The 227,180-nt window shown below is 70.2% G+C and carries 208 protein-coding genes, 7 tRNA genes, 4 pseudogenes and 1 riboswitch (1 of these 220 only partly in view); of the genes and pseudogenes, 112 read left to right on the top strand and 107 right to left on the bottom strand.

Annotation, left to right across the window (positions count from 1 at the left end; genetic code table 11):
* From AB0G52_RS03920 to AB0G52_RS03865, 12 genes are all read right to left on the bottom strand, one after another.
* A protein-coding gene (locus AB0G52_RS03920) for a glutamate-5-semialdehyde dehydrogenase (protein WP_132888421.1) crosses the window boundary here: on the bottom strand, positions 1–1,130 show its 5' portion. The gene continues 121 nt to the left of window position 1, outside the view; only the first 1,130 of its 1,251 coding nucleotides appear in the window; the start codon lies at positions 1,128–1,130; the stop codon falls past the left edge of the window.
* Positions 1,130–2,233, bottom strand: coding sequence for a glutamate 5-kinase (gene proB / locus AB0G52_RS03915; RefSeq protein WP_361333397.1), 1,104 nt, complete (start codon positions 2,231–2,233; stop codon positions 1,130–1,132). Before proB ends, AB0G52_RS03920 begins: the two co-directional genes overlap by 1 nt.
* Before the next feature lie 22 nt (positions 2,234–2,255).
* Positions 2,256–8,216 carry an amino acid adenylation domain-containing protein gene (locus AB0G52_RS03910; protein ID WP_361333394.1) on the bottom strand — a complete coding sequence of 1,987 codons (5,961 nt, stop codon included), beginning with the start codon at positions 8,214–8,216 and terminating at the stop codon, positions 2,256–2,258.
* A gap of 85 nt (positions 8,217–8,301) precedes the next feature.
* Positions 8,302–12,012 carry an amino acid adenylation domain-containing protein gene (locus tag AB0G52_RS03905; protein ID WP_361333391.1) on the bottom strand — a complete coding sequence of 1,237 codons (3,711 nt, stop codon included), beginning with the start codon at positions 12,010–12,012 and terminating at the stop codon, positions 8,302–8,304.
* A 70-nt stretch (positions 12,013–12,082) separates the two neighbouring features.
* Positions 12,083–13,303, bottom strand: a complete 1,221-nt coding sequence (locus AB0G52_RS03900) for a cytochrome P450 (protein ID WP_207921684.1) — start codon at positions 13,301–13,303, stop codon at positions 12,083–12,085.
* A gap of 2 nt (positions 13,304–13,305) precedes the next feature.
* Complete coding sequence (locus AB0G52_RS03895) at positions 13,306–15,084, bottom strand: non-ribosomal peptide synthetase (protein ID WP_132888416.1); 1,779 nt, start codon at positions 15,082–15,084, stop codon at positions 13,306–13,308.
* The gene (locus AB0G52_RS03890; RefSeq protein ID WP_132888415.1) at positions 15,081–15,857 is read right to left on the bottom strand and encodes a hypothetical protein; all 777 of its coding nucleotides are present in this window, start codon (positions 15,855–15,857) and stop codon (positions 15,081–15,083) included. Before AB0G52_RS03890 ends, AB0G52_RS03895 begins: the two co-directional genes overlap by 4 nt.
* A complete protein-coding gene (locus AB0G52_RS03885) occupies positions 15,854–16,612 on the bottom strand; it encodes an alpha/beta fold hydrolase (protein WP_165939321.1) in 759 nt (252 codons plus the stop codon). Before AB0G52_RS03885 ends, AB0G52_RS03890 begins: the two co-directional genes overlap by 4 nt.
* The gene (locus AB0G52_RS03880; RefSeq protein WP_165939320.1) at positions 16,609–16,902 is read right to left on the bottom strand and encodes a phosphopantetheine-binding protein; all 294 of its coding nucleotides are present in this window, start codon (positions 16,900–16,902) and stop codon (positions 16,609–16,611) included. The genes AB0G52_RS03885 and AB0G52_RS03880 overlap by 4 nt, the downstream gene beginning before the upstream one ends.
* 225 nt (positions 16,903–17,127) lie before the next feature.
* The gene (locus tag AB0G52_RS03875) at positions 17,128–18,168 is read right to left on the bottom strand and encodes a ParB N-terminal domain-containing protein (protein ID WP_165939319.1); all 1,041 of its coding nucleotides are present in this window, start codon (positions 18,166–18,168) and stop codon (positions 17,128–17,130) included.
* Positions 18,169–18,209: 41 nt separating this feature from the next.
* Positions 18,210–18,374 carry a hypothetical protein gene (locus AB0G52_RS03870; protein WP_361333384.1) on the bottom strand — a complete coding sequence of 55 codons (165 nt, stop codon included), beginning with the start codon at positions 18,372–18,374 and terminating at the stop codon, positions 18,210–18,212.
* A 146-nt stretch (positions 18,375–18,520) separates the two neighbouring features.
* The gene (locus AB0G52_RS03865; RefSeq protein WP_132888411.1) at positions 18,521–18,814 is read right to left on the bottom strand and encodes a hypothetical protein; all 294 of its coding nucleotides are present in this window, start codon (positions 18,812–18,814) and stop codon (positions 18,521–18,523) included.
* A gap of 194 nt (positions 18,815–19,008) precedes the next feature.
* On the opposite strand from AB0G52_RS03865, the gene AB0G52_RS03860 reads away from it, so the two are divergent.
* Positions 19,009–20,007 carry a helix-turn-helix transcriptional regulator gene (locus AB0G52_RS03860; protein ID WP_132888410.1) on the top strand — a complete coding sequence of 333 codons (999 nt, stop codon included), beginning with the start codon at positions 19,009–19,011 and terminating at the stop codon, positions 20,005–20,007.
* 485 nt (positions 20,008–20,492) lie between these two features.
* Here the strand turns inward: AB0G52_RS03860 and AB0G52_RS03855 are convergent, their stop codons facing one another.
* Positions 20,493–21,827, bottom strand: coding sequence for an MFS transporter (locus tag AB0G52_RS03855; protein ID WP_361333381.1), 1,335 nt, complete (start codon positions 21,825–21,827; stop codon positions 20,493–20,495).
* Positions 21,828–21,944: 117 nt separating this feature from the next.
* Between AB0G52_RS03855 and AB0G52_RS03850 the strand changes: the two genes are divergently transcribed.
* Complete coding sequence (locus tag AB0G52_RS03850; protein WP_361333690.1) at positions 21,945–22,280, top strand: TetR family transcriptional regulator; 336 nt, start codon at positions 21,945–21,947, stop codon at positions 22,278–22,280.
* Entirely contained in the window at positions 22,277–23,041 is a 765-nt protein-coding gene (locus AB0G52_RS03845; protein WP_361333378.1) for a hypothetical protein, read from the top strand. Before AB0G52_RS03850 ends, AB0G52_RS03845 begins: the two co-directional genes overlap by 4 nt.
* Positions 23,042–23,198: 157 nt before the next feature.
* On the opposite strand, the gene AB0G52_RS03840 is transcribed toward AB0G52_RS03845, so the two are convergent.
* The 5 genes from AB0G52_RS03840 to AB0G52_RS03820 all read right to left on the bottom strand — a co-directional run bounded on the left by AB0G52_RS03840 (position 23,199) and on the right by AB0G52_RS03820 (position 26,973).
* A complete protein-coding gene (locus tag AB0G52_RS03840) occupies positions 23,199–24,350 on the bottom strand; it encodes an ABC transporter substrate-binding protein (protein WP_361333375.1) in 1,152 nt (383 codons plus the stop codon).
* 133 nt (positions 24,351–24,483) lie between these two features.
* Positions 24,484–24,864, bottom strand: coding sequence for a nuclear transport factor 2 family protein (locus tag AB0G52_RS03835; protein ID WP_361333372.1), 381 nt, complete (start codon positions 24,862–24,864; stop codon positions 24,484–24,486).
* Positions 24,865–24,899: 35 nt separating this feature from the next.
* On the bottom strand, positions 24,900–25,310 hold the full coding sequence (locus AB0G52_RS03830; protein WP_361333369.1) for a nuclear transport factor 2 family protein: 411 nt from the start codon (positions 25,308–25,310) through the stop codon (positions 24,900–24,902).
* 2 nt (positions 25,311–25,312) lie between these two features.
* Positions 25,313–26,119, bottom strand: coding sequence for an MBL fold metallo-hydrolase (locus AB0G52_RS03825; RefSeq protein WP_361333366.1), 807 nt, complete (start codon positions 26,117–26,119; stop codon positions 25,313–25,315).
* Positions 26,116–26,973, bottom strand: coding sequence for a hypothetical protein (locus AB0G52_RS03820; protein ID WP_361333363.1), 858 nt, complete (start codon positions 26,971–26,973; stop codon positions 26,116–26,118). Before AB0G52_RS03820 ends, AB0G52_RS03825 begins: the two co-directional genes overlap by 4 nt.
* 125 nt (positions 26,974–27,098) lie before the next feature.
* Here AB0G52_RS03820 and AB0G52_RS03815 point away from each other — a divergent pair, with 125 nt between their 5' ends.
* Positions 27,099–27,536: a MarR family transcriptional regulator gene (locus tag AB0G52_RS03815; protein WP_361333360.1), complete on the top strand. Its 438-nt coding sequence runs from the start codon at positions 27,099–27,101 to the stop codon at positions 27,534–27,536.
* 20 nt (positions 27,537–27,556) lie between these two features.
* Here AB0G52_RS03815 and AB0G52_RS03810 read toward each other — a convergent pair whose 3' ends face one another.
* On the bottom strand, positions 27,557–28,150 hold the full coding sequence (locus AB0G52_RS03810; protein ID WP_132888402.1) for a TetR family transcriptional regulator: 594 nt from the start codon (positions 28,148–28,150) through the stop codon (positions 27,557–27,559).
* 114 nt (positions 28,151–28,264) lie between these two features.
* Between AB0G52_RS03810 and AB0G52_RS03805 the strand changes: the two genes are divergently transcribed.
* The 3 genes from AB0G52_RS03805 (at position 28,265) to AB0G52_RS03795 (ending at position 29,911) form a co-directional block, all read left to right on the top strand.
* Complete coding sequence (locus tag AB0G52_RS03805) at positions 28,265–29,197, top strand: oxidoreductase (protein WP_132888401.1); 933 nt, start codon at positions 28,265–28,267, stop codon at positions 29,195–29,197.
* 185 nt (positions 29,198–29,382) lie between these two features.
* The gene (locus AB0G52_RS03800; protein WP_361333357.1) at positions 29,383–29,676 is read left to right on the top strand and encodes a VTT domain-containing protein; all 294 of its coding nucleotides are present in this window, start codon (positions 29,383–29,385) and stop codon (positions 29,674–29,676) included.
* A 1-nt stretch (position 29,677) separates the two neighbouring features.
* Positions 29,678–29,911: a hypothetical protein gene (locus tag AB0G52_RS03795; protein ID WP_361333355.1), complete on the top strand. Its 234-nt coding sequence runs from the start codon at positions 29,678–29,680 to the stop codon at positions 29,909–29,911.
* Between the two features lie 552 nt (positions 29,912–30,463).
* Here the strand turns inward: AB0G52_RS03795 and AB0G52_RS03790 are convergent.
* The 3 genes from AB0G52_RS03790 to AB0G52_RS03780 all read right to left on the bottom strand — a co-directional run bounded on the left by AB0G52_RS03790 (position 30,464) and on the right by AB0G52_RS03780 (position 31,879).
* Complete coding sequence (locus AB0G52_RS03790; RefSeq protein ID WP_207921682.1) at positions 30,464–30,928, bottom strand: DUF2231 domain-containing protein; 465 nt, start codon at positions 30,926–30,928, stop codon at positions 30,464–30,466.
* An 86-nt stretch (positions 30,929–31,014) separates the two neighbouring features.
* Positions 31,015–31,368, bottom strand: a complete 354-nt coding sequence (locus AB0G52_RS03785) for a hypothetical protein (RefSeq protein WP_132888399.1) — start codon at positions 31,366–31,368, stop codon at positions 31,015–31,017.
* A gap of 100 nt (positions 31,369–31,468) precedes the next feature.
* Positions 31,469–31,879 (bottom strand): helix-turn-helix domain-containing protein, encoded by a 411-nt coding sequence (locus AB0G52_RS03780; protein WP_132888398.1) that lies wholly within the window; start codon positions 31,877–31,879, stop codon positions 31,469–31,471.
* Between the two features lie 119 nt (positions 31,880–31,998).
* On the opposite strand from AB0G52_RS03780, the gene AB0G52_RS03775 reads away from it, so the two are divergent.
* From AB0G52_RS03775 to AB0G52_RS03725, 11 genes and pseudogenes are all read left to right on the top strand, one after another.
* Positions 31,999–32,712, top strand: coding sequence for a DsbA family oxidoreductase (locus AB0G52_RS03775; protein ID WP_132888397.1), 714 nt, complete (start codon positions 31,999–32,001; stop codon positions 32,710–32,712).
* Between the two features lie 95 nt (positions 32,713–32,807).
* Positions 32,808–33,341 (top strand): cupin domain-containing protein, encoded by a 534-nt coding sequence (locus tag AB0G52_RS03770; RefSeq protein WP_361333350.1) that lies wholly within the window; start codon positions 32,808–32,810, stop codon positions 33,339–33,341.
* Between the two features lie 283 nt (positions 33,342–33,624).
* Positions 33,625–34,269: an NAD(P)H-dependent oxidoreductase gene (locus tag AB0G52_RS03765; RefSeq protein WP_132888395.1), complete on the top strand. Its 645-nt coding sequence runs from the start codon at positions 33,625–33,627 to the stop codon at positions 34,267–34,269.
* A gap of 36 nt (positions 34,270–34,305) precedes the next feature.
* A complete protein-coding gene (locus AB0G52_RS03760) occupies positions 34,306–34,971 on the top strand; it encodes an NAD(P)H-binding protein (RefSeq protein ID WP_361333347.1) in 666 nt (221 codons plus the stop codon).
* A gap of 87 nt (positions 34,972–35,058) precedes the next feature.
* Positions 35,059–35,781 carry an SDR family NAD(P)-dependent oxidoreductase gene (locus AB0G52_RS03755; RefSeq protein ID WP_132888393.1) on the top strand — a complete coding sequence of 241 codons (723 nt, stop codon included), beginning with the start codon at positions 35,059–35,061 and terminating at the stop codon, positions 35,779–35,781.
* A gap of 191 nt (positions 35,782–35,972) precedes the next feature.
* Positions 35,973–36,389, top strand: coding sequence for an NAD(P)H-binding protein (locus tag AB0G52_RS03750; protein ID WP_361333344.1), 417 nt, complete (start codon positions 35,973–35,975; stop codon positions 36,387–36,389).
* The gene (locus AB0G52_RS03745) at positions 36,386–37,324 is read left to right on the top strand and encodes a catechol 1,2-dioxygenase (protein ID WP_132888392.1); all 939 of its coding nucleotides are present in this window, start codon (positions 36,386–36,388) and stop codon (positions 37,322–37,324) included. Before AB0G52_RS03750 ends, AB0G52_RS03745 begins: the two co-directional genes overlap by 4 nt.
* A gap of 74 nt (positions 37,325–37,398) precedes the next feature.
* Positions 37,399–37,935 (top strand): annotated as a pseudogene (locus tag AB0G52_RS03740) (SDR family NAD(P)-dependent oxidoreductase); the annotation flags it as partial.
* A 137-nt stretch (positions 37,936–38,072) separates the two neighbouring features.
* Positions 38,073–38,210, top strand: a complete 138-nt coding sequence (locus AB0G52_RS03735) for an SDR family oxidoreductase (RefSeq protein ID WP_361333340.1) — start codon at positions 38,073–38,075, stop codon at positions 38,208–38,210.
* A gap of 56 nt (positions 38,211–38,266) precedes the next feature.
* Positions 38,267–38,638 (top strand): DoxX family protein, encoded by a 372-nt coding sequence (locus AB0G52_RS03730; protein WP_132888391.1) that lies wholly within the window; start codon positions 38,267–38,269, stop codon positions 38,636–38,638.
* Positions 38,639–38,793: 155 nt separating this feature from the next.
* Positions 38,794–39,447 carry an ISAs1 family transposase gene (locus AB0G52_RS03725; RefSeq protein ID WP_361333337.1) on the top strand — a complete coding sequence of 218 codons (654 nt, stop codon included), beginning with the start codon at positions 38,794–38,796 and terminating at the stop codon, positions 39,445–39,447.
* 38 nt (positions 39,448–39,485) lie between these two features.
* Here the strand turns inward: AB0G52_RS03725 and AB0G52_RS03720 are convergent.
* Positions 39,486–39,602 (bottom strand): annotated as a pseudogene (locus tag AB0G52_RS03720) (SAM-dependent methyltransferase); the annotation flags it as partial.
* A 315-nt stretch (positions 39,603–39,917) separates the two neighbouring features.
* Here AB0G52_RS03720 and AB0G52_RS03715 point away from each other — a divergent pair.
* Positions 39,918–40,064 (top strand): hypothetical protein, encoded by a 147-nt coding sequence (locus AB0G52_RS03715; RefSeq protein WP_361333334.1) that lies wholly within the window; start codon positions 39,918–39,920, stop codon positions 40,062–40,064.
* Between the two features lie 18 nt (positions 40,065–40,082).
* On the opposite strand, the gene AB0G52_RS03710 is transcribed toward AB0G52_RS03715, so the two are convergent.
* Complete coding sequence (locus AB0G52_RS03710) at positions 40,083–41,054, bottom strand: nuclear transport factor 2 family protein (RefSeq protein ID WP_132888390.1); 972 nt, start codon at positions 41,052–41,054, stop codon at positions 40,083–40,085.
* Between AB0G52_RS03710 and AB0G52_RS03705 the strand changes: the two genes are divergently transcribed.
* The 9 genes and pseudogenes from AB0G52_RS03705 (at position 41,053) to AB0G52_RS03665 (ending at position 47,445) form a co-directional block, all read left to right on the top strand.
* Entirely contained in the window at positions 41,053–41,427 is a 375-nt protein-coding gene (locus AB0G52_RS03705) for a hypothetical protein (RefSeq protein WP_132888389.1), read from the top strand. The two genes, AB0G52_RS03710 and AB0G52_RS03705, sit on opposite strands and share 2 nt — an antisense overlap.
* 83 nt (positions 41,428–41,510) lie before the next feature.
* Positions 41,511–41,681, top strand: a pseudogene (locus tag AB0G52_RS03700) (helix-turn-helix domain-containing protein); the annotation flags it as partial.
* An 80-nt stretch (positions 41,682–41,761) separates the two neighbouring features.
* Positions 41,762–42,256: a MarR family transcriptional regulator gene (locus AB0G52_RS03695; RefSeq protein WP_132888388.1), complete on the top strand. Its 495-nt coding sequence runs from the start codon at positions 41,762–41,764 to the stop codon at positions 42,254–42,256.
* A 371-nt stretch (positions 42,257–42,627) separates the two neighbouring features.
* Positions 42,628–43,239 carry a DsbA family protein gene (locus AB0G52_RS03690; protein WP_132888387.1) on the top strand — a complete coding sequence of 204 codons (612 nt, stop codon included), beginning with the start codon at positions 42,628–42,630 and terminating at the stop codon, positions 43,237–43,239.
* Between the two features lie 36 nt (positions 43,240–43,275).
* The gene (locus AB0G52_RS03685; protein ID WP_361333329.1) at positions 43,276–44,088 is read left to right on the top strand and encodes an MBL fold metallo-hydrolase; all 813 of its coding nucleotides are present in this window, start codon (positions 43,276–43,278) and stop codon (positions 44,086–44,088) included.
* 2 nt (positions 44,089–44,090) lie between these two features.
* Positions 44,091–44,501, top strand: coding sequence for a nuclear transport factor 2 family protein (locus AB0G52_RS03680; protein WP_361333326.1), 411 nt, complete (start codon positions 44,091–44,093; stop codon positions 44,499–44,501).
* Between the two features lie 27 nt (positions 44,502–44,528).
* Positions 44,529–45,230, top strand: a complete 702-nt coding sequence (locus tag AB0G52_RS03675; RefSeq protein WP_132888385.1) for an alpha/beta hydrolase — start codon at positions 44,529–44,531, stop codon at positions 45,228–45,230.
* A 590-nt stretch (positions 45,231–45,820) separates the two neighbouring features.
* Complete coding sequence (locus AB0G52_RS03670; RefSeq protein WP_361333323.1) at positions 45,821–46,051, top strand: hypothetical protein; 231 nt, start codon at positions 45,821–45,823, stop codon at positions 46,049–46,051.
* A gap of 941 nt (positions 46,052–46,992) precedes the next feature.
* Positions 46,993–47,445 (top strand): hypothetical protein, encoded by a 453-nt coding sequence (locus AB0G52_RS03665; RefSeq protein ID WP_132888384.1) that lies wholly within the window; start codon positions 46,993–46,995, stop codon positions 47,443–47,445.
* Positions 47,446–47,696: 251 nt separating this feature from the next.
* On the opposite strand, the gene AB0G52_RS03660 is transcribed toward AB0G52_RS03665, so the two are convergent.
* A complete protein-coding gene (locus AB0G52_RS03660; protein WP_132888383.1) occupies positions 47,697–47,921 on the bottom strand; it encodes a helix-turn-helix transcriptional regulator in 225 nt (74 codons plus the stop codon).
* 282 nt (positions 47,922–48,203) lie between these two features.
* Between AB0G52_RS03660 and AB0G52_RS03655 the strand changes: the two genes are divergently transcribed.
* The gene (locus AB0G52_RS03655; RefSeq protein WP_361333319.1) at positions 48,204–49,028 is read left to right on the top strand and encodes a hypothetical protein; all 825 of its coding nucleotides are present in this window, start codon (positions 48,204–48,206) and stop codon (positions 49,026–49,028) included.
* Entirely contained in the window at positions 49,025–50,902 is a 1,878-nt protein-coding gene (locus AB0G52_RS03650; RefSeq protein ID WP_361333317.1) for a hypothetical protein, read from the top strand. Before AB0G52_RS03655 ends, AB0G52_RS03650 begins: the two co-directional genes overlap by 4 nt.
* A gap of 123 nt (positions 50,903–51,025) precedes the next feature.
* Here the strand turns inward: AB0G52_RS03650 and AB0G52_RS03645 are convergent.
* Positions 51,026–51,109, bottom strand: a tRNA-Leu gene (locus AB0G52_RS03645).
* A gap of 427 nt (positions 51,110–51,536) precedes the next feature.
* Here AB0G52_RS03645 and AB0G52_RS03640 point away from each other — a divergent pair.
* The 7 genes from AB0G52_RS03640 (at position 51,537) to AB0G52_RS03610 (ending at position 60,920) form a co-directional block, all read left to right on the top strand.
* On the top strand, positions 51,537–52,418 hold the full coding sequence (locus tag AB0G52_RS03640; RefSeq protein ID WP_132888382.1) for a DUF3662 and FHA domain-containing protein: 882 nt from the start codon (positions 51,537–51,539) through the stop codon (positions 52,416–52,418).
* A 10-nt stretch (positions 52,419–52,428) separates the two neighbouring features.
* Entirely contained in the window at positions 52,429–52,950 is a 522-nt protein-coding gene (locus AB0G52_RS03635) for an FHA domain-containing protein (protein ID WP_132888381.1), read from the top strand.
* Positions 52,951–53,048: 98 nt separating this feature from the next.
* Positions 53,049–54,611, top strand: a complete 1,563-nt coding sequence (locus AB0G52_RS03630; protein ID WP_207921698.1) for a Stp1/IreP family PP2C-type Ser/Thr phosphatase — start codon at positions 53,049–53,051, stop codon at positions 54,609–54,611.
* 27 nt (positions 54,612–54,638) lie between these two features.
* Positions 54,639–56,078, top strand: a complete 1,440-nt coding sequence (locus AB0G52_RS03625) for an FtsW/RodA/SpoVE family cell cycle protein (protein ID WP_132888379.1) — start codon at positions 54,639–54,641, stop codon at positions 56,076–56,078.
* Positions 56,075–57,559 (top strand): penicillin-binding protein 2, encoded by a 1,485-nt coding sequence (locus AB0G52_RS03620; RefSeq protein ID WP_132888378.1) that lies wholly within the window; start codon positions 56,075–56,077, stop codon positions 57,557–57,559. Before AB0G52_RS03625 ends, AB0G52_RS03620 begins: the two co-directional genes overlap by 4 nt.
* A gap of 169 nt (positions 57,560–57,728) precedes the next feature.
* On the top strand, positions 57,729–59,711 hold the full coding sequence (pknB, locus tag AB0G52_RS03615) for a Stk1 family PASTA domain-containing Ser/Thr kinase (protein WP_361333312.1): 1,983 nt from the start codon (positions 57,729–57,731) through the stop codon (positions 59,709–59,711).
* Between the two features lie 177 nt (positions 59,712–59,888).
* Positions 59,889–60,920 (top strand): restriction endonuclease, encoded by a 1,032-nt coding sequence (locus AB0G52_RS03610; protein WP_361333309.1) that lies wholly within the window; start codon positions 59,889–59,891, stop codon positions 60,918–60,920.
* Positions 60,921–61,015: 95 nt separating this feature from the next.
* On the opposite strand, the gene AB0G52_RS03605 is transcribed toward AB0G52_RS03610, so the two are convergent.
* The 6 genes from AB0G52_RS03605 to AB0G52_RS03580 are packed head-to-tail and all read right to left on the bottom strand — an operon-like array spanning position 61,016 to position 65,176.
* Entirely contained in the window at positions 61,016–61,765 is a 750-nt protein-coding gene (locus tag AB0G52_RS03605; protein ID WP_361333306.1) for a class E sortase, read from the bottom strand.
* A gap of 13 nt (positions 61,766–61,778) precedes the next feature.
* Complete coding sequence (locus AB0G52_RS03600; protein WP_132888374.1) at positions 61,779–62,828, bottom strand: class E sortase; 1,050 nt, start codon at positions 62,826–62,828, stop codon at positions 61,779–61,781.
* Positions 62,825–63,463 (bottom strand): aminodeoxychorismate/anthranilate synthase component II, encoded by a 639-nt coding sequence (locus tag AB0G52_RS03595; protein ID WP_132888373.1) that lies wholly within the window; start codon positions 63,461–63,463, stop codon positions 62,825–62,827. The genes AB0G52_RS03600 and AB0G52_RS03595 overlap by 4 nt, the downstream gene beginning before the upstream one ends.
* Positions 63,460–63,621: a hypothetical protein gene (locus AB0G52_RS03590; protein ID WP_207921681.1), complete on the bottom strand. Its 162-nt coding sequence runs from the start codon at positions 63,619–63,621 to the stop codon at positions 63,460–63,462. Before AB0G52_RS03590 ends, AB0G52_RS03595 begins: the two co-directional genes overlap by 4 nt.
* Before the next feature lie 52 nt (positions 63,622–63,673).
* Positions 63,674–64,360 carry a class E sortase gene (locus AB0G52_RS03585; protein ID WP_361333301.1) on the bottom strand — a complete coding sequence of 229 codons (687 nt, stop codon included), beginning with the start codon at positions 64,358–64,360 and terminating at the stop codon, positions 63,674–63,676.
* A gap of 27 nt (positions 64,361–64,387) precedes the next feature.
* The gene (locus AB0G52_RS03580) at positions 64,388–65,176 is read right to left on the bottom strand and encodes a DUF881 domain-containing protein (RefSeq protein ID WP_132888370.1); all 789 of its coding nucleotides are present in this window, start codon (positions 65,174–65,176) and stop codon (positions 64,388–64,390) included.
* Between the two features lie 152 nt (positions 65,177–65,328).
* Between AB0G52_RS03580 and crgA the strand changes: the two genes are divergently transcribed.
* Positions 65,329–65,583, top strand: coding sequence for a cell division protein CrgA (gene crgA, locus AB0G52_RS03575; RefSeq protein ID WP_046727637.1), 255 nt, complete (start codon positions 65,329–65,331; stop codon positions 65,581–65,583).
* Positions 65,584–65,894: 311 nt separating this feature from the next.
* Here crgA and AB0G52_RS03570 read toward each other — a convergent pair whose 3' ends face one another.
* Both AB0G52_RS03570 and AB0G52_RS03565 read right to left on the bottom strand, forming a co-directional pair.
* A complete protein-coding gene (locus AB0G52_RS03570) occupies positions 65,895–66,794 on the bottom strand; it encodes a rhomboid family intramembrane serine protease (RefSeq protein ID WP_132888369.1) in 900 nt (299 codons plus the stop codon).
* 95 nt (positions 66,795–66,889) lie between these two features.
* Positions 66,890–67,423, bottom strand: a complete 534-nt coding sequence (locus AB0G52_RS03565; RefSeq protein ID WP_132888368.1) for a peptidylprolyl isomerase — start codon at positions 67,421–67,423, stop codon at positions 66,890–66,892.
* 323 nt (positions 67,424–67,746) lie between these two features.
* Here AB0G52_RS03565 and AB0G52_RS03560 point away from each other — a divergent pair, with 323 nt between their 5' ends.
* Positions 67,747–68,433 (top strand): DUF5324 family protein, encoded by a 687-nt coding sequence (locus tag AB0G52_RS03560; RefSeq protein ID WP_132888367.1) that lies wholly within the window; start codon positions 67,747–67,749, stop codon positions 68,431–68,433.
* Positions 68,434–68,491: 58 nt separating this feature from the next.
* Here the strand turns inward: AB0G52_RS03560 and AB0G52_RS03555 are convergent.
* Positions 68,492–68,564 (bottom strand) — tRNA-Ala (locus tag AB0G52_RS03555).
* Positions 68,565–68,748: 184 nt separating this feature from the next.
* Here AB0G52_RS03555 and AB0G52_RS03550 point away from each other — a divergent pair.
* Both AB0G52_RS03550 and AB0G52_RS03545 read left to right on the top strand, forming a co-directional pair.
* Positions 68,749–69,297 carry a DNA-binding protein gene (locus tag AB0G52_RS03550; RefSeq protein ID WP_361333295.1) on the top strand — a complete coding sequence of 183 codons (549 nt, stop codon included), beginning with the start codon at positions 68,749–68,751 and terminating at the stop codon, positions 69,295–69,297.
* A 166-nt stretch (positions 69,298–69,463) separates the two neighbouring features.
* Entirely contained in the window at positions 69,464–71,071 is a 1,608-nt protein-coding gene (locus AB0G52_RS03545; protein WP_361333292.1) for a serine/threonine-protein kinase, read from the top strand.
* Here the strand turns inward: AB0G52_RS03545 and AB0G52_RS03540 are convergent.
* Entirely contained in the window at positions 71,035–72,312 is a 1,278-nt protein-coding gene (locus AB0G52_RS03540; RefSeq protein ID WP_361333289.1) for a hypothetical protein, read from the bottom strand. The two genes, AB0G52_RS03545 and AB0G52_RS03540, sit on opposite strands and share 37 nt — an antisense overlap.
* Before the next feature lie 263 nt (positions 72,313–72,575).
* Positions 72,576–72,704, bottom strand: a complete 129-nt coding sequence (locus AB0G52_RS03535; protein ID WP_003999697.1) for a DLW-39 family protein — start codon at positions 72,702–72,704, stop codon at positions 72,576–72,578.
* A gap of 339 nt (positions 72,705–73,043) precedes the next feature.
* On the opposite strand from AB0G52_RS03535, the gene AB0G52_RS03530 reads away from it, so the two are divergent.
* The 3 genes from AB0G52_RS03530 to AB0G52_RS03520 all read left to right on the top strand — a co-directional run bounded on the left by AB0G52_RS03530 (position 73,044) and on the right by AB0G52_RS03520 (position 75,145).
* Positions 73,044–73,391: a DUF6344 domain-containing protein gene (locus tag AB0G52_RS03530; RefSeq protein WP_132888363.1), complete on the top strand. Its 348-nt coding sequence runs from the start codon at positions 73,044–73,046 to the stop codon at positions 73,389–73,391.
* Between the two features lie 208 nt (positions 73,392–73,599).
* Positions 73,600–74,388: a GntR family transcriptional regulator gene (locus tag AB0G52_RS03525; protein ID WP_132888362.1), complete on the top strand. Its 789-nt coding sequence runs from the start codon at positions 73,600–73,602 to the stop codon at positions 74,386–74,388.
* 7 nt (positions 74,389–74,395) lie between these two features.
* Entirely contained in the window at positions 74,396–75,145 is a 750-nt protein-coding gene (locus tag AB0G52_RS03520) for a glycosyltransferase family 2 protein (protein WP_361333285.1), read from the top strand.
* 4 nt (positions 75,146–75,149) lie between these two features.
* On the opposite strand, the gene AB0G52_RS03515 is transcribed toward AB0G52_RS03520, so the two are convergent.
* Genes AB0G52_RS03515 through AB0G52_RS03505 form a run of 3 tightly spaced genes read right to left on the bottom strand, consistent with a single transcriptional unit; the run spans position 75,150 to position 77,532 of the window.
* Positions 75,150–76,076: an FkbM family methyltransferase gene (locus AB0G52_RS03515; RefSeq protein WP_132888360.1), complete on the bottom strand. Its 927-nt coding sequence runs from the start codon at positions 76,074–76,076 to the stop codon at positions 75,150–75,152.
* A 3-nt stretch (positions 76,077–76,079) separates the two neighbouring features.
* Positions 76,080–76,283: a ferredoxin gene (locus AB0G52_RS03510; protein WP_132888359.1), complete on the bottom strand. Its 204-nt coding sequence runs from the start codon at positions 76,281–76,283 to the stop codon at positions 76,080–76,082.
* 37 nt (positions 76,284–76,320) lie between these two features.
* On the bottom strand, positions 76,321–77,532 hold the full coding sequence (locus AB0G52_RS03505; RefSeq protein WP_361333281.1) for an amidohydrolase family protein: 1,212 nt from the start codon (positions 77,530–77,532) through the stop codon (positions 76,321–76,323).
* 183 nt (positions 77,533–77,715) lie between these two features.
* On the opposite strand from AB0G52_RS03505, the gene AB0G52_RS03500 reads away from it, so the two are divergent.
* The 3 genes from AB0G52_RS03500 to AB0G52_RS03490 all read left to right on the top strand — a co-directional run bounded on the left by AB0G52_RS03500 (position 77,716) and on the right by AB0G52_RS03490 (position 83,180).
* Positions 77,716–78,165, top strand: a complete 450-nt coding sequence (locus tag AB0G52_RS03500) for a DoxX family membrane protein (protein ID WP_361333278.1) — start codon at positions 77,716–77,718, stop codon at positions 78,163–78,165.
* A 44-nt stretch (positions 78,166–78,209) separates the two neighbouring features.
* On the top strand, positions 78,210–78,680 hold the full coding sequence (locus AB0G52_RS03495; protein WP_132888356.1) for a hypothetical protein: 471 nt from the start codon (positions 78,210–78,212) through the stop codon (positions 78,678–78,680).
* A gap of 435 nt (positions 78,681–79,115) precedes the next feature.
* Positions 79,116–83,180 carry a WD40 repeat domain-containing protein gene (locus AB0G52_RS03490; protein ID WP_361333275.1) on the top strand — a complete coding sequence of 1,355 codons (4,065 nt, stop codon included), beginning with the start codon at positions 79,116–79,118 and terminating at the stop codon, positions 83,178–83,180.
* Between the two features lie 241 nt (positions 83,181–83,421).
* On the opposite strand, the gene AB0G52_RS03485 is transcribed toward AB0G52_RS03490, so the two are convergent.
* The 9 genes from AB0G52_RS03485 to dnaA form a co-directional block, all read right to left on the bottom strand.
* Positions 83,422–83,498 (bottom strand) — tRNA-Ile (locus AB0G52_RS03485).
* 111 nt (positions 83,499–83,609) lie between these two features.
* A complete protein-coding gene (locus tag AB0G52_RS03480; RefSeq protein WP_132888354.1) occupies positions 83,610–84,398 on the bottom strand; it encodes a DUF3566 domain-containing protein in 789 nt (262 codons plus the stop codon).
* A gap of 19 nt (positions 84,399–84,417) precedes the next feature.
* Complete coding sequence (gyrA, locus tag AB0G52_RS03475) at positions 84,418–87,012, bottom strand: DNA gyrase subunit A (RefSeq protein WP_132888353.1); 2,595 nt, start codon at positions 87,010–87,012, stop codon at positions 84,418–84,420.
* A gap of 42 nt (positions 87,013–87,054) precedes the next feature.
* Entirely contained in the window at positions 87,055–89,094 is a 2,040-nt protein-coding gene (gene gyrB / locus AB0G52_RS03470; protein ID WP_132888352.1) for a DNA topoisomerase (ATP-hydrolyzing) subunit B, read from the bottom strand.
* A gap of 420 nt (positions 89,095–89,514) precedes the next feature.
* The gene (locus AB0G52_RS03465; protein ID WP_132888350.1) at positions 89,515–90,048 is read right to left on the bottom strand and encodes a DciA family protein; all 534 of its coding nucleotides are present in this window, start codon (positions 90,046–90,048) and stop codon (positions 89,515–89,517) included.
* Positions 90,045–91,166, bottom strand: coding sequence for a DNA replication/repair protein RecF (gene recF / locus AB0G52_RS03460; protein ID WP_132888349.1), 1,122 nt, complete (start codon positions 91,164–91,166; stop codon positions 90,045–90,047). The genes AB0G52_RS03465 and recF overlap by 4 nt, the downstream gene beginning before the upstream one ends.
* Positions 91,167–91,227: 61 nt before the next feature.
* Complete coding sequence (gene gnd, locus AB0G52_RS03455) at positions 91,228–92,103, bottom strand: phosphogluconate dehydrogenase (NAD(+)-dependent, decarboxylating) (protein WP_132888348.1); 876 nt, start codon at positions 92,101–92,103, stop codon at positions 91,228–91,230.
* Between the two features lie 175 nt (positions 92,104–92,278).
* Positions 92,279–93,409 (bottom strand): DNA polymerase III subunit beta, encoded by a 1,131-nt coding sequence (dnaN, locus tag AB0G52_RS03450; RefSeq protein WP_132888347.1) that lies wholly within the window; start codon positions 93,407–93,409, stop codon positions 92,279–92,281.
* Between the two features lie 967 nt (positions 93,410–94,376).
* Complete coding sequence (dnaA, locus tag AB0G52_RS03445) at positions 94,377–96,341, bottom strand: chromosomal replication initiator protein DnaA (protein WP_132888346.1); 1,965 nt, start codon at positions 96,339–96,341, stop codon at positions 94,377–94,379.
* Between the two features lie 373 nt (positions 96,342–96,714).
* Here dnaA and rpmH point away from each other — a divergent pair, with 373 nt between their 5' ends.
* The 9 genes from rpmH to AB0G52_RS03400 all read left to right on the top strand — a co-directional run bounded on the left by rpmH (position 96,715) and on the right by AB0G52_RS03400 (position 103,668).
* Positions 96,715–96,852 carry a 50S ribosomal protein L34 gene (gene rpmH / locus AB0G52_RS03440; RefSeq protein WP_015659252.1) on the top strand — a complete coding sequence of 46 codons (138 nt, stop codon included), beginning with the start codon at positions 96,715–96,717 and terminating at the stop codon, positions 96,850–96,852.
* Positions 96,853–96,872: 20 nt separating this feature from the next.
* Positions 96,873–97,244: a ribonuclease P protein component gene (rnpA, locus tag AB0G52_RS03435; RefSeq protein ID WP_132888345.1), complete on the top strand. Its 372-nt coding sequence runs from the start codon at positions 96,873–96,875 to the stop codon at positions 97,242–97,244.
* Complete coding sequence (gene yidD, locus AB0G52_RS03430; RefSeq protein ID WP_132888344.1) at positions 97,241–97,603, top strand: membrane protein insertion efficiency factor YidD; 363 nt, start codon at positions 97,241–97,243, stop codon at positions 97,601–97,603. The genes rnpA and yidD overlap by 4 nt, the downstream gene beginning before the upstream one ends.
* Positions 97,604–97,606: 3 nt before the next feature.
* A complete protein-coding gene (gene yidC / locus AB0G52_RS03425) occupies positions 97,607–98,908 on the top strand; it encodes a membrane protein insertase YidC (protein WP_132888343.1) in 1,302 nt (433 codons plus the stop codon).
* A gap of 15 nt (positions 98,909–98,923) precedes the next feature.
* Positions 98,924–99,436, top strand: coding sequence for a R3H domain-containing nucleic acid-binding protein (locus AB0G52_RS03420; RefSeq protein WP_132888342.1), 513 nt, complete (start codon positions 98,924–98,926; stop codon positions 99,434–99,436).
* 114 nt (positions 99,437–99,550) lie between these two features.
* Entirely contained in the window at positions 99,551–100,270 is a 720-nt protein-coding gene (rsmG, locus tag AB0G52_RS03415) for a 16S rRNA (guanine(527)-N(7))-methyltransferase RsmG (protein WP_361333266.1), read from the top strand.
* A gap of 288 nt (positions 100,271–100,558) precedes the next feature.
* On the top strand, positions 100,559–101,632 hold the full coding sequence (locus AB0G52_RS03410) for a ParA family protein (RefSeq protein ID WP_132888585.1): 1,074 nt from the start codon (positions 100,559–100,561) through the stop codon (positions 101,630–101,632).
* On the top strand, positions 101,629–102,741 hold the full coding sequence (locus AB0G52_RS03405; protein ID WP_132888340.1) for a ParB/RepB/Spo0J family partition protein: 1,113 nt from the start codon (positions 101,629–101,631) through the stop codon (positions 102,739–102,741). The genes AB0G52_RS03410 and AB0G52_RS03405 overlap by 4 nt, the downstream gene beginning before the upstream one ends.
* A gap of 309 nt (positions 102,742–103,050) precedes the next feature.
* The gene (locus tag AB0G52_RS03400) at positions 103,051–103,668 is read left to right on the top strand and encodes a GNAT family N-acetyltransferase (RefSeq protein WP_132888339.1); all 618 of its coding nucleotides are present in this window, start codon (positions 103,051–103,053) and stop codon (positions 103,666–103,668) included.
* Positions 103,669–103,720: 52 nt separating this feature from the next.
* On the opposite strand, the gene trxA is transcribed toward AB0G52_RS03400, so the two are convergent.
* From trxA to AB0G52_RS03365, 7 genes are all read right to left on the bottom strand, one after another.
* Positions 103,721–104,053, bottom strand: coding sequence for a thioredoxin (gene trxA, locus AB0G52_RS03395; protein ID WP_132888338.1), 333 nt, complete (start codon positions 104,051–104,053; stop codon positions 103,721–103,723).
* 44 nt (positions 104,054–104,097) lie between these two features.
* Complete coding sequence (trxB, locus tag AB0G52_RS03390) at positions 104,098–105,066, bottom strand: thioredoxin-disulfide reductase (protein WP_132888337.1); 969 nt, start codon at positions 105,064–105,066, stop codon at positions 104,098–104,100.
* A 192-nt stretch (positions 105,067–105,258) separates the two neighbouring features.
* Positions 105,259–106,173 carry a zf-HC2 domain-containing protein gene (locus AB0G52_RS03385; RefSeq protein ID WP_361333261.1) on the bottom strand — a complete coding sequence of 305 codons (915 nt, stop codon included), beginning with the start codon at positions 106,171–106,173 and terminating at the stop codon, positions 105,259–105,261.
* On the bottom strand, positions 106,170–106,895 hold the full coding sequence (sigM, locus tag AB0G52_RS03380) for an RNA polymerase sigma factor SigM (RefSeq protein ID WP_132888335.1): 726 nt from the start codon (positions 106,893–106,895) through the stop codon (positions 106,170–106,172). The genes AB0G52_RS03385 and sigM overlap by 4 nt, the downstream gene beginning before the upstream one ends.
* 34 nt (positions 106,896–106,929) lie before the next feature.
* Complete coding sequence (locus AB0G52_RS03375) at positions 106,930–108,648, bottom strand: protein kinase family protein (RefSeq protein WP_361333258.1); 1,719 nt, start codon at positions 108,646–108,648, stop codon at positions 106,930–106,932.
* Between the two features lie 119 nt (positions 108,649–108,767).
* Positions 108,768–111,089, bottom strand: a complete 2,322-nt coding sequence (gene murJ / locus AB0G52_RS03370) for a murein biosynthesis integral membrane protein MurJ (RefSeq protein ID WP_361333255.1) — start codon at positions 111,087–111,089, stop codon at positions 108,768–108,770.
* Positions 111,090–111,135: 46 nt separating this feature from the next.
* A complete protein-coding gene (locus tag AB0G52_RS03365) occupies positions 111,136–113,553 on the bottom strand; it encodes a DUF6049 family protein (protein WP_361333252.1) in 2,418 nt (805 codons plus the stop codon).
* A 287-nt stretch (positions 113,554–113,840) separates the two neighbouring features.
* On the opposite strand from AB0G52_RS03365, the gene AB0G52_RS03360 reads away from it, so the two are divergent.
* Entirely contained in the window at positions 113,841–115,307 is a 1,467-nt protein-coding gene (locus AB0G52_RS03360) for a CCA tRNA nucleotidyltransferase (protein ID WP_132888331.1), read from the top strand.
* 101 nt (positions 115,308–115,408) lie between these two features.
* Here the strand turns inward: AB0G52_RS03360 and AB0G52_RS03355 are convergent, their stop codons facing one another.
* The 3 genes from AB0G52_RS03355 to AB0G52_RS03345 all read right to left on the bottom strand — a co-directional run bounded on the left by AB0G52_RS03355 (position 115,409) and on the right by AB0G52_RS03345 (position 118,603).
* Positions 115,409–116,683, bottom strand: coding sequence for an MFS transporter (locus AB0G52_RS03355; RefSeq protein WP_361333248.1), 1,275 nt, complete (start codon positions 116,681–116,683; stop codon positions 115,409–115,411).
* A gap of 110 nt (positions 116,684–116,793) precedes the next feature.
* Entirely contained in the window at positions 116,794–117,876 is a 1,083-nt protein-coding gene (locus AB0G52_RS03350; protein WP_132888329.1) for an inositol-3-phosphate synthase, read from the bottom strand.
* 43 nt (positions 117,877–117,919) lie between these two features.
* Entirely contained in the window at positions 117,920–118,603 is a 684-nt protein-coding gene (locus AB0G52_RS03345) for a helix-turn-helix transcriptional regulator (RefSeq protein ID WP_361333245.1), read from the bottom strand.
* Between the two features lie 362 nt (positions 118,604–118,965).
* Between AB0G52_RS03345 and AB0G52_RS03340 the strand changes: the two genes are divergently transcribed.
* The gene (locus tag AB0G52_RS03340) at positions 118,966–121,608 is read left to right on the top strand and encodes a transglycosylase domain-containing protein (RefSeq protein WP_361333242.1); all 2,643 of its coding nucleotides are present in this window, start codon (positions 118,966–118,968) and stop codon (positions 121,606–121,608) included.
* An 84-nt stretch (positions 121,609–121,692) separates the two neighbouring features.
* Here AB0G52_RS03340 and AB0G52_RS03335 read toward each other — a convergent pair whose 3' ends face one another.
* Entirely contained in the window at positions 121,693–122,127 is a 435-nt protein-coding gene (locus AB0G52_RS03335) for a hypothetical protein (RefSeq protein WP_361333239.1), read from the bottom strand.
* A 169-nt stretch (positions 122,128–122,296) separates the two neighbouring features.
* Here AB0G52_RS03335 and AB0G52_RS03330 point away from each other — a divergent pair, with 169 nt between their 5' ends.
* Complete coding sequence (locus AB0G52_RS03330; protein WP_361333236.1) at positions 122,297–123,796, top strand: glycosyltransferase 87 family protein; 1,500 nt, start codon at positions 122,297–122,299, stop codon at positions 123,794–123,796.
* 79 nt (positions 123,797–123,875) lie between these two features.
* Here AB0G52_RS03330 and AB0G52_RS03325 read toward each other — a convergent pair whose 3' ends face one another.
* From AB0G52_RS03325 to AB0G52_RS03315, 3 genes are all read right to left on the bottom strand, one after another.
* Positions 123,876–124,907, bottom strand: coding sequence for an alanine racemase (locus tag AB0G52_RS03325; RefSeq protein WP_132888325.1), 1,032 nt, complete (start codon positions 124,905–124,907; stop codon positions 123,876–123,878).
* An 84-nt stretch (positions 124,908–124,991) separates the two neighbouring features.
* Positions 124,992–126,113, bottom strand: a complete 1,122-nt coding sequence (gene femX / locus AB0G52_RS03320) for a peptidoglycan bridge formation glycyltransferase FemX (RefSeq protein WP_132888324.1) — start codon at positions 126,111–126,113, stop codon at positions 124,992–124,994.
* Between the two features lie 165 nt (positions 126,114–126,278).
* Positions 126,279–126,581: a hypothetical protein gene (locus AB0G52_RS03315; protein WP_132888323.1), complete on the bottom strand. Its 303-nt coding sequence runs from the start codon at positions 126,579–126,581 to the stop codon at positions 126,279–126,281.
* Between the two features lie 264 nt (positions 126,582–126,845).
* Between AB0G52_RS03315 and rpsF the strand changes: the two genes are divergently transcribed.
* From rpsF to rplI, 4 genes are all read left to right on the top strand, one after another.
* The gene (rpsF, locus tag AB0G52_RS03310; RefSeq protein ID WP_005482942.1) at positions 126,846–127,136 is read left to right on the top strand and encodes a 30S ribosomal protein S6; all 291 of its coding nucleotides are present in this window, start codon (positions 126,846–126,848) and stop codon (positions 127,134–127,136) included.
* Between the two features lie 74 nt (positions 127,137–127,210).
* The gene (locus AB0G52_RS03305; RefSeq protein WP_132888322.1) at positions 127,211–127,795 is read left to right on the top strand and encodes a single-stranded DNA-binding protein; all 585 of its coding nucleotides are present in this window, start codon (positions 127,211–127,213) and stop codon (positions 127,793–127,795) included.
* A gap of 58 nt (positions 127,796–127,853) precedes the next feature.
* Positions 127,854–128,090 (top strand): 30S ribosomal protein S18, encoded by a 237-nt coding sequence (rpsR, locus tag AB0G52_RS03300; protein WP_006381652.1) that lies wholly within the window; start codon positions 127,854–127,856, stop codon positions 128,088–128,090.
* A gap of 18 nt (positions 128,091–128,108) precedes the next feature.
* On the top strand, positions 128,109–128,555 hold the full coding sequence (rplI, locus tag AB0G52_RS03295; RefSeq protein WP_132888321.1) for a 50S ribosomal protein L9: 447 nt from the start codon (positions 128,109–128,111) through the stop codon (positions 128,553–128,555).
* A 126-nt stretch (positions 128,556–128,681) separates the two neighbouring features.
* Here the strand turns inward: rplI and AB0G52_RS03290 are convergent, their stop codons facing one another.
* Positions 128,682–130,019, bottom strand: a complete 1,338-nt coding sequence (locus AB0G52_RS03290) for an MATE family efflux transporter (RefSeq protein WP_361333229.1) — start codon at positions 130,017–130,019, stop codon at positions 128,682–128,684.
* Between the two features lie 459 nt (positions 130,020–130,478).
* On the opposite strand from AB0G52_RS03290, the gene dnaB reads away from it, so the two are divergent.
* The 3 genes from dnaB to AB0G52_RS03275 all read left to right on the top strand — a co-directional run bounded on the left by dnaB (position 130,479) and on the right by AB0G52_RS03275 (position 133,891).
* Positions 130,479–131,954, top strand: coding sequence for a replicative DNA helicase (gene dnaB / locus AB0G52_RS03285; RefSeq protein WP_361333226.1), 1,476 nt, complete (start codon positions 130,479–130,481; stop codon positions 131,952–131,954).
* A gap of 48 nt (positions 131,955–132,002) precedes the next feature.
* The gene (locus AB0G52_RS03280) at positions 132,003–132,437 is read left to right on the top strand and encodes a VOC family protein (protein WP_132888318.1); all 435 of its coding nucleotides are present in this window, start codon (positions 132,003–132,005) and stop codon (positions 132,435–132,437) included.
* A 68-nt stretch (positions 132,438–132,505) separates the two neighbouring features.
* A complete protein-coding gene (locus AB0G52_RS03275; RefSeq protein WP_361333223.1) occupies positions 132,506–133,891 on the top strand; it encodes a serine hydrolase domain-containing protein in 1,386 nt (461 codons plus the stop codon).
* Between the two features lie 56 nt (positions 133,892–133,947).
* On the opposite strand, the gene AB0G52_RS03270 is transcribed toward AB0G52_RS03275, so the two are convergent.
* Together AB0G52_RS03270 and AB0G52_RS03265 are read right to left on the bottom strand one after the other, a co-directional pair.
* Complete coding sequence (locus tag AB0G52_RS03270) at positions 133,948–134,400, bottom strand: GNAT family N-acetyltransferase (RefSeq protein WP_132888316.1); 453 nt, start codon at positions 134,398–134,400, stop codon at positions 133,948–133,950.
* A gap of 9 nt (positions 134,401–134,409) precedes the next feature.
* Entirely contained in the window at positions 134,410–134,868 is a 459-nt protein-coding gene (locus AB0G52_RS03265; protein ID WP_361333220.1) for a MarR family transcriptional regulator, read from the bottom strand.
* A 143-nt stretch (positions 134,869–135,011) separates the two neighbouring features.
* Between AB0G52_RS03265 and AB0G52_RS03260 the strand changes: the two genes are divergently transcribed.
* A complete protein-coding gene (locus AB0G52_RS03260; protein WP_361333217.1) occupies positions 135,012–136,220 on the top strand; it encodes an MFS transporter in 1,209 nt (402 codons plus the stop codon).
* Between the two features lie 67 nt (positions 136,221–136,287).
* A complete protein-coding gene (locus AB0G52_RS03255; RefSeq protein WP_361333214.1) occupies positions 136,288–136,707 on the top strand; it encodes a heme-binding protein in 420 nt (139 codons plus the stop codon).
* Positions 136,708–136,714: 7 nt separating this feature from the next.
* On the opposite strand, the gene AB0G52_RS03250 is transcribed toward AB0G52_RS03255, so the two are convergent.
* The gene (locus AB0G52_RS03250) at positions 136,715–137,581 is read right to left on the bottom strand and encodes a GNAT family N-acetyltransferase (protein ID WP_361333211.1); all 867 of its coding nucleotides are present in this window, start codon (positions 137,579–137,581) and stop codon (positions 136,715–136,717) included.
* 342 nt (positions 137,582–137,923) lie between these two features.
* Here AB0G52_RS03250 and AB0G52_RS03245 point away from each other — a divergent pair, with 342 nt between their 5' ends.
* On the top strand, positions 137,924–139,108 hold the full coding sequence (locus AB0G52_RS03245) for a globin domain-containing protein (protein WP_361333209.1): 1,185 nt from the start codon (positions 137,924–137,926) through the stop codon (positions 139,106–139,108).
* Between the two features lie 4 nt (positions 139,109–139,112).
* Here the strand turns inward: AB0G52_RS03245 and AB0G52_RS03240 are convergent, their stop codons facing one another.
* The 5 genes from AB0G52_RS03240 to AB0G52_RS03220 form a co-directional block, all read right to left on the bottom strand.
* A complete protein-coding gene (locus AB0G52_RS03240) occupies positions 139,113–139,595 on the bottom strand; it encodes an NUDIX hydrolase (RefSeq protein ID WP_132888310.1) in 483 nt (160 codons plus the stop codon).
* Between the two features lie 87 nt (positions 139,596–139,682).
* The gene (locus AB0G52_RS03235; protein WP_132888309.1) at positions 139,683–140,588 is read right to left on the bottom strand and encodes a LysR family transcriptional regulator; all 906 of its coding nucleotides are present in this window, start codon (positions 140,586–140,588) and stop codon (positions 139,683–139,685) included.
* Positions 140,589–140,818: 230 nt separating this feature from the next.
* On the bottom strand, positions 140,819–141,949 hold the full coding sequence (locus tag AB0G52_RS03230) for a cystathionine gamma-lyase (protein ID WP_132888308.1): 1,131 nt from the start codon (positions 141,947–141,949) through the stop codon (positions 140,819–140,821).
* The gene (locus tag AB0G52_RS03225) at positions 141,946–142,437 is read right to left on the bottom strand and encodes a low molecular weight protein-tyrosine-phosphatase (protein ID WP_361333204.1); all 492 of its coding nucleotides are present in this window, start codon (positions 142,435–142,437) and stop codon (positions 141,946–141,948) included. Before AB0G52_RS03225 ends, AB0G52_RS03230 begins: the two co-directional genes overlap by 4 nt.
* A 7-nt stretch (positions 142,438–142,444) precedes the next feature.
* A complete protein-coding gene (locus AB0G52_RS03220; protein WP_132888306.1) occupies positions 142,445–142,822 on the bottom strand; it encodes a phage holin family protein in 378 nt (125 codons plus the stop codon).
* 59 nt (positions 142,823–142,881) lie between these two features.
* Here AB0G52_RS03220 and AB0G52_RS03215 point away from each other — a divergent pair, with 59 nt between their 5' ends.
* The 4 genes from AB0G52_RS03215 (at position 142,882) to AB0G52_RS03200 (ending at position 145,112) form a co-directional block, all read left to right on the top strand.
* The gene (locus AB0G52_RS03215; RefSeq protein ID WP_132888305.1) at positions 142,882–143,199 is read left to right on the top strand and encodes a cupin domain-containing protein; all 318 of its coding nucleotides are present in this window, start codon (positions 142,882–142,884) and stop codon (positions 143,197–143,199) included.
* Positions 143,200–143,362: 163 nt separating this feature from the next.
* On the top strand, positions 143,363–143,575 hold the full coding sequence (locus tag AB0G52_RS03210) for a DUF5326 family protein (protein ID WP_132888304.1): 213 nt from the start codon (positions 143,363–143,365) through the stop codon (positions 143,573–143,575).
* A 212-nt stretch (positions 143,576–143,787) separates the two neighbouring features.
* Positions 143,788–144,576, top strand: coding sequence for an IclR family transcriptional regulator C-terminal domain-containing protein (locus AB0G52_RS03205; RefSeq protein ID WP_361333200.1), 789 nt, complete (start codon positions 143,788–143,790; stop codon positions 144,574–144,576).
* Positions 144,577–144,674: 98 nt separating this feature from the next.
* The gene (locus AB0G52_RS03200; RefSeq protein ID WP_132888303.1) at positions 144,675–145,112 is read left to right on the top strand and encodes an SsgA family sporulation/cell division regulator; all 438 of its coding nucleotides are present in this window, start codon (positions 144,675–144,677) and stop codon (positions 145,110–145,112) included.
* A gap of 118 nt (positions 145,113–145,230) precedes the next feature.
* Here the strand turns inward: AB0G52_RS03200 and AB0G52_RS03195 are convergent, their stop codons facing one another.
* A complete protein-coding gene (locus AB0G52_RS03195) occupies positions 145,231–146,733 on the bottom strand; it encodes a YibE/F family protein (protein ID WP_132888302.1) in 1,503 nt (500 codons plus the stop codon).
* Positions 146,734–146,804: 71 nt separating this feature from the next.
* Positions 146,805–146,982: riboswitch (TPP riboswitch) on the top strand.
* Between AB0G52_RS03195 and thiC the strand changes: the two genes are divergently transcribed.
* The gene (gene thiC / locus AB0G52_RS03190) at positions 146,975–148,777 is read left to right on the top strand and encodes a phosphomethylpyrimidine synthase ThiC (RefSeq protein WP_361333196.1); all 1,803 of its coding nucleotides are present in this window, start codon (positions 146,975–146,977) and stop codon (positions 148,775–148,777) included. Its footprint overlaps the riboswitch before it by 8 nt.
* A 73-nt stretch (positions 148,778–148,850) precedes the next feature.
* Here thiC and AB0G52_RS03185 read toward each other — a convergent pair whose 3' ends face one another.
* The 3 genes from AB0G52_RS03185 to AB0G52_RS03175 form a co-directional block, all read right to left on the bottom strand.
* Positions 148,851–149,720 carry a hypothetical protein gene (locus AB0G52_RS03185; protein WP_132888300.1) on the bottom strand — a complete coding sequence of 290 codons (870 nt, stop codon included), beginning with the start codon at positions 149,718–149,720 and terminating at the stop codon, positions 148,851–148,853.
* A gap of 181 nt (positions 149,721–149,901) precedes the next feature.
* Complete coding sequence (locus AB0G52_RS03180; RefSeq protein WP_361333192.1) at positions 149,902–150,990, bottom strand: metallophosphoesterase; 1,089 nt, start codon at positions 150,988–150,990, stop codon at positions 149,902–149,904.
* A 255-nt stretch (positions 150,991–151,245) separates the two neighbouring features.
* Positions 151,246–152,358 carry a LacI family DNA-binding transcriptional regulator gene (locus tag AB0G52_RS03175; RefSeq protein ID WP_132888298.1) on the bottom strand — a complete coding sequence of 371 codons (1,113 nt, stop codon included), beginning with the start codon at positions 152,356–152,358 and terminating at the stop codon, positions 151,246–151,248.
* 460 nt (positions 152,359–152,818) lie between these two features.
* Here AB0G52_RS03175 and hisC point away from each other — a divergent pair, with 460 nt between their 5' ends.
* The 4 genes from hisC (at position 152,819) to cydD (ending at position 160,409) form a co-directional block, all read left to right on the top strand.
* Positions 152,819–153,898, top strand: a complete 1,080-nt coding sequence (hisC, locus tag AB0G52_RS03170) for a histidinol-phosphate transaminase (RefSeq protein WP_132888297.1) — start codon at positions 152,819–152,821, stop codon at positions 153,896–153,898.
* Positions 153,899–154,140: 242 nt separating this feature from the next.
* On the top strand, positions 154,141–155,649 hold the full coding sequence (locus AB0G52_RS03165) for a cytochrome ubiquinol oxidase subunit I (RefSeq protein ID WP_132888296.1): 1,509 nt from the start codon (positions 154,141–154,143) through the stop codon (positions 155,647–155,649).
* A gap of 18 nt (positions 155,650–155,667) precedes the next feature.
* Complete coding sequence (gene cydB, locus AB0G52_RS03160) at positions 155,668–156,675, top strand: cytochrome d ubiquinol oxidase subunit II (protein WP_361333188.1); 1,008 nt, start codon at positions 155,668–155,670, stop codon at positions 156,673–156,675.
* Positions 156,676–156,791: 116 nt separating this feature from the next.
* Positions 156,792–160,409 (top strand): thiol reductant ABC exporter subunit CydD, encoded by a 3,618-nt coding sequence (gene cydD, locus AB0G52_RS03155; protein WP_361333185.1) that lies wholly within the window; start codon positions 156,792–156,794, stop codon positions 160,407–160,409.
* Here cydD and AB0G52_RS03150 read toward each other — a convergent pair whose 3' ends face one another.
* The 5 genes from AB0G52_RS03150 to AB0G52_RS03130 form a co-directional block, all read right to left on the bottom strand.
* Positions 160,410–161,297, bottom strand: a complete 888-nt coding sequence (locus AB0G52_RS03150; protein WP_207921678.1) for an HAD-IIB family hydrolase — start codon at positions 161,295–161,297, stop codon at positions 160,410–160,412.
* A gap of 60 nt (positions 161,298–161,357) precedes the next feature.
* The gene (locus tag AB0G52_RS03145) at positions 161,358–162,260 is read right to left on the bottom strand and encodes an LLM class flavin-dependent oxidoreductase (protein ID WP_132888292.1); all 903 of its coding nucleotides are present in this window, start codon (positions 162,258–162,260) and stop codon (positions 161,358–161,360) included.
* An 86-nt stretch (positions 162,261–162,346) separates the two neighbouring features.
* A complete protein-coding gene (locus AB0G52_RS03140) occupies positions 162,347–162,814 on the bottom strand; it encodes a hypothetical protein (protein ID WP_132888291.1) in 468 nt (155 codons plus the stop codon).
* 19 nt (positions 162,815–162,833) lie between these two features.
* Positions 162,834–163,409: an RNA 2'-phosphotransferase gene (locus AB0G52_RS03135; RefSeq protein WP_132888290.1), complete on the bottom strand. Its 576-nt coding sequence runs from the start codon at positions 163,407–163,409 to the stop codon at positions 162,834–162,836.
* Positions 163,410–163,583: 174 nt separating this feature from the next.
* Positions 163,584–165,344 carry an SDR family oxidoreductase gene (locus AB0G52_RS03130; RefSeq protein WP_361333180.1) on the bottom strand — a complete coding sequence of 587 codons (1,761 nt, stop codon included), beginning with the start codon at positions 165,342–165,344 and terminating at the stop codon, positions 163,584–163,586.
* A 217-nt stretch (positions 165,345–165,561) separates the two neighbouring features.
* On the opposite strand from AB0G52_RS03130, the gene AB0G52_RS03125 reads away from it, so the two are divergent.
* The 6 genes from AB0G52_RS03125 to AB0G52_RS03100 all read left to right on the top strand — a co-directional run bounded on the left by AB0G52_RS03125 (position 165,562) and on the right by AB0G52_RS03100 (position 169,700).
* A complete protein-coding gene (locus AB0G52_RS03125) occupies positions 165,562–166,527 on the top strand; it encodes an ABC transporter ATP-binding protein (RefSeq protein ID WP_132888583.1) in 966 nt (321 codons plus the stop codon).
* Positions 166,517–167,425, top strand: coding sequence for an ABC transporter permease (locus tag AB0G52_RS03120; protein ID WP_361333176.1), 909 nt, complete (start codon positions 166,517–166,519; stop codon positions 167,423–167,425). Before AB0G52_RS03125 ends, AB0G52_RS03120 begins: the two co-directional genes overlap by 11 nt.
* Positions 167,422–168,333, top strand: coding sequence for an ABC transporter ATP-binding protein (locus tag AB0G52_RS03115; RefSeq protein WP_046727556.1), 912 nt, complete (start codon positions 167,422–167,424; stop codon positions 168,331–168,333). The genes AB0G52_RS03120 and AB0G52_RS03115 overlap by 4 nt, the downstream gene beginning before the upstream one ends.
* A gap of 10 nt (positions 168,334–168,343) precedes the next feature.
* On the top strand, positions 168,344–169,063 hold the full coding sequence (locus tag AB0G52_RS03110) for an ABC transporter permease (RefSeq protein WP_132888287.1): 720 nt from the start codon (positions 168,344–168,346) through the stop codon (positions 169,061–169,063).
* An 85-nt stretch (positions 169,064–169,148) separates the two neighbouring features.
* Positions 169,149–169,361, top strand: coding sequence for a hypothetical protein (locus tag AB0G52_RS03105; RefSeq protein ID WP_132888286.1), 213 nt, complete (start codon positions 169,149–169,151; stop codon positions 169,359–169,361).
* Between the two features lie 233 nt (positions 169,362–169,594).
* A tRNA-OTHER gene (locus AB0G52_RS03100) sits at positions 169,595–169,700 on the top strand.
* 19 nt (positions 169,701–169,719) lie between these two features.
* On the opposite strand, the gene AB0G52_RS03095 is transcribed toward AB0G52_RS03100, so the two are convergent.
* The 9 genes from AB0G52_RS03095 to AB0G52_RS03055 form a co-directional block, all read right to left on the bottom strand.
* On the bottom strand, positions 169,720–170,520 hold the full coding sequence (locus AB0G52_RS03095) for a Cof-type HAD-IIB family hydrolase (protein WP_360561118.1): 801 nt from the start codon (positions 170,518–170,520) through the stop codon (positions 169,720–169,722).
* The gene (gene serS, locus AB0G52_RS03090; RefSeq protein ID WP_361333172.1) at positions 170,517–171,794 is read right to left on the bottom strand and encodes a serine--tRNA ligase; all 1,278 of its coding nucleotides are present in this window, start codon (positions 171,792–171,794) and stop codon (positions 170,517–170,519) included. Before serS ends, AB0G52_RS03095 begins: the two co-directional genes overlap by 4 nt.
* 542 nt (positions 171,795–172,336) lie before the next feature.
* The gene (gene pheA, locus AB0G52_RS03085; RefSeq protein ID WP_132888283.1) at positions 172,337–173,272 is read right to left on the bottom strand and encodes a prephenate dehydratase; all 936 of its coding nucleotides are present in this window, start codon (positions 173,270–173,272) and stop codon (positions 172,337–172,339) included.
* A gap of 91 nt (positions 173,273–173,363) precedes the next feature.
* Entirely contained in the window at positions 173,364–174,641 is a 1,278-nt protein-coding gene (gene efeB, locus AB0G52_RS03080) for an iron uptake transporter deferrochelatase/peroxidase subunit (protein ID WP_132888282.1), read from the bottom strand.
* A gap of 8 nt (positions 174,642–174,649) precedes the next feature.
* The gene (locus AB0G52_RS03075; protein ID WP_132888281.1) at positions 174,650–176,653 is read right to left on the bottom strand and encodes a copper resistance protein CopC; all 2,004 of its coding nucleotides are present in this window, start codon (positions 176,651–176,653) and stop codon (positions 174,650–174,652) included.
* A 13-nt stretch (positions 176,654–176,666) separates the two neighbouring features.
* Positions 176,667–177,128, bottom strand: a complete 462-nt coding sequence (locus AB0G52_RS03070; RefSeq protein ID WP_361333685.1) for a copper chaperone PCu(A)C — start codon at positions 177,126–177,128, stop codon at positions 176,667–176,669.
* 53 nt (positions 177,129–177,181) lie between these two features.
* Positions 177,182–177,835, bottom strand: coding sequence for an SCO family protein (locus tag AB0G52_RS03065; protein ID WP_132888280.1), 654 nt, complete (start codon positions 177,833–177,835; stop codon positions 177,182–177,184).
* A 106-nt stretch (positions 177,836–177,941) separates the two neighbouring features.
* Positions 177,942–178,691, bottom strand: coding sequence for a YcnI family protein (locus AB0G52_RS03060; RefSeq protein ID WP_361333167.1), 750 nt, complete (start codon positions 178,689–178,691; stop codon positions 177,942–177,944).
* Positions 178,692–178,872: 181 nt separating this feature from the next.
* On the bottom strand, positions 178,873–179,733 hold the full coding sequence (locus AB0G52_RS03055) for a hypothetical protein (RefSeq protein WP_132888278.1): 861 nt from the start codon (positions 179,731–179,733) through the stop codon (positions 178,873–178,875).
* Between the two features lie 322 nt (positions 179,734–180,055).
* Here AB0G52_RS03055 and AB0G52_RS03050 point away from each other — a divergent pair, with 322 nt between their 5' ends.
* From AB0G52_RS03050 to AB0G52_RS03035, 4 genes are all read left to right on the top strand, one after another.
* Positions 180,056–180,505: an ATP-binding protein gene (locus AB0G52_RS03050; RefSeq protein WP_132888277.1), complete on the top strand. Its 450-nt coding sequence runs from the start codon at positions 180,056–180,058 to the stop codon at positions 180,503–180,505.
* A 38-nt stretch (positions 180,506–180,543) separates the two neighbouring features.
* Complete coding sequence (locus tag AB0G52_RS03045) at positions 180,544–181,119, top strand: GNAT family protein (RefSeq protein WP_361333163.1); 576 nt, start codon at positions 180,544–180,546, stop codon at positions 181,117–181,119.
* A gap of 81 nt (positions 181,120–181,200) precedes the next feature.
* Positions 181,201–182,145 carry an intradiol ring-cleavage dioxygenase gene (locus AB0G52_RS03040; RefSeq protein ID WP_132888275.1) on the top strand — a complete coding sequence of 315 codons (945 nt, stop codon included), beginning with the start codon at positions 181,201–181,203 and terminating at the stop codon, positions 182,143–182,145.
* A 10-nt stretch (positions 182,146–182,155) separates the two neighbouring features.
* Positions 182,156–182,971, top strand: coding sequence for a triphosphoribosyl-dephospho-CoA synthase (locus AB0G52_RS03035; RefSeq protein ID WP_361333160.1), 816 nt, complete (start codon positions 182,156–182,158; stop codon positions 182,969–182,971).
* A gap of 67 nt (positions 182,972–183,038) precedes the next feature.
* Here the strand turns inward: AB0G52_RS03035 and AB0G52_RS03030 are convergent, their stop codons facing one another.
* Both AB0G52_RS03030 and AB0G52_RS03025 read right to left on the bottom strand, forming a co-directional pair.
* Positions 183,039–184,496 (bottom strand): aminopeptidase P family protein, encoded by a 1,458-nt coding sequence (locus AB0G52_RS03030; RefSeq protein ID WP_361333157.1) that lies wholly within the window; start codon positions 184,494–184,496, stop codon positions 183,039–183,041.
* A 138-nt stretch (positions 184,497–184,634) separates the two neighbouring features.
* Positions 184,635–186,020, bottom strand: coding sequence for a PP2C family protein-serine/threonine phosphatase (locus tag AB0G52_RS03025; RefSeq protein WP_361333154.1), 1,386 nt, complete (start codon positions 186,018–186,020; stop codon positions 184,635–184,637).
* 613 nt (positions 186,021–186,633) lie between these two features.
* Here AB0G52_RS03025 and AB0G52_RS03020 point away from each other — a divergent pair.
* Both AB0G52_RS03020 and AB0G52_RS03015 read left to right on the top strand, forming a co-directional pair.
* The gene (locus AB0G52_RS03020; protein WP_132888271.1) at positions 186,634–187,308 is read left to right on the top strand and encodes a bifunctional DNA primase/polymerase; all 675 of its coding nucleotides are present in this window, start codon (positions 186,634–186,636) and stop codon (positions 187,306–187,308) included.
* 55 nt (positions 187,309–187,363) lie between these two features.
* The gene (locus tag AB0G52_RS03015) at positions 187,364–187,921 is read left to right on the top strand and encodes a hypothetical protein (protein WP_361333151.1); all 558 of its coding nucleotides are present in this window, start codon (positions 187,364–187,366) and stop codon (positions 187,919–187,921) included.
* Positions 187,922–188,165: 244 nt separating this feature from the next.
* Here the strand turns inward: AB0G52_RS03015 and AB0G52_RS03010 are convergent, their stop codons facing one another.
* From AB0G52_RS03010 to AB0G52_RS03000, 3 genes are all read right to left on the bottom strand, one after another.
* On the bottom strand, positions 188,166–189,131 hold the full coding sequence (locus tag AB0G52_RS03010; RefSeq protein WP_132888269.1) for an SEC-C domain-containing protein: 966 nt from the start codon (positions 189,129–189,131) through the stop codon (positions 188,166–188,168).
* A 263-nt stretch (positions 189,132–189,394) separates the two neighbouring features.
* A complete protein-coding gene (locus tag AB0G52_RS03005; RefSeq protein ID WP_132888268.1) occupies positions 189,395–190,033 on the bottom strand; it encodes an ATP-binding protein in 639 nt (212 codons plus the stop codon).
* 219 nt (positions 190,034–190,252) lie between these two features.
* Positions 190,253–191,080, bottom strand: coding sequence for a glycerophosphodiester phosphodiesterase (locus tag AB0G52_RS03000; protein WP_361333146.1), 828 nt, complete (start codon positions 191,078–191,080; stop codon positions 190,253–190,255).
* A gap of 257 nt (positions 191,081–191,337) precedes the next feature.
* On the opposite strand from AB0G52_RS03000, the gene AB0G52_RS02995 reads away from it, so the two are divergent.
* Both AB0G52_RS02995 and AB0G52_RS02990 read left to right on the top strand, forming a co-directional pair.
* On the top strand, positions 191,338–192,801 hold the full coding sequence (locus AB0G52_RS02995; protein WP_361333144.1) for a trypsin-like peptidase domain-containing protein: 1,464 nt from the start codon (positions 191,338–191,340) through the stop codon (positions 192,799–192,801).
* A gap of 250 nt (positions 192,802–193,051) precedes the next feature.
* A tRNA-Ser gene (locus AB0G52_RS02990) sits at positions 193,052–193,136 on the top strand.
* 107 nt (positions 193,137–193,243) lie between these two features.
* On the opposite strand, the gene AB0G52_RS02985 is transcribed toward AB0G52_RS02990, so the two are convergent.
* Positions 193,244–194,188: a bifunctional DNA primase/polymerase gene (locus AB0G52_RS02985; protein ID WP_361333141.1), complete on the bottom strand. Its 945-nt coding sequence runs from the start codon at positions 194,186–194,188 to the stop codon at positions 193,244–193,246.
* Between the two features lie 358 nt (positions 194,189–194,546).
* Here AB0G52_RS02985 and AB0G52_RS02980 point away from each other — a divergent pair, with 358 nt between their 5' ends.
* From AB0G52_RS02980 to AB0G52_RS02945, 8 genes and pseudogenes are all read left to right on the top strand, one after another.
* Positions 194,547–194,864: a hypothetical protein gene (locus AB0G52_RS02980; protein ID WP_132888258.1), complete on the top strand. Its 318-nt coding sequence runs from the start codon at positions 194,547–194,549 to the stop codon at positions 194,862–194,864.
* 174 nt (positions 194,865–195,038) lie between these two features.
* Positions 195,039–196,211: an acyl-CoA dehydrogenase family protein gene (locus tag AB0G52_RS02975; protein ID WP_132888257.1), complete on the top strand. Its 1,173-nt coding sequence runs from the start codon at positions 195,039–195,041 to the stop codon at positions 196,209–196,211.
* Positions 196,192–197,145 (top strand): bifunctional MaoC family dehydratase N-terminal/OB-fold nucleic acid binding domain-containing protein, encoded by a 954-nt coding sequence (locus AB0G52_RS02970; RefSeq protein ID WP_361333137.1) that lies wholly within the window; start codon positions 196,192–196,194, stop codon positions 197,143–197,145. The genes AB0G52_RS02975 and AB0G52_RS02970 overlap by 20 nt, the downstream gene beginning before the upstream one ends.
* A 1-nt stretch (position 197,146) precedes the next feature.
* The gene (locus tag AB0G52_RS02965) at positions 197,147–198,256 is read left to right on the top strand and encodes an acyl-CoA dehydrogenase family protein (protein ID WP_361333134.1); all 1,110 of its coding nucleotides are present in this window, start codon (positions 197,147–197,149) and stop codon (positions 198,254–198,256) included.
* Positions 198,257–198,266: 10 nt separating this feature from the next.
* Positions 198,267–198,635 (top strand): annotated as a pseudogene (locus AB0G52_RS02960) (MaoC family dehydratase); the annotation flags it as partial.
* Positions 198,636–198,811: 176 nt separating this feature from the next.
* Entirely contained in the window at positions 198,812–199,978 is a 1,167-nt protein-coding gene (locus AB0G52_RS02955) for a lipid-transfer protein (protein ID WP_132888253.1), read from the top strand.
* 170 nt (positions 199,979–200,148) lie between these two features.
* A complete protein-coding gene (locus AB0G52_RS02950) occupies positions 200,149–200,718 on the top strand; it encodes a SigE family RNA polymerase sigma factor (RefSeq protein WP_361333131.1) in 570 nt (189 codons plus the stop codon).
* A gap of 141 nt (positions 200,719–200,859) precedes the next feature.
* The gene (locus AB0G52_RS02945; protein WP_361333682.1) at positions 200,860–202,503 is read left to right on the top strand and encodes a long-chain fatty acid--CoA ligase; all 1,644 of its coding nucleotides are present in this window, start codon (positions 200,860–200,862) and stop codon (positions 202,501–202,503) included.
* A gap of 194 nt (positions 202,504–202,697) precedes the next feature.
* Here the strand turns inward: AB0G52_RS02945 and AB0G52_RS02940 are convergent, their stop codons facing one another.
* Positions 202,698–207,212 carry a PAS domain-containing protein gene (locus AB0G52_RS02940; RefSeq protein ID WP_361333128.1) on the bottom strand — a complete coding sequence of 1,505 codons (4,515 nt, stop codon included), beginning with the start codon at positions 207,210–207,212 and terminating at the stop codon, positions 202,698–202,700.
* 224 nt (positions 207,213–207,436) lie between these two features.
* Positions 207,437–207,859, bottom strand: a complete 423-nt coding sequence (locus tag AB0G52_RS02935) for an SSI family serine proteinase inhibitor (RefSeq protein ID WP_361333125.1) — start codon at positions 207,857–207,859, stop codon at positions 207,437–207,439.
* A gap of 192 nt (positions 207,860–208,051) precedes the next feature.
* On the opposite strand from AB0G52_RS02935, the gene AB0G52_RS02930 reads away from it, so the two are divergent.
* The 4 genes from AB0G52_RS02930 to AB0G52_RS02915 all read left to right on the top strand — a co-directional run bounded on the left by AB0G52_RS02930 (position 208,052) and on the right by AB0G52_RS02915 (position 210,769).
* Positions 208,052–208,145, top strand: a tRNA-Ser gene (locus AB0G52_RS02930).
* Between the two features lie 201 nt (positions 208,146–208,346).
* Positions 208,347–208,419 (top strand) — tRNA-Arg (locus tag AB0G52_RS02925).
* Positions 208,420–208,658: 239 nt separating this feature from the next.
* Positions 208,659–209,597 carry an SRPBCC family protein gene (locus tag AB0G52_RS02920; RefSeq protein ID WP_361333122.1) on the top strand — a complete coding sequence of 313 codons (939 nt, stop codon included), beginning with the start codon at positions 208,659–208,661 and terminating at the stop codon, positions 209,595–209,597.
* Positions 209,594–210,769 carry a zinc-dependent alcohol dehydrogenase gene (locus tag AB0G52_RS02915; RefSeq protein ID WP_361333119.1) on the top strand — a complete coding sequence of 392 codons (1,176 nt, stop codon included), beginning with the start codon at positions 209,594–209,596 and terminating at the stop codon, positions 210,767–210,769. The genes AB0G52_RS02920 and AB0G52_RS02915 overlap by 4 nt, the downstream gene beginning before the upstream one ends.
* 68 nt (positions 210,770–210,837) lie before the next feature.
* Here AB0G52_RS02915 and AB0G52_RS02910 read toward each other — a convergent pair whose 3' ends face one another.
* The 3 genes from AB0G52_RS02910 to AB0G52_RS02900 are packed head-to-tail and all read right to left on the bottom strand — an operon-like array spanning position 210,838 to position 211,875.
* A complete protein-coding gene (locus AB0G52_RS02910) occupies positions 210,838–211,062 on the bottom strand; it encodes a hypothetical protein (protein WP_361333116.1) in 225 nt (74 codons plus the stop codon).
* 44 nt (positions 211,063–211,106) lie between these two features.
* A complete protein-coding gene (locus AB0G52_RS02905) occupies positions 211,107–211,340 on the bottom strand; it encodes a hypothetical protein (RefSeq protein ID WP_361333113.1) in 234 nt (77 codons plus the stop codon).
* A gap of 43 nt (positions 211,341–211,383) precedes the next feature.
* Positions 211,384–211,875: a helix-turn-helix domain-containing protein gene (locus AB0G52_RS02900; protein ID WP_132888245.1), complete on the bottom strand. Its 492-nt coding sequence runs from the start codon at positions 211,873–211,875 to the stop codon at positions 211,384–211,386.
* Between the two features lie 119 nt (positions 211,876–211,994).
* Between AB0G52_RS02900 and AB0G52_RS02895 the strand changes: the two genes are divergently transcribed.
* The 7 genes from AB0G52_RS02895 to AB0G52_RS02865 all read left to right on the top strand — a co-directional run bounded on the left by AB0G52_RS02895 (position 211,995) and on the right by AB0G52_RS02865 (position 220,607).
* Positions 211,995–212,411 carry an HGxxPAAW family protein gene (locus tag AB0G52_RS02895; protein WP_361333110.1) on the top strand — a complete coding sequence of 139 codons (417 nt, stop codon included), beginning with the start codon at positions 211,995–211,997 and terminating at the stop codon, positions 212,409–212,411.
* Positions 212,412–212,471: 60 nt separating this feature from the next.
* A complete protein-coding gene (locus AB0G52_RS02890; protein ID WP_361333107.1) occupies positions 212,472–213,344 on the top strand; it encodes a DUF2797 domain-containing protein in 873 nt (290 codons plus the stop codon).
* 249 nt (positions 213,345–213,593) lie between these two features.
* Positions 213,594–214,334 (top strand): response regulator transcription factor, encoded by a 741-nt coding sequence (locus AB0G52_RS02885; RefSeq protein ID WP_046727718.1) that lies wholly within the window; start codon positions 213,594–213,596, stop codon positions 214,332–214,334.
* The gene (locus AB0G52_RS02880; protein WP_132888242.1) at positions 214,331–215,953 is read left to right on the top strand and encodes a HAMP domain-containing sensor histidine kinase; all 1,623 of its coding nucleotides are present in this window, start codon (positions 214,331–214,333) and stop codon (positions 215,951–215,953) included. The genes AB0G52_RS02885 and AB0G52_RS02880 overlap by 4 nt, the downstream gene beginning before the upstream one ends.
* 14 nt (positions 215,954–215,967) lie before the next feature.
* Entirely contained in the window at positions 215,968–217,494 is a 1,527-nt protein-coding gene (locus AB0G52_RS02875) for a bifunctional glycosyltransferase family 2/GtrA family protein (protein WP_361333103.1), read from the top strand.
* Positions 217,491–219,740 (top strand): glycosyltransferase family 39 protein, encoded by a 2,250-nt coding sequence (locus tag AB0G52_RS02870; protein WP_361333100.1) that lies wholly within the window; start codon positions 217,491–217,493, stop codon positions 219,738–219,740. The genes AB0G52_RS02875 and AB0G52_RS02870 overlap by 4 nt, the downstream gene beginning before the upstream one ends.
* A gap of 132 nt (positions 219,741–219,872) precedes the next feature.
* The gene (locus AB0G52_RS02865; protein WP_361333679.1) at positions 219,873–220,607 is read left to right on the top strand and encodes a TetR/AcrR family transcriptional regulator C-terminal domain-containing protein; all 735 of its coding nucleotides are present in this window, start codon (positions 219,873–219,875) and stop codon (positions 220,605–220,607) included.
* A gap of 35 nt (positions 220,608–220,642) precedes the next feature.
* On the opposite strand, the gene AB0G52_RS02860 is transcribed toward AB0G52_RS02865, so the two are convergent.
* The 4 genes from AB0G52_RS02860 to AB0G52_RS02845 form a co-directional block, all read right to left on the bottom strand.
* Complete coding sequence (locus tag AB0G52_RS02860; protein WP_132888239.1) at positions 220,643–221,116, bottom strand: PPOX class F420-dependent oxidoreductase; 474 nt, start codon at positions 221,114–221,116, stop codon at positions 220,643–220,645.
* Positions 221,117–221,190: 74 nt separating this feature from the next.
* The gene (locus AB0G52_RS02855; protein ID WP_132888238.1) at positions 221,191–222,012 is read right to left on the bottom strand and encodes a YceI family protein; all 822 of its coding nucleotides are present in this window, start codon (positions 222,010–222,012) and stop codon (positions 221,191–221,193) included.
* A 130-nt stretch (positions 222,013–222,142) separates the two neighbouring features.
* Positions 222,143–224,695, bottom strand: a complete 2,553-nt coding sequence (locus AB0G52_RS02850) for an MFS transporter (RefSeq protein ID WP_361333096.1) — start codon at positions 224,693–224,695, stop codon at positions 222,143–222,145.
* A gap of 20 nt (positions 224,696–224,715) precedes the next feature.
* Positions 224,716–225,261, bottom strand: a complete 546-nt coding sequence (locus AB0G52_RS02845; protein ID WP_361333093.1) for a MarR family transcriptional regulator — start codon at positions 225,259–225,261, stop codon at positions 224,716–224,718.
* Positions 225,262–225,455: 194 nt separating this feature from the next.
* On the opposite strand from AB0G52_RS02845, the gene AB0G52_RS02840 reads away from it, so the two are divergent.
* A complete protein-coding gene (locus AB0G52_RS02840; RefSeq protein ID WP_132888236.1) occupies positions 225,456–225,659 on the top strand; it encodes a hypothetical protein in 204 nt (67 codons plus the stop codon).
* Positions 225,660–225,780: 121 nt separating this feature from the next.
* On the opposite strand, the gene AB0G52_RS02835 is transcribed toward AB0G52_RS02840, so the two are convergent.
* Positions 225,781–226,932 carry a hypothetical protein gene (locus tag AB0G52_RS02835; RefSeq protein WP_361333090.1) on the bottom strand — a complete coding sequence of 384 codons (1,152 nt, stop codon included), beginning with the start codon at positions 226,930–226,932 and terminating at the stop codon, positions 225,781–225,783.
* Between the two features lie 24 nt (positions 226,933–226,956).
* Positions 226,957–227,180: hypothetical protein (locus tag AB0G52_RS02830; protein WP_361333087.1), on the bottom strand; the 224-nt coding region annotated here is incomplete at its 5' end.

The following is a 227,180-nucleotide window of genomic DNA, read 5'->3' as shown; positions in this document are numbered from 1 at the left end:
CCGAACTCGCCGCCGTCGGAGAACCGGGTGGAGGTGTTGACGAACACGCTCCCTGAGTCGGCCGACAGCGCGAACCGCCGGGCGACGGAGATGTCCTGGGCCACCACCGCCTCCGCGTTGCGGGTGCCGTAGCGGTGGATGTGGTCGAGGGCCTCGTCCACGTCGCGCACCACCTTCACCGCGACGACCAGGTCGAGGTACTCGGTGGCCCAGTCCTCGGCGCCGACGGCCTCGGCCTTGGGCCATACCTGGCGGGTCCGCTCGTCGCCGCGGACGGTCACGCCGCGCGCGGCCAGTTCGTCCAGGCAGGCCGGCAGCCAGGTCTCCGCCAGCGCCTCGTGGACGACCAGCGTCTCCAGGGCGTTACACACGCTGGGCCGTGACGTCTTGGCGTTGACCACGATGTCGGTGGCCCGGGCCGGGTCAGCCGAGGCGTCCACGTAGACGTGGCAGTTGCCGTCGCCGTCGATGACGGTCGGCACCTTGGCGTTCTCCTTCACCGTGCTGATCAGCCCGGGGCCACCGCGCGGCACCACGAGGTCCACGTACTCCTCCGCCGCCAGCAGTTCCAGCACGGCCTCCCGGGAGGTGTCGGGAATGAGCTGCACCGCCGTGGCGGGCACCTCCTGCTGGGCGTCGAGCACCTCGCGGATGACCGCCGCGATGGCGATGTTGCTGTGCTGGGCGATCGAGGAGCCGCGCAGCACGGCCGCGTTGCCGGACTTGAGGCACAGGGCGGCGACATCGGCCGTCACGTTGGGGCGGGCCTCGTAGACGACGGCTACGACACCAAGTGGCTCTCGCACCTGCTCGATGCGCAGACCGTTGGGCCGGGTCTGGCCGCTGGTGACCACACCCACCGGGTCGGGCAGGCCGATGATGGTGCGGATCGCGTCGACCATGCCGGTGATGCGCTTGTCCGTCAGGGTGAGCCGGTCGATCAGGGTGGCGGAGGTGCCCGCGGCCCGGGCCGCCTCGATGTCGAGCGCGTTGGCCTCCTTCAGCTGCTCGCGGCCACCGTCCAGGGCATCGGCGATGCTCTCCAGAACCCGGTCCTTGACCTCGGTGGGTGTCTCGCGCAGGACCCGCGCGGCGGCGGCCGCGGCGCGGCAGATCTCGGTGACGGACATCAGCAGACCTCCAGAAGACTGACGTATTTGCTGGGGTGGAGCAGAACGTGCGCGCCATCGCGCGTGGTTCGGGCGGCGGATAGGGACGCGGCGCCGAGCGGGACCCGGCCCCGGGCAATCGGGTGCGGGTCGCCGACGGCGGTGACGTCGACGACATCTCCGTCTGCGAACCCGCCCTGTGCCGAGACCAGTCGGGCGAGCGGTATGGCTCGGCCGGCGGCGATGTCTGACCGGGTCGACGGATGGCAGTGGAGCGTCCCGCAGGGCGGTGTGGCGAAGGCCCGCCACAACGGCTCCAGGCCGTGCTCCCGGACGGTGCCGCGGGGGTGGACGACGGTGCCGACCGGCTCGCCGGCCAGCAGCCGCCGGAGCACCCGGGGCGCGTGGGCATCAGCGATCACCGCAGTGACACCAGCGAGGGTGGCGATCCACACCGCGCCGAGCTTGCTGACCATGCCACCGGTGCCGGGGCCGCCCGCCGACGCTCCTGCGAGCCGTTCCACCTCGGCCGACATCCCCTTGACCTCAGGGACGAGCCGGGCGGCGGGATCGGTGCGCGGGTCGCTCGCGTACAGCCCGGGCACATCGGTGAGCAGGGCCAGCAGCCGGGCCCGCAGCACCACGGCGAGCAGGGCGGACAATACGTCGTTGTTGCGGACCCGGACCGCGTCGTTCTCGTTGACGACCGGTACGACCCCGTGGTCCAGGGCATGCTCCAGGGCGGACCGCAGGCCCTGGCGGTGCTCCCGGTCGCACAGGTCGAGCGGGGTGAACAGGAACTGGGCCGCGGTCAGTCCGCGCCGGGCCAGGCCCGCGCGGAAGGCCTCGAAGAGCGGTGCCTGGCCGACGGCGGCCGCCAACCGCCAATCCTCGTCCGCGGCACCGTCGTTGCCGAGCAGGAAGCGTCCCTGGGCGATGGCCCCGGAGGCGACCAGCACCGGGCGCACGCCTGCGTGGGTCAGCTCCGCGACGGACGCCGCCAGGGCGTCGGCCTTGACCGGGTCCAGGCACCCGTCAGTGATCAGCGACGACGTCCCGACCTTGATGACGATGCGGTCCGGGTACTGCTGCGGGGCGTGGCCCGGGTTGCGTTCTGGGTGCATGGGCGCGAGGGCACCTTCCGGTCTAGGCGGACGGGGTCGGGGGGAGATGGGGGCCCAGGTGGTAGACGTACCGGCCGGGAATCGACTCCTCGGGCAGGCCGCTGCGGCGCAGTTCCTGCTCCAGGGAGGCAGACAGCGCCCGCTCCAGCTGTGGGGCCAGCACCCGCACGGGGGGCTGCCGCGTGTCCGGGCCGGTGGTGACCGGTTCGCTCAGCGTGTAGTGGGAGCGGGCTACTGGCGCGAGGAAGGAAACCTCCAGCGTGCCGTCGGCGTCCCCGTGCCCCCAGCCGAGCCGCGTCGTCCTGCCGTGCCGGGCGCCCAGCCGCCACAGGTCCTCCGGGTGCAGGCCCGGTCCCCTGCGGCCGCCAGCGCTCTCGGGTGTGAGGCCGTAGGTGTCGCGGAGCCGCAGCGCCTCGGTCAGCCGGGCGTTGGCGACCCGCCGGTATCCGAACGCGCCGGTGTCGTAAGCCAGCCGCCGCACGATCACCTCCGGGTCGGCCGGCGCCTCAGTCGCCCAGTCGGTGTCTTCTGTCTCGGCGGCACAGCCGACGTGCAGGATGACGTCGTAGCGGAACAGCGCCATCTCGTTGGCGGCAAGACCCCGCCGGGGCGCGATTTCGACCGCAGTGATCCGCTCGCGCCCGACCGCGAGCGCGGTGAAGAACCGTGGGTCCACGCTCAGTTCGGTGTCGGTGCGCAGGGCCCGGCCGACCGCCTCAGCGACCTGCCGCGCATCCACGCCCGGGCCCTGCCGCAGGTGCTCGCGCAGGCTCAGGAACGCTTCCAGCAGCACGCCGTTGCGCACATCGCCGATGAACAGGTGGCCACCGTCCTCGATGCCGGCGACCGTCCGCTCGACGACCTGCCGCAGATAGGCGAGCGACGGGAAGTACTGCACCACGGAGTTGAGCACGACCGTGTCGTGGGGGCCCGGGACCGCCTCGATCGCCTCCGGCGCCTCGGCCTGGGCGACCACCACCGGCCCCGCCGAGCCGGTCGCGGCGTGCCGGAGCATCTCGACCGCCGAGTCGGCGTAGTCGGTGGCCACGTACCGCTCCAACCCGGCCTCTCGGCACAGGGGCCCCACCAGCAAGCCGGTGCCGGCCCCGATCTCCAGCAGCCGACGCGGACGCAGTGCCCGGATCCGGTCCACGGTGCCCGCAACCCACTCCGTCATCTGCTCGGGCGGGATGGTGGTGCCGGTGAAGCTGTCGGTCCAGCCCTGGAGCGCGGCGTCGGGCGCGCCGTCCGGGTCGGGGACGTAGGTGCTCTCGAAGACATAGCGCCAGGAGTCCATGAAGGCCTCGAAGTCGTCGGCCCGGATGTCGTCCGCGGGCACCAGGTGGGCCACGGGACGCGTCCTGCCCTCGGTGTCCGTCCCGGCCACCACCACGGCGTCCTGGATCTGCGGGTACGCCTTCAGCGCGGCCGCCACCCGGGCGTACTCCCCCGCGTCCCCGGCACGGTCGCCGGCCAGCGGGGCGATCTGTGCGATCGTCGCGCCGGGGTCGCGGCCGGCTCCGTGGACGAAGGCCTGGAAGGCCTCGGCCAGTTCGGTGATGGTCGAGCGCCGGTACAGGTCGGCGTCGTAGCAGAGTTCGGCGGACAGCCCCTCGCCGTCGCGGGTCAGGTCCAGGGAGAGGTCGAAGCGGCTGCTGGGCACGTCCACGGGGACCGACTCCGTGTCGACGCCCGGCAGGTCCAGGGCCTCGGCGCCGCTGTCCTCGAACAGCTGGCAGGTCACCTGGACCAGAGGGTTCAGGCCCAGGTCCCGTGTGGGGTTGAGGCGTTCCACGATCTGCTCGAACGGGGCTGTCTGGTGGGCGTGGCCGGAGAGCACGGTGTCGTGCACCTGGCTGAGGAACGCGTCGAACGACAGGGTCTCGTCGAGGCTGCCGCGAATCGGCAGGATGTTGACGAACAGGCCTATGAGCCCTTCGAGTTCGGCCCGTGTACGGCCGGCCACCGGCACGCCGACCAGCAGGTCCTGCTGTCCGGTCCAGCGGGCGAGGACCGCCTGGAAGGAGGCGAGCAGCGTGGTGAACAGGGTGGTGCGACGGCGGCGGGCCAGGTCGGTGAGCGCGGCGGTGTCCCGCGGGGAGATCCGGAAGCGGACGGTGGCGCCCCGCCCGCCGTGCACCTCGGGCCGTTCCCGGTCGCACGGCAGCACCAGTTCGGTGGGCGCGCCGGCCAACTGCTCCTGCCAGTAGGACAGATCGGCGGCCAGCCGTGCCGCGTGCTCGGAGCCGCGCTCCCAGGCGGCGTAGTCCTGGTACTGCAGCGCGGGAGCGGGCATCGCGGGGGTCCGGCCCGCCGTCAGGTCGCGGTAGTTGGTGGCGATCTCGGACAGCATCACTTTCACCGACCAGCCGTCGCAGACGATGTGGTGCACGCCGAGGACCAGCAGGTGATCGTCCGGCCCCAGGGTGAGCACGGCGGCCTCGAACAGCGGCCCCTTCTCCAGGTCGTAGGAACGCCGGCCGACCTCCTGGACGTACTCCTCGGCGCGCCGCCGGGCCTCGGCGGACGGCAGCCGGGACAGGTCCCTCAGGGTCACCTCCTGGCCCCACCGCGGGTCGACGGTGACCAGCAGCTGCCGCTCGCCCAGCGCATAGCGGCTGCGCAGCACGTCGTGCCGGGCCACCATGGTCTCCACGGCGCAGGCCAGCGCGGCCACCTCTACCGGTCCGCGCAGCCGGACCGCCTCGACCATGTTGTAACCGGTGTTGTCGGGTGCGATCTGCTGCAGCACCCACAGCCGTTGCTGGGCGGCGGAGGCCACCGCCTGCTCTCTGGTGCCGAGCGCGCCGATCAGCCGCTCCCGGTCGCCCTCGGTACTCAGGGCAGTGGCGAGTCCGGCAACTGTGGGCCGCTCGAACAGGGCCCGCAGGGAGAGACCGGCACCGAGCCGGCCACGGATGCGGGAGATGAGCTGGACGGCGCTGAGCGAATGGCCGCCGAGCTGGAAGAAGTCGTCGAATCGGCCCACCCCGTCCAGACCCAGCACCTCCTGGAAGATCGTCGCGAGCCGCTCCTCCACGCCCGGCAGCGGAGCGACGTAGCGGACCGCCCCGAGCGCGGCGGCGTCGGGCTCGGGCAGAGCGGTGGTGGCGGCCTTGCCGCTCACGCTGCGGGGGATCTCGTCCACCTCCACCAGGGCGGACGGCACCATGTAGTCGGGCAGCCGCCGGACCAGGTGGTCGCGCAGGGCCGCCTGGTCGAGCCCGGGTGCGGCCACCACGTAGCCGACCAGGCGGATGTGGCCGTGGGCGTCCGGCCGGGCCACCACGGCCGCGTCCCGGAGCCCCTCGTGGGCGAGGAGCGCCGACTCGACCTCCCCCGGGTCCACCCGGTAGCCGCGGATCTTCACCTGGCTGTCGAGCCGCCCTACGAACTCCACCTGGCCGTCGGCGCGCAACCGGCCCAGGTCGCCGGTGCGGTACATACGGCCGCCCGGCACCGCTTCGAAGGGATCGGTGACGAAGCGTTCGGCGGTGCGTGCGGGGTCGTCGAGATAGCCGACGGCCAGCTGCGGCCCGGACAGGCAGATCTCGCCGATCACCCCGACCGGCAGCGGCCATCCCGCCGGGTCAAGCACCGCGACCGCACAGTTGGCCAGCGGGCGACCAATCACCGGCCCCGCGTCGCCCTCGATAGGGGCTACCAGGGCGTCAACGGTGAACTCGGTCGGGCCGTACATGTTGACCGCGACGACGTCCGGCGCGGCGGCCAGGGTGTTCCACAGCGACGGGCGGACGGCCTCGCCGCCCAGCACGAACAGCCGAGGCCCGGGGTGCTCCCCGGCCAGCAGGCCGAGACCGACCAACTGTTCCAGGAAGGACGGGGTCGCCTCCAGGACGTCGATCCGCCGCTGGCGCACCGCATCGAGCAGCTGGACGGCGTCGCGGGCCGTGTCATCGTCGACGACGTGCAGTTCGTGGCCGTCGACCATCCACAGCAGCTGGTCCCAGCTGGCGTCGAAGGCCACCGACATGGTGTAGGCGACGCGCAGCCTGCGGCCGGCCACGGTGGCCGCCATCGCCGCGTAATGCGAGGCACGGTGGGAGTGGTACAGGTTCGCCAGCGCCCCGTGCCGGACCACGACACCCTTGGGAGTCGCCGTGGAGCCAGAGGTGAACACGATGTACGCCACGTCGTCCGGGCCGGGTGCCGGCGGGACGGCGCGTCCGGGTCGCGTGCGGACGGTGTGCAGGTCCAGCAGCGGCGGGCCCAGGCGCGCGGCCCGCTCGTGGGCTGCCTTGTCGGTGATGACCAGGCGCAGGGCTGCCTCGTCGGTCATCGCGCGCAGCCGCTCGACCGGATTGGCCGGGTCGAGCGGGACCAGCACCGCTTTGGCGCGCAGCACCCCGAGGACGCCCACCGGCAGCAGGGCCGACCTGGTGACCAGCAGACCCACCCGGTCACCGGGCGCGATCCCGCAGGCGGTGAGCTCGGCGGCGAGCGCGTCGGCGGCCTCGCCCAGCTGCCGGTAGGTCAGCTCGCGGTGCCCGTCGGTCACCGCGAGGTCGTCCGGCCGCTCAGCTATGCGCTCGGCGAGGGCGGTCAGTACGGTCGCACCTGCGGGGACGTCGACGCAGGGGCCCCGGCCGAGCCGGTGCAGGACATCGTGCCTGGCGGTGTCGTCGAGCAGCGGCAGTTCCGGCACCGGGGTGTCCGGGTGCTCGGTGGCGGCCGCCAGCAGGACCGCGAAGCTGTCCGCGAGGTGGGCCACCGTGTCCGGGTCGAACAGGTCCCGACTGTAGTTGAAGGAGGCGTGCAGCTGCTCGCCCCGCCAAGACATGTCCAGGGCGAGGTCGAAGAACGTGGTGGGCTGGGCGGCGTGCAGAGAGTTGGTGGTCGTGCCCGTCAGCTCAAGACCGGGGGTGAATCCCTCGTCGAGCAGCTGGAACATCACCTGGACAAGTGGGTTGACGCCCTGGGTGCGCTCGGGGTTGATCTCCTCCACGATCCGTTCGAACGGCAGCTCCGCGTACTCCTGCCCGTCCAGCACGCTCGCTCGGACGCGCTCCACGAGCTCCCCGAAGGCCGGGTCGTCGCGCAGGTCGCAGCGCAGTGGAAGGGTGTTGACCAGCATGCCGACCAAGGACTCGGTGCCCGCCCGGGTACGGCCGCTCACCGGGTGGCCGACGAGGATGTCCCGCTCGCCGGTGACGCGGGCGAGGAAGGCGTGGAAGGAGGCCAGCAGCACGACACCCGGTGTGGACCGGGTGGTGGCCGCCAGGGCGCGGACGCGCTCGGTGACCGTGGGGTCGATGACGACCTCGTGTACCCCGGATGCAGGAAAGCCCGTCGCCCGCCGCGGCCGGTCGGCTGGCAGGCTCAACACCGTGGGGGCGCCGGCCAGGTGCCGGCGCCAGTGGCGCAGACACTCCTCGGTGCGTTCCTCGTCGAGCCACTCCCGTTCCCAGGCGGCGTAGTCGGTGTACTGGAGATCCGGCTCGGGCAGCCCCGTGGGCCCGCCGAGAACCGCGGCGCGGTAGAGGGCCGCCAGCTCGCCCAGCAGCACGCTCATCGACCAGCCGTCACACACGATGTGGTGTGCCGCGACGGCGACCACGTGCTCGTCGGGGCCCGCCTCGGCGACGTGCAGCCGGATCAGCGGCCCGGTGCGCAGGTCGAACGGTTCGTCGAGCACGGCACGGTGGAACCGGGCCACGGCCGTTTCCCGCTCGGCTCCCTCGGCCGCCCCCAGCGTGCTGTGGTGGAAGCCCAGGCGTGACTGCCCGGTGCCGGGCTCGGCGACGACCTGGACGATCGCTCCGTCGACCTGTTCGAACCGGGTGCGCAGCGCCTCGTGCCGGTTGCACAACTCCCGCGCCGCCCGGGCCAGCGCCTCGGTGTCCAGCGGTCCCGACACGCGGAAGGCCTCGGTCAGGTGGTAGGCCGTGCCCTCCGGCTCCAGGGCCTGGAGCAGCCACAGCCGCTGCTGCGCGAACGCGGCCGCATACCGTTGTTCTGCCATGGGAGAAACCCTTCGTCGAGCAAGTGGGGCGCGATGTGAGCGCGGGAAAATACGGACAGGGGCAGGCGGGGGGAGAGGGACGGGCTCAGCCGGAGTGCGGCCGTTCGCGGTCGGTCCTGCGGCGCAGCACAGGCCGTTGCCGCGCCACCGGCACCAGACGGCGTGCCACGCCCTCGACGGTCGGTTCGTCGAAGAAGGACCGGACGGGCAGCTCCAGGCCGAGGGTCAGGCGCACGTCGTCGATGAGCCGCGTCACCAGCAGGGAGTGCCCGCCGATCTCGAAGAAGTTGTCGGTGACGCCGACCTCCGGCAGGCCCAGCAGCGCGGCCGTGATCCGGCACAGCTCCCGCTCGCGCTCGGTCCGCGGCGGCCGGGCCGCAGCCGACACCGGCCCGGACGGCGCGGGCAGCGCGAGCCGGTCCACCTTGCCGTTGGGATTGACCGGCAGCCGGTCCAGGACCACCAGCGCCGCTGGCACCATGTACCCCGGCAGTCGCTCGGCCACGAAGGCCCGCACCGACGCGGGGTCGGCGGTCTGCCCCTGCCGTGGGACCACGTACCCGATCAGATGCTTGCCCCCGTACTCGGCGTCGGCGGCCGTCACCACTGCCTGCGCCACCGCCGGGGCCTGCCGCAGGACCTCCTCCACTTCTCCCGGCTCGATCCGGAAGCCGCGGATCTTGACCTGGAAGTCGTTGCGGCCCAGGTACTCCAGCTGTCCGTCCGCCCGCCACCGGGCCAGGTCGCCAGTGCGGTACATGCGGCTGCCTGGTGGGCCGAAGGGGTCGGGGACGAAGCGCTGGGCCGTCTCGGCGGGCCGGTCGAGATAGCCGCGGGCCACGGCGGCCCCCGCGACGCAGACCTCACCCGGCACACCGAGGGGCACCGGGCGCAGTTCGTCGTCGACGAGGTGGATCTGCGTGTTCCAGATGGGGCCGCCGATGGACACCTGCGAAGGCTGCCCGGACACCGGCCGGTCCACAGTGTGCCCGGTGGCCGCGTGGGTCTCGGTGGGCCCGTAGTAGTTGTGCAGCCGCCGGCCCGGTACCGCGTCGAAGAAGGCGCGCACCGCGTCGCTGAGCACCAGCGCCTCACCGCCCTGGGCCACATGCCGGAGCCTGGGCAGGGTCAGGCCCAGCCGCAACGCCTCCTGGCACAGCAGCTCGATCAGGGCGGTTGGGGCGAACAGCTCGGTGACGTGGTGGGCCTCCAGCCACCGAGCCAGGTCGGCGGGGCTGCGCCGCACATCCTCGGCGGGCACCGCGAGCGTCTTTCCGCTGGTGCCGGCCGACAGGATCTCTTGGGCGGCGGGGTCGAAGCTCAGCGAGGCGAACTGGGCGGTCACCGAATCCGGTTCGGCCGGCATGACCTCGGCGTGCCAGGCCAGGAGGTTGACGATCGGAGCGGCTGGCATGACGACGCCCTTGGGGCGGCCCGTCGAGCCGGAGGTGTAGATGACGTACAGGGGATGCCCGGGACGCAGCGGGGCCCGGCGGTCGGCGTCGGTGAGGTCGGCGGCGTCCAGGCCGACGATCCGCTCGCCCAGCTCCGGGGCGTCCACGCACAGCGGGGCCGCGCCCGCCGGGAGCCGCTCGGTGGTGTGCACGCTGGTCAGCACCAGGAGCGGAGTGGCGTCCTCCAGCATGGCCCGGACACGGGCGGCTGGGTAGTCCAGGTCCACCGGCAGATAGGCGGCGCCAGTCTTCAGTACGGCCCATAGGGCCACGACCACGTCCGGTGAGCGGGGCAGCGCCAGCGCCACAACCTTCTCGGGGCCCGCCCCGAGGCGTACCAGGTGCCGGGCGAGCCGGTTTGCCCGCGCGTTGAGTTCGGCGAACGTCAGCGTCCCGGTGCTGTGGACGACCGCGGCCCGGTCCGGGGTACGGGCCACCTGTGCCTCGAAGAGTTCGGGCAGCGAAGCGATGGGGACGGAACGTTCAGTGGCGTTCCAGGTCTCGATCCGGGCCCGCTCGGCCGGGGAGCGCACGTCCAGCCGACTGAGCGGCAGCTCGGGGTCGGCGAGGGCCTGTTCCAGCGTCGCCACCAGGTATCCGGCGATCCGCCGGGCGGTGTCCCGGTCGAAGAGGTCGGTGGCGTACTCCACGAAGCCCCGCATACCGCCCGCTCCCGGAGTCGTGGGCGGCGTGAGGTTGAACACGAGGTCGAAGCGGGCCACGCCGAGTCGGGAGGGCTCCTGGCTCGCCTCAAGACCGGACAGGCTGGCCGGCACGCGGGTGTTGTTCTCGAAGACAAGCATGACCTGGAAGAGCGGGTGGTGGGCCGGGTCGCGGCGCGGATTGAGGGCCTCGACCAGGACGTCGAACGGCAGGTCCTGGTGGGCGAAGGCCTGAAAGGCGAACTCCCTTACCCGGCACAGCAGTTCACGGAAGCTAGGGTCGCCGGATGTGTCGGCGCGCAGGACGAGCGTGTTGGCGAAGAACCCGACCAGGTCGTCAAGGGCCTCGTGGGCGCGCCCCGCGACCGGGGTGCCGACGGCGATGTCGTGCCCGGCGCCCAGGCGGGCCAGGGTGGCGGCCAGAGCCGCCTGGACGACCATGAACGCGCTGGCACCGGTCTCGGTGGCGAACCGGTCGACAGCGGAGGTGAGTTCGGGGCCGAGACAGAAGTCGACCGTGTCGCCGCGGTACCCGGTGCGGGCCGGGCGGGGCCGGTCCGTGGGCAGGGCGAGCTGGTCCGGCAGGCCAGCCAGGGCCTCGGTCCAGAAGGCGAGCTGCCGGGACATGAGGCTGCCGGGTTCGTCCGGGTCGCCCAGCAGATCACGCTGCCAGAGGGTGAAGTCGCGGTACTGCACGGCGAGCGGTGGGAGGCTGGCCGTCTCGTGTCGCTCATGTGCGGCGTAGGCGGCGGCCAGGTCACGTGCCAGGGGGGCCAGCGACCAGCCGTCGCAGGCTATGTGGTGGACGACGAGCAGCAGAATGTGCTCCTCCTCGCCGAGGGACACCAGCCGTGCGCGCAGCGGCGCATCGGTGCGCAGATCGAACCCGCGGCGCTCGAACCGGGCCTGCTCGCCAGCCAGTTGGTCCGCTTCCAGCCGGACCAAATCCGGCCGGGGGCGGGCTGCGGCGGTCTCCAGCACCACCTGCCGGGGCTCGCCCGCGGTCTCCGGGAAGACGGTGCGCAGCGCCTCGTGCCGTTCCACCACGTCGGCCAGAGCCGCCCACAGCGCGTCGTGGTCGAGCCGACCGCGCAGGCGCAGCGGCAGCGGGATGTTGTACGCGGCCGAGTCACCGTCGAGCCGGTTGAGGAACCACAGCCGGCGCTGGGCCGGGGAGAGGGGTACGGAGTCCTCGCCCGCCCGGCGTTCCAGGGCCGGGGCGGGTGCGCCGCTGACGGTGAGCCGCGGGAGGAGCAGCGCCACCGTGGGCGCCTCGAACACCTCCCGCACGCTCAGCTCGTATCCAAGGCGGGTGCGGACCCGCCAGACCAGCCGCATCGCGAGCAGTGAGTTGCCGCCCACCGCGAAGAAGTCGGTGTCCACGCCGACTTCCGGCAGCTGGAGCACCTCGGCGAACAGGGCGCACAGAGCCTTCTCCGGCTCGGTGCGCGGTGCCCGTCCCGTCGGTGCACCGGGCAGCACCTCGACGGCTGCGAGCGCCTTCCGGTCGATCTTGCCGTTGGTGGTCGTCGGGAGGTCGTCGACGACCATGACGACGTCGGGCACCAGATAGGCGGGAAGCTTCTCAGCGGCGAAGCGCTTGAGCTCCTGCGCCCAGTCCTGCGGCGGGACAAGGTCATGGACCGCTCGGAGCGGACCGGCGGACGGTTGGTCAGACACGTGTGATCCCCAGGGAGGTGGTGGGCTCGCGGCGGCGCCGATGGCGCAGGGCGGACGTACGGGTCCGTCGTCAGGCCACGATCTCGACCGGCAGCGACGTGAAGCCGAGGATGAAGTTGGAATGCAGCCGGACCGGGGCGCCCGCGGTGCGCAGGTCCAGCCCGCTGTCGAGCAGCGCGGAGAACGCCTCGGTCAGCTCAGCGGTGCCGGCCGGAGCGCCGATGCACCGGTGGATGCCGCTGCCGAAGGAGAGATGCCGGTTGGGACTGCGGGTGATGTCGAAGCAGTCCGGGTCGGGGAACTGGTCGGCGTCCCGGTTCGCGGAGACGTTCCACAGCGTCACGATGTCCCCGCGGGCGATGTCCACGCCGCGGATCCTGGTGTCGCGCACCGCGACGCGCTGGACGTAGGCGTTGGTCGAGCTCCAGCGCAGGATCTCCTCCAGCGCCGAGGGCAGGAGCCCCGGCTCGGCCCGCAGTCGCCGCCAGGCGTCGGGATGCTCCAGCAGCGCGAGAACACCCGTGCAGGTGGTGTACGAGGAGGTCTCATTGCCGCCGACGGCGATGTTCATGCAGTTGTAGAGGATCTGCTCGTCGTCCAGAGGCCGGCCGTTGAGTTCGGCGCGCAGCAGCATGCCGATGGCGTCGTCCCGCTCGGCCGCGTCACGCCGCTCCTCCAGCAGCTCCGCGAAGTACTCGAAGATCTCGCTCTGGGCATGCGCAAGCCGGATCCGTTCGTCGCCGCTTTGGTCGCACAGGACCGGATCGCGGTAGCCGACCATGCGCCGGGTGAGGCCGACGATGTGCCGGGCGTCGTCGATTCCGACGCCGAACAGCGCCATCAGCGCCCCGATGGGCAGCAGCGGGGCGAAGTCGAGGGCGATGTCGCAGCCACCTGCCGCGCGCATCCGCTGGACGCCGTCACGGACCAGACGGCGAACCTGCTCCGTGACACGCTCGACCATGGCCGGGCCGAACGGCGGGTGCAGGGCGCGCCGCAGCAGGCGGTGCCGGGGCGGGTCGGAGGCTACGAGCATGTCCCCAGAGGCGGTGTCGCCGCCGGTGCGGAAGGAGCCGCCGAGGATGGCGCCGTGCGCCGAGCTGAAGGTGTCGTGGTCACGGTAGGCGGCCAGAACATCCTCGTACCGGGTGAGCGCCCAGAACCAGGCGCCGTCCGCGGAGGGGTTGCGGTACACCGGCGCCTCGACCCGCAGCCGGCGGAAGACCTCGTGGTGCCGGTCGGCGGCGAACGTCCCGACGTCGGTGAGGTCGACGGTCGTGATGGCGGGCATCGTCACACCGCCGCCCGCAGCCGGGGTTCCAGAATCCGGGCGACGTCGCGCAGCACCGTCTGCTCCAGGATGTCGCGGAAGTCCAGCAGGGCTCCGGTCTCCCGCTTGACCTTCTGACGCACCCGGAAGGCCAGCATCGAGTTGCCGCCCAGGGCGAAGAAGTCGTCGTTAGCGCCAACGTTCTCCACGGCGAGCAGCTCGGACCAGATGGCGGCTAGGATGCGCTCGCTCTCGGTGGCCGGCGGCTGGTGGTCGCGGCTGCGGGCCGTCTCGGCCGCCAGGATCTCCAGGAGCGCGGCGCGGTCACGCTTGCCGTTGTCGGTGGCGGGCATCTTCGGCAGGACCAGGATCTTGGCGGGGACCATGTGGTCCGGCAGGGTGTGCTCGGCGAAAACCCGTACAGCGTCCGGCAGCAGCGGGCCACGCCGTTCGACGAAGGCGACCAGGATGCGGTCCTGGCCGTCACCCACGGGCAGCACCGCGACCTCGCGCACCTGCGAATGCCTGGCCAGCAGACGCTCGACCTCGCCGGGCTCGACCCGGTAGCCGCGAATCTTGACCTGATGGTCGGCGCGTCCGACGAACTCCAGCTGGCCGTCGGAACGACGGCGTACCAGATCGCCGGTGGCGTACATGCGGCTGCCGTCCGCCTGGAAGGGATCGGGCAGGAACTTCTCGGCCGTCAGCGCCGGGTCCCCGTAGTAGCCACGGGCCACTCCGTGGCCGCCGACGAAGAGCTGACCGGTCTCACCGGCACCGACCGGGTGCAACGTCTCGTCCAGTACGTACAGACGGGCGCCCTCGACGGCCTGCCCGATGGGGACGCCGTCCGCGTCCTCGGCCAGCTCGCGCACCTCGAAGGCGGAGCATGCCGTCGTCGCCTCGGTCGGGCCGTAGAGGTTGAACAGCCGGCCGGTGAAGTCGCCGGACAGCAGCTCGCGACACGTGTCGGCGAGAATGGCGTCCCCGCCGGTGTGCAGGATCCGCAGCGGCGCGAACGCGTCCCGGTCCTCGCGAACCACGTGGTTGACGGCCATGGTCGGCACGAGCATCGCCGTCACCCGTAGCCGGCGCAGCGTGCGCTGCAGGTCGGAGGCGAGCAGGTCGGGCAGGGCCGGCAGGACGACGATCTCCGCGCCTTGGGCGAGAGAGCACCAGGTCTCGAAGTGGAAGGCGTCGAAGGACAGGCTGGAGATCTGGCCGACGCGGTCCTCGCCGGTCAGCTCCGGCAGGGCCGCGTTGCGAGCGAACCCGACAATGCCGCGGTGCTCCAGGACGGTCGCCTTGGGCCGGCCCGAGGAGCCGGAGGTGAACAGCACACAGGCCGCGTTGCGGGGTCCCACCGCCACGTCCGACCGGGGGACTGCGGCCGACGGGTCGAACCCGGGGAGGGGCAGGACGACATCCGCCGGGATCTCGGCGGCCCACTCGGGCTCGGCCAGCACCACCCGAGCGCCGCTGCCCTCGATCATCGTGTCGCGCCGGGCGCGGGGATAGCGTGGGTCGACCGCCACATAGGCGCCGCCCGCCTTCAAGACCCCGAGCATCGCGGCGAAGACGCCGGTACCGCGCCGAAGGCTGAGTGCCACCCGGTCCTCCGGGCGTACGCCAGCCTCGATCAGGGTGTGGGCCACGGCGTCGGAGTAGGTGTCGAGTTCGGCGTAGGTCAGGGCGGTGTCGTCGTCCCGCACCGCCGGCGCCCCAGGGTGCCGCTCCACCGCGTGGGCCCAGAGCTCGGTCAGGGTGCTTGCCGTCGGCGCCACCGGCTTGCTGTGCGTCATTGCGCTCCTTCCTCGGGGTGTGCGTGCCCGTGCCGTGAATCGCGGAGCGTCTCCAGCACGTGGCGGCGAGTCGTGGTGCTGGCCAGCAGGTCGTCGCGGGCCGTGTCGATGCGGACCGAGCGGGTGCCCCGGGCTCCGGGCCAGGCCGGGATCTCGTGCTGTTGCCGGGACAAGAAGTTGACGACCGTGCTGTCCCACGCCGGGTGATCGGTGCGGTAGGCCGCCACCAGGTAGGCCAGCCAGTCGAGGAAGCTGCCGACCAGCGGGGCAAGGGCGTCGTCACCGTCGTCCTCGCCCTCACCGGGCTCAGCCTGTTCGGCCAGCGAGCGCCGAATCTCCTCCGTCAGATGCTGTTCGGCGTGGCCGAGGAACCGGTCCGAGCGTTCCTGCAGCAGTGCCGTGTCCCACCAGGGCGGCAGCGTCGCCGCCGCTCCGACGGAGGTGAGCAGCTTGCAGTACTCGACCGCCACGGCGTCCGGCGTGGACAGCTCGCCGTCGAACAGCAGCACGCGAGGACAGCCGATCCGGGCGGCGGCCTCCTGGGCGAGCGGGGCGGCCATGCAGTAGCCCAGCACGGCGTGCACCTCGCCCGCGGGGACGGCGGCGGTGTCGAGGGCCTGGTGCGCGTACTGCGCGGCGGAGGCGGCCCACGGCAGCGGCGGGGTCATGAGCTGGCGCACGTCGTACCCGGCGTCGGCCAGCCGCAGGTCCGACACCCGGGCCTCCGGGCGGCGCCCGGGGTAGTCGAACACCAGCAACACCGGGGCGCTCATGCCGGGCCTCCCGCGATCGGCGCCAGACAGTGGCGCAGTTCGGCCACGACCGTTCCCGGCGACTCCTGAACGAAGAAATGGGAACCGGTCAGGACGCGGACGTGCGCGGCGGCTGTCGTCTCGGCTGTCCAGGGCAGCGGCTCCAGGGTGTCGTCGCTTCCGTACAGCGCCCAGATGTCGCAGGACAGTGGGTTGGCCGGGGCCTGGTAGGTGGCGAGGAGGTCGACGTCGGCGGCCAGGACCGGTGCGGTGAGGTCGACCAGCTCGGCCAGCAGCTCTGGCTCCATCGGCGAGACGGCCTGGAGCATCGCGGCCACCTCTCGCCGCAGTTGCTCGTGGTCGAGGGGCCTGCCGTCGTCCAGCGAGGCAGGCCCCGCAGGGGGCGGGCAGGCGGCCACGACCAGGGCATCGGCGGGAATGCGCTGTGCCACCAGTTGGGCAAGAAGTCCGCCCATGCTGTGGCCGAAGAGCACCAGGGGAACACCGGTGCCGTCCGCGCGGCGGGCGCGCAGTTCGGTGGCCATGTCGTCGGCGAGGCGGGCCATGTCCTTGGCGAAGGGCTGCCCGTAGCTCACCTCGCGGCCGGGCGGACAGGCCACGGTGAAGCGCCAGTTGGCCGGAAGTGCCTCCCGCCAGCCGCGGTAGCCGGCAGACCCGGACCCGGCGCACGGGAAGGCCACCAGGTCCACGGCTGCTTCCGGGCCCCCGGCAGATGTCCCGGCCGGGCGGGACAGGAGATTCTCGAACACGGTCACCGGGCCGTCTGAAGCGGCTGCACCCGGACGGCCAAGGCCCTCGCGGAAGGGGCGAGGAAGAGGTCCTGAATCGACAGGACCACCCCTTTCTTCCGCAGGTCCGACGTGCACAGCGCCGCCAGGAAGGACGATCCGCCGTGGTGGAAGAAATCGTCGTCCGGGCCGAGCTCCGCGGAGTCGAGTCGCCGCTGGAAAACATCGGTGATCTGCGGAATCAACACGTCGACCCCGATCTCGGAATCATTTCCGTCCGCCCGCGATCCGGGCTGAATTTCAGCAGGTCGAGACAAGGAAACCCCTAGTGGAAAAGGACTCGGATGGCGCCGCAAATTGCGGTCCGCCCATGGAGATCAACTGATGATGACGCGCAGAAAACCGCGGGGAACAACCAGTTCCCAAAGATTTATCGAGGGTCCTGTTATTCGTCAACGATGGTGATCAGCGTGAGGTCGAAGCGGGACTACCGTGGGTCGGCGGGCGGACGGCGCGGGTCGACGCGGAGTCGGTGTGGGCGCTCAACTGCCCACCGCATGCAGTCGAGCGGTCCCCGGCGTGCTGCTCAGCTCCTCCGCGAAGTCCTGACAGATCTGGGCGCAGTCCAGCAGCAGCTCGGCCAGCCGGGGCCGGCAGTGCCGAGGCAAGGCGGCGGCGATGCTGTCACGGTCGCGCGCGAACACTCCGCAGACGCTGAGCATGCGCAACAGCGAGCGCCCCTCCTCGCTCTGCCGCAGGGACGGGTCCCGTTGCAGAGCGTGCACCGCCCGGGCCAGCTCGTCCGCCTCCCTGAGGGGCCGCCCAGGAAGCACCGAGACGATACGCTGCGGTGCCGTCGTATGCTCCCGGCCCCTGCCGGAGCAGCCCACCGGGACGACGCTCTCGCCCCGGCGCATCCGGTCGCGCACATCCGCGACGGTCGCCGCCGAGATGCCGGCCTCACGGGCGATCTGCCGCATCGACGCACCTGGGTTCCGCTCCAGCAGCAGTTGGGCCCGCTCGCGACCCGCAGCCGCGTCCACCGGACGGATCCGCCCGTCCTTGCCCACCCGGCGGCCGTCCCGAGCACCAGCGCCGTTCCGGCGCAGGGTGGCCACCTTCGTGGCGGACAGCCCCGCCAGGGCGGCTACTGCGCGGTCCGACCAGTGCGGGTGGGACACGAAGATCCGCAACGCAGCGGCGATCCGGTCCTCCAGAGTCAGGGGACGTCCGTGCGTGATGTTCAGGGCGACCGCGAGCAGGGCCGCCTCCTGCTCGGTCCCGTCGAAGAACCGCACCGCGACAGTTGTGCGCCCCTTGTCCGTCGCGGCGCGCAGCCGGGCGATCCCGTCGATGACCCGCATCGTCGCGCGGTGCACCACCAGCGGGGGCAGTGAGTCCTCCACCTCGGCCAGGACCCGCACATGGGCTGGGTCCTCCCCCGCCAGCCGGGGGCTGTCCCCGACCACCAGGTGGGCCACGTTCACGTGGCCCACCTGTGGGGCCGCGAGGATATCGTCGCGCAGCCGGAACAGCCGCTGGGCGTCCGCGGCCCCGACGGGCGGAAGGTGACCAGAATTCATGTCCACTGCTCCTGTGGGCCGCAAGCGGATACGAGTCCCGGTCACTGCCATCCGGAGTCGCCGGGCGTGATCAGCGCGTGTGCGGTGGCACCGTCCGCCTTCACTTGGGCGTCGGCCGACGCCGCGTGGCCCTGACCGGCGAAGCCGAAGACGAGCGCGGCAGTAATGCCGGCCAGAGCCACGGCGATAGCGTTGACGAAGCGCATGATGTTTCCTCCTTGACACCGTTCAGTGATCCGTCGCCGACGATTCTGAACGGCCTCACAGCCCCACTGAAGAGGAATCGCGCCGGGCAAAGTGGCCATGGCCGAAGTGGCCACAAGGGTCCGCCGCGCGTGGTCGGGGCCGCTCTTCACAAGGGGTGCCGGTCCTCCGCGGCGGGTCCGATTTGATAGGCCCGGATGCTGATGATGGTCCAGTCCTCCCATCGCTCCCGCGCCGCGGCCGCATGCCAGGCCTGCGTCGCCACACTGGCGGCGTCGGCGGCCGACCGGGCGCGCGTGTACAGCGCGAGGACGGGATGAGGCCGGGCGTCGGGGTGAACAGTGGCGTGCTCGACACCATCCGCCTGAGCGACGGCGTGCGCCGCTGCGGCAGTCAGTGGCGCACCACTGGCATGGTTCAACTCGGTATGTACCAAATACATGAGAGCCTAGGCCTTGGGAGAGATAGAGGGCATTTCCTACGCAGATAAAGCTCCGAGTCCGCCTCCCTTCCCGCAGGTCAGGGCTTGTGGCCCGTAGTTAGACTGACGCTAGGTTCACCGGGGCAGCGGATATCGACCACTATTCCGCGAAACCGACCTGCCGGGAAACTGCTCAATGGGGGAAGGGCTCTTCTATGTCAGGCCAACTGGGTCTCGATCCCGTGCTGGAGGCCGTCTACCGCTCCATGTTGGCGCATCCGGACGACAGCGTCGTGGAAACTGCCGAGCGGCTGTCGATGCCGGTCGATACGGTCCGTGGGGCACTGGACACCCTGTCCGAACTGACCCTTGTGCGTGTCAGCGAGGAGATCGGTGCGCCATCGCGTGCCGTGAGTCCACCGCTCGCCATGCAGATCCTGCTGGCTCGTCAAGAGGCGGAGATCGCCGCGCAGCAGCAGCGTCTGGAGGCGACGCGAGCGGCCGCCGCCGAACTCATCGCTGACTACGCATACCTTCAGGACCTGGCACCGGGACTGGGCCTTCAGTACGTCGAAGGCGTCGAGGCCATCCGGGACCACCTGGAGATGCTCAACAGCCAGGTGCAGAACGAGTTCCTGACGTTCGCCCCGGGCGGTCCTCAGACTCCGGCGAACATGAAGGCGTCCCGGCCGCTGAACCTGCTCCTGCTCGAACGCGGAGTGCAGATGAGGACGGTCTACGTCGACAGCATACGCAGGGACACCGCGACCATGGATCACGCCCGTTGGCTGGAGGAACGCGGAGCCCGCATACGCACGGCCCCCAGCCTCCCAAACCGCATGATCATCATCGATCAGCGTGTCGCGCTGGTCGCTGCCAAGGCGGGAGACACTGCGGCCGGCGCCTACATCGTCAGCGGTCCCGGTCTGCTCACCATGCTGGTCACCTTGTTCGAGTGCGTGTGGGCGGACGCGTCCCCGCTGGGCGAGCCCCATCGGCCGACCCCGACCGGGCTGACCCGCGCCCAGGAGGAAGCGCTGCATCTCATGGCCCAGGGCCGCACCGATGAGAGCATCGCCAAGAACCTGGGCGTGTCCGTTCGTACCGCCCGCCGACTGACCAGCACCGTGATCTCCAGTCTGGACGCCCGCAGCCGCTTCCAGGCAGGGGTGCGCGCGGTGCAGCGAGGCTATCTGTCGCAAGACGAGGAGTGAGGGAACGCCAAGGCCGCACAACCGCGCGCGACGAGCACTTGAACTCGTCGCCCGCACCGTCGCCCCGATCATCACTTGGATAGCATCCCATCACACTTTGAACTTGCCCGGACGGATAGCTGGAGCCGCCCAGCCGGTCGCGCGGTACGCGTCGGCAGGTCCCGCGCCTGTTCCGCCCTGAAGGCAGCCGGACGGCGAGATCCGCAACTGCGGGCCGTCGAGATCGACGCCGTCGCCGACTGCCTGACCGGCTGGCCGAAGGGGTCACTGCTGATCGTCCGCAAGGAACGCACCTGGCTCGGGTGGCTTGACTTGGGGTATGGCAGAAGCCGCCTTAAATGACTGCTCCTTCGACCGGGCCGGAGTTCCAGTCGGTGGTCGATCCGGTGGTCACCGCGGCGAGGTCGCCGTGCAGGCCAGCGTCGAAGCTGCTGATGCAAGGCAGGGGAGTCACCGAAAGCGGTGACTCCCCATCCGCTCATACGTCAATGCGCATCCGGGGCTTGCATGTCAGCAGCTCCGGACGCGATCTTCGTTGGTACAGCAGGTTGAACAGTCTGCCGAGGTCGCACGAGTGCCGTGACAGTAGAAGCCAGGGTGGGAGCCGCCGCTGCCACGAAGCACATGGACAGAGGAACCTGCCCCAGGAGAAGGCCCGCAGTCGTGGTCCCACCCGAATTACCTGCGTTGAAAGCGCTGTTGACCCACGTGCCAGCCTGGATGCGCGTCTTCTCCGTGGCGCACTCATCCGCGACAAGATAGGCCGTCGACAAGGCCGGCGCGACGAATAGACCGATGCACCCGACCACGATGGTCAGCACGTAGAGACTGGAGATGGTCCCTGCAGCTGCCAGCACCATAGACAGGGCGAAAGCCAGCAGAAGTAGGCGTTGCCTGCTGGGCAGACGCCACTTGCGAGACCCGTATGCCATGCCCCCGATGGCGCTGCCCACTGAGAGAGCAGCTTGAATCCATGCCACGGCCGCGACGTGGTGGTGCTTTTCTGTGAAAGCCACCACCAGTAGTTCCAGGGCGCCCAATGCCATGCCGACTCCCCCGGCCACAACGACTGGGGCCAGCAGCTCAACCCAGCCGCGCGCTTCCTCACCTGTCGGAGGCCCCTGGTCTGAGCTGGTCTCGGGGCTGTGGTCAGCGGCGCCGTCGGCGCTTGTCGGCTCTGTATCCGGCTCGTCCGTTGAAGCTTCGGAAACCTGGCTCCTCAGGAGAGGAGAGGCGACCAGCGCGAGCGTGCCGGTCAGGACCAGGACGGCACTGAAGCCCACGCCAAGAGCCGGATTACCGAAAGCGATGAACAGCCCAGCCACCATGGGACCGAACACGTACAGCAGCTCCTCCACAACGGTGTCCAGGGTGAAGGCACGCTGCCGTAGTTGCTCGTCAGGCATCAGGTCACTCCACAGGGCCCGCATCACCGGCCCGAGCGGAGGTGCGCAGGCGCCCGCCGAGAGCGTCAGGACCAGCAGTGTCCAAGGCGATGTACCCGAACCCCAGGTTGCAACTGCCAGTGTCGCGAGCAAGGCCCCATAGACAGTCGCCATGACCGGCAGAACCTGCCGTGGTCCTCGCCGGTCGAGCAGTCGGGCACGCAGTGGCGCCAGGAAAGAAGAGCTGAGCCCGAAACACGCTACGGCTGTTCCCGCCCAAGCGTAAGAGCCGGCCGTCTGGCTGAGTGCCACCACCAGAGACAGAAAGACGATGCCATATGAGAAGCGGCCGGCTGTGGCTGCAGCGAAGGTCCGCAGCGCATATGGCTGACGCAGCACCGTAGAATACGAAGGATTCCCTGAAAGGGAAGACATGTGACGTTCCTCATCGAACGTGGCGCGCGTACGCGCGCCAAAGGCAGGTCAAAGACAGCAGGGCCTTGATCCGCACTAAGGCGGAGGCAGTCTTTGATCTACGCACGAAGGAGGAACATGCCTGTAAGCCTAGCAGCACCCACAGGGTCGGCCCCGACGACGGCGTGGCGGACGAAGGCCCAACTGCTCCAGAGCGCTGCGGAACTCTTCGCCGAACGCGGGTTCCCCACCGTGACGCTGCAGGACGTGGCCGACCGCACAGGGATGGCCAGGGGCGCGGTCTACTTCCATTACAAGGAACAAGGAGGCACTGGCCGCCATCGTCGTGCGGGAGCACTACGGCCTCTGGCCGACGCTTCTGGAAGAGGTCGCTGCCCAGGTACTGACGCCTCCCCAGACGTTCTTCGCCACCCCTCGACCCGGTGGCGCAGGCGTTCAGTAGCGACATCATGATCCGGGCCGGTGCGCGCCTGCAGATCGAGCGGTCACTGATCGCCGCCGGCCTCATCACCCGCGCGCAGGCCGCCGAAGAGGTGCCCAGCGACATCGCCCCGGCCACTCTGGCCAGGGGTGTGTGGGCGCATTCTTCGGCGTTCAGCACGTGTCCGATGTCCTGTACGAGCGAGTGGACTTCGCCGCCCACTACGCCGAACTGCGCGACTTCCTCCGTCGACAAGCCCAGCCACCGCCCCGGCCGCGTCGCCGTCGAGGCTCTCCAGCAGATCGACGACAGCCTCCCGCGCGGCTACCTGGCAGGCGACCGCGCCTACAACGACCAGAAGCCGGAGAACTTCCAGCTCCCCATCCGCGCCACGAGCTACGAACCTGTCTACGACTACGCGAAGGGCCAGCTCGGCGTCCAGGCCGGCTTCGCCGGCGCCGAACTCGTCGAGGGCAACTGGTACTGCCCGTCCATGCCCGAGGAGCTCAAGGAAGCCACCAAGGACCTGATCAACGAGAAGATCGACAAGCAGACCTGGATCAACCGCATCCGCGCCCGAGCGGCCTACCTCTTCATGCCCAAGCAGCGGCCCGACGCCGAAGGTCACCGCCGCGTGATGCGCCCTGCCGAGGCCAACCGGACCCAGTGCCCCCTCAAGGCCTACACCCTCGGCCGCGGCATCCACCTGCCCCTCGTCGACCCCACTCCCAGTCCCGCGGGGCAATCGGAGCCGCCCAGGCGCCACCGCAACACCGCCTGGCCAGAGCCATGACGGTGTGCAAGAGGTGATCGCCCTGGCTACGCCATCCACAGTTCCGCGGCAGGGCCGGAGTCGCTGAGTCTGTCCGTCGCCTGTAAGGCGGACAGGAATTGCCGGGCCGCCGGCCCATCGCGCGGGGAGTGCGGGGCCGGGCGGCACCGGTCGGCGGTCAGGCCCCCGGGTGCAGTCCGAGCCAGCCGGGGCTCGGGTCACCCTTGACCTCGCCGAAGTACAGGGCGAAGGTCTGCTTCCAGCGCTCGATCGCCGCGCGGTCGGCCATGAAGCGCGGGAAGCCGTCGAGGTTGCCGTTGGGATACTCCCAGACGGGCTTCAGCCCGGTCGGCGGGGTGACGTCGGTGCGGACCGACCAGCCGTTGGTGGCGGCCTTCTGCTGCTCGACGGAGAGCCGCCAGTTCAGGTACAGCTTGGCGGCGGTGGGGTTCTTGGCCTGCTTGAGGATGGCGGCCCGCTGTCCCCAGGACATGAACGGCGCCTCCTCGGGCAGCACCCACTTGACCGGCCCGGTGGACAGCGGCGCGCCGGAGCCGCCGATGCCGATGGCCTTCTGGCCGCTGGTGACGGCCGCGCTCGGGGTGTAGCTGCCGCGGGCGAACTGAAGGTCCTGGGTGGCCAGTCGAGCGAGCCAGTCCCACCCGTACTTCTCCACGTAGAGGGTGTAGAGGTAGAGGACCGCGTCGTCGTCGTGCGGGTAGGAGGAGGCGATCTGCCCCTTCCAGCGGGCGTCGGCCAGGTCGAGCGGACCGCTGGGGATGTCGGAGCCGACCGCGGCGGGACCGTACATGTAGCTGAAGGCACTGACCTGGACGGCGACCCACGCGCCGTGCGGGTCCTTGAAGGGAGCGTAGAGCTTGGAGAAACCGGCTGGCTTGTAGGCGAGCAGGCGGCCCTGCTCCTTCCAGCGCACGAAGTCCTGAACGGTCTGGAGCTGTACGACGTCGGGTATCAGGGTGTCGGTCGCGAACTGGTTGTCGACGCGGACGTCGTGGTACTTGCTGTAGTCGACGGCCACTGTCAGGTCGATGCCCGGGAACCGGTCCTTGAAGCCGTTGCGGATTCCGTCCGCCTGGCTGGAGATGTCACCACCGGCGTAGAGCACGAGCTTTCCGCCCTCCGCGAGGGCTGCCTGGTAGAGCTCGTCAAGAGTCCGCTTCTCCTCGCCGCCGCCCGTCGCCACGCGCCCCGCAGAGGCTTGGCCGGTGGCGGCCTGAGCGGGGGTGACGGAGGCGCTGGCGACACCGAGACCGAGAGCGGCGCCCGCTCCGGTGGCAAGCAGGCGGCGTCGGCTGGGAAGGCTGGTCATGGTGGGGGGAGCCTCTCTGTCCGTTCTGTTCTGTTCTCTTGCGTTTCGGTTGTCTGTGTGGTGCGGCTGGACCACGGCGGCGGAGCAGCACGGCGCCCGGGTACGGCACGGGTGCCGTGCTGCTGCTGTGGGGTCAGAACATGGTGTTGTCGTTGGCGCTCTTCTCGGGCACCTCCTGGATCACGTCCCAGTGCTCGACGATCTTTCCGTCGGCGACGCGCCAGAAGTCCGCGACGGCCATGCCCCGGTCGCCGGGCTTGAGGTGCAGGTTGCTGTGGGTGACCACCAAGTCCCCTTCAGCGATCACGCGCTTGATGTCCAGGCGCAGGTCGGGGAACTGCCCGCGCAGCCAGTGCACATAGCCGACGAAGGCACCCGGGCCGTCCTGCGCCTCGGGGTTGTGCTGGGTGTAGCTCTCGCCGAGGTGCGCGGTGGCGGCCGCCTCGGGCTGGTAGTCGTTGAACGCCTGCTCGTAGAAGGCGGTCACGAGTGCCTTGTTCTCCGCAGCGGCCATCTCTGTCTCCTGCCTCTCGGTGGGTGCGGTACGACTCAGTCGGCCATGGCGTCGCGGACGAGTGCGGTGTCGACGAACTGTTCGAAGCGGACGATGAGTCCGCCGCGTACGACGAAGTGGTGGGCGACGCGGGCGTCGATCGGCTTGCCGGTGGCCTTGTTGGTCGCGGTGTAGCGGGCGAGGACGACGACGTTCTCGCCGTCGACGACGTAGGTGTCGTCGTGGGCGGTCCAGCCGTCCCACTCCTTGCCGAGCTGCTCCATGACGTTCGAGGTGACGCCGTCGGGCGTGCGGTAGGTCCCGGCCAGCGGGAAGCCGGCCATCTCGGTCCATTCCACGTCGGGGGCGAGGGTGGCGCGCAGGGCGTCCAGGTCACCGGCGGCCGAGGCGAGGTACTGGCGGCGGACGACGTCGGCGGGCGCGGTGGAGGTGGCGAACTCGCTCATGGTCAGCCCCACTTCATCTCGCCCTTGGCGACCTTCGAGCCGATCTGGGCGGCGATCAGCATGCCGTGGTCGGGGAAGCGGTTGACGAGGGCGTCGTTCAGCGCGGCGCCGTCGGCGGCCTTGCCGAGCTCCTCCTCGAAGGCGAGCAGGTAGTCACGGGTGGCGCTGATGGCGGAGGTGTCGGCCGCGGTGCCGGGGAGGCGGTGGCCGGGGACGACCAGGTGCGGGTCGAGGGCGGCCATCTCGTCGAGCAGGTCGATCCAGGCGGCGCGGTCGCCGGGGGTGGGGGTGTCGGCGACCCAGACGTGCTCCTGCTGGAAGAGCAGGACACCGCCGAGCAGGGCGCGGGACTCGGCCTGCCAGAGGTAGTGGCGGTCGGGCAGGCCGGCCGGGCCTCCCTTGAGCTCGAAGCGGTGGCCCTCCAGGGTGAGGTCGCCGGTGAGCGGGGTCAGGTCGACCAGGCGGGTGGGCAGGTTCGGGCCGAGCGCGGCCCAGGCCTTGAGCTTGCCCTCGTACGAGTGGGCGATGTGCTCGATGACGATCGGGGTGGCGACGAAGACGGCCTCGGGGAAGGCGTCGGCGATGACCTCGGCGCCGAAGTAGAAGTCGGGGTCGCCGTGGGAGACGAAGACGGTGGTCAGCGTCTTGCCGGAGTCGAGGATCTCGGCGGCCAGACGGTGGCCGTCGGCGCGGGTGAAGGCCGCGTCCACCAGCAGGGCCTCGCTCTCGCCGGTGACGAGGGCGGCCGTCTTGTTCCTGGATCCGGCCGGGAAGTCGAGATCGAGGACTTTGAAGGAGAGAGTGCTCATGCGTGCTTCCTCGGGTGAAGGGTGATGATCGGGGAAATCGCCTCGCGGCAAGGTGTACGACGTGAACCGGGTCGAGGCGGGCAGCCCGTGTCGAGCAGGGGTTCAGCCTTGGGTGCCCGGCTGGTCGAACGGGTGGAGGCTGAGGACGTGGGGTCGGACGAGTTGGCGCCGTGTGAATCGCCGATGTAGAGGCTGAGGCGGGCCTTGCAACGGTCGAGGGCAGCTCCGTCGCTCATGAACGGGCCGAGGCCGGGCGGGTTCATGGTGGCGTGGTCGAAGATGCCCTTGCGGCCGGCGGGCGGGGCGACGCCCGTGCGGGCGCTCCAGGTGCCGATTGCGTGCTCCTGCACGTCCTTGGAGAGCAGCCGGCTCAGGTACGGCTGACGGCGGGCTGGTACGGAGCGTTCTTGAGGCGGGACGCCGGTCTGCGGCCAGGCCGCCCAGGGGGACGTGCGGGACAGGGTGAGCGTCGGGAGACCGCTGGCGCTGTCGCCGCTGCCGAAGTCCGCCACGTGGTCGCCGGTTCCCACCGGGTCGGCGGAATCCCGGGTGCCCCGCACGAACCTCGGGTGCTGGGCGAGCGGCTTCTTCAGGTAGTCGAAGCGGTAAGTGCCGGTGAGCGCCTTGATCTGCGGGTGGACCGTCTTCCAGCCGACCGGTGTGCAGTACCGGCAGGCCGCCGAGCACCACGTGGTCGACAGCTCCCGCAACCGGGCCTCCTCGCTTGAGCCGGTCCGCTCGGCGGTGGAGGAGGTGACGGCGTCCGCCGAAGTGGGTGGCGCAGACAGGCCGGACGCGAGGACGCCGCCCGTGGGGGCCACGGCGCCGAAGGCGGCCAGGACGCGCTTTCCCATGGGGCGGACTCCACATCTGCGGGGTGGACACGGCGAAGTATCTGCCGACGCAGACAATATATCTGTCTCAGCAGATATTGCAACGGCAGATTCTTCCGCTCATGCTCTTCTGTCATCCTTGAGGAGTGAACGAGCAGCTGCTGAACGACGACGACGTGACACTCTTCGGTCTCTTCGTGGAGGCCCACAGCCGTATCAAGCCCCTGGTGAACCGCGATCTCGATATACCGCACGCCTGGTTCGAAGTGCTGCTGCGACTGGGCCGCACCCCCGGCCACCAGCTCCGCATGACGGACCTGGCAGAGGCCGTGTCCTTCAGCTCGGGCGGCTTCACCCGGCTCGCCGACCGCATGGAAAAGGAAGGACTCATCCGCCGCGACCCCGATCCTGCCGACCGACGAGCCGCACTCGCCGTACTGACCGACAAGGGCGGTCAGGCGCTCGACCACGCACTGACCGCCCACGTCTCCCAACTGCGCAACCACCTCTCCGGACCACTCTCAGCCCAGGATCTCCGCCACCTTGAGCGCATCCTGCGCACGCTCCGCGACGCGAACGCGTAAGTTCCTGTCCTTGATGTCGGTCAGCCCGCATCGACTCCGAGTTCGATCACCGGTCCCACCAGGGCAAGAGCCTGATCGACGACCTCGTCCAGGCTTTCGCTGCCGTCGCTGTCCACCCAGCGGCGCAGGGCGGCTTGGAAGGCCGTCAGGGCGACGCCGGCAGCGACGGCAGGACGCAGGTCGACGTCCGGGTCCAGTCCGGCCCGCAGGGCGAGGATGCCGGTCATCTCGGCCTGCCACTGGGACTGCCGCTCCAGGAAGCGGGCCAGAAGGGCCGGGGTGTCGAGGATCAGCCTGCTCACGCGCAGCATCTTGGCCGGATTGCCGACGCTCATCGAGGTGAACACCGACAGGGCACGACGCAACGCCACCGCGGGCGGCTCGTCGGCGGGCCGGGCGTTCAGCTCCGCGCACAACTTCACGCCGGCTTCCGCCAGCATGTGCACGATCACGTCTTCCTTGGAATCGAAGTAGCGCGAGAACGTACGGCGTGACATTCCCACGGCGGCCACGATCTGGTCGACCGTCGTCTCTTCGAATCCCTGGTCGGCCAGCAGCTTGACCGCTGCCTCCGCCAGTTCGCTGCGCACGAGCAGACGCTTGCGCTCCGCCATGTTGGCCGCCGGGGCCGTCTTCGCATCTCCCACGACACCGATGCTAGTCCGAGCCAGATGGGTCCCTCCAGGCCATCATTGACTCACTGTGCCATTGACGGCAGTCTGGGTCTCATGTCAGACAGCAAATGGACCGCATCCCGCATCCCCGACCTGACGGGCCGGACCTTCGTCGTCACCGGAGCCAACAGCGGCCTCGGCCTGGCCACCACCCGCCACCTGGCGCGGCACGGTGCGCACGTCGTCATGGCCGTACGCAACGAGGCCAAGGGCCGCCGGGCCGCCGCCGGCATCCGCGCCGCCGACCCCGACGCAAGCCTTGAGATGCGCCATCTCGACCTCGCCGATCTGGACTCGGTCAAGGCGTTCGCCGCCCGCGCGCACGACGACGCCCTGCAGGTCGACGTCCTGATCAACAACGCGGGTGTCATGACGCCACCCCGAACGCTGAGCCCCCAGGGCCACGAGTCACAGTTCGCCGGTAACCACCTCGGCCACTTCGCCCTCACCGGCCTGCTCATGGACCTGCTGCGGCAGGGGCGTGACCCGCGTGTGGTGACCGTCAGCTCGATCGGGCATCACGGCGGGCAGATCCACTTCGACGACCTCTCCGGCGCCCGGAAGTACCAGCGCGTGAAGTACTACGACCAGTCGAAGTTCGCCAACGTCCTTTTCGGCCTGGAACTCGACCGCAGGCTCCGCGCGGCCGACAGCCCGGTACGCAGCCTGCTCGCCCACCCCGGGATCACAGCCACCAACCTCCAGCAAACTGGCCCGACCGGCCTGTTCCGGGTGGGAGGCGCCCTCGTCAACCGGCTGTTCGCCCAGGACGTCGAGATCGGCACGCTCCCCCAACTGCGCGCCGCGACGGCACCGGACGTCGAGGGCGGGCAGTTCTTCGGCCCCGACGGATGGAAGGAGTTGCGCGGACATCCCACGATCGTCCGCCCCGACCCTGCCGCGGAGGACCCTGACACCGCACGCCGTCTGTGGGTGCTGTCCGAGGAGCTGACCGGTGTGGTCTACTCACCCGCCCCTTCGGCATGACCCAAGGCCCATCTTCGGCCCGCATACAGCGGCAGCGGTGGGGGAGTGCGCTGAGGAGTGCGTGCTGCCGCGCCTCGGCCTCACGGCTCCGAACGGTGATGAGACTCTGAAAATCGGCCAGAGCTGCTTCTCTTCCTCACTTGTTCCGGTTTCGGACGGTGTGGGGAGGGTGGGGAGTATGAGACATGCTTGAGGGGCCGCCGACCGTCAGGTCGGCGGCCCCTGGCCTCGGTTACGCGCTGGGCCGACGCTGCGAACGGCATCCGGGCACTTGGCTGGCGCGCCGGCTCCGATCCGACAACTGGAGCGGCATGGCCCAGACGTTCCTGACGCGTCACGGCGGAACCGCCGTGCTCACCGTCAGGTTCGTCGGAGTCATCCGGGCCTTCCTGCCCTTCGCCGCCGGAGCGTCCGGCACGCCGTACCGCCCCTTCTTCTTCTACAGCGCGGCACGCATCGCTGGTCTGGGGCACCGGTAACGTGCTCCTCGGCTACTTCGTCGGCACGGCGGCGACCAGGGTCCTGCACTCGGCGGGGCTGATCGGCGCCGCCGTGCTTGCCGCCGTTGCTGTGGCGCTGTTCTGCGTTGTGTGGGCCCACAAGCGCCGTCGCGGCCGAGTGCAGGCGGCGAGTGCCGTGGTGGCGTCGGGCGGGGTTCCTCGAACCTCCGAACAGCGGCCAATGCGCGTCGTCACGTATTCCGAGGAGAAGTAGTCCATGGGACGCGCCGGGCAGCGCATGGAAACCGGCAGCCGGCTCGCCCACCCCGAGAACTTTCCTGCGGGACCTGCACTGACCGCGCGGCACCGACGTAGGCACGGGTCGCCCGCACCCTCGACAGACCCACGCCGCCGCACACCAAAGGCGTCGGATTCGGCGCCGACGCTGGTGATCGCCGACGTCCCGCCCGTCTCCCCCGGTATCCCAGCGGCCGCGCATGTCAGCACCCGGCGCGAACTCGGCGAGAACGGCAATGAGGCTTCTCAGCACCGCGGAGCGAGGTCGGACGGGTCGACCGGGGCACTGGCGGGCGGCGGAGCAGCCGCCTCGACGCTCTCACGGGCGCTGTATGCCGTCGAAGGCCAGACCGGTGTGGAGTTGGTGGCGACGATCAGCCGCCCGTCACGCCCTCGGCCCGGGCCCCCATTCGCAGGCCCGGGCAGCGGTTCGAACCACTTCGGCGTTTCCGGTCAGGCCGTCCACCGCCACCCCGTCCTGCGTGGACGGCGGCGAACTGCCTGACCGCCGGCGAAGTCCGACGGCGCGTCAGAGCACGCCGGTCCAGACCAGCTTGGCGCCCGAGTCGCCGGCCAGGTACGAGTAGACGAGATTGAGGCCGGAGAGGCCCACCACGACGACCACGAGCGCCGCAGGCGCCCAGCGTGGCATACGGGCTCCGCGCTTCGATCGAACCTGCAGCAACAACAGAATGGTCGTTATACCGAGTCCCAGACTGAGAAGCTGCAACGTGTCGGCGTAGTCCGCGTGTTGCGCCACCTTGTGAAGCACGCTGCTCGGGTAGTGCTTCTCGGTGACCACCTCCTGCAGGCTTTCGCCGGACTCCCGGGCGACGATCGCCATGAGAGGAGTCACCACCGCGAGCACCCACACCACCCAGCCCAACTGGGGGCGGAACCGGGGCAGCATGGCGTATCCAGCAGCGCCCAGCGCCAGCAACGGGATGAGCACTACCGCCGCGTGCACCGCAAGCGGGTGCAGGGGGAGACCCATGAATTCTTTGAACACTGCTCGCTCTCGTTCCCTAGTGCGTGAATGCCGGCTCGGCCGTGGTCGACTCGTGCCAGCCCTCTGACGAGTCAGCCGACATGCGGACGAACGGCGGCCGTCTGCTCCACACCGGTCCCCAGCTGGACCGTGGCGACGGTGACGGCGCCGTTGGCCTGGTTGCCCGGCGAGACGCCTCGAATGGCCATGGGACCGGCCACCGCCGTGGTGACGAGGGTGTTCAGCAGGGTCTGCCGAGCGAGGCGCCCGGCTGTCGGGGGCGGCTCCCGGTGCGCCGGGCGCGCCGGCGTCATGGTTGCCGAGGCGGACAGTGCGGTGTTCGCCATCGGCACGTGCATCCGGCCCGGACCGAAGCCGCTGTTGACCCCGGTGAAGAGGACCTGGCCGACGGTCCGCTCGCTCTCGGCATGTGGCCCAAGATGCATCAGATGACACAGTGTGTCAATGTTGGCCCGACGTGATCTATCTAGACGATGCGTCGGGCATCCGCGCTGCACCCGGCGCCGACAGCCGGTCGCCGAGCGGTCAGGACCGGGCTGCTGGTGCCGCGGCGCGAGCCCGGTGCGCGCGGATCTCGTCGTGGTGGTCGGCGGCCCAGCCGATCAGGGAGGTCACGATCTCGTGCAGGCCGCGGCCCAGCGGGGTGAGGGAGTACTCGACGCGCGGCGGAACCTCCGCGTATGCGGTGCGGGTGATCAGACCGTCCTCGTGGAGCTGACGGAGCGTGAGGGTGAGCATCCGCTGGGAGATTCCGGGGACCTGGCGCTGCAGGTCGGTGTAGCGCAGCGGGCCGGACTCCACGACCGCGATGAGCAGCAGGCTCCACTTGTCGCCGACTCGGTCGAGGACCTGCCGGATGAACTCCATGTGCTCGGCGGGGATGCGGGCGCATGGCCCCACTGCCGCCGCGCCGCCCGAACTGCCGGTGACCTCCATGACGCACATTCCTCTCCGGCACACACACCGATGTGCCTTTTGTATCGACTTCCATACTGGCCCATCATGGCGCTACGAACAAAACGTAGGAATCACAGCGCAGGCATGGGAGGCGCGTCATGAAGATCGAGGTCTGGGCCGAGGTCACCTGCCCCTGGTGCGGACTGGGCAGCCACCGAGTGGACCGGGCTGTGGAGCGGTTCGAGCACGGCGACGAGGTGGAGGTCGTCCACCACTCGTTCCCGCTGAGCGGTTCCTTCCCCGTGGGTGAGACGTTCAGCGTCCGTGACGCGCTGCTGCGCCGGCACGGCATGGGCGGCTCCCGGGCCGAGGCGTCCACGCGCCGGATCGAGGCGCTGGCCGAGGCCGAGGGACTCCGCCCCTACAAGGTGCTGGACAACCTGGTCGGCAACACCGACCTGGCGCACGAGTTCCTCGCCCACGCCTCCGCCGAGGGCAAGAACCGCGAAGCCTGGGACACGATCTTCCGCGCCTACTTCGGCCAGGCCCGCCCCGTCTTCAGCATGGACGACCTGCTCGACCTGGGCCAGGAGATCGGCCTGGACCGCGAGGGCACCCGCCGGGCGCTCACCGAGCACCGCTACCAGCGCCACGTCCGCGACGATGCCGCCCGCGCCCAGCGCCTGGGCGCCACCGGCGCGCCCTTCATCGTCATCGACGGCAGGTACGGCATCCCCGGAGCGCAGGACAGCGACGGCCTTCTCGACGTGCTGCGCACGGCCTGGGACGAGTCCCACCCGCTCACCCTGACGACCGACGGCGACGCTGCGGTCTGCGGCCCCGACGGCTGCGCCGTACCAGCCCACAGCTGACCTCCACCGTTCACCCCCCACTTCTTACTGCTCCGCCCTGACCGCCCCACCGGCGTTGCGCAAGTGATCGAATCACGGGAAAAGGAGTTCCAAAGATGAATGCAGAGCAGACCATTTCCGATCCATCCTCGCAGAAGGCTCGATTCATCAAACTTGGACCAGGCGAGGGTCTGGAAACTCGCGTCGACATCGCACCGATCTACTTGCTCAAAGCGGGCGCCGCCCATACCGACGGCCAGTACTCAGTCCTTGAGGTCTCGGTGAACCACGACATCCCACTCCACATCCACGACACCGCTGACGAACTCTTCTTCCTGCTGGAAGGCACGCTACGGGTGACCTTTGACGACGAGCAGCATGAGGTCGGCCCGGGTAGTTTTATGTTCCTGCCTGCAGGGATTCCCCATGCGGTCAAGACGGTAGGGAAGACCGTGCCGCGTCTTCTGCAGATATCGGTTCCCGGAGGTTTCGAGCACTTCATCGAAGATATGGTTGAGCTTCAAGCCAAGGGTAAGGCGATGGAATTGGATTCGGAGGAGTTCCGAGAGTTCTCGCGTAAGCACGACTGGACCTTGCTCGGGTCGGCTGGAAGCGCTGATCCCGACACTGACGAACCGCAGGCTTCGTAGCTGCTGACGCCGCCCGCGCCCAGCGCCTGGGCGCCACCGGCGCGCCCTTCATCGTCATCGACGGCACGTATGGCATCCCCGGAGCGCAGGACAGCGACGGCCTTCTCGACGTGCTGTGCACGGCCTGGGACGCCTCCCACCCACTCACCCTCGGCACCGACGGCGACGCTGCGGTCTGCGGCCCCGACGGCTGCGCCGTACCAGCCCGCAGCTGACCGCCACCGGTCACTCCACGATCCGCCCCCCGACCCACCCTTGATCGTTTCGAAAGGCTGAATTCTCCATGTCCTACCTGCTGCACATCGACGCCTCCTCGCTCGACGAGGCATCCGTCTCCCGTCAGGTCGCCCGGTCCTTCCGTGACGAGTGGAAGGGCCCGGTCGTCCACCGCGACCTGGCCGCCTCCCCCGCCCCGCACCTCAGCGCGGCGGGCATCACCGCCCGCACCACCGACCCCGCCGAGCACACCCCCGAACAGGCGAAGGCCGCGGCGGTCCAGGACGAGCTGATCGAGGAGTTCCTCGGCGCCGACGCCTACCTCTTCACCGTGCCGATGTACAACCTCACGATGCCGTCCGTGTTCAAGGCATGGCTGGACCAGATCATGGTCGCCGGCCGCACCCTGAGCTTCGACGGACCCCCTCCCACCCTCGGCCGCCCCGCCACGGTGATCTCCGCACGCGGCGGCGGCTACGGCCCGGGCGCCCCGAAGGAGGGCATGGACCACCTGGTGCCGACGCTGGAAACCGTCCTGGGCCACCCGGCCAACCTCGGCCTCGACCTGACGACGATCCTGCCCGAACTGACCATGGCCCCGTACGTGCCGATGATGGCCCCGCTGCTGCCGGTGCACGAGGCGTCCATGACCAAGGCGCACGAGGAGGCCCGCCGCCTGGGCTCTGCCCTGACCGGCCGACAGGCCGCCTGAAACACCCCTGAACTGCCCGAAAGGCGTTTGATCACCATGAGCAACCTCCTGGTCCTCGGCGGCAGCGGCCGCACCGGCACCCACGTCCTGGAGCACGCCGCCCAACGCGGCCACCACGTCCGCGCCCTCGTCCGCAACCCCGACACGGTGCAGGCACCGGCCGGCGTCGAACTGATCCAGGGCACACCCGCCGACATCGACGACATCCGCAAGGCCGCCGAAGGCACCGACGCGGTGATCAGCGCGCTGAACAACGCCCGCACCTCCGACAACCCGTGGGCCAAGCCGGTCAGCCCGCCGACGTTCATGACCGACGCCACCCGCAACACGCTCACCGTCATGCGCGAACAGGGCATACCCCGCATCGTGCTGACGTCCACGCAGGGCGCCGGCGACGACTGGGCCCGGCTCAACCCGCTGGTCAAGGCGTTCATCGACCTGTCGAACATCAAGGCAGGCTTCGCGGACCACACCGGCCTCGACCAGCTCGTCCGCGCCTCGTCCGGCATCGACTGGACCCTTGCCCGCGCCGTCACCCTGACCAACAAGCCCCTGAGCGGTCCCGTACGGGCAGCCGAGGCCGGCACCGAAAAGCCCGGCGCACGGATCAACCGCGCCGACCTCGCCCACTTCCTCGTCCAGACGATCGAGGACGACACCTGGATCCGCAAAGCCCCCCTCGTCTGGAACACACGAGGATGACGCCCTCGGGCGGTCCGTGAACCGGACCCTGTTCCACCCCACCCCACCACCGCGCCGCAATCTGAACAGTGAAGGGGAGAACATCCCATGTCCAAGGTGATCGCCATCTTCGGCGCAGGCAAGGGCCTCGGCGCCTCCGTCGCGCGCCGCTTTGCCCGCGAGGGTTTCCGTGTGGCGCTCATCGCCCGCGGCAAGGAGCGTCTCGACGCCCTCGTCGAGGAGCTGAAGGCCGAAGGCATCGACGCGGCCGGTTTCACCGCCGACCTGTCCAAGCCCGAGCAGGCCGCCGCCACGGTCCAGGCCATCCGTGACCACTTCGGTCGCATCGACGTGGTCGAGTACGGTCCGATCAGCGGCGAGCAGGCCTTCGCTCCCGCCGCGAAGCTGGACGCGGCCACCCTGCGCAAGGACAGCCCGCTGCTCCTGCTCACCCCGGTCGAGGTGGCCCAGGCCGTGCTGCCGGAGTGGAACGAGCGCGGCGATGGCGCCTTCCTGATGACCACCGGCGCCACGGCCGGCTCCCCGCGCCCCTTCGCCAGCGGCGTCGGCCCGCTCATGGCAGCCGCCCGCAACTGGCTCTTCTCGCTCAACGGCGAGCTGGCCGACGCCGGCATCTACGCCGGCACCCTGTCCATCGCCGCGTTCATCGCCCGGAGCGAGATGGGCGAACTCGCCGCGAGGAGCCTGGCCAAGACCGGCTCCGGCACGGGCCCGCTCGTCGACCCGGACGCGCTGGCCGACCAGTACTGGGACATGTACACCAAGCGTGACCGCGTCGAGCAGCTCTTCCCCGAGTACGACGCCGCCTGAGGTAACGGCTGGGCAGGTGCTGCCCTACCGGCCCAATAGGACACCGCGCGGGGTGCGGCGCCCGGACGCACAGCCGTGCCCCGACGGTAGTCGAACGGGAAAGCCCACGAGCCTCCGCGGCCCGGCAGCGCAGCCCGCGTTGCCGAGCCCTCGGCCGCCCCGCCATCAGCTCACCCGACCTCATCCCTGCCGTGATCCACACACTGTCAACCCTGCCTGGGGGCGAGTCGCTCCGCGAGGTCCGCTTCAAGCTGTCGAACATCAAGGCGGGCTTCGCGGACCACACCGCCCTCGACCAGGCCGTCCGCGCCACGTCCGGCATCGACTGGACCCTGGCCCGCGCCGTCGCCCTCACCGACAAGCCCCTCAGCGGCCCCCTACGGGCCGCCGAGGCCGGCACCGAAAAGCCCGGCGCACGGATCAACCACGCCGACCTCGCCCACTTCCTCGTCCAGCCGATCGAGGACGACACCTGGATCCGCAAAGCCCCCTCGTCTGAAGCACACGAGGATGACCCACCCCATGATCCACACCCACCTCATGCACCACAGCTGTCCGACCTTAGGCGCGCCGTCCCCCGACGGCGACGCCGGACTGGAGTGACATGACAACAACCGACACCCCCCACACCGACATCGCGTTCAACCAGCGCCTGCGCGTCGTGTTCGACGATCTCCAGAAGACGTTCGGGGACGTGGCGCTCAGGCAGGGCATCACGTTCGAGGAGCTGGGCCAGGCCATCACCTACGTGACGAAGCTGGTCGCGTCAGGGGAGTTCCCGCTGGCGACGATCCAGCTCCTCGCCAACCGCACGATGGAAGTCAGTTACGGCAGGGCCTACGCCCACCCGGAGAAGGACGGCGCCTCCACCTGGATGGCGACCGGGCCCGCCTACGTCCCCGGGGCACCGCAGATCGGCAACCCCGGCGTGCTGCCGATGGCACCCGACGAGCCCGGCGAGACCCTGATCGTGTCCGGCACCGTACGGTCCACCTCGGGCAAACCGCTGCCCGGCGCGGTCATCGATCTCTGGCAGACCACCGCCAACGGCCAGTACTCGGGCCTGACACCCGAGCAGGCGGGACCCCTGGACGGCCTCGACGTCGTCGGCTTCGACCTCCCCAAGTACCACCTGCGCGGCAAGATCGTCACGGATGCCGAAGGCCGCTACGAGTACCGCACCGTCGTACCCGGCGAGGAAGCCTCGGCGGTGCCGGGCAGCCTGCTCGACAACCTCCTGCTCATGCTGGGACGGGCCAACTCCCGCGCCAGGCACATCCACGCGCACATCACCCACGACGACCATCACATGCTCACCCACCAGATCCACTTCGACGGCGACCCGCTCGTCGACATAGTCACCGAGGGCGCCATCGCCCGGGAGATGATCCACAAGACCGAACTCCACGAGGCCCCCTCCGAGTGGGAAGCACGCGGTCTGACCGGCCCCTACCGCACCCTCACCTGCGACTACACACTCCGCCCCATCGGCTTCGACGAGGTCAAAGACCCCTACCACCTCGAAGGCTTCTGGAAGCAGTGACCCGCAGCAGGTGAACAACAGGATGTGGGCGGCGCCTGACAGCGCCGCCCACGGCCGACAAGGGAGGAATCCACATGCCTGGCAAGACCCCACTTCCCGAACACCGCGAGGACACCAGCATGACCAGCCCGCTCAGCGGCAAGACCGCTCTCGTCACCGGATCCAGCCGCGGCATCGGCCGGGCCACCGCCCTCGGCCTCGCCCGCGAGGGGGCCCTGGCCGCCGTGCACTACGGGCGCGACAAGCAGGCCGCCCAGCAGACCGTCGACCTTATCGAGAAGGACGGCGGACGGGCCTTTGCCGTCGGCGCGGAACTGGGCACGCCCGGCGCCGTCGATCAGCTGTTCGACCAGCTGGAGGCCGGACTGCGCGAACACACCGGCGAGACCGTCCTGGACATCCTGGTGAACAACGCCGCCGCGACGATGCCCGCCGGCAGCGCCCCGGAAGAGGTGTCCGCCGAGCAGATCGACGAGATCTTCGCAGTCAACGCCAAGGCCCCCTTCCTCCTCGTCCAGCGAGCTCTCGGGCTGATCCCGGACGGCGGACGCGTCATCAACATCTCATCCGCGGTCACGCGCAGGGCTGAGCCGTCGCAGGTCGTCTACGCGATGTCCAAGGGCGCGCTCGACCAGCTCACGCTGCACTTCGCCCGGCACCTCGCCCCTCGGCATCACGGTCAACAGCGTGCCCCGGTCTCACGGACAACGGCAGCGCGGTCTTCCAGATGCCCGGGGCGCGCGAACAGATGTCACAGCTGTCGGCGTTCAAGCGCCTCGGTGAGCCGGAGGAGGTCGCCAATGTGGTGGTCTTCCTCGCCACCGACCGGGCGCGCTGGATCACCGGAGCCTCCCTCGACGCCACCGGCGGCAGCCTCCTCGGCTAGCAGCCCGCTCCACCGCGTCCCCTCCCTCGCTCTCTCCCCGAAGGACTCCACCCCTGATGAACATCTTCCTGTGGATCGTGCAGGCCGTACTGGCCGTCATGTTCGCCATGGCCGGTGTCATGAAAACCACCCAGCCCAAGGACAAGCTCGTCGAGAAGCTGCCCTGGGTGGCGGACTTCTCAGCTGGCACCGTCCGCTTCATCGGCATCGTGGAATTCGCCGGTGCCCTCGGGCTGATCCTGCCCGCGGCCACCGGTATCGCCACCGTGCTGACACCACTGGCCGCCGTCGGCCTCGGTATAACAATGCTGCTGGCCGCGACGTACCACGCCCGCACGAAGGAATTCCCCGCGATCGGCCTCAACGCCGTCCTGCTGATCCTTGCCGTACTGGTGGCCTGGGGACGCTTCGGCCCGTACAGCCTCTGAAGCCGCCATCCGCTCCGAGTCCCAGGTACGGGGGCCCGGTTCGTCACAGATCACCGGGTCCCGTCGCCCGCCCCACTTCTTACTGTCTCCGCCCTGACCGCCCCACCGGCGTTGTACAAGTGGTCGAATCACGAGAAAAGGAGTTCCAAAGATGAATGCAGAGCAGACCAATTCCGATCGATCCTCACAGAAGGCTCGAGCGCCAGGTCGCCGACAAGAGTAACGAGATCCCCGCCTTCGCCCCGCTGCTGGACACCCTCGACCTGACCCACACGGTGATCACCGCCGACGCCCTGGACACCCAGCACGCCCACGGCACCTACCTGCGCGAGCGCGGCGCCCACTACATCGCCCACGTCAAGGCCAACCACCCCGGCCTCTTCGACCGCGTCCGCCGTCTGCCCTGGCGCGAGATGACCCTTGTCCACTACGAGCGCACCCGCGCCCACCACCGCCAGGAGATCCGCAGGCTCAAGACGGCCGCCTTCGACCCCATCGACTACCCCGACGCGAAGCAGGCCCTCCAAGTCGTCCGCTGGAGACGGGACCCAGCCACCGGCGCCCAACTCGCTGCCTGGATCCGCGGCCACTGGACGATCGAGAACCTGCTGCACCACGTCCGCGACCGCACCTTTCGCGAGGACGACTCCAAAATCCGCACCGCCGCCCTGCCCCGCACCATGGCCAGCCTGCGCAACCTCGCCATCAGCGTCCACCGCCAGGACGGCCACACCAACATCGCCGCAGCCTTCCGCCAGACCGCCCGCGAACGCCTCCGACCCCTGACCGCCCTCGGCATCACCGGATGAACCCGGACAAGATCACTTCACGCAAAGACCCTGCGGTCAAACAGTCTCGGTAGCTGCCTCAGAATCCAGCGGTGGTAGTGAGCGTTGTGGCCCCAGGGATAGGCGGCATTGAACCGTTCAAGAGCCCGAAGGACACGAGGCGACAAGACCTTCATCCACCCAGTTCACCAAGTCCCGGCAGCATGCACACCCCCTTCCGGAGCAAAGATCAACAACGCCGGAAGGAAGAAGAACACCTACTGAGTCCCGCCGGGCCTATGACGGCCGTCACGACCCGGTGCCGTACGCCCAGTTCCTCGCGCTGATCGAAGCCGCGTCCAGGCCCGGGCCCAGAGCCTCACCAACCCCCCGACCACGAGGTCACCCGTTCCTGCGCGGGTGCCGCTCTCCATTCCTCGCCGTGGCCCATCGAGGTCACCGACGACGAGCGGAGCACCGTCCTGACCGCCGCGGACGGCGGGGTCCTGCGCTTGCACCGCGCCCTGGACCCCACCACACCCGACACCCGCCCCGCGACGGCGGCCGGCCAGGTCAGCGGCGCCTGGGAGGCCGGCGACGGCACCCGCGCCCGGGCGGTGTCCGCCACCGTGCACGTCGACGGACCGGCACGGGGCTGACGGGCGGGGCCCCGGCCTCTAGAACATGCCGTTGCCGTTGGCCGAGGTCTCCGGGACGTTCTGGATGATGTCCCAGTGCTCGACGATCTTGCCGTTCCGCACCCGGAACAGGTCCAGGATCGCCGCGCCCCGGTCTCCCGGATAGTTGACGTAGTGGCTGTGGACGGCCACCAGGTCGCCCTCGGCGATGATCCGCTTCGGGGTGACCGTCAGTTGCGGTGCCGAGGCGAAGTAACCGCCGAGGCCGGCCTTCGCGGCGGGCACGCCGCTCTGCATCTGCGTGTTGTGCTGGAGGTAGCCGGGGTCCCAGTAGCGGTCGAGGGCGGTCAGGTCCTTGTGGACCATGAGCTCGTCGAAGGCCTTGGTGACCAGCGCCTGGTTGGCCTGGGTGAGCCGGTGGTCCAGGGGCTGCGAGACCTGCGGTGAACTCAGCGTGGAGAACATGTCGTTGCCGCTGGCCGTGGTGTCCGGCACGTTCTGGATCACGTCCCAGTGCTCGGCGAGCTTCCCGCCCTGGAAGCGGAAGATGTCGATGACGGCCGCACCCTTGGTGCCCGGGACCAGCACCACGTTGGAGTGGAGCATCACGAGGTCGCCCTGGGCGATGGCCCGCTTGACGTTGTACCGGGCGTCGGGGAACTGCTGGTGGATCGAGGTGGCCAGGGCCTTGAGGCCCGCCGAGCCGTCGGCCGCGGTCGGGTTGTGCTGGATGTAGTCCGGCCGTACGTAGCGGTCGACGACCGCGGTGTCCCCGCGCTCGAACACCCTCTTGGTGACAGTGATGGCGACGGCCTTCTGGTAGCCGAGGCGGGTGGTGTCGCCGTAGCCGCCCTGGCCGTGGTGGTCGCCCTGGCCGTGCGTCGCGTGTCCGGCGGCCGGGCCGTGCGGGGCTGCCGCGGCGGGTACGGCGGCCGCGGCCAGGACCGCAGCGGCGGCGAGGAAGGCGATGGCGGTTCTGCGGGCGGGGGTGGTGGGGGCAGTGGGGGGCATGGTGCGCTCCAAACGTCTCATGCGTGCAAAACCGGGAATTAACTTGAAACATCAAACTCTGCATCGGCAGATAATCACCGCGGAGCGGTCCACGTCAACCGTCTTTGCCGCCCTCTGGCGTTCCTTGACACTCCTCGACGCTCTTGCCTGGAGCGCTCTCGAAGCTGTGGGCTGGGTGGTGATGAAGTACACGCAGCTCGGACCCGCGGCACTCAAGATCAACCGACTCGTCCTCGGCATGAGGTTCACGCGGGTCCGGCACCTCGGCCAGCCGTTGCAGCAGGCCCGGGACCCCCTCGGGCCTGGCCTGCGGATCCGCGGTTGGTCGAAGCAGACGGGATCAACGATGGTGCGTCGGCAGGCGGCGGTGTGATCGCAAGAGCCAGAGCGACACCATGTCAACCAGATCACCGCTGCGCACGACCGTCCGGGCTCTCGGCCTCGTGACCGACGTTCGACGGCCGAGTCGCCCTGGAGGCCAGGCGGCTGCTCGCGCACACCGACGAACCGGTGGCGACCATCGCGCGCCGCCTCGGCTTCCCCGAGCCCACCAACTTCGGCAAGTTCCTCACCCGTCACACCGGTACGGCCCCCGGCGCGTTCCGGCTCGCCCACCAGGGCCGGTAGCCGAGTCGGACCCGCCGCTCGGCCGGTGAGGGATGATCGGTGGGCGGATGGAAGCAGCTACGGGAAGGGGCGTCAGGACCGTGGACGAGCATGCGGAGATCTCGACGTCGAGCGACGCCGCGAACAACGCGCTGATCCTGGCCTTCGGGCGCTTGCAGGGGGCCGCGAACCGGCTGGAGTACATCCTGGGGCGGGCTCTTGAGGTGGAGTGCGGTATCAGCCATCTGATGTTCGAGGTGCTGCTCATCCTGGGTAGGGCGGGGGAGCCGGGGCTGTCGATGCGGGCCGTCGCCCAGGAGCAGGTCCTCACGACAGGTGGCGCCACGCGTCTGGTGGACCGTATGGAGGCGGCGGGCCTGGTCGAACGCGTCGAGGATCCCGGTGACCGGCGCGGGCGGCTGGTGCGCCTGACGCCGCTCGGTGAGGAGACCACGGTCTCCGCGTCCCGGGTCCATGTCGAGAACATCAGGCGCTACTTCCTGGCGCCCCTCCCGGTGGAGGACCGGCACCGGTTCGCCGAAGACCTGCGCATCCTGAGCCACACGGCACGGGACACACTGCCCCGGCTTCCCTGAGGGTCGTGGGCCGTCCCGTAGGAGCCCCTCCCCGCATGCGTCGCCGCACCCGACCGGCGACGACCTCCAAGCCGCGCAGCACGTCATTGATCTGCGCCCCCGCGTCATGGCGCATGTCAACCTGGCTGTCGGCCCGCTCCCGGCGATCTCCCCCGCGCGGACAGCGACCCCAAGGCGAGATGCGTTCGAATGGTCACACGCTTGGTCGCTCCTTGACTCCAGGTTCCTGCCGGATTCATGAGCTGCGCCGACCCGTGAACCAGGATGAATCGCCTGACAGTCGACTTCAGAATATCTGACTAGTCAGATATTGTTGTGGTCGGTGAACCGCTCGCACCAGGCGAGCGCCCCACCCGATGCCGAGGTTCTCGATGCAGCTCGTCTACGCCTTCGACGCCTACTGCGGCTGGTCGCACGGGTTCTCCCCCACCCTGCGCGAAGCCGTCTCCCGCCACCCGGACATACCGGTGGACGTCATCTCCGGCGGCCTGTTCACCGGCTCGCGCCGGGTCCCGATCCGCGAGTTCGGCTACGTCCAGGGCGCCAACGCCCAGATCGCCGAGCTCACCGGCGCCGAGTTCGGCGAGGGATACGACCGACTGATCGCCGACGGCTCGTTCGTGATGGACTCCGAGGCCGCCGCGCGCGGCGTCGCCGCCCTGCGCCGGGTGGCCCCCGACCGGGCGGCCGAGCTGGCCGGCGCCCTCCAGCGGGCCTTCTACGTCGACGGCCTCAGCCTGTCCGAGTCCGCCACGTACCGGAAGATCGCCGAAGAGGCCGGCCTGGACGCCGACGCTGTCGTTTCCGCCTTCGAGTCCCCCGAGGCGTACGACGCGGCGGCGGACGACTTCCGCCGCTGCGCCGAGCTGGGCGTCACCGGCTTCCCCACCCTGCTCGCCGTCGACGGTGGCCGCGTCGCCGTCCTGGCTCACGGCCACGCCACCGCCGACGAGGTCGACCGGCGACTCGCCGCCCTCTCCTGACTGCGCAAATCCCCATCCCCGCAAGGAGCACCAACCATGAGCAGCAGCACTCTCTCCTTCAAGGTCCTCGATCTCGACTTCCCGGCCGGCAGCAAGAACAAGACGGCCACCCTCGTCACCGGCGAGAGCGAGGCCCTGCTGGTGGACGCGGCCTTCACCCGCGCCGACGGCCACCGCCTGGCCGCCGAGATCCTCGACTCCGGCAAGACGCTGACCACCGTCTTCGTCTCCCACGGCGACCCCGACTTCTACTTCGGCGCCGAGGTCATCGCCGACGCCTTCCCCGAGGCGAAGTTCGTCGCCACCCCGATCGTCATCAAGCACATCGCCCACTCGTACGAGGGCAAGCTCAAGGCCTGGGCTGCGCTCGGCCCGAACCTGCCCACCCGCCTGGTCGACCTGACCCCGCTCACCGGCGACCTCACCCTGGAGGGCCACCGCTTCGAGCTCAAGGGAGGCCCGGCCGGCCTGCCCGACCGCCATTACCTCTGGCAGGCCGAGCACCGCGCCCTGCTCGGCGGTGTCCTGCTCTTCCAGCAGGAGCACGTCTGGGTCGCCGACACCCCCACCCCCGGCGACCGCGCCGCCTGGATCGACCTCCTCGACGAGATGGCCGCCCTCGACCCGCACCTGGTCGTCCCCGGCCACCGCCTCCCCGGCACCGCGGCCGACGGCTCCGCCATCAGCGCCACCCGTGACTACCTGGTCGCCTTCGAGGAGGAGCTGGGCAAGGCCGCCGACGGTGCCGCGCTGAACGACGCCCTCGTCAAGCGCTTCCCCGACAACGGCATGCTGATCGCCGCCCAGATCGGCTCGAAGGTCGCCAAGGGCGAGATGAAGTGGGGCTGACCATGAGCGAGTTCGCCACCTCCACCGCGCCCGCCGACGTCGTGCGCCGCCAGTACCTCGCCTCGGCCGCCGGTGACCTGGACGCCCTGCGCGCCACCCTCGCCCCCGACGTGGAGTGGACGGAGATGGCCGGCTTCCCGCTGGCCGGGACCTACCGCACGCCCGACGGCGTCACCTCGAACGTCATGGAGCAGCTCGGCAAGGAGTGGGAGAGCTGGGCCGCGCACGACGACACCTACGTCGTCGACGGCGAGAACGTCGTCGTCCTCGCCCGCTACACCGCGACCAACAAGGCCACCGGCAAGCCGATCGACGTCCGCGTCGCCCACCACTTCGTCGTACGCGGCGGACTCATCGTCCGCTTCGAACAGTTCGTCGACACGGCGCTCGTCCGCGACGCCATGAACGACTGACCCTCCCGCCACTTGAGGACAGCTCAGATGAACCCCACTGTCGTTCTCGTGCACGGAGCGATGCACACCCCGTGGATCTTCGAACCCCTGCGTGAGAGGCTCAGCGCCCGCGGCATCGCCTCCCTAGCCGTCCAACTGCCCAGCAGCAGTCCCGACAGCGCGGCCACCCAGGGGCTGGCCGACGACGTCGAGGTGGTGCGCGCCGCTGTCGCGGCTGTCGACGGACCTGTGGTGCTCGCCGCGCACTCCTACGGCGGAGTGCCAGCGACCTGGGCTGCCGCCGAATCGGGCCAGGTCGCGGAGCTCGTCTACATCGCCGCCTTCGCCCTGGAAGCGGGCACCTCGATGCTGGAGTGGATGGGCGGCGACTTCCCGCCCACCTGGAACCACTCGCCCGACGGCCTGGCCGTCAAGGCGGGAGACGCCGAGGAGTCCATCTTCAGCGGTGTCGACCCCGCTCTGACCACCGAGGCCGTCGAACGCCTCAACTGGCAGGGCATGCGCGCCTTCACCGAGAAGCTGGGTGCCGCACCGACCGACGTTCCCCTGACGTACGTCGTGGCCACCGAGGATCCGGCACTGCCGCCCGCGGTGCAGGAACAGTGGGCCGCGCGTGCCGCACACAGTGTGCGTGTTCCCTCCGGGCACTCCCCGCACCTGTCCCATGCCGACGAGGTAGCCGACGTTCTCGCCAGGGCCGTCGCGCGGGCCTCGTCCAACAGGTCCTAGCTGTACTGATCACGAGCGTTGTGACACGCACTGGGCTTGATCATGGCGAAGAACTCCGGTGTGGTCCTGACCTCCACGACCCGGGGATCGGGTGCCGCCGCGAGCAAACGGTCCAGCACGTCCGCAAAGTCGGCCGTCCTGAGGGTGCCGTTCAGGCTGACGGCGGAGGGCTTGGTGAAGGTGCAAGTGCAGGTGCCTGGAGCCCGAAGGTCGCCCGGCCGCCGGCCCGCCGTGGCGGCTCCTGCGGAGCCGGACAGGACGGCGCCGAACCGCTCCGGGTCTGATGGAGTCGGGAGACGTCAGAGTCTCCGCGGTCCCGGAGCGGTTCGCCCGCGCTCGGTTCGCTCGATCGGTAGAGGTCCGGTCAGACCGCTTCGAGTTCGAGGCCGAAGTACCCGCCGCCCACGGGGTAGGTGCGGCCGAGGCGCCAGCCGGAGGCCGAATGCCACGCCCCACACCACCGTCTTCGCCAGGAACCGGTGAGTGGGCGTTAGCTCCTGGCCCAGATCGACGAACGACAGGCCGTCGGCCGCGAGGAAGCAGCCCGTCTGCGCGAGCAGATCGCCCGGTTCAGCGAGCAACTCGCCGCCGTGGAGTACCGGCTGGAGCGGCTGGAAATCACCCGGGAGACCGTCCTGGAGATCGCCGAGGCCAACGATCCCGGCGGCTCCGAGCCATTGCCGTCCGCATACCGTCGGATCCTCGCCCTGCTCGAGGACGACGATCACGACTACGGGTCAAGGACCTCTGCGAAGCCCTGGAAACCGGCACAGAGAACCGCCACGTCGAAGGCTCCCGGGCCAAGCTCAAACGCCTCGTGAGCCGCGGCGTCCTCACCGAACCCGGCCGGTTCACCATGCCCTGACCGGCGAGGTGAACCGCCGCGAAGGCTCACAGAACACCCACCGAGGGATGCATTACTGCACCACGCTTGTCTCCCTTGTCGGCTATCCCTGTGCGTGTTCAGGCAACCCAACCGGACAGGACCCCCTAGCGACGGGGTACTTGCGGCACCCCTCCCTGCGTTCCCGGGCCTGGCCGTACCTGAGACAGCCCTGGCGATTCCCCCCTTCCTGCAGACAGGGATGACCGCCCGAATCGTCGCCATCCGCTCCCGCCTTGCTTGCACAGCCCTGTCTCCGTCCTGTGTCAGCAGTTGTGCATAGAGGCTTCCTCGGACGGGTCATCGCGTTTATGCCGAGCTGACCATCTCCGTCGTGGCTTTGGACTCTGCCGTCGCCTTGGACGCAGCACCCTCACCTTCCAGCCCACGCGCTACACGGTCCAGGCAGACCCTTCACGCCTCAGGCAGGCCCTGCTCGGACGAACCGCCCCTACCTGTCCCATGCGCGGGTCCCCACATCCAGGACACTCCCGACGTTGCCTTACCCCCTGTCGAAGACCCCCTGAGCCATGCCGTGCAGGAGACATGCCGATACAGGGGCTGCCTCTTCACGCACCCCAGAAAGAGACAGGGGTTTTCCACTCAGGAAACCGAGAACTGCGAAAGAAGGCAACCTCCATTCCGGAAATTACCCCTGAAACACAAGGGGCGGAATGCCATCCCAAATAAAGCAGCCCTACCTTTGCACCAAAACAGCGAAACGTTTCTCCCGTTCAGGTAGGACCTGGATAACAAAACAGGAATTTTCGACTCTGTTCGCACAGGTAACCCGACAGGTAATTGACCTTGTCGCTACTTCGAGTGAAGCACCCCTTGCGAGAGGGGTAACTTATGCATTCTCATAGGTAGGTTTCTGCAATGATCGAAACCCTTCCATGGGAAGAAGTGGCCGGTAACCCCGACAAGTACATCCAGCTCTTGGAGGAGAAAGAACTCGAACTGCAGCGCGACACATTCAAGGTCCGCCAAGAGCTTCGCCTCGTACGCCAGGTAAAGAAGCAGATGCAGATCGCAGAAGAGTGGCGGACATCGGGCATCCCTGAGCAGCGCCAAGCCGACACCGACTCCGAAGACACCGAGACGACGACAGTAGCCGACGGTATCCAGACCCTACCTCGCAAGACCCGCATCCTGCGGCTCATGGCCCAGGACCCGACGCGGCAGTGGAAGGCACTGGAAGTAGCCAACGCCCTCAATGAAGCCGGCAAGATCAAGAGCGTTCGCGTGGCAGCGGATGAACTAGCAAAGGCCGGATCTCTGATCAAGCTGCCGAATGCCTTCTACCAGTACGCACCACCTCAGCAGCCTTAAAACCAAGAAGGCCGCCACCAAGGAGTCCAGTCCAAGGTGACGGCCAACGGCGACGAACCCACCTAGAACCTTCCACAGTGCCGGATCAGTTCGTCACGTTGCATTTTACGAGCGGCCGAGGGCCGCCGGTAGCGCACGACGAAATATGGTCCTGCCCTTCGCCCGAAGGGATGACCGCCCCTATGTTCGGCTTCGAACAGCCATTCCGTGCTCCAAGTCCGCATACCGGCGGCTCCCAGCAGCGGCCCGTTTCACACATTCCGCCCCGGCCAAAGATCACAGTCGAGCGCCTTTTCAAGGCTGGCAATGGTCAGCAGGTCGGGCCACGCCTCGCCGGAGAGCGCCTTGGCGATCGTGAAGCGGGCGACGCCACTTTCGCGCGACAGCCGAGCAACGGACCAGCCCCGCCGGTCGAGTGCGGCCTTGAGCCGAGCAGCCATGGCCTGAGCGACCCGCGCCCCGTGGTGCTCCTCCATGACGGCCTCAGGCCACGTACCGCCGGCGCAGTACGCGCGCGGCGGCAGTCGGCGGGCATCTCCTTGGGGCATGAGGTGAAGTCTGACCCATCCGGTCCTCCCCGGTCGCGCGCGGCTGCTGCCACCGATACATGTTATTCGAATAGCACCCCTCCGGCTGGGGTGTTGGTGTGGCGGCATGTGATGAGTCAGCGGATTGGTGCCTACGTCCCGTCCGGCTCCCCCGCGGGGTGGAGCCGCGTCGGCGACGAAGTGCGCCGCGTCGTCCGCCTCGCTGATCCCTTGACGTCATACAAAGCGCGTGAACTGCTCTCCGCACTGGCCCAGTTGGCTCTCTTCTGCAACGGCGAGGGCCTTCCCGGGAAAGCCGAGGTGTGGCTCTCCCGGGAGATGATCGAGCGATTCATCGCCGTCGGCTGCCCCAGCGTGAGAGAGAGCACCCGCGGCAACTACCGGACCAGGCTCCTGCGGCTCAGCGAGATCGTCCTCGGCGGCGCATGCCGGACCGGGAAGCCTGCCAAGCTGTCGGCCTCGGTCCCCAACAGCCCCTACACCCGGACCGAGCTGGCGGACCTGTGGGGCTGGGCCAGTGGCCAGGCCACTGAGGAGCTTCGCTGGGGCTGCAAGACCCTCATGGCGCTCGGGCTCGGCGTCGGCCTCGACTCACCCGAGGTCATCCCGCTGCGCGTCCATGACGTCCGCAAGGCTTCGAGCGGTGAGGGCGCGGTCGTCGTGGTCCCGCGCGGTCCCCGGAAGCGGGAGATCCTCTGCCGTCGGCCCTGGGAAGGCGTTTTGGCATCCGCCGCGGACCGTCTGGAGACCCCCGGCGCAGCCCAGTACCTGTTCCGCCCCAACTGCCACAGCCGCGGCACCAACACCGTCACGAACTTCCTGGCCCGCGCCCAGCCCAGCCCGAACGTCCCTCGACTGGTCATGGGCCGCCTCAGATCCACGTGGCTGGTCGAACTCTTCGAGGAGCGGCTTCCCATCACCGTCATCGTGGCGGCGGCCGGTGTAGACACACTCCACGGCCTCTCCCGCATCCTGCCGTTTCTGAGCGCCGTCCCCGCCGAGGAAGCCGCCCGCCTACTGCGAGGCAGCCAATGACGGCGCCACGCAGCCTGTCCTCCAGCGATCGCCATGAGCGCCTCCTGGCGATGCGCGCCAAGCGCAGACTCATCGACGCCGCCGACGTCGAGGCGGCAGTCGAGGAAGTCGACGAGAGCCAACTCGTCCCTCTGCTAGAGGAGTTCGTCCACCTCCCTCGCGGCCGACACCGCACCTTGCACCTCAGAAACCTCTTGGTCGGCCTCCACCTCTGCACCCAGGAAACCGGCGGCAAGATCGTCCTGGAACGGGTCACGGACATCCTGTACTTCCGCATCAACCCGCAGCTGCGCGCCCGGCTCGACGTACCCGAGTACGAAGACCACGACCAGGGATTCGAGGCGGCCTACGCGGTGGTCCGGCGAATCTTCCACGCCATGAAGGACGCGATGAACCCCTCCCCGCTGCCACCCAACGGGCACCTCTCACGCGAGGAGGCGCACGCACTGACGGCGGCAGCCGACATCGACGAGTTGACCGAGAGGGAACGACGGCTGGCCCTGTTCACCGAGTTCGTCCTGGACGCCTCCGTACGCCCCCTCCACGATCTGCTGGCAGAAATGGCCGAGGTCTCCCTGGGCATCGACGCCACCCCCGTCCGCACCTTCTCCCGCGGCCGCCGTACGAACGGACCCGAGCTCGCCACCGACCCGGACGCCGGCTGGTACGTACGCGAAGGCGACCACCGCGACCCGGATGTGCCGGTGTCCGACTCCATGCGCCCGCCTGCCCCGCCCGCCAAGAAGGGCAAAGCCAAGACGTCTCTGGTCAAGAAGAAGACCTCGCTCAAGAAGAAGTACCTCTTCGGCTACGACGCCCACCTCATCGTGACCCGTGACACCGAACACGACGCCGTACTCCTCGACGACGGCACCCCGAACCCCGACATCCTCCCGGCCCTCGTCCTCGGCGTCGCCCTCGACAAGCCCGGGCAACGCCCGGCCTACAACGGCCTGAAGGTCCTCAACCGACTCCAGGAACGTGGATACAAACCCGGCTACCTCGCCGGTGACCGCGCCTACAACAACTCCGAGCCCACTGAGTGGCAGATCCCCGTCCGGGCCATGGGCTACAAGCCCGTCTACGACTACCGAGGAGACCAGCTCGGAAACCAGGGCGGAACGGAAGGCGCGATCCTCGTCGAGGGCCGCTGGTACTGCCCGTCCATGCCGGAGCCCCTGATCAACGCCACCATCGACCTGTATGCCGAGCGCATCGACCGTGAGACGTGGGTCCGGCTGATCGCCGCGCGCCGCGGCTACCGCCTCATGCCGAAACAGAACGCAGACGCCGACGGCTACCAGCGGATGATGTGCCCCGCCGAAGCGGGCAAGGCCCAGTGCCTCATCAAGCCCCACACCCTGGGCCGCGGCATCCACCTTCCCCTCGTCGACCCGGAGCCCAGCCCAGCGGGCCCGGTCAAGGTCTGCCGCCAGAAGGCCATCACCGTCAGCCCAGAAGCCGGTGCCAAGCAGTGGCAGGCTCTGGAGTACGGCGGCCCAGAATGGCAGAAGGTCTACTTCCGGCTACGCAACAGCGTCGAGGGCTACAACGGATACGCCAAGAACCCCCTCGCCGAGGGCATCGAAGCCGCCGGCTCACGCCGCATTCGCGGCATCGCCGCCCAAACGATCCTCCTGGCGTTCCAACTCGCCCACGCCAATCGCCGCAAGATCAAGAAGTGGCTTGAGACGCTGACGCTCGGCGGCGAACGCCCCCGCCGCCGAAGCCATCACAGGCAGAAAACCAAGGAGCCCGTCGTCTGGACACCCACCGGGCATCTGATGCCGGCCGCCTGGCCGGGCCAGCCCCACCCCCCCCAGCACCATCCGGACAACAATCAGCAGCACCAAAAAGCAGGGCCCCGACCGTGAGATACCTCACCGCCGGGGCCCTGCCACGTCCCGGTCCGGGTCGCAGCCACCAGCACAACGAGAAACGGGCCCTCACCGTGACTTTCGTCACTGGTGAGAACCCGTTTCGTCGGTATCTCTCTGTGCGCGAGGGGGGAGTTGAACCCCCACGCCCTTGCGGGCACTGGAACCTGAATCCAGCGCGTCTGCCTATTCCGCCACCCGCGCATTGGGTGTGTCTTCCGGCTTCAGCCCCGTTGTTTCCTTCGGGCTGGCCCCTTCCGACATCGAGAACACTAGCACGTGGGACCGGGTGGGTTCACATCCCTTGTCTCTGGGCAGCGCTCACCTGGTGATCAACGTGATCACCGTGATCACGTACCGGGCGGTCGGCGTTCACGTATCAACCTCGTACCGGTCCACGTCATCTGCCCAGGAGACGGATCGGGTCCACAGTCAGGTGCGGGACACTGGTCATGAGCCACCTCTACGATCCTGGGAAGAAGGAGCGCCGATCCTCGACGGGAGAAGCGCACCGAGCGGTTCGAAGAGGGGCCGCTCGGGGAACCGGCTGATTGCCGGGCGCGTAGATACGATCAGTGAGCGGTAACGGTCACGGCAGGCAGTACGGGCAAGGCGACAGAGGAGGTGCCCTGTGGGAGTCCTGAAGAAGTTCGAGCAGCGTCTCGAAGGTCTGGTCAACGGCACCTTCGCAAAGGTGTTCAAGTCCGAGGTCCAGCCCGTGGAGATCGCCGGTGCGCTGCAGCGCGAGTGCGACAACAACGCGACCATCTGGAACCGGGACCGGACCGTCGTACCCAACGACTTCATCGTGGAGCTGAGCGCCCCCGACTTCGAGCGGCTCAGCCCCTACTCCGGGCAGCTCGGCGACGAGCTCGCCGGGATGGTCCGCGACTACGCCAAGCAGCAGCGCTACACCTTCATGGGCCCGATCAAGGTCCACCTGGAGAAGGCCGACGACCTCGACACCGGCCTGTACCGGGTGCGCAGCCGCACCCTCGCCTCCTCCAGCAACCAGCAGGCCCCGGACCGCGCTCCCGCGGGCGGCGCCCCGCAGCGACCGGGCGGCTACGGCTACCCGCCGGCCGGCGGGGCCGCCCCGCCGATGCCGAGCGCGCCGCCGCCCGGCGCCCCGCAGCGCCCCGGCGGCTACGGCTACCCACAGCCGACCCAGCCCGCCGGCCAGCGGCCCGCCGGACCCTCGGGACCCGTCGGCGCCCCGGCGCCCGGCTCCCGCACCCGCTACTGGATCGAGATCAACGGCACCCGCCACCAGATCTCCCGCGCGACACTCGTGCTGGGCCGCAGCACCGAGGCCGACGTGCGGATCGACGACCCCGGCGTCTCCCGCCGGCACTGCGAGATCCGGACCGGAACGCCCTCGACGATCCAGGATCTCGGGTCCACCAACGGCATCGTGGTGGACGGGCAGCACACCACCCGCGCTACGCTCCGCGACGGCTCGCGGATCGTCGTGGGCAGCACCACCATCATTTACCGGCAAGCCGAAGGGTGAAGCGGGGGCAATGTCAGAGCTGACCCTCACGGTCATGCGGCTGGGTTTCCTGGCCGTACTGTGGCTGTTCGTGATCGTGGCCGTGCAGGTCATCCGCAGCGACCTGTTCGGTACGCGCGTCACCCAGCGCGGATCGCGTAGGGAAGAAGGACGTCGGCAGCAGCCCGCCGCCCGGCAGCAGGCCGCGCCCCCGCAGCAGCGCGGCCAGCAGCCCGCGGGCGGCGGCCGCCGGCGCAACGCCCCCAGCAAGCTGGTCGTCAGCGAAGGCACCCTGACCGGGACGACGGTCGCGCTCCAGGGGCAGACCATCACCCTGGGCCGCGCCCACGACTCGACGATCGTGCTGGACGACGACTACGCCTCCAGCCGCCATGCCAGGATCTACCCGGACCGCGACGGACAGTGGATCGTCGAGGACCTCGGCTCCACCAACGGCACGTACCTGGACCGCTCCCGGCTGACGACTCCCACGCCGATCCCGCTGGGCGCCCCGATCCGCATCGGGAAAACCGTCATCGAGCTGCGGAAGTAGTGCTACATCATGATTAGGCGCGAGCGGAGCGAGCACGCAGCGGCGGACCGGACGCCGGTCCTTTGCGCGCTCCCGACCGGAGGGTGGGCACCGTGCGGATGTACCCGGAGCCGACGGGCGAGGTGCGCATGAGTCTGTCACTGCGCTTCGCCGCCGGATCGCACAAAGGCATGATCCGGGAGGGCAACGAGGACTCCGGCTACGCCGGTCCCCGGCTGCTCGCCATCGCCGACGGCATGGGCGGCCAGGCCGCCGGCGAGGTCGCCTCCTCCGAGGTGATCTCCACCCTCGTCACCCTCGACGACGACGTTCCCGGCTCCGACATCCTCACCTCCCTCGGCCACGCCGTGCAGCGCGCCAACGACCAGCTGCGCGCCATGGTGGAGGAGGACCCGCAGCTGGAGGGCATGGGCACCACCCTCACCGCCCTGCTGTGGACCGGCCAGCGACTCGGCCTCGTGCACGTCGGCGACTCCCGCGCGTACCTGCTGCGCGACGGCCTGCTCACCCAGATCACCCAGGACCACACCTGGGTGCAGCGGCTCGTCGACGAGGGCCGGATCACCGAAGAGGAAGCCACCACCCACCCGCAGCGCTCGCTGCTGATGCGCGCGCTGGGCAGCGGCGAACACGTCGAGCCCGACCTCTCCATCCGCGAGGTGCGCGCCGGGGACCGCTACCTCATCTGCTCCGACGGACTCTCCGGGGTCGTCTCCCACCAGACCCTGGAAGAGACGCTCGCCAGCTACCAGGGCCCGCAGGAGACCGTGCAGGAGCTGATCCAGCTCGCGCTGCGCGGCGGCGGCCCCGACAACATCACCGTCATCATCGCGGACGTCCTCGACCTGGACACCGGCGACACCCTCGCCGGCCAGCTCTCCGACACCCCGGTCGTGGTCGGCGCCGTCGCGGAGAACCAGCAGCACCTGCACGACAACGGCTTCATGCAGACCCCGGCGGGCCGCGCCGCCAACCTCGGCAGGCAGGGCCACGGCCAGGGCGGCGGCGAGTTCGGCCCGCCCGGCTCCGGCGACACCACCGGCTACGCCCCGTCCGGCAGCTTCGGCGACTACACCGACGACGACTTCGTCAAACCCCGCAAGGGCCGCAAGTGGCTGAAGAGATCCTTCTTCGGCGCCCTCGCCCTCGCCGTCGTCGGCGGAGGCCTGTACGGCGGCTGGCGCTGGACGCAGACGCAGTACTACGTCGGCGCCAACGGCGAGCACGTCGCGCTGTACCAGGGCATCAGCCAGGACCTGGCCTGGGTGTCGCTGTCGAAGGTAGAGACCGACCACCCCGAGATCGAACTCAAGTACCTGCCGCCCTACCAGCAGAAGCAGGTCAAGGCCACCATCGCCGAGGGCGGTCTCAAGGACGCCCGGTCCAAGGTCCAGGAACTGGCCGTACAGGCGTCCGCCTGCAAGAAGGAGTCGGAGCGCACCGCGGCCCAGTCCACGACCAGCTCCAAGACCGGACAGGGCAAGGCCGGCGGCACCACGGGAACCACCAAGACCTCTCTCACGTCCAAGGCCTCGCCAAGCCCTTCGCACTCGGCGTCCTCCACGGCGTCACCGTCCCCGTCCCCCTCAGCGACCCCCAGCCCCGGCCCCACCCTCTCGGAGGATGAGCAGAAGGTCGTCTCGCTGTGCGGTAAGCAGTAGGCAAGCCGTGAGAGGCCCCGTCACACCATGAGCAGTACTACCAACACGTCGACGCACCACACGTCCACGATCGGCTCCATCGGCGCGCCGAGCCGACGCAACACCGAGCTCGCGCTCCTGGTGTTCGCCGTCGCCATCCCGGTGTTCGCCTACGCCAACGTGGGCCTGGCCATCAACGACAAGGTCCCCGCCGGCCTGCTCAGCTACGGCCTGGGCCTCGGCCTCATGGCCGGCGTCGCCCACCTCGCCGTCCGCAGATTCGCCGCGTACGCGGACCCCCTGCTGCTGCCGCTGGCCACGCTGCTCAACGGCCTCGGACTGGTGGTCATCTGGCGGCTGGACCAGTCGAAGCTGCTGCAGTCCATCAAGCAGGCCGGCACGGCGGCACCCCGGCAGCTGCTCTACACGGCGATGGGCATCGCGCTCTTCGTCGTGGTGCTGATCTTCCTCAAGGACCACCGCGTCCTGCAGCGCTACACCTACATCTCGATGGTGGGCGCGCTCTTCCTGCTGCTGCTCCCGCTCGTCCCCGGCCTCGGCGCCAACATCTACGGCGCGAAGATCTGGATCTCGGTCGCGGGGTTCTCCATCCAGCCCGGTGAGTTCGCCAAGATCGTCCTGGCGATCTTCTTCGCCGGCTACCTGATGGTGAAACGGGACGCCCTCGCACTCGCCAGCCGCCGCTTCATCGGCCTCTACCTGCCGCGCGGCCGCGACCTCGGTCCGATCCTGGTCGTCTGGTTCATCTCGATCCTCATCCTGGTCTTCGAGACCGACCTCGGTACCTCGCTGCTGTTCTTCGGCATGTTCGTGATCATGCTGTACGTCGCCACCGAGCGGACCAGCTGGATCGTCTTCGGCCTGCTGATGTCCGGGGCCGGCGCGGTCGGCGTGGCCAGCTTCGAACCGCACGTCCAGCAGCGTGTCCAGGCCTGGCTCGACCCGATGAAGGAGTACACGCTCAGCCAGCAGGGCGTGGCCGGCCACTCCGAGCAGTCGATGCAGGCGCTGTGGGCCTTCGGCTCCGGCGGCACCCTCGGCACCGGCCTCGGCCAGGGCCACTCCGACCTCATCCGCTTCGCCGCCAACTCCGACTTCATCCTCGCCACCTTCGGCGAGGAACTGGGCCTGGCCGGCCTCATGGCGCTCCTGCTGGTCTACGGCCTGATCGTGGAACGCGGTGTCCGCACCTCGCTCGCCGCCCGCGACCCGTTCGGCAAGCTGCTCGCCATCGGCCTCTCCGGCGCCTTCGCGCTCCAGGTCTTCGTCGTCGCCGGCGGCGTGATGGGCCTCATCCCGCTGACCGGTATGACCATGCCGTTCCTCGCCTACGGTGGTTCCTCGGTCATCGCCAACTGGGCGCTCATCGGCATCCTCATCAGGATCAGCGACACCGCACGCCGCCCGGCACCCGCCCCCGCCGGCAACCCCGACGCCGAGATGACCCAGGTGGTCCGCCCGTCATGAACAAGCCCCTGCGCCGGATCGCGGTCTTCTGCGGCCTCCTGATCCTCTCCCTGCTGCTGCGCGACAACTGGCTCCAGTACGTCAAGGCCGACACCCTGCGGACGGACCCGAAGAACCGCCGCGTCACGATCGCCCGCTACTCCACCCCGCGCGGCGACATCATCGTCGACGGCAGCCCCATCACCGGATCCACCGCGTCCGGCTCGTCCGGCCTCAACGACCTCAAGTACAAGCGCACCTACAAGAACGGCCCCATGTGGGCCCCGGTCACCGGCTACGCCTCCCAGGCCTTCGGCGCCAACCAGCTGGAGTCCCTCGAGGACGGCATCCTCACCGGCAACGACGACCGGCTCTTCTTCCGCAACACCCTCGACATGGTCACGGGCAAGCAGAAGCAGGGCGGCAACGTCGTCACCACGCTGAACGCCGCCGCGCAGAAGGCCGCGTACAACGGCCTGAAGAGCCAGGGCGGCAAGGGCGCGGTCGTCGCCCTGGAGCCCTCCACCGGCAAGATCCTGGCCCTCGCCTCCTACCCGTCGTACGACCCCTCGGTGTTCGCCGGGAACTCGAACAACGACGCCGCGGCGTGGAAGAAGCTGCAGAAGAAGTACGACCCGAACGACCCGATGCTGAACCGGGCGCTGCGCGAGACCTACCCGCCGGGCTCCACCTTCAAGGTGGTCACCGCCGCGGCCGCGCTCCAGAACGGGCTGTACACCTCGGCGGACCAGGCCACCAACTCGCCGCTGCCCTACGTCATGCCGGGTACCACCACCGAGCTGAAGAACGAGGGCAACATCCCCTGCAAGAACGCGACCATGCGAGTCGCGCTGCGGTACTCCTGCAACACCGTCTTCGGCAAGATCGGCGCCGACCTCGGCAACGACAAGATGCTGGCCGAGGCGAAGAAGTTCGGCTTCGACCAGGAGCAGTTCACACCGGTCCGCTCCAGCGCCTCGGTCTTCTCCGACAAGATGAACCAGTCGCAGACAGCGCTGTCCTCGATCGGCCAGTTCAACACCGCGGCCACCCCGCTGCAGATGGCCATGGTCGCCTCCGCGGTCGCCAACGACGGCAAGCTGATGAAGCCGTACATGATCGACAAGCTGCAGTCCTCGGGTGTGGACACGATCTCCCAGACCGACCCGAAGGAACTCAGCCAGCCGCTCTCCTCCGCCAACGCCCAGATCCTCCAGTCGATGATGGAGACGGTCGTCAAGGAGGGCACCGGCACGAACGCGCAGATCAACGGCGTCACCGTGGGCGGCAAGACCGGCACCGCCCAGCACGGTGTGGAGAACAGCGAGAACCCCTACGCCTGGTTCATCTCCTACGCCAAGCTCCCCGACGGCAGCAAGCCCGTCGCGGTCGCCGTGGTCATCGAGGACGACCAGGCCAACCGTGACGACATCTCCGGCGGCGGCCTCGCGGCCCCGATCGCGAAGAACGTGATGGAGGCGGTCATCAACTCCAAGAAGTGAGCCCGATCACGTTCGCTTCACATCGGTGCACGTTGCGATACCGGTCCTGTATCGGGTTACGGGCTTGGCCAGGTCACACAAACACAGCCGGGTACGGTAGGCCCGGACGGCAGCCTCCGGCCACACACCCGTGGCGGCCGGGACCGACGGAGAGGGCTGGTAGGTAGCTATGGAAGAGCCGCGTCGCCTCGGCGGCCGGTACGAGCTGGGCCACGTGCTCGGCCGTGGTGGCATGGCGGAGGTCTACCTCGCGCATGACACCCGGCTCGGTCGCGCGGTGGCGGTGAAGACGCTGCGCGTGGACCTCGCGCGCGACCCGTCCTTCCAGGCCCGGTTCCGCCGGGAGGCCCAGTCTGCCGCCTCGCTCAACCATCCCGCGATCGTCGCGGTCTACGACACGGGCGAGGACTACATCGACGGGGTCTCGATCCCGTACATCGTCATGGAGTACGTCGAGGGCTCGACGCTGCGCGAGCTGCTGCACTCCGGACGCAAGCTGCTGCCCGAGCGCGCGATGGAGATGACCATCGGCATCCTCCAGGGCCTGGAGTACGCGCACCGCAGCGGCATCGTCCACCGTGACATCAAGCCCGCCAACGTCATGCTGACCCGCAACGGCCAGGTCAAGGTCATGGACTTCGGCATCGCCCGCGCCATGGGCGACGCCGGCATGACCATGACCCAGACGGCGGCGGTCATCGGCACCGCCCAGTACCTCTCCCCCGAGCAGGCCAAGGGCGAGCAGGTCGACGCCCGGTCGGACCTCTATTCGACGGGTTGCCTGCTCTACGAGCTGCTGACGGTACGACCGCCGTTCGTGGGCGACTCCCCGGTGGCCGTGGCCTACCAGCACGTCCGTGAGGAACCGCAGCCCCCGTCGGTCTTCGACCCCGAGATCACGCCCGAGATGGACGCGATCGTCCTGCGGGCCCTGGTCAAGGACCCGAACTACCGCTACCAGTCGGCGGACGAGATGCGCGCCGACATCGAGGCGTGCCTGGACGGCCAGCCGGTCGCGGCCACGGCCGCCATGGGCTCCGTCGGCTACGGCGGCTACCCGGACGACCAGGCCACCACCGCACTGCGGGCGGACGCGGGCGCGACCAGCATGCTCCCGCCGATGAACCCGGACGACGGCGGCTTCGGCTACGACGACCGCCCGGACCGCCGCCGCCAGCAGAAGAAGAACAACACCTCCACGATCCTGCTCGTGGTCGCCGGCGTCCTGGTGCTGGTCGGCGCGATCCTGATCGGCAAGTGGGTGTTCAGCGGCGGCGCCGGCAACGACACGCTCCCCGCACCGAACTTCATCGGGCAGACCGAGGCCTCGGCCAAGAAGATGGCCGACAACTCGGACCTCGTACTGGCGACCACCAGCAAGACCTGCGCGGACCAGCCCAAGGGCAGCGTCTGCGACCAGGACCCGAAGGCGGGCACCGACGTCAAGAAGGGCTCGACGGTCAACCTGGTCATCTCGACGGGCGCGCCGAAGGTGGTCGTACCGAGCGTCGTCGGCCAGAACATCGACGACGCCACGAACACACTTGAGGGCGACAAGTACCATTTCGTCGTCAAGACGAAGCAGCGGACCTCCGGCGAGGACCCCGGCACCGTCCTGGACCAGGATCCCGCCCTCGGCGCGGAGGTCCAGAAGGGCTCCACGATCACCCTCACCGTCGCCAAGGCCGAGGAGAAGTCCACGGTCCCCGACGTCAGCGGCAAGAGCTGCGACGACGCCAAGGCGCAGATGCAGGCCAACAACCTGACCGGCAACTGCTCCGAGGTGGAGACCAACGACCCCAACCTGGTCGGCAAGGTCGTCTCGACCGACCCGCAGGCCGGTCAGAAGGTCGACAAGAACTCCACGGTGAACATCCAGATCGGCAAGGCCAAGCAGCAGACGCCCGTGCCGACCGTGGTCGGCCAGACCGTGAAGCAGGCCAAGCAGACCCTCCAGGCGGCCGGCTTCACCAACATCCAGTTCAACGGCGACTCCAGCGACAACGCCTTCGTCACCAACCAGGACCCGGCCGCCAACACCGGCGAGGACGACCCCGGCAGCACGCAGATCACCCTCACCACGGTGAGCTTCGGCAACGGCAACAACAACGGGGGCAACAACGGCGGCTTCATCGGCGGCAACAACGGCTGATCCCGCACCGAACAAGAAATGTCCCGGCGTCCTCTTGGAGGACGCCGGGACATTTGTCCGCTCAGTAGTTTCTCCATCGATCGTGCCTTCGGACATCAAACCTCGTTGATCAGATCGGGTGGGGACTCACAGCTCTGCCCTGGCCGTATGGCCACGCCACGAACGAAGGGGCAGAGCGTGATCGACGAATCGGCACTGCTGGAATCAAAAAGCCTGCGCGACAGCGTGCTGGACCGTACGGACGTGCTCGACAGGGTGAAGGCCCTGTCGCTGTTGCCGGACGGGATGCATGTGACGACGGCGATGGTCGCGGCGTACTTCGAGGTGAGCCGCAAGGCCATCGAGTCTCTGGTAGTCGATCACCGCGAAGAGATGGTGACCAACGGCTACCGCGTTTTGTCAGGGACAGAACTGACCTCCTTCAAGGAGGTCAGTGGGTTTCAGTCACGGTCCCGATCCCTTGCGCTGTACCCGCGCCGAGCCGTCCTCAACGTCGCCATGCTCCTCCGCGACAGCGAAGTCGCACGTCAGGTACGCGTGTACCTCCTGGACATGGAGTACCTGGCCCGCACACAGCCTGTGGAAAACCCGGCCCCGGGGAACCTCGGGGACCTCGACGACCGCATCGACCAACGCATCACCCACATCCTCGGCAAGACCGTCGTCCCGATGTTCAACGCCCTGATCGAAACAGCAGGGGAACACCGCGCGGAGTTGATCGCCCTACGGACCGGCGTCCAGCGCATCGAGCGGCGGCTCCACCAGCACCACACCCGGCTGAAGCGGCTCGAAGGGATCAGGGACGACCGCCCCACCATCGGAGTCATGGCAGCGATGGACGCCATGAACGGCCGCACGTTCGAGCGTCACGTCGCCAAACTGCTCATCCGCGACGGATGCACCAACGTCGTCGTACAGGGCGGCCACGGCGACCGGGGCGTCGACATCATCGGAATCACTGCCGACGGCCGGCGCCTCGTCGTCCAGTGCAAGAGGTTCGCGCCCTACCTCAACATCACCAGCCCCGACGTCCAGAAGTTCATCGGAGCCGCCAAGGTTCTGTACAGCGCGGACGTGGCTCTCTACGTGGCCACGTGCCCCTTCACTCCGGAGGCCCTGAGCATCGCCGGCGAGGCCGGTATCACCGCCGTGCACCGCGGGGTGCTGGAGGAGTGGGGCGCCGGTGAGCCGCTCAGGATTCTGGAGTAGAGACGGCCGACGTGAAAGGGCCCGAAGTCGCAAGAGCTAGTTGCGGCTTCGGGCCTTCGTCATGCTAGGCGACCGAGCTCCCGCAAGGAGCTGAGTCAGCCCAGTTCCTTCGGCGGCGTCCGCTTGCTGTCGACCTTCTGGACCCGGACCAGTTCGCCCCACACCACGTACCGGTAGCGGCTCGTGTAGACCGGGGTGCAGGTGGTCAGGGTGATGTAGTGGCCGGGCTTCTTCCTGCCCGACTCCGTCGGGATCTGGGAGAGGACCTTGACGTTGTACTTCGAGGTCTCCGGGAGGATGTCGTAGACCTTGTAGACGTACCAGTCGTCGCGGGTCTCGAAGACGATCGGGTCGCCGACCTTCACCTTGTCGATGTTGTGGAACTTCGCACCGTGGCCGTCCCGGTGGGCGGCGAGGGTGAAGTTGCCGGTCTTGCCGGTCATGGGGAGCACGGCCTTGGCGGGGTCCGTGTAGTAGCCGGCCACCCCGTCGTTGAGCACGTCCGTCGAGGTGCCCTTCTCGACCAGCACCTCGCCGTTCTTCATGGACGGCACGTGCAGGAACCCGATGCCGTCCTTCGTGTCGAGCGCGCCGGGACCGGTGTCGTGCTGGGCCCAGGTGTCCCGGACCTTGTCGCCCTCGCGGTCCGCCTTCCGGTCCGCTATCACGTTCGTCCACCAGAGCGAGTAGATGACGAACAGGCCGAGCACGAGGCCCGCCGTGATGAGGAGTTCACCGAAGACGCTGACCGCCGTCGCGATCGGGCCGGTCGGCCGGCGGCGCGGCGCGGGCCCCGCCGCCGGCGCGTCGTTCTGCTCTTCGGTGTCGTCGGCGGTCGCTGCCACAGTTCCTCTGCCCTTACTCGACGAGCGCGTCTGGCTTGCCCTTGCTGCGCGGGCGTTCCTCGACCATCTTGCCCCAGACGATCAACCGGTACTTGCTGGTGAACTCCGGCGTGCAGGTGGTCAGGGTGATGTACCGGCCCGCCTTGGTGAACCCGGAACCCTTCGGGATCGGGTCCAGCACGCTCACGTTGCTCGGCGACGTCACCGGCAGCATCGACGTCACCTTGTACACGAAGTACTCGTCCTGCGTCTCGACCACCACCGCGTCCCCGGGAACCAGCTTGTTGATGTACCGGAACGGCTCACCGTGGGTGTTGCGGTGCGCGGCCAGACCGAAGTTGCCGGTCTTGTCCTGGGGCATCGCGGTCTTCAGCGCACCCTCGCCGTAGTGCCCGACCATGCCCTTGTCGAGGACGTTCTTGTTGCTGACGCCCTCGGCGATCGGCGCCACCACGTCCAGCTTCGGGATGTGCAGGATGGCGAAGCCCTGGCCCGGCTCGAAGACCCCGGGGGCACGCTTGCCGCTCGCCCAGTCCTGCTGGAGGGAGCTGGCCTCGCTGCCGGCCTGGGCGTGCGCGCGCACGTTCGTCCACCACAGCTGATAGGTGACGAACAGCAGCATCAGCACACCGGTGGTGATGAACACCTCGCCTATCGCCCGGCTCGCCAGGACGGCGGGGCTGGGCCTGCGCAGCCGCTCCCGGCGACGGGCCTCCACCCGGGACAGCGGACGGCCCGACGCCTCCTGCTCCTGGACCGGTGTCTCCGCCGCGCCGCCCCGACGGCCACCGCGGCGCTTGGCGGCCTTTCTGCGGGCCGCTCGGCCGCCTCCCGGCACTCCGGTGACGGAAGGGGCCGCTGTGCCCGCAGAAGCCGACATGGGCAGCGGATCGGGGATCCGCAGGGCGACCGTCTCCTCGTCGATCGGCGGCAGGTACGCCGTCGGCTCCCCGCCGGCCGGCACCGGCGGGAGGTACGCCGTCTCCCCGAGCGCGCCGGATCCCCCGTACGACTGATCCCCGTACGAGGTATCGGTCTTGCGCTCGGGGCGCAGCGCGGTCACGCCGTGGCCCTGCCCACCACCGGGGCGAGCCCCGCCGACCTCGCCACGGCCCCCTGGTCACCGCATTCCACCAGCCAGTTGGCCAGCATCCGGTGACCGTGCTCGGTCAGCACCGACTCGGGGTGGAACTGCACGCCCTCGACCGGGAGTTCCCGGTGCCGCAGCCCCATGATGATCCCGTCGCGGGTGCGGGCGGTCACCGCCAGCTCGGCCGGTACGGTCGCCGGCTCGGCGGCGAGAGAGTGGTAGCGGGTGGCGGTGAACGGCGACGGGAGCCCGGCGAAGACACCCAGGCCCTCGTGCTCGACGAGCGACGTCTTGCCGTGCAGCAGCTCGGGCGCCCGGTCCACCACACCGCCGTACGCCACCTGCATCGACTGCATGCCCAGGCAGACCCCGAAGACCGGGACGCCGGTCGCGGCGCAGTGGCGGACCATGTCCACGCAGACGCCCGCCTCCTCAGGGGTGCCGGGTCCCGGCGACAGCAGGACGCCGTCGAAGCCGTCCTGGGCGTGCGCGGTCGACACCTCGTCGTTGCGCAGCACCTCGCACTCGGCGCCCAGCTGGTACAGGTACTGGACCAGGTTGAAGACGAAGCTGTCGTAGTTGTCGACGACGAGAATCCGCGCGCTCACTGGTTGTCCACCGTCACATCGTTGAAGGGCAGCAGCGGTTCGGCCCAGGGGAAGACGTACTGGAAGAGGACGTAGACCACGGCGAGGACCAGCACGACCGAGATCAGCGCCCTGACCCACACGTTCCCCGGCAGATGCCGCCAGATCCAGCCGTACATGCCGTCCCTTCCGTTCCACCACGGCACCAGAATCCCGCCGTACTGCACCAGACTAACGGCGCAACGCCGCGGGTCTGCCTGCCTCCACAGGCTGTGTGGAGTCCAGATGCGCCCAGACGATCAGCCGATGACTGTGACCCCACTCCGGATCGCACGTGGTCAGCGTGAGATAGCGCCCCGGAGCCGTGTACCCCGACTTACGTGGCACAGGGTCGATCACTTCAACGTCCGTCGGAACTGTTTTGTAAGGGCCTTTGTCGATCCGATACGTGAACCAGGTCGTCCCGTCCGTCAGCACGATCGCGTCGCCCTCGCGGAGCTCCGGGAAGTCGAGGAACGGGTCGCCGTACGTGCGCCGGTGGCCGGCGACCGCGAAGTTGCCCACCTGGCCGAGCGCGGCGGTCCCCGCGTAGTGGGCGAGGCCCTTGCGCAGCACGTCGGTGCCGGTGCCCTCCAGGACCGGCTTGTTCCACGTGAAACCGAACCGCGGTATGTACATGATCGCGAAGGGCCTGCCGTAGTGGTACGCGGCGGGCCGGGCGGGAGCGCTCGTGGCCGCCTTCGCCGTGGAACGCACGGTGGCACCCGCCGACCACTGCTTCTGCAACCGGTCGATCTGGTCGTGCATGACGCTGTCCGCCCGCACGCCGGTCCAGAACAGCACGTACACGACGAAGAGCACGATGAGCGTGCCGACGGTGATGCAGAGCTCGCTGACGGTCCTGACGATCACTCGCACCGGCGGCTCCCGAAAGCGGCGGGCTGCTTACCCCACGGGCTTGGCGTAGTGCAGGTCCACTGTGCCCGAGTAGCCGGGAAGAGTCACCGTCCCGTCCTCGGTGACTTTCCAGCCGAGGCCGTACACGTTGACATACACCATGTAGTTCTGGATCGCCTCGGAGTCCGCGAGCGCCTTCTGCATCTTCGCCGGGTCCCCGACCGCCTGGATCTTGTACGGGGGCGAGTAGACGCGGCCCTGGAGGATCAGGGTGTTGCCGACGCAGCGCACCGCGCTGGTGGAGATCAGCCGCTGGTCCATGACCTTGATGCCCCGGGCGCCGCTCTGCCAGAGCGCGTTCACCACCGCCTGCAGGTCCTGCTGGTGGATGACCAGGTAGTCGGGCTGCGGCTCGGGGTAGCCGGGCAGCTTGGCGGTGGCGTTCGGCGGGGCGTCGTTGAGCGTGACGGTGATCGCCCTGCCGGTGAGCTTCTGGGTGCCCGCGTCCTTCTCCAGGCCGGTGAGCTTCTCGTCCTGGGCCTTGGTGGAGCCGTCGTCACGCTCGGCGAGCTTCTCGTTGCCGTCGCGGGTGCTCGCGTTGGACTCGTCGAGCTCCTTGTTCTTGCGGCTGCGCTCCTGGATCAGGTCGGACAGCTTCAGCAGGTTGTCGTCCGAGCGGATGTCGGTGCCCTTGGCCGTGTTGAAGCTGGTGAAGAAGAGGAGACCGGCCAGGGCGAAGACGCCCACGGTGAGAATCCGCACCGGCCGGAAGCCGCGCGTGCGGACCGGGCCGGAAGACGTTGATCCGGTCGCGCTGGAGTCGGCAGAATTGCTCAACGTACCCTTATCTCCTTCGGCGCCGTAGAAGCACTACGCTAACGGACGCCCGGGGGAGCGCTCAGTGCGCCCTTGCTGTCCCCTTGTACGCTGCCCCGAGCCCGACCCAGTTACCTGCGCGGCCACGCAGCGCATCGACAGGAGAGACCCTCGTGCCGAAGTCACGTATCCGCAAGAAGGCCGACTACACGCCGCCCCCGGCGAAGCAGGCGACCGCCATCAAGCTGAACAGCCGTGCCTGGGTCGCACCGGTGATGCTGGCCATGTTCCTCATCGGGCTGGCCTGGATCGTCGTGTTCTACGTGACCGACGGCTCGCTGCCGATCGACAGCCTCGACAACTGGAACATCGTCGTGGGCTTCGGGTTCATCGCGGCTGGCTTCGGCGTCTCCACGCAGTGGAAGTGACCTCGGCCGACAGCTCTGCCCAGGGCTGTTCGCTGAGTTATCCACAGGCCTGAGGCGCTGTCCACACCCCACCTGGGGAAAAGACGACGATCTGTGGATAACCCATCGGGCGTTGACACCGGTACGACTACCACAACACTGCCGACTTGACCGCGTGCCCCCTGCCTGACCTGCAAGAACGCAGGTGAGTTACAGGGGGCACAGGTGTGCGCGCACGTTGTGCACAAGATCGGCCACCGTCTGTGGACAACGGTTCGGTATCGGTACGGAGAGCCGTCGTGCACGGGTCCGGTGAGCTGCGGTCCTCGGGCTCAGGTGAGCTGCGCGGTCCTGACGAGCGTGAGCACCACGGCCACCGCCAGGACCAGGGCGCAGGTGCCGTACTGGATCAGGTTCCGCCGCTCACGCGGGGCGTGCACCATGGCGTACCCGGTGACGACACCGGCGACCAGGCCGCCGATGTGCGCCTGCCAGGCGATCCCGCCGCTGAACGTGAAGATGAGGTTGATCACCAGCAGGGCGATGATCGGCCGCATGTCGTAGTTGAGCCGGCGGATCAGCACCGCGGTCGCCCCGAAGAGGCCGAAGATGGCGCCGGAGGCGCCGAGCGAGGGCTGGTTCTGGGCGGCGAGCAGATAGGTGAGGGCGCTGCCGGCCAGGCCGGAGACGAAGTACAGCGTGAGGTAGCGGGCGCGGCCGAGAGCCGCTTCCAGGGGGCCGCCGATCCACCACAGGCTGAGCATGTTGAACACGATGTGCATGTAGTTCGAGCTGTCATGCAGGAACATCGCGGTCAGCATCCGGTAGTACTGGCCCTGCGCGACGCCCTCGACGGCGCCGTACTGCGGGAACCAGGCCTGGCCGATCAGGTCGAAGCGGTTGGTGAAGCTGTCCCCGACGGAGACCTGGACCAGGAAGACCGCGATGTTGACGCCGATGAGGATCTTCGTGAGCAGCCTGGGGTCGGCGGTGACCGTACCGCCGGCGAGGGTGCGCGGCCGGGAGGCGGCCGGGGGCGGCCCGCTCTGCCCGGCCGTGGTGCCACGGACGCACTCGGGGCACTGGAAGCCCACGGAGGCGCTGACCATGCACTCGGGGCAGATGGGGCGCTCGCAGCGGGTGCAGTGCACGCCGGTCTCCCGGTCCGGGTGCCGGTAGCACGTGGGCAGGCTGTGAGCGTCGTGCGCGCTGCCTGCCGCCTGGTCCTCCATGGGGTCCCCTCGTTCGTCGTGGACACCATTGTGCCCCGCACATCTCTACGGACGGGCGGGGCGTTCGGTTCCCTTCGGGAGGTCGTGCGGGCCGCTCAGCTCGCGCGCTTCTCGACGACGACCGTCTCCAGGACCACCTCGTGCACCGGCCGCTTGTTGGGTCCGCTGACCGGGACCGCGGCGATGGCGTCCACGACCTTCTGGCCGGCGGCGTCGGTGACCTCGCCGAAGATGGTGTGCTTGCGGTTGAGGTGGGGGGCGGGGTTGACCGTGATGAAGAACTGGGAGCCGTTGGTGCGGGGACCGGCGTTGGCCATGGCCAGCAGATAGGGGCGGTCGAAGCGCAGCTCGACGTGGAACTCGTCCTCGAACTTGTAACCCGGTCCGCCGAGGCCGTTGCCGAGCGGGTCGCCGCCCTGGATCATGAAGCCGCTCATCACCCGGTGGAAGAGCGTGCCGTCGTACAGCCGGTTGGTGGAGACCTCGCCGGTTCCGGGGTGGGTCCACTCACGCTCACCCTGCGCCAGCTCGACGAAGTTCCTGACCGTCTTCGGCGCGTGGTTCGGGAAGAGCCGGACCTCGATGTCGCCGAGGCTGGTCTTCAGGGTGGCGTACAACTGCTCGGCCACGATCCGCCTTCCGTTGTGCTCAGGTGTGCGCGGGGTTCAGCCCCCGTTGGATGTGACGCGACGATCCTCGCACGCCATGGCGGCCGCGCGGCCCGTCCGCCGTTTCCGGGCGGACATCCTCACCCATCACTTGCGGAAACCGGGCCCGGTCCCCACACACGGGGGCGCGGGGAGCCGATCCGTGGCATTGTCGTCGGCGGGCCCCTCGTAGCTCTGGTTGCACCCGTATGCCCGTCCTCGCGCGCCGCTCGGCCCGTCGGCAGGCATGATCCCTAAAAGGGTGGAAAGTCGAATTCCGTACGCCACCGAGGAGGAGGAAACCCGTGACCCGCAAAGAAAGCGTGCGCGCCGCGACCAGCTCGGCGAAGGACAGCGTGCGGCACGCCGCGGAAGTGGTGGCGCCCTACGCCGACACGGCCAAGGAGCGTGCCGCCCACTACGCACAGGAGGCACGCGTACGGCTCGCGCCCGTGGTGTCGCAGGCCGCGGAGCAGGCCCGCGTCCAGTACGACGCCCGTCTCGTGCCGCGTCTGGAGCAGGCCCGCACCCATGTGCCGCCGATGGTGGACCAGGCCGCGCACGACGCCGCCGACCTGACGCGCAAGGCCGCCCGGCAGGCCGCCGAGTACTCACGTCCGAAGATCGAGCAGGCCGTGGCGGCGGCCGGACCGGTCCGCGAGGAGGCCACCGCACGGGGCGCCGCCGCGCTGGCCGCGCTGCGCGGCAACGTCTCGGCCGAGCAGATCGAGAAGCTGGCGCGCCGCAACGAACGGCGTTCGGCGTGCGGCCGGGCGTTCAAGGCGTTCGTCGTGGTCGGGGCGGTGGCCGGGGCCGCCTTCGCCGCCTGGAAGTGGTGGGACAAGCAGGCCAACCCCGACTGGCTGGTCGAGCCGCCCGCCGCGACGGAGGCCCCGGAGACGGGCCGTCTCGGTTCGGTGGACGGCAGCTCTCCCCTGGACCCCGAGGTGCAGGCCAAGGAGGCGGAGGAGGACGCGTCCCGGGACGACTGACCACCGCACACGAAGAACCCCTCTGACCTGCGTTCTTGCAGGTCAGAGGGGTTTTTTGTGGAGCCTAGGGGAGTCGAACCCCTGACATCCGCCATGCAAAGACGGCGCTCTACCAACTGAGCTAAGGCCCCGTACGGGAAGCGACCGGCCGGGCGAAGCGTCCGCCGGTCGGTGCCGGGGACCAGAGTACCGGGTCTCCCCCCGTACCTCGCAAAAAGATTGGGGGTCCCCGCGGATGACCACTCTCCGTAAGATGCTCGGCGGGGTTCGCTGTAGCGAACCGCGGATTTTTTGGGGAAGCGATGGGGAGACGCAATGGACGCCGCACAGCAGGAAGCCACCGCCAGAGCGCGGGAGCTGCAGCGGAACTGGTACGGGGAGCCGTTGGGGGCGCTCTTCCGTAAGCTCATCGACGACCTGGGGCTGAACCAGGCTCGTCTGGCGGCGGTCCTCGGACTGTCCGCGCCCATGCTGTCGCAGCTGATGAGCGGCCAGCGGGCGAAGATCGGCAACCCGGCGGTGGTCCAGCGGGTGCAGTTGCTCCAGTACCTGGCGGCACAGGTCGCCGACGGCAGTGTGAGCGCGGCCGAGGCGACCGAGCGCATGGACGAGATCAAGAAGTCCCAGGGGGGCTCGGTGCTCAGCAACACCACGCAGACGACGAGCGGTTCGGGAGCTCCGACGGTCAAGCGGGTGGTCCGCGAGATCCAGTCGCTGCTGCGCTCGGTGGCCGCCGCCGGCGACATCATCGACGCGGCGGACACCCTCGCGCCGACCCACCCGGAGCTGGCGGAGTTCCTGCGGGTGTACGGGGCCGGCCGCACCTCGGACGCGGTCACGCACTACCAGTCGCACCAGAACTGAGTCACGGCCCGGTGCACCGGAGGGGGTCCGGCGCACCGGGCGGGGCGCGGTCCTGGCCGAGGGGGTCACGCGAGAGGGGTCGTATCGCTCATCCGGGGGAAGCAAGGGGGGGTACGGGCAAGGAGGGTGTGGCAGGGGGGACTCGAGGGGGAGGCTGCGGGCAGTCATGGGTGAGGTCTTCGCGGGCCGGTACGAACTGGCCGACCCGATCGGTCATGGCGGAGTGGGTGCCGTCTGGCGTGCCTGGGACCACCGGCGCAAGCGCTACGTGGCGGCCAAGGTGCTCCAGCAGCGCGACGCCCACGCGCTCCTGCGGTTCGTGCGGGAGCAGGCGCTGCGCATCGACCATCCCCATGTGCTGGCTCCCGCCAGTTGGGCCGCCGACGACGACAAGGTCCTGTTCACGATGGACCTGGTCGCCGGTGGCTCGCTGGTCCATCTCGTCGGGGACTACGGCCCGTTGCCGCCGGCTTTCGTCTGCACCCTCCTCGACCAGTTGCTCTCCGGTCTCGCCGCGGTGCACGCGGAGGACGTGGTGCACCGGGACATCAAGCCCGCCAACATCCTGCTGGAGGCCACCGGCACGGCCCGCCCGCGCCTCAGGCTGTCCGACTTCGGCATCGCCATGCGGCTCGGCGAGGCCCGGCTGACCGAGACCAACCTCGTGGTCGGCACCCCGGGTTACATCGCCCCCGAGCAACTCATGGGTGCCGAACCGGACTTCACGGCCGACCTGTTCGCCGTGGGGCTCGTCGCCCTGTACCTCCTGGAAGGCGCCAAGCCGGACGCCAAGGCGCTCGTCCAGTACTTCGCGGAACACGGCACCCCGGGCGCCCCCAAGGGCATCCCCGACCCGCTCTGGCAGGTCGTCGCCAACCTCCTCCAGCCTGATCCGCGCGCCCGTTTCCACACGGCCACCGGTGCCCGCCGGGCGCTGGCCGAGGCGAGGGAGCTCCTCCCGGAGGCGGACGCGGACGACGAGTTGATCGAGATCTTCGACCAACTGGGGCCCCTGCCCGAGGGGTTCGGACCGACAGGACCACTTCGACCGGCTTCGGGGCTGGCCAGGGCAAAGGGGGAGGCGAACGCTGGCCCGGCCACGGGGGTGGGGGCGGCAACCGGGACGGGGGCTGCGACTGGGCCAGGAGCCGGGACCGGGACGGGAGCTGTGACTGGGCCAGGGGCGACGGCCGAGGCAGTGGCCGGGCCCGGGGCGGCGGCCGGGGCTGGGACGGCGTACAAGGCGGGTTCGGGGGCGCCCTCGGGTCGGTCCACTCCGGAGGGGACCCCGCGACCTCAGGCGGGCCCTCCTCCTGTCACCGGCACCGGCCACACCCCGGTCTCCATGTCCGATACCGGCAGCTTCCGGCTCCCGCCGCCGCAGACCCCGACGCCCCTCGCGCCCGCCGCACCACACCCACCACAGCCGTCCGCACAGCCCCTCCCGCAGCCGCAGCCGCCGTCCCTGCCGCTGCCCCCGCCCTCGCCGCATCCCGTACCGGAGCAGGTCGCCCCCGCCCCGTGGCCCCCCGCACAGCCCCTCCCGCCTGCCCTGCCGGACACCGACACCACGACCGCCACCTACACCGCGCGCGACCCGAAGAGCCCGGGGAGCTCGCAGGCGCCGGGGAGCCCGCCGACGTCCGCCCGCACGCACGGCCGGCGCCGGCGGCGGGTACGCCGGGCCGGTCCTCCCGCCAAGGCGGCGGTGCCGATCCTGCTCCTCGCGCTGGCCTGTTACGCCGTGGGTTTCTGGGCGTTGACCCGGATCTGAGCGCGCCGGGCGGTCAGCGTCCACACGCCCAGGACGAGCAGCAGCGCCGTGCCGGTGCCGATCCCGGCGACCGCGAGCGCCCGCATCGCGGGGTCGCCGGAGCCGCCCCCGGTCAGCAGGCCTCCGGTATCGGCCGCCGCCGCGTCGAAGACACCCTTCGGCACGGACGAACCGGCGTACACAGGGCCGGAGTTCGGGGTGCCGTCGACGCGGATCCGGAGCGTCACCCCGTACGGCCCCGGTCCGAAGACGGCCGAGGTCTGCCCGGTGAGGTGGACCACGAGGTAGTAGGCGCCGGCGAAACGGACGGCGTTCTGCTCGCCGGAGACGGCGTACCGGTTGGTGTAGGCCACGGGCGGCAGCGGGTCGAGGGAGGACGACTTCTGGGTTCCGTCGTAGCCGAGGGAGAGGTCGTCGACGTAGCCGCGGACGGGGTTGTAGAGGGAGAGGTTGAGCGCGGCGCTGACGTAGCCGTGGGCGTCGCCGTCGCTGCTGTCGAGGTCGACGGTGGCGTGGAGTCGCCGGCCCCAGTCGAGCGGGACGGCGTAGTAGAGGGTCTGGCCGGGGGCGATGTCGGTGTGCCAGACGCCCTGGCCGAGGGTCCGGGCCGTGCTGAAGCCCGCGCCCCCGGAGCGGCGGCGCGGGTCGCCGGTGAGCGGTTCGGGCGACGTGGAGTCCCAGGTCCCGGGGGCGGTGGTGGCGCCCGCGCGGGCCAGGGGCGGTTCGGTGACGGGCGCGATCTCCAGGTCCCAGCTGCCGGGGGTCGTGGTCTTCGAGCCGGTCACGAGCCGTTCGACGACCAGGTAGTACGTCCCAGCCCCCTGGCACAGGGCGCGGTTCGCGTCCCGCCGCCCGAGCGCGGTGATCGGCCGGGGGCTCAGTCCGGCGCCGAAGCGGGCACCGTCGTAGTCGCAGGAGGTCCCGTCGGCGTTCTCGACGGAGACTCCGATGCCGTCGCTCGCGGAGACGGTGGCGTCGGTGGGCGGGACGGCGGTGACGGGGACGTAGGCCGTGGTGCCGGCGGCGAGTTCCAGACGGTAGTAGCGCGCGCCCTTCTCCGGGAGGGTGCTGCGGTACGTGGTGCCGGGCCGCAGCAGGACGGCTTCCGCGGTGCCCGTCGTCCCCGCGACCGTTCGGGCGTCGGCGGCGAAGGCGTATCCGCTGCCGCCGTCCGCCACCGCCGAGGCCGCCGGGAACACCGCCGTCAGGAGCGCCGTCAGCGACACCGACAGTGCGAGCACGCCCGCCACCCCGCTGCTCCGCCACCCCGCCGTACGCCGCCGCCGTCCCGCCGTACGCCACCGCCCCGTCACGCGCGCTCCCAGCCGTCGCTCGCCAGCCGCCGAAGTTCCGGACGGGCCCCATACTGCCCCGTGCGCCCGCGCGCCACCCGGAGATCCGTACGACCGTCCGAAACACCCCCCGCGCCCACGCGGCCCGGGCAACGCAAAACCCCGACCGCTACGGCGGCCGGGGTCTCAGTGTCGTCTGTTGTCGGTAGTACTCACGAACCCGTGGGCACGGAGTCAGTCGCCTCCGTCCACAGATCCTGCTCGGCGCGATCCGCCTGGATCTGGCGGTACACGAGGAGCCCGCCGATGGCGGCCAGTGCGACCAGGAGAAGCTTCTTCACCGCGCGACCTCGTCTCTTCCTTGACGTAGGGGACCTCTGGCGCCCGACTATACACACCGACCGATACCGATCGGTGACCTGGCATCAGGCCCCAACTCGGGCCCGCCGCAGGGCGTTGCCCGGCGCGGACGCCGTTCTGATCTGAGGGTGATCACACCCTCACAGTGGGTTACTTTGCACCGCCTCGCCCGGTTTAAGAGGTTTTCTGACCTCCCTACGTCCATCCGGGTGGTGTTCATCAGAACATCGACGCGCCACGGGTCGAGGTCCCCCACTTCGCGATCCCCATACACATCATGAGGAAAGTACGCAAATCGCCCAACCCGAAAGTGAGGGGCCATGGCCCGGAACGCCAAGGTCATGAAGCTGTGGACCGCCATCGTCACCGCCTTCCTCGCGCTGTTCACGGCGCTCGGATTCGTCGCCGCCACCACCGCCGCCGCGGTACCGGGGACCGAGGCCCCGCGCAACAGCAGCGGTGACGACCACGACAAGGGAACCGACCGGGTGATGATCCCGGCACAGACCCACTGGCTCTGGTCCCACGCCAGGTCCCTGCCCCCCACGATGAAGCAGCGCATCCGGGCCGAGGCCCACGGAAAGTCCCCCAGCTGCCGGCACCGCCCCCTGGACACCACCGAGTCGGAGACCCCGGGCGACCACCCCGCCGCCCCGCTCGACTGCTGAACCGCACGGACAGTCCAGACGCAACGGCGCAAGGGCGACTTGCGTACGTACCAGCGCCTACTGCGACTCAGACCCGTGGCCGGGCACCGGCCACGGGTCTTCGCACATCCACGCCCAGCACCGGCACATCCCAGCCCAGCATTGGCACATCCCCAGCTCAGCACCGCTCGACTCGGCAAGTCCTGTTGAGGAGTCGTAGGCTGGCCCCGTGCCCAAGGCCTACGAGGCGATCGCCGACGATCTCCGCCGGTCCATCAGGAACGGCGGGCGCGAGCCCGGCGCCCGGCTCCCCTCCGAGGCGGAGCTGGCACGGCACTACGGCCGGAGCGTCCCGACGGTCCAGAACGCCCTGCGGCTGCTGAGTGCCGAGGGACTGATCGACAGACGGCACGGCAGCGGCACCTTCGTGCGCCGCCCGCGCACCCGCGCGGTGCGGGACAACGGGCGGTACCAGTGGGAGAAGGACCGGGCCCGGATGCCGGAGGCCACCCGCGCCCGGACCGGCGCGACCGAGCACGACACCGGCCTGGTCGTCGACGACCTGGTCTTCTTCGCCCGCTACCGCGAACTGACCGCGTCCGGCGAGCTCGCCGACGCGTTCGGACTGCCGGAGGGCACCGCCCTGCTGGAACGCACCTACCGCACCCGGCACGCGGCCGAGACCGCTCCCTTCAGCCTCGTGACCTCCTATCTGGTCCGTGACCTGATCGCGGCGAACCCGGCTCTCCTGGACGAGACCAGGGAGCCCTGGCCGGGCGGCACCCAGCACCAGCTGCGCACCGTCGGCATCGAGGTGGACCGCGTCGAGGAGCGCTGCACCGCCCGTCCGCCGACGCCCGAGGAGGCCCGCGAACTGGACCTGCCGGCCGGCACCTCGGTGATCGTGCTGCGCAAGCGGTCGTACGACATCCAGGACCGCATCGTGGACATCACGTCCGTCACGCTCCCCGGCGACCGCACGGAACTGCTCTACACCACACGTCTGGAAAGGTGGTGAGCGCCGCGTGACCCGGCGCGTCACCGTCGTCACCGCGGTCCACGCGCCGTCGGCCCGTTTCCTGCCGGAGGCGTACGGATCGCTCCGCGAGCAGCGGCTGCCGGACGGCTGGGAGTGGCGGTGGCTGATCCAGCAGGACGGGACCGGGGACGGCGTCCTGCCCTACGTCCCCGACGACGCACGGGTGTCCTTCCGGCAGGGCCGGGCCGGCGGCCCCGGGGTCGCCCGCACCATGGCCCTGGCACGGGCCGAGGGGCCGTACGTCAAGATCCTGGACGCCGACGACCAGCTGACGCCGGGGGCGCTGGCGCGTGACCTGGCGGCCCTGGAGGCCGACCCGGCCGTCGGCTGGGTCACCTCACGCGCCCTCGACCTGCTGCCCGACGGTACGACGGCCGGTTTTCCGGGAGATCCGCCGGAGGGCCCGGTCGAGCGCGGCGCGGTGCTCGACTTCTGGGCGGCGAACGGCTTCCGGGCCCAGGTCCACCCGGCCACCCTCTGCGTCCGCCGTGAACTGCTGCTCGCCCTCGGCGGCTGGATGGCGCTGCCCGCCTCCGAGGACACCGGGCTGCTGCTCGCGCTGAACGCGGTGAGCCGGGGCTGGTTCTCGGCCCAGGCCGGGCTGCTCTACCGCAAGTGGGAGGGCCAGGTCACCGGCCAGTCGGCCCACACCGCCCCGGCCGAGCGGGAGGCCCGCATGGCGGTGGTGGCGGCCCGGGCACGAGCGCTGGGGGAGTTCGGCTGGCGGTACGGCTGACCACTCACAGGCTCGCCGCGTCGATCCGGGAGAAGACCAGGTCGCTCTCCTCGGTGACCGGCCCCTCCCAGCGCACCGGCACCACGGGCTCGCCGTGCCGGGCGCGGGGGTAGCTGTCGGCCGCGTAGCTGTTGGCCAGCCGGTAGACGTGGTAGCCCGCGTCGGTCATGGTGCGCAGCAGGTCGTCGGCCGAGTCGCCCAGCCGGGCCATGCGCTCGGGGGTGACCTCGACGGTGATCTCGGCGTCCGGGCGCAGCTTCTCCAGCAGCGGGGCGAACCCGCGTACCACCGCCCCCTCGGCGCCCTCCACGTCGATCTTGACGACCCGGGCGGTCTCGATCTCCTCCGGCAGCAGCAGTTCGGGCAGCGGCGCGGCCTCGATGTCGAAGGTGGACTCGGCCGGTCCGTCCCAGGGGACGATGCTGTTGGCGCCCATGTTGCGGGAGCTGGCGAGCACGAAGGTCAGGGTGCGGTGGGCGTCGGAGACGGCGGCGTTGACCGCGCGGACGTTGCGGCAGCCGTTGAGCGCGCTCTGCTGCCGCAGTCGGCGGTGGAAGTCGGGGGAGGCCTCGACGGCGACCACCCTGCCCTGCGGGCCGACCAGGCGGGAGGCGAGGACGCTGAAGACGCCGATGTTGGCGCCGACGTCGACGAAGCAGTCCCCGGGCGCCAGCCGGCCGCACAGCCAGCGGGTCATGTGCGGCTCCCACACCCCGAAGAGGTAGAGGTAGCGCTGGATGAGGTCCTGGGTGTCGACGGCGAACCGGGCGCCGGTGAGCGTCTCCACGACGCGCCGGCGCGGGTGGTCGCGCAGGTAGGGGTTGAGCGCACGGGCGGCGACGGTCTTGCCCCAGGGGCGGGGGAAGTCGCGGACGTAGCGGCGGCCGAGGGTGGCCAGGAGTTCGGTGAGGTGCGTGCCGGTGCTGCTCATCCGCTAGTCGGTGACCTTCTTGCCGTCGATCCGGATCGCCTGGGAGGGGCAGCGCTCGGCGATGTCCCGGACCAGTTCGTCGTCCCCGGACTCCGCGCGTCCGGGCAGGACGAAACCGTACCCGTCCTCGAAACCGAACACAGCGGGCGCCCGGAAGGCGCACTCGCCGGATCCGTAGCAGACGTCGGCGTCGACGGAGACCTTCATGGATGGTCCCTGCCCAGCGGAACACCCGCTGAACCGGCTACGTGAACGGCAGCTCCAGCATCCGGATGGCGTTGCCGCGCAGCAGTTTGTACGCCACCTCCGGGGCCAGGCCGCCCACGTGCTCCTGGGCGACGCGTTTGGTCTCCGGCCAGGTCGAGTCGACGTGCGGGTAGTCCGTCTCGAAGGTCGCGTTGTCCACGCCGACGGTCTCGATCGCCTCGATGCCGTGCCGGTCGCGGAAGAAGCAGCAGAAGATCTGCCGGTAGTAGTAGGTCGACGGCGGCTCCGGGATCAGGTCCTTGACCCCGCCCCAGGCGCGGTGCTCCTCCCAGACGTCGTCGGCACGCTCCAGGGCGTACGGGATCCAGCCCATCTGTCCCTCGCTGTACGCCAGCTTGAGCCGGGGGAACTTCACCAGGACCCCGGAGAAGAGGAAGTCCATCATCGAGGCCATGGCGTTGTTGAAGCTCAGCGAGGCCTGCACGGCGGGCGGTGCGTCCGGGGAGGCGGCCGGCATCTGGGAGCTGCTGCCGATGTGCATGTTGACGACCGTCCCGGTCTCCTCGCAGGCCGCGAAGAACGGGTCCCAGTAACCGGAGTGGATGGACGGCAGGCCCAGGTAGGTGGGGATCTCGCTGAAGGTGACCGCGCGCACCCCCCGCGCGGCGTTGCGCCGGATCTCGGCGACGGCCAGGTCGATGTCCCACAGCGGGATCAGGCACAGCGGAATCAGCCGGCCGCCGCTGTCCCCGCACCACTCCTCCACCATCCAGTCGTTGTAGGCGCGGACACAGGCCAGCGCGACCTCCTTGTCCTCGGCCTCGGCGAAGGTCTGCCCGCAGAAACGGGGGAAGGTCGGGAAGCAGAGCGAGGCCTCGACATGGTTGACGTCCATGTCCTTGAGCCGTTCCTTCGGGTCCCAGCAGCCGGGCCGCATCTGCTCCCGGGTGATGCCGTCGAGCGTCATCTCGTCCCGGGAGAAACCGACCGCCGCGATGATGCGCTTGTACGGGAAGAGCAGGCCCTCGTACTCCCACCAGTCGGTGATCTGGCCCTGGGGGTCGGTGGTGAAGCGGTACTTGCCGCCGATGTAGGCGAGCTCACCGATGCCTGCGGTGAAGGGCTTGGGCCCCTTGTCGCGGTACTTGCCCGGCAGCCACCTGTCGAAGAGGTGCGCGGGCTCGATCACGTGGTCGTCCACGCTGATCACCCTGGGCAGATCCTGGGTGCCGGTCGCGTCGTCTGCCATGCCTACCCCCTGCTGCCTGCGGAGTCTCCGGTAGATCTGACGGTCCATCAGATACGTCGTCGGTCTTCAGGCTAGGCCCGCGAGCCGGTACCAGCAAGAGCCGCCGGACCCCTTGCGGCCCGCGCCGCCTTCCGCTGAACTGACGGATCGTCAGATGGGTACGGGATCCGGGGAGGGCGCGGGATGCGATCAGCCTTGCTGAGCGGTGCCGAATGGTTCGCGGTGCTCCGCATCGGGCTCGGACTGTGGTGGCTGGAGAGCTGGCGGCACAAGGACAAGAAGCAGTGGTTCGGCGGCGGAGGCATCAGGTGGGCGGCCGGAGTCGCGGAAAAACACCGCTGGCCGGCGGTCCGACGGGGCTTCGACACCGTCGTCGCGCCACGGCCCCGGCTGATGGCCTACGTGGTGGCGTACGCGGAACTCGCCCTGGGCCTCGGCCTGGTGTCCGGCTTCCTCACCCCGGTCGCACTGGTGGCCGGGTGCCTGCTCAACCTGGTCTACCTGATCCTCATGATCCACGACTGGGCGGAACAGGGACAGAACCTGATGATGGCCCTGATCTCCCTCACCGCCCTGTTCGCGATCAGCTGGCAGACCTGGTCCCTGGACAACACCCTGGGCCTGTTCGGCTGACCGGGGAACCGCCCCCAACGGCCCCGCCATCGAGGAGACACCACATGACCGGCCTCGCAGAGCCTCCCTCGACAGAAACCCCCGGAAACCTGCACGCGACCCGCGCCCGCAGCGCCTACGCACGGGCAGCCGCCACCTGCCACCACGCCGGGATCACCCCCGACGCCGCGCAGACCGTCCCCACGACCCCCGTCGGCCGGGCCGCGAACGCGCTCCGGCTGTCGGCCCAGTCCCTCACCGCCCTGGACGCGCCCGCGTCCGACCCGGCGGCAGCCGCCCGCTGCGCGCGCAACGCCGCCGCCACCGCGGCCCTGGCCGCACAGGTCGCCGAGGCCCTGGACGACAGCCCGGCGGCCGCCACGGCCCTGCGCGCCGCCCTCGCCGCGTCCCGGGCGGCCGCGACGGCGGCGGGCGGTACCGCGGCGGGACAGAACCCCGAGCTGAACGCGGCGGCCGAGGCCGCGGAGGAACACGCGGCCGCTACGGCACGCGCGGCAGGCTGGATACGGCCCTGAGACCACCGGCGGCACGACGGACCGCACGCCTTCCGAAGCGTGCCGCACGCCGACCCCGTGCCGTTCGGCGCCGGTCCCTCCCCACGTGGGGACCGGCGCCGAACGGCGCGGGTGACATCGGACCGCGCCCCTGAGGAGGACGGCCGGCTCGGTAGGCGAGAGCGGCTCCTGTCTTCCGGTCACTCCGGCGGGATCGCGCCGGGCGAAGGTGACCGAGAACGTGCGGTGCCGTGAGCTGTCCCTGCGACTGCTGAGCTGGTCGGCCCGTCGGGCGACCCCCGATTACCGCGTTGCTGGAACGAAATCCTGCCAGCCGAGGTGCACATCTGAGGAGGTCCGGACAGCCACCTCAAGGCTTCGCCGCAGGTCAGCCGTATAAAGTGAGTTTTCCGGTCCGGATGTTCAGCAGCGGGGGAAGTAAAGGGGTGGAGCACCTTGGGTCCCGATGCCGGGGCACGCACGGCCTTCGCGGAACGTCTCGCGCTGCTGTACAAGGAGGCCGGCAATCCTCCGCTCAAGCGCGTCGCCGAGGCGGTCGACCGGCTGCAGCGCATGGACGAGCGGGGCCGGCCCGTACGGGTCTCCGCCCAGCGCATCAGCGACTGGAGGCGGGCGAAGAACGTCCCCGCACAGTTCGCGGCGCTCTCCGCCGTGCTCCATGTCCTCATCCCGCAGGCCCGTCGCGTCCAACCGACACCGGTCTCCTCCGGGCTGTACGACCTGACGCAGTGGCAGAAGCTGTGGGAGCGGGCCGTGGCGGACCCGGTCGCCGAGACCGGCGTGCCGGAAGCGGCCGAGGAGACGGAACCGGCGCCGTCGGTCGACAGCGTCTGCCCGTACCGGGGTCTGGCCTCCTACCGGCGTGAGGACGCCCGCTGGTTCTTCGGCCGGGAACGCAGTACCGACGCCCTGGTCGCCCAGCTCCGCTCGGCGGAGGCGACCGGCGGTCTGGTCATGCTCGTCGGCGCCTCGGGCGCGGGAAAGTCCTCGCTGCTGAACGCCGGTCTGGTCACCGCGCTGCAGAACGGTGCCCTCGCCGAGGACGAGGGACGCCCGTCCGAGATCCTTCAACTGGTGCCGGGAGCGGACCCGGTGAAGGAACTGACCCGCCGGATACCCCAGCTGTCCGGCCTGCCGGAGCTGGACGACCCGGACGCCGTACGGGAAGCGGTCACGGCCTGGGCCCGACGGAAGCCCGAAGATGTTTCACGTGAAACACGGCCCACGAGGGCCGACACGGACCATCCGGCCGACGGTCCCACTGCGGCTGATGCCTCTCCTCCGACCGACGGTCCTCCTCCGCACCGCCCGGTCGTGATCGTGGACCAGTTCGAGGAAGCCTTCACCCTCTGCGCCGACGAGGCGGACCGCCGCACCTTCGTCCGGCTCCTGCACGCCGCCAGCACACCCGCCGCTCCCGGCCGGCAGGCTCCCGCCCTGGTCGTCGTCGGCATCCGCGCCGACTTCTACGAGCAGTGCCTCGGCTACCCGGAGCTGGCCGACGCGCTCCAGCACCGGCACATGGTGCTCGGCCCGCTGACCACCGCCGAACTGCGCGAGGCCGTGACCGGTCCCGCCAAGGCGGTGGGCCTGGAACTGGAGCCCGGTCTCGCCGAACTGATCGTCCGTGAGGTGAGCGCCGACGGCCCTCGCGGTGCCCATGACGCCGGTGTCCTCCCCCTCCTCTCCCACGCCCTGCTCGCCACCTGGCAGCGCCGCAAGGCGGGCCGGCTGACCCTGGCCGGTTACCGGGCGGCCGGCGGTATCCAGGGCGCCGTCGCCGCGACCGCCGAACGCGCCTGGTCCGGCCTCGACCCCGCCGCCCGTACCGCCGCCCGGCTGCTCCTGCTCCGCCTGGTCCGGCTCGGCGAGGACACCCAGGCGACCCGCAGACGCGGCACCCGGCGTCAGCTGGCCGCCGAGTCCACCGACCCGAACAAGACGGAGGAGTCCCTCGAAGCCCTCGTCCGGGCCCGGCTGGTGACGCTGGACGCGGACACCGTGGAGATCACCCATGAGGCACTGCTGCACGCCTGGCCCCGGCTGCGCGACTGGCTGGACGAGGACCGCAACGGCAACCTGCTGCGCCAGCGGCTGGAGGAGGACGGCCGGGCCTGGGACGAGTCGCACCACGACTCCGCACTCCTCTACAGGGGTTCACGGCTCGAACAGGCCCACGCCTGGGCGAAGTCGGCCGGTGACACCTTCCTGACCCGCAGCGCGGTGGAGTTCCTGGCGGCCTCGGTCCGGCTGCGCCGGCGGACGGTCTGGCTCAGCCGGGCCGCGGTGTCGGCGCTGGTCGTGCTCGCGGTGCTGGCCGCCGGTTCCGCGGTGGTCGCCCGGCAGCAGCGGGACGACGCGGTGTTCGAGCAGGTGGTCGCGGAGGCCGACCGGTTCCAGTACTCGGACCCGTCGCTCTCCGCCCAGCTGGACCTGGTGGCCCACCGGCTGCGCCAGGACGACGAGGGTGCCGCCAACCGCCTGATCTCGATCGTGAACGCTCCCCTCGCCACCCCGCTCCTCGGCCACACCGGCGCCGTCTACCTGACCTCCTTCAGCCCCGACGGCAAGATCCTGGCCACCGCCGCCTACGACCGCACGGTCCGGCTGTGGGACGTCAGCGACCCGACCCGGCCCGCACCCCTGGGCGCGCCACTGCGCGGCCACACCAGCTGGGTCTCCAGCGCGGTCTTCAGTCCGGACGGCAAGACCCTGGCCAGCGCCGGCGACGACGGCACGGTCCGCCTGTGGGACGTCTCCGACCCGAAGCACCCCGCCCTCCTGGGCTCACCCCTGGACGGCCACGACGGCACCGTCTACCTGGCCTCCTTCAGCCCGGACGGCCGGACCCTGGCCACCGCGGACGAGGACCACACCGTCCGCCTGTGGGACGTGCGCGACCCGCGTCACCCCGCGTCGCTGGGCACCCTCACCGGCCACACCGAGGCGGTGCGGTCCATCGCGTTCAGCCCCGACGGCCACACGCTCGCGGCCGGCAGCGACGACAACGCGATCCTGCTCTACGACGTCTCCGACGTCCGGCACCCCGAGCGCGTCGGCCCTGCGCTGCTCGGCCACTCCATGACCGTGCACTCCGTGGCCTTCAGCCCGGACGGCCGGACGCTGGCCAGCGGCAGCAAGGACGACACCGTACGGCTGTGGGACGTCTCCGACCGGGCCCACGCCAAGGCCCTGGGCGGGCCGCTCACCGGCCACACCGGGCCCGTCTGGTCGGTGGCCTTCAGTCCCGACGGCTCCATGCTGGCGGCGGGCAGCGCGGATTCCACGGCCAGCCTGTGGAACGTCGACAACCCGGCGTTCCCCTCCCAGGTGGGCGAGCCGCTCGCGGGGAGCAGCGGCGAGATGTACGCCGTGGGCTGGAGCCCGGACGGGCACACCCTCGCCACCGGCAGCGGAGACGGCAAGGTGCGGCTGTGGTCGGTTCCGGGGACGGACATGATCGGTGAGGCGGGGACGTTCAGCCCGGACGGACGCGTCCTCGCCACCGGTGGCGGCGACAGCCGGATGCGGCTGTGGAACATCTCGGATCCGGCGCGGCCGAGGGGACTCGGCGAACCGTTCCGGACCGGCTGGCGGGACCTGCGCTCGATGGTCTTCACCCGCGACGGCCGCACCCTGGTCATCCTGACCGGCGAGAACAACGTCAACTGGGTACAGCTGTGGAACGTCTCCGACCCCGCGCACCCCGCCCAGTACGGCGCACCGATCCGGCTGGACACCCGGTACGCGGGCTCCGACGCGCTGGCGCTGAGCCCCGACGGGCACACCGTGGCCGCCGACTACGACGACCGCACCGTCCAGCTCCTGGACATCTCGGACCCGGCCCGGCCCAGGCGCCTCGGCGCACCCCTGGGGGGCCACACCGGTTACGTCAACGCGCTCGTCTTCAGCCCGGACGGCCGGACCCTGGCCAGCGGCAGCGCGGACGGCACGGTCCGCCTGTGGGACGTCTCCGACCCGGCGCACGCCAAGGCCCTCGGCACCCCCCTCACCGGCCATCTGGGCCCCATCAACACCCTGGCCTACAGCCCCGACGGGCACACCCTGGCCAGCGGCAGCGACGACGACACGGTCCGGCTGTGGGACGTCTCCGACCCGACGCACGCGACCCGGCCGGCCGCGGTCCTCACCGGCCACACGGAGGCCGTCGTCTCCCTGACCTTCAGCCGGGACGGCCGGACCCTGGCCAGCGGCGGCAACGACAACACGGTCCGCCTGTGGAGCGTCTCCGACCCCGGCTCCGCCCACCCCATCGGCCAGTCGATGAGCCCCAACGCCAAGACCGGCAACTTCCTCTCCTTCGGCCCGCGCAGCGACATGCTGGGCGTCTCCAGCGGCGCCGACACGGTCCGCCTGTGGAGCCTGGACGTCGACCATGCGGTCACCCGGATCTGCTCGGCCACCCGCAACGTCCTCACCCCGGCCAGATGGCGCGAGTACCTCCCCCGCCTCACCTACGACCCGCCCTGTGACGACTGATCCCTACCCACTCGCGACCACGCATGAGTGATCCCGATCACAACTGCTCAGAACGGCCGAGAAGTTGACTCCCACCGCACAGGTCACCTTGTTAGGCTGGACACAGCCCGATCGCTGGCGCATCCCCCGTCGCCAGCGGTCGGGTTTTTCCGTGCCCCCACCCTGCCCCCCGTCCGCACGCCCCACCACGGAGACGGAACGCAGAAGACCCCCGGTCCTGCTGGACCGGGGGTCTTCTCGCTGGTGGGGCTAACAGGATTTGAACCTGTGGCCTCATCCTTATCAGGGATGCGCTCTAACCAACTGAGCTATAGCCCCGCCGCGCTCTGCGGTGTGTGTCCCGCGCGCTGACTCCTGAAGATTAGCGCACGACCGGGGCAGTCCCAAAATCGGTTGTCGGAGGACCGACAGGAGACGTTTGAACCCCGGTCACTCGTCCTCGGCCAAGGTCAGCTCGACACCGCCGACGAAGCCCGCGGAGAGGTTGTAGATGAACGCGCCGAGGGTCGCCAGCGCCGTGGCCAGGACGACGTCGATGACCGCGATGATCGCCGTGAACATCAGGACGTGCGGCAGGGACAGGAACGACTGGAGGTCGAAGCCGTTCGACTCGTTGGAGCCGGTCGCCTCCGAGATCGTGCCGCCGACCGTCGAGAACACCCCCATGGCGTCCAGCACCATCCACAGCACCGCGGCCGCCACGATCGAGCAGATGCCCAGCGCGATGGAGAGCAGGAAGCTGACCTTCATCACCGACCACGGGTCGGCCTTGGCGACCCGCAGCCGGGCCTTGCGGGTGCGCGGCGCGGTGCGCGTACCGGCGCCGGTGCGGGGCCGTCGTACCGCCCCCGCGGGCGCCTGCGCGGCCTCCGCCGCCGGGTAGGCCTGCGGCGGGTGGTACGGCCCGGCGGCCTGCTCCGTGCGCCGTTCCCCGGGCAGCGGGGAAGGGGCCTGCTGCGGCGACTTCGCGGCCGCCGGCTGGGCCCCCGGCACCCCCGGTCCTCGGCTGTCGGTCACGGTTGCCCCCTGGGTTCCCTGCCCGTCCGGCGCGGCCGGCTTCGTGGGCGCCTTGATCGCCTTCAGCTGGGTGGTGTGCGTGTCCGTCTGCTGCGGCTGCGCCGCACCGCCCCCGCCGGACGCGGCGGAGCCACGGCCGCCGCCGTCCGCATCCGTACCCGTAGAGGTACCGGCCGATCCGGCGCCCGTGGCTCCGCTCACGATGACTCACTCCTCGTGCCTACTCGGCCGAGGGCGCCTCACCCTCGTCCGTGCCGCTGGTCGCGACACCCTCGGCGGACTCGTCCACGGCGTCCTCGCCGTCGACTTCCTCCGCCTCGCTGCCGGCCTCGGCGTTACGTGCGATACCGACGACGGCATCGCGCTTGCCCAGGTTGATCAGTTGGACGCCCATGGTGTCACGGCCCGTCTCCCTGACCTCGCTGACTCGCGTGCGAATCACACCGCCGGACAGGGTGATGGCGAGGATCTCGTCGTTCTCCTCGACGATCAGCGCGCCGACCAGCGAACCGCGGTCCTCCACGATCTTGGCGGCCTTGATGCCGAGGCCGCCGCGGCCCTGGACGCGGTACTCGTCGACACGGGTCCGCTTCGCGTACCCCCCGTCGGTGGCAGTGAACACGAACGTACCGGGTCGAACAACATTCATCGACAGAAGTTCATCCCCCTCGCGGAAACTCATGCCCTTGACACCGGAGGTGGCCCGGCCCATGGGACGCAGAGTGTCGTCGGAGGCGGTGAACCTGATCGACTGTGCCTTCTTGCTGATCAGCAGCAGATCATCGTCCGCGGAGACCAGTTCGGCACCGATCAGTTCGTCGTCGGAACCGTCCTCGCGCTCCCGCAGGTTGATCGCGATCACACCGCCGGAGCGAGGCGAATCGTAATCCTTCAGAGGCGTCTTCTTGACCAGACCGGCCTTGGTGGCGAGCACCAGGTAGTCCGCCGCGTCGTAGTCGCGGATCGCGAGGATCTCGGCGATCGCCTCGTCCGGCTGGAAGGCCAGCAGGTTCGCCACGTGCTGACCGCGTGCGTCCCGGCCGGCGTCCGGCAGTTCGTAGGCCTTCGCGCGGTACACCCGGCCCTTGTTGGTGAAGAACAGCAGCCAGTGGTGCGTGGTCGAGACGAAGAAGTGGTCGACGATGTCGTCTTCCTTCAGCTTCGTGCCGCGCACACCCTTGCCGCCGCGCTTCTGCGCCCGGTAGTCGTCCGTCTTGGTGCGCTTGACGTAGCCGCCGCGCGAGACGGTGACCACGATGTCCTCCTCGGCGATCAGGTCCTCGATGGACATGTCACCGTCGTAGGGCACCAGCATGGTCTTGCGGTCGTCGCCGTACTTCTCGACGATCGCCGCCAGTTCCTCGCTGACGATGCCCCGCTGGCGCACCGGCGAGGCCAGGATCGCGTTGTACTCGGTGATCTTCGCCTGGAGTTCGTCGTGCTCCTGGATAATCTTCTGGCGCTCCAGGGCGGCCAGCCGGCGCAGCTGCATCTCCAGAATGGCGTTCGCCTGGATCTCGTCGATCTCCAGGAGCTCCATCAGGCCGGTGCGCGCGATCTCGACCGTGTCACTGGCCCGGATCAGCGCGATGACCTCGTCGATCGCGTCCAGCGCCTTGAGCAGGCCGCGCAGGATGTGCGCCCGCTCCTCGGCCTTGCGCAGCCGGAAGCGCGTCCGGCGGACGATGACCTCGATCTGGTGCGTCACCCAGTGCCGGATGAACGCGTCCAGCGAGAGGGTGCGCGGCACGCCGTCGACCAGGGCCAGCATGTTGGCGCCGAAGTTGGTCTGCAGGTCGGTGTGCTTGTACAGGTTGTTCAGGACGACCTTGGCGACCGCGTCCCGCTTCAGCACGATGACCAGGCGCTGGCCGGTACGCGACGAGGTCTCGTCACGGACGTCCGCGATGCCGCCGATCTTGCCGTCCTTCACCAGGTCGGCGATCTTCTGCGCCAGGTTGTCGGGGTTGACCTGGTACGGCAGCTCCGTGACCACCAGGCACTGGCGGTTCTGGATCTCCTCGACCTCGACGACCGCGCGCATGGTGATCGAGCCGCGGCCGGTGCGGTACGCCTCCTCGATGCCCTTGCGGCCGACGACCAGCGCGCCGGTCGGGAAGTCCGGGCCCTTGATCCGCTCGATCAGCGCGTCCAGCAGCTCCTCGTGGGAGGCCTCGGGGTTCTCCAGGTACCACTGGGCGCCCGCCGCGACCTCGCGCAGGTTGTGCGGCGGGATGTTGGTGGCCATGCCGACCGCGATGCCGGCGGAGCCGTTGATCAGCAGGTTCGGGAAGCGGGACGGCAGGACGGTCGGCTCCTGGGAGCGGCCGTCGTAGTTGTCCGTGAAGTCGACGGTCTCCTCGTCGATGTCGCGGACCATCTCCATCGACAGCGGCGCCATCTTGCACTCGGTGTACCGCATGGCGGCCGCCGGGTCGTTGCCCGGGGAGCCGAAGTTGCCGTTGGAGTCGACCAGCGGCATGCGCATCGACCAGGGCTGGGCCAGGCGGACCAGGGCGTCGTAGATGGAGGAGTCGCCGTGCGGGTGGTAGTTGCCCATGACGTCGCCGACGACACGGGCGCACTTGTAGAAGCCGCGCTCGGGGCGGTAGCCGCCGTCGTACATCGCGTACAGCACGCGCCGGTGGACGGGCTTGAGACCGTCCCGGACGTCGGGCAGCGCGCGGGAGACGATGACGGACATCGCGTAGTCGAGGTACGAGCGCTGCATCTCCGTCTCGAGCCCGACGGGCTCGATCCGCATCACGACGTCGCCGCCCTCTTCAGGGGTGACAGGAGTGTTCTCGTCGGCCATTGCTGGTGAAGATCCTTCCTGGTGCGGTCAGCTGAGACCGACTCAGATGTCGAGGAAGCGGACGTCCTTGGCGTTGCGCTGGATGAACTGGCGGCGGGCCTCGACGTCCTCGCCCATCAGGACCGAGAACAGGTCGTCGGCCTGGGCGGCGTCGTCGAGGGTGACCTGGCCGAGGACGCGGTGGTCGACGTCCATCGTGGTCACGCGCAGCTCCTCGGCGTTCATCTCGCCGAGACCCTTGAAGCGCTGGATCGAGTCCTCGCGGACGCGCTTGCCGCGCTGCCGGCCCAGCTCCAGGAGGGCGTCGCGTTCGCGGTCCGAGTACGCGTACTCGACCTCGTCCCGACCCCACTTGATCTTGTAGAGCGGGGGCCGCGACAGGAACACGTGCCCGGCCTCGACCAGCGGCCGCATGAAGCGGAACAGGAACGTCAGCAGCAGGGTGTTGATGTGCTGGCCGTCGACGTCGGCGTCCGCCATCAGGATGATCTTGTGATAGCGGAGCTTCGAGATGTCGAAGTCCTCGTGCACACCCGTGCCGAACGCGGAGATCAGCGCCTGGATCTCCTGGTTCTGCAGGATCTTGTCGATCCGCGCCTTCTCGACGTTGAGGATCTTGCCCCGGATCGGGAGGATCGCCTGGTACTGCGGGTTGCGGCCGGACTTGGCCGAGCCGCCCGCGGAGTCACCCTCGACGATGAAGATCTCGCACTTGGTGGGGTCGTTCGACTGGCAGTCGGAGAGCTTGCCCGGCAGCGACGCGCTCTCCAGCAGGCCCTTGCGGCGGGTCAGGTCGCGCGCCTTGCGGGCCGCCACACGCGCGGTGGCCGCCTGAATGCCCTTGCGGACGATGTCCGCGGCCTCCACCGGGTTGCGGTCCAGCCAGTCGTTCAGGTGCTCGTAGACCGCCTTCTGCACGAAGGTCTTGGCCTCCGTGTTGCCCAGCTTGGTCTTCGTCTGGCCCTCGAACTGCGGCTCGCTCAGCTTGACCGAGATGATCGCGGTCAGGCCCTCGCGGATGTCGTCACCGGTGAGGTTGTCGTCCTTCTCGCGGAGCAGCTTCTTGTCGCGCGCGTACTTGTTGATCAGCGAGGTCAGCGCCGCCCGGAAGCCCTCCTCGTGAGTACCGCCCTCATGCGTGTGGATGATGTTGGCGAACGAGTACACGCCCTCGCTGTAGCCGCTGTTCCACTGCATGGCGACCTCGAGGGACAGGCTCTTGTCCCGGTCCTCGGCCTCCAGGTCGATCACGGTCTGGTGCACCACGTCCCCCTTGCGGGAGTTGAGGTACTTCACGAAGTCGACGATGCCGCCCTCGTAGTGGTACGTGACCGTCTTGACCTCGGACTTCTCGTCCGCGCCCGCCTCGTCCGCCCCGGCGACCGCCTTCGCCGACTCGCGCTCGTCGGTGAGCCGGATCGTCAGGCCCTTGTTGAGGAACGCCATCTCCTGGAAGCGCCGCGAGAGCGTCTCGAAGGAGTACTCGGTGGTCTCGAAGATGTCCGGGTCCGCCCAGAACGTGACCGAGGTGCCGGTCTCGCTCGTCTCCTCGTGCTGCGCCAGCGGAGCCGTCGGGACGCCCAGCTTGTAGTCCTGCGTCCAGCGGTGACCGTCGGTCCTGATCTCGACGGACACCCGGGAGGACAGCGCGTTCACGACGGACACGCCCACACCGTGCAGACCGCCGGAGACCGCGTAGCCGCCGCCGCCGAACTTGCCGCCCGCGTGCAGCACGGTCAGCACGACCTCGACGGCCGGCTTGCCCTCGGACGCCACGATGCCGACCGGGATGCCACGGCCGTTGTCGACGACGCGCACGCCGCCGTCGGCCAGGATCGTCACGTCGATGGTGTCCGCGTGACCCGCCAGAGCCTCGTCGACGGAGTTGTCCACGACTTCGTAGACCAGGTGGTGCAGACCGCGCTCACCGGTGGAACCGATGTACATACCGGGTCGCTTGCGGACCGCGTCCAGCCCTTCGAGCACGGTGATGGCGCTGGCGTCGTACGAGGCGGTGACCTCACCGTTCGCGCCGGCGTCGGTGGACGGGATGTTCTCGTTGGGGTTGCCGGAATCGGCCACGAAGCGCCCTTTCTGGCACTGGCACAGCACGAGCCGGACTCCTGGGGGTCACCCCCGTGACGAGGGCTGCCGGAGCGGCTGCGGCATGTTGCGTTGGTAAGCCTTGATCAGCGTTGCTCAGCTTTTCCCGGACGGTCCCCACGTTCGGGGCGGGATTGTCCCCCAGTCTACCGGTAGCGCCGACAGTGATGGGGGTTTGCCGGTACCTGAGTCCGCATGTGCCGCCCTGAACCCGCCTCCGCCGACTCCCGATATACGGATGGGGGCTCCAAGAGGCTCACGGCGGCACTCAGCGCTTCCAGCTGTCAACCCTTGGCTACTCCGGGGTCAGGTCGCGATTCGCAACCGCGTGCGGTCGCACGACGACCGGCCGGGACGGCCGTACGACGGCACCACACCCGGCTGCGAGCGTGACGTAAGTCACCCGTAGGTATCGCCCGGACCCGTGCTCCCAGGAGCGCGCAGCGGGCCGTAGCGGCGCACCGGGCCCCCCGGATTCAGCACCTTGATCACGCGTACCGTGCCGTGCCCCAGGTCCTCGTTCAGACGTGCCACCAGCGCGGGCGCGAGATGCCTCAGCTGGGTCGCCCAGGCCGTCGAGTCGCACTGCACCACCAGCACCCGCTCGTCCTCGTCGTACCGCTGCGGCACACAGTGCTTGGCGAGGTCCTCGCCGACGATCTGCGGCCAGCGGCCCATCACGCCCCCGACCGCGGCCGGCGCCTCCCAGCCGCGCTCCGTGATGAGCCGGTTGATGGCGGATCCGAGCGCCATGGGGTCACGGCCGTCGGCGCGCGCGCCGGAGCGCAGACCACCGCGCCGCGCCTGCTTCTTCTGCTGCGCCGCGTCACCCCGCGCGCGTGCCGCCTCCTTCGCCGCCCTGAGCGCCACCCGCGCGAGGTCGACGCCGGACGGCTCCTGCCGGTCTCCGGGAGCGGGCCCGTCGGTGCTCATACGCGCTCCACCGTCCCGTCCGCCACCGCGTACCGCGCACCGGCGAGCACATGCGGCACGTCGTCGTCCACGGCCGCGGTGACCAGCACCTGCTCGCCGGGCGCCACCAACTCCGCCAGCCGCTCGCGGCGCCTGGCGTCCAGCTCGGCGAACACGTCGTCGAGCACCAGCACCGGCTCGTTGCCCTCGGCGCGCAGCAGGTCGTAAGAGGCGAGGCGCAGCGCCAGCGCGTACGACCACGACTCCCCGTGCGAGGCGTACCCCTTGGCGGGCAGCTGCCCCAGCTTGAGCACCAGATCGTCGCGGTGCGGTCCGACCAGCGTCACCCCCCGCTCGATCTCCTGCTTGCGGGCGTCCGCGAGCGCCGCCATCAGCTGGGCGTACAGATCCTCGCGCGCGTGCGCCTCGCCCGGCGCCGACGGCCTGTACTCCAGCGCGACCGGGCCGCCCCCCGGGGCCAGCTGCTCGTACGCCTTGTCGGCGAGCGGCCGGAGCGCGGCGATCAGATCCAGCCGCTGGGCCAGCAGCTCTGCGCCGGCCCGCGCGAGGTGCTGGTCCCACACGTCCAGCGTGGACAGGTCCATGGCACGCCCACCGTGCCGCCGGGCCAGCGCCGCCGACTTCAACAGGGTGTTCCGCTGCTTGAGGACGCGCTCGTAGTCGGACCGCACCCCGGCCATCCGCGGGGAACGAGCCGTGATCAGCTCGTCGAGGAACCGCCGCCGCTCCCCGGGATCACCCTTCACCAGGGCGAGGTCCTCGGGCGCGAACAGCACGGTCCGTACGATCCCCAGCACGTCCCGCGGCCTGACCTGCGAGGACCTGTTGATGCGGGCACGGTTGGACTTGCCGGGGTTCAGCTCCAGTTCGACCAGCTGCTGCCGGTCGCCCTGCCTGACCTGCGCCCGGACGACCGCGCGCTCGGCGCCCATGCGGATCAGGGGGGCGTCGGTGGCGACCCGGTGGCTGCCGAGGGTGGCGAGGTAGCCGACGGCCTCGACCAGGTTGGTCTTGCCCTGGCCGTTGGGTCCGACGAAGGCGGTGACGCCCGGGTCGAGCGGGACCTCGACCCGGGCGTAGGAGCGGAAGTCGGCCAGCGACAGATGCGTGACGTGCATGGTGGTTTCGCCGGCCTCCCCGTGCCCTGCTGTTTCGTCCCTGCCCGGGGTTGCCCCGGTGTTACTTCGCCTCTACGGCGTGGCCGCCGAACTGGTTGCGCAGCGCGGCGATCATCTTCATCTGCGGCGAGTCGTCCTGGCGGGACGCGAACCGCGCGAACAGCGAGGCGGTGATCGCGGGCAGCGGCACCGCGTTGTCTATCGCGGCCTCCACGGTCCACCGGCCCTCGCCGGAGTCCTGGGCGAAGCCCTTCAGCCGGTCCAGGTGCTCGTCCTCGTCGAGGGCGTTCACCGCGAGGTCGAGCAGCCAGGAACGGATGACGGTGCCCTCCTGCCAGGAGCGGAAGACCTCGCGCACGTCCGTGACGGAGTCGACCTTCTCCAGGAGCTCCCAGCCCTCAGCGTAGGCCTGCATCATCGCGTACTCGATGCCGTTGTGGACCATCTTCGCGAAGTGCCCCGCACCGACCTTGCCGGCGTGCACCGAACCGAAGTCGCCCGCGGGCTTCAGCGCGTCGAAGACGGGCCGCACCTTCTCGACGTGCTCGGCGTCGCCGCCGTACATCAGGGCGTAGCCGTTCTCCAGGCCCCAGACGCCGCCGGAGACCCCACAGTCGACGAAGCCGATGCCCTTGGCCGCCAGCTGCTCCGCGTGCCGCTCGTCGTCCGTCCAGCGCGAGTTGCCGCCGTCGACGACCACGTCGCCGGGGGCCAGGAGTTCGGCCAGCTCGTCGACGGTGGACTGGGTCGGGGCCCCGGCCGGGACCATCACCCACACCACGCGCGGCCCGCTGAGCTTGCCCACAAGCTCCTCCAGGCTGTGGACATCGGCGAGGTCCGGGTTGCGGTCGTATCCGACGACGGTGTGGCCCGCGCGGCGGATCCGCTCGCGCATGTTGCCGCCCATCTTGCCGAGGCCGACGAGACCGAGCTCCATCAGTTGTTCCTTAGGTCGCGGTGTGGCAGGAGGGACACGTTCGTGCCCGCACCCGAGCCTAATCCCGGCCCTTTGCGCACAGTTGTGGGCATAGGCGCTCACTGGGGAAAACCACCGCGCCACGGTGCCGGGTACCCACAGGAGGCACCCGGCACCGTGCACAGCTGTGGACAACTCAGCCGCTGAGACGCACCGGCATGATCAGGTACTTGTAGGCCTCGTCCGCCTCGGCGTCCAGCGCCGGCTTGCCGCTGAGCAGCGCGGGCTTGGTGGACGTCGTGAACGACAGCTGGGCGACCGGCGAGTCGATCGCGCTCAGGCCGTCGAGCAGGAACGTCGGGTTGAAGGCGATGGAGATGTCGTCGCCCTCCAGCTGGGCGTCAACCCTTTCCACAGCCTGTGCGTCGTCGCTGGAACCGGCCTCCAGGATCAGCACGCCCTGCTCGAAGCTGAGCCGCACCGGAGTGTTCCGCTCGGCGACCAGCGCGACGCGCTTGACGGCCTCCACGAAGGGGGCGGTCTCGATCACGGCGACGGAGTTGAACTCGGTCGGGAACAGCGTGCGGTACTTCGGCAGGTCCCCTTCGAGCAGCCGCGTGGTCGTACGACGGCCCGCGCCCTCGAAACCGATCAGCCCCTCGCCCGCACCGGAGCCGGAGAGCGCCAGGATGACGCTGTCGCCGCTCGTGAGGGCCTTGGCGGTGTCCAGGAGCGTCTTGGCGGGCACCAGGGCCACCGCGGAGGTCTCCGGGTTCTCCGGCTTCCACAGGAACTCACGGACCGCGAAGCGGTAGCGGTCGGTGGAGGCCAGGGTGACCGTGTCGCCCTCGATCTCGATGCGCACACCGGTCAGCACCGGCAGCGTGTCGTCACGGCCGGCCGCGATGGCCACCTGGGCGACGGCGGAGGCGAAGACCTCGCCGGGGACGGTGCCCGTGGCGTTCGGCATCTGCGGCAGCGAGGGGTACTCCTCCACCGGCAGCGTGTGCAGCGTGAACCGCGAGGATCCACAGACCACCGTCGCCCGCACACCGTCTGTGGAGATCTCCACGGGCCGGTTGGGGAGCGCACGGCAGATGTCGGCGAGCAGCCGGCCGGAGACCAGGACCGTGCCCTCCTCCTCGACCTCGGTCTCGACGCTGACCCGCGCGGACACCTCGTAGTCGAAGCTGGACAGGCTCAGCTGACCGTCCTCGGCCCTCAGGAGCAGGCCGGCGAGGACCGGCGCCGGCGGACGGGCCGGGAGGCTGCGTGCCGCCCAGGCCACTGCCTCCGCGAGTACGTCGCGTTCCACCCGGATCTTCACCTAAGCCGCCTCCTGCTGTTGCCGGCGCTTCTCGCCCTGCTTCGCCTTCGTCGTCTGACTCGGTGTCGTGAGCCCCGGGGAGGGGAAGAACACCGGGGACCAGTCTGACGCACCGCACTGACAGCTGGTGCCCGTCGCGGTCAAGTCGTGACGAGGCGCGGTCAAGGGCCGAAGAGCGAGTTGTGCACAGGGCCCTCTTCGAAACGGATTCCCAGCTCTCTCTAGTTGGGAGTAGTAGTAGGGGCTGTGGATACCGTGGATAACCTCGTTTGCCCAGCTCAGGGCCGAGATTTTGTCCACTGCCCCTGTGGGCGGAGCCGGTGGACAACTCGGGGTCTCTGTGGAGAACAGAAAGTTCTGCACACACCGTGCACAGCCTGAGGGGACTTCTCCCCAACGCCGTCCCCAGCTTTACCCACCTTTCCCACAGGCCAACCCGGCACCTTCATGTGACGCCTTTCACTCGACTCGGTGAGCGGGCGCGTCGCGTTGCCGAACAGTGGACAGCCGTGTGGAGAAGGTGGGGAATGCTGGGGACAACCGCCCCTCAGCCTGTGGGGCAACGGTGGACAACGTCGTGCACAGCCTGTGGATCATCCCGTCGTCCACAGTCTGTGGAGATCCGTCGTCCACGATTCCACAGGCATCTGAGCTGCCCTGATGTCCTTCCGTCCCCCAGCCTGTGGACGACGTTCGGGACAACTTCACAGTCCCCAGGGTGTGGACGCAAGAAAGTCGGCAAATCTGTGGAGGACGCCCGTAACCAGGCCGGTAATCGAACAGCGAGGGGCGTCTGTTCGCGTCCCCGTTCAGGCAGCGCGCCCCATCAGGGGCGCGGGGAACTGCGCGACGAACCCCCACCGGGCGGCCGCGACCCACTCCCGAACCGCCCCCAGGACGCTGAAAGGGCGCCCTCGGGATCACTCCCGAGGGCGCCCTGGACGCCGTGGAACCGTCGGCTGGACCGCTACCCGTTCTTGATCCGGTTCGTCAGCTCCGTCACCTGGTTGTAGATCGACCGCCGCTCCGCCATCAGCGCCCGGATCTTCCGGTCGGCGTGCATCACGGTCGTGTGGTCCCGGTTGCCGAACTGCGCTCCGATCTTCGGCAGCGACAGGTCGGTCAGCTCCCGGCACAGGTACATGGCGATCTGCCGCGCCGTGACCAGCTGCCGCCCGCGTGAGCTGCCGCACAGGTCCTCGACGGTGAGGCCGAAGTAGTCGGCGGTCGACGCCATGATGGCCGTCGCGGTGATCTCGGGCGTCGTGTCCTGGCCGCCCGGGATCAGGTCCTTGAGGACGATCTCCGTCAGCCCGAGATCGACCGGCTGCCGGTTGAGCGAGGCGAACGCCGTCACCCGGATCAGCGCGCCCTCCAGCTCGCGGATGTTGCGCGAGATGCGGGAGGCGATGAACTCCAGCACCTCCGGCGGCGCATTCAGCTGCTCCTGCACCGCCTTCTTGCGGAGGATCGCGATACGCGTCTCCAGCTCCGGCGGCTGCACGTCGGTGATCAGACCCCACTCGAAACGGTTCCGCAGCCGGTCCTCCAGCGTGACCAGCTGCTTCGGCGGCCGGTCACTGGACAGCACGATCTGCTTGTTCGCGTTGTGGAGCGTGTTGAAGGTGTGGAAGAACTCCTCCTGCGTCGACTCCTTGTCCGCGAGGAACTGGATGTCGTCGACGAGCAGGATGTCCATCTCGCGGTAGCGCTTGCGGAAGCTGTCGCCCTTGCCGTCGCGGATCGAGTTGATGAACTCGTTGGTGAACTCCTCCGAGCTCACGTACCGCACGCGGGTGCCGGGGTAGAGGCTCCGCGCGTAGTGCCCGATGGCGTGCAGCAGGTGCGTCTTGCCGAGCCCGGACTCGCCGTAGATGAACAGCGGGTTGTACGCCTTCGCCGGTGCCTCGGCGACGGCGACCGCGGCCGCGTGCGCGAAACGGTTGGAGGCCCCGATGACGAACGTGTCGAAGAGGTACTTGGGGTTCAGCCGGGCGGTCGGTTCGCCGGGACCCGTCGCCGGCGCGGGCTTGGCGCCCAGCGGGCCCGGCGCGCCCCCGCCCGGCAGGTCCGGGCGTCCGGTGCCGCCGCGGTGGCCCTGTCCCGGCCCGCCCGAGGGGCCGGGCGGCTCACGGCGCCCGGTGTCCCGCTGGTCGTAGTCGGGACGGTCGTACTCGGGGCGGTCGTAGTCCGGGCGGTCGTACTCGGGGCGCGGCGGTTCGTACTCGGCGCGCTGCTGCTCGTAGGACGGCCGGTCCATCGGCTGCTGCGGGCGGTACTCCTGGGAGTAGGAGTCGCCGTAGCCGTCCGAGCGGTAGGAGTCCTGGGCCGGTGAGGCGTAGGGGTCGCGCTCGGGGAAGCCGAGCCGCGGCTGCTGCCAGCTGTACTCGTCCTGTCCCGGGCGCGGCCAGGCGCCGGGCTCGGGGCGCTGGTACTCGGAGGGGTAGGCCGGGCGGGCGGTGGGCAGCTGGTCGCGGCCGGAGTCCCGGCCGCCGTCCCGTCCGCCGTCGCGGCCGCCCTGGTCGGGGAGCTGCTCGGGCCGGTGCTCGGCGCGGTGCCGGCCGTAGCCGCCGTCGTACTGCGGGGCCGGCGGAAGCTCGGTCTCCTCGTAACGCTGTGTCTGGACGGGAGGGGCCGGCGGGGCCGGGGGCTCGCCCGCGGACTCGTCCACGGTGATCGCGATCCGGATCGGGCGGCCGCACTCACGGCTCAGGCTCTCGCTGACGACCGGTGCGAGGCGGCCCTCCAGTACGTTCTTCGCGAATTCGTTCGGCACGGCGAGCAGAGCGGTGTCCGCGACCAGCGCGAGCGGCTGGCAGCGCCGGATCCAGTGCTCGTCCTTCGTCTCCACACCCTGACCGCGGCCCTCACCGAGGAGCTGCTCCAGTACTCGTGGCCACACTGCGGCAAGATCGGCAGGTACGTCAGCCACAGGGCACGCTCTCTCACAGGTCCCACGAACGTGTGGTTCGAGGACGGGTCGGGATGAAAATCAGGTCGGGCGGGGATAAAGGAACGAATCGGAGTTCAGCCACGGTAGTCAGCGTGGCGGCTGCGGTTCAAGTTGTTGTCCCCAGCCTGTGGACAGTGTCTCTCCGTCACTGCTGGTTTGACCGAATGGCGTAGCCCCGCGTACCGTAACCAGGTCGAGTTGTCGATGGCTGCTGCCGCCTGCCTCCGATGGGCACAGATCGCTGAAGGTGATCGGGAAGCGGTGCACTCGGGCGTGATACGAGCTACTCGTGGGCGCACGGTGACAGCCAGGACGGCACCCGCCACACCGATTTGATTTCTGGAGCCCCCGAGTGAGCAAGCGCACCTTCCAGCCGAACAACCGTCGTCGCGCCAAGACCCACGGCTTCCGCCTGCGGATGCGCACCCGTGCCGGCCGCGCGATTCTTGCGAACCGTCGTGCAAAGGGTCGCGCCAGCCTGTCCGCCTGATCCGATCAGGTCATGACGTCGTGCTGCCTACCGAGCATCGGCTGAGGCGGCGCGAGGACTTCGCGACCGCGGTACGACGGGGGCGCCGGGCCGGTCGCCCGTCCCTCGTCGTCCACTTTCGTAGCGGTGCCACGGACCCGCACGCGCCTGGGGAGAGCGCTCCCCCGACGCGTGCGGGTTTCGTCGTGAGCAAGGCCGTGGGTGGCGCGGTCGTGCGCAACACGGTGAAGCGCAGACTTCGCCATCTGATGCGTGACCGAGTCGCCCTGTTCCCCCCCGGTAGCCTGGTAGTCGTACGAGCGCTGCCCGGAGCGGGTGACGCCGACCATGCACAGCTGGCCCGAGACCTGGATGCCGCCATCGAACGGCTGCTGGGAGGGGGCGCGCGATGAAGTACCCGCTGCTGGCTCTGATCAAGCTGTACCAGTGGACGATCAGTCCACTGCTCGGGCCGGTGTGCAAGTACTACCCGTCGTGTTCCCACTACGGCTACACGGCCATCGACCGACACGGTGCGATCAAGGGAACGGCACTGACCGCCTGGCGCATCCTGCGGTGCAACCCGTGGTCGCTCGGCGGTGTGGACCATGTTCCGCCGCGCAAGCGCCCGCGGTGGCACGAAATGCTGCGTGACGCCTGGCGTGCACGCAGGGGCGGGCCCTCCGCCGCCTCGGCCACCGAGGGGAAGCCTCCTGCCGAGGCTCCTTCGAGCCCGGCCGCAGAGACCTCGTCCCATGCCCAAGGAGCATGATTAGTGGACACGATTGCCAGCCTCTTCAGCTTCATCACGACACCCGTTTCATGGGTCATCGTCCAGTTCCACTCGGTGTACGGGAAGATCTTCGGTCCCGACACGGGCTGGGCCTGGGGCTTGTCCATCGTGTCCCTGGTGATCCTGATCCGCATCTGCCTGATCCCGCTCTTCGTGAAGCAGATCAAGGCGACCCGGGCCATGCAGACGCTCCAGCCCGAGATGAAGAAGATCCAGGAGCGCTACAAGAACGACAAGCAGCGCCAGTCCGAAGAGATGATGAAGCTGTACAAGGAGTCGGGTACCAACCCGCTCTCCTCGTGCCTTCCCATCCTGGCGCAGTCCCCGTTCTTCTTCGCCCTGTACCACGTGCTCAACGGCATCGCGACGGGCACCACGATCGGCGTCATCAACGAGTCGCTGCTCGCCAGCGCTCGTAAGGCCCACATCTTCGGTGCCCCGCTCGCCGCGAAGTTCACGGACGGTTCCGCGAAGGTGGAGGCGCTCGGTGCCTCCCTCACCGACGTCCGGGTCGTCACCGCGGTCATGATCGTTCTGATGTCGGCGTCGCAGTTCTACACGCAGCGCCAGCTGATGACGAAGAACGTCGACACCACGGTCAAGACGCCGTTCATGCAGCAGCAGAAGATGCTGATGTACGTCTTCCCGGTCATGTTCGCCGTCTTCGGCATCAACTTCCCGGTCGGTGTTCTCGTCTACTGGCTGACCACCAACGTGTGGACCATGGGCCAGCAGATGTACGTCATCCGCAACAACCCCACCCCGGGTTCCAAGGCCCAGGCCGCCTACCTGGAGCGCCTCACCCACCACGTCACGCACCACGGCAAGGCCCGTCGGCGCAGCGAGAAGACGATCATCAAGGCGATCGTCGCCAAGGGCCGTGACCGCAACGAGTTCGAGCGCAAGTTCATCAACTCGCTGACCAAGGCGGGCCTCGTGGCCCAGGCCGACGGCAACGTGGTGAAGGGCGAGGCCCAGGCCGACGCGGTGACCGAGGACGGCGTCACGACCACCGGCGCCGCCAAGCGCCAGCAGCCCAAGCGCCAGACCAAGGCCCAGCGCCAGTCCGGCGCCCTGAAGGCGGCCGGCGACTCCCCGTCGGACGCGCCGGAGAAGTCGGACACCGCGGAGAAGACGACCTCGCTGGAGAAGTCCGACGAGCCGCGAGGCGCGAAGCCTGCCGCCGCGCAGGCTCCGAAGGCCGGCTCCAACGGCCGAAGCAGGGCCCAGTCCGGTCAGCGCAAGGGCGGCCCGCAGCGCCCCAAGTCCCCGTCCAAGAAGTAAGAAGGAGCCCATCCCGTGACGGAAGGCACCACCTCCGCCGCTGCCGAGGGTGCAGACACCCTCACCCGCCTGGAGCAGGAGGGTGAGATCGCGGCGGACTACCTCGAAGGTCTGCTGGACATCGCCGACCTCGACGGCGACATCGACATGGACGTCGAGGCCGACCGCGCCTCTGTGTCGATCATCAGCGACGCGGGCGGCCGCGACCTGCAGAAGCTGGTCGGCCGTGACGGCGAGGTGCTGGAGGCGCTCCAGGAGCTGACCCGGCTGGCCGTGCACCGGGAGACCGGTGACCGCAGCCGACTGATGCTCGACATCGCCGGCTACCGGGCCAAGAAGCGCGCCGAGCTCTCCGAGCTGGGCGCCAAGGCCGCCGCCGAGGTGAAGAACACCGGCGAGCCCGTGAAGCTCAAGCCGATGACCCCGTTCGAGCGCAAGGTCGTGCACGACGCGGTCAAGACCGCCGGACTGCGCAGCGAGTCGGAGGGCGAGGAGCCGCAGCGGTTCGTCGTCGTGCTGCCCGCCTGACAGGTCCCTTGCTTTACCGGCCCCGTCTGTCCGCAGACGGGGCCGATCTTTGTCAGCCTGTAGTTCTGGTGGTCGGTGCGCGAAGCGCCGGCGCTGTACGGAAGGACGGTCCCCGTGACGGAGGCTGCGGAGCTCCCCCCGGCGCCCGAACAGGCGCGGGAAGTGTTCGGCGAGCGCTTCGCCGATGCGGTCCGCTACGCGGAGCTGCTCGCCGAGGCAGGCGTGCAGCGTGGTCTGATCGGCCCACGGGAAGTGCCCCGCCTGTGGGAGCGGCACCTGCTGAACTGCGCGGTGCTCTCGGAGGCGGTCCCCGAGGGGGTGACGGTGTGCGATGTGGGCTCCGGCGCCGGCCTGCCGGGCATCCCGCTGGCGCTGGTGCGCAGCGATCTCAACATCACTCTGCTGGAGCCGTTGCTGCGGCGCACCAACTTCCTGACCGAGGTCGTCGAGCTGCTCGGCCTGGACCATGTGACCGTGGTGCGCGGCCGTGCCGAGGAGGTCATGGGCAAGCTGCCTCCGGTGCATGTGGTGACGGCCCGTGCCGTCGCCCCGCTGGATCGTCTGGCCACCTGGGGGATTCCGCTGCTGCGGCCCTACGGCGAGATGCTGGCCCTCAAGGGGGACACGGCGGAGGAGGAGCTGAAGGCCGCGGCGACGGCACTGACCAAGCTCGGCGCGGTTGCCACGTCTGTCCTCCAGGTGGGTGAGGGTGTGGTGGATCCACTGTCCACGGTCGTCCGGGTGGAGGTCGGGGAGAGCCCGGGCGGTGTGCGCTTCGCGGCCAAACGAGCGAAGGCGGCCCGTACGGGACGGGCACGCCGCCGACGCGGATGACAGTGAGACGTACTCCACACAAGCTGCCGAAACTACGCATGACGGAGTGTCGCGGCTTTTCGGCCCCGTGCGCTGTGCATCGTGTTTCACGTGAAACGTCGTTCCTTGCTGCACGGCATCATCGGCCGGGGCCGCGCTGCGGCCGAACCGCGTGATCGAAAGCCCCTCGGTTCCCTGGGAGGGGACCCCGCTGGTGACACTCCGCCCTCCCCGCGGGGCACGGAGTTGTCCACAGAGGTGGATTTCTCCACAGAACAACAGGCCTCACTGGTTCACCACCCCGAAGACATGGGAGGCTCTGTTCATTGCGAGCCTGAAGTCGAGGAGAGTGAATCCTTGCGGTCCGACGCCAACATCGCGGGACCGATGACCGATCCGGTCCCCGGTCCCCGTACCGAGTCGATGGGGGCGGATGTTTCACGTGAAACACCGCCTCCGATGGACGACACTCCCATCGGTCGTGCTGCCCAACTCGCGGTGGAGGCTCTGGGCCGCGCCGGCGAAGGCCTGCCACGTCCGGAGCAGACCAGAGTCATCGTCGTGGCCAACCAGAAGGGCGGCGTGGGCAAGACGACGACCACCGTCAATCTTGCCGCGTCGCTCGCCCTGCACGGCGGTCGCGTTCTGGTGATCGACCTCGACCCTCAGGGCAACGCCTCCACCGCGCTGGGCATCGATCACCACGCCGAAGTTCCGTCCATCTACGACGTGTTGGTCGAGAGCAAGCCGCTGGCCGACGTCGTCCAGCCGGTGGTGGACGTCGAAGGTCTCTTCTGTGCTCCCGCCACCATCGATCTCGCCGGTGCGGAGATCGAGCTGGTGTCCCTGGTGGCACGGGAGAGCCGGCTTCAGCGGGCGATCCTGGCGTACGAGCAGCCGCTGGACTACATCCTCATCGACTGCCCGCCCTCGCTCGGCCTGCTGACGGTCAACGCACTCGTCGCGGGCGCCGAGGTACTCATCCCGATCCAGTGCGAGTACTACGCGCTGGAGGGACTGGGCCAGCTGCTCCGCAACGTCGACCTGGTACGGGGGCACCTCAACCCCGACCTGCATGTGTCGACCATCCTGCTCACCATGTACGACGGCCGGACGCGCCTCGCCTCCCAGGTCGCGGACGAGGTGCGCAGTCACTTCGGCGACGAGGTGCTGCGGACGAGCATTCCCCGCTCGGTCCGTATCTCCGAGGCACCGAGTTACGGGCAGACGGTACTGACCTACGATCCTGGATCGAGCGGTGCCCTCTCCTATCTTGAGGCGGCCCGAGAAATCGCGCTGAGGGGCGTCGGTGTCAGCTACGACCCGACACAGGCCCATATCGGCGCACAGACGAACCCGAACATGGTGGAGGGGATCCAGTGAGCGACCGACGGAGGATTGGCCTGGGCCGTGGTCTGGGCGCACTGATCCCTGCTGCCCCGACCGAGCGGACCCCGGCTCAGACCGCGGTGGAGGGCGGGTCGGCGGGAGCCCCCGCCGCGGTACCGTCGCTGACGGACCGCGGTGTCGCGGCGGCCAAGGTGACCACCCTGCCGCCGGTCGTCCAGGAGCCCGAGGAGCCCTCGGTGTTCGGCTCGGCCCCGGAGATGCCCGCGCCTCCGATGGGTGCCCACTTCGCGGAGATCCCCCTCGACGACATCACACCGAACCCGCGCCAGCCGCGTGAGGTCTTCGACGAGGACGCTCTGCACGAGCTGGTCACCTCCATCCAGGAGGTGGGTCTGCTCCAGCCGGTCGTCGTCCGGCAGTTGGGGCCCGCGCGCTATGAGCTCATCATGGGTGAGCGGCGCTGGCGGGCCTGCCGCGAGGCCGGTCTGGAGGCCATCCCGGCGATCGTCAGGGCGACGGACGACGAGAAGCTCCTCCTGGACGCGCTGCTGGAGAACCTGCATCGCGCCCAGCTGAACCCGCTGGAAGAGGCCGCCGCCTACGACCAGTTGCTGAAGGACTTCAACTGCACGCACGACCAGCTGGCCGACCGGATCGGGCGCTCGCGCCCGCAGGTCTCCAACACGCTGCGGTTGCTGAAGCTGTCGCCGGCGGTTCAGCGCCGGGTCGCCGCGGGTGTGCTGTCGGCCGGTCACGCCCGGGCGCTGCTCTCCGTCGACGACTCGGAGGAGCAGGACCGACTGGCTCACCGGATCGTGGCCGAGGGGCTGTCGGTGCGGGCCGTCGAGGAGATCGTGACCCTGATGGGTTCCCGTCCCCAGACGGCGACCCGCGCCAAGGGGCCACGGGCCGGCGCCCGCGTCTCCCCAGCGCTGACCGATCTCGCGACCCGGCTTTCGGACCGTTTCGAGACGCGGGTGAAGGTCGACCTCGGCCAGAAGAAGGGCAAGATCACCGTCGAGTTCGCCTCGATGGAGGACCTTGAGCGAATCCTCGGGACGCTCGCCCCGGGCGAGGGGCCGGTTCTCCACCATGGCCTCCAGGAGGGTGAGGCCCCGGCCTCCGAGGAGTCCGGGGACTGACCGTCCGTGGTGCCTCCAGAGCGGATCGTGGCCGGTGTGTACCGGACACGATCCGCTCTTTGCTTTCATGCGGTGTCGAGGGAATCGCGGTGTGGATACGATGCGTTCGGTATGGCGCATTCATCTGGCAGCTGGCAGCACCTCTGAATGGGAGGCGGGGGCCATGCGATCGATGAGCCGCACCGGGCTGGTGAGCGCGGGCCTGGGGCTGGGGGCGACCGTAGGGTTCGTCGGCAGTCTGCTCAGGGAACGCAGCGCTCTGTCAGTCGCTCGCGGCGCCGCGGGCGAAGGAAGCGAGGAACAGCCTTCATGGGGCGTCGGCTCGTACCGCTCACGCTGGACAACCTTCAGGACCTTCCCGAGCGCTGCCGCTCGTGTGTCTTCTGGGAACTGGATCCCGTCAGTGGCGAAGCAGCGGTGAAAGCGGGGACAACCGCGCTGGAGAAGGAGTCCTGGATCTCGGCGGTCCTGCTCGACTGGGGTTCCTGCGGCCGGGTGGTCTATGTCGACGACGTACCGGTGGGATTCGTGCTCTACGCTCCGCCTGCCTACGTGCCCCGCTCCACGGCGTTCCCCACCAGCCCGGTCGCACCGGATGCCGTCCAGCTGATCACGGGCTTCATCATGCCCGGTTACCAGGGGCAGGGACTCGGGCGTGTGATGGTCCAGACGGTCGCCAAGGATCTCCTGAGACGAGGTTTCAAGGCGATCGAGGCGTTCGGCGACGCCCGGTACAAGGAGCCTGCCTGTCTGCTGCCCGCCGATCACTTGCTCGCCGTGGGCTTCAAGACGGTACGGCAGCACCCCGTGCATCCCCGGCTGCGGCTGGAACTACGGTCGACGCTCTCCTGGAAAGAGGACGTCGAGCTGGCGCTCGACAGGCTGCTGGGGGCCGTGCAGAAGGAACCGGCGCTACGACCCCTCTAATGCGAATGGGCCGACCCGCAGGGGTTGGCCCATTCGTGTTTCACGTGAAACGTCACTCGGCGATGAAGGCCTCAAGGTCACGCACGAGCGCGGCCTTCGGCTTGGCGCCGACGATGGTCTTGGCGACCTCGCCACCCTGGTAGACGTTCAGGGTCGGGATCGACATGACGCCGTACTTGGCCGCCGTGGTCGGGTTCTCGTCGATGTTCAGCTTGACGATCTCGATCTTCTCGCCGTGCTCGGCGGCGATCGCCTCGAGAGACGGGGCGATCTGGCGGCAGGGACCGCACCACTCGGCCCAGAAGTCCACCAGGACAGGCTTGTCGCTCTTGAGGACGACCTCTTCGAAGTCGGCGTCGGTCACATGCTTCAGGGTGCCGGCCACGGCGGGCTCCTTTACTTGATGGTGCGAGGGCGGAAGGGGGATGGTCAGACGGTGCTCTTCTCGGGCTCTGCCTTCTCCTCGTCCGCGAGGGCGGCGAGGAAACGCTCGGCGTCGAGAGCAGCGGAGCAGCCGGTGCCGGCCGCGGTGATCGCCTGGCGGTAGGTGTGGTCGACCACGTCACCGGCGGCGAACACACCGGTCACGTTGGTGTGCGTCGTGGGCGAGGCGACCTTGAGGTAGCCCTCTTCGTCGAGGTCGAGCTGGCCCTTGAAGAGCTCGGTGCGCGGGTCGTGACCGATCGCGATGAACAGTCCGGTCACCGGCAGGTCGGAGAGCTCACCGGTCTTGACGTTGCGCAGTTTCAGGCCGGAGAGCTTCTGCTCGCCCTGGACCTCGGCGATCTCGCTGTCCCACGCGAACTTGATCTTCGGGTCGGCAAAGGCGCGCTCCTGCATCGCCTTGGAGGCGCGCAGGGTGTCCCGGCGGTGGACGATCGTCACGGACTTGGCGAACCGGGAGAGGAAGGTGGCCTCCTCCATCGCGGTGTCGCCGCCGCCGATCACGGCGATGTCCTGGTCCTTGAAGAAGAAGCCGTCACAGGTGGCGCACCAGGAGACACCGCGGCCGGAGAGCGCGTCCTCGTTCGGCAGGCCGAGCTTGCGGTGCTGGGAGCCGGTGGTGACGATGACGGCCTTGGCCTTGTGGACCGTGCCCGCGGTGTCCGTGACGGTCTTGATCTCACCGGTCAGGTCGACGGAGACGACGTCGTCCGGAACCAGCTCGGCGCCGAAGCGTTCGGCCTGCGCCCGCATGTTGTCCATGAGGTCGGGGCCCATGATGCCGTCGCGGAAGCCCGGGAAGTTCTCCACCTCGGTGGTGTTCATCAGCGCACCGCCCGCGGTGACGGCGCCCTCGAACACGAGAGGCTTCAGCGACGCGCGCGCGGTGTAGAGCGCCGCCGTGTAGCCGGCGGGCCCGGAGCCGATGATGATCACGTTACGGACGTCGCTCACGGCTTGATTCCTCGTCTCTGGTCTACGTCAGTTCGACCGGTGAGAGCTTCTCTCGGAAGCTCTCACCCCACCCAACGGATCCTACGGGGCGCGCATTCCCGGTGTGTCCGGGCACACGGCCATCCCACACCTACGGATTTCCGCGTCGGGCGGAGACGATGCGTCCTCGGCTCGGAGTCGTGCCGGCGGCGCTCAGGGACGAGCCAGGGACTCCGTCAGAAGGACCTTGCCCGGGGAGGCCGAGCCGCTGCAGTCGGCGGCCACGACGAAGGCTGTCACTCGCGAGGAGTCCGAGGCGTCGGGGAGGACGACGAGATAGACGCGCTTCCCCTCGTACGTCTCCTCCTTCGCGGCGAGCAGGTCACCGGACTGGCCGATGCCCTGGCGGACGCACGCCGGTACCGATGGCAGCGGCTGGATGAAGGGGGAGTACGGGGCAGCCGACGATCCGGACGGGGTGGAGTCGCCCTGGATGCCCGCCTCCGGCCTCTTGGAGCTGCGCAAGGTCGCCTTCTTGCCGAGAAGGCCGTCCACCTCCGCCTGCAGGGTGTTCTTGGTGAGGCCGACGGCGGAGTTCGTCGGCTTGCCCTGAGCTGTCGCCGGTCCCTTGTCGTGGCTGCCGAGTGACAGGAGGAAGAAGGATCCGGCACCCAGGACGGCGGCGGTGAGGACCGCACCGAGGGCGACGGTCCGGCGGCGACGACCACGGCCGGCTCCGTGGTTCCTGCGGCCAGGACCGGTCGAGGCGCTCGGCCTGCCGGCCGGACGGCCCCCCGGGGACGTGAGGGTCGATGTTTCACGTGAAACATGAGCCTCGGGTGGGGCGGCGCGCAACGGAGCCTCGGGTGCAGTGGCGTGCAACAGGGCCTCGGCGGCGAGAGCCGCGTCGATCCGGCTCGCGACATCGGCAGGCATGGCCACCGGACCCGGGACCGCGCCGAGCAGGCCCCGGATCTCGTCCAGTGAGGCATGGACATCGGCACAGAGATCGCACCCGTCCAGGTGCTGTCGTACTTCCTCGGTCCGGGCGGGCGGGAGCAGACCTTCGGCCAGGTCGGAGATCTCCGAGACAACCGGGTGCCCGGTCGTGTCCGTCGTCGACGTCACGCTCGTCCACCTCCGCCCTTCACTGCGGCCGGATCACTCGGCCCGGTGTCGTGTGGGCCCCCGTTTCGAGGCCTCGCTGCCGGTGGGACGGATGTCCCCTCCGCCCGGTTCCGTGCCGGGTCCGGGTCATTCTCGGCACCGGTGTTTTCCGGCCGCAGATGGGTGAGCAGCGGCAGGAGTCTGGCTCTGCCCCGAGCGCAGCGGCTCTTCACCGTCCCCGTGGGCACCTCGAGGATCCGGGCCGCCTCGGCGACCGGATATCCCTGCATGTCGACCAGGACGAGCGCGGCGCGCTGGTCGTGCGGGAGCGTGCCGAGGGCCTCCAGGAGCTGGCGGTGCAGATCGTGCCGCTCGGCCGGGGCGGAGGCCGATTCATGCGGCTCCAGCAGGTGCTCCAGCCGCTCGGTGTCGTCGACCGGGGACGTCTTGCGGGAGGCCGCCTTACGGGCCCGGTCCAGGCAGGCGTTCACCGTGATCCGGTGCAGCCAGGTCGTGACGGCCGACTGGCCCCTGAACGTATGGGCGGCCCGGTAGGCGGAGACGAGGGCGTCCTGGACGGCGTCAGCGGCCTCCTCGCGGTCCCCCAGGGTCCGCAGGGCGACCGCCCAGAGCCGGTCGCGGTGCCGCCGGACGATCTCACCGAAGGCGTCGGGGTCACCTTCCACGTGGCGGGCGAGCAGCTCCTGATCGCTCACACCGCCGTATCCGGTGCCCTCCGCCATCTGCCCCTCCGCCTTCGGTGCCTCCGGTGAGACGTCAGCCCGTGAACTTCACTTCCGTGATGGCCTGCTTGTAACCGGCATCCGAATACGTGGCAGGGTCCGGACCCGACTTGGGCACGGCGGTCATCCACAGGAGCACGTACTGGCTCTTGACCTTCTTGCTGACCTTCACCGTGGCGGTGTTCCCGGTGGTGGTGCTGCTGCCGATCTTCGTCAGCGAACTCACCGGCCCCGGGGTCAGTGAGTCGGCGGCGTAGAGCGCGACCGTCGTGTGATCGCCAGCGTAGCGAAGGGAGATGGTTCCCGTGCTGAGTTCCTTCGCAGAGCCCAGGTCGTAGACGATGCCCACACCTGCTTTGTACGGCGCCAGCTCGGGACCCTCGTTGAAGGTCTTCGTCCGCCAGTACGTCGAGGCGTTCCCGTCGTAGGTCAACGTGACGTCGGCCGGGTGCTGGGCGCCGCCGTCGACGACGTACTCCTGGGCGTTCTGGATCTTTATCGGGGTGACCGGTGCGGGGCTGGCGTTGTTCTTGTCGCCGTCGTCCGTCGTCTGCGTGGTGGTGCCGTCGGACTTGTCGCCCTGGTTCATCAGGGCTTCCGCGAGCTGCCAACTGCCCAGGCCCAGGGCCGCGATGAGAAGGGCCGAGACGGCCCACTTGAGGGCCTTGCCGGTGCGGCTCTGGAGCGGGGGCGGCGGGGGCTGGACGGACTGCGTCACGCCGGGGGACGCGGGGCGGCCGTAGGTGCCCTGCTGGTACGTGGTGTGCTGGTACTCGGGCGGTGCCGTGAACGCCGGCTCCGGCGGGCGGATGCGGGGCATCTCGCCGATCGCCTTCACCAGCTCCTCGGGCGTGGTGCAGGCCGACTCGTGGCGGGAGGCGGTGGCACCGTCGTTGACCAGGGCGCGCATGGCGAGCTCGGACAGGCCGCGATGGACCCCGGCGCGTACCTGGTCGGGTGCGATGAGACCGACGTCCTTGGGCAGTCCGGCCAGACCGTAGGCGTCGCTCTCGTACGGCCAGCGCTGGGTCAGCGCCGCGTACAGCAGGGCGCCGATCGCCTTGGTGTCGGTGCGCTGCGGGGTGTCGGAACTGATGCCGCGCAGCGCCGCGTTCACCGCGAGACCGCGGATGCGCCACTGGCCGGTGGAGGTGCGCAGCACGGCGTTCGGGTTGAGGCGGAGGTGCGCCAGGCCCTCGCGGTGCGCGGCCGCCATCGCGGAGGCGATCTGACTGACCATCTGGTAGGCGTCGTGGGGCTCCAGCGGCCCGGCCGCGAGCAGCGCGGTCAGTTCGGTGGCGTCGGGGAGCCACTCGTGCACGACGTACACGAGGTCGTTCTCCTCGACGGCGTCCAGCACCTGGACGAACCGGGGATCGCCGAGCAGCGCGGCGGACCGGGCGGCGGCCAGCACCGCTCGGCTGCGCGCATGATCGGCGGGCAGGATGTGGACTCCGACGGCACGCCGGAGTTTCTCGTCGACCGCACGCCAACTGCTGAATCCGTCCAGACGGGTGACGCACTCCTCGAGACGGTAGCGTCTGGCGAGTTTGTGACCGCTGTGCAGTTCGGGAGGTGAGGTCTTCTTCCCGGGGGCCGCGGCCGTACCGCTGCCCTGGGCCTCGTCGCTGTCCGTGTCCTGCTCCGGGTTCTGGGCCACCCCGTCGGCCGTGGACTGGTCCGCCTTGGCGGTCAGCGGCTTGTCACCGCTGTTGTCTGCCACGTCGACGGCAGCCGTGCTCCGTTCCGCCACCGTCGTTCCCTGCCTCCCCATCCGTTGCACGCTGTCCGACGCCGAAACCAATTGTGCCCACAGTCCCCCGCTATGCACGACACGCGGCGGCGAACGATGGTTGTGCGCTTACCCCTGTCTCAGCGACCCAGACGCCCGCGCACCATACCCACGAGGGAGTTGAGCTCCTCGATGCGCATGCGGCGCGCGGCCACGTAGAAGACGCCGAGCAGGAGTACTCCGCCGGCCAGCAGCGCGGCGAAGGAACCGATCACACCCTGCCCCAGAGTGTGGCCGATGCCGTAGCAGGCCGCACCACTGAGGAGTGCCGCCGGTACGGAGGCGATGCACAGCCGGGCGTAGGTGCGGGTGACCCGGGAGCCGTCGAGGTCGCCGCCGAGCCGTTTGCGCAGCCGCCGCCAGGCCACTCCGACACCGGTCGCGTAGGCCAGGCCGTACGAGGCGGCCATGCCCGCCACCGCCCAGCGCGCCGGGAGCAGGTAGTAACAGGCGACCGACGCGCCCGCGTTGACCGAGGCGACGATGACCGTGTTGTAGAACGGGGTGCGGGTGTCTTCGTAGGCGTAGAAGGCACGCAGGACGACGTACTGCACCGAGTAGGGGATCAGGCCGAGGGCGAAGGCCATCAGCATGAAGCCCATGTTCGTGGCTTCGCTGATACCCGAGGAACCGAAGATCAGGGTGCACATCGGGATGCCGAGGGCCAGGAAGCCGAAGGAGATGGGGACGATCGCGACGGCGGTCGTCCGCAGGCCCTGGGAGATGTCGTCGCGGACGGCGCCCGTGTCGTTCTCGGCGGCGGAGCGGGCGATCCGCGGCAGCAGGGCCGCCATCAGGGAGACCGTGATGATGGCCTGCGGCAGGCCCCAGATCAGCTGGGCGTTGGCGTAGGCGGCGAAGCCGGTGCCGTCGACCGGGGACCGCTTGCCCGCCGACGTCGACAGCTGGGAGACGACGATCGCGCCGGCCTGGTTGGCGAGGACGAACAGCACGGTCCACTTGGCGAGCGTGGCGGCCTTGCCGAGGCCGTGGCCCCGCCAGTCGAAGCGCAGCCGCAGCCGGAACCCGGTCTCCCGTAGGTAGGGGATCATCGCCAGGGCCTGGACCACCAGACCGAGCAGCACGCCGAGGCCGAGCAGTCGCTGGCCCTCCGGCGGGATGTTCGTGACCTTCATGCCGGAGTGCGCGGCGGTGCCGTACACCCAGATGAACAGGCCGAGGGTGACGATGATGACGATGTTGTTGAGGACCGGGGTCCACATCATCGCGCCGAACTTGCCTCGGGCGTTGAGGATCTGGCCCATCACCACGTGGATGCCCATGAAGAAGATCGAGGGCAGGAAGTAGCGCACGAAGGTGATGCCGACCTCGTTGGCCGCCGGGTCGCTGGCGACCGGGTCGGACAGCAGGCGGATGAGGAAGGGCGCGGCCGCGATGGTGGCGGCGGTGAGCAGGCCAAGGGCCACCATCACGAGGGTCAGCAGCCGGTTGGCGAACGCCTCGCCGCCGTCGTCGTCCTCCTTCATGGCGCGCACCAGCTGCGGCACGAAGACCGAGTTGAGGCCGCCACCGACGGTCAGGATGTAGATCATCGTGGGCAGCTGGTAGGCGACCTGGAAGGTGTCGCCGAGCAGACCGACGCCCAGCGCGGAGACGATCAGCGCGGAGCGGACGAAGCCGGTGAGACGGGAGACCATCGTGCCCGCCGCCATCACGGCGCTCGACTTGAGCAGCCCCCCGGCCTTCCCGCCCTTCTTGACGGGGGCCGGAGCGGGGGCGGCGGCGGTGGCCGGCGCCGCGGCCGCGACGGGCGCGGCACCGAGGTTCAGCGTCTGGTCGCTCGCGGGGGACGCGTCGGCCGGAGCCGTCGGCGCCGGGTACCGCGACCCGGGCGAGGCGCCGCCCGGGGCCGCGGCCGGACCGGGTACCGCCGCGGGCTCGGACGGCAGCTGGGTGCCGCCCTGCTGCGGGTCCCGGTAGCCGCTCTGCTGCTGGTCCCGGAAGAGGTGGGCGAAGGCGTCCGGCTCGTGGCGTTCCTCACCGGAGTGCGAGACCAGGTCGTCCACGCCCACGAACTGGGTCGTACGGGGGTCGTCACCGTACGGCAGGTACTGGGTCGGGCCCTCCGGCTCGGGCGGCGGGGTCTGGGCCCACACCTGCGGGTCCGGGGCGTACGGCGACTGGGCGGGCCGGCCGTAGAGCGGCTGCTGGGGGTACGTGCCCGGGGGCGGCGGTGGGTGGGCGGCACGGTCGTAGAGCGCCTCGGCGACCGGGTCCTGGGCCGAGAGGTCCTGTGCCCGGTAGGGGTCCTGGTCGTAGGCGTCCTGGAGGTACATGTCAGCCGCGTGCTGCGGCGGGACCTGGCCGGCCTCCGGCGGCGGCTCGGGGTAGCCCGAACCGGCCGCGCCCTGGCCGCGTTCACCGTCGTACGGCGCGTTCATGGTTACCCCACCTCATCGTCCCGGGCCACACCGGCCACGACATCGCTCAACGGTCCACTCTCTCACCCGTCCCGGACGGGTCGGCGCTTTCCGGTGCGGTGTCCGGTGTCGGGTCACTCGGCTGCTCGGGGTCGCCTGCCCCGGACCGGGCGTCGGACTCTCCCGTACGACGGCCGCCAGGAGTACCGGGGTTCCCGGGTCCAGCGCTGTTCTCGGACCCAGCGGTGTTCTCGGCGCCCTCGTCCGCAGGACCGCCCTGGGTGTCCTCGCCGGCCGGGGCCGGGCCGTCGCCCTCCGCTGCCTGTCGTGCGGCCGCCCGCTTGCGCTGGGTGTACATCCGGAAGCCCGCCAGCACCAGCAGCAGCACACCGCCGCCGATGACCAGCATCACCGTGGGCGTGACCTCGGTGACCTTCACGTCGAACCGGACGGGCTGGCCGTACTCCTGGCCGTCCTGGGTGTAGAGCTGCGCGGTGACCTCCACCCGGCCGTTGGCGTTGGCCGAAGTGGAGAACTTCACGGACTGGCTGTGGCCGCCGGAGACCTCGACGGGCTGCTCGTAGTAGGGCTTGCCCCCGATCTCCAGCCGGGTCGGCATCGTCGACGTCAGCCGCAGGACCAGGTGGTCGACGCCCTGCACCAGGTTGTTCTGGACGGTGACCGGGATGGTGGCGCTGCGTCCGGAGAGCTTGGTCTCGGACTTGTCGATCAGCTTGACCTCGCCGATGAGGTCGTCGAGCCAGGACTCCACGCCCGTGCGGAAGCTGTCGGCGTCGGTGCCGCGTCCCCGCCACGACGCGGACATCTCCCGGTTCATGGCCCGGCCGAACGGGGTCACCACCCGGGACTGGTTGCTGAGGATCACCTGGAAGTTGTCGAGCTTGTCCTGGGTACGTGCGATCTGCTCGAAGGCCGTCCGGGGCAGCTCCTGCTTGCGCAGCGAGGACGGGTAGGCGGACGACGAGGGGATCTTCGTGGTGGCACCCGGGTCGGGCTTGTCCTTGGCGGCGGCCGTCAGGTTCTGGGACTGCGACCAGTTGCTGTCCTGCAGCGCGGTGATGGCCGTCGCCATGGCCTGGGCCTGGCTCGAGGAGGGCATCCGCTGCGGGGCGACGACGATGCTGCGCTGCTTGTCGGTCTGGGTGTTCAGGGCCAGGCTCTGGGCCAGGAACCGCTGCACCGCGAGCGTCGCCGAGTCCGCCGTCGTCAGATCGCCCTCGAACGCCGTGGACAGCCGGGCGTCCGCGACCACCGCCGTCGTGCCGCCGCCGATCGGACGCGCCGCGGAGGGCGTGTAGGACAGGCCGCCGGTCTCCCGGAGGCTGTCACTGCGGGCGATCACCTTGTCGGCGCCCGCCGAGGTGGCCACCTTGATGATCGACGGGTCGACCGCGCCGTTCACGGGCCACGCGAAGTCGGTGTTCGGTGTGACATGGAGCACGGTCTCGACCGTGGTGGCGGCGACGTCGGTGGCGTCCTTGAGGTGGCTCAGCGAACCGGTCACCGCGGTGCCGTTGTGGGCGAGGGAGGCCAGGTCCGGGTCGGCGAAGGGGAGCGCGACGACCTCCTTGTCCGCCACCGCGTCCTGGAGGTCGGTCAGGAACTGCTTGGCCACGGCCTGGTGGGTGCCTGCCGTGGTGGTGTCACCGGGGCCCTGGATCTGGTAGCTGCGGGTCATCGCGTCCACGGAGGCCAGCAGGTCCGGGTCGATCACCCAGGTGACGTCCAGGTCCTTGCCGAGTGCCAGCATCTGGGCCAGCCGGCCGCCGGGCGAGATCTCCTTGGCGAGGTCGTCGTTGAGGAAGACCGGCGTCTGCAGCTCGCCCGCGCCCGTCCTCGCCGTCATGTGGACGGTGGAGATCAGCGGCCACAGGTACGTCGTCCTGGTCTTCGTGTCCGCCTCGGAGGACTGCCAGGGCAGGAACGTCTGCTGGACGCCCAGCACCTGGTCCCACTGCTGCGCGGTCGTCCTGCCGGACAGCGAGACACCGAACGGGTACACCCCGTCCTGGCCCAGGTCGAGCTTGTCGACGGGGACCGAGATGCTGAAGTGCTCGGCGACCCCCGGGGCGAGCGAGTCGAAGTCCTCGGTGTACTTGCCGCCGATCTCGGTGCCGAGGCCGGACTGGAGCTCGTCGGACTGCTGGGCGGCCGTGTCGATCGCCGACCGGGTACTGAGCGGGGAACCCACTCGCAGGTCCACATGGGCGTCCGTGACGGCCTGCTTGCCGTTGTTGGTCACCGTGCCGGAGACCGTCAGCGTGTCCCCGTCGGTGGGGGCGCTGGGGCTCAGTGAGTCGATGGCCACCGACACGGCGTTCGATCCGGCCGCCTGGGCCGGCGCCGCGGCAGGCAGCTGCACCAGCCCGGCCAGCAGGGGCGCACCCGCGAGCAGTGCCCCGGCGCGCCGCAGCCAGCGGCGGGCAGGTGAGGGCGTCCCCTGGAAGTCTGCCGCCTCGGCCACGCGCTCGTCCGTCCCTCGTCGTCGTCAGTGGTCGTCGGAATGTGCGTCCACGCATGGTAACGAGGTGCGCTGAGCCGAAGTGCCGCGGTCCGCTTCACAAGATCGGAGAAGCGTATCGGCCTGTCCCCTATATCCAGTATCACCGGAAGGCTTCTTCAAGAGCCGAATACTGGGCTTGTACTGGTACGGAGCGGACTGTCCCGGGGGCGCGTACGGACGCTCTGCGGGGAGTGCGGGGAGAATATGGAGGCGCTGGGGGTGGCTCGGGACACGTACCCTGTGCTGTTGTGCCGAACGCCAATGAAGACAATCCCTCTGCCCTGAGCCAGGCGCAGCAGCGCGCGGTGAGCGAACTGCTGCGGGTGGCGCCCGTCGCCGACGACCTCGCCCGCCGGTTCCAGGAGGCCGGGTTCTCCCTCGCCCTGGTCGGCGGCTCGGTCCGGGACGCGCTGCTGGGCCGGCTCGGCAACGACCTGGACTTCACCACCGATGCCCGCCCCGAGGACGTACTGAAGATCGTCCGGCCCTGGGCGGACGCCGTCTGGGACGTCGGGATCGCCTTCGGCACGGTCGGGGCACAGAAGGACGCCCGAGTAGGAGGTACCGTTCGGTCCTTCCAGATCGAGGTGACCACCTACCGCTCCGAGGCCTACGACCGGACCTCACGCAAGCCCGAGGTGTCGTACGGGGACTCCATCGAGGAGGACCTCGTCCGGCGTGACTTCACCGTCAACGCGATGGCGGTGGCCCTGCCGGAGAAGGAGTTCATCGATCCGCACGGTGGCCGGGAGGACCTGGCCGCACGCGTGCTGCGCACGCCGGGGACGCCCGAGGAGTCCTTCTCGGACGACCCGCTGCGGATGATGCGCGCCGCCCGCTTCGCGGCCCAGCTGGACTTCGAGGTGGCGCCCGAGGTCGTCGCGGCGATGACGGACATGGCCGGCCGGCTGGAGATCGTCTCGGCTGAGCGGGTCCGGGACGAGCTGAACAAGCTGATCCTCTCCGCCCACCCCCGCAAGGGGCTGACACTGCTCGTCGAGACCGGCCTCGCCGACCGGGTGCTGCCCGAGCTTCCTGCCCTGCGTCTGGAGAGCGACGAGCACCATCGGCACAAGGACGTCTACGACCATACGCTGATCGTCCTGGAGCAGGCGATGGCGCTGGAGGAGGACGGTCCCGACCTCACCCTCCGCCTCGCCGCACTGCTGCATGACATCGGCAAGCCGCGTACGCGCCGCTTCGAGGAGGACGGCCGGGTCTCGTTCCACCACCATGAGGTGGTCGGAGCGAAGATGACCAAGAAGCGCATGACGGCGTTGAAGTACTCCAACGAACTGGTGAAGGACGTCTCGCGGCTGGTCGAACTCCATCTGCGGTTCCACGGCTACGGCACCGGGGAGTGGACGGACTCGGCGGTCCGCCGCTATGTCCGTGACGCGGGTCCGTTGCTCGACCGTCTGCACAAGCTGACCCGGTCCGACTGCACCACCCGGAACAAGCGGAGGGCCGCGGCACTCTCCCGTGCCTATGACGGCCTGGAGGACCGCATCGCCGAGCTTCAGGAGAAGGAGGAGCTCGACGCGATCCGCCCGGACCTCGACGGCAACCAGATCATGGAGATCTTGGGGATCCGCCCCGGCCCGGAGGTGGGCCAGGCCTACAAGCACATGCTGGAGCTCCGGCTGGAGAACGGCCCGATGGAGCACGACGCCGCGGTGACCGCGCTCAAGGAGTGGTGGGCCGAACAGGGCTGAGCATGCCGACGGGAGGGTGTTTCACGTGAAACACCCTCCCGTCCGGGACGGAGAGGGGCGATGTTTCACGTGAAACATCGCCCCTCTCCACTTCCCCTTTGCTACTGCTTCTCTCGCTGCGCCTCATACCGAGCCATGGCTGCCGCGACCGCCGCGTAGAGGAGCGCGACCGTGACGACGAGGGCCGCGGAGCGGCCGTCCGGCGGCAGCATCAGGGCGGCGACGCCGGCGGCTCCGACGAAGGCGACATTGAAGAGGACGTCGTACACGGAGAAGATCCGACCGCGGAAGGAGTCGTCGACCGACGACTGCACGATGGTGTCCGTCGCGATCTTCGCGCCCTGGGTGATCAGGCCCAGCACGAAGGCGGCGACGAGCATGGGAACGGTCGTGAAGGAGAGCCCCAGCGCGGGCTCCAGTACGGCGGCGGACGCGGCGCACGCGATGATCCAGCGGGCGGGGCCCAGCCGCCCGGCGGCCCACGGCGTCATCACGGCCGCCGCGAAGAACCCCGCGCCGGAGAGCCCCAGCGCCAGACCGAGCAGCGCGAGACCGTTGTCCGGGCCGGAGGAGAGGGCGTAGCGGCACAGCATCAGCACCAGGACGAGCAGAGCGCCGTAGCAGAAGCGCATCGCCGTCATGCTGAACAGGGCCCAGGCCGCCTCGCGGCGCCGGGGTGCCGCGAGATGCCGTATCGCTTCCCGTAGGTCGCGGGTGGTGGCGAGAACTGCCGTTCGCAGGCTCGGCCGGGCCGGATGCCGGTCGGGGCCGAGGAGACCCGGGGCCATGGTCAGGGAGGTGAGGGCCGCTCCCAGGTACAGCACGGCACCCAGCAGAACGACCGCGGCGTCGGAGCCCGAGGCGATCAGCCGTACGGCGAAGGCCAGACCGCCGCCGGCGGTCGCGGCGAGGGTGCCCGCCGTCGGCGACAGGGAGTTGGCCAGCACCAGGCGATCGGTGTCGACCACCCGCGGGAGCGCGGCCGACAGACCCGAGAGGACGAAGCGGTTGACGGCCGTGACACACAGGGCGGAGGCGTAGAACAGCCAGTCGGGTACGTCCCCCGCCATCAGGGCGGCGGTGACCGCGGCCAGCAGCGCGCGCAGCAGATTGCCGTGGAGGAAGACCTGACGGCGTCGCCAGCGGTCCAGCAGGACACCGGCGAAGGGGCCCACCAGCGAGTACGGGAGCAGCAGGACCGCCATGGCCGAGGCGATCGCGGCGGGGGAGGTCTGTTTCTCCGGTGAGAAGACGACGTAGGCGGCGAGCGCGACCTGATACACGCCGTCGGCGCCCTGGGAGAGCAGACGTACGGCGAGCAGACGGCGGAAGTCCCGCAGGCGCAGCAGGACACGCAGGTCACGGACGACGGGCATGGGGCACAGCCTCACACAAGGGGTCGCATCCATGGGAAGGGTCCCCGGGTCTGATGACCCGGGGACCCTCACAGCCCTGGCAGGAGCGATTTTTGTGCGAGCGGCGGACGTCAGCGCTCGACGTCGCCGCGGATGAACTTCTCCACGTTCTCGCGGGCCTCGTCGTCGAAGTACTGGACCGGCGGGGACTTCATGAAGTAGCTCGATGCGGAGAGGATCGGGCCGCCGATGCCGCGGTCCTTGGCGATCTTCGCTGCACGCAGGGCGTCGATGATGACACCCGCGGAGTTCGGGGAGTCCCAGACCTCGAGCTTGTACTCGAGGTTCAGCGGGACGTCACCGAAGGCACGACCCTCCAGGCGGACGTAGGCCCACTTGCGGTCGTCGAGCCAGGCCACGTAGTCGGACGGGCCGATGTGGACGTTCTTCTCGCCGAGGTCCCGGTCGGGGATCTGGGAGGTGACGGCCTGCGTCTTGGAGATCTTCTTGGACTCCAGGCGGTCGCGCTCCAGCATGTTCTTGAAGTCCATGTTGCCGCCGACGTTCAGCTGCATCGTGCGGTCCAGGACGACGCCCCGGTCCTCGAACAGCTTCGCCATGACGCGGTGCGTGATGGTGGCGCCGACCTGCGACTTGATGTCGTCACCGACGATCGGGACACCGGCCTCGGTGAACTTGTCCGCCCATTCCTTGGTACCGGCGATGAAGACCGGGAGGGCGTTGACGAAGGCGACCTTGGCGTCGATGGCGCACTGGGCGTAGAACTTCGCGGCGTCCTCGGAACCGACGGGCAGGTAGCAGACGAGGACGTCCACCTGCTTGTCCTTGAGGACCTGGACGACGTCGACCGGCTCGGCCTCGGACTCCTCGATGGTCTGGCGGTAGTACTTGCCGAGGCCGTCGAGGGTGTGGCCGCGCTGCACGGTGACACCGGACGTGGGCACGTCGCAGATCTTGATGGTGTTGTTCTCGGAGGCGCCGATGGCGTCCGCAAGGTCGAGACCGACCTTCTTGGCGTCCACGTCGAAGGCGGCGACGAACTCGATGTCCTTGACGTGGTAGTCGCCGAACTGGACGTGCATCAGGCCGGGCACCTTGGACGCCGGGTCGGCGTCCTTGTAGTACTCGACTCCCTGTACCAGCGAGGCGGCGCAGTTGCCCACGCCGACGATGGCTACGCGAACCGAACCCATTCCGGTTGCTCCCTGTGTGTACGAGTGAGGCCCTGAACGGGACTCACGTGGCGGTGTCGCCGGGCAAATCCGGCCGAGGGGTGTCCTCGGACCGGGGCAGGTTGCCCGGCGCTCCATTGGTGGTGTTCTGCTGAGCGGACCCCTCGGAGCCGGAACCCTTCAGGTCCCGTCCGGCCCGCTCGCTCTCGATGAGCTCGTTCAGCCAGCGCACTTCGCGCTCCACGGACTCCATCCCGTGGCGCTGGAGCTCAAGCGTGTAGTCGTCGAGGCGTTCCCGGGTGCGTGCCAGCGAGGCGCGCATCTTCTCCAGGCGCTCCTCCAGCCGGCTGCGGCGGCCCTCCAGCACGCGCATGCGTACGTCTCGCGACGTCTGGCCGAAGAAGGCGAACCTCGCTGCGAAGTGCTCGTCCTCGTACGCGTCGGGGCCGGTCTGGGAGAGGAGTTCCTCGAAGTGCTCCTTACCTTCCGCCGTCAACCGGTAGACGATCTTGGCGCGGCGGCCGGCGAGCGGGGCGGTGAGAGCGTCCTCCCCGGTGTTCGCCGGTTCCTCGATCAACCAGCCGTTGACGACCAGCGTCTTGAGGCACGGATAGAGCGTCCCGTAGCTGAAGGCACGGAACACGCCGAGTGAGGTGTTGAGCCGTTTCCGCAGCTCATAGCCGTGCATCGGGGACTCGCGGAGCAGGCCGAGTACGGCGAACTCAAGGATGCCGGAGCGCCGGCTCATGATCGCCTCCTCTCGTCTGCCGCTCGTTGTCTCAGTCCGATGTATCGACTCGATACATCCAGACGATAGATCGACCTTCTCTCAGCGACAAGGGGGGTGACGGTGAACGGGATCACATCACCGATTCGCAGGAGGCAACTTGCCTGTTTTGGGGTGAACTTCGGGGCTCAGCGGGTTTTGGTGGTGCGTAGTCTGTGCGGCATGCAGACCACCGGGAACCGAGTGACGCCTGGGGGGCGTCCACGTCCCTGGTGCAGTACGGGTGAATGCAGGACCGACCACATCCGTACTTCGGGGGGACCGGAAACCAGCCGCCGTTTCCAGGCGCGCACGGGTGCGCCTGCCCGAGGAGTAATCGTTCGATGAGCGAGCACCGTCGCAAACCGCCGCAGCCGCAGGGAGGCGGAGGCGGACGTGCCGCGGCCCGACGCGGCCAGTCCGGCCCGTCCTCCGGCCGCCGTGCGGCACCGCGAGGCGCCACCGGGTCTTCTTCCGACTCCTATGGGTTCTCTTCCTATGGGTCGGACTCCCAGGGCCCGGGGGGTGAGGAGCGCCCCTACGGCAGCCGAGCGGAGGCCCGCCGGGCGGCGCAGAGAAACACAGGGGGCCGCCGCAGAGGGCCCGACAACGGGAGCCGTGGTCCGGGTGGTCCTGCCGGCCCGGGACGCGGCAGAGGCCGGATGGCCGGTCCGGGCAAGAAGCGCATCATCGACTACCCCAGGGCGAACAGGTTCGGCTGGCGCCGCTGGGTCCCCTCCTGGAAGCTCGTGTCCGGCCTGTGCCTGACCTTCCTGGGCAGTCTGGTCGCGCTGGTCGGTGTCGGGTACGCCATGGTGGGCGTGCCCAACGAGAACACCGCGGCCAAGTCCCAGAACAACGTCTACTACTGGGCCAACGGTCAGCAGATGGTCGCGACGGGCACGGGCGTGAACCGGCAGAACGTCACCATCGACCAGATCCCCCAGGCCATGCAGAACGCGGTGATCTCGGCCGAGAACAAGAGCTTCTACTCGGACTCGGGTGTCGACCCCATGGGCATCGCCCGTGCCCTGCTCAACATGGCCCGGGGTGGGCAGACGCAGGGTGGTTCGACGATCACCCAGCAGTTCGTCAAGAACACCTACCTCAGCCAGGACCAGACGGTCACCCGCAAGTTCAAGGAGATGTTCATCTCCATCAAGGTGGGGACCAAGCTCAAGAAGCCCCAGATCATGCAGGGCTACCTGAACACCTCGTACTTCGGCCGTGGCGCGTACGGCATTCAGGCCGCCGCCCAGACCTACTACGGCGTGGACGCGAAGGACCTCAAGCCGAGCCAGTGTGCCGTCCTGGCCGCGCTGCTCAAGGGTGCGACGTACTACGACCCGGCGGGCAACCCGGACATCGATCCCGCGGCCAGCAGGGAGGCCAACCTCAAGCGCTCGAAGGAACGCTGGGCCTGGATCCTCGAGGAGATGCACAAGGACAAGCGCCTCAGCGACGCCGACTACCAGACGGCCATCAAGCAGTACCCGATGCCGCAGGGCCGCAAGGCGATCAAGGGCATGACCGGCCAGATCAGCTACCTGGCCGACACGGCGAAGAAGTACGTCCTCGCACACTCGAACATCACCGAGGCGCAGTTCGACCAGGGCGGCTTCCAGATCTACACGACCTTCGACAAGAGCAAGGTCAACGAACTCAGTGCGGCCGTGCAGAAGGTCCAGAAGGAACGTCTGGACCCGAAGAAACGCGAGCGGGACAAGTACGTCCAGTTCGGCGCCGCGTCCGTGGTGCCCAATGACGGCGCGATCGTGGCTCTATACGGTGGCGCCGGTTACGAGAACAACCACTTCACGAACAACGCCGATACCTCCGGTGTCCCCGTCGGTTCGACGTGGAAGCCGTTCGTGCTGGCCGCGGCCATGCAGTACGGGACGTACAAGACCGCCCCTGAGGGAATCTCGCCGCTGAGCAAGTACAACGGTGACGATCACCTCAAAATCAGGCAGCAGGACGGCACCTATGTCCTGAACCCGGACAACTCGGTGTTCTTCCAGAACAATGAGAGTAAATATCCCTGGGGCTACATCTCGTTGCGCAAGGCGATGGAACAGTCCATCAACACTCCCTTCGTCCAGCTCGGTATGGACGTGGGTATGACGCACGTGCGTGACGTCGCCAAGGCATCCGGAATTCTGAACGACACGATGGCGCGCCTCAACGCGTCGTTCGCCATCGGTACCTCGACTCCCAGTGCGATCCGTATGGCCGACGCCTATGCGACTTTCGCGGCCTCGGGTAAGCAGGCGGACCCCTACTCGGTCGTCAGCGTCAAGAAGGACGGGCAGGAACTGAGCGGCTTCAGCAAGCCGACGGTCAAGCAGGCCATGGACGCCAACGTGGCGAACAACGTCACGGACACGCTCGAGAACGTCATCCAGAACGGTACGGGGCAGAACGCCAAGGCGCTGGGACGCACGGCGGCCGGCAAGACTGGTACCACCGACAGCAACAAGTCGGCCTGGTTCGTCGGTTACACCCAGCAGTTGTCGACATCGGTGGCCATGTTCCGTGAGAACCCGGAGGACCACGAGTTGCTGTCCATGAACGGCACGGCCGGCGTGGCGTCCATCCACGGTGGTGACATCCCGACGCTGGTGTGGACCGAGTACATGAAGGCTGCGCTGAAGGGGAAGTCCGATACCGGCTTCCCGGAGGCCACCAAGATCGGTCAGATCGCCGACGAGGCCGGGATGCCCTCCCCGACGCCCAGCCCGAGCATCACGCCGAGTGAGTCGCCCAGCGAGTCGCCGAGCGCCACGCCTAGTGAGACCGCCACTTCGCCGTCGCCGAGCCCGAGTGACACCTGCAACGACTTCAGCTGGAAATGCGACACCACCGGAGGCCAGGACGGCGGTACTGCCGGCGGGGGGGTGACCACCAGTCCCACGCCCACGGGCACGAGTGATACCACCAGAGGCAACGCCAACGGAGGTGGTCTCTTCGGAGGCCAGACCGGCTGAGCGACTGAAAGAGGCCGGTGTTCAGCGCATGAAAACGCGCTGAACACCGGCCTCTTTCAGTGCCGGGCTCTGAACGGAGACTGATTAACTCGGGTCCCTGGTGGAGCCATCGACCCACTTCGTGCAGTGGTTCAGCAGTGTGTTGCCCTCGAAAGTACCCACCTGGATGCCAACATTGAAGATGTTTCCGCCCTTGGCCACACTGGAATTGACTTCCTTGGATGTGGCATATCCGTCGTAGTCGGCGTGCCACGGGAAGTAAATGTACCCGTCCGTGTATGCCGTGACCAGTCGGATCGCCACGTGGTGCCCGTCGGCCTTGGTGTCCCACACCGTGAGATCGACGGAGGGAATGCTGGTGTCCTCGTAGTCCCAGCCGCTGGTGTTGACGGTCCCGCTGGCACCCGTGGTGTCACATCCGGCGAAATGCGTCGTGGCGGCCTGGGACGGGCTGGCCGCGACGCCCACGAGCAACATGGAGCCAGCGGCGACGAGGCCGATTCGCGATTTCTTTTTCATTTCCTTTGCCCCCTCTGGATTTGATCCGGATTTTATGCCCGGAAAGATCGTTGTGGCAAAATAGTTATTCTTCGCAATTAGGGCGTATATATTCCAAGTGGAATGCGACGATCCTCGCTGTCGGCGGACTCGCGTCTGCTACTCAGGTGAGTAGGGCAGGATGGGCCCCATGCCCAGTGCAGAGACGACGCCCGCGGGCGTGCGTGAGCCGGAGCCGGTGCGGCCGACCAGGGAAGACGCGGTCGCCGCGGCCGGCAGTGAGCTGATCGGCGGCCCCATCGGGCGGCGTGCCCTGCTCGGGACGTCCTGGTGGACGCCGCTACGAGTGGTGGTCCTCGTCGCGATCGGCATGTTCGCCCTGGGCCTGGTCCAGAAGGCGCCCTGCTACAACGGCGCCTGGTTCTTCGGCGCCAGTTCCCAGTACACCCACGCCTGTTACTCGGACATCCCGCACCTCTACCAGGGGCGCGGTTTCGCCGACGGTCTGGTGCCGTACTTCGACAAGCTCCCCGGCGACATGGACTACCTCGAATACCCGGTGCTGACCGGTGTGTTCATGGAGGTGGCCGCCTGGCTCACTCCGGGCAGCGGCAGCATCCAGCTCCAGGAGCAGGTGTACTGGTTCGTCAACGCCGGGATGCTGATGATCTGCGCCGCCGTCATCGCGGTGTGCGTGGTCCGCACCCACCGCCGACGCCCCTGGGACGGTCTGCTGGTCGCCCTCGCGCCCGCCTTCGCACTGACCGCCACCATCAACTGGGACCTCCTGGCGGTCGCTCTGACGGCCGCGGCGATGCTGATGTGGTCCCGGAGCCGCCCTCTCGCCTTCGGTGTCCTCCTGGGCCTGGCCACGGCCGCCAAGCTGTACCCCGTGTTCCTGCTGGGACCGCTGTTCCTGCTGTGCTGGCGCGCGGGCAGATGGCGGGAGTTCCTCGTCGCGACGGGCGGCGCGGTGGGCTCCTGGCTCGTGGTGAACCTGCCGGTGATGATCTTCGCCTTCCCCGGCTGGTCGAAGTTCTACACGTTCAGCCAGGAGCGGGGCGTGGACTTCGGCTCGTTCTGGCTGATCTGGGCGCAGAACACCACCAGCCCGCCGTCGACCGACTTCGTGAACAACGCGGCGATGGTCCTGGTACTGCTCTGTTTCCTGGGCATCGCCGCGCTGACCCTGACCGCCCCGCGCCGGCCGCGTTTCGCCCAGCTGGCCTTCCTGGTGGTCGCCGCCTTCATCCTGACCAACAAGGTCTACTCCCCGCAGTACGTCCTGTGGCTGGTCCCGCTGGCGGTCCTCGCCCGGCCCAAGTGGCGGGACTTCCTGATCTGGCAGGCGTGCGAGGTGGCGTACTTCCTCGGGATCTGGATGTACCTCGCGTACACGACCAGCGGAGACGCCCACAAGGGGCTGCCGACCGACGGCTACCACTGGGCCATCGCCGTGCACCTGCTGGGCACGCTCTACCTGTGCGCGATGGTCGTGCGCGACATCCTCATGCCCGAGCGGGACGTGGTTCGCCGCTCCGGTGACGACGACCCCTCGGGCGGGGTGCTCGACGGCGCGGAGGACGTCTTCGTGTTCGGTGCCGCGGCGCATCCCGCGCGCCACGCCGCCCACTTCGAGGGCCCGCAGGTCGAATGGGGAAGCCGGGCCTCCGAGGAGAGTTCGCTCTGAGCGAACAGCTCGGGTCCATGACGCGAGAAGGGCCGTACACGGGACTTCCGTGTACGGCCCTTCCGGCGTCCTGAGACCCTCAGCGGTCGACGAGACGGTCGAACTGGGTGGTGGTGTGCCGCAGATGGGCCACCAGCTCCTCGCCGACCTTCGGCTCCGGGGCGTCCGAGGGCACGAAGAGGATCGACACCTGCATGTGCGGCGGCTCCGCGAACCAGCGCTGCTTACCGCCCCACACGAACGGGGAGAGGTTCCGGTTCACCGTGGCGAGGCCGGCCCGTGCGACGCCCTTGGCACGCGGCATGACGCCGTGCAGGGCCTTCGGCGCCTCCAGGCCCACCCCGTGCGACGTACCGCCCGCCACGACCACCAGGAAGCCGTCCGAGGCCGACTTCTGCTGCCGGTAGCCGAACCGGTCGCCCTTGGCGACGCGGGTGACGTCCAGCACCGCCCCGCGGTACTCGGTGGCGTCGTGGTCCCCCAGCCACAGCCGGGTGCCGATCCGCGCCCGGAACCGGGTCTGCGGGAACTGCTGCTGCAGCCGGGCCAGTTCGTCGGCCTTGAGGTGGCTGACGAACATCGTGTGCAACGGCAGCCGGGCCGCGCGCAGCCGGTCCATCCAGCCGATGACCTCCTCGACGGCGTCCGAGCCGTCGGTGCGGTCCAGCGGCAGATGGATGGCGAAGCCCTCCAGCCGGACGTTCTCGATGGCGGCGTGCAGCTGCGGCAGGTCCTGCTCGCTGATGCCGTGCCGCTTCATGGTCGACATCACCTCGATGACCACCCGCGCGCCCACGAGGCCGTACACGCCGTCGATCGAGGACACCGAGCGGATGACCCGGTCGGGCAGCGGCACCGGCTCCTCGCCGCGCCGGTACGGCGTCAGCACCAGCAGGTCCCCGCCGAACCAGTCCTTGATGCGCGCGGCCTCGTACGTCGTGCCGACGGCGAGGACGTCCGAGCCCAGACGCGTGGCCTCCTCCGCCAGCCGTTCGTGCCCGAAGCCGTAGCCGTTGCCCTTGCAGACCGGGACCAGGCCCGGGAACTGCTCCTGCACGTGCTTGTGGTGCGCCCGCCAGCGCGCGGTGTCGACGTAGAGCGTGAGCGCCATGGCCGGACCTGGAACCTTTCTGGATGGCTGGGGTGTGCCAGAGGACTGCGGTGTGTCAGGGCTATAGAAGCACGGAGCGTGACGTCAGCGGCGCGACATGTAGATGTCGAGCGCCTTGTGGAGCAGCTTGTTCAGCGGGAAGTCCCACTCGCCGAGGTACTCGGCGGCCTGGCCGCCGGTGCCCACCTTGAACTGGATCAGTCCGAAGAGGTGGTCCGTCTCGTCCAGCGAGTCGGAGATGCCCCGCAGGTCGTAGACGGTGGCGCCGAGCGCGTAGGCGTCGCGCAGCATCCGCCACTGCATGGCGTTGGACGGCCGGACCTCGCGCCCGATGTTGTCCGAGGCGCCGTAGGAGTACCAGACGTGGCCGCCCACGATCAGCATGGTCGCCGCGGACAGGTTCACCCCGTTGTGCCGGGCGAAGTACAGCCGCATCCGGTTGGGGTCCTCGGTGTTCAGGGCCGTCCACATGCGCTGGAAGTACGACAGCGGGCGCGGCCGGAAGTGGTCGCGCACGGCCGTGATCTCGTACAGCCGCTGCCACTCCGCCAGGTCCTCGTAACCGCCCTGGACGACCTCGACACCGGCCTTCTCGGCCTTCTTGATGTTGCGCCGCCACAACTGGTTGAAGTTCTTGTGGACCTCTTCCAGGGAGCGGTTCGCCAGCGGCACCTGGTAGACGTAGCGCGGCTGGACGTCGCCGAAGCCGGCGCCGCCGTCCTCGCCCTGCTGCCAGCCCATCCGGCGCAGCTTGTCGGCCACCTCGAAGGCACGCGGCTCGATGAAGTCGGCCTCGATGTCGCGCAGCCGCTTCACGTCCGGGTTCTGGATGCCCGCCTTGATGGAGTTGGCCTCCCAGCGCCGGATGATCACCGGCGGCCCCATCTTCACGGAGAACGCGCCCTGGTGCTTGAGGTGGGCCAGCATCGGCTGGATCCAGTCGTCGAGGTTCGGCGCGAACCAGTTGATGACCGGGCCCTCGGGCAGGTAGGCCAGATAGCGCTTGATCTTGGGCAGCTGGCGGTACAGCACCAGACCCGCGCCGACCATCTCGCCGGTGCGCTCGTCGAACCAGCCGAGGTTCTCCGAACGCCACTCCGCCTTGACATCGGCCCAGGCCGGGACCTGCATGTGGCTAGCCGCCGGCAGACTCTGGATGTACGCCAGATGCTGTTCGCGGCTGATGGTCCTCAGGGTCAGGCTCATGTAGGGGCGCTCCTCGGGCTGGTGTGTCCCCATGGGTACAGGGGCTCCGGCTCTCGCGCCGAAGCCTACTGCGCCTCGCCCGCGGCCCGACCGGGCGTACGGCACCAACGTCCCGGCCCTGGCCGGGCCGGGACGTTCCGCTGGGGTGCGGACGGTGCCCGCGGGTCAGCCGAACAGCCCGCCGTTCGCCATCCCGATGAAGAAGCCGACGCCCGAGGCACCCAGACCCAGGACCAGACCGAAGCGCTCGCGTGTGGTGATCGAGACCCACTGCCCGTACAGGCCGGTGAAGATGCCGATCAGACCGGCCCAGGAGCTGAGCAGGTGGAGGCCGTGGAAGAAGCACGTGATGAAGGCGATCAGCCCCAGCGCCAGGGTCACCGCCATCAGCGAGTCCTGGAGCGGATGGGTCTTGCCGTCCGTGGCGAACAGGGATCCGGCGGTGTTGGGTCGCAATGCCTGTGCCATAGGGCACCTCCTGCGGAAGACGGCGCATCGTAGCGCCATACACACCCGATGTGTACAGATTGCGTGCCCTGGCGGCCGGATTTCAACCGGAAGCGGGTGTGCGGGTACTCTGTACCCTCTGCACCGGTGTCTGCCCATGCCGTGACAGGGGATCCCGCGGGAAGCCCCCGATTGTCAGTGGCCGCCGATACCGTTGCGTACGCATCACAACCCTCCTGCCACGGAACGACCGTGGCCGCTGAGTCCAAAGGAGGTGGGTTCCACATGCGTCACTACGAGGTGATGGTCATCCTCGACCCCGATCTGGAGGAGCGCGCCGTCGCCCCCCTGATCGAGAACTTCCTCTCCGTCGTCCGTGAGGGCAACGGCAAGGTGGAGAAGGTCGACACCTGGGGCCGTCGTCGTCTCTCGTACGAGATCAAGAAGAAGCCTGAGGGCATCTACTCGGTCATCGACCTGCAGGCCGAGCCTGCGGTCGTGAAGGAGCTCGACCGCCAGATGAACCTGAACGAGTCGGTCCTCCGGACCAAGGTCCTCCGCCCCGAGACCCACTGAGCTTTCCGCTCAGCTGAGCTCGGGATTCGAGTAGCAGCAAGCAGCCAGCAGCAAACCCGCCGAGAGGTTCCCCCATGGCAGGCGAGACCGTCATCACGGTCGTCGGCAATCTTGTCGACGACCCCGAGCTGCGCTTCACCCCGTCCGGTGCGGCGGTCGCGAAGTTCCGCGTCGCGTCCACTCCCCGCACCTTCGACCGCCAGACGAACGAGTGGAAGGACGGCGAGAGCCTCTTCCTCACCTGCTCGGTATGGCGGCAGGCGGCGGAGAACGTCGCCGAGTCGCTCCAGCGAGGCATGCGCGTCATCGTGCAGGGCCGGCTGAAGCAGCGGTCCTACGAGGACCGTGAGGGTGTCAAGCGCACGGTCTACGAGCTGGACGTCGAGGAAGTCGGCGCCAGCCTGCGGAACGCCACGGCCAAGGTCACCAAGACCGCCGGTGGTGGCGGTCGCGGTGGCCAGGGCGGTTACGGCGGCGGTGGCGGCCAGGGTGGCGGCGGCTGGGGCGGTGGCTCCGGCGGCGGCCAGCAGGGCGGCGCTCCCAACGACGACCCCTGGGCCTCCGGTGCTCCCGCCGGTGGCGGCAACCAGGGCGGCGGCTGGGGCGGTGGCTCCGGCAGCGGCGGTGGCGGCGGCTACTCGGACGAGCCTCCCTTCTAGGCCCCCGGGCCGAGGAGCGGGGCACACCCAAACTTCTTGATCACACAGGAGAAACACCATGGCGAAGCCGCCTGTGCGCAAGCCTAAGAAGAAGGTCTGCGCTTTCTGCAAGGACAAGGTCCAGTACGTGGACTACAAGGACACGAACATGCTGCGGAAGTTCATTTCCGACCGTGGCAAGATCCGTGCCCGCCGCGTGACCGGCAACTGCACGCAGCACCAGCGTGACGTCGCCACGGCCGTCAAGAACAGCCGTGAGATGGCGCTGCTGCCCTACACCTCCACTGCGCGCTAAGGGAAGGGTGACCGACCAATGAAGATCATCCTGACCCACGAGGTCTCCGGCCTCGGTGCCGCCGGTGAAGTCGTCGACGTCAAGGACGGCTACGCCCGCAACTACCTGATCCCGCGGAAGTTCGCGATCCGCTGGACCAAGGGTGGCGAGAAGGACGTCGAGCAGATCCGTCGTGCTCGCAAGATCCACGAGATCCAGACCATCGAGCAGGCCAACCAGGTGAAGGCCCAGCTCGAGGGCGTCAAGGTCCGCCTGGCCGTCCGTGCCGGCGACGCCGGTCGCCTCTTCGGGTCCGTCACCCAGGCCGACATCGCCTCGGCGATCAAGGCTGCGGGTGGTCCTGAGGTCGACAAGCGTCGCATCGAGGTCGTCTCGGCGATCAAGACCCTGGGCGCCCACGAGACGTCCGTGCGTCTGCACCCCGAGGTTGCCGCCAAGGTCAACATCGAGGTCGTCGCGGCCTGACGCTGCGCTCTGCCTGAGCCGTAGCGGAAAGGGGCCGCACCCGTCATGGGTGCGGCCCCTTTCGTTTCACGTGAAACATGACAGCTTGCGACGTTTCACGTGGAACCCCGTCGGCGGGTGTGCCGGTCAGCGGGTGGCGCCCGTCACGATCCAGCGGCCCGAGCGTGCCCGCAGCCAGAGAGTCAGCAGTCGCACGGCCATCATCAACGTCATGGCCGCCCAAAGGGCGGTGAGCCCACCGCCGAGGGCGGGAACCAGCAGCGCCACCGGTGTGAAGACCGCGAGTGTGACGACCATGGCCCAAGCCAGGTAGGGCCCGTCCCCGGCCCCCATCAGAACGCCGTCTAGGACGAACACCACGCCGGAGATCGGCTGGGAGAGCGCCACGACGAGCAGGGCGGGCAGTGCGGTCTGCTTCACGACAGGGTCGCTCGTGAACAGCGGGAGGAACAGCGGCCGGGCGATCACCACGAGCAGACCCAGGCCCACACCGGTGGCGATGCCCCACTGCACCATGCGCCGACAGGCCTCGCGGGCCCCGGCAGCGTCGTCCGCGCCCAGATACCGGCCGATGATCGCCTGCCCGGCGATGGCGATCGCGTCCAGGGCGAAGGCCAGCAGGCTCCACAGTGAAAGGACGATCTGGTGGGCGGCGATGTCCGCGTCACCCATGCGGGCCGCCACGGCAGTCGCGATCATGAGGATGGCCCGCAGGGAGAGCGTCCGGACCAGCAGCGGCAGGCCGGCCTGCGCGGACGCCCGGATGCCGGCGGAATCGGGGCGCAGTGACGCCCCGTGTCTGCGGGCGCCACGTATGACGACGGCCAGGTAGACCGCCGCCATCGCGCACTGGGCGATGACGGTGCCCCATGCGGAACCGGCGATGCCCAGTCCGGCGCCGTAGACGAGACCGGCGTTGAGCCCGGCGTTGGCGACGAAGCCCGCGACGGCGACGTACAGCGGGGTACGGGTGTCCTGGAGGCCGCGCAGGACACCCGTGGCGGCGAGCACGATCAGCATGGCCGGGATGCCCAGTGAGGAGATCCGCAGGTAGGTGGTCGCGTAGGGAGCCGCGGTGGCCGAGGCGCCGAAGGCGTCCACGATTCCTGGGGCGAGAGGCAGGACCAGAGCTATGACCGCGGCGCCGAGCAGCAGTGCCAGCCAGATCCCGTCCATGCCCTGGCGGATGGCCGCTTGGAGATCACCGGAGCCGACCCGGCGGGCGACCGCGGCCGTCGTGGCGTAGGCGAGGAAGACGAAGATGCTCACGGCGGTGGTCAGAAGGGCCGAGGCGACCCCGAGGCCGGCGAGCTGTGCGGTGCCGAGATGGCCGACGATCGCACTGTCGGCCATGACGAAGAGCGGTTCCGCGACGAGCGCGCCGAAGGCCGGGACGGCCAGCGCGACGATCTCTCTGTCGTGCCGTCGGCGGGTGGCCTGGGGGATCGCGGGGGCCTGTGGCATGGGTCCTAATGTAATCGTCCACAGGTAAGAGATGCAATCCTGAAGTGACCCTTACGTATGTGTGGGCGGACCACGCTTTCGCGCGCTGTTCGAAGCGATCTTGGTCCGACCGGGGAAGTTTTTCTTCTGCACAGCCGGTGGACGGGAAAGCAGCAGCTCAGAGCCTGTGAACAAGAGAGATCGAGGGCTTGTTCACAGGGCTGTCCACCGTGTCGTGCACAGGTTTCAGGGGGTTCTCCACAGCATACGGGCCGTCGTCCACATGGCCTGTGGATAACCAGATTGGCTGACGGTGCCCGCGGGCCTACCGTGGTCCGGCACCCGCTCCTCGTCACGGCCTCGGAAGCCTCGTGAAACCGACGCGCGCAGAACCGGAATGGGGCGACCTAGTTGTCAGTGCCGTGCCGTAGAACAGAGGCACGGCGAGGTCCGCCGGGCGGACGGGGAGGAGGTGGCTCGGTGAGCATTTCCGAGCCCTTGGACGATCCGTGGGCCGGCGCCGGTCCCAGTGATCGTATGCCCGCCTCCCGCCGACGGGGCGAGGGCGGCCGGGGCCGGGACGACCGGCACGACCGTGGCCGGGACAGCGGGGAATGGGACGGCTCGGGGCCCACCTTCGAGCGGGTCCCCCCGCAGGACCTGGACGCCGAACAGTCCGTGCTCGGCGGCATGCTGCTCTCGAAGGACGCCATCGCCGACGTCGTCGAGATCCTCAAGGGCCACGACTTCTACAAGCCGGCGCACGAGACGATCTACCAGGCGATCCTCGACGTCTATGCCAAGGGTGAGCCGGCCGACCCCATCACCATCGCCGCGGAACTCACCAAGCGCGGTGAGATCAACAAGGTCGGTGGTGCGGCCTATCTGCACACCCTCGTCCAGACGGTGCCGACGGCGGCGAACGCCGAGTACTACGCGGAGATCGTCCACGAGCGGGCCGTGCTGCGCCGCCTGGTCGAGGCCGGTACCCGCATCACACAGATGGGATACGCGGCAGACGGCGACATCGACGAGATCGTCAACAGCGCGCAGGCCGAGATCTACGCCGTCACCGAGCAGCGGACCAGTGAGGACTACCTGCCGCTCGGCGACATCATGGAGGGCGCCCTCGACGAGATCGAGGCGATCGGCTCCCGCACCGGCGAGATGACCGGCGTGCCCACCGGCTTCACGGACCTCGACTCCCTCACCAACGGTCTGCATCCGGGACAGATGATCGTCATCGCCGCCCGTCCCGCGATGGGCAAGTCCACGCTCGCCCTGGACTTCGCACGGGCCGCGTCGATCAAGAACAATCTGCCCAGCGTCATCTTCTCCCTCGAAATGGGCCGCAACGAGATCGCGATGCGTCTGCTGTCCGCCGAGGCCCGGGTCGCCCTGCACCACATGCGTTCCGGCACCATGACCGACGAGGACTGGACCCGGCTGGCCCGCCGGATGCCGGACGTCTCGGCGGCGCCGCTCTACATCGACGACTCCCCGAACCTGTCGATGATGGAGATTCGCGCCAAGTGCCGGCGGCTCAAACAGCGCAACGACATCAAGCTCGTGATCATCGACTACCTCCAGCTGATGCAGTCCGGCGGCAAGCGCTCCGAGAGCCGTCAGCAGGAGGTCTCGGACATGTCCCGGAACCTCAAGCTGCTGGCGAAGGAGCTGGAGGTCCCGGTGATCGCGCTCTCGCAGCTCAACCGCGGTCCCGAGCAGCGCACGGACAAGAAGCCGATGGTGTCCGACCTGCGTGAGTCCGGCTCCATCGAGCAGGACGCCGACATGGTCATCCTGCTCCACCGCGAGGACGCCTACGAAAAGGAGTCGCCGCGCGCCGGTGAGGCGGACATCATTGTCGGCAAGCACCGTAACGGTCCGACCGCGACGATCACGGTGGCCTTCCAGGGCCACTACTCACGCTTCGTCGACATGGCACAGACCTGATCGGTGCCTGTTCTCTGGTTCCGTGTCCGTGACGACCATGGTGGGCAGATGGCATCGGTCAAGCAGTTCCAGGTCACCTTCGACTGCGCGGAACCCGAGCGTGTGGCGCGCTTCTGGTGCGAAGTGCTGGGCTACGTCGTACCGCCACCGCCGCAGGGGTTCGCCACGTGGGAAGACTTCGACCGCTCGCTGCCGCCGGAGCGCCAGGGCGCGGCGTTCGCCTGCGTGGATCCCTCGGGCGTCGGCCCGCGACTGTTCTTCCAGCGTGTCCCCGAAGGGAAGGTCGTCAAGAACCGGGTTCATCTGGATGTCCGGGTCGGCACCGGGCTCGTGGGTGAGGAGCGCCTCGCCGTGCTCGAGGCCGAATGCGCGCGGCTCGTCGCACTCGGCGCGGTACGCGAACGGCTGCTCGTGGCCGACGACCACAACGAATCGTGCATAGGGATGCGTGACATCGAGGGCAACGAGTTCTGTCTCGACTGAGGGCCCGAACGGGTCCGTGCCGCAGAAACGCGCTCGACGCCGGTCCGGACAACGGGTGGACTGGGCGCATGACGACATTCCAGGATGAGCTGCTCCCTGCCACTCGACGGGCGCTGCTGCACAGGATCGCCGTGGCCCAGACCGAAGGCCGCGCGCCGTCGCTGGCGGCCGCGGTCGTGCGAGGCGGCCGGACCGTCTGGCACGGGGCGCGTACCTCCGTGGACGGGCACGGACCGGACGAGAACGTGCAGTACCGGATCGGCTCCATCACCAAGACGTTCACGGCCGTGCTGGTGCTCCGGCTGCGCGACGAGGGGCTGCTCGACCTTGGCGACCCACTGGAGAAGTATCTGCCGGGCACCGGCGCGGGGGAGGCGACGATCATCCAACTCCTCGCGCACACCGCCGGGCTGGCAGCCGAGTCCCCGGGCCCCTGGTGGGAGCGCACCCCGGGTTCGCTGCGACCGGAGCTGAGCGACGTCCTCGGCGAGCAGCCCTTGCTGCACCCCGTCGGGCGCCGGCACCACTACTCCAACCCCGGCTACACCCTGCTCGGGGCGCTGGTCGAGGAGCTCCGTGGCGCCCCCTGGGAGCAGGTGCTCCGGCGAGAGGTGCTCGAACCCCTGGGCCTCGACCGCACGAGCGCCCAGCCGCAGGCACCGCACGCGGGTGGGTGGGCGGTGCATCCGTGGGCCGACGTCATGCTTCCGGAGCCGCTGGAGGACCTCGGCCGGATGGCGCCCGCGGGACAACTCTGGTCGACCACCGGCGACCTGGCCCGCTTCGCCGTCTTCCTGACGGCCGGTGACGATCGGGTGCTGAGCGCCGAGTCGGTACGCGAGATGCGTGTTCCGGCGGCTCCGGCAGAGCCCGCCGATGTGCTGGACGGCGCCACCTATGGTCTCGGTCTGCAGATCCAGCGCCGGGACGGCAGGCTCCTCGTCGGGCACTCCGGCTCGCTGCCCGGTTTCCTTGCCTGCCTCACCATCAGCGTGGACGAGGACGTGGCGGCCGTGGTGCTGGCGAACTGCACCTCCGGTCCGCTGACGTCCACCGTCGGCGCCGACCTCGTCCGGATCGTCGCGGAGGCCGAACCGCGTATCCCGGAGCCGTGGCGGCCACTGACCCAGGTCGATCCGGCCGTACTCGACTTGGCCGGGCAGTGGTACTGGGGCACGCACCCCTTCGCGCTCCGGGTGACGGCCGACGGGCTGATCTCGCTGGGACCGCTGACGGGCGCCGGCCGCCGCGCCCGCTTCCGTCCCAACGGCGACGGAACGTGGACCGGTCTGGAGGGCTACTACGCCGGAGAGCTTCTCCGGCCCGTACGGCGCCCCGACGGAGTGGTGAGCCACCTGGACCTCGGATCGTTCGTGTTCACGCGTCAGCCGTACGACGAGACGTCTCCTGTGCCCGGCGGGGTGGCCCCCGAGGGGTGGCAGGGGATCGGCTGACCGAGGCGGAGCAGGGCGGCGTTTCACGTGAAACGCCGCCCGTGCGCCTTCGGTGCTCAGATCTCCAGCTTGAAGCCCACGTGTGAGGCGGTGAAGCCCAGCCGCTCGTAGAAACGATGGGCGTCGGTGCGCGAACTGTCCGACGTCAACTGCACCAACTGGCAGCCCTGGCGACGGGATTCGTCGATCGCCCACTCGATGAAACGGGTGCCCAGCCCGCTGCCACGCTCGTCCGCATGGATCCGTACGCCCTCGATGATCGACCGGGTGGCGCCGCGCCGGGACAGGCCGGGGATGATGGTGAGCTGGAGCGTGCCCACGACACGGCCCTCGCGGACGGCGACGACCAGCTGCTGGTTGGGGTCGGCGCTGAGGCGCTCCAGTGCGCGCAGGTAGGGCGCGAGGTCGTCAGGCGACTCCCGTTCGGCGCCGAGCGGGTCGTCGGCGAGCATCCCGACGACGGCCGGCACGTCGTCGGCCACCGCGGCACGTATGTCCAGATCTTCCATGGCCGGAGCCTACGCGGGGACGTTCAGCGACTCCACGACCCGGACCAGGGGGGCCAGTTCCGGATTCCCGGCCGCTTCGTCGAGGGCCTCGCGCAACGCGGTGTCGTTGGTGGGGCGAGCCTGTTCGAGCAGATGCAGCCCTGCCTCGGTGACGTTGGTGTAGATGCCCCGCCGGTCCGTCGGGCAGAGATAGCGCTCCAGGAGGCCACGGTCCTCGAGGCGGGTCACCAGCCGGGTGGTCGCGCTCTGACTGAGCACGACCGCGTCGGCGACCTGCTTCATCTGCAGATGTCCTCCTTCACCGTCGTGCTGTCGGCTGAGGACGTCGAGCAGGGAGTATTCGCGCACGCTCAGGTCGTGCTTCGACTGAAGGGCGCGCTCGATGTGCGCCTCGATCCTGCCGTGCAGCAGAGAGAGGGCGCACCAGCCCTGGGCGAGGGCGGTGAGAGCGGGATCCGTGGCAGTCATAGGGCGTTTTCCTCCGTCCCGGAGCGACTGAACCCAGGATAGAGCAGGTACGCAATATCCCCCTGTTGCATGTAGCCCGCGTCTGCAACTATTGTGGACGCACGTTAAGCGCACCTGCAATCTTCTGGGAAGGTTTCATCCCCATGCCTCTCGCGCTTCTGGCCCTCGCGATCGGGGCCTTCGGAATCGGCACGACCGAGTTCGTGATCATGGGCCTGTTGCCCGAGGTGGCGGGCGACTTCGGGGTTTCCATCCCCACCGCCGGCCTTCTGGTGACCGGCTACGCGCTCGGCGTGGTGGTCGGTGCCCCGCTGATGACCGTTCTCGGCACCCGGCTCCCGCGCAAGCGGATGCTGATGCTGCTGATGGGCCTGTTCATCGTCGGCAACCTGGTGTCCGCGACGGCCCCTGTCTTCGCCGTCATGCTGATCGGCCGCGTGATCGCCTCCCTCGCCCACGGTGCGTTCTTCGGCATCGGCTCGGTGGTGGCGGCCGAACTGGTCGCGCCGAGCAAGAAGGCGGGGGCCATCGCGATGATGTTCACCGGCCTCACCGTGGCCAACGTGGTCGGGGTCCCCCTCGGCACCCTCGTCGGGCAGCACGTCGGCTGGCGCGTCACCTTCGGCATCGTCGCCGCGCTCGGCGTCGTGGGCCTGGCCGGTATCGCCCGGCTGGTGCCCGAGCTGCCCAGGCCGGCCGGGGTGCACCTACGGCACGAGCTGGCCGCGTTCAAGAACGCCCAGGTCCTGCTCGCCATGGCGATGACCGTTCTCGGCTTCGGCGGGGTCTTCGCGGCCATCACCTACATCGCGCCGATGATGACCCGGGTCACCGGCTTCGCCGACGGCTCAGTCACCTGGCTGCTGGTCCTCTTCGGACTCGGCATGGTGGGCGGAAACCTCGTCGGCGGGAAGTTCGCCGACCGAGCCCTGATGCCCATGCTGTACGTGTCCCTGGGCGCCCTGGCCGCCGTTCTCGCCCTCTTCACGCTCACCGCGCACCACAAGATCGCGGCTGCTCTGACCGTGGCCCTGATCGGTGCCCTGGGCTTCGCCACCGTGCCGCCGCTGCAGAAGCGGGTCCTCGACCAGGCGCACGGTGCCCCCACCCTGGCCTCGGCCGTGAACATCGGTGCCTTCAACCTCGGCAATGCCCTGTCCGCCTGGCTCGGCGGCATGGTGATCGCCGCCGGCTACGGCTACACGTCTCCCAACTGGGTCGGCGCCGCCCTGGCCGCGGCCGCCCTGGTCCTTGCCTTCCTGTCGGGCGTACTGGAACGCCGTGACGACGCTCCGGCCACCGTGACCGCTGGCGGCAGTCCCGCCCGGCAGCACGACCCCGTCCACCACTGAGCCCGGCTACGGCACCGCACGCCATCCCCGCACCTGAACCCCAGCACCTCCGGAGGAGAAAGAACCCATGAACACCACCACCGTCGCCCCACTCACCATTCAGGACGCCGAACTGCTGATCGCCGAGGCCCGGCGAGCCGCAGAGGCCGCCGGAGCCACTGTCAGCGTCACCGTCCTGGACGCCGGAGGCCACCTGCTGGCCTTCCGGCGGGACGACCGCGCCGTCCCGATCTCCGGCGAGACCAGCACCCTCAAGGCATACACGGCGCTGCAGTTGAACACCCCCACCGCCGACCTCGTCGACGCCGTCCAGCCAGGTGGTCTCTTCCACACCCTGCCGACGGCGCTGGACCGGCCGCTTCTCTTCATCGCCGGGGGCGTCCCCGTCCAGCGTGACGGCCGACTCGTCGGGGCCGTCGGCGTCGGCGGCGGCACCCCCGACCAGGACCACGGCTTCGCCGTCACCGCCGTGGCGGCCCTGTCCTGACGGAGCCTCAGCCCGCCGCCACCGTCAGCGGCGCGAACCGCCGTGTCCAGTCGCCCGGCAGCTCCGCGATGCCGCACGTCATGACGGAGTTCATGGCGACGGAGGTCAGTCCGCGCGCCTTCAGCCAGGTCAGCAGTTCCTCGTGCCGCACATCGACGTCCGTGCGCAGCGGACGGTCGGTGTGCGCGGCGAGCGAGGTGATGAGGGCCTTCGCCGTCGGAGTGTCACGGGCGATCAACGGACCGATGACATGGGTGTCCATGTTGGGCCACGCGGCCGCGTAGCCCACGATCCGGCCGTCGTCCACGGCCACGCGGAGCTGATCCGAGAAGGCGGGCAGTCGGGTGATCAGGGGGGTGCGGTCGCTGCCGAACACCTCCCCGTCCAATTCGAGAAGGGAACCGAGGTCCTCGGCGGTGGCCGGACGCGTCGCCACCCGGGGTTCGGGGCCGCCCGGGGTGAAGGGCCCGGACACCATCTCCGAGCGTCCCGTGGTCTTGAACCCCAGCTCCTCGTAGAGCGGACGGCCGTACGGGGTGGCGTACAGAGTCAGCGGGGTCGTCCCTGTCCTGGAGAGGACGTGCCGCATCAGCCGGCGCCCGACACCCTGACGGGAATGCCGTTCGGCGACCAGAACCATGCCGATCGCGCCGAGATCCGGGCGCCCTGCCGGGCCGTACTCCGTGACGACGCAGGCGGCGACCAGGCCTCCGCCGGGGTCGTCGATGCCGTAGCCCTGTCCGGCCGTGAGGAGGAAACGCCACTTGTGTTCCTCGCGCGACCACCCCCGGTCCACGGACAGGTCGGCGCAGGCGGTGAGATCGCGTGGCGTCAGTCGGCGAATGGGCAGAGCGGCGAGGGAAGGAGTTGGCACGCAGGTCAGGCTTGCCGACCCGCACCCCCGGCGTCCACCCGTTTCGAAGGAGACACGCGCGCTTTTGGCCATGTCGTCGTCACGAGTGCAGCTCCTGGAGCGGCGCGTTGTTTCACGTGAAACAACGCAGGACGGACCGCTGTGCGCGGTGTCGCAGGGGTGGTGGGGGGTAGTCGTGCCCGGGGTGGCCGCGGGTAGTGTCGGGTCCGGTTCACGTCCGAGGCACGGCCTCACGGCGGGAGCGGGCCCGACCAGAGGGAGCCGGCCGTCAACGGGGGAACGCAGGCACTTTTCGAGTGAAGTGCCGGGACCGACCGCAAGATGTTCGAGGCGAGGCACACCATGGACGCTCCGACCAGCGCGTCGACGGGGCACCGCGTCCCGCCGCAGCGCGGCGCACCACCGCGGCAGGAGGCCTCCCCGGACGCGGTCCGCGTGCGCGACACCCTGGCGGAGATCCGTCCGATCGCCGACAAGGTCACCTCGTACTTCTACGCGCTGCTCTTCGTCCGCCACCCCGAGCTGCGTTCGCTCTTCCCGGCCGCCATGGACACCCAGCGGGAGCGGCTGCTGAAAGCCCTGCTCACGGCTGCCGAGCACATCGACAACACGCCCGTCCTGGTCGAGTACCTGCAGAATCTGGGCCGTGGGCACCGCAAGTTCGGCACCCGCGCCGAGTACTTCCCGGCTGTTGGCGAGTGCCTCATCGGGGCGCTGAGCAGGTACGCCTCGGGCAGCTGGAGTCCCGAGACAGAAGCGGCCTGGGTGCGGACGTACACGACGATGTCCCAGGTGATGATCGACGCGGCGGCCACGGACGAGCTGCGGGCACCCGCCTGGTGGCACGCGGAGGTCCTCACGCACGAGCCCAGGACCGCGGACGTCGCGGTGCTCACGGTCCGCCCGGAGCAGCCGTACCCCTTTCTCGCCGGGCAGTACGCCGCCATCGAGACGCCCTGGTGGCCTCGGGTCTGGCGGCACTACTCCTTCGCCTCCGCGCCCCGCTCGGACGGACTGCTCACCTTCCACGTGAAGGCCGTCCCGGCCGGCTGGGTCTCCAACGCCCTGGTACACCGTGCCCGCCCCGGAGACGTGGTCCGCCTCGGGCCGCCCGGCGGCTCCATGACCGTCGACCACACCCGGGACAACGGACTGCTCTGCCTGGGCGGCGGCACCGGCATCGCACCGATCAAGGCGCTGGTCGAGGACATCGCCGATCGCGGCGCACGCCGTCCCGTCGAGGTGTACTACGGCGCCCGCACCGATCACGACCTGTACGACCTCGACACCCTGCTCCGACTTCAGCAGAGCCTTCCCTGGCTCGCGGTGCGCGCCGTCGTCGACCAGCGGGCACGGATCCAGCTCCCTGACGCGCTCCGCGGGCGCGGCCCATGGACCGGGTACGACGCCTACGTCTCGGGCCCGCCCGGCATGATCCGCAGTGGTGTCCATGCGCTGCGGGACGCCGGGGTCCCCGCGCACCGCATACGGCACGACTCGGTCGAGGAACTGGTAGTCGGCGGTTGAGCCGTCACCCGAGGTCGGGGGCGTGCATGGCCCGGACACCCTCGATGTTGCCGTCGAGGTAGTGCCGCAGGGACAGCGGGACGAGGTGGACGGAGGCGATCCCGACCCGGGTGAAAGGGACGCGGACGATCTCGTACTCACCCGCGGGCTCGTCGATTTCGGGGCCGTGCCGGCGCTCGGGGTCCATGGACTCCAGCCGGCAGACGAAGAAGTGCTGGACCTTCACGCCGGTCGCGCTGCCGCTGTCGCCTATGTGCTCCACGGTGTCCACGAAGCAGGGCACCACGTCGGTGATCTTGGCGCCGAGTTCCTCGTCCACCTCGCGGTGCAGGGCGTCGACGACGGTGCTGTCCTCCGGCTCGACGCCGCCACCGGGGGTCACCCAGTAGGGATCGACACCGGGCTTGGTGCGCTTGATCAGGATCAGGTCATCGCCGTCCAGAAGAACGGCACGCGCGGTGCGCTTGACCACGGGTCGGACGGTCATGGGAGAAATGTGGCCCAGCTCGTTCCACGTGAAACATCGCGAGGACCCATCGGGCGGCCGTACCCCGCGAACGTCACGGAAACGTACTCAGGCCCAGTCCGCGGCCGCGTGCCGGAGCCATTCGTGCGCCCGCGCCACATGGGGCATGGCGAGCGTGCCGGTACGCACCACCAGGAAGTACGTCCGCAGCGGAGGTACCGCGGGATCGTGCAGGGCCATGACCTCACCGCGTTCCAGAGCTGCGGCGCACAGGTACCGGGGCAGCACGGCGAGCCCGGCACCCGCGACCGTACAGGCGAGGACCGCGCGCAGGTCCGGTACGACGACCGTGCCCGAGGCGGCCGGACGGGCGTCGAACACGGAGCCCCAGTAGCGGGAGACGAAGGGCAGCGATTCATGGACCTCCACGACAGGCAGGTACTCCAGGGCGGGCGCACCCTTGTCCCCCACCGTCCCGGTGCCGATCTCCGCAGCCCAGCGCGGAGCGGCGACCAGCACGTGCTCCTCGTCGCAGAGCGCGGTGGCGGTGAGCAGGGCGCCGCGCGGCCGGAGGGTACTGATGACCAGGTCGTGGTGTCCGGCGGACAGCCCCTCCAAGGTCTCCTCGGCGTTTCCGAAGGAGGCCCGCAGTGCGAAGCCCTGGCCGTCGTCACCGGCGAGCTCGGTGAGGGCGGGGAGGGCGCGCTCGGCCGTGAACTCCGGCGGGCCGGCGAGATGCAGGGTGCGGACCGAGAATTCGTCGTCGAGGCCGCGTTCCGCGATCTCCACGAGGGCGTCGAGGTGAGGGGCGGCCTTGTGGGCGAGTTCGTCGCCGATCGTCGTGGGGGTCACCCCGCGGGCCTGGCGCAGGAAGAGCGGACGGCCCAGCTGCCGTTCCAGGGTCCGGATCTGGGAGGTCACGGCCGGCTGTGAGAGGCCGAGCAGAGCGGCGGCGCGGGTGAAGGATCCGGCTCGGTGCACGGTCACGAAGGTGCGCAGCAAAGCCAGATCCATCGCACGCCCTCCCGTTTGCCCCGCCCCTTTCGCGGCCCCTGGGCAGGTCCACAACTATAAATAAGTCGATAGGTCTCTGCCGCTACAGTGATTGGACACTGACGCAGAGTCAACTAGCCTTGGTCGCGTGGTTCTTGGCGCGCGAGAACCGGGACGGTCCGAGTCACGAGGGGGGAGGCTCGGACCGTCCGCCATGCGTAGCCGGACCGGTGCGGGCGTCCGTATTCCGGTCACCTGGCCGACTCGTCGAGTGCGCGGAGCACATCGGCCACCAGATCCTCGGGGTCCTCGGCCCCGACCGACAGCCGGATGAAGCCCTCCGGTACGTCGTCCCCGCCCCAGCGCCGGCGTCGCTCGGCCGTGGAACGCACCCCTCCGAAGCTCGTCGCGTCGTCGACCAGCCGCAGGGACTCGAGAAAGCGTTCCGCATGCGCGCGCGTGGGCAGAGTGAACGAGATCACCGAGCCGTAGCGGCGCATCTGCTGTGAGGCGGTCTTGTGGGCGGGGTCGTCGGCCAGCCCCGGGTGGCGCAGCCCGGTCACCTCGGGCCGCCCGCGCAGTGCCTCCGCGAGCAGCAGGGCGGTCGCGTTCTGCCGCTCGACCCGCAACTCCAGGGTGGCGAGGGAGCGGTGCGCCAGCCACGCTTCCATAGGCCCTGCGATCGCACCGATGATCTTGCGCCAGCGGCGGACGGCGGCCATCGCCTCGGCGTCCCGTCCGACGACGTACCCCAGCAGAACGTCTCCGTGCCCGGTGAGCTGCTTGGTGCCGCTGGCCAGGGAGAAGTCGGCGCCCAGCGCCAGCGGCCGTTGGCCGAGCGGGGTGGCGAGGGTGTTGTCGACGGCGACGAGGGCGCCACGCGCGTGTGCCGCCTCGGCGAGCCGCCGGATGTCGCACACGTCGAGGCCCGGATTGCACGGTGACTCGATCAGCAGCAGCTTCGCGCCGTCCAGGACGTCCAGCTGGGCGTCCCCGGCGGTCGGCGCGGTGCGCACCTCGATGCCATAGGCCTCCAGCTGGGCCCGGACCAGGGGCAGCACCTGGTAGCCGTCGGAGGGCAGTACCACCGCGTCCCCGGCGCGCAGCTGGGAGAACAGCACCGCCGAGACGGCCGCCACGCCGGAGGCGAACACCAGGGTCTCCACGTCCTCACCGGGCGCCTCCAACTCGCCGACGGCCCGCTCCAGATGTGTCCAGGTCGGGTTCTCGTCCCGCCCGTACGCGTACGGGCCGCTGACCTCGCCCGGCAGGTGGAAGTGAGCGGCGAACACCGGTCCGGGCAGGGTCGGCTCGTTCTTGACCGGTTCGGGGAGCCCCGCACGCACCGCGCGGGTGCCCTCGCCCATGGCTGCCTCGCTCATACGGCCGTTCCCTCCACTTCGTCGCGTACGGCGGCGAGCAGTCCCTCGCTCGCCCCCTCCACCATCTCAAGACACTCCTCGAAGCCGTCCAGACCGCCGTAGTAGGGATCGGGTATGTCGAGATCGTCACCGGCGGCGGGGTCGTAGGAGCGCAGCAGCCGCACCCTGCGGGCGTCCTCCTCGGTGGGGGCCAGGCGGCGCAGGGCCTTGAGGTGACCGGCGTCGAGCGCGATCACCAGGTCCAGGCGGGCGAACCAGGCCACCTGGAACTGGCGGGCGGTGTGGTCGCTGTCGTAGCCGTGTTCCGCAAGGACGCGCACCGTGCGCGGGTCGGCGCCGTCGCCCTCGTGCCAGCCGCCGGTTCCGGCGCTGCCGGCCTCGACCCGGTCGTCGAGTCCGGCCTCGGCCAAACGGGCACGGAAGACGGATTCGGCCATCGGGGAACGGCAGATGTTGCCCGTGCAGACGAAGCAGACGCGGTAGGTCATGGGGCGCTCAGTCCGAGTCGGGAAGGATCATGTTCAGGGCCCAGGACACGATCGAGATGATCAGACCGCCCAGCACGGCCGTCCAGAACCCCTCCACGTGGAAGCTCAGGTCGAGCTTGTCGCACACCCACGACGTGAGCAGCAGCATCAGCGCGTTGACCACCAGGGTGATCAGACCGAGCGTGAGGATGAACAGCGGGAAGGTCAGGATCTTCACGACCGGCTTGACGAGGAAGTTGACCAGGCCGAAGACCAGGGCGACGAGGATCAGCGTCCAGACCTTCTTGGCGGTGCTGTCACCGGTCAGAGTGATCTTGTCGAGCAGCCACACGGCGACCGCCAGGGCGCCCGCGTTGGCGATCGTCTTGACTACGAAATTCTTCATGTGTCTGATCGTGACAGACGAGATCGAACACAAGTAGTGAGGCGAGGGCGACGACCGCGATGAAGGCATTCCGGCTGGACGAACTGGAGGCGGAGCGCGCCGCCAACGACGGTGCCTACCTGCAGTTCCTGCGCGAGCGGAACATGTCGGTCGGCCTCTACGCCCTGGACGCGGGCGAGCGGGACCCCCAGCAGCCCCACAACCAGGACGAGGTCTACTTCGTCGTCAGCGGCCGTGCCTCGATCACCGTCGGCCTGGAGACCACGCAGGTCGCGCGCGGCAGCGTGGTGTTCGTGCCCGCCGGGGTGGCCCACAGGTTCCACCACATCAGCGAGGACCTGAGGGTCCTGGTCGTCTTCTCTCCGCCTGAGGCCTGACCCCGGTCCTCGGGGTTCCCTAGGGGACGGGTCAGGGGAGGACAAGGGATCCGAGGCCCCCGGACGGCCCCCTCGCGGCTCTAGCATCGAGTGCAGGACATCGCATCGTGCGGGACGCACGAGACCTACGTGCCGAGCGCACGAGAAAGCTGAGGACAGGGCAATGCGAGAGATCTTCACGGGTCTGCCGTGGTGGGTGAAGTGGATCGCGGTGCCGGTCATCGCACTGGTGGTGTTCGGTGGCCTGATCGGCGCGATCGTCGGCTTCCTGGCCTATCTGCTCTTCAAGCTGCTGATCTTCGTGGCGCTGGTCGGCGGCCTGATCTACATCGTGCGGAAGTTCATGTCGAACTCCTCGTCGAAGAGCGACTGGTGAGGACCGGGGGAATCGGTGGCCGGTAACAGGAATCACCGGTTCCCTCGGGCGAGGGAAGTTTCCCCCAACGGGCCGACCGGAAGCGGCGACAGACGGTTAGAGTCGCTGACCCCCTCGCGCTCCGGGAGCGACTCTTGGCCACGCTTGACGCCGCCTCAGCACCCACGGAACACCGCCCACCCCCCGCCCGACGCAGCTCCACCACACCCCCCGTGCAGCGGCCGGCCACCCAGGCCGACCCCGCACAGCCGCATTCGGCCACTCTCATCGGCTCCGTGCAGCGCGCCATGCGTCTGCTGGAATGTGTCGCCGAGCACGAACACGGCGCCCCCGCCAAACAACTGGCCCGCGAGACCGGCCTCGCGCTGCCCACCGCCTACCACCTGCTGCGCACCCTCGTACACGAGGGATATCTCCGCCGGGACAAGGGCCTGTTCTTCCTCGGTGAGGCCGCCGAGCGGCTGAGCAGCAGCGGAGCGCAGCAGAAACGTCGCAGCGCGGTCGCCGACACCCTCGCCCACTGGCGGGACGCGATCGGCGTGCCGGTCTATTACGCGATGTACCGGGACGGCGAGATCGAGGTCGTGTGCGTCTCCGACTCCCCGGCTGCCCCGGCGGTCGAGGAGTGGGCGGACTTCCGCGAGACCGCCCATGCGCATGCCATCGGCCAGTGTCTGCTCTCCCAGTTGGACGAGGCCGCCCGCCGCGACCATCTCGACCGGTACCCCGTGCAGACGCTCACCCCGTACACGGTGCGTGACAGCCACACGCTGCTGCGCAGGCTGGAGCGCACCCGCCGGATGGACCCGGTCGTCGAGCGTCAGGAGTACACGCTGGGGACGGTGTGCGCGGCCATTCCCATCACCGCGGGGACCACAGCCGCCACCATGGCCATCTCGCTGCCGCTGCACCAGGCCGACCGGCTGCTGCCCGCGGCGCGGCAGCTGCAGAGCGAGGTCGGACGGCACCTGGGTTCTTTGGCCATCGCTATCAGTATCTGAAAACTCACTCCTTGTGATCTCCCGTGTACTTTCAGCAAGATTTGACCACTATCAAAGGGGTAAACCCGGCCAGTCGGCGTCATATGACGGGGTAGGCGATGCGCGAGTCCGTACAAGCAGAAGTCATGATGAGCTTTCTCGTCTCGGAGGAGCTCTCCTTCCGCATCCCCGTGGAGTTGCGCTACGAGACCTGTGATCCGTATGCCGTGCGGCTCACCTTTCATCTGCCCGGGGACGCGCCGGTGACCTGGGCCTTCGGCCGTGAGCTGCTGATCGACGGGGTGGGCCGGCCGTGCGGCGAGGGCGACGTGCACATCGCGCCGGCCGATTCCGAGGTGCTGGGTGAGGTGCTGATCCGCCTTCAGGTCGGATGCGACCAGGCGATGTTCCGTTCCTCGGCACCCCCGCTGGTGGCCTTTCTCGACCGTACGGACAAGCTGGTGCCGCTCGGCCAGGAAGGCGCGCTCGCCGATTTCGACGCCCATCTGGACGAAGCCCTGGACCGCATCCTTGCCGAGGAGCAGAGCGCCGGCTGAGATGTCGTGGCAACGGGGGCAGGACTCTTCGCCCGAGCCGCACGAGAAGCCCGAGGAGAACACGCAGGAACGCTTCTGCGTGTTCTCCTGACTCCGCAAGCGCTTCGGGGCGGCGCCGTCAGCGCTTCCGGCGCCGCCCCCGTCCGCCGCGTGCCGCTGTCTCCATGGGCACGACCCTCTCCGTGCCCGGCCGGTCGGCCGACACCACCAGGGCTGCCAGCAGCGTGGTGACCGGCACCGAGGCCACCAGGCCGATCGAGCCGACCAGCGTGCGCACGACCTCCTCGGCCACCAGCTCACTGTTGGCGACCGTCGTCACGCTGCTCTGCGCGATGGAGAAGAGGAGCAGCAGCGGCAGCGCCGCACCCGCGTAGGCCAGCACCAGGGTGTTGACGACGGAGGCGATGTGGTCGCGGCCGATGCGGATGCCCGCCCGGTACAGCCCGCGCCAGCCCATCGTCGGGTTGGCCTCGTGCAGCTCCCAGACGGCCGACGTCTGGGTCACCGTCACGTCGTCCAGCACGCCCAGCGAACCGATGATGACGCCGGCCAGCAGCAGACCGCTCATGTCGATCGACGGGTACAGGCCGTGGATGAGCCCGGTGTTGTCGTCGGTGTTGCCGGTGAGCGCGGCCCAGTCGATGAACTCGGAGCCGAGCAGGCCGATCAGGCACAGCGAGACCAGGGTGCCGAGCACCGCCACCGAGGTACGGGCCGACAGACCATGACACATGTACAGAGCGATCAGCATGATGGCGCTCGACCCGACCACCGCCACCAGCAGCGGGTTGGAGCCCTGCAGGATCGCCGGCAGGATGAACAGGGTCAGCACCATGAAGCTGACGGCCAGCGCGACCAGCGCCATCACCCCGCGCAGCCGGCCCACCACCACGACGGCGAGCGCGAAGATCCCGGCCAGCAACGCCATCGGGAACTTCCGGTTCACATCGGTGACCGAGTACTGCAGATCCTTCGGTGCCGAGGGCTCGTAGGCGACCACGACCTTCTCGCCCTGGTGCAACTGCCGCGACTGGTCGGGCTGCACGATCTCGGTGAAGGTACGGCCCTTGTCCTTGCCGGTGTCGACCCGGACCGTGGCCTTCTTGCAGGTGCCGCCGCCCTCCTGCTTGCCGGACCCTCCGTCGCCGGTGGAGAGGTCACCGGTCGAACCGCCTCCCGAGGCGTTGACCGACTTGCAGCTGACCGAGACGACCTTGGCGACCGTGGCCGCCTGCGTCTGCCGGTCGAAACCGACACCGGTGCGCTCGTGCGGTGGAGCGCCGCCGGGCCACAGCACGACCAGGCCGACCACCACCGCGGCGGTGAAGGGGATCAGGATCGCCGCGATGACCTTGCGCAGATGCTTCGAGACGGGTGCCGCGGGACCGTGGCTGTGCGAGTGGCCGTGCCCGCCGCCGGCGCCGCGGTGTCCATGGCCGTGATGGGCACCGTCCGTCTCATCAGGACTGTGGTCATGAGCGTGCTCCTGACCGGACCTGTGTGCGTGAGCATGTCCGGCACCGGCAGCACGGCCGTCCTGGCCCGGTCCGCCGCCCGTTACCGCGCCGTCGCCGCGCCGTGGGTCAGGAGGCGGATAGGGGGGCCGCTGTGTCGTGGTCACCGCCCGATCATCGCAAGAACGGCAGAGGCCCCCTGTTCACCGCGCCCGAATTGACGCTAGCGTGGAGGCACCTTTGCACACGCGGGAGCTCGGAGCACCGGGCTGAGAGGGCGCTGATCTCCGTATTCGCGATGTTTCACGTGGAACAAGTGAACTTCCACAGGGAACACCGCTCGACGGAAGCCGCTGCGTCGACCGCCGAACCTGTTACCGGGTAATGCCGGCGTAGGGAGTAGGTCTCATGACCAACAAGGACGCACGCACGCCTGCCTCCGACCAGGACGAACAGCCTTCCACGGGCGAAACGTCACGGGGGGCGGGGAAGTCCGTGGGCTGGCACAAGGGGTATGTCGAGGGCTCGCGCCCCGACCTGCGCGTGCCGGTCCGTCAAGTGCACCTCACCAACGGGCAGTCGGTGACCCTCTACGACACCTCGGGCCCGTACACCGATCCGCTCGTCGAGACCGACGTCCGCCGGGGACTTCCCCCGTTGCGGGAGAACTGGATCATCGCCCGCGGTGACACCGAGGAGTACGCGGGGCGGCCGGTCCGTCCCGAGGACGACGGGATCAAGCACACCGCACCGCGCGGCGGTCTGCGCAACCTGGACGCGGTCTTCCCGGGACGTCCGCGGCAGCCGCGCCGCGGCCGGGCCGGAGAGGCGGTCACCCAGCTCGCGTACGCGCGCCGCGGCGAGATCTCGCCCGAGATGGAGTACGTGGCCATCCGGGAGAATGTCGCGCCGGAGGTCGTCCGTGCGGAGATCGCGGCGGGGCGGGCCGTGCTGCCGGCGAACGTCAACCACCCGGAGATCGAGCCGATGATCATCGGCAAGCGGTTCCTGGTGAAGGTCAACGCCAACATCGGCAACTCGGCGGTCACCTCCTCCATCGAGGAGGAGGTGGAGAAGATGACCTGGGCGACCCGCTGGGGCGCCGACACGGTCATGGACCTCTCCACCGGCCGCAACATCCACACCACCCGTGAGTGGGTGCTGCGCAACTCCCCGGTCCCCATCGGCACGGTGCCGCTCTACCAGGCCCTGGAGAAGGTGGACGGCCGAGCCGAGGAGCTGACCTGGGAGATCTACAAGGACACGGTCATCGAACAGGCCGAGCAGGGCGTGGACTACATGACCGTCCATGCGGGCGTCCGGCTGCCGTTCGTCCCGCTCACGGCGAACCGCAAGACCGGCATCGTCTCGCGCGGCGGGTCGATCATGGCGGCCTGGTGCCTCGCACACCACAAGGAATCGTTTCTGTACGAGAACTTCGAGGAACTCTGCGAGATCCTCGCCGCCTACGACGTCACGTACTCGCTGGGGGACGGCCTGCGCCCCGGCTCCATCGCGGACGCCAACGACGAGGCACAGTTCGCGGAACTCCGCACGCTCGGGGAACTCAACCGGATCGCCAAGCGTTTCAACGTACAGACCATGATCGAGGGCCCGGGCCACGTCCCGATGCACAAGATCAAGGAGAACATCGACCTTCAGCAGGAGATCTGCGATGAAGCTCCGTTCTATACGCTCGGCCCGCTGACCACGGACGTCGCACCGGCGTACGACCACATCACCTCCGGTATCGGTGCCGCGATGATCGCCTGGTGGGGCACGGCGATGCTCTGCTACGTCACACCCAAGGAGCATCTGGGTCTGCCCAACCGGGACGACGTGAAGACGGGCGTCATCACGTACAAGATCGCGGCTCACGCGGCCGACCTCGCCAAGGGGCACCCGGGTGCGCAGGAATGGGACGACGCCCTGTCCGACGCCCGCTTCGAGTTCCGGTGGGAGGACCAGTTCAACCTCGCCCTGGACCCGGTCACGGCCCGCGAGTTCCACGACGAGACCCTCCCGGCGGAGCCGGCGAAGACCGCCCACTTCTGCTCCATGTGCGGCCCGAAATTCTGTTCGATGAAGATCTCGCAGGACATCCGGCGCGAACACGGTGGCAGTCGTGCCGAGATCGAGGAAGGGATGGCTCAGAAGTCCAAGGAGTTCGCGGCGTCGGGGAACCGGGTGTATCTGCCGATCGCCGACTGAGGGCGGCCCGGGAGCGCTCGCCCGGCTCGGAGCCGTGTCCGGCCCGCGCCCCCGGGTGGGGGCGCAGGCCGGGCTATTCCGGCTGGTGTTCCGGGCCTCCGAAGTCCGGGCTGGTGTAGTCCGGGCTGCTGAAGCTCGGGCGGGGGGCGGGAGCCGCGCCGTCGTCGGTGCTGAAGCCGGGGCGGTCGTAGCCGAGGCGCGGCATCCGGCCCGCCGGGCCCGACGGGGCTGTACGGCGCAGTTCGGCCGTACCGGCGTCAGTGGCCAGCGCTTCCCGCAGGAAGGGCAGGATGCCTCGCTCCAGCAGGGCGTCCCGCCAGGCCTGTCGGGCCTTGGCCACCTCGCCGTCGGGTTCGCCGTAGGCACCCGCCTCCAGCGAGGGGCTGTTGCGCAGTGCGGTCAGGAGCAGCCCCGCGCCCGCCATGAGGATGGCGGCCGCGGTCACGGCGCCGAACACCCAGCCGGCGGTGAGCATGGTCTGGGCGAACGCCGGGGCCGGGTCCAGCATCTTCAGGACGTAGCCGACGAGCAGGAAGATCGCGGCGGCGGTGCCGGCGAGCACGGGCGCCAGGACCAGGGCGAGGGCGAAACCTCCGGCGCCGGTGGTCTCGGCGGCTTCGCCGAGGGTGGTGGCGAGCCCCAGCGACCCGCCCGCGGCCGACTCGGCGGAGTCCGGCTGCCGGACGGGGGCCGGGGTGGACCGCGCCGGATTGCGCAGTTCCTCGCGGACCTTCACATAGTGCTGGTACTCGGTCGCCGCGGCCGCCGCTATCAGTGCGGTGGCGTTGAGCGCCATGGTGCGCAGCTGTTCGGTGTTCAAATGCCGACCGGAACCGGCCAGTTCGGGACGGTGAGGGGCGGAGCGCAGCGCCTCATCGAGGATCCGCTCGTATTCCTGGCGGTCCTCGCTGTGCAGGTGCTGCGGAACGCTGTTCATGTGCATCCCCCGATGCTCCGTAGGGCTTGTGGCTCGCACGCCGGCGAACCGTCGGGCAGAAACGGAGGGGAGCCTGCTACGGATAAACCGATGGTAGAGCCGTTAAGGCACGCGGTGACAGGGGGTTGCCGGAAATTGGGGGTGGCCCGCGTGTGCCGCCGGAGGGACAGAACAGCGTACCGAAAGCTCAGACGTCCAGCGGGAGTTGCCTCACCAGCAGTTTTCCGGCCATGGTCACTCCGCCGTCCATGGCGATGGCCAGTCCGTCCGCGTAGATGTGCGGTCCTTCCACGACGGGCCTGGTGCCCTCTTCGTCGTCCTCGGAGCCGACTTCGCCCAGCAGATAGGGAATCGGGCTGTGCCCGTGAACGATGCGGGTGCCTCCGTACGTATCGAGAAGGGAACGGACGGCGTCTGCACCCCCCTCGTCGCGGAAGGAGAAGCGCTTGGTGAACTTGCGGAAGAGATCCCAGACCTCGTCCGCGTCATTACGGGTGATGGTCTCGCGGATCGTGTCGTTGACGGCCTCGATCGAGTCCCCGTAGTCGAGGTAGGCGGTGGTGTCCGAGTGCACCAGCAGGTAGCCGTCGACCTCCTCCACCGCGTCCAGGCGCGCCATCCACTGGAGGTGGTGGTCCTGGAGCCGGTCCATGTCGGTCTTCTGCCCGCCGTTGAGCAGCCACGCGGCCTGGAAGGTGGCGGTACCGGCGCCGGAGTTGACGGGGGTGTCCCCGAACCGCTTGGCACCGAGCAGCAGCAGCTCGTGGTTGCCCATGAGGGCCTTGCAGTAGCCGCCGGCCGCGGCCGCCTCGGCGGACAGCCGCATCACCAGGTCGATGACGCCGATGCCGTCCGGGCCGCGGTCGGTGAAGTCGCCGAGGAACCACAGCCGGGCGGTGCCCGCGCACCAGTGTCCGTCGGCGTCGATCAGGCCCTGCTCGGCCAGTGCGGCGAGCAGTTCGTCGATGTAGCCGTGCACGTCGCCGACGACGTAGAGCGGGCCGGGGCCGTCCGCGGGCTGCGGGGCCGCGGCGGCGGCCGGTTCGACCGGCAGCTGGAGCGTGTCGCCGCGGTTGATCACCGGCAGGTCGCGCTGGGTCGGGGTGTACTCCTCCGGGTAGCCCTCGGGATACGGATCGTCGAGCACCGGGGCGGCCTCACCGGGGTGGGTGCCGTGGACGTACGGACCGGTCTCGTTGACGTATGCGGGCACCCGGAAGTCGCGCACCGTCGCCGTCCGCTCCACCTCGGGTCCCTGACCGGCCCCCTGAGTCATCAGACCCCTCCACCATCGCGCCGCAACTGCACCGGTTCGGACTGCCTGGTCGCAGCGGCCCGCGGTGTCGTGGGCCCATCATAGGAATGCCCGTCGCGCCGTGTGATGACCCAGGGGTGGTGAATCGGGGCGCGGCCCCGATCCGATGCGGCTTTCGCCCCGGTTGGGAGGGTCTTCGCCTGTCGGCCGTTCACCTGCCGTCCCCCGTCCGCCGACGGCAGGCAGGTGAGCCGGCCGTACCTCCGCGTGTCCGTGCTACTCCTCCTCCGGCGCCCGCGGCGGGCTGACCGTGGTGCGCGGCGCCCGTCGCTGGGAAGAGGTGCGCACGATCAGCTCGGTCGGTATCACCTGCTCGACAGGATGGTCGGACTCGACCCCCTCGATCGCGTCGATGAGCAGTTGCACCACCGCCGTGCCGATCCGGCGCGGTTTCAGCGAGAGCGTGGTGATGGGCGGTTCGGTGTTGGCGTACACCGTGGACTCGCTGCAGCAGACCAGCAGCAGGTCGTCGGGGACCCGCAGACCGTAGCGGCGGGCGGCGGCGAGCAGGTCCGTGCCGTTGGGGTCGAACAGGCCGTAGACGGCGTCGGGCCGGTCGGGGCGGGCGAGCAGCCGGTCGGCGGCGACGGCTCCCGCGCACGGGTCGTGCGCCGGGTACGCCTCGTACACCGGGTCCTGGCCGACGCGTTCGCACCAGTGCAGGTAGGCGGTGGTCGACAGATGCGTGTACGTGTCCGTCGTGGTGCCCGTGAGCAGGCCGATCCGGCGGGCACCCGCGTCGGCGAGGTGGTCGAGGATGCCGAGTACGGCGGCCTCGTGGTCGTTGTCCACCCAGGCCGTGACCGGCAGCGAACCGGCCGGCCTGCCGTCGGAGACCACCGGCAGCCCCTGTCGGACCAGCTCGCTGACGACCGGGTCCTGGTCGGAGGGGTCGATGACGACGGTGCCGTCCAGGGCGACGTTCGACCACACGTCGTGGCGTGAGGTCGCGGGCAGGATGACCAGGGCGTAGCCGCGGGCGAGCGCGGCCGAGGTGGCGGCCCGCGCCATCTCGGCGAAGTACGCGAACTCCGTGAAGGTGAAAGGTTCATCCCCGTACGTCGTCACGGTCAGGCCGATGAGTCCCGACTTGCCGGTACGGAGGGTCCGGGCGGCGGCCGAGGGGCGGTATCCCAGCCGGTCGGCCACCTCGCGGACATGGCGCCGAGTGGCGTCCGGAAGCCGGCCCTTGCCGTTCAGGGCGTCGGAGACGGTCGTGATGGAGACTCCGGCGGCGGCGGCCACGTCTCTGATGCCCGCCCGGCCCGGCCGGTTGCCTCGCCGAGAGGTTTCCGCGCGGCTCACCTGGTGCTTCCCTGCTGCTGTCATGGCGAGCCGATAGTAGGGCTCATGCGGTGGGGTAGTGCGGACGCATATGCGCGCGTTGACAGGCACGTTTCTGCAAGGTCAAAAGGGGTCAACTACCTTAGAAAAAAAGTCAGTTGAACGATCCAATGGTGAGACGTAACTTGTCTGCGCGGATGGGCCTGCCAAGTGCCCCATGTCTCGAAGAGGTCTCAACTCACCTGCATGGGCGATGCGCGCTACGGCGTGAGCCACCGGCGCGTAGATATATGTAGGGCGCGCCCCCGATACGTGCGCCTTCGTGCGCTGATGCCCGTGATGCCGAGGAGACGGATGAGGCATCCCGTCGCCTTCCCCTCCGTCGCTGCCACGCGGCTCTTCGCTGGTCCGCGGCTGTACGCAGCGGCGCCGAATCCTCATAAGGTGAGCAGTATTGGATGCCGGTGGCGTGGACGGTCCGCCGGTGGTCGCGAGGAGGACTGCGGTGAGCGAGACGAGCCCCAAGCTGCGCGCCGAGCTGGAGGGAATCCCCACCTACAAGCCGGGCAAGCCGGCGGCGGCCGGCGGCCCGGTCGCGTACAAGCTCTCCTCCAACGAGAATCCCTATCCCCCGCTGCCGGGCGTGATGGAGTCCGTCACCGCGGCTGCCGCCGCCTTCAACCGCTACCCCGACATGGCCTGCACCGGGCTGATGAACGAGCTGTCGGACCGCTTCGGCGTCCCGCTCGGCCACCTGGCCACCGGCACCGGCTCGGTCGGCGTCGCCCAGCAGCTGATCCAGGCCACCAGCGGCCCGGGCGACGAGGTGATCTACGCGTGGCGGTCCTTCGAGGCGTACCCGATCATCACGCAGATCAGCGGTGCCACATCGGTCCAGGTGCCGCTCACGCCGGGCGATGTGCACGACCTGGACGCGATGGCGGACGCCGTCACCGACCGCACGCGTCTGGTCTTCGTCTGCAACCCGAACAACCCGACCGGCACGGTGGTGAAGCGGGCTGAGCTGGAACGGTTCCTCGACCGGGTGCCGAACGATGTGCTGGTGGTCCTCGACGAGGCCTACCGGGAGTTCATCCGCGACCCCGAGGTGCCCGACGGCGTCGAGATCTACCGCGAGCGGCCGAACGTCTGCGTCCTGCGGACCTTCTCGAAGGCGTACGGCCTCGCCGGGCTCCGGGTGGGCTTCGCGATCGCCCATGAACCGGTGGCGGCGGCGCTGCGCAAGACAGCGGTGCCGTTCGGCGTCAGCCAGCTCGCGCAGGAGGCGGCGATCGCCTCGCTGCGGGCCGAGGACGAGCTGCTCGGCCGGGTCGGTTCGCTGGTGTGCGAACGGCAGCGCGTGGTCGACGCGCTGCGGGCCCAGGGCTGGACGGTGCCCGAGAGCCAGGCCAACTTCGTCTGGCTGCGACTGGGGGAGCGCACGACGGCCTTCTCGGCGGCCTGCGAGGAGCATGGTGTCGTCGTTCGGCCGTTCCCGGGTGAGGGCGTGCGGGTGACGATCGGCGAGAACGAGGCGAACGACATCTTCCTCAAGGTGGCGGAGGGCTTCCGCAAGGAGCTCTGATCCCTGGCGGTGTCCAGGTGTGCGGGGTCGCGCGGCCGGTGAAAGGGCCGAGCGGCCCCGCACGTGTGTCGACAGGGTGCCGGACGGCTCATGCGCCACCCCCCTTCGGGTTCCGACAATCGGTGCGTCATAATGGCTTGTGAATGTGAATGCATTCACAAGCGTGTCCCGTTTGTTCCGTGATGCACGTAACAAAGGGGGCAAATGCCGCTGTACCTCGGCGACGTAAGGAGACTGACGACGTGGACCTGGCTTTGGCGCCGGAGACACTGGCGCGCTGGCAGTTCGGCATCACCACCGTCTACCACTTCCTGTTCGTCCCGCTGACGATCTCGCTGGCAGCGCTCACGGCCGGCCTGCAGACCGCCTGGGTGCGCACGGAGAAGGAGAAGTACCTCCGGGCGACCAAGTTCTGGGGCAAGCTCTTCCTGATCAACATCGCGATGGGTGTCGTCACCGGCATCGTGCAGGAGTTCCAGTTCGGCATGAACTGGTCGGACTACTCGCGGTTCGTCGGCGACATCTTCGGCGCCCCGCTCGCGTTCGAGGCACTGATCGCGTTCTTCTTCGAGTCCACCTTCATCGGGCTGTGGATCTTCGGCTGGGACAAGCTCCCCAAGAAGATCCACCTGGCCTGCATATGGATGGTCTCCCTCGGCACGATCCTGTCCGCGTACTTCATCCTCGCGGCCAACTCGTGGATGCAGCACCCCGTCGGCTACAAGATCGACAAGGCGAAGGGGCGGGCCGAGCTCACCGACTTCTGGGCCGTGCTGACCCAGAACACCGCGCTGGCCCAGGCCTTCCACACACTGAGCGCCTGCTTCCTGACCGGCGGCGCCTTCATGGTGGGCATCGCCGCCTTCCACCTGTTCCGCAAGAAGCACATCAGCGTGATGAAGACCTCGCTGCGGCTCGGTCTGATCACTGTGGTGATCGGCGGACTCCTCACCGCGGTCAGCGGCGACACCCTCGGCAAGGTCATGTTCAAGCAGCAGCCGATGAAGATGGCCGCCGCCGAGGCGCTGTGGGACGGGCAGAACTCCGCGCCGTTCTCGATCTTCGCCTACGGCGACGTGAGCAAGGGTCACAACACCGTCGAACTCTCCGTCCCCGGCGTCCTCTCCTTCCTCGCCGACGACGACTTCAACTCCTACGTCCCGGGCATCAACGACACCAACAAGGCCGAGCAGCAGAAGTACGGTCCGGGCGACTACCGGCCCATCGTCCCCGTCACCTTCTGGGCGTTCCGCTGGATGATCGGCTTCGGTATGGCGTCCTTCGCGATCGGCCTGGCCGGGCTCTGGCTGACCCGCAAGAAGTTCATGCTGCCGCAGCATCTGAGGGTCGGCGAGGAGGAGGTGCCCAACCTGGTCCTCTTCAGGAACAAGGCCCTCAGCCCGAAGCTCGGCAGGCTCTACTGGCTGGTGGCGATCTGGACCCTGGGCTTCCCGCTGATCGCCAACTCCTGGGGCTGGATCTTCACGGAGATGGGCCGACAGCCGTGGGTGGTCTACGGCGTCCTGCAGACCCGTCACGCCGTCTCCCCCGGCGTCTCCCAGACGGAGATCCTCATCTCGATGATCACCTTCACCGCGCTCTACGCCGTCCTCGCCGTGGTCGAGGTCAAGCTGCTGGTGAAGTACGTCAAGGCCGGCCCGCCCGAGCTCACCGAGGCCGACCTGAACCCGCCTACGAAGATCGGCGGCGAGGCTCGTGACGCCGACAAGCCGATGGCCTTCTCGTACTAGGCCGAGGGAGACGCTGTCATGGAACTTCACGACGTCTGGTTCGTCCTCATCGCCGTCCTGTGGACCGGCTACTTCTTCCTGGAGGGCTTCGACTTTGGGGTCGGCGTCCTCACCAAGCTGCTCGCCCGTGACCGGCTGGAGAAGCGGGTCCTGATCAACACGATCGGCCCTGTCTGGGACGGCAACGAAGTGTGGCTGCTCACCGCGGGCGGCGCGACCTTCGCCGCCTTCCCCGAGTGGTACGCCACGCTCTTCTCCGGCTTCTACCTGCCCCTGCTGGTCATCCTCGTCTGCCTGATCGTGCGGGGAGTCGCCTTCGAGTACCGGGCGAAGCGGCCCGAGGAGAACTGGCAGCGCACCTGGGAGACCGCGATCTTCTGGACCTCGCTGATCCCGGCGTTCCTGTGGGGCGTGGCCTTCGGGAACATCGTGCGAGGCGTGAAGATCGACCAGCACTTCGAGTACGTCGGCACCCTCTGGGACCTGTTCAACCCGTACGCCCTGCTCGGCGGACTGGTGACGCTGACCCTCTTCACCTTCCACGGTGCTGTGTTCACGGCGCTCAAGACCGTCGGTGACATCCGGGTACGCGCGCGGAAGCTGGCGACCAGGGTCGGCCTTCTCACCGCCGTACTGGCACTGGTCTTTCTGCTGTGGACCCAGGTCGACAGCGGTGACGGCAAGAGCCTGGTGGCGGTCGTCGTGGCCGTGGCCGCGCTGGCCGGCGCCCTGGGGGCGAATCTGCGGGGCCGGGAGGGCTGGGCGTTCGCCCTGTCCGGCGTCACCATCGTGGCCGCCGTGGCGATGCTCTTCCTGTCGCTCTTCCCGAACGTCATGCCGTCGTCGCTCAACGGGGACTGGAGTCTCACGGTCACCAACGCCTCGTCGAGCCCGTACACCCTGAAGATCATGACCTGGCTGGCGGCGATCGCCACGCCGCTGGTGCTGCTCTACCAGGGCTGGACGTACTGGGTGTTCCGCAAGCGGATCGGTACGCAGCACATCGCGACCGAAGCCGCGCACTGAGTCCGAGGGAAAGTCCGAGGGAAAGTCCGAGGGAAAGGGTGTCGCATGATGGCCGTCACGGTGACTCGTGATGTTTCACGTGAAACACTCTCTCCGGACCGAAGGGCATGTTTCACGTGAAACCGATCGATCCCCGTCTGCTGCGCTACGCACGCGCCACCCGCCTCTTCCTGGCGGCCGTGGTCGGCCTCGGTGCCCTCGGCGCCGGGCTGGTCATCGCGCAGGCCATGCTCATCGCGGAAGTGGTGGTCGGCGCCTTCCAGCACGGCCAATCGGTCTCCGCACTCCGCACCCCTCTGCTGCTGTTGGTGGCCGTCGCCGTCGGCCGTGCCCTGGTCTCCTGGCTCACCGAACTCGCGGCGCACCGGGCCAGCGCGGCGGTCAAGTCCGAGCTGCGAGGACGGCTCCTCGACCGGGCGGTCGCCCTCGGCCCGGGCTGGCTGAGCGGCCAGCGGACAGGGTCGCTGGTCACGCTCGCCACGCGGGGCGTCGACGCCCTCGACGACTACTTCTCCCGCTACCTGCCGCAGTTGGGGCTCGCGGTGGTCGTGCCGGTCGCGGTGCTGGCACGGATCGTCACCGAGGACTGGGTGTCCGCGGCGATCATCGTCGGGACCCTGCCGCTCATCCCGCTCTTCATGGTCCTGATCGGCTGGGCCACGCAGTCCCGCACGGACCGGCAGTGGAAGCTGCTGTCCCGGCTGTCCGGCCACTTCCTGGACGTGGTCGCCGGGCTGCCCACGCTGAAGGTGTTCGGCCGGGCCAAGGCGCAGGCCGAGTCCATCCGCCGGATCACCGGCGAGTACCGGCAGGCGACGATGCGAACCCTGCGGATCGCCTTCCTTTCGTCCTTCGCGTTGGAACTGCTCGCCACCCTGTCGGTGGCACTGGTCGCCGTGACCATCGGCATGCGCCTGGTGCACGGCGACATGGACCTGTACATCGGGCTCGTCATCCTCGTGCTCGCGCCGGAGGCGTATCTGCCGCTGCGCCAGGTGGGCGCGCAGTTCCACGCCGCGGCGGAGGGGCTCGCGGCGGCCGAGGAGATCTTCGCCGTGCTGGAGACGCCGGTGCCGGCCCAGGGCGCGGGTGAGGTGCCCGCCGGAGCCTCCCTGGCCTTTGAAGGGGTGACGGTCCGCTATCCGGGCCGGTCGTCGGACGCGGTCGCCGACGTCTCTTTCACGGTGGCACCCGGGGAGACCGTCGCCCTGGTGGGCCCGAGCGGAGTGGGCAAGTCCACGCTGCTGCACGTGCTGCTGGGGTTCGTACGGCCGACCGGGGGACGGGTCCGGGTCGGGGGCGCCGACCTCGCCGACGTCGACCTGGAGGCCTGGCGTGCGCAGGTCGCGTGGGTGCCGCAACGGCCGCACCTGTACGCCGGGACGATCGCCGAGAACGTACGGCTCGCGCGTCCCGACGCGGACGACGACGCGGTGCGCGGGGCGCTGCGGGACGCGGGAGCCCTGGAGTTCGTGGACGCGTTGCCCGACGGTGCGGGGACCGTGCTCGGTGAGGACGGCGCCGGTCTGTCGGCCGGGCAGCGGCAGCGACTGGCGCTGGCCCGGGCGTTCCTCGCGGACCGGCCTGTGCTGTTGCTGGACGAGCCGACGGCCGCGCTGGACGGGGTGACCGAGGCGGAGGTCGTCTCGGCGGTGCGACGGCTCGCCGAGGGGCGGACCGTGCTCCTGGTGGTGCACCGGCCGGCGCTGCTCTCCGCGGTGGACCGGGTGGTCAGGCTCTCCGGCACTGAGGCCCCCACGGTCCTCGACCCCAGGACGCCCCGGAACCACCGCCCACTCACCACCCCGCTCGACCAGTCGGAGAACGAGGCCGACGAGCGGTCCGGCGGTCTGGAAGGCGGGGCCGGTGACCATTCCGGTGGCTCCGGTGGGCTGGAAGGCGCTGCGGCACGGGGGCTCGGTCGGGTGCGGAGGGCCGGGAGGGACCCGCTTCGGCGGGTTCGTGAGGCCGCCGGGGCCCGGCGGGGGCGGTTGCTGCTCGCCCTCTTGCTCGGCGCTCTCGCGCTCGGCAGTGCCGTCGGGCTGATGGCGACCTCCGGCTGGCTGATCTCGCGTGCCTCGCAGCAGCCGCCGGTGCTGTATCTGATGGTCGCCGTGACGGCCACGCGTGCCTTCGGGATCGGACGGGCCGTGTTCCGGTACGGCGAACGGCTGGTGTCGCATGACGCGGTGCTGCGGATGCTCGCCGAGACCCGGGTCGCCGTGTACCGGCGGCTGGAGCGGCTCGCCCCGGCCGGGCTGCGGGCGACCCGGCGGGGCGATCTGCTCAGCAGGCTGGTCGCCGACGTGGACACCCTCCAGGACTACTGGCTGCGGTGGCTGCTGCCCGCCGGTGTCGCCGTGGCCGTGTCCACCGGGGCGGTGGGGTTCACCGCCTGGCTGCTGCCCGCGGCCGGAGCCGCGCTCGCGGCGGGGTTGCTGGCCGCCGGTGTGGGGGTTCCGCTGGTGACCTCGGCTGTGGCCCGGCGGGCCGAGCACCGGCTGGCGCCCGCCCGGGGACTGCTCGCCACCCGGGTCACCGACCTGCTCACCGGCACCGCCGAGCTGACGGTCGCCGGTGCGCTGCCCGCCCGCCGGGACGGGGCCCGGCAGGCCGACGGCACGCTCACCCGGATCGCCTCGCGGGCCGCCACCGCCACCGCGCTCGGGGACGGCCTGACCACCCTGCTGACGGGGCTCACCGTCGCCGCCGCCGCGTTGCTGGGCACGCAGGGGGTCGCCGACGGGCGGCTGAGCGGGGTGGCCACGGCCGTCGTCGTCCTCACTCCGCTGGCCGCCTTCGAGGCCGTCCTGGGACTGCCGCTGGCCGTGCGGCACCGGCAGCGGGTGCGCAGGAGCGCCGAGCGCATCTACGAGGTGCTGGACGCGCCCGAGCCCGTACATGAGCCGGAGCGCCCCCGTCAGGCCCCGACCACGCCCTTCCCCGTCGTGCTGAAGGGGCTGACGGCCCGGCACCAGGGTCAGGGCCGGGACGCGCTCGCCGGAGTCGACCTCACCCTGCGGGAGGGGCGCAGGGTCGCCGTGGTCGGGCCCTCCGGCTCCGGCAAGACGACCCTCGCCCAGGTCCTGCTGCGGTTCCTCGACCCGGACTCGGGCTCCTACACGGTCGCCGGCGTGGACGCGTACGGCATGGACAGCGACGACGTGCGGCGGCTGGTCGGACTGTGCGCCCAGGACGCGCACCTCTTCGACAGCTCCGTGCGGGAGAACCTGCTGCTGGCCCGGAAGGACGCCGGCGAGGCGGAGCTGCGGGACGCGCTGGGCCGGGCCCGGCTGCTCGACTGGGTGGACGGGCTGCCCGACGGGCTCGACACCCTGGTCGGCGAGCACGGGGCACGGCTGTCCGGCGGGCAGCGACAGCGGCTGGCGCTCGCCCGGGCCCTGCTCGCGGACTTCCCGGTGCTCGTCCTGGACGAGCCCGCCGAACACCTCGACCTGCCCACGGCGGACGCGCTCACCGCGGATCTGCTGGCGGCCACCGAGGGGCGCACCACGCTGCTCATCACGCACCGGCTGGCGGGTCTGGCCGCGGTGGACGAGGTGATCGTGCTCGACGGGGGCCGGGTGGTGCAGCGCGGGCCGTACGCGGAACTGGCCGCGGTGGCCGGGCCGCTGCGCGTACTGGCGGAGCGGGAGGCCGCCGCGGAATCGCTGCTGGAACCGCGGGACCAGCCGGTCCAGGGTCGAGCCGCGGGCTCGGCCCGGACGCCCTAGCTAGCCGCGGGCCGCCAGCAACTGCTCGATCACGACCGCCACGCCGTCCTCGTTGTTGGCGACCGTGCGGCCGGAGGCGGCGGCGACGACGTCGGGGTGGGCGTTGCCCATCGCGTACGACTGTCCGGCCCAGGTCAGCATCTCGACGTCGTTGGGCATGTCGCCGAAGGCGACGACCTCCTCGTGCGAGATGCCGCGCTCGGCACACTCCAGTGCGAGCGTGCTCGCCTTGGAGACTCCCGGACCGCTGATCTCCAGCAGGGCGCTGGGGCTCGACCGGGTGACGGTGGCACGCTCGCCGACGGCGAGCCGGGCGATGGTGAGGAAGGCGTCGGGATCCAGGTCGGAGTGGTAGGCGAGGATCTTGAGCACGGGCTCGCCGGCGCTCGGTCCGTCGACGGCCAGGATGTCCTCGGCGGCCAGCAGGTGGTCGGGTATCTCCATGTGCAGCTTGGGATAGGCCGGCTCCTGGTGGAAGCCGTACGTCTGCTCGATCGCGTACACCGTGCCGGGCGCGGCCTCGCGCAGTAGGCGTACGGCGTCCAGCGCGTTCTCCCTGGCCAGTTCGCGCACCTTCACGAAGCGGTGGGCTCCGGGGCCGCCGTGCAGGTCGACGACGGCGGCGCCGTTGCCGCAGATCGCCAGGCCGTGGCCGTGGACGTGGTCGCTGACGACGTCCATCCAGCGGGCCGGACGGCCGGTGACGAAGAACACCTCGATGCCCGCCTCCTCGGCGGCGGCCAGCGCGGCGACCGTCCTCGTGGAGACCGACTTGTCGTCGCGCAGCAGGGTGCCGTCGAGATCGGTGGCGATCAGCCGGGGCGGGGTCGCGAAGGCGGAGGTCTCGGGCTGTCGGGTCGCTGAGGTCACCGGGCCATTCTCGCGCATATGCCCGCACGGCAGTGCGTCAGTGTGCACAGATGAGACCCAGACGACTCCGGACCGGGTTCAGCCGAGCTGGGCCGGGGCCTCCATGGCGATCCGTTCGAAGACCTTCTCGTCGGCGGCGAACACCGAGTCCGGGATGGGCCAGTGGATCACCAGCTCGGTGAAGCCCAGCTCCTGGTACCGGCCGGCGAAGTCCACGAAGGCGTCCAGCGAGCGCAGCGGACGGTCCCGGTCCGGGGTGAAGCCCGTGAGCAGCACCCGGTCCAGCTCCGACACGTCCCGGCCGGCCGCCGCGCAGGCGTCGGCGAGCCTGGCCAGCTGCCCGCGCAGCGCCTCGTGGGACTGCTCGGGCGTGCCCGTCTCGAAGAGCTTGGGGTCGCCGGTGGTCACCCATGCCTGGCCGTACCGTGCGGCGAGCTTCAGGCCGCGCGGGCCGGTGGCGGCCACCGCGAAGGGCAGCCGGGGCCGCTGGACACAGCCCGGGATGTTGCGCGCCTCACCCGCCGAGTAGAACTCGCCCTCGTGCGTCACCGTGTCCTCGGTGAGCAGCCGGTCGAGCAGGGCCACGAACTCGGCGAACCGGTCGGCCCGCTCGCGCGGCGTCCACGGCTCCTGGCCCAGTGCGGTGGCGTCGAATCCCGTGCCGCCCGCGCCGATGCCGAGCGTCACCCGGCCGCCGGAGATGTCGTCGAGGGAGATCAGTTCCTTGGCGAGCGTCACCGGATGCCGGAAGTTCGGGGAGGTGACCAGGGTGCCGAGGCGTATCCGCTCGGTGCGGGCCGCGGCGGCCGTCAGCGTCGGGAGGGCACCGAACCACGGGCCGTCCCGGAAGCTGCGCCAGGACAGGTGGTCGTAGGTGTACGCGGTGTGGAAGCCCAGTTCCTCGGCGCGCGTCCAGGCGGAGGAGCCGCCCTCGCTCCAGCGGCGGTACGGCAGGATCACGGTGCTCAGACGCAGACTCATGGGTCCGAGACTAAGGGGACGCACCGGCGGGGGACGAAACGGTCACCGACAGCGCGACGGACGGTCACGGACTGCGCTGCGGACGGTCACCGTATGCGGCTGCTCAGCCAGGGGGTGAGCAGGCTCGCGGCGAGGTGCTCCCGGTAGGTGCGGTCGCCGGGCAGCGGCACCACCAGCGCGGCGGAGGGCGGGAAGCGGCGGGCGCGGACGTGGGTCAGGCCGCCGAAGACGGAGTGCAGGAAGCCGGGCACGTCGTCGCGCGGGACGTCGTGGAACTCGACCCCCTCGACCGTGATCAGGGCGTCGTCCTCCGGATGGAGCCGCACGCTCACCCGGGGCACCCCGCCGAACTCGGCGTACGCCTCGTGCGGCAGTGAACCGTCCGGGTCCGTGACGGCACCGAAGGCCGCCGCGGTGCGTCGCGAGGTCCGGTCGGCGCCGATGTCGTGCGTGACCTCGATCTCCCGCCCGTACCGGGCGGCGATCACCTGGAGAACGTCGACGGCCGCCTCGGTCGTCGGCAGGTGGTCCCGGTGGTCCCCCGAATGGTTCATACCACTCATGATGCCGGGCTCAGTGCGCCTCGGGGAAGCGCAGGTAGGCGGGCGGCACGGCCTTCGTCAGCCACACCCCGTTCGCGCTGAGGTGGAAGACGTGGCCGTCCCGGTGCATCGCGCCCGCGTCGACCGACAGCACGACGGGGCGCCCGCGCCGGGCCCCCACCCGTGTCGCGGTCTCACGGTCGGCCGACAGGTGTACGTCATGCCTGTTCATGGGCTTGAGGCCGGCGGTCCGGATAGCGTCCAGGTGGCGTGCGACGGTGCCGTGGTAGAGGTACGGCGGCGGGGTCGCCGGAGGCAGGCCGAGGTCGACGTCGATGCTGTGGCCCTGGCTGGCGCGGATCCGGGTGCCGTCGATCGCGAAGCGCTGCTTGTCGTTGTCGGCGACCACGCGGTCCAGTTCCTCGCGGCTGACGGGGAACCCGTGTGCCGCGGTCGCCGCGAGCAGGGCGTCGATCTCCACCCAGCCGGCCTCGTCCAGCGTCAGGCCGATGCGGTCGGGCTGGTGGCGCAGGTGTCTGGAGAGGTATTTCGACACCTTCACGGTGCGTCGCTCTTCGTTCTGTCCGATGGTCTTCTTGTCGTTCACATCACCAGAGTGCCGGGGAGACGCGGATCACGCAGTTGTTTTCCGTGGGAGGTTTGATCCACAAGCAAGTGCGGTTATCCACAGGGGAATTGGGGTCACTGTGGACAACCGCTGGGCGATTCGGGGGGTTTCGTCAAGAGCGGGCGCAGGCGCCGCGAGTGTGATCCGCGCCGCTCACAACTTCGGCTCCACCCTTGCCAGTCGGCGCGAGAACCGGGGTGCCCACCGCGACAGCGCCCGCATCCCCCGTGCCTCCGGGGTCACCGGCACCACCGCCCGGTCACGTGCCACCGCGTCCAGGATCGCCGAAGCCACCTTCTCCGGCGGGTAGTTCCGCATGCCGTACAGCCGTGCCGACCGCTGCTGCCGGCGCCGTTGCTCCGCCTCGTCGACCCCCGTGAAGCGGGCCGTCGACGTGATGTTCGTGTTGACGAAGCCCGGGCAGATCGCACTCACGCCGATGCGCCGGTCGGCGAGTTCCGCGCGCAGGCACTCCGAGAGCATGAGGACCGCCGCCTTGGACGTGCTGTAGGCCGGCAGGGCGCGGGAGGGCTGATAGGCGGCCGCGGAGGCGACGTTCACGATGTGACCGCCCTGCCCGCGTTCCGCCATCCGGGCCCCGAAGAGCCGGCAGCCGTGGATCACGCCCCACAGGTTCACGTCCAGGACCCGCCGCCAGTCCTCCGGTGTCGTCGTGAGGAAGGAGCCCGACAGCCCGACGCCCGCGTTGTTGACCAGCACGTCCAGTACGCCGTACGCGCGGTGCACCTTCTCCGCGAGCTTCTCCATCGCCTGCTCGTCGGAGACGTCGGCGGTCTCGGCCCAGGCGTCCGCCGCGCCGGCCAGCCGGGACAGCTCGGCGGTGCGGGCGGCTGCCTCCCCGTCCCGGTCCACCGCCACCACCCGCGCGCCCACCTCCGCGAAAGCCAGCGCCGTCGCCCGCCCGATACCGCTGCCCGCCCCCGTGACCAGCACCAGATGCCCCCCGAACCGCTGGGCGTGCGGATCCGAGCGCTCCGGCTGCCGCTCCGGGTCCTCCTCGACCGACAGCACGAACTCCTCGATCCAGGCGGACACCTGGTCCGGCCGGGTGCGCGGGATCCAGTGCTTGTCGGGCAGCGTGCGCCTGGTCAGCCGGGGCACCCAACGGTCCAGGTCGTCGTAGAGCCGCTCGGACAGGAACGCGTCGCCCAGGGGCGTGATCAGCTGCACGGGGGCGTGCGCGTACGCGTCCTCGCGAGGGTGGCGCAGCCGCGGCCGGACGTTGTCGCGGTACAGCCAGGCCCCGTGGGCCGCGTCGGAGCGCAGGGACGCGGTCGGGTAGTCGCCCGCGGGCAGCCGTTCGGCCCGCTGGAGCAGCTTCGGCCAGCTCCTGCCGAGGGGGCCTCGCCAGGCCAGTTCGGGGACGACCGGGGTGTGCAGCAGGTACACGTACCAGGACCTGGCGCCCTGGCCGAGGAGCTGGCCCACCCGGCGGGGCGTCGGACGCTTCACACGCGCGTCGATCCAGTGTCCGAAGTGGTCGAGGGACGGACCGGACATCGAGGTGAAGGAGGCGATCCGGCCCACGGTGCGCGCCACCGTGACGAACTCCCAGGACTGCACCGAGCCCCAGTCGTGGCCGACCAGGTGGACCGGGCGGTCCGGGCTGACCGCGTCGACGACCGCCAGGAAGTCGTCCGTGAGCTTGGCGAGGGTGAAACCGCCGCGCAGAGGTGCCGGGGCGGTGGAGCGGCCGTGGCCGCGGACGTCGTACAGGACGACGTGGAAGCGGGCGGCCAGCCGGGTCGCGACCTCGGACCACACCTCCTTGCTGTCCGGGTAGCCGTGGACGAGGACGACCGTCGGGGCCGACGGATCGCCCAGCTCCAGCACGCACAGGTCGACGCCGCCCGTACGCACCCGCCGTTCCCGCGCGTCTTCGATGCCCGTCACTTGTCCTCCGCCCAGCGCCGCGTGTGCCCGTGACACCCGTGAATGTGGCAGTTGTTAGAGGGATCGTCAACAGGGCGCCCGTGCGCTGGGGATAACTCTGGGTAGCTCTCAGGAAGGGGATCCCCTAGGGCGCCGTAATACTCGAGAGTGATGTGAAGACGGCTCTCGGGTCTGACGACCGGACGTGGTCCAGGTCACTACCTTCGACGTTGTGACTGTGATCGCGACCGAAAGCCTGAGCAAGCGGTTCCCCCGGGTGACCGCGCTCGACCGGCTCTCCGTGGACATCGGACCCGGTGTGACCGGACTCGTCGGAGCCAACGGCGCCGGCAAGTCCACCCTGATCAAGATCCTGCTGGGTCTGTCCCCCGCGACGGAGGGCCGCGCCGAGGTGCTCGGCCTGGACGTCGCGACCAAGGGCGCGGCCATCCGCGAGCGGGTGGGCTACATGCCGGAGCACGACTGCCTGCCGCCCGACGTCTCGGCCACCGAGTTCGTCGTGCACATGGCCCGGATGTCCGGCCTGCCGCCCACCGCCGCCCGCGAGCGCACCGCGGACACCCTGCGCCACGTCGGCCTCTACGAGGAGCGGTACCGCCCCATCGGCGGCTACTCGACCGGCATGAAGCAGCGCGTGAAACTCGCCCAGGCCCTCGTGCACGACCCGCAGCTGGTCTTCCTGGACGAGCCGACCAACGGCCTCGACCCGGTCGGCCGCGACGAGATGCTCGGCCTGATCCGCCGGATCCACACGGACTTCGGCATCTCGGTCCTGGTCACCTCGCACCTGCTCGGCGAGTTGGAGCGCACCTGCGACCACGTGGTCGTCGTGGACGGCGGCAAGCTGCTGCGCTCCAGCTCCACCACGGACTTCACGCAGACCACCACCACCCTCGCGATCGAGGTCACCGACAGCGACGAGCACCCCGACGGCACCCGCGCGGTGCGCGACGCGCTCACCGCGCGCGGGGTCGAGACGGACAACGAGGGCGCCGGCCTCCCCGGCGCCGGCCACATCCTGCTGCTCACCGCCCAGGGCGAGGAGACCTACGACCTGGTCCGGGACGTCGTCGCCGACCTGGGCCTCGGCCTGGTGCGCATGGAGCAGCGCAGACACCACATCTCCGAAGTGTTCACCAGCAGCGACGAGCAGCGGAAGGAGGCGACCGTCCATGGCGGTTGAGCAGCCCCTGGCCACCCCCGCGGGTGACCAGTCCCGTATCCACGACATCGGCTACCGCGGCTACGACGGCCCGCGCCTCGGCCGCGCCTACGCCCGCGTCTCCCTCTACTCGCAGACCCTGCGCGGCTCCTACGGCCTCGGCCGCTCGGTGAAGTCCAAGGTCCTGCCCATGCTGCTGTTCGCGGTGATGTGTGTGCCGGCGGCCATCATGGTCGCCGTCGCCGTCGCCACCAAGGCGCACGACCTGCCGGTGACCTACTCGCGGTACGCGATCATCATGCAGGCCGTGATCAGCCTGTACGTCGCCTCGCAGGCACCCCAGGCCGTCTCCCGCGACCTGCGCTTCAAGACCGTACCGCTGTACTTCTCGCGGCCCATCGAGACCGCCGACTACGTCCAGGCCAAGTTCGCGGCCCTCGCCTCCGCCATGTTCATCCTCACCGGCGCCCCGCTGGTCGTGCTGTACGTGGGCGCCCTGCTCGCCAAGATGGGCTTCGCCCACCAGACCAAGGAGTTCGGCCAGGGACTGCTCTCGGTGGCTCTGCTGTCCCTGCTGTTCGCCGGCATCGGCCTGGTCATCGCGTCGGTCACCCCGCGCCGCGGCTTCGGCATCGCCGCCGTGATCGCCGTACTGACCATCTCCTACGGCGCGGTCACCACCCTCCAGGCCATCGCCGACTCCCAGGGCAGCGCCGGCGCCGTCCCGTGGATCGGCCTGTTCTCCCCGGTCACCCTGATCGGCGGCCTGAGCACCGCCTTCCTCGGCGGCACGAACACCTTCCCGGGCAGCGACGGTCCCACTCACGCCCAGGGCGTGGTGTACCTGCTCGTCATCCTCGGTCTCGTCGCCGCGACCTACGGCCTGCTGCTGCGCCGCTACAAGAAGGTGGGACTGTGACCACACTCTCCATCGATCACGTCTCCCGCTGGTTCGGCAACGTGGTCGCCGTCAACGACATCACCATGACCATCGGCCCCGGGGTCACCGGCCTGCTCGGCCCGAACGGCGCGGGAAAGTCCACCCTCATCAACATGATGGGCGGCTTCCTCGCCCCCTCCACCGGCACGGTCACCCTCGACGGGCAGCAGGTCTGGCGCAACGAGGCGATCTACAAGCACATCGGCATCGTCCCCGAACGCGAGGCGATGTACGACTTCCTCACCGGCCGTGAATTCGTGGTCGCCAACGCCGAGTTGCACGGACTCGGCGCCAAGGCGGCCCAGCGGGCGCTCGCGACGGTCGAGATGGAGTACGCGCAGGACCGCAAGATCCAGACGTACTCCAAGGGCATGCGCCAGCGCGTGAAGATGGCGTCCGCCCTGGTCCACGACCCGTCCCTGCTCCTCCTCGACGAGCCCTTCAACGGCATGGACCCGCGCCAGCGCATGCAGCTGATGGACCTGCTGCGCAGGATGGGCGACGAGGGCCGGACGGTCCTGTTCTCCTCCCACATCCTCGAAGAGGTCGAACAGCTCGCCTGGCACATCGAGGTCGTGGTGGCCGGCCGGCACGCGGCCAGCGGCGACTTCCGCAAGATCCGCCGTCTGATGACCGACCGCCCGCACCGCTACCTGGTCCGCTCCAGCGACGACCGCGCGCTCGCGGCGGCGCTCATCGCGGACCCCTCCACCTCGGGCATCGAAGTGGACGTCACCGAGGGTGCGCTGCGCATCCAGGCCGTCGACTTCGGCCGTTTCACCGCGCTGCTGCCGAAGGTCGCCCGCGACCACGGCATCCGGCTGCTCACGGTCTCGCCGTCCGACGAGTCCCTCGAATCCGTGTTCTCGTATCTGGTCGCGGCGTAGGAGGCCGAAGATGTACGACCCCACAGTCGCCCGGCTCACCTACCGGGCCCTGCTCGGCCGTCGCCGGGCCCTCATCCTGGGCGCCCTGCCCCTGCTGCTGATCGTGATCTCCGTGGTGGTCCGCGGCCTCGCGGGCGCCGACGACCAGACGGCCGCCGACCTGCTCGGCGGCCTCGCCCTCGCGACCATGGTGCCGCTCATCGGCGTCATCGCGGGCACGGGCGCGATCGGCCCCGAGATCGACGACGGCTCGGTGGTGTACCTCCTGTCCAAGCCGATCAAAAGGCCGACGATCATCTTTACCAAGCTGATCGTGGCGATCGCCGTGACCATGGTGTTCTCGGCCCTGCCGACCCTGATCGCGGGCTTCGTCCTCAACGGCAACGGCCAGCAGATCGCCGTCGCCTACACGGTGGCCGCGCTGGTCGCCTCGATCGCCTACGCGGCGCTCTTCCTGCTGCTGGGCACGGTCTCCCGGCACGCGGTGGTCTTCGGACTCGTCTACGCCCTGGTCTGGGAGGCGCTGTTCGGCTCCCTCGTCCCGGGCGCGCGCACCCTGAGCGTCCAGCAGTGGTCCCTGGCGGTCGCCCACAAGGTGACCGGTGGTGACCTGGTCACGTCCGACGTGTCCTTGACCACGGCCACCGTGCTGCTGGTGGTGGTCACCGTGCTGGCGACCTGGTTCGCGGGCCAGAAGCTGCGCTCGCTGACGCTGGCGGGCGAGGAGTAGGCGGCCGGCCTCCTTACTGACGGGGGCTTCACCTGCCGCCGGGCAGACTGGGCAAAAGGGGGACGTTCTGTGGAGAGGGACGGGGATGGCTGAGGGCTTCAAGGGCGCCGACTGGGACGGCGTCGTCCTGGACGAGGACTTCATACGGTCGGCCGAGACCTCGGAGCCGTCCGCGCGGGCACGGATGCTTGCGGCGCGGTGGCGCGCGGAGAAGCCGGAGCCCCAGCCCTGGCGGTCGGACGAGCCACCGGCGGGGTGGTTCTTCAGCAAGGGGCGGCGCAGGTGGTGGCGCCGGTGAGGCGGTGGGGCGACCGCGCGTGGTGGACGCCCCTCGAATAATCACTGGCGGCCGACTCGGCCCGGCGGCACAGTGGGCGTGTCAGCCCACCGTCTGGGAGAGGAGCCGGACGATGTCCCTGCACGACAGTACGTCCCGCTCCCGGCAGGGCGGCCTTCGGCGGATCGCCGTGTAGCCGCCCGGGGCGGCCGCTTCGAGCACGCGATGGTCGCTCTCGCGTGGGCCGCCCACCCGGAGGATTGGCCGAGTGGAAAGGCACCGGCTTGCGCTGTGCTCCAGCAGACGCGAGTCGTGGTCGGGCCTGAGAGGCCCGCGCACGTTCGATCCGTGCATCCTCCGCGGAACCCGCAGGCCCGCTTCAGCCGAGCAGACGCTCCACGACCGCCGCGATGCCGTCCTCCTCGTTGGAGGACGTCACCTCGTCCGCCACCGCCTTCAGCTCCTGATGAGCGTTGGCCATGGCCACCCCGTGAGCCGCCCAGGCGAACATCGGAATGTCGTTCGGCATGTCGCCGAAGGCGATCGTGTCCGCCGCCTTCAGGCCGAGCCGGCGCGCGGCCAGCGACAGACCCGTCGCCTTCGACAGACCCAGCGGGAGCAGTTCCACGATCCCCGCGCCCGCCATGGCCACGCTCACGAAGCCGCCGGCCGCCTGGCGCGCGGCCTCGGCCAGTTCGTCGTCGGAGAGGTCGGGATGCTGTATGTAGATCTTGTTCAGCGGTGCCGACCACAGGTCCGCGGCGTCCGTGAAGGGGGTCGACGGAAGGTGACCCGTCACGGCGTACCCCGGCCCCACCAGCACGTCACCGTCGAGTCCGTCCCGGCTCGCCGCCAGGTGGAGCGGGCCGACCTCGGCCTCGATCTTCGCCAGCGCGACCCCGGCCAGCTGACGGTCCAGCGTCACGGACGTCAGCAGGCGGTGCGACCCGGCGTCGTACACCTGCGCGCCCTGGCCGCAGACGGCGAGGCCGTCGTAGCCGAGGTCGTCGAGGATGTGCCGGGTCCAGGGGACCGCGCGGCCGGTGACGACGATGTGCGCGGCGCCCGCCGCGGTGGCCGCGGCGAGCGCTTCACGGGTGCGCCGGGAGATCGACTCGTCGGAGCGCAGCAGCGTCCCGTCGAGATCGGTGGCGATGAGCCCGTAGGGGAACGAGGTCACCGGGTCACCGGCTCCAGGACCTCCCGGCCGCCCAGGTACGGGCGCAGTACCTCGGGCACGCGCACGGAGCCGTCGGCCAGCTGGTGGTTCTCCAGGATCGCCACGATCGTGCGCGGGACGGCGCACAGCGTCCCGTTGAGCGTCGCGAGCGGCTGCACCTTCTTGCCGTCGCGCATCCGGACGGACAGCCGGCGGGCCTGGAAGCTGTCGCAGTTGGAGGCCGACGTCAGCTCGCGGTACTTGCCCTGGGTGGGGATCCACGCCTCGCAGTCGTACTTGCGGGACGCCGACGCGCCGAGGTCGCCCGAGGCCACGTCGATGACCTGGAAGGGCAGTTCGAGGCCGGTCAGCCACTGCTTCTCCCAGTCCAGGAGCCGCTTGTGCTCGTTCTCCGCGTCCTCGGGGGCGACGTAGGAGAACATCTCGACCTTGTCGAACTGGTGCACGCGGAAGATGCCGCGGGTGTCCTTGCCGTACGTGCCCGCCTCGCGGCGGAAGCAGGGCGAGAAGCCCGCGTAGCGCAGCGGCAGCCGGTCGGCGTCGAGGATCTCGTCCATGTGGTACGCGGCGAGCGGTACCTCGGAGGTGCCGACCAGGTAGTAGTCGTCCTTCTCCAGGTGGTACACGTTCTCGGCGGCCTGGCCGAGGAAGCCGGTGCCCTCCATGGCGCGCGGACGGACCAGCGCCGGGGTCAGCATCGGGGTGAACCCGGCCTCGGTGGCCTGCGCGATCGCCGCGTTGACCAGGGCCAGCTCGAGCAGGGCGCCGACACCGGTCAGGTAGTAGAAGCGCGAGCCGGACACCTTGGCGCCGCGTTCGACGTCGATGGCGCCCAGCGCCTCGCCGAGCTCCAGGTGGTCCTTGGGCTCGAAGCCCTCGGCGCCGAAGTCGCGGATGGTGCCGTGCGTCTCCAGGACGACGAAGTCCTCCTCGCCGCCGACCGGGACGTCGGGGTGCACGAGGTTGCCCAGCTGCAGCGCGAGACGCTTGGTCTCCTCTTCGGCCTCGTGCTGCTCGGCGTCGGCGGCCTTGACGTCGGCGGCGAGCTGACTCGCCTTCTGCAGCAGCTCGGCCTTCTCGTCGCCGGAGGCCTTGGGGATGAGCTTGCCGAGCGTCTTCTGTTCGTTGCGCAGCTCGTCGAAGCGGACGCCGGACGACCTGCGCCGCTCGTCGGCAGACAGGAGGGAGTCGACGAGCGCGACGTCCTCTCCACGGGCGCGCTGGGACGCGCGCACACGGTCGGGGTCCTCACGGAGCAGGCGAAGGTCAATCACGGAGTCAAGGCTACCGGTGTGGGGTTGCCCCCCACGACTCACTATTCCCACGTGTTCCGATTCACGGCTTACGTTCCGTTATGAGCGAATTGCCGATCGTGTCAATAAAAAGTGTCTCACTCCCTGGGACGGGGCATGTCTCCGGCCCTCGGTTGACTCGAAATCCTTGCGGAGAGCGGGACTTGGGGGCCGGGTTGTCCACAGGTATCCACGCCCCGGTGAGAGTTATCCACAGGGTGTGTGGAAGGGGTGTGGACTTCGAAATCGATCACTCTGCAAGCGTCGCGCGGAGAGAGGAATTCCCTTCCCAAACCAGGACAACACCCACTTTCGAGTGGAAAGGCGTCGCTCCAGAAGATGAACCAAGGGAAACGAGTGGACGAAGGGTGATGCGGGCGAGTGAGGTCCTGCCGACGGGTCGTAGGCCGATTTGTCGACAGGGTCATGCACCTCTGTCGACTTGTCCCCAGGTCGAGAAGAGTGCCTGTGGATAACTTCTGTGGATAACGAAGATACGAGAGTGTGACTGGCCGTACGACTGGCTAGAAGCGGCCGTCCTGGCAGCGTGCCACCCAGTCCGAAGCCGCCATGAACTCCGCGTCGGAAGTCCCCGGCAGCGTCGGCCCCGCGGCCTCGCCGGGACGGATGTCCGCCCGCGGATACGAGCCCAGGAACCGCACCTGGCGGCAGATCCGCTTCAGCCCCATCAGGGCCTCCGCCACCCGCCGGTCGGAGATGTGGCCCTCGGCGTCGATGCAGAAGCAGTAGTTGCCGATGCCGGCACCGGTCGGCCGGGACTGCAGGAGCATCAGGTTGATGCCCCGGGTGGCGAACTCGCCGAGCAGGTCACGCAGCCCGCCGGGATGGTCCTCGTTCTGCCAGAGGACGATCGAGGTCTTGTCCGCGCCGGTCGGGGCCGCCGGCCGGGCCGGACGGCCGACGAGGACGAACCGGGTCTGCGCGTTCTCCGCGTCGTGGATCCCGGTCTCCAGGGCCTCCAGGTGGTACCGCTCGGCCGCGAACTCCCCGGCGAACGCGGCGTCGTAGCGGCCCTCCTGGACGAGCCGGGCGCCGTCCGCGTTCGACGCGGCGGACTCCCAGAGGGCTTCGGGGAGGTGGGCGCGCAGCCAGTTGCGCACCTGCGGCTGGGCGACCGGATGCGCGGTCACCGTCTTGATCTCGGAGAGCTTGGTGCCCGGCCGGACCAGCAGCGCGAAGGTGATCGACAGCAGCACCTCGCGGTAGATCATCAGCGGCTCACCCGCGACCAGCTCGTCGAGGGTCGTAGTGACCCCGCCCTCGACGGAGTTCTCGATCGGCACGAAGGCGGCCTCGGCCTCGCCGTTCCTGACGGCGTCCAGCGCGGACTGCACGGAGACGTACGGGACGAGCTCCCGGGTGGCGGACTCCGGAAGCGTGCGCAGGGCGACTTCGGTGAAGGTGCCTTCGGGACCGAGATACGCATAGCTCGCTGGCATGTCCCTCACCCTAATGGGCGCAGCGACGCCTGGCCGACCTGTCTCACCGGAACCACTCGACCGGGTGGTTTGAAACCCGAGAGGGCCCGTGTCACCCCTCCAGCAGTCGCTGCCCCACGTACTCCCCGTCGCCCGCCCCGCCCGGCACCGCGAACAGCCCGCTCGCCTCGTGCCGGATGTACTGCGACAGGGCGTCCCCGCGGTCCAGCTTCCGCTGCAGCGGCACGAAGCCGCGCAGCGGATCCGCCTGCCAGCAGACGAAGAGCAGCCCCGCGTCGGGCGTCCCGTCCGCGTCGATGCCGTCGTGGTACGAGAACGGGCGCCGCAGGATGGCCGCGCCGCCGTTCTGGTCGGGCCGGGTGATCCGGGCGTGGGCGTTGACCGGGACCACGTACTCGCCGTCGGCCCTGGCCTTCTCCAGGTCCATGGCCGTCGTCTCGGTCCCCCCGGACAGCGGCGCCCCGTTCGACTTCTTCCGCCCGATCACGTTCTCCTGGGCCGCGAGCGACAACTTCTCCCAGTCGTCGAGAAGCATGCGGATCCGTCGTACGACGGCATAGGAACCGTTCGCCATCCATGCGGGCTCGCCCGACGAGGGCACGAAGATCCGCTGGTCGAAGTCGGCGTCGGTCGGCTTCGGATTGCGGGTGCCGTCCAGCTGGCCCATGAGGTTGCGGGCCGTCATGGGGTGGGCGGTGGCGCCCGGGGTGCGGTTGAAGCCGTTCATCTGCCAGCGCACCCTGGCCGCGCTGCCGGCGTCCTTCTGGATCGCGCGCAGGGCGTGGAAGGCGACCAGCGCGTCGTCGGCGCCGATCTGCACCCACAGGTCGCCGTTGCTGCGCGCCTTGTCGAGGTGGTCGGAGGAGAAGTCGGGGAGCGGGTCCAGGGCGGACGGCCGCTGCTTCTCCAGCCCGGTACGGGCGAAGAACGTGTTGCCGAAGCCGAAGGTGATCGTCAGCGACGAGGGACCCGCGTCCCTGGCCACGTCCGTGTCGTCGTGGGCCGTCGGCTCGCCCGCCATCAGCCGGGCGGCCGTCGCCGACCAGCGGCGCAGCAGCGCGGCGGCCTCGGTGCGGCCCGCGCCCGCCGCCAGGTCGAAGGCGATCAGATGACCACGCGCCTGGAGGCTCTCGGTGATGCCCGGCTGATGTTTCCCGTGAAACATCGCGCGGCCGGAGCCCACCGAGCTGAGCGGGGTGGCCCGGGCGGGCGCGGCGGCGTAGCCGACGCCCGCGCCCGCCGCGCCGAGCGCGAGCCCGGTGGCCCCGGCGGTGCCGAGCAGCGCGCGCCGGCTGACGCCGCCGGCCGGGGGCGTCGACGGGGTCTCGCCGGTGGCCGGTGTACGAAGGGACTGGGACTGTTCAGCCATGGTGCGGTTCAGCCGATCTGCGCGTGCTTGGAGACGGTCACCTGGTCGATGTCGGAGGTCCGCACGGTCACGGAGACGGTCCAGTCGCCGGCCATGGGGATCTGCACTGCGTTGGCGGACCAGTGCCCGGTGGTGACGTGGTCGGGTGCCACGGGAAGCGGCCCGATCTTCTTGGCGGCGAGGGTGAAGGAGACCTTCACCTCGGGGACGTCGAAGGCCCGCCCGTTGGGCCGCTGGACGTAGACGTGCATCTCGTTGCTGCCCACCGTCGCGGGGTCGAGGTCGACGCGGACGACGCCCTTGCCGTCCTTGCCGCCGGTGTCGAAGGACATGTCGAGGGTCAGCGCGCCACCGGACGAGGAGTCCGACGACGAGGACGAGGAGGAGGACGCGGCGGCGGCCTTGGCGTCCAGTTCGGTGCGGCCGGGCTCGGTCTGGGTCAGCACGGTGGTGACGGCGAGCAGGACGACGGCGACCCCGGCCTCCGCGAGGACCGAACGGCGCAGGCCGAAGCGGTCCGGGTCGGCGTCGCGGACGCGCTTTTGCCGGGCGGCGTCCTTGGCGGCCTGCTGCCGGGCCAGTTGGGCGGCGCGCTCCGGGTCGTCGGCGCCGGAGGCGGCTTTTCCGGCGGGCACGTCCTCGGAGCTCCCCGAGGCACGGGCGCCGAAGGCCTTCTTCGTGGCGGCGGACGCCTTGACCGTCTCCTTCTTCTCCTCGGCGGCCGACTGCTCCTCGGCTGCGGCCTCCCGGCCGCTCGGCCTCCGGGCCTCCGCGACCGCCGGGTCCGCCAGCCGTCCCGTCCAGCGCCGTGAGACGGAGGCGATGCCGACGAGCAGCGCCACGAGACCGATCTTGACCAGCAGCAGTTCTCCGTACGTGGTGTCGGTGAACGCCGACCAGGAGCCCAGCTGGCGCCAGGACTGGTAGATGCCGGTGCCCACCAGCGCCAGCACGCTCGCGAAGGCGACCCGGGAGAAACGCCGTACGGCCGCGGACTCGACCGGTGCCTCGGCGGGCGCCCGGTACAGGGCGACCAGCAGGGCGGTGAGGCCGCCCAGCCAGGTGGCCACGGCGAGCAGGTGGATCACGTCGACCGGCATCGCGATGCCCGGCTGGAGTCCGGTGGAGGCGTGCTCGGCCATGGCCCAGCTCGCCGCGAGCCCGGCGGCCACCACGGTCCCGCCGACGGCGAGCCCGAAGGTCAGGTCGCGCTTCTCGGTGCCCTCCTCGCGCTTGTCGTAGGCCCCGAAGAGCACGGCGATGAACAGCGCGGCGGCCGCCAGCAGCAGCAGCCGGGAGACCAGGGCCGCGCCGGGCTTGGTGCCCAGGACCTGGCCGAGCAGGTTGAGGTCGACGATGTCGCCGACGCTGCCGGAGGTGGTGTACGAGCCGCGCAGCAGCAGCAGCCACAGGGTGGCCGCGGTCAGCGTCAGCCAGCCGCCGACGACGAGCCGCTGCAGGGCCCGTACCCCGGAGCCGCGCTGCCAGCAGGCGAGCACGAAGGCGGCGCCGCCGACGAGCACGATGTACCCGGCGTACGACAGGTAGCGCCCGAAGCCGTAGAGCCAGCCGACGACTCCGCCGCCTGCGCCCTGGTTCCCGACCGAGGCGACGGTCTTGGAGGGCGCCCCGACCGAGAAGGTGTAGGCGCCGGCGACGGGGTGGCTGTCCGCGGAGACGACCTGCCAGGCGACGGTGTACGTGCCCTTGCCCAGGCCGCTCTTGAGCTGGACCCCGTAGGTGGTCGCGGACAGGTTGTCCGGCTTGCCGGTGTCCACCCGCTTGCCCCGGGGGTCGAGGACCCGGATCGAGTCGCTGTTCGTCGAGACGTTCTCGGAGAACGTGAGCGAGACCTGGTCGGGTGCCTCCGGGACCACCACCCCCTGGGCGGGGTCGCTGCCGGTCAGCGCGGCGTGCGCGGAGGCCGGCCCGGCGCCCGCCAGCAGCGCGCCGGTGACGGCGAGGAACAGCAGCACCAGGGTGCGCAGGCGGGGGGTGATGGTCCGCGTCAAGGTCGGTCCTCCCTCAGTGTCCGGTCGACGGGTTGTACGTGGCGGACTTCACCGGCATCTCGACGGTGAGCGGACCGGATTCGGCGAACTTGAGTCTCAACGTGATCGTGTCGCCCTGCTCCGGGCGGCGCTTCAGCTTCTCGAACATCAGATGGTTGCCACCGCTTTTGAACACGAGTTGACCGTGGGCGGGCACCTTGAAGGAGCCGACCTCCTGCATCGCGCCGCCGGCGGTCTCGTGCATGGTGATCTCACCCGCGGCGTCGCTGGTGACGGAGGTCAGCTCGTCGTTCGTGTCGCCCTTGTTGGTGATCGTCAGGAACCCGGCGGCCATGTCGGCGGAGACCGGCTGGGGCATGTAGGAGGCGCCGACGGACAGCACTGCCCCCGAGGAGCCCGAGGCACCCGAGCCGCCGCAGCCCACGAGGACCAGGGCGCCCGCGAGGGCCGCACCGGTCGCGGCCACGCCGGTCAGGGCGAGCCGCCGCCCGGTCAGGACCGGACGGCCCGTGGTCCGCGCCGGACGCCTCACGGGTTCTCTCCCTTGATCAGCTTGGGGAGGTCCTTGGTGTAGTCGTCGACGGTGGCGTTCTCGCCGTACAGGACGTAACCGCCGTCGGTCTTCGGCGAGAACGCGATGACCTGGGTGCCGTGCACCGAGACGACCTTGCCGGTCTTCTTGTCCTTGTGGGTCGGCTCGATGGAGATGCCGAGGGTGCGGGCACCGGCCTGGATGGTGGCGAAGTCGCCGGTCAGGCCGACGAAGGCGGGGTCGATGCCCTTCAGCCACTTGCCCAGTTCGGACGGGGTGTCGCGGGCCGGGTCGGTGGTGACGAACACGACCCGCAGTTTCGCCTGGTCGGCCTTGGACAGCGCCTTCTTGGCGACCGCGAGGTTGTTCATGGTCAGCGGGCAGACGTCGGGGCAGTGCGTGTAGCCGAAGTAGACCAGCGTGGGCCGGCCCTTGGTCTCGGCGCGCAGGTCGTACTTCTTGCCCTGGGTGTCGGTGAGCACCAGGTCCGGCTTCTCGAACGGCTGGTCCAGGATGGTCGCGGCCTTGTTCGAGGTGTCCCCGGCGACCACGGTGGCGGGTGACTTGGCGTCGTCGCCGCTGCCGCAGGCGGAGAGGGTCAGGGTGGCGGCGGCGAGCAGGGCGGCCGCGGCGAACGTCTTCTTGCGCATAGAGAAATGTCCCAGATGTGAGAGATCCGGCACGCACCGGGGTCGGACGGGGCAGCGGAACACCGACAGCCTCGCACGACCCCCTGTACGCGATACGGAAGGGCGCTCAGGCCTCGGAGCCCGTGGACCGGCGGCGTCCGGCGGCGACGCCGTAGGCGACCCCGGCGGCGCCGACGACGATGCCGACGACTCCGAGGACGCGGGCGGTGGTGTCACTGCCGCCGGACGAACCGGAGTCGTCGGAGGCCGTGGTCCCGGTCTTGGCGGAGGTCTCCGCGGCGGTGTCCTCGGCGGCCGCGGTGCCGTGGTGGTCGCCGGTGGCGGCGGACAGCGCGAGGACCGGGGCCGGGTTCTCCGGCTCCTCCTGGCCCTTCTGCTGGACCTCGATCCAGCGGACGACCTCCTTGTCGGAGTACGTCTGGAGCGCCTTGAAGACCAGTTCGTCGGTGTTCTCGGGCAGGGCGCCCACGGAGAGCGGGAACTTCTGGAAGAAGCCCGGCTGGACGCCCTTGCCGTCGGAGGCGGTCCAGGTGACCTTGGTGACCGCCTCGCTGATCTTCTCGCCGTGCATCTCCAGCGGCTTGGCCAGCTTGGACTTGGTGACGTCGATCCCCCAGCCGGCCATCGGCTGGGCCAGCACCGACGCGATCGGGTGGTCGGCGGGGAAGTTGACCTCGACCTTGGTGGTCGAGGCGTCGTCGCGCTCGTTCGGGACCTTGAAGTCGATGACCGCGTAACCGCCCTTGGCGGCGGTGCCCTCGGGCTGCACGCTGACGTGCGCGAACGCGGGCGAGGAGACGGCGAGTACGGCCGTACCCGCGACGGCGGTGACGGCGGCGATACGAGAAGCCTTCATGGCGGGGAGCACTCCACTCTGAGTGAGTTCTGTCGGTGGGGGTGCGCGCACCGTTTCGTCCGCCGTCGGTGGCGCACCACAGGCGGCCGTCGGCGATCGGGGGAAGCGCGCACGCGCGTGCCGCACGACGACGGCCGGCCCCTCCGGACGAACCCCGGGGGAGTGCTCTGGTCGTGTCGTGTCAGGCGGCGAGCTCGAATGCGGCGGCCGCCGGCGGCCCGCGCCGGAGCAGGGAGTGCTGGAGCGTGACGGTGTGCGGGGCGGGCGGTTCGTCCCAGCCCGCGCCGCGACCGCCCCGCACGAGCGCCTCGGGCCCGGCGACGAGCCCGGCGCACAGTGCGCACGCCAGAGCGAGCGCACCGCGCAGGGAACGTACGAGCGCGCCCTCCGTGACCCCGTGCGCCGACAGCTCGAGCAGTCGCAGCAGCGCCAGGTCGCCCCGCCGCAGCAGCCACCCGGCCACGACGGCCGCGAGCAGGTGTCCGAGCAGCATCGGCACGGAGGGCAGCAGGGAAGCGGAGGATCCGGTGGCGTCCGACGCGTGTGCCATCGCGCTCATGTCCATGGCCGGGCCGGAGGTGCCGGGAACCGGTCCGGAGACGCCGAGATGCGCCGCGGAGAGGATCTTGTACGCGTGGGTGGGGCTGAGCTGTGCCGCTCCCGCCCCGCACAGCAGCTCGGCCGCCCGCTGGACCAGCGCCGCGTCGTCCGCGGGCGTCGCGGAGCCGGAGGGCATCGCGGAGCCGGCGGCCATCGCCGTACCGCCGTGCTGGCCGAGCCCGAACAGCGTGTGCAGCACGCTCTGCAGGACCGCCAGCAGGACGACGGTCCCCGGCAGCGAGCGGGCCCGCCCGGTCAGCGGTGCGACGAGCGCCATGGTGCTCAGGAAGCCCACTCCGAGCGTCCACAGCGGAACGGTCGCGCAGGAGGCCATGGTGTGCCCCGCCGCGGCCAGCATGACGCAGAGCGCGGCGAACACCGCGGCCCGCAGGAGCCGCAGTCCGCTTCCGGAGCGCGCGACGCGCGGGCGGGGGGCAGTCATGGCGGCCTCATCATCGCACTGGACCCGTTCCCCCTTGACGGCAGGTCCGGAAGATTCCGTTACGGCCGGAGACGCCGGAAGGCCCCGCAGGAGCCGCCCGGCGCCGGAAGCGGAAGGCGGCCGGCCGGGCGGTGGGCGGCTCGCCGACGGGGAAGGAGAGGAAGAAGCGGAAGATCTTTTTGTGCCGAACCAGCCGCTCATACACCGAAACCTCCCCCGGCGCATCCCCCGGATGGGCGTTCTCACATGAACGGAGTGCTTACACGCGCGCACAGCTGGCAATAGGTAACGGTATGTCGAGCCGCGGCCGGGAGGCTGGAGCATGAGCATCTGGTGGTCACTCCATCTGCGGCGTGAGGCCGCGAGCGTGCCGCTCGCCCGCCGGCTGCTGATCGGCACCATGGAAACGGCGGGCGTCGACCCGGACATCTCCTACGACCTCTCCGTCGCCCTCAGCGAGGCCTGCGCGAACGCCGTCGAGCACGGCGGCGCCGGCCGCCCCTCGGAGGCGTACCGGGTGACCGCCTACCTGGACGGCGAGAAGTGCCGTATCGAGGTGGCCGATTCGGGACCGGGGGTCGGCCCCGGGTTCGCCCGCACCCAGGACATAAGGCCCGCCCGTCCCGACGCCGAGCACGGCCGGGGGCTCTGTCTCATCAGAGAACTCGCCGATCACGTCCACATCGGCAGCAAACCGGGCCGCAGCGGCACGGTGGTCAGCTTCGACAAGATCCTCAAGTGGAAGAAAGATCCTTCCCTGCTTTCGGCATGACTCTCGCTCCCGGATAACCCGCGCGCTAGGGTGCGCGCATGATTCTCAGTAAGATCAAAGAAAGCCTCATCCTGCCCGACGTCATATTGCGGCCCATTGCTCCCGGTGACGCGAAAGCACTGTGCTCCGCGTACGCCGTCAACCGCAGTCACCTCGCACCCTGGGAACCGGTCAGACCCGAGTCCTTCTTCACCGTCGTCGGTCAGACCGAACGCATCGATGGCCTGCTGAAACAGGCCGCGGACGGGGTGATGCTGCCGCTGCTCATGGAGTCGGTCCGCACCGGTGGGATCGTCGGTGCGATCACTCTTTCCGGAATTACCCTCGGTCCTTTCTGCAGCTCCTACGTCGGCTATTGGGTGGCCGGTGACCAACAGGGCCGCGGGCTGGCCACCGCCGCGCTCGAACGGGTCTGTGAGATCGCCGAGAAGGTCGTCGGACTCCATCGGATCGAGGCGTCCACCCTCATCGACAACACGACGTCACAACGCGTGCTGAAGAAATGCGGATTCGAGACGATCGGTGATGCTCCGCAGTATCTCCACATCAATGGAGAATGGCGGGACAGCCGGCTCTTCCAGCGGATCCTGCACCACCACGACCCGGCTCTGTGACGGGTGCTTCCCGGGCGTTCACAGGTCCCTGCCAGCTCTCGCCCATGCCCCTGACAAACCGCGTTCCTAGCTTCGTCGGCCATGACGGGAAACCACAAAGACAGGTCGATCACCCGCCGTCGCGCCCTCGTGGTGTCCGGCGGCACGGTGGCGGCCGGCGGCCTCGCGGTCGCCGGCTTCCAGTCGGCCTTCGCCGACACCGCCGACGCGGACGCCACGGCCTCCGCGAGTTCCACCAGCAGTGAGTGCCTGACGCTGATGAGCAGCGTCACGGAAGGCCCGTACTACCTCGATGGTGCCCTGGTGCGCAAGGACATCACCGAGGGCAAGGCAGGCGTCCCGCTGACCCTCCGCCTGACCGTCGTGGACGCCACCGACGGCTGCACCCCCGTCAAGGGCGCGGCGGTCGAGATCTGGCACTGCGACGCCTGGGGCTACTACTCCGGTTACACCACCGCCAACCCCGGCGGCTCCGCCCCGGCGGAGAGCGAGGAGGGCGACTCCGCCAACGACCAGACGTACCTGCGCGGTTACCAGATCGCGGGCGCCAACGGGGTCGTCAGGTTCGAGACGATCTTCCCCGGCTGGTACACCCCGCGCACCTGCCACATCCACGTGAAGGTGCACACCGGCGGCGCGAAGGAGGACGGCACGTACGAAGGCGGCACGGTCAACTACACCGGTCAGCTGTTCTTCGCCGACGACATCGCCGAGGAGATCTTCACGCTCGATCCCTACGCGAAGCACACCGGCAGTTACACCGTCCTCGCCGACGACATGGTGTACGACGGCGGCGGCGCCGCCAGCGGTCTGCTGACCCTGAAGGCGGTGCACAAGAAGGATCCGTCGAAGGGCTACAAGGGTTCCCTGACCCTGGCCATCGACCCCGACGCGGAGAACACCGGCGCCGGCAGCGGTGGTGGCGGGACGCCTCCGAGCGGTGCCCCGAGCGACGCGCCCACGGGCACCCCGCCGAGCGGCGCCCCGACCGACAGCGCCTCCCCCTCGGCCTCCGCCTCCGCCTAGGGGAAGGGACGTGACACGTCGCGAGGACGACGCGCTGGCGCTGGCCGCCGTGACCGCGCTCACCGGTCAGCTGGCGCTGGCCCCCAAGCCGGGGCTGCCCGACCCGCGTGACCTGGACACCCGCAGCAGGCGCCGGGAGCACGACAGGCTGCGCTGGTCCGCCAGGGCGCTCGGGCCCGGCCTCGCGGCGATGGCCGCCTCCGCCCGCCGCACGGGCACGCCCACGCCGGTGCTGCGGGCGGAACTCGGCGCGATCGGCCGGTGCACCGAGCACTCGGTCGGCCTGGCCGGCGGCGGCCACAAGGGCGCGCTGTGGGCGCTCGGTCTCCTGGTCGCCGCGGCCGCCCTGGATCCCCGGGCCAGGGTCCGGGAGATCGCCGCGACGGCGCGCAGGATCGCCGCGTTCAACGACAAGGGCGCCCCCAAGCGCCCCTCACGGGGTTCGACGATCTCCGCGAAGTACGGCGTGCCCGGCGCCAGGGGCGAGGCCAGGGCCGGGTTCCCGCACGTCCGGCGCGCGGTGGAGGCCCTGGCGACGGCCCGCAGGGCGGGCGCCACCGAGAACGAGGCCCGCCTGGACGCCCTGCTCACCGTGATGTCCACGCTCCAGGACACCGAACTCCTCCACACCGCGGGCCCGCCGGGCCTGCGCCAGGTCCAGGCGGGCGCGCGGAAAGTGCTGGAGGTGGGCGGCACGGCGACGGCGGCGGGTGCGGAGGCACTGCGCACCCTGGACGCGGACCTGCACGAGAAGGGCTGGAGCCCGAGGGGCAGCGCGGGCCTGCTGGCCGGAGCGTTGTTCCTGGACGCCTTGCCTTCTCTGTGACGCCACACACCCCGCGGACCGACGAACGGCCGGGCACCTCTCGGTACCCGGCCGTTCAGCGCACACGTCAGCCGTTGAGCGAAGCCATCCACGCCTCGACCTCGTCCGACCGCCGGGGCAGCCCCGCGGACAGGTTCCGGTTCCCGTCCTGCGTGACCAGGATGTCGTCCTCGATCCGGACCCCGATCCCCCGGTACTCCTCCGGCACGGTGAGGTCGTCGGCCTGGAAGTACAGCCCCGGCTCGACGGTCAGCACCATTCCCGGCTCCAGGACGCCCTCCACGTACGTCTCGGTGCGCGCGGCGGCGCAGTCGTGGACGTCGAGGCCGAGCATGTGCCCGGTGCCGTGCAGCGTCCACCTGCGCTGCAGCCCGAGCTCCAGGACCCGCTCCACCGGCCCTTCCACGAGCCCCCACTCGACGAGCCGCTCGGCCAGCACCCGCTGCGCGGCATCGTGGAAGTCGCGGTACTTGGCGCCCGGCTGCACCGCCGCGATCCCGGCCTCCTGCGCGTCGTACACGGCGTCGTAGATCTTCTTCTGGAGCTCGCTGTACGTGCCGTTGACCGGAAGCGTGCGCGTGACGTCGGCGGTGTACAGGCTGTGCGTCTCGACGCCCGCGTCCAGGAGGAGCAGGTCGCCGGAGCGCACCGGGCCGTCGTTGCGGACCCAGTGCAGGGTGCAGGCGTGCGGGCCGGCCGCGCAGATGGAGCCGTAGCCGATGTCGTTGCCCTCCACGCGTGCGCGCAGGAAGAACGTGCCCTCGATGTAGCGCTCGGAGGTGGCCTCGGCCTTGTCGAGGACCTTCACGACGTCCTCGAAGCCGCGCACGGTCGAGTCGACGGCCTTCTGCAGCTCGCCGATCTCCCATTCGTCCTTGACCAGGCGGGCCTCGGAGAGGAAGACGCGCAGTTCCTCGTCGCGCTCGGCGGTGACCTTGTCGGTCAGCGCCTCCTCGATGCCGGCGTCGTGGCCGCGTACGACCCGGACCGGGCCGGTGGCCTCGCGCAGCTTGTCGGCGAGTTCGCGTACGTCGGCGGCCGGGATGCCGTAGAGCACCTCGGACTCGGTCAGGGAGTGGCGGCGGCCCACCCACAGCTCGCCCTGGCCGGAGAGCCAGAACTCACCGTTCTCCCGGTCGGAGCGGGGCAGCAGGTAGAGGGTGGCCACATGGCCGTCGTCCTTCGGCTCCAGGACGAGTACGCCGTCCTCCGTCTGGTTGCCGGTGAGGTAGACGTATTCGACCGACGCCCGGAACGGGTAGTCCGTGTCGTTCGAACGGGTCTTCAGGTTGCCGGCCGGGATCACCAGGCGCTCGCCGGGGAAGCGGGAGGACAGCTCCGCGCGGCGGCGGGCGGTGTGCGCGGCCTGCTCCACCGGGGTCAGGTCACGCAGCTCCGTGTCGGCCCAGCCGGACTTCATGTTCTCGGCGAGCTCGTCGGACACGCCCGGGTACAGGCCGTTCTTGCGCTGCTTGATCGGCTCTTCGCTCTCTTCCGGGGTCTCCGGGGTGAGCTCGTCGGCCACGTCATCCTCCTCGACACTGCTGCGGATGCCGTCCATCGTACGTTCGCACCGAACGGCGTCCCATGGTCGCAGGACTCCTTGGCGAGGCGGGCTGCCACGCGGTCTCCCGGCGAGGCGGGTTCCCGGCCTTTCGGCCGGTCAGTCGAAGCGGGCTGCCAGCAGTACGACGTCCTCCTGGCTGTCGGCCGTGTCCAGTCCGTCGGGCAGCACCGTGCGCAGCACGTGGTCGGCGATCGCCCCGGGGTCGTGGCGCAGCGCCCGGGGGACGCTCGCGGCGGCCGTGTGCAGACGGGCGAAGGCGCGGTCCATGGGGTCGCCGGTGCGGTGCAGCAGCCCGTCGGTGTACAGCAGAACCGTCTCGCCCGCCTCCGCCTGGATCTCCACGCTCGGCGCCTCCCAGCAGGCGAGCATCCCGAGCGGCGCGGAGACCGAGGTCTCCGCGAACACGGTGCGGTGCGCGCCGATCAGCAGCGGCGGACTGTGCCCGGCGCCGGCCAGGGTGACCTTGCGCAGCGCGGGTTCGCAGTATGCGAACAGGGCGGTGGCGGAACGGGCCGGCTCGGTCAGCCTGAGCAGCAGTTCGAGGTCGGAGAGGACCGCGACCGGGTCCTCGCCCTCCATCACGGCGTACGCCCGCAAGGAAGCCCGCAGCCGCCCCATCGCGGCGACCGCGCTCGGTCCGGAGCCGGTCACCGAGCCGACCGCGAGACCGAGGGCGGCGTCCGGCAGCGGCAGCGCGTCGTACCAGTCGCCGCCGCCGCGCGGGCCGGTGCGGTGCCGGGCGGCGAGCTGGACGCCGGTCACGCGGGGCAGCCGGGAGGGGAGCAGTTCCTCGGCGATGGTCGCCATGCACGCGCGCGTGCGCGCCACCTCCAGCAGCCGGGCCAGGTGTTCGGCCGCATGGCGCACGTACAGACCGACCAGGTGACGCCGGCGCTCGTGCGGTTCGGCCGGCTCGTCGTAGAACCAGACGACCGCTCCGAGACGGGTGCCGGCGGCGGTGGTGAGGGGGAGCGCGTAGCTGGCGGCGTAGCCGAGGCGGAGGGCGACCTCGCGGTGGCGTGGGTCGAGACCGTCCTCGGCGAACAGGTCGGAGTGCACGATCTCGGCGGTGGTGCCGGTGTCGTAGGGCAGCGCCCCGCGCGGGACGGTCTCCAGGTGGCCGAGGTCGGCGCGGCCGAGCCCGAGGCCGATCGTGGTGTGCGGGCCGGGAGCGTCGGCGGGCTCCAGCGCTACGAGACCGCGCCGGGCGCCCACGAGGGCGGCACCGGCGCGCAGCAGTTCCTGGAGGGCGGTCTCGGGACCGTCGGTCCGGGCGAACCGCTCGGTCAGTTCGTGGAGGGTGGTGAGGTCGGAGACCCAGCCGGCCAGCCGGTCCTGGAGGAGGGTGCCGGGCGCCGGGGCCGCGGGGGCCTTCGGGACGGGTGGTGCGCCCGGGGCGGGGGGAATCGGCGCGACAGTCTGGGTGGGCGCGGGAACCGTTGAATCGATTCCAGCCACTTTCGGAGGATGCGGGGCGCTCATCGTGTCCGGCTCTCAGACCCGTGCGTACTGCTCAAAAGCATCGCAAACCCCCATGTCTTTCTGCGCCGCTAGCAGTGTCTCCACATGTACACGCACTCGTAAGGAGATGTCCAGCATTGTCCTGCTGGGATCTCTGGTGTCCGTGAGACCTTGTGAGGGTGTCTCCCGGAGCCTTGCACAAAAGCAAAGTTGGCTTAAAACTGACTCGGGTAACGGTTCATTGCGGTCGACTGGCCTTGCTCCACGGAGCGTCACAGCGGTCGTGATGGGTACGTACTCGGTGAAGGCCAGGGGTGGTTGGGGAGCACCCGGAACCTGGCGACGGACCCGGGCGTCTTAACCACCGACGACCGTGCCCCATCCTCCCGTGGCGGAGGCGGAGAGAAACACCCGGAACGGCAAAACGCCAGACTTCGCCACCCCCGCGCCGTGTCCGTGGTTTTGATAGAGGCAGTACGGGACGCGGGTGCGGCCCCCGCTCGACCCCCTGGGGTTCCCCTTGCCCGGCGCAAGGGTGTGATGCGCCAACAGGTACGCACAGTGAAGTGATCGACACATGGTGTGATGTGGTCCTCGGTGTTGCCAGCGGTGCAACGGAAAGGAACGAGCGCTCATGCGCGAGATCCTCAAAAGGCGACGCAGGCTCCTGTCCAAGCGCAATGACAAGGGGTCTGAGTTTCTCGGCGCGGCCCTGACCTTCGCGACGCAATGGCAGTGGCCCGTACTTCCCGGTGTGGCCCCGGACCCGCAGGGCCGGGCACGCTGCGGCTGCCCCGACCCGGAGTGCACGGTGCCCGGCGCGCACCCCTTCGACCCGGGCCTGCTCGCCGCCACCACCGACGAGCGCATGGTCCGCTGGTGGTGGGGCAACCGGCCGACGGCCCCGATCGTCCTCGCCACCGGCGCCTCCGGCGGGCACGCGCCCTGCGCGGTCAGCCTGCCGGCCCTCGCCGCCTCCCGCGCGCTCACCCTGCTCGACCGCCGCGGCATGCGGCTCGGTCCGGTGGTCGCGGCGCCCACCCGCTGGGCGCTGCTCGTCAAGCCGTACTCGATGGAGCAGTTGGGCGAACTGCTGTACGCCAAGGACTTCGTCCCCGGCTCGCTCCGCTTCCACGGCGAGGGCGGCTATCTCGCCCTGCCGCCCTCCGAGACCGGCCAGGGGGCCATCCGCTGGGAGCGCGCTCCGCTGCCCGGCTCGGCCAACCCCTGGGTGCCCGATGTGGAGGCCGTGGTGGACGCCGTGGTCGACGCCCTCACTCGTACGGGTGTGAGCGCGCCCGAGTTGTAGGGATGTCGGGCGTGCGCGCACGGCTTGTCCCGCTGTGGTCGTTATCTTCCGCTACATGAACGTACGTCTGCTCGCCCTGGTGGGTGTCGCGGTGTGCGCGGTCGCGCTGCCGCTGACCGTGGCGTCCGCAGGGCAGGTGGGCGACGCCGCCGTACGCCCGGCCGACCGGCGCGACGACGCGAAGCTGCCGGTGCCCGCCCGCTCCCCCCTGGTGCTCGGTCTCGGCCTGGCCACCGCCGCCCGCTGCGGCCCGGAACTGACCTCCCCCGACGGTGTCGAGGCGCAGACCTGTGTGATGACCCAGGGTGCGGACACCTGGGCGCGCACCTACTACCGCAACGCGACCGGGGCGGACCTGGAGGCCGTGCTGAGCCTGATGGGGCCGCGCGGCCGCACCGTGCAGACGCACTGCACCGCGGGCGCCGACGACGAGCCCGCGACCTGTGAGACGCCCCGGGAGCACACCCGCGGCGCGCCGGTCGACTACACGGCCGTCTCGGAGTTCGCGGCGCGGGACGGCGACGGGTCGCTGCTGCTGCGCTCCGCGAGCAACTCCACGGACGACCCCGGTGCCCCGACCGGTGCCAACTCCGGTGCGTCAAGCGGAAGTTGACGTTTGGCTGCGCTCCGTACACCGGACGCGGGCATGAAAAGGCCCGGTTGCTGGCGACGGGGGATGCACCAGCAACCGGGCTACTGAGACGGTAACAAGAGATCGGCGGTTCGCAAATTCGATCTCGGCTATTCGGACACGTAATTGCTTGCCACGTCCGGGAGTTGTGACAGGAGTCACCGGGTGCTACGCACCTGGCGTGGCTGACCGGCCGGTCAGCCACGCCAGCCGTGCGCGCCGCCCGTCAGCTGAGCGTGACCTGCCGGTTGGTCAGTCCGCCGCGGGCCCGCCGCTCGTCCGCCGTGAGCGGCTCCGTCGAGGCCAGAGCGGTCGTGAGCCGCTCGGCGAACTCCGCGGCCGGCTTCTCCACGTCCGCCGCGCCGACCCCGCTCGGCAGGTCCCAGACCGGCACGGTGAGACCGTGGGCACGGAAGGAACCGACCAGCCGGGTGCCCTCGCCGAGGTTCGACGTGCCCGCCGCGTGCAGGCGCGCGAGAGCGTCCAGAAGCTGCTCCTCGGGGTACGGCATGACCCAGCGCAGGTGGTTCTTCTCGGGCGTCTCGCACCAGTAGGCGCTGTCGACGCCGGTCAGCTTCACGGTCGGGATGGCCGCCGCGTTGGCCCGCTCCAGGGAGGCGGTCACGTCCGGGGTGGCGTTCTCGGCGTCCGGCACCCAGAACTCGAAGCCCTCGTGCACAACTGGCTCGAAGGCGCCCTCGGGGTCGAGCAGGTCCTGCAGCCGGGGGCCGTCGGCGGGCGCCCGCCGGCCCTGCACCGGGGTGCCCGGCTCGGCGGCCAGGGCGCGCAGCAGGATGTCGGCGAGATCGCGGCTGATGTCGCCCGACGCCGTGTCGTTCTGCAGGCCGAGCAGGACCGAACCGTCGTCGCGGCGCAGCGCCGGCCAGGCCATCGGCAGCACGGTCGCGAGGGTGACCGACGGGACGCCCTCGGGCAGGCCGTCCTTCAGGGTCAGTTCGACGGTGGCGGCGGGGACCAGCTCGCGCAGCGCCACCCAGTCGCCCTCGCCCGGCAGCCCCTCGAACGGGCGGTGCACCAGCTCGGTCGCCGCGTGCGCGGCCGCCCGGCCGTGGCACGCCTTGTAGCGGCGGCCGCTGCCGCAGGGGCAGGGTTCGCGGGCGCCGACGACCGGGATCTCACTGTCGCTGAGCTGCGGCCGCGTGGCCTTCGTCTGGGGTCGCTTCTTGGCCATCTGGCTGTCTCCCGGTTACGGCTCGTCTCGTACTGGCGGGAGCCTAGCCGTTCGCACCTCGGACCACGGGAACCTGTGGACGGAGCCGTGGCGGGGAGCGGGAAGGGGGGCGGGAAGGGGGGCGGGGACGGAGTGGTTCGCTCGCGGTGGACGCGGCGCCGGCGCGAACGGACCGGGGCAGACCTGCCCCGACACCCGGACGTTCCGACACCCGGGCGTTCCCGGCGCCCGGACGCACCCGGCGCCCGGACGTACCCGGCAGCTCAGTCCATGTCCTCGAAGGCGTCCGCGAAGTCCAGGTCGGCCGTCCCCGGGCCCGAGGGCGTCATGACGCGCGCGGTGAGGGCATCGCGGCGGTCGCGTCCGTGCGGATCGCGTGCCTCCTCGTGCACGACGACCCAGACGGTCACCTCGCCCCGGGCGTCGTCCCGGACACCCCAGTCGTCGGCCAACGCGGTGATGATGTTCAGCCCGCGGCCGCCGTGCGCCGTGACCGACGGGGTCATGGGGGCCGGGCGGGTAGGCCCGCCGCCGTCCGTGACCTCGACGACCAGCCGGCCGCGCGGGTCCACCCGCCAGGCGGCCCGGACGTCGCCGTCTCCCGCCAGGGCGTCCCCCAACGGGCGCCCGTGCTTACAGGCATTGCTCAAAAGCTCGGAGAGGATCAGTACGGCATCGTCGATGACCGATTCCGAAAGGCCGCCCGTGCGCAACTGATCGCGCATACGGTGTCTCGCCTTCCCCACGCCTGCAGGGCCATGGGGTACGGCCATGCTCGACGACGTGGGCACCTCCTGTGCCACCACCAACGCCACCCCCGAGACCTCCTTTGCCCCACGCCACGGTGTGGATGCCCCATCGGCCCGAACCGGAAACCGGCCAAGAAAGGTCCGGTGACGCATTCGCCACGGACGAATACGAACCGAACGCGCCGGAGCACTCCCTGTGACGGGCCGTCGCCATGGCCCTCCGGGCCCGGCTTCGTGTGGCTTGATTTCGATGGTGTGGCCGAGAAGCGAGGATGATGCGAGGGGGGCGTTCGGGTCAAGAGGTGCGAGACGTCCTTACGTGACTCTTTATCTGAGACGTATTCAGATCCCTTTTCTCGCGCCCGCGCGGGTTCACCGCCCCAGCCGGCGCAGCACGGCTCCGGGCCGGTTGGTGATGATCGCGTCGATCCCGAGTTCCACGCACAGATCCACGTCCTCCGGCTCGTTGACCGTCCACACGTGCACCAGGTGGCCGTTGCGCTTCAACCGCTCGATGTACGCCGGGTGGTTGCGCACGATCCGGATCGAGGGGCCCGCGATCCCCACGCCGGCCGGCAGGCGTCCGTCGCGCAGCCGGGGCGAGAGGAACTGCAGCAGGTAGACCGTCGGCAGCGTCGGCGAGGCCGCCCGCACCCGGTGCAGCGATCTGGCGGAGAAGCTCATCACGCGCACCGGGGACTCGGCGGCCGTCACGGGGGCGTCCAGGCCGAACCGCTTCAGCAACAGCAGCAGCCGGTCCTCGACCTGCCCCGCCCACCGCGTGGGGTGCTTGGTCTCGATCGCCAGCTCCACCCGCCGCCCGGCGTCCGCGACCAGCTCCAGCAGCCGCTCCAACGTCAGTACGGAGGTGTCCGCGCGGTCCTCGGGGCGGAACTCCCAGTCCGGCTCCTCGTCCCGGCCCCGCCAGGCCGGTCCCCGCTTCCACGCGCCGAAGTCCAGGGCGGCCAGCTCCGCGAGCTCCAGGGCCGAGACCGCGCCCCGGCCGTTGGACGTACGGTTGACCCGGCGGTCGTGCACGCACACGAGGTGGCCGTCGGCGGTCAGGCGTACGTCACACTCCAGGGCGTCCGCGCCGTCCTCGATCGCCTTCCGGTAGGCGGCCAGCGTGTGCTCGGGGGCGTCCTCGGAGGCGCCGCGGTGGGCGACGACCTGGATGCGATGCTGTGGTGCGTGGGTCACCGCGACATGGTGCCACCGCGAGGGGGTACCCGGGGGCATCCCCGATGCCGGCAAAGGGAACTTTTGTCGGACAGGCCCTATATAAAGGTTGTCCGTGTACCCACAGCCACCGCTTATGGTGCTCTGACGGCCTGTGGGAAAAGCTGACGGCATACAAAAGCACATGCACAGCTGAATCGCGCCGGACCGACAGCAAGCGTGAACGAGCGTGACCGAGTGCGACCGAGAAGAACAGCCGTGGACCGAGGAGAGAAGCTGTGAGCACCGAGAACGAGGGCAACCCGGTACCCCCGGCCCCGTCCACACCTCCAGTGCCGCCGGCGACTCCCGCTGCCTCCCCGCAGCCCGCCGCGTCCGAGGGAGAAGCGCCGACCGCACCGATCCCGCCGGCTCCCCAGGGCGCTCCCGCCCCGGCCGCGGGTGACCCCTACACCGCCCCCTCGGGGGCTCCCGAGGGCTCCTGGCCGCCCCCGCCGCCCGCGACCCCCTCCTACGCGGACGCCGGGGCGGGTGCCGGAGCCGGCTGGGGCTCGCCCTACGACCAGCAGTACCCGCACCAGCCGTACCAGCAGCCGCAGCCCGCGCCGAAGAAGGGCAGCGGACGCGGCGGGCTGATCGCCGCCGTCCTGGTGGCCGCACTGGTCGCGGGCGGCGCGGGCGGCGGGCTCGGCTACACGCTGGCCAAGAACAACGACGACAGCGGCTCCACGACCGTCTCGGCGTCCACCGACAGCGGTGTGACCCAGGTCAAGCGCGCCGCCGGCACCATCGCGGCGGTCGCCAACAAGTCGCTGCCCAGCACGGTCACCATCGAGGCCGAGTCGACCAACGGCGACGGCGGCACCGGTACCGGGTTCGTCTTCGACACCCAGGGTCACATCGTGACCAACAACCACGTGGTCGCCGACGCCCTCGACGGCGGCAAGCTGACGGCGACGTTCCCGAACGGCAGGAAGTACGACGCCGAGGTCGTCGGTCACGCGCAGGGCTACGACGTCGCGGTGATCAAGCTCAAGAACCCCCCGTCGGACCTGAAGCCGCTCCCCCTGGGCGACTCCGACAAGGTGGCCGTCGGCGATGAGACGATCGCGATCGGCGCCCCCTTCGGCCTCTCCAACACCGTCACCACGGGCATCATCAGCGCCAAGAACCGCCCGGTCGCTTCCAGCGACGGCAGCGCGTCGAGCAAGGCGTCCTACATGAGCGCCCTGCAGACCGACGCCTCCATCAACCCGGGCAACTCCGGCGGCCCGCTGCTGGACGCCGACGGCGCGGTGATCGGCATCAACTCGGCGATCCAGTCCGCGTCCAGCGGCGGCCTCGGCAGCACCGGGCAGTCGGGCTCGATCGGCCTCGGCTTCGCCATCCCGATCAACCAGGCCAAGTACGTGGCCCAGCAGCTGATCAAGACCGGCAAGCCGGTCTACGCGAAGATCGGCGCCTCGGTGTCCCTGGAGGACTCGTCGGGCGGCGCCCAGATCACCGACTCCGGCTCGGGCGGCGCCGCCGCGGTCGAGTCGGGCGGCCCCGCCGACAAGGCCGGACTCAAGCCGGGCGACGTCATCACCAAGCTCGACGACTCGGTGATCGACAGCGGCCCGACCCTGATCGGCGAGATCTGGACCCACAAGCCCGGGGACAAGGTGCAGATCACCTACAAGCGGGGCGGCTCGGAACACACGGTCACTCTCACCCTCGGATCCCGGGTGGGCGACAGCTGACACCCACCCGGCCCGCAGCAACGGGCCGGGCCGGACCCGTGCGCAAGCCCCGGCGTGCCACGCCGGGGCTTCGCCATGCGCGCCTCGTCACGGCCGCGCCCTGAGCCTCTTGCCGGCCGTGACGGACCTCCGGGGAGCCGGTCCCGGGGGGTCCCCCAAGAGCCGCCAAACCTCTGTTCGGGCCAAGGTCCCGCGGATCCGTCGAGGCCGGTACTCTGTACGCGCTCCACTCCAGGTGAGATGGGGCATAGGTGGGTTGCCCGAGCGGCCTAAGGGAACGGTCTTGAAAACCGTCGTGGCGCGAGTCACCGTGGGTTCAAATCCCACACCCACCGCGTGACGTGAACGGCCCCTGACCAGGTGAGACGGTCGGGGGCCGTCGGCGTGTGCGCTCCCCTTCAGGCACCGCCGTTCCCCTTGTCTCCCGCCCGTCACGAGGCCGCTACGCCCCGTGCCCCGTCATCCGGGCTGCCGACGCGATCGTCGCGCGCGCCTCGCGTTCCGTGAGGCCCGTGTGGACCGCCGCGTCGATCAGCGGGGCCCGCAGGGCGCGGCCGATGCCGTTCTCGTAGGCGCGGCAGGCGGCCCAGTAGAGGCGGGTGTTGCGCTGGCCCTCGTGGGCGGCGAGGACGAACTGGACCAGGCCCTGGCCCCGCTTGCCGACCGAGGGGTGGGTCGCGGGGTGGGGGGCGCGCGGGGGCGGGAGGAGCAGGCGCAGGAGGGACGGCGGGCAGGGGGCCGGGACCAGGTGCGCGGTGCCGGGAGCGGTGGCGTAGACGCCGTGGTCGGTGCGGGAGCCGGGGCCGACCAGGTAGCCGCCGGCGCCCCGGATGTCGATACCGGGGGCGAGCCGGCCCGCCGAGTTGGGTACGACGGCGTCCGGTGGCCCGGTCAGCCAGACGTGCCGCCCGCCGCTCGGCGTGAGCACGACGACCGTCGGCGGGATGGTGAACAGGTGCCGCAGCGCCAGTTCGCGCAGGGCGCCGGTGGCGTCCGTGCCGGACTTGACGTCGAGGTCGACGCCGATCAGCCGGTGCGGGGGCAGTCCGCAGGCGATGCCGTAGCCGGTCGCCCAGGGTGCGGCGGCGAAGAGTTCGCGGATGCGGGCGGGGTCGGTGGTGGCGTCGTACACCCCGTGGCCGGGGCGGCCGCACTCGCCGTGGCAGGGCGGCGACGGCGGTTCCGGGCCGTCGGGGAGGCGGCGGGCGCCGCGGTGGGTGGGCCCGGGCCGTGGGCCGGGTCGGGCGTCGTCGGGTGCGGAACGGTGGGGTGAGCGCAGTGCCGGGAGCTTGGTCCGGGACAGCGGGATGACGGACAGGCCGCGCTCGGCGGCTGACAGGGCGTGTGCGAGGGCCAGCGTCGTGGCCTGCCGGTCGGTGGTGGCCATGGCTCTATGTTCGTACGTGCGTTCGAAAAAGGAAAGGGGGATTCGCTGGGACACGCCGTGGTCGGCGATGTCGCCCGGGAGGAGTGGCGGAACGGTTCTCCTCCTGGGGTGGCTGATGGGCCTGATGTCCGGAGAGGTCACGAGTGCCCCGAGAGTCGACAAAAGATGGTGAAAGGGGTTTATCGACTTGTCATCACGCTTGAGGGCGAATAAGGCTTTCCGGACTGTTCGCCGGGGATTCGGTGGGCAATTCTGATCTCACGACGTCGATGACAACCCCGAGGCGGTCGGCCAACTGCCCGGGAAAAAGCCTTACTTGACGTACCTCCGGCACAGCCGGGCACTGAGAGGAAACAACATGGCAAGCATCCGTACCGCCCGCGTTCTCGCCGCCGTCTCCGCCCTCCCGCTCGCCGCGGCGCTCTTCGCCGGCGCGGCGGCGGCGGACACTGGGGCGGTCGCGGACAACGGATCGAGCGCCAACGCCGGTGTGGCGGGCGTCGTCGGCAGCGGGGTCGGCCACAACAACAACGGCAACTCCTCCACCACGCAGCAGAACGCCGTGGGCAACGGCGCCTCGACCCAGAGCAACACCGCTCAGGTCAACGGCTCCGCCTGGACGGCCCTCCAGCAGGGCAACGACAACGTCGCCGTGCACTTCACCCGGCTGTGGTAAGCCCCGTCTGATCCCGGGGTGGGGGGGTCTGTGGGGGGCGACGTGCCTGCGCGGCGGTGCTTCGGCGCCGCCGCGCAGGCGCTTTCCGGCGTCCCGAACCCTGCCGCCCTCCTCCGGGGCCCACCGCCCCGTTCACCTTGACAGTGGGCCATATCTGACGGACAGTCAGAAACCATGCATCTGGCCCTCACCGAACGCCAGCAGCGGCTGCGCGGCGAACTGCGCGCCTACTTCCGGTCCTTGATCCCGTCCCCCGCCCCGGAGGGGCCCGAGGAACGCCGTGCCCTGCTCCGCCGCATCGGCGCGGACGGCCTGCTCGGCCTCGGCTGGCCCGTCGAGTACGGCGGTCAAGGCCGCGGCGCCGACGAGCAGTTCGTGTTCTTCGACGAGGCGTACCGGGCCGGTGCCCCCGTCTCCATGGTCACGCTGAACACCGTCGGACCGACGCTGATGAAGTACGGCAGCGCGGAGCAGAAGGCCCGCTTCCTGCCCGGCATCCTCCGCGGCGACCTGGTCTTCGCCATCGGCTACAGCGAGCCCTCCGCCGGCACCGACCTGGCCTCGCTGCGCACCCGGGCGGTGCGGGACGGCGACGGCTGGCTGATCGACGGACAGAAGATCTTCACCTCGGGCGCCCAGCACGCCGACTGGATCTGGCTGGCCTGCCGCACCGACCCCGAGGCGCCCAAGCACCGCGGTATCTCGATCCTCCTGGTCCCCACGGACACCCCCGGGTTCTCCTGGACGCCGATCGAGACGGTGGGCGGCCAGGTCACCACGGCCACGTACTACGACGGTGTCCGCGTCCCCGCCGGGAACCTGGTCGGGGCCGAGCACGACGGCTGGTCGCTGATCACCAACCAGCTCAACCACGAGCGGGTCGCCCTCGCCGCCACCGCCATGCAGGCCGAGGACCACTACGCGGCCGCGCTCGCCGCCGCCCGCACCCCCGATCCGGTGACGGGCCGACGCCGGGTTGACGAGCCCTGGATTCGTTTTCGGCTGGCCGAAGCACATGCCAGGCTCGCGGCGAACCGCCTGCTCAGCTGGCGTTTGGTGGCGGACGCGGGGGCGGGCCGGGTGGCCCCCGCGGAGGCCAGTGGAGTGAAGTTCGCGGGAACGGAATCGGCAGTCGCGACGTATCGCATGTGTCAGGAGGTCGTCGGCGAGGCGGCGTGGGTCCGGTCCGGTTCGCCGGGGGCGTTCGGGGACGGCGAGCTGGAGCGGCTGAACAGGGCGGCGCAGATCAACACGTTCGGGGGCGGGGTGAGCGAGGTGCAGCGGGAGATCGTCGCGACGATGCGGCTCGGGATGAGGAGGGGTGGCCGTGACCGACGGGAGCGATGAGCTGACGGCACGGCTGAGGGGGTACGAGGGGCAGCCGGCCGCCGTCTCCGGCGTGGGCCGGGATCCGGTCAACCTGCCGATGATCCGCCACTGGTGCGAGGCGATGGGCGACACGAACCCGGCGTACCGGGGCCCGGCGGCCGTCGCCCCGCCCACCATGCTCCAGGCGTGGACGATGGGCGGTTTGTCGGGGCACCTGGGACGCACCGGCGCGTACGACGAACTGATGGCGCTGCTCGACGGGGCCGGCTGCACCTCGGTGGTCGCCACCGACTGCGAGCAGGAGTATCTGAGGCCGCTGCGGCCGGGGGACGAGATCGTCTTCGACACGGTGATCGAGTCGGTGTCCGGGCGGAAGACGACCAGGCTGGGCACGGGTCACTTCGTCACGACCCGCACGGACGTCCGGGCCGGTGGCGACCTCGTCGGCACCCACCGGTTCCGCATCCTCAAGTACGCCCCGCGCGCCAGGCCGACCGCCGACCGGCCCCGGCGTCCCCGCCCGGTGGTCAACCGGGACAACGCCGGTTTCTGGGAGGGGGTGGCGCAGGGGCGCCTGCTCATCCAGCGCTGCACCGGCTGCGGCACCCTGCGCCACCCCTGGCTGCCGGGGTGCAACGCCTGTGGCTCCCTCGACTGGGACACCGTCGAATCGTCCGGGCAGGGCACCGTCTACTCGTACGTCGTGATGCACCACCCGCCCTTCCCGGCCTTCGACCCTCCCTACGCCGTGGGCCTGATCGAACTGGCCGAGGGGGTGCGGATGGTGAGCAACGTGGTCGGGGTGCCGTACGACAAGGTGCGGATCGGGCTGCCGGTACGGGTGGAGTTCCGCCGCTACGGGGACGGGGACGGGGACGGGGACGAGCACGGGGACGGAGCGTCGACCCTGCCCGTCTTCCGGGCCGTCGAGGGTCTCGAAGGGCAGGCCTGACATGGACTTCACGCCGACCGAACCCCAGGCCGAGGCCCGCGAGCTGGCCGCCAGGATCTTCGCCGACCTCGCCACCCACGAACGCCTGCGGGCCGCCGGCACCGGCAGTGACCCGGAGCTGTGGAAGGCCCTCACCGCGGCCGGGCTGGTGGCCGCGGTGGCGGAGCTGGGTCTCCTCGGGCTCGTACTGCTCCTCGAGGAGCAGGGCCGCACCACCGCCCAGGTGCCGTACGCGGCGAGCTGCGTGTACGGGCAGCTGGCGATCGCCGCGCACGGTACGCCCGAACAGCGGGAGCGGCTGCTGCCCGGGATCGGCGACGGGACGCTGGTGGTGACCGGCGCGTTCCCGGCCCAGCCGGCGGTACGACCGTCCGCGCCCGCGCGATCCGCCGGGCGCCCGGCGGGGCGCCCGGGGCTGAGCGGTACCGTCCCTGTCGTCCCGTGGCTGCGTGACGCCACGCACGTCCTGGTCGCGGACGCCGAGCGGCGGCTGTGGCTGGTGGCGCTCGGAGAGGGCACCGGCGTCGAGGAGACCGAGCTGACCGCCCCCTGGTCGGCCGGACGCCTCACGCTCCACGACGCACCCGCCGAACCTCTCGGTCCCCACCGTCCCCGACCGGGCCCCGGCCCCGACTCCGCCCCCGGTCCCACCGCCACTCCCACCCCCTACGCCGACGTCCTCGCCACCGCGCGCACCGCCTTCGCCGGACTCCAGGCCGGGGTCTGTGCGGGCTCCCTGACCCGGGCGGTCGCGCACACCAACTCCCGCGAGCAGTTCGGGCGCCCGCTCGCCACCCGGCAGGCCGTGCAGCTGAGGGCCGCGGACGCCCACATGGACATCGAGGCGATACGGGTGACGGCGTACGAGGCGGCCTGGCGCAGGGACGAGGGGCTGCCGTACGCGACGCACGCGCTGACCGCCGCCTGGTGGGCGTCCGAGGCGGGGCAGCGGGTGGTGCACACGGGTCAGCACCTGCACGGCGGTGCGGGCGCCGACGTGGAGCATCCGGTGCACCGGCACTTCCTGTGGGGGCGCCAGCTGGACGCGTACCTGGGCAGCGGGGGCGAAGTGCTCCAGGAACTGGGAGAGGTGATCGCGAGTGGGAGTTGAGACGACCAGGCTGGGGGTGGGCACCGAGCTGCCGCCGCTGGAGGTCCCGATCACGCGGACGCTGATCGTGGCGGGGGCGATCGCGTCCCGGGACTACCAGGACGTGCACCACGACGCCGAACTGGCCCGTCGGAAGGGCTCACCGGACATCTTCATGAACATCCTGACGACGAACGGCCTGGTCGGCCGGTATGTCACCGACTTCTTCGGCCCGACCGCGGAGCTGCGCAAGGTCGCGATCCGGCTCGGGGCGCCCAACTACCCGGGGGACACGATGGTGCTGACCGGCCGCATCGAGGAGCTGGACGGCGAGGCGGGCACGGCGACGGTCCGGGTGGTCGGCGCCAACGGCATCGGCAACCACGTGACCGGCACGGTCGCCGTGGCCTTCACCGAAGCCACGGTGACGGTCACCATCACGGACACGGACACGGACACGGACACGGACACGGACACCGGCACCGACACCGGCACGGACACCGGCACGGACACGGACACGGACACCGGCACGGGTCAGGACACCGGCACGGGCACCGGCACGGACGGAGCGGAGGCGTGAGCGTGCGGGGCCGGGACTCGCTCGGCGGGCGGGCGGCGATCGTGGGGATCGGGGCCACCGAGTTCTCCAAGGACTCGGGGCGCAGCGAGCTGCGGCTGGCGGCGGAGGCGGTGCGGGCCGCGCTGGACGACGCGGGGCTGGCTCCGGCGGACGTGGACGGGATGGTGACGTTCACGATGGACACCAGCCCGGAGATCACCGTGGCGCAGGCGTGCGGGATCGGCGAGCTGTCCTTCTTCTCCCGCGTCCACTACGGCGGCGGCGCGGCGTGCGCCACGGTCCAGCAGGCGGCACTGGCCGTCGCGGCCGGGGTCGCCGAGGTGGTGGTCTGCTACCGCGCCTTCAACGAGAGGTCGGGCCGCCGTTTCGGCTCGGGGGTGCAGCACCGGGAGCCGTCGGCGGAGGGGGCCGCGCTCGGCTGGGCGCTGCCGTTCGGACTGCTCACCCCGGCGTCCTGGGTGGCGATGGCGGCGCAGCGCTACCTGCACACGTACGGGCTGACCCCGGAGGTGTTCGGGCACGTGGCCGTGCTGGACCGCGGTTACGCGGCGACCAACCCGGCCGCCTACTTCCACGGCCGTCCCATCACGCTCGCCGAGCACGCGGCCTCGCGCTGGATCGTCGAGCCGCTGCGGCTGCTGGACTGCTGCCAGGAGACGGACGGCGGCCAGGCCCTCGTCGTCACCTCGGTGGAGCGGGCGCGCGACCTGCCGCAGCGGCCGGCCGTGATCGCGGCGGCCGCGCAGGGGGCGGGCCGGGCCCAGGAGCAGATGACCAGTTTCTACCGGGACGACCTGACCGGGCTGCCGGAGATGGGCGTGGTGGCCCGGCAGCTGTGGCGCACCTCGGGGCTCGCACCGGCCGACATCGACGTGGGCATCCTGTACGACCACTTCACCCCGTTCGTGCTGATGCAGCTGGAGGAGTTCGGGTTCTGTGGACGGGGGGAGGGGGCGGACTTCGTGGCGGGGAAGCGGCTGCCGTTGAACACCCACGGGGGCCAGCTCGGGGAGGCGTACCTGCACGGGATGAACGGGGTGGCCGAGGGGGTGCGCCAGCTGCGCGGCACCGCCGCGAACCCGATACCGGGGGCGGACCGGGTCCTGGTCACGGCCGGTACGGGGGTGCCGACGTCCGGCCTGGTGCTGACCTCGGACGGGTGAGCCCGGCGGCCCGGGCCGTAGGGCGCCCGCAGGGGTAAACCCGCAGGAGCCCGCGCCCGTACTCCACCTTCAGGAGGTGTAGGCAGCCCCACCCCTACAACCTGAGGGGGAGTCGCCTTCGGGACCTGCGGCCGATACGCCGGAGCACCGCTCACTCATAGCGTGGAGCCATGACCACACCCGTCTGCACCAGCGCTTCGGACGCCGCCGTCTCGGCGAGGCGGACCGGCCCGAACCAGCGGGCGTATCCGTCGTTCGCGTCGTACGTCATGGCCCGCCAGCCGGTTCTGCTGCGCACCGCCCGGTCCTTGACCGGGAACCCGAGCGACGCCGAGGACCTCCTCCAGACCGCCCTCGCCAAGACGTACGTGGCCTGGGAGCGGATCGAGGACCACCGGGCGCTCGACGGCTATGTGCGCAGGGCCCTGCTGAACACCAGGACCTCGCAGTGGCGCAAGCGCCGGGTCGACGAGTTCGTGTGCGACGAGCTGCCCGAGCCGGAGCCGGTGCCCGGGGAGGACGACCCGGCCGAGCGGCAGGCGCTGCACGACGCCATGTGGCGGGCGATCATGAAGCTGCCCGCGCGGCAGCGGGCGATGGTCGTGCTGCGGTACTACGAGGACCTGAGCGAGGTGCAGACGGCCGAGGTGCTCGGGGTGTCGGTGGGCACGGTCAAGTCGGCGGTGTCGCGGGCGCTCGGCAAGCTGCGCGAGGACCCGGAGCTGGTCCTCGCCCGGTGACCGGCCGCGGGCGGCCGGACCGGACGGGCTTTGTTGCCCTTCTCCTAGTGACATACCGAGTGGTATGTGAGCAGAATCAGCGCAGCCCCTTTACCACCGAGTAGGCAATGTCGCCCCCGGGAGGACGCCGTGCTGAGCACCATGCAGGACGTACCGCTGCTGATCTCCAGGATCCTGACCCACGGGTCGACGATCCACGGTGCGTCACAGGTGACCACCTGGACGGGCGAGGACGAGCCGCACCGCCGCAGCTTCGCCGAGATCGGCGCCCGCGCCGCCCAGCTGGCCCACGCCCTCCGCGACGACCTGGGGGTCCGGGACGACGACCGGGTCGCCACCCTCATGTGGAACAACGCGGAACACACCGAGGCGTACTTCGCGATCCCGTCCCTCGGCGCGGTCCTGCACACGCTCAACCTGCGGCTGCCCGCCGAGCAGCTGGTCTGGATCGTCAACCACGCCGCCGACCGGGTCGTCCTCGTCAACGGCTCGCTCATCCCGATGATCGCCCCGCTGCTGGCCAAGCTGCCGACGGTCCGGCACATCGTCGTGTCCGGCCCGGGCGACCGTTCCCCGCTGGCGGGCGCCACCGCGGCCGTACACGAGTACGAGGAGCTGATCGCGGGAAAGCCGACCACGTACGACTGGCCGGAGCTGGACGAACGCCGGGCCGCCGCCATGTGCTACACCTCGGGCACCACCGGCGACCCCAAGGGCGTGGTGTACAGCCACCGTTCGATCTACCTGCACTCCATGCAGGTCAACATGGCCCAGTCGATGGGCCTGACCGACCAGGACACCTCGCTGGTGGTCGTACCGCAGTTCCACGTCAACGCCTGGGGCCTGCCGCACGCCACCTTCATGACCGGCGTCAACCTGCTCATGCCGGACCGGTTCCTGCAGCCGGCCCCGCTCGCCGAGATGATCGAGAAGGAGCGTCCGTCGCACGCGGCCGCCGTCCCCACCATCTGGCAGGGCCTGCTCGGCGAACTCACCGCCCACCCGCGTGACGTCTCCTCCCTCACCCAGGTCACCATCGGCGGCGCGGCCTGTCCGCCGTCCCTGATGGCCGCCTTCGACAAGCTGGGCATGCGGGTCTGCCACGCCTGGGGCATGACGGAGACCTCCCCGCTCGGCACGATCGCCCGCCCGCCGGCCCATGTGGTGGGCACGGAGGAGGAGTTCGCGTACCGCCTCACCCAGGGCCGCTTCCCAGCCGGTGTCGAGGCACGGCTCAGCGGCCCCGACGGCGAACGCCTGCCCTGGGACGGCGAGTCGGCGGGTGAGCTGGAGGTGCGCGGCCCCTGGATCGCGGGCGCCTACTACAACGGCCCCGACGGCGAACCGCTGCGCCCCGGCGACAAGTTCAGCGAGGACGGCTGGCTGAAGACCGGTGACGTCGGCACCATCTCCCCCGACGGCTTCCTCACCCTCACCGACCGCGCCAAGGACGTCATCAAGTCCGGCGGCGAGTGGATCTCCTCGGTCGAGCTGGAGAACGCGCTGATGTCCCACCCGGACGTCGCCGAGGCGGCCGTGGTCGCCGTCCCCGACGACAAGTGGGGCGAGCGCCCGCTGGCCACGGTCGTCCTGCGGGAGGGCGCCACGGCCACCTTCGAGAGCCTGCGCGTCTTCCTCGCCGAGGAGGGCAGGATCGCCAAGTGGCAGCTGCCGGAGCGGTGGACCGTGATCGAGGCGGTGCCGAAGACGAGCGTGGGCAAGTTCGACAAGAAGGTGCTCAGGAGGCGGTACGCCGAGGGGGAGCTGGACGTCACCAGCCTCTGAGCGCCCCGCGCCGAAGCGCCCCTGAAAGGGGCGCCGGGCGGCAGCCGATGCCCGGCTGCCGCCGCGTGGGCGCCCCAGCCATGACCAGCCACGACCAGCCATGACCAGCCATGACCAGCCACGGCCAACCGTGACCGAAGCGGCCAACCGTGACCGACCGCGGCCGAAGGGCGGCAGTTCCCCGAACGGCGCCCTCAGTTCGTCCCGATCCGGGCCAGCAGATCGACGATCCGGCTCTGCACCTCGGCACTCGTCGACCGCTCCGCCAGGAACAGCACCGTCTCGCCCGACGCCAGCCGCGGCAGGTCGGCCTGGTCGACCGCCGCCGTGTAGACCACCAGCGGCGTGCGGTTCAGCTGCCCGTTCGCACGTAGCCAGTCAATGATCCCGGCCTGGCGGCGGTGCACCTGCATCAGGTCCATCACCACCAGGTTCGGCCGCAACTGCCCCGCCAGCGTCACCGCGTCCGCGTCGCTCGCCGCCCGCGCCACCTGCATGCCGCGCCGCTCCAGCGTCGACGTCAGCGCGAGCGCGATCTCCGCGTGCTCCTCGATCAGCAGCACCCGCGGCGGATGCTGCTCGCTGTCCCGGGGCGCGAGCGCCTTCAGCAGGACGGCGGGATCGGCACCGTAAGCCGCCTCGCGCGTCGCCTGTCCCAGCCCGGCCGTGACCATCACCGGCACCTCGGCCGCCACCGCCGCCTGCCGCAGCGACTGCAGCGCGGTGCGCGTGATCGGCCCGGTCAGCGGGTCCACGAACAGCGCGGCCGGGAACGCGGCGATCTGCGCGTCGACCTCGTCGCGGGAGTTCACGATCACCGGCCGGTAGCCGCGGTCGCTCAGCGCCTGCTGGGTGGTGACGTCCGGGGCCGGCCAGACCAGCAGCCGGCGCGGGTTGTCCAGCGGCTCCGGGGGCAGCTCGTCGTCCAGGGGCTGCGGACGCGGCGGGTCCGCGACCTCGACCGCGCCACCGGGGCCGTCCAGCGGTTCCGGGCCCTCGGCCGCGTTCACGTCGGGCGCGCCTATGGCGTACGACCGCCCGGCGCCGTCGGTGGCACCCGCCAGCCGGGACTGCCCGGCGGGCGACGGCTGCGACAGCGGCTGGCCAGGCACCGGCGGGCCAGGCACCGGCGGAGCGGTCACCGGCTGTTCGGCCGGCGGATGCGGGCGCGCCGACTGCTCGGGCCGCGCCTGCTCGGCACCGGGGGCCGGGTCCGGGCGCGTACCCAGCTTGCGGCGCCGTCCGTTGCCGCCGGGCTGGTGCGGCGGCGGGGTCGCCGTCGGCTGCTGCACCTGTGCGGCCTGCCGTGAGAACGGCACACCCTGCCCCAGCGTCCGCACGCTGAACGCCCGGCCCTGTGTGGAGTCCGGGTCCACCGGCACGGCCGTCGCCGCCGCCTCGGCGGGCAACGGCTGCGCGGCGCGCGCCGGTTGCGGGGCGGCGACCGCGTCGTCGGCGCCCGGCCACTGCTGCGGTACGGAAGCGGGCGCGGCCTGCGGCGGAAGCGGCTGGGCGGGGACCTGGGCGTCCTGGGCAGCGGGGGCGGGCTGCGCGGGCGGCAGGGGCTGCTGCCCGGGCTGTGCGGGGGCCGGCTGGGGCGGTACCGGCTGGCCCGGGACCACCGGCACGGCCGACTGCGGCTGGGCCTGCGCCTGCGCCGGGACCGGTTGGGCCGGGACCACCGGCACGGCACTCTGCGCCTGGGCCTGCGCCGGTACCGGGGCCGCGCCCGGCAGCACCGGAGGCACGGGAGGCACCGGCTGGCCGGGCTGACCGGCCTGCACCGGAGGCACCGGCTGACCCGGCTGCTGCCCGGGCACCGCCTGGCCGACGGGCAGACCGGTCGGCACGGCGACCTGCCCGGCGGGCCCGGCCTGAACCGGGATGCCCTGTCCGGGCTGCCCGGGGGGAACGGGTTGTCCGGGGGGAACCTGCTGCGCGGGCGGTACGGGCTGCGTCCCGGCGGGAACCTGCTGTCCGGGCGCCCCCGCCTGCGCGGGGACCGTCGGTACGGCCTGCGGCTCGGACGCCCCAGGCACCTCGGGTGCCCCAGGCACTCCGGCGGCGCTTACCACTCCCGGTGCACCCGGTGCACCCGGCGCCCCCGGCGCACTTGCCACCCCAGGCACGCCAGGCACTCCGGCCGCGCCCAGGACCCCCGATGCACCCGGCACCCCTGGCGCGCCCGACGCCCCAGGCACCCCTGGCGTACCAGGCGCCCCCGGTACTTCCTGCACACCCGGCATCCCGGTCCCGGCCCCGGCCTCCGGCGGCTGGCCCACAGCCCTGCGGCGGCGGCCGGTCGGTGCGGTGGTGGGGTGGGGCTGTGGCGGGGTATGGTCCTCGTCCTGGTCGGGCGCCGCGGCGTCGTGCCGGCCCTCGTCGCCCGCCGCCCCGGTCGGCTCGGGGCTGCGGTCGGCGTCGGCGGGCGGCAGAGCGAACACCGGCCGGGGGCCCGCCTGCTGGGCCTCCTGCTGCTCGGCCCGCTCAGCGGCCGCGGCCAGCGCCCGGCGTCGGCGTCCGCTCGGCTGCTCCTCGGCGGTCTGCCCCGCAGGGGGCAGCGCCGGCGGCAGTGCGTGCGGTTCGTCGGAATCCTGCCGCCCGCGATGCCCGGACGCGGGCGCGGGCACACCCTGCGGCGGAACGGTGCCGCCGAGACCCGTACCGGAGGCGGCCGTACCGGCCCCCTGCTCGGCCGCCGTCACCACAGCACCCTCAGCGGCCACTCCGGCCACTCCGCCCATCCCGGCGTTCCCGTCGGCCGGACGCCCGCGCCGCCGTCCGGTCCCGCCGGACCCCGGTTCCGCGCTCTCCAGCGCGGCGGGCCCGCTCTCCTGCTCCATCGCCTCGGCGGCACGCCTGCGCCGCCGTCCGGTCGGCACGCCCGGTGCCTCACCCTCCCCGGCCTCCGCGGCCTCGCCGGGGACTTCGCTCTCCAGGAAGGCGTCGACGGAGGACCGCCGGGCCCGCCGTCGGCCGGCGGCACCCGTCTCGTCGGCGGCGGGCGGCACGGCCACCTCGGCCCCGGGCGGCGCGGCCACGGCCCCGGCGCCCCCGCCGATCGGCACCTCCAGCACGAAGGCGCTGCCGCTCATGCCGGGCACCTCGTGAGTCTGGAGCACCCCGCCGTGCGCGCGCACGATCCCGCGCACGATCGGCTCGTGCACCGGGTCTCCCCCGGTGTACGGCCCGCGCACCTCGATCCGTACGACCTCGCCGCGCTGGGCGGCCGCGACGACGACGGTGTTGTCCATGTACCCGCCGGCCGAGACGGGCGAGTTGCCGGTCGCGTCGACGCCGGCCACGTCCGCGATGAGATGCGCGAGCGCGACGGCCAGCCGTTGCGGGTCCACCTCGGCCTCGATGGGCGGCGCGTGCACGGCGAACTGCACCCGGCCGGGGCCGATCAGCTCCACCGCCCCGTCCACACCCGCGGCGACGACGGCGTCCAGCATGACCTTCGTACGGGTGATGTCCTCGGTCCCCGCGTCGAGCCGCTGGTAGCCGAGCACGTTGTCGATGAGCTGGGTGATCCGTGAGTAACCGGCCGAGAGGTGGTGGAGCACCTGGTTGGCCTCGGGCCACAGCTGCCCGGCGTCGTCGGCGGCGAGCGTGGCCAGTTCCCGGCGCAGCTCGTCGAGCGGGCCGCGCAGCGACTGCGCGAGCAGGGTCAGCAGCTGCTCGTGGCGTGCGTGCAGGGCCTCGTAGCGGTCCTTCTCGCGCTCGCCGAGGGCCGCGTACCGGTCCTCGGCCGCCGTCACTTCCTCGGCGTGCCGCTCGCGCAGCTCCTCCACCTCGGTGACGTGCTTCTGGCGCAGCGCGGTCAGGTCGGAGGCGTGCTCCTCGGAGAGCTTCTCCAGCTCCTCGGCGTGCGCCTTCTCCAGGGCGGTCTTCTCGTCGACGACGGCGTCGTACGGCCGCCGGTCGGTGAAGGTCATCACGGCGCCGACGAGCTGGTCGCCGTCGCGCACCGGCGCGGTCGTCAGGTCGACCGGCACCCGCTTGTCGCCCTTGGCCCACAGCACCTGCCCGCGCACCCGGTGCTTGCGCCCGGAGCGCAGGGTGTCGGCGAGCGGCGACTCCGCGTACGGGAACGGCGAGCCGTCGGCGCGCGAGTGCAGCACGAGGTTGTGCAGCTCCTTGCCGCCGAGCTCACCGGCCCGGTACCCCAGTATCTGGGCGGCGGCCGGGTTGACGAGGACGATCCGCCCGTCCGTGTCCGTGCCCACGACACCCTCGCTCGCGGCGCGCAGGATCATCTCGGTCTGCCGCTGCGAACGCGCCAGCTCGGCCTCGGTGTCGACGGTGCCGGTCAGGTCCCGCACGACGATCATCAGCAGTTCGTCGCCGCTGTAGCCGTAACCGTCGTACGCCTGCTGACCGTTCTCCAGGTTGGCGCTGGTGACCTCGACCGGGAACTCCGTGCCGTCGGTCCGCCGGGCCACCATCCGGGTCGGCTTGGTCCGGCCGCGCGGGTCCATGTGGTCGGGGCGCCGCATCGAGCCCGGGATGAGCCGCGAGTCGAACTCCGGGAGCAGGTCGAGCAGCCCGCGCCCGACCAGTGCCGTTCCCGGGGCCTCGAAGGCCTCCAGGGCGATGGTGTTCGCGTTGACGACGGTTCCGTTGGCGTTGACCAGCACCAACGCGTCCGGCAGCGCGTCCAGTATGGCTGCGAGGCGAGCAGCGCCTCGGGATGGCCTGCTGCTCACGAGACGCTTCCTCCCTGTTACCGCACCTTGCCGACCGCTCGGGCCATCTTGCCAACCGGCCCGCGACGTGTCACGCGAGGGAGTCTAAAGGCACCGGTTCCGGTCACGGCGCCGGATGAGAGGGAGGTCGCACGACGAAGTGACGGCGAACATGTGACCGATGCGCCTCACCTCCGTCACACCTCCACGAGGCCTTCGCGGGGGCGGGGCGTCGCGCCGTGGGTTCACGGACCGAGGTCGGGCAGCAGCGGCACCAGGTGGTTCCAGCGCCCGATCTCGCAGCCGTTGCTGCGGTCGTACGTCGCGTCGACCGGACGGCCCGCCCAGGTGCCGGTGACGTGGGCGGTGGCGGGGCCGCCGTAGATCATGGTGCAGGCGGTGCCCGGGGCGACAGGGGCGAAGGTGTCCCGGCCCCAGCGGGTGTTCCGGTCGAGCGCCTGGCACGCGCCGGCCACGTCCGGGTGACTGCCGGCGCCGGGGTGACAGAACAGTTCGTACGTCCCGTCCCGCCCGTCACCGGCGTGCCGCACGGCGACGGTGAGATGGTCGGCCGGTACGGCGGCGGAGGCGGGCCCGGGCAGCGCCGGGACGGATCCGAGAACGGCGGCGACGGCCCCGAGGGCGCCGCGCACGGTGAGGTGGGCCATGCCCTGCCCAACGCGCGGCCCGCCCGGACGTTGCGCGCGACGTCGTACGGCGGCGCGGCGCGGCGCCCCGCCGGCCAAAGGCCTTTGCCCTGCGCCCCGGCTGCCTAGTACCGTGGGAGCCGATTGGTGACAGCACGCTCGACTGTGTCATCATCTGCACGCACCACTCGCGCTCACGCGGGCGGCTGTGCTGGAGGCGTCGCCTAGTCCGGTCTATGGCGCCGCACTGCTAATGCGGTTTGGGCCTTAAAGCCCATCGAGGGTTCAAATCCCTCCGCCTCCGCCACCTGATCACCGAAGCCCCGGTCCACCTGGACCGGGGCTTCGGTGCATCCAGGGCCCATCAACCCCCGCTGACCATGTTTTCGCAGGTCACAAGGGGTACGCCTAACGGATTTCACATGGCGGCGGCAGTCATGTAGTGTTCTTCCTGTCGCCGAGAGCGGCCCGGAAGGGCAAGGATCGAAGACAGAAAACAGAACAACAAGCACTCGTAGCTTAACGGATAGAGCATCTGACTACGGATCAGAAGGTTGCAGGTTCGAATCCTGCCGAGTGCACACAGCTCAGAGGCCCCGCCGGTTCGCCCGGCGGGGCCTTTGGCGTCAACTGGTGTACGTCGACTGATCCTTCTTCGCGGGAATCGTCGCAGCCGCGTCACCGTCGTGGCTCTCCTGGCCGGATGTCGAGGATTGGTTGTCGGCCACGCGGAAACTCCGCTGGTGTCCGATCTGTGTCTTTCACCTTCTCGCTCACGTGACCCGCCTTCCGGTCGCCTCAGCGCATGTGGGGAGTGCTCATGAAGACAGACACCCGTTCCACCTCCCGCCTACGACACGATCCGCTCGTCCGGGGCCTCGGCTGGGCCAGTGCGCTGCTGGGCGTGCCGCAGGTCGTCGCCCCGGCGGGCTTCGCCCGGGCCCTGGGCGTCGGCGACGCCCCCCGGCACCGCTCGGCAACGACCGCCGTCGGCGTGCGCGAGCTGGCGGCGGCGACCGCGCTGCTGGGGCGGCCGCGTCCCGCCTGGCTCTGGGGCCGCGTCGGCGGCGATCTCATGGACCTGACGATGCTGACCCGGGCCCTGAAGAACCACAACGGTCGCGGCGTCGGCCGCACCGCCGCCGCGACCGCCGCGGTCACCGCCCTCACGGCCACGGACGTCTACGCGGCCGTGACCCGAACCCGTAGGAGCACCCCTATGGAACTGACCGCGGCCACCACCGTCAGCCGGTCCCCGGACGAGGTCTACGCCCTCTGGAAGGACCTGGAGCGCCTGCCGGACTTCATGGCGCACCTGGACGAGGTGCGCGTCACCGGCGCGCGCACCAGTCACTGGCGGGCGAGCGCGCCGTTCGGCAAGACGGTCGAATGGGACGCCGAGACCACGGAGGATGCCCCCGGCCGGCTGATCGCCTGGCGGTCGGTGGACGGGGCCGACGTCGACAACTCCGGCGAGGTCCGCTTCGTGCCCGCTCCCGGCGGCCGGGGCACGGAGATCCGGGTGGCCCTGCGCTACGACCTGCCCGGCGGGGCGCTGGGCAAGGCCGCGGCGCGCTACTTCGGCGAGGAACCGCACCAGCAGCTGGACGACGACCTGCGCCGCTTCAAGCAGATCGCGGAGACCGGCGAGGTCGTCCGCTCCGAGGGCGCGCCCGGCGGCAAGCGGGCCCGCGGCGAGTTCCCTCAGCACCCGGCCCGACCGCTGACCGCGGACGAACTGAAGGAGGCCCTGGCATGAAGGCGAACTGCTGGACGGGACGCAACTCTGTCGAGGTGCAGGACGTCCCCGAACCCTCGATCCTGAACAGCCGCGACGCCATCGTGAAGATCACCTCGACGGCGATCTGCGGCTCCGACCTCCATCTGCTCGACGGCTACGTCCCCACCATGGAAAAGGGCGACATCATGGGCCACGAGTTCATGGGGGAGGTCGTCGAGGTCGGCCCCGGCATCCCCGACGGCAAACTGCGCGTCGGTGACCGCGTCGTCGTGCCCTTCCCCATCGCCTGCGGCGCCTGCGCGTCCTGCCGCGCGGAGCTGTACTCGTGCTGCGAGAACACCAACCCCAACGCGGGCGTCTCGGAGAAGTTCTTCGGCCACCCCACCGCCGGCATCTACGGCTACTCCCACCTCACCGGCGGCTTCGCCGGCGGCCAGGCCGAGTACGCCCGCGTGGTGCTCGCCGACGCCAACGCCCTCAAGATCGAGTCGGACCTCACCGACGAGCAGGTGCTGTTCCTCTCCGACATCCTGCCGACCGGGTACATGGGCGCCGAGATGTGCGACATCCAGGACGGTGACGTCGTCGCCGTCTGGGGCGCCGGTCCGGTCGGCCAGTTCGCCATGGACAGCGCCCGGGTCCTGGGCGCGGAGAAGGTCGTCGCGATCGACAAGGAGCCCTACCGGCTCGACATGGCCGCCGCCCAGGGCTACGCCACCGTCAACTTCGAGGACACCGACGTACGGTCCGCCCTGCTCGAACTGACCGGCGGCCGGGGCCCCGACAAGTGCATCGACGCGGTCGGCCTGGAGGCCACGCACGGGGCCTCCCACGTCCATCTCTACGACCGGGCCAAGCAGGCGGTCCGCTCCGAGACCGACCGGCCGCACGCCCTGCGCCAGGCCATCCTGTCCTGCCGCAGCGGCGGTGTGGTGTCGGTCATCGGCGTCTACGGCGGGCTGATCGACAAGTTCCCGGCCGGTGCCTGGATGAACAGGTCCCTGACCCTGCGCACCGGGCAGTGCCACGTGCAGAAGTACATGAAGCCGCTGCTGGGCCTGATCGAGCAGGGCAGGATCGACCCCACCCGGGTCATCACCCACCGGCTGCCCCTGACCGAGGCGCCGACGGGCTACGACCTGTTCAAGAACAAGAAGGACCACTGCGAGAAGGTCGTCCTCTCGCCGTGAGGGGCCGGCGCCGATGAGCTGAGGGAGACGGGGGCCCCTCGCCTTCGCGTGGTGCGGGCCGGGGTCGGTCAGTCGGCGGGTTCCGGGCCCCAGTGGTCGGGGCCCGGTCCCCGCCAGTCGATCCACGGTGCCTCCGCCACCTCCGCGGGATCGATCTCCAGTCCGGCGCGGCGGAGGAACTCCGCGACGTCGGCCGCGTTGTGGGCCAGGCCGAGGATCTCCCCGTCCACGCGGACACGCCGGCCGCCGGTGGGGGACGGCGGGTGGATGATCACGCGAATCGGTCCGGGCATGTCTTCAGGATCGTCCGGGACGACCGGTCCCGCATTCCAGTACGTCATGGGCGGAACCGCTCGTTCGTGTCCCCGCATGAGAGAGCCCGGTCACGCAGTTCCCGCCAGGCCCCCAGGTCCGGGCGGCGCTGCTGCCAGTAGGGGTGGAAGAAGACCTGGGCCGACAGCCGGTACAGGCGTCGGCGCAGCTCGGTGCGGTCGGGGCGCGCGGCCAGCCGCCGGTAGACGGCACTCCACTCCTGCTGGGCCCGGGCGAGGTCGTCGGGGAACGTTCGCATGCCCGGATTCAATCATGTGTTCGATTTTTCGGGCCAGCGGCCGTCAGCAGGGGTCCGCCGAGCCGGTCCGGTTCATCTTCTCCAGGTAGTCGTGGGCCAGAGCGGTCGCGCGCGTGAACCAGTCGGTGAGGGTGGCCAGTTCGGCGGGGCTGTAGTCGGCGAACAGTTCGGTGAGGCGTGCGTAGTGGCCGGCGTACACGCCTGACACGCGGCTGACGGCGTCCGGGAGCGCGGCGACGCGGACCCTGCGGCGGTCCCTGGGGTCGGGGCGCCGGGTGACGTACCCCGCGCGCTCCAGGCGGTTGAGGATGCCGGTCACCGCGCCGGTCGTCACATGGGCGCGCGCGGCCAGGTCGCCCGCCGTCAGCAGGTCGTCGCCCGCCTCCAGGACGAACCCGAAGCACGTCAGGTCCGTGACGCTCAGCCCGAGTCGCCGGGCCAGTTCCTGCTGGCCGATCAGGTGGGCGGCGATGAGGTGGTCCATCGCGGACAGGGCGCGGGCCGGGTCGGCGGGCGGTCGAGGTGTGCCTTGCATGGTCGTTCCCGGTTCCTCGTCGACGACTTCCCGAATTCCCTTAGCCTGTGAGAGATTCAGGCGGTAAATTCCTTACGTTGTGAGGGATTCTAGTCGGTCCTGGAGAGGGAGTCGGTCACGTGAGTCAGCACGACGAGGGTCATACGGTCGCGGGGTGGACCGGAACGGCGATCGCGACGGTCGGCAGCGGTCTGCTGGGGCTGGCGGTGTGTGCGGCCTCGGTCCCCGCGCTGGTCGCCGGGCTCGCGGTGTGTGCCGTGAGTGTCCTGGTCACCTGGTATCTGCACCTGGCCGGCTGGGGCAAGCCGCCGGGACCGCGGCCGAGGTCGCAGTGGGCCCTCGGGGTGCGTGACGCGGGCGCCCGCGACGGCCACCCCGGATGCGTCTCCTGCCGGCTGGCGGGCCGAGGGCGTCGTACGGCGTCCGGGCTCCGGCCGACGCACGGCGCGGGCGGCGCGGAGGGGAGGTCGGGCGGCGCCGGGAGTGCCGTGCTCGCGGGGGAACCGGAGGCGGCCGTCGCGGAGGCCGGTGGCTGACCGGGGGAGCCCGGCCGCCGATGCGCCTGATGTCAGTACCGCCCTCTACGCTCGCGAGTGATGGCACAGCTGTGGAGATGCTCGGGACTGCGGTGGTCGGACGACGGGCCCGTGCTGGTGTGGAGCGGTGGGCGGCGCAGTCCGCTCGTCCGGGGGAGACGGGTCGCCTTCAAGGCCGTCGAGGGGGGTGCCCGGGAATGCGTGGGGGCGCGCGGGAACCCCTGTCCGATCCGGGCGGCCGTGCCGGCGCGGAGCACCGGCGCGCGGTGCGAGGAGTGCGCGCGGCTGGACCGGGCGCACTCCGTGGCCGCCGACACGGCCGCCGACGACCCCCGGCCGTACCACGTGTATCTCGCCTGGTTCGGGCCCGGGATGACCAAGGTCGGGATCACCGCCGTCGAGCGGGGCCCGGCGCGGTTGCTCGAGCAGGGCGCCGTCTGCTTCAGCTGGCTGGGTGCCGGGCCGCTGATGGCCGCGCGGCGGGCCGAGGAACTGCTCCGCGCCGCGCTCAAGGTGCCCGACCGGATCCCGTACCGCGACAAGCGCGTCGTACGGTCCCTGCTGCCCGCGAGCGAGGGGGAGCGGGCCGCCGAGGTCGAGCTGTTGCACGCGCGCGCCCTCGCGCTGGCCGGGTGGCCGGAGGCGCTGGTTCGGGAGCCCTGCCAAGTCGTCGACCACCTAGGGGTGTTCGGGCTTGCCGGGCTCCCCGCGGCCGTCGGCGAGGTGGTCGGGCTCGCTCCCGGTGCCGGGGTGAGCGGCGAACTCGTCGCGGCCGCCGGGCCGGACCTGCACCTCGCCACCCGGAGCGGGGTGATCGTCCTCGACACGCGCTTGCTGCCCGGCTGGCACCTGACCGCCGTCGCGGAGCCGGACGACGGCCTGCCGCCCCTGGCGGTACGGGAGTTCGCGGCGCCCCAGGAGGGGCTCTTCTGACCACCCGGTGACAGTCCCGGGGAAGTCCGGCCCGGTACGCTCTCATCAGGGTTTCATCCACGCTTCACCCCAGGCCCGCGGCGCACGGGGGACCCACATGATCCGCACAGCGGTGCGCGGTCGTGGCGAGGAGTCCGTGCGCACGTGAGGGGGTTCCCAGGCGTTCCCTGAGAGGCGCCTGTGTGGTTCTCAGGGAAAACACAGATTGCTGAAAGCGTGTTCTCAGAGGGCCCCGCCATGGTGTCCACCATGACCACGACCTCGCCCCAGGGGCGCACCGAACTGCTGAGGCCGGACGGGAGCCCCGTCCGCGTGCTTGTGGTGGACGACGAGCTGTCGATCACCGAACTCCTTTCCATGGCCCTGCGGTACGAGGGCTGGCAGATCAGGAGTGCGGGCGATGGTCAGGGCGCCATCCAGACCGCCCGGGAGTTCCGCCCCGACGCCGTCGTCCTCGACATGATGCTGCCCGACATGGACGGCCTCACGGTGCTGGGCCGGCTGCGGCGCGAACTCCCCGACGTTCCCGTCCTGTTCCTCACGGCCAAGGACGCGGTCGAGGACCGGATCGCCGGGCTCACCGCGGGCGGCGACGACTACGTCACCAAGCCCTTCAGCCTCGAAGAGGTCGTGGCCCGGCTGCGCGGGCTGATCCGCCGCTCCGGTGCCGCCGACCGGCGCTCCGACTCCGTGCTCGTCGTCGGTGACCTCACCCTGGACGAGGACAGCCACGAGGTCTCGCGGGCCGGGGAGGGCATCCACCTCACCGCCACCGAGTTCGAACTGCTGCGCTTCCTCATGCGCAACCCACGGCGGGTGCTCAGCAAGGCGCAGATCCTGGACCGGGTGTGGTCCTACGACTTCGGAGGCCAGGCCAACGTCGTCGAGCTGTACATCTCGTACCTGCGGCGGAAGATAGACGCGGGCCGCGAGCCGATGATCCACACCCGGCGCGGCGCCGGTTACCTGATCAAGCCCGCCGCGTCATGAGCGGGCGACGACGGCCGCGGGCACAGAAGCGACGAGCGGGAAAGCCGCGCACGCTGCGGACCCGGCTCGTCGTCGTGTCCGTGACGCTGATCGCCGTGGTCTGCGCGGTGATCGGGACGGTCACGACCCTCGTGCTGCGCGACCACCTGTACGGGCAGCTGAACGACAACCTGCGCGACGTCGCCGGGCGTGCCTCCGGCGGGCCCATTGGAGGTCCCGACGGCAAGGACCACAACCCGGAGGACAAGGGGCTCGTGCCCCGGACGACCGATCTGGGCAAGTTCGTCAGCCTGGGGCCGAACCCGCCGAAGACCCTCGCGGCCAAGGTCGAGAACGGGTCGATCACCAGCGGCCAGGTCGGCACCAAGCAGAACAACTCCGCCGGTTTCACGCAGATGGAGCCCGCGGCCCTCACCGCGGCCCAGATCAAGGTGATCGGCTCCGTCACCAAGGACGGCGCGCCGCACACCGTCGACATTCCCGGTCTCGGCAGCTACCAGGTGCAGTACGTCACCGGCAACAACGGCACCTACTACGTCGGTATCCCCACCTCCGACGTGGACGGCACCATCGGCACCCTCATCCTGGTCGAGATCAGCCTCACCGTGTCCGGCCTGATCGCCGCCACCCTCGCCGGTACCGTCATCGTCGGTGTGGCCACCCGCCCCCTGCGCAAGGTCGCCGCCACCGCCACCCGGGTCTCCGAACTCCCCCTGCACACCGGCGAGGTGAACCTCAGTGAGCGGGTTCCGGAGTCGGAGTGCGATCCGCACACCGAGGTCGGCCAGGTCGGCTCCGCGCTCAACCGCATGCTCGACCACGTCCACGGGGCGCTGCACGCACGCCAGCAGAGCGAGATGCGGGTACGGCAGTTCGTCGCCGACGCCAGTCACGAGCTGCGCACCCCGCTCGCCTCCATCCGCGGCTACGCCGAGCTGACCCGGCGCGGACGGGAGCAGGTCGGGCCGGACACCCGGCACGCGCTGGGCCGTATCGAGTCCGAGGCCGGCCGGATGACCCTCCTGGTGGAGGACCTGCTGTTGCTGGCCAGGCTGGACGCCGGCCGCCCGCTCCAGTTCGAGCACACCGACCTCATCCCGCTGGTCGTCGACACCGTCAGCGACTCGCGCGCGGCCGGCATGGACCACAACTGGCGCCTCGACCTGCCCGACGAGCCGGCTCTGGTGTCGGCGGACGCGGCCCGCATCCAGCAGGTGCTGGTCAACCTGCTCGGCAACGCGCGCAAGCACACCCCGCCCGGGACCACCGTCACCGCCCGTGTCGAGCGGCGCGGCCCCTGGACGTGCGTGGACGTCGAAGACAACGGACAGGGCATCCCGCCGGACCTGCTGCCGCACGTCTTCGAACGGTTCGCGCGCGGCGACTCCGCGCGTTCGCGGTCCACCGGGTCCACCGGTCTGGGCCTCGCCATCGTGCAGGCCGTCGCGTCCGCGCACGGCGGCGCGGTCACCGTCGACAGCGTTCCCGGCCGCACGGTGTTCACCCTGTACCTGCCCGCGCTCGCCCCGGCGGCTCCCCGGCCGGACCCCGAAACCAACTGGCAATCGCACTCACAGGCGCAGCACAGTGCCACCACATGGGTGGAACAGGGCGCCTGACCAGAGTCGTTCCCATGCGAACCGACTCTTCTCCCGGCACTCTGCCGGCGCGGGAGCACCTCCCGGCCGGAAACGCCGGTACGCCTGTCCTGGACGTAGTGATCCCCGTCTACAACGAGGAGAAGGACCTCGGTCCCTGCGTCGTCAGACTGCATGATCACCTCAAGCGCACCTTCCCGTACGCCTTCCGCATCACCATCGCGGACAACGCGTCCACGGACACCACCCCGCAGGTGGCGCGGCGGCTCGAGACGGACCTGGCCGAGGTCACGTCGTTCCGGCTGGAGCAGAAGGGCCGCGGCCGGGCGCTGCGGACCGTCTGGTCCGCCTCGGACGCGCCGGTCCTCGCGTACATGGACGTGGACCTGTCGACCGACCTGAACGCGCTGCTGCCGCTGGTGGCACCGCTCATCTCCGGCCACTCCGACCTGGCGATCGGTTCCCGGCTGGCCCGCTCGTCGCGCGTGGTGCGCGGCGCCAAGCGGGAGTTCATCAGCCGGACCTACAACCTGATCCTGCGCGGCTCCCTCCAGGCCCGTTTCTCCGACGCGCAGTGCGGCTTCAAGGCGATCCGGCGCGATGTCGCGCAGGTGCTGCTGCCGCTCGTCGAGGACACCGGCTGGTTCTTCGACACCGAGATGCTGGTGCTGGCCGAGCGCGCGGGGCTGCGCATCCACGAGGTGCCGGTCGACTGGGTCGACGACCCGAACTCCACCGTGCACATCGTGAAGACCGCCACCGACGACCTCAAGGGCGTGTGGCGGGTCGGCAAGGCCCTGACCACGGGCGCGCTGCCGCTGGACCGGCTCGCCCGGCCGTTCGGCGACGACCCGCGCGACCGCGACGTCCAGGACGTGCCGAAGGGCCTGGCCCGCCAGCTCGTCGGGTTCTGCGTGGTCGGCGGCCTGTCGACCCTCTTCTACCTGGTCCTCTACAGCGCCTTCCGGTCCTTCTCCGGCTCCCAGGTCGCCAACGCGCTCGCGCTGCTGGTGTCGGCGGTCGCGAACACGGCGGCCAACCGGCGCCTCACCTTCGGGGTGCGCGGCCGGGGCGGGGCGGTCCGGCACCAGGCGCAGGGCCTGGTCGTCTTCGGTATCGGCCTCGCGCTGACCAGCGGCTCCCTCGCCGCCCTGAACGCGGCGAGCAGCGACCCCTCGCACTCCACCGAACTGGCGGTCCTGATCGCCGCCAACCTGGCGGCGACCGTGCTGCGCTTCCTGCTCTTCCGCGCCTGGGTCTTCCCGGACCGCGACGGCGCACCCGGGGCGGGGTCGACGGTGGTGGCCACGCACAACCACCCGTCGTCCCCGGCCTGCCCGGCCGGCGGAACCCAGCCGTACCGGCAGCCGAGCGGGCCGCAGGACCCGCTCCCGCAGCGCCCGACGCCCCAGCCCTGCGCCCAGAGCGCCCCCTACGCCCAGAGCGCCACCACGACCACCCGGTTCCGCGCCGGTGAAGCCGCGGACGGCACCTGGCGGGACAGCACCATGCAGCTGCAGCCGGTGCGTCCCCACGACACCGACCCGGGGGAACCCCGATGACCACCCACACCGACCAGCCCACCCAGTGGGGGCCGCCCCGCACGTCTCCCCCCACGTCTCCCCCGCCGCCGCACCACGCTCCCGAGGCCTCGGCGCCGGAGTCGGGCGAGCCCCGGCAGCCCTTCGCCCGCAGAATCTGGCGCGGCCGTCCCGAGGACCCCGGCTGGGTGCGCCCGGCCTTCCTCGGCCTGCTGGCCGCCACCCTCCTGCTCTACCTGTACAACCTGAGCGCCTCCGGCTACGCCAACTCCTTCTACTCGGCGGCCGTGCAGGCGGGCAGCACGTCCTGGAAGGCGTTCTTCTTCGGCTCCCTGGACGCCGGGAACGCCATCACCGTGGACAAGCCCCCGGCCTCCCTGTGGCCGATGGAGCTGTCGGTCCGGATCTTCGGTCTCAACTCCTGGGCGATCCTCGTCCCCGAGGTCCTCATGGGCGTCGCGACGGTGGCCGTCGTGTACGCGGCGGTGCGCCGCCGGTTCAGCCCCGCCGCCGGTCTGATCGCGGGCGCGGTGCTCGCGCTCACTCCGGTCGCGGCGCTGATGTTCCGGTTCGACAACCCGGACGCGATGCTGGCGCTGCTGATGGCGGTCGCCTGCTACACGGTGGTCCGCGCGGTCGAGGACGGCCGGACGAAGTGGCTGGTGTGGGCCGGGGCCGCGGTCGGGTTCGCGTTCCTCGTCAAGACCCTCCAGGCGTTCCTGATCCTGCCGCCGCTGGCGGTCGTGTACGCGGTCTGCGCACCGGTGCCGGTGAGGAAGCGGCTCGGCCAGCTGGCGGTCGCCACCGGCGCGCTCGTCGTCTCCGGCGGCTGGTGGGTCACGATCGTCGAGCTGTGGCCGGCCTCCTCCCGCCCCTACATCGGCGGCTCGCAGGACAACAGCTTCCTGTCGCTGACCTTCGGCTACAACGGCTTCGGCCGCCTCAGCGGCGACGAGACCGGCAGCGTCGGCGGCGGCAACGGCAGCACCGGCCAGTGGGGCGCGACCGGCTGGGACCGGATGTTCAACTCCGAGATCGGCGGCCAGATCTCCTGGCTGCTGCCCAGCGCCCTGATCCTCCTGGCAGCCGGGCTGGTGGCCACCCGCAGGCTGAGGCGGACCTCGGCCACCCGCGCCGCGTTCCTGGTCTGGGGCGGCTCGCTGCTGATGACCATGGTCGTCTTCAGCTACATGGCGGGCATCTTCCACCAGTACTACACGGTCGCCCTGGCCCCCTACCTGGCCGCCGTGCTCGGCATGGGCGCCGACCAGCTGTGGAAGCAGCGCGCCGAGCTGTGGGCGTCGATCACCCTCGCCGGCTCCGTGGTCGCGGCGGCGGTCTGGGGGTACGTCCTGCTCAACCGCACCTCGGACTACCTTCCCTGGCTCAAGCACCTGGTCCTGATCGGCGGTCTGGCCGCCGCGCTCGGCCTGGTCTTCGCGGGCCGGATCAGTCGCCGGCTGGCCCTCGGGGCGGCGGCGGTGGGGCTGGTGGCCGCGCTGGCTGGCCCGACCGCCTACACCCTGAGCACCCTCCAGACGGGCCACACCGGCTCCATCGTGACGGCGGGTCCGGCGGGCGCGAGCACGATGGGCGGCGGCCCCGGTGGCGGCGGGATGCGCGGCGGCGGCATGGGCGGCGGTGGCGGCTTCGGCCAGAACCAGCAGGGCCAGCAGGGCCAGCAGGGCTTCCCCGGCGGCACCGGCAACAGCACCGGCGGCACCGGCAACGGCACCGGCGGCATGCCCGGCCAGAACGGCACCGGCGGCACCGGAGGCCTCGGCGGCACCCAGAACCAGCAGGGCAACGGCACCACGCAGAACGGGAACGGCTTCCCCGGCGGCGGTCGGATGGGCGACGGCGGCGGCATGGGCGGCGGCGGTGGCGCCGGCGGCCTGCTGAACGGCGCGACCGTCAGCTCCCGGGCCAAGAAGCTGCTGGAGCAGGACGCGTCCCAGTACACCTGGGTGGCGGCGGCCGTCGGCGCCCAGAACGCGGCGAGCTACCAGCTCTCCACAGGGGACGCGGTGATGGCGATCGGCGGCTTCAACGGGACCGACCCGTCCCCGACGCTGGCCCAGTTCAAGAAGTACGTGGCGGACGGAAGGATCCACTACTTCATCTCGTCCGGCACGGGCGGCGGCATGGGCGGCAGCAGCACCGGCACCTCCGCGCAGATCACCTCGTGGGTCGAGAAGAACTTCAAGAAGGTGACGGTGGGTTCGTCGACCTTCTACGACCTCACGCAGAAGGCGAGCGGGAGCTGACGGCCGCCTGATCGACGGGACGACACGAGGGCGGTGGCTTCGGCCACCGCCCTTCGGGGGTAGGTGTCGGTTCGCGGGTGCGCCACAGCTCTAGCATCTGGGGAAGTGATCGTCTTGGCGGAAGAGGGCGCGATGGCGCGGGCCAGTGTGTGGCTGGAGGGGAAGGCCCGCAAGGGGGCGCGGAGCGGGCAGCCCTCCGGGCTCGACCGGGAGCGCATCACCTCCGCCACCGTCCGGCTCCTCGACGCCGACGGCCTCGACAAGTTCTCCATGCGGCGGCTGGCGGCCGAGCTCAACGTGACCGCGATGTCGGTGTACTGGTACGTCGACACCAAGGACGACCTGCTCGAACTTGCCCTCGACGCGGCCTTCGGCGAGCTGCCCCTGCCCGATGCCGCGGGCGGCGACTGGCGCGCGCAACTGCGCGCCCTGGCCTCGGAGTACCGCGCGCTGCTGGTCCGCCACCCCTGGCTCTCCCCGCTGGCAGGCCGCTACCTCAACATCGGCCCCCACTCGCTCGCGTTCTCCCGCGTGGTCCAGCGGGTGGTCCGCCGCGCGGGCCTGCCCGCGCACGGCGTGACGGGGGCGATCTCGGCCGTCTTCCAGTTCGTCTACGGCTACGGCACGATCGAGAGCCACTTCGCCGCGCGGGTGGCGGCGGCCGGCATGACGGCCGACGAGTACGTCGACTCCACGATGCACGCCGTGACGGAGGTCCCGGACACGGCGAGGATCATCGAGGAGTCGAGGGACCTCTTGGCGGCAAGGGGCGGCGACACCGTCGCCGAGATGCGGGACAGGGACTTCGCCTTCGCCCTGGACCTCCTGGTCGCGGGAATCGAGGCCATGGTCGCCAAGAACGCCTAGGGCGTGCTGCGAAAGTCCCGCCTCGTAGGACTCCGTCAGGCGTCCGGTGAAACCAGCCGTGCCGGGAACCCTCCGGTGGCCACCGGCCCCCACCGCTCCGGCGTCACCCGGATGATCGACTTCCCCTGTCGCACCATCGCCGCCCGGTACTCGTCCCAGTCCGGGTGCTCCCCGGAGATGTTCCGGAAGTACTCCACCAGCGGCTCCACCGACTCGGGAGAGTCGAGGACCTCGGCCCGCCCGTCCACCTGGACCCACGGCCCGTCCCACTCGTCGCTCAGGACGATCACGCTCACCCGCTCGTCCCGCTTGGCGTTCCGCGTCTTCGCCCGTTCGGGGTAGGTGGAGGCGACGATCCGCCCGGAGTCGTCGACCCCGCAGGTCAGCGGGGACCCCTGCGGGCTCCCGTCGGCGCGCCGGGTGAGCAGGATCGCGCGGTGGCGGGGTCGTACGAAGTCCAGGAGTTCGTCGAGGGAGACGGACGTGTTCGTCGCGATGTTCGGTGCCATGCGGCCAGCCTAGGCCCGGGGCGCCCGCTCAGCCTGTCCCTGCTGGGCCCACCCTGGGGCCTCCTGGACCGCCCTCACGCCTGCGGCAGCGACTCGCCCTGCACCGCCTGGACCTCCAGCTCCACCTTCAGGGTCGTGCCGATCGCGGCGATGCCCGCCTGGACGACCTGGTTGTAGTTCATGGCGAAGTCCTCGCGGTGCAGTTCGGTCGTCGCGCGGAACGCGGCCCGGGTGCCGCCCCAGGGGTCGGCGCCGGTGCCGAGGTAGGCGAGGTCGAGGTCGACGGGACGCACCACACCGCGCAGGGACAGCTCGCCGTGCACCGTCCAGCGGTCCGAGCCCGCCGCCGTCACGCCCGTCGAGACGTAGGTGATCTCCGGGTGGCGCTCGACGTCCAGGAAGTCGGCGGAGCGCAGGTGGGTGTCGCGCATGCCGTTGCCGGTGTCGATGGAGGCGGCCCGGATGACCGCCTGGACACGGGACTTGGTGACGTCGTCCGGAGCGATCTCGATGGCGGCGGAGAAGTCCGTGAAACGGCCCCGCACGCTGGAGATGCCCAGGTGCTGGGCGACCGCGCCGACCGTGGAGTGCGCCGGGTCCACGGTCCACGGGCCGGGCGGCGGCAGCTCGGTGCCGCCCTGCCGGGCCAGCGTGACCGTGCCGATCTCGGCGCGGCCGCTCGCGGTGACGATGGCGCTGGCGGCGGCGGGCGCGTAGCCCACGGCCGTGACGATGACGGTGTACGCCCCGGGCGCCAGCGGGTTCGGGTCACGGACCGTGCCCTCGTCGTCGGCCTCCGCGCGCAGCACCTGGCTGCCGGTCATGTCGGTCACCGTGACGACCGCGTGCGACACGGCCCATCCGTCCCGGGTACGGATCCTCGCGGTCAGTCCCATCCCGTCTCTCCCTGCGAACACTCGAACCGTCATGTGGTCAGACGGTCAGACGATTACAAATTGGTCTTATGGAACCGGCCCGCGGCAGGCGCCTCCTTGTGGGCGCGCCCGCCGCGGGCCGGAGTGCGGACTACTCGCCCGGGTGGGAGAGCTCGATGTCGTGGCCGTCGACACCGGCGCCGGTGACGTGCAGGGCCGTGGCGACCGGCGGGTAGCCCGTCGCGATCACGGTGTAGTCACCGCCGTCCAGGTCGGCGAAGGCGTACGCGCCGTCCACGCCGGTGGTGGCGGTGCCGACCACGTTGCCGGCCGCGTCCACGAGGGTCACGCGGGCGTCGGCGAGCGGCCCGTGCGGGGCCCGTACGACACCCTGGAGCTGGGCGCCGGCGTCCAGGTCGACCTCGATCCGGGTGACCCCGGTGGTGCCGATCTCGACGGGGAGGGCACGCGGGCGGTACCCGGCCGCGTTCACCGCGACCGTGACGACCCCCGGGACCAGCTCGCCGAAGCGGAACTCGCCCTGCTCCCCGGTGGCGGCGGTGGCCAGCAGGTCGCCGCGGACGTCGGTGACGATGACCATGGCGTCCTTGACCGGCAGCGCGCTGCCCGCGCCCCGCACCACACCGCTCAGCCCGCTGGTGCCGCTGAGCAGGATGTCGTACGACAGCGCGTCCTCGCCCACCACGACGGTGGAGGCCTGCGGCTGGTAGCCGTCGGCGGAGGCGATCAGCACGTACGAGCCGGTGCCGGGGGCGTCCAGCCGGTAGGAGCCGTCGTAACCGGCGACGGAGCGGCCGAGCTGGCGGCCGGCGAGCGAGATCAGGGTGACCGCGGCCTGCGGGACCGGGGCGCTCTCGGCGCCGCGCACGAAGCCGTGCACCGGGGTACCGCCGGAGCCCGCCGTCTGCTCGGGGATGTCGAGGGTGGCCACGGCGGTCGACTGCCGGGTGGCCTCGGCGGCGGTCTCCGCGCCGCCGTTCACGACGGGGACGGCCCAGCTGGGGACCTGCTGGTCGGCGACGGGAGCCGCGACGGGCGCCTCGGCGGTGGCCGCCGCCACGGGCGCCTCGGCCGACTGCTCCTGCTCGGCGGCCTGGGCGAGCCCACCCTTGGTCTTCAGCGGAACCTCCTTGATGAACAGGCTGATCAGGAACGCGACGGCGGCGAGGCAGCCGGCGATCAGGAAGACGTCGGCGATGCCGTGGCCGTAGGCGCTCTCCATGAGGGTGCGCAGCGGGGCCGGCAGCTTGCCCAGGTCCGGCAGGCTGTCGCTGGACGAGCTGGAACCGGCCAGGGCCGCCTGGTACTTGTGGGGGAGTGCGGCGGCGCCCTCGGTCACGTAGTGCGTGATCCGGCGGGCCATCACCGCGCCGAGCGCGGAGACGCCGACCGCACCGCCCAGGGAGCGGAAGAAGGTGACCGTGGAGCTGGCCGAGCCGAGGTCGGACGGGGCGACCTGGTTCTGGGTGCAGAGCACGAGGTTCTGCATCATCATGCCGATGCCGAGACCCAGCAGCGCCATGAAGATCGACATCTTCCAGTACGCCGTGTCGTAGCGGATGGTCCCGAGCAGGCCGAGGCCCGCCGTCACCAGGACGCCACCGCTGACCAGCCAGGCCTTCCAGCGGCCGGTGCGGGTGATGAACTGCCCGGAGACGGTGGAGGAGACGAACAGACCGCCGATCATCGGGATCGTCATCACACCGGACATCGTCGGGGACTTGTCGCGGGCCAGCTGGAAGTACTGGCTGAAGAACACCGTGCCGGTGAACATGGCGACACCGACGAACAGGGAGGCCAGCGAGGCCAGGGTGATGGTGCGGTTCTTGAACAGCCGCAGCGGGATGATCGGTTCCTTGGCCTTCGACTCGACGAGCACGAAGATCAGCGCGAGGACGATCGAACCGCCGATCATCGTGTAGGTCTGCCAGGAGATCCAGTCGTACTTGTCACCGGCGAAGGTGACCCAGACGAGCAGCAGGGAGACGGCGGCGGCGACGAAGAACGCGCCGGCCCAGTCGACCTTGACGTCCCGCTTCACGACCGGCAGGTGCAGGGTCTTCTGGAGCACGATCAGCGCGATGACGGCGAAGGGCACACCGACGTAGAAGCACCAGCGCCAGCCCAGCCACGAGGTGTCGGTGATGACACCGCCGAGCAGCGGGCCGCCGACGGTGGCGACGGCGAAGGTCGCGCCGAGGTAGCCGGAGTAGCGGCCGCGCTCACGCGGCGAGATCATCGCGGCCATGACGATCTGGGCGAGCGCCGACAGACCGCCGACGCCGACGCCCTGGATGACACGGCAGGCGATGAGCATGCCGGCGTTCTGCGACAGACCGGCCGCCGCGGACCCCAGGACGTAGATGACCAGGGCTATCTGGACGAGCGCCTTCTTGCTGTACAGGTCGGCGAGCTTGCCCCAGAGCGGGGTGGTGGCGGTCATCGCCAGCAGCGAGGCGGTGACGACCCAGGTGTAGGCGGACTGGCCGCCGCCGAGGTCGGTGATGATGTGCGGCAGGGCGTTGGTGACGATCGTGGACGACAGGATCGCCACGAACATGCCGAGCAGCAGGCCGGAGATGGCCTCCATGATCTGCCGGTGGGACATCGGCGCCTGCTCGGCGGAGCTGCCTCCCCCGTGCTTGGCGTGAGCCCGCACACCGGCTGGTGTGGTCGTTGCCATGGGCTTCCTTTTCTTACGTCTTATGCGGGTGTACGGGTGGTCGGTTCGAGAACGGGAGCTTCGAGTACGGGGGTGGGGGCGCGGGCGGCCTTGGCGAGCGTGGACCCGGCGGCGGGCCGGGGGTGCGGGCCGGTGGCCCGGCAGTCGCCGAAGCTGGCGCGGAGCCGGGTCATCAGCCGGATCAGCTGCTCGACCTCCTCGTCGCTCCAGTCGCTCAGCCGCTCGGTGAGCAGTTCGGTGCTGCGCCGGGACAGGTCCTGGAGGGTCGCCTCGCCCGCGGGGGTGAGGTGGAGGATCCGGGAACGCTTGTCCGCCGGGTCGGCGGAGCGCTCGATCCAGCCGCGCTCGGCCACGTGCGCCACGTGCCGGCTGGTCACGGACATGTCCACGGCGAGCAGCTCGGCGAGCTTGCTCATGCGCATGGAGCCGTGGCGGCCGAGCAGCGTCAGCACCGCCGCGGATCCTGCCGGGCACTCGTGCGGCAGGATCCGCGCGAGGTCCCGTTTCACGGCTCCGACGGCGCTGAGCTGACGCGCCAGCTCCTCGAACTGCGCCTGCTCCGCCATCACACCTCCCGTATTCGTTGCTTGGGGCAACCATAGAACTGCTTGGTTGCCACAGGCAAATAAGTTGGCCGAGGTAGGGATAAAAACTTGGCAAAGGCAAGTATTGCGAACGTAAACGTGCAGGTGGGGACGGATGCGGCTGCGGGTGGCCCCCCACTTGGGCCACAACCCCGGATTCGCTAGTGTCTCGGGCCATGGCTAACACCCAGGGCCCCCAGGGCAACTACGACCCCGCCGGCAGCACCCAGATGTTCCGCGCGTTCGTCGACGAGGCCCCGCAGACCTCCCAGCAGACGGCGACCACGTACTCCTCCTCCGGTCCCCGCATCGGCCTGATCCTCGGCGTCGTCGCCGCGGTGGTCGTGGTGGCGGCGGTCGCCTGGCTCGCGCTCATGTAAGTCGCTCGCCTCGACGGCACGGCGGCGGCGCGACGAAGAACCCGGGGTTCCCCGCCCCGGGCTTTCGTCGTACCCGCTGGAGGCCGGGCCGCGCCGAGGCCCGGACCGCGCAGGGCTCCCCTCAGCTCCAGTCGACCCCTACGACCCGGGTCTCGACGTGCATGCCGAGCGGCACCCGCCAGGCGTCGACGCAGACCGTCCAGGTCCTGTCGGTACGGGCGCGCGGGGCGATCGGGACCGGGAGGGGCCGGGTGGAACCGATGGTCGCCCAGTCGGTGCCGAGCAGGTCGATGATGTGCGTGCCGAGGGTGATCGTCCCGGAACGCACGGCCGTGCCGCCGGAGTTGCGGAAGGTGACCGTCACCTTCTCGCACCAGCGCCGGTCCGTGGCCTCGCGGGTGGGGGCGCTCCAGGTGAGAGCGGCGGGCGCGGGGGTGCCGGACGCCGCTGGGCCGGAGGGCCGGGGACGCGTACTCGCGGAGCCGGAAGGCCGGGGGCGCGTACTGGCGGCACCGGAGGGGGAGGCGGAAGGCGCCGGAACCGAACCCGCCGGCCCGTCCGCCGAGTCGCCCACTCCGCCCGGCCCGCCCGCCGGGTCGCCCACTCCGCCCGGCCCGTCCGCCGGGTCGCCCACTCCGCCCGGCCCGTCCGCCGAGTCGCCCACTCCGCCCGGCCCGCCCGCCGGGTCGCCCGACCCGTCGGTCCCGTCCTGGCCGCCCGCCGCGCTCGACGGGCCCGCCCCTGTGGCCGCTCCGCCCACCGGCGTGGGGGATCCGCCCGGGCCGCTCGCGGATCCTGTCGACCGGTCCGCCGTCCCGTTGGGCCCGTCCAGCGGGACCAACGTCACCGACCCCGTCGGTCGTGCCGCCGTCCCCGTCGGTCCGCCCGCCGGTCCCACCGCGGTGTAGCCACCGCCGCCGCTCCCGCACGCGGCGAGGCCGGGGACCAGACAGAGACCGGCCGCCGACAACCCCACCACCGTGCCCCACCGCCCGGGCACCTTCCGTCCTCGCCGTCCGGGCGGGGCGGCGGACGCCGGGTCGACGGCCGTCGGTGATCCCGCCGCGGTGCCCGACCGGCCGGGTGGGTTGCGGCGGGGGTGCTGGGGGGTGGTGGCGGGCGCCGTCTCGGGGGCCGTCGGTGATCCCGCCGCCGGGTCCCGCCGGCCGGGTGTGCTCCGGCCGTGCGGTGTGCCGCAGGAGAGGCCCGCGGCGGCCGCCGACGCTTTCGGGTCGGCGGGCCGGTGGCCGGTGCGGGTCCAGCGGGTAGGCATCGGGCCAGTGTGGCTGACGCTCCGTCAGTTGGGAAGCCTCCGGCCCTCGATCGGTTGCCCTCGCTCCTCGGTCGGGAACTCCCGCTCCTCGGTCGGGAACTCCCGCTCCTCGGTCGGGAACTCCCGCTCCTCGGTCGGGAACCCCCGGCCTTCGGTCGGGAACCCCCGGCCTTCGGTCGGGAACCCCCGGCCTTCGGTCGGGAACCCCCGGCCTTCGGTCGGGAACCCCCGGCCTTCGGTCGGGAAAC

It is taken from the genome of Streptomyces sp. NPDC021562 (assembly GCF_040640875.1).
Lineage (GTDB): Bacteria > Actinomycetota > Actinomycetes > Streptomycetales > Streptomycetaceae > Streptomyces.
The sequence above is the reverse complement of the archived record's forward strand: the minus strand, read 5'-3'. Positions and strand labels throughout refer to the sequence as shown.

Excerpts from the sequence above, each read along its gene's own strand:
- proB (WP_361333397.1), bottom strand. The coding sequence starts at position 2,233 with ATGCACCCAGAACGCAACCCGGGCCACGCCCCGCAGCAGTACCCGGAC.
- AB0G52_RS03910 (WP_361333394.1), bottom strand. The coding sequence starts at position 8,216 with ATGGCAGAACAACGGTATGCGGCCGCGTTCGCGCAGCAGCGGCTGTGG.
- AB0G52_RS03900 (WP_207921684.1), bottom strand. The coding sequence starts at position 13,303 with ATGCCCGCCATCACGACCGTCGACCTCACCGACGTCGGGACGTTCGCC.
- AB0G52_RS03895 (WP_132888416.1), bottom strand. The coding sequence starts at position 15,084 with ATGACGCACAGCAAGCCGGTGGCGCCGACGGCAAGCACCCTGACCGAG.
- AB0G52_RS03890 (WP_132888415.1), bottom strand. The coding sequence starts at position 15,857 with ATGAGCGCCCCGGTGTTGCTGGTGTTCGACTACCCCGGGCGCCGCCCG.
- AB0G52_RS03875 (WP_165939319.1), bottom strand. The coding sequence starts at position 18,168 with ATGAATTCTGGTCACCTTCCGCCCGTCGGGGCCGCGGACGCCCAGCGG.
- AB0G52_RS03870 (WP_361333384.1), bottom strand. The coding sequence starts at position 18,374 with ATGCGCTTCGTCAACGCTATCGCCGTGGCTCTGGCCGGCATTACTGCC.
- AB0G52_RS03865 (WP_132888411.1), bottom strand. The coding sequence starts at position 18,814 with ATGTATTTGGTACATACCGAGTTGAACCATGCCAGTGGTGCGCCACTG.
- AB0G52_RS03860 (WP_132888410.1), top strand. The coding sequence starts at position 19,009 with ATGTCAGGCCAACTGGGTCTCGATCCCGTGCTGGAGGCCGTCTACCGC.
- AB0G52_RS03855 (WP_361333381.1), bottom strand. The coding sequence starts at position 21,827 with ATGTCTTCCCTTTCAGGGAATCCTTCGTATTCTACGGTGCTGCGTCAG.
- AB0G52_RS03850 (WP_361333690.1), top strand. The coding sequence starts at position 21,945 with ATGCCTGTAAGCCTAGCAGCACCCACAGGGTCGGCCCCGACGACGGCG.
- AB0G52_RS03845 (WP_361333378.1), top strand. The coding sequence starts at position 22,277 with ATGATCCGGGCCGGTGCGCGCCTGCAGATCGAGCGGTCACTGATCGCC.
- AB0G52_RS03840 (WP_361333375.1), bottom strand. The coding sequence starts at position 24,350 with ATGACCAGCCTTCCCAGCCGACGCCGCCTGCTTGCCACCGGAGCGGGC.
- AB0G52_RS03835 (WP_361333372.1), bottom strand. The coding sequence starts at position 24,864 with ATGGCCGCTGCGGAGAACAAGGCACTCGTGACCGCCTTCTACGAGCAG.
- AB0G52_RS03830 (WP_361333369.1), bottom strand. The coding sequence starts at position 25,310 with ATGAGCGAGTTCGCCACCTCCACCGCGCCCGCCGACGTCGTCCGCCGC.
- AB0G52_RS03825 (WP_361333366.1), bottom strand. The coding sequence starts at position 26,119 with ATGAGCACTCTCTCCTTCAAAGTCCTCGATCTCGACTTCCCGGCCGGA.
- AB0G52_RS03820 (WP_361333363.1), bottom strand. The coding sequence starts at position 26,973 with ATGGGAAAGCGCGTCCTGGCCGCCTTCGGCGCCGTGGCCCCCACGGGC.
- AB0G52_RS03810 (WP_132888402.1), bottom strand. The coding sequence starts at position 28,150 with ATGGCGGAGCGCAAGCGTCTGCTCGTGCGCAGCGAACTGGCGGAGGCA.
- AB0G52_RS03805 (WP_132888401.1), top strand. The coding sequence starts at position 28,265 with ATGTCAGACAGCAAATGGACCGCATCCCGCATCCCCGACCTGACGGGC.
- AB0G52_RS03800 (WP_361333357.1), top strand. The coding sequence starts at position 29,383 with ATGCTTGAGGGGCCGCCGACCGTCAGGTCGGCGGCCCCTGGCCTCGGT.
- AB0G52_RS03790 (WP_207921682.1), bottom strand. The coding sequence starts at position 30,928 with ATGGGTCTCCCCCTGCACCCGCTTGCGGTGCACGCGGCGGTAGTGCTC.
- AB0G52_RS03785 (WP_132888399.1), bottom strand. The coding sequence starts at position 31,368 with ATGCATCTTGGGCCACATGCCGAGAGCGAGCGGACCGTCGGCCAGGTC.
- AB0G52_RS03780 (WP_132888398.1), bottom strand. The coding sequence starts at position 31,879 with ATGGAGGTCACCGGCAGTTCGGGCGGCGCGGCGGCAGTGGGGCCATGC.
- AB0G52_RS03775 (WP_132888397.1), top strand. The coding sequence starts at position 31,999 with ATGAAGATCGAGGTCTGGGCCGAGGTCACCTGCCCCTGGTGCGGACTG.
- AB0G52_RS03770 (WP_361333350.1), top strand. The coding sequence starts at position 32,808 with ATGAATGCAGAGCAGACCATTTCCGATCCATCCTCGCAGAAGGCTCGA.
- AB0G52_RS03765 (WP_132888395.1), top strand. The coding sequence starts at position 33,625 with ATGTCCTACCTGCTGCACATCGACGCCTCCTCGCTCGACGAGGCATCC.
- AB0G52_RS03760 (WP_361333347.1), top strand. The coding sequence starts at position 34,306 with ATGAGCAACCTCCTGGTCCTCGGCGGCAGCGGCCGCACCGGCACCCAC.
- AB0G52_RS03755 (WP_132888393.1), top strand. The coding sequence starts at position 35,059 with ATGTCCAAGGTGATCGCCATCTTCGGCGCAGGCAAGGGCCTCGGCGCC.
- AB0G52_RS03745 (WP_132888392.1), top strand. The coding sequence starts at position 36,386 with ATGACAACAACCGACACCCCCCACACCGACATCGCGTTCAACCAGCGC.
- AB0G52_RS03735 (WP_361333340.1), top strand. The coding sequence starts at position 38,073 with ATGTCACAGCTGTCGGCGTTCAAGCGCCTCGGTGAGCCGGAGGAGGTC.
- AB0G52_RS03730 (WP_132888391.1), top strand. The coding sequence starts at position 38,267 with ATGAACATCTTCCTGTGGATCGTGCAGGCCGTACTGGCCGTCATGTTC.
- AB0G52_RS03725 (WP_361333337.1), top strand. The coding sequence starts at position 38,794 with ATGCAGAGCAGACCAATTCCGATCGATCCTCACAGAAGGCTCGAGCGC.
- AB0G52_RS03705 (WP_132888389.1), top strand. The coding sequence starts at position 41,053 with ATGGTGCGCTCCAAACGTCTCATGCGTGCAAAACCGGGAATTAACTTG.
- AB0G52_RS03710 (WP_132888390.1), bottom strand. The coding sequence starts at position 41,054 with ATGCCCCCCACTGCCCCCACCACCCCCGCCCGCAGAACCGCCATCGCC.
- AB0G52_RS03690 (WP_132888387.1), top strand. The coding sequence starts at position 42,628 with ATGCAGCTCGTCTACGCCTTCGACGCCTACTGCGGCTGGTCGCACGGG.
- AB0G52_RS03685 (WP_361333329.1), top strand. The coding sequence starts at position 43,276 with ATGAGCAGCAGCACTCTCTCCTTCAAGGTCCTCGATCTCGACTTCCCG.
- AB0G52_RS03680 (WP_361333326.1), top strand. The coding sequence starts at position 44,091 with ATGAGCGAGTTCGCCACCTCCACCGCGCCCGCCGACGTCGTGCGCCGC.
- AB0G52_RS03675 (WP_132888385.1), top strand. The coding sequence starts at position 44,529 with ATGAACCCCACTGTCGTTCTCGTGCACGGAGCGATGCACACCCCGTGG.
- AB0G52_RS03665 (WP_132888384.1), top strand. The coding sequence starts at position 46,993 with ATGATCGAAACCCTTCCATGGGAAGAAGTGGCCGGTAACCCCGACAAG.
- AB0G52_RS03660 (WP_132888383.1), bottom strand. The coding sequence starts at position 47,921 with ATGGAGGAGCACCACGGGGCGCGGGTCGCTCAGGCCATGGCTGCTCGG.
- AB0G52_RS03650 (WP_361333317.1), top strand. The coding sequence starts at position 49,025 with ATGACGGCGCCACGCAGCCTGTCCTCCAGCGATCGCCATGAGCGCCTC.
- AB0G52_RS03635 (WP_132888381.1), top strand. The coding sequence starts at position 52,429 with ATGTCAGAGCTGACCCTCACGGTCATGCGGCTGGGTTTCCTGGCCGTA.
- AB0G52_RS03630 (WP_207921698.1), top strand. The coding sequence starts at position 53,049 with ATGTACCCGGAGCCGACGGGCGAGGTGCGCATGAGTCTGTCACTGCGC.
- AB0G52_RS03625 (WP_132888379.1), top strand. The coding sequence starts at position 54,639 with ATGAGCAGTACTACCAACACGTCGACGCACCACACGTCCACGATCGGC.
- AB0G52_RS03620 (WP_132888378.1), top strand. The coding sequence starts at position 56,075 with ATGAACAAGCCCCTGCGCCGGATCGCGGTCTTCTGCGGCCTCCTGATC.
- pknB (WP_361333312.1), top strand. The coding sequence starts at position 57,729 with ATGGAAGAGCCGCGTCGCCTCGGCGGCCGGTACGAGCTGGGCCACGTG.
- AB0G52_RS03590 (WP_207921681.1), bottom strand. The coding sequence starts at position 63,621 with ATGTACGGCTGGATCTGGCGGCATCTGCCGGGGAACGTGTGGGTCAGG.
- AB0G52_RS03570 (WP_132888369.1), bottom strand. The coding sequence starts at position 66,794 with ATGGAGGACCAGGCGGCAGGCAGCGCGCACGACGCTCACAGCCTGCCC.
- AB0G52_RS03550 (WP_361333295.1), top strand. The coding sequence starts at position 68,749 with ATGGACGCCGCACAGCAGGAAGCCACCGCCAGAGCGCGGGAGCTGCAG.
- AB0G52_RS03545 (WP_361333292.1), top strand. The coding sequence starts at position 69,464 with ATGGGTGAGGTCTTCGCGGGCCGGTACGAACTGGCCGACCCGATCGGT.
- AB0G52_RS03530 (WP_132888363.1), top strand. The coding sequence starts at position 73,044 with ATGGCCCGGAACGCCAAGGTCATGAAGCTGTGGACCGCCATCGTCACC.
- AB0G52_RS03515 (WP_132888360.1), bottom strand. The coding sequence starts at position 76,076 with ATGAGCAGCACCGGCACGCACCTCACCGAACTCCTGGCCACCCTCGGC.
- AB0G52_RS03510 (WP_132888359.1), bottom strand. The coding sequence starts at position 76,283 with ATGAAGGTCTCCGTCGACGCCGACGTCTGCTACGGATCCGGCGAGTGC.
- AB0G52_RS03505 (WP_361333281.1), bottom strand. The coding sequence starts at position 77,532 with ATGGCAGACGACGCGACCGGCACCCAGGATCTGCCCAGGGTGATCAGC.
- AB0G52_RS03500 (WP_361333278.1), top strand. The coding sequence starts at position 77,716 with ATGCGATCAGCCTTGCTGAGCGGTGCCGAATGGTTCGCGGTGCTCCGC.
- AB0G52_RS03495 (WP_132888356.1), top strand. The coding sequence starts at position 78,210 with ATGACCGGCCTCGCAGAGCCTCCCTCGACAGAAACCCCCGGAAACCTG.
- gyrA (WP_132888353.1), bottom strand. The coding sequence starts at position 87,012 with ATGGCCGACGAGAACACTCCTGTCACCCCTGAAGAGGGCGGCGACGTC.
- AB0G52_RS03465 (WP_132888350.1), bottom strand. The coding sequence starts at position 90,048 with ATGAGCACCGACGGGCCCGCTCCCGGAGACCGGCAGGAGCCGTCCGGC.
- recF (WP_132888349.1), bottom strand. The coding sequence starts at position 91,166 with ATGCACGTCACGCATCTGTCGCTGGCCGACTTCCGCTCCTACGCCCGG.
- gnd (WP_132888348.1), bottom strand. The coding sequence starts at position 92,103 with ATGGAGCTCGGTCTCGTCGGCCTCGGCAAGATGGGCGGCAACATGCGC.
- yidD (WP_132888344.1), top strand. The coding sequence starts at position 97,241 with ATGAAGTACCCGCTGCTGGCTCTGATCAAGCTGTACCAGTGGACGATC.
- AB0G52_RS03410 (WP_132888585.1), top strand. The coding sequence starts at position 100,559 with ATGGGAGGCTCTGTTCATTGCGAGCCTGAAGTCGAGGAGAGTGAATCC.
- AB0G52_RS03400 (WP_132888339.1), top strand. The coding sequence starts at position 103,051 with ATGGGGCGTCGGCTCGTACCGCTCACGCTGGACAACCTTCAGGACCTT.
- sigM (WP_132888335.1), bottom strand. The coding sequence starts at position 106,895 with ATGGCGGAGGGCACCGGATACGGCGGTGTGAGCGATCAGGAGCTGCTC.
- murJ (WP_361333255.1), bottom strand. The coding sequence starts at position 111,089 with ATGAACGCGCCGTACGACGGTGAACGCGGCCAGGGCGCGGCCGGTTCG.
- AB0G52_RS03355 (WP_361333248.1), bottom strand. The coding sequence starts at position 116,683 with ATGCCCGTCGTCCGTGACCTGCGTGTCCTGCTGCGCCTGCGGGACTTC.
- AB0G52_RS03350 (WP_132888329.1), bottom strand. The coding sequence starts at position 117,876 with ATGGGTTCGGTTCGCGTAGCCATCGTCGGCGTGGGCAACTGCGCCGCC.
- AB0G52_RS03345 (WP_361333245.1), bottom strand. The coding sequence starts at position 118,603 with ATGAGCCGGCGCTCCGGCATCCTTGAGTTCGCCGTACTCGGCCTGCTC.
- AB0G52_RS03340 (WP_361333242.1), top strand. The coding sequence starts at position 118,966 with ATGAGCGAGCACCGTCGCAAACCGCCGCAGCCGCAGGGAGGCGGAGGC.
- AB0G52_RS03335 (WP_361333239.1), bottom strand. The coding sequence starts at position 122,127 with ATGAAAAAGAAATCGCGAATCGGCCTCGTCGCCGCTGGCTCCATGTTG.
- AB0G52_RS03330 (WP_361333236.1), top strand. The coding sequence starts at position 122,297 with ATGCCCAGTGCAGAGACGACGCCCGCGGGCGTGCGTGAGCCGGAGCCG.
- AB0G52_RS03325 (WP_132888325.1), bottom strand. The coding sequence starts at position 124,907 with ATGGCGCTCACGCTCTACGTCGACACCGCGCGCTGGCGGGCGCACCAC.
- femX (WP_132888324.1), bottom strand. The coding sequence starts at position 126,113 with ATGAGCCTGACCCTGAGGACCATCAGCCGCGAACAGCATCTGGCGTAC.
- AB0G52_RS03315 (WP_132888323.1), bottom strand. The coding sequence starts at position 126,581 with ATGGCACAGGCATTGCGACCCAACACCGCCGGATCCCTGTTCGCCACG.
- rpsF (WP_005482942.1), top strand. The coding sequence starts at position 126,846 with ATGCGTCACTACGAGGTGATGGTCATCCTCGACCCCGATCTGGAGGAG.
- AB0G52_RS03305 (WP_132888322.1), top strand. The coding sequence starts at position 127,211 with ATGGCAGGCGAGACCGTCATCACGGTCGTCGGCAATCTTGTCGACGAC.
- rpsR (WP_006381652.1), top strand. The coding sequence starts at position 127,854 with ATGGCGAAGCCGCCTGTGCGCAAGCCTAAGAAGAAGGTCTGCGCTTTC.
- rplI (WP_132888321.1), top strand. The coding sequence starts at position 128,109 with ATGAAGATCATCCTGACCCACGAGGTCTCCGGCCTCGGTGCCGCCGGT.
- AB0G52_RS03290 (WP_361333229.1), bottom strand. The coding sequence starts at position 130,019 with ATGCCACAGGCCCCCGCGATCCCCCAGGCCACCCGCCGACGGCACGAC.
- AB0G52_RS03280 (WP_132888318.1), top strand. The coding sequence starts at position 132,003 with ATGGCATCGGTCAAGCAGTTCCAGGTCACCTTCGACTGCGCGGAACCC.
- AB0G52_RS03275 (WP_361333223.1), top strand. The coding sequence starts at position 132,506 with ATGACGACATTCCAGGATGAGCTGCTCCCTGCCACTCGACGGGCGCTG.
- AB0G52_RS03270 (WP_132888316.1), bottom strand. The coding sequence starts at position 134,400 with ATGGAAGATCTGGACATACGTGCCGCGGTGGCCGACGACGTGCCGGCC.
- AB0G52_RS03265 (WP_361333220.1), bottom strand. The coding sequence starts at position 134,868 with ATGACTGCCACGGATCCCGCTCTCACCGCCCTCGCCCAGGGCTGGTGC.
- AB0G52_RS03260 (WP_361333217.1), top strand. The coding sequence starts at position 135,012 with ATGCCTCTCGCGCTTCTGGCCCTCGCGATCGGGGCCTTCGGAATCGGC.
- AB0G52_RS03255 (WP_361333214.1), top strand. The coding sequence starts at position 136,288 with ATGAACACCACCACCGTCGCCCCACTCACCATTCAGGACGCCGAACTG.
- AB0G52_RS03245 (WP_361333209.1), top strand. The coding sequence starts at position 137,924 with ATGGACGCTCCGACCAGCGCGTCGACGGGGCACCGCGTCCCGCCGCAG.
- AB0G52_RS03240 (WP_132888310.1), bottom strand. The coding sequence starts at position 139,595 with ATGACCGTCCGACCCGTGGTCAAGCGCACCGCGCGTGCCGTTCTTCTG.
- AB0G52_RS03235 (WP_132888309.1), bottom strand. The coding sequence starts at position 140,588 with ATGGATCTGGCTTTGCTGCGCACCTTCGTGACCGTGCACCGAGCCGGA.
- AB0G52_RS03230 (WP_132888308.1), bottom strand. The coding sequence starts at position 141,949 with ATGAGCGAGGCAGCCATGGGCGAGGGCACCCGCGCGGTGCGTGCGGGG.
- AB0G52_RS03225 (WP_361333204.1), bottom strand. The coding sequence starts at position 142,437 with ATGACCTACCGCGTCTGCTTCGTCTGCACGGGCAACATCTGCCGTTCC.
- AB0G52_RS03220 (WP_132888306.1), bottom strand. The coding sequence starts at position 142,822 with ATGAAGAATTTCGTAGTCAAGACGATCGCCAACGCGGGCGCCCTGGCG.
- AB0G52_RS03215 (WP_132888305.1), top strand. The coding sequence starts at position 142,882 with ATGAAGGCATTCCGGCTGGACGAACTGGAGGCGGAGCGCGCCGCCAAC.
- AB0G52_RS03210 (WP_132888304.1), top strand. The coding sequence starts at position 143,363 with ATGCGAGAGATCTTCACGGGTCTGCCGTGGTGGGTGAAGTGGATCGCG.
- AB0G52_RS03200 (WP_132888303.1), top strand. The coding sequence starts at position 144,675 with ATGCGCGAGTCCGTACAAGCAGAAGTCATGATGAGCTTTCTCGTCTCG.
- thiC (WP_361333196.1), top strand. The coding sequence starts at position 146,975 with ATGACCAACAAGGACGCACGCACGCCTGCCTCCGACCAGGACGAACAG.
- AB0G52_RS03185 (WP_132888300.1), bottom strand. The coding sequence starts at position 149,720 with ATGCACATGAACAGCGTTCCGCAGCACCTGCACAGCGAGGACCGCCAG.
- AB0G52_RS03180 (WP_361333192.1), bottom strand. The coding sequence starts at position 150,990 with ATGACTCAGGGGGCCGGTCAGGGACCCGAGGTGGAGCGGACGGCGACG.
- AB0G52_RS03175 (WP_132888298.1), bottom strand. The coding sequence starts at position 152,358 with ATGACAGCAGCAGGGAAGCACCAGGTGAGCCGCGCGGAAACCTCTCGG.
- cydB (WP_361333188.1), top strand. The coding sequence starts at position 155,668 with ATGGAACTTCACGACGTCTGGTTCGTCCTCATCGCCGTCCTGTGGACC.
- AB0G52_RS03150 (WP_207921678.1), bottom strand. The coding sequence starts at position 161,297 with ATGCGCGAGAATGGCCCGGTGACCTCAGCGACCCGACAGCCCGAGACC.
- AB0G52_RS03145 (WP_132888292.1), bottom strand. The coding sequence starts at position 162,260 with ATGAGTCTGCGTCTGAGCACCGTGATCCTGCCGTACCGCCGCTGGAGC.
- AB0G52_RS03140 (WP_132888291.1), bottom strand. The coding sequence starts at position 162,814 with ATGAACCATTCGGGGGACCACCGGGACCACCTGCCGACGACCGAGGCG.
- AB0G52_RS03120 (WP_361333176.1), top strand. The coding sequence starts at position 166,517 with ATGGCGGTTGAGCAGCCCCTGGCCACCCCCGCGGGTGACCAGTCCCGT.
- AB0G52_RS03110 (WP_132888287.1), top strand. The coding sequence starts at position 168,344 with ATGTACGACCCCACAGTCGCCCGGCTCACCTACCGGGCCCTGCTCGGC.
- AB0G52_RS03105 (WP_132888286.1), top strand. The coding sequence starts at position 169,149 with ATGGCTGAGGGCTTCAAGGGCGCCGACTGGGACGGCGTCGTCCTGGAC.
- pheA (WP_132888283.1), bottom strand. The coding sequence starts at position 173,272 with ATGCCAGCGAGCTATGCGTATCTCGGTCCCGAAGGCACCTTCACCGAA.
- efeB (WP_132888282.1), bottom strand. The coding sequence starts at position 174,641 with ATGGCTGAACAGTCCCAGTCCCTTCGTACACCGGCCACCGGCGAGACC.
- AB0G52_RS03065 (WP_132888280.1), bottom strand. The coding sequence starts at position 177,835 with ATGCGCAAGAAGACGTTCGCCGCGGCCGCCCTGCTCGCCGCCGCCACC.
- AB0G52_RS03060 (WP_361333167.1), bottom strand. The coding sequence starts at position 178,691 with ATGAAGGCTTCTCGTATCGCCGCCGTCACCGCCGTCGCGGGTACGGCC.
- AB0G52_RS03055 (WP_132888278.1), bottom strand. The coding sequence starts at position 179,733 with ATGACTGCCCCCCGCCCGCGCGTCGCGCGCTCCGGAAGCGGACTGCGG.
- AB0G52_RS03050 (WP_132888277.1), top strand. The coding sequence starts at position 180,056 with ATGAGCATCTGGTGGTCACTCCATCTGCGGCGTGAGGCCGCGAGCGTG.
- AB0G52_RS03045 (WP_361333163.1), top strand. The coding sequence starts at position 180,544 with ATGATTCTCAGTAAGATCAAAGAAAGCCTCATCCTGCCCGACGTCATA.
- AB0G52_RS03040 (WP_132888275.1), top strand. The coding sequence starts at position 181,201 with ATGACGGGAAACCACAAAGACAGGTCGATCACCCGCCGTCGCGCCCTC.
- AB0G52_RS03025 (WP_361333154.1), bottom strand. The coding sequence starts at position 186,020 with ATGAGCGCCCCGCATCCTCCGAAAGTGGCTGGAATCGATTCAACGGTT.
- AB0G52_RS03020 (WP_132888271.1), top strand. The coding sequence starts at position 186,634 with ATGCGCGAGATCCTCAAAAGGCGACGCAGGCTCCTGTCCAAGCGCAAT.
- AB0G52_RS03015 (WP_361333151.1), top strand. The coding sequence starts at position 187,364 with ATGAACGTACGTCTGCTCGCCCTGGTGGGTGTCGCGGTGTGCGCGGTC.
- AB0G52_RS03010 (WP_132888269.1), bottom strand. The coding sequence starts at position 189,131 with ATGGCCAAGAAGCGACCCCAGACGAAGGCCACGCGGCCGCAGCTCAGC.
- AB0G52_RS03005 (WP_132888268.1), bottom strand. The coding sequence starts at position 190,033 with ATGCGTCACCGGACCTTTCTTGGCCGGTTTCCGGTTCGGGCCGATGGG.
- AB0G52_RS02985 (WP_361333141.1), bottom strand. The coding sequence starts at position 194,188 with ATGGCCACCACCGACCGGCAGGCCACGACGCTGGCCCTCGCACACGCC.
- AB0G52_RS02980 (WP_132888258.1), top strand. The coding sequence starts at position 194,547 with ATGGCAAGCATCCGTACCGCCCGCGTTCTCGCCGCCGTCTCCGCCCTC.
- AB0G52_RS02975 (WP_132888257.1), top strand. The coding sequence starts at position 195,039 with ATGCATCTGGCCCTCACCGAACGCCAGCAGCGGCTGCGCGGCGAACTG.
- AB0G52_RS02965 (WP_361333134.1), top strand. The coding sequence starts at position 197,147 with ATGGACTTCACGCCGACCGAACCCCAGGCCGAGGCCCGCGAGCTGGCC.
- AB0G52_RS02950 (WP_361333131.1), top strand. The coding sequence starts at position 200,149 with ATGACCACACCCGTCTGCACCAGCGCTTCGGACGCCGCCGTCTCGGCG.
- AB0G52_RS02945 (WP_361333682.1), top strand. The coding sequence starts at position 200,860 with ATGCAGGACGTACCGCTGCTGATCTCCAGGATCCTGACCCACGGGTCG.
- AB0G52_RS02935 (WP_361333125.1), bottom strand. The coding sequence starts at position 207,859 with ATGGCCCACCTCACCGTGCGCGGCGCCCTCGGGGCCGTCGCCGCCGTT.
- AB0G52_RS02920 (WP_361333122.1), top strand. The coding sequence starts at position 208,659 with ATGAAGACAGACACCCGTTCCACCTCCCGCCTACGACACGATCCGCTC.
- AB0G52_RS02915 (WP_361333119.1), top strand. The coding sequence starts at position 209,594 with ATGAAGGCGAACTGCTGGACGGGACGCAACTCTGTCGAGGTGCAGGAC.
- AB0G52_RS02910 (WP_361333116.1), bottom strand. The coding sequence starts at position 211,062 with ATGCCCGGACCGATTCGCGTGATCATCCACCCGCCGTCCCCCACCGGC.
- AB0G52_RS02905 (WP_361333113.1), bottom strand. The coding sequence starts at position 211,340 with ATGCGAACGTTCCCCGACGACCTCGCCCGGGCCCAGCAGGAGTGGAGT.
- AB0G52_RS02900 (WP_132888245.1), bottom strand. The coding sequence starts at position 211,875 with ATGCAAGGCACACCTCGACCGCCCGCCGACCCGGCCCGCGCCCTGTCC.
- AB0G52_RS02890 (WP_361333107.1), top strand. The coding sequence starts at position 212,472 with ATGGCACAGCTGTGGAGATGCTCGGGACTGCGGTGGTCGGACGACGGG.
- AB0G52_RS02885 (WP_046727718.1), top strand. The coding sequence starts at position 213,594 with ATGACCACGACCTCGCCCCAGGGGCGCACCGAACTGCTGAGGCCGGAC.
- AB0G52_RS02880 (WP_132888242.1), top strand. The coding sequence starts at position 214,331 with ATGAGCGGGCGACGACGGCCGCGGGCACAGAAGCGACGAGCGGGAAAG.
- AB0G52_RS02875 (WP_361333103.1), top strand. The coding sequence starts at position 215,968 with ATGCGAACCGACTCTTCTCCCGGCACTCTGCCGGCGCGGGAGCACCTC.
- AB0G52_RS02870 (WP_361333100.1), top strand. The coding sequence starts at position 217,491 with ATGACCACCCACACCGACCAGCCCACCCAGTGGGGGCCGCCCCGCACG.
- AB0G52_RS02865 (WP_361333679.1), top strand. The coding sequence starts at position 219,873 with ATGGCGCGGGCCAGTGTGTGGCTGGAGGGGAAGGCCCGCAAGGGGGCG.
- AB0G52_RS02860 (WP_132888239.1), bottom strand. The coding sequence starts at position 221,116 with ATGGCACCGAACATCGCGACGAACACGTCCGTCTCCCTCGACGAACTC.
- AB0G52_RS02855 (WP_132888238.1), bottom strand. The coding sequence starts at position 222,012 with ATGGGACTGACCGCGAGGATCCGTACCCGGGACGGATGGGCCGTGTCG.
- AB0G52_RS02850 (WP_361333096.1), bottom strand. The coding sequence starts at position 224,695 with ATGGCAACGACCACACCAGCCGGTGTGCGGGCTCACGCCAAGCACGGG.
- AB0G52_RS02845 (WP_361333093.1), bottom strand. The coding sequence starts at position 225,261 with ATGGCGGAGCAGGCGCAGTTCGAGGAGCTGGCGCGTCAGCTCAGCGCC.
- AB0G52_RS02840 (WP_132888236.1), top strand. The coding sequence starts at position 225,456 with ATGGCTAACACCCAGGGCCCCCAGGGCAACTACGACCCCGCCGGCAGC.
- AB0G52_RS02835 (WP_361333090.1), bottom strand. The coding sequence starts at position 226,932 with ATGCCTACCCGCTGGACCCGCACCGGCCACCGGCCCGCCGACCCGAAA.